This window comes from Nocardioides sp. DN36 (genome assembly GCF_055380375.1).
The window spans coordinates 561,228-786,355 of sequence record NZ_AP043823.1 but is presented as its reverse complement, the minus strand read 5'-3'; the positions used below and the strand labels follow the sequence as shown (position 1 = coordinate 786,355).

The 225,128-nt window shown below is 71.9% G+C and carries 224 protein-coding genes and 2 tRNA genes (2 of these 226 cut by a window edge); 94 read left to right on the top strand and 132 right to left on the bottom strand.

Annotation, left to right across the window (positions count from 1 at the left end):
- The 3 genes from ACZ43H_RS04690 to ACZ43H_RS04680 form a co-directional block, all read right to left on the bottom strand.
- On the bottom strand, positions 1-641 hold the 5' end (the start) of the coding sequence (locus ACZ43H_RS04690; protein ID WP_464588155.1) for a sensor histidine kinase. It extends 994 nt beyond the left edge of the window; 641 of the gene's 1,635 nt are visible here — the first part of the coding sequence; it begins with the start codon at positions 639-641; its stop codon lies off the left edge, out of view.
- A gap of 97 nt (positions 642-738) precedes the next feature.
- Positions 739-1,512 (bottom strand): isoprenyl transferase, encoded by a 774-nt coding sequence (locus ACZ43H_RS04685; protein WP_464588154.1) that lies wholly within the window; start codon positions 1,510-1,512, stop codon positions 739-741.
- 17 nt (positions 1,513-1,529) lie between these two features.
- On the bottom strand, positions 1,530-2,453 hold the full coding sequence (locus ACZ43H_RS04680; protein WP_464588152.1) for a universal stress protein: 924 nt from the start codon (positions 2,451-2,453) through the stop codon (positions 1,530-1,532).
- Positions 2,454-2,686: 233 nt separating this feature from the next.
- On the opposite strand from ACZ43H_RS04680, the gene ACZ43H_RS04675 reads away from it, so the two are divergent.
- A complete protein-coding gene (locus ACZ43H_RS04675) occupies positions 2,687-3,316 on the top strand; it encodes a TetR/AcrR family transcriptional regulator (RefSeq protein ID WP_464588151.1) in 630 nt (209 codons plus the stop codon).
- 9 nt (positions 3,317-3,325) lie between these two features.
- Here the strand turns inward: ACZ43H_RS04675 and recO are convergent, their stop codons facing one another.
- Entirely contained in the window at positions 3,326-4,051 is a 726-nt protein-coding gene (gene recO / locus ACZ43H_RS04670) for a DNA repair protein RecO (protein ID WP_464588150.1), read from the bottom strand.
- Positions 4,052-4,109: 58 nt separating this feature from the next.
- On the opposite strand from recO, the gene ACZ43H_RS04665 reads away from it, so the two are divergent.
- On the top strand, positions 4,110-5,387 hold the full coding sequence (locus tag ACZ43H_RS04665) for a serine/threonine-protein kinase (protein ID WP_464588148.1): 1,278 nt from the start codon (positions 4,110-4,112) through the stop codon (positions 5,385-5,387).
- On the opposite strand, the gene ACZ43H_RS04660 is transcribed toward ACZ43H_RS04665, so the two are convergent.
- A complete protein-coding gene (locus ACZ43H_RS04660; protein ID WP_464588147.1) occupies positions 5,368-6,234 on the bottom strand; it encodes an alpha/beta fold hydrolase in 867 nt (288 codons plus the stop codon). The genes ACZ43H_RS04665 and ACZ43H_RS04660 overlap by 20 nt on opposite strands.
- A 49-nt stretch (positions 6,235-6,283) precedes the next feature.
- On the opposite strand from ACZ43H_RS04660, the gene ACZ43H_RS04655 reads away from it, so the two are divergent.
- Complete coding sequence (locus ACZ43H_RS04655) at positions 6,284-7,045, top strand: GNAT family N-acetyltransferase (RefSeq protein WP_464588145.1); 762 nt, start codon at positions 6,284-6,286, stop codon at positions 7,043-7,045.
- A gap of 67 nt (positions 7,046-7,112) precedes the next feature.
- Complete coding sequence (locus ACZ43H_RS04650; protein WP_464588144.1) at positions 7,113-9,902, top strand: ATP-binding protein; 2,790 nt, start codon at positions 7,113-7,115, stop codon at positions 9,900-9,902.
- Here ACZ43H_RS04650 and leuA read toward each other — a convergent pair.
- Positions 9,889-11,625 carry a 2-isopropylmalate synthase gene (leuA, locus tag ACZ43H_RS04645; protein WP_464588143.1) on the bottom strand — a complete coding sequence of 579 codons (1,737 nt, stop codon included), beginning with the start codon at positions 11,623-11,625 and terminating at the stop codon, positions 9,889-9,891. The genes ACZ43H_RS04650 and leuA overlap by 14 nt on opposite strands.
- Positions 11,626-11,748: 123 nt before the next feature.
- Positions 11,749-12,210 carry an ion channel gene (locus tag ACZ43H_RS04640; RefSeq protein WP_464588141.1) on the bottom strand — a complete coding sequence of 154 codons (462 nt, stop codon included), beginning with the start codon at positions 12,208-12,210 and terminating at the stop codon, positions 11,749-11,751.
- A 51-nt stretch (positions 12,211-12,261) separates the two neighbouring features.
- Here ACZ43H_RS04640 and ACZ43H_RS04635 point away from each other — a divergent pair, with 51 nt between their 5' ends.
- Together ACZ43H_RS04635 and malQ are read left to right on the top strand one after the other, a co-directional pair.
- The gene (locus ACZ43H_RS04635) at positions 12,262-12,831 is read left to right on the top strand and encodes a sugar O-acetyltransferase (RefSeq protein ID WP_464588140.1); all 570 of its coding nucleotides are present in this window, start codon (positions 12,262-12,264) and stop codon (positions 12,829-12,831) included.
- A 5-nt stretch (positions 12,832-12,836) separates the two neighbouring features.
- Positions 12,837-14,678 carry a 4-alpha-glucanotransferase gene (gene malQ, locus ACZ43H_RS04630; protein ID WP_464588139.1) on the top strand — a complete coding sequence of 614 codons (1,842 nt, stop codon included), beginning with the start codon at positions 12,837-12,839 and terminating at the stop codon, positions 14,676-14,678.
- Here malQ and ACZ43H_RS04625 read toward each other — a convergent pair.
- Positions 14,662-15,060, bottom strand: coding sequence for a CopD family protein (locus ACZ43H_RS04625; RefSeq protein WP_464588137.1), 399 nt, complete (start codon positions 15,058-15,060; stop codon positions 14,662-14,664). The two genes, malQ and ACZ43H_RS04625, sit on opposite strands and share 17 nt — an antisense overlap.
- A gap of 279 nt (positions 15,061-15,339) precedes the next feature.
- On the opposite strand from ACZ43H_RS04625, the gene ACZ43H_RS04620 reads away from it, so the two are divergent.
- Complete coding sequence (locus ACZ43H_RS04620) at positions 15,340-15,783, top strand: Ltp family lipoprotein (RefSeq protein WP_464588136.1); 444 nt, start codon at positions 15,340-15,342, stop codon at positions 15,781-15,783.
- A gap of 69 nt (positions 15,784-15,852) precedes the next feature.
- Here the strand turns inward: ACZ43H_RS04620 and ACZ43H_RS04615 are convergent, their stop codons facing one another.
- The 4 genes from ACZ43H_RS04615 to ACZ43H_RS04600 all read right to left on the bottom strand — a co-directional run bounded on the left by ACZ43H_RS04615 (position 15,853) and on the right by ACZ43H_RS04600 (position 19,851).
- Positions 15,853-17,157 (bottom strand): hypothetical protein, encoded by a 1,305-nt coding sequence (locus ACZ43H_RS04615; RefSeq protein WP_464588134.1) that lies wholly within the window; start codon positions 17,155-17,157, stop codon positions 15,853-15,855.
- A 566-nt stretch (positions 17,158-17,723) separates the two neighbouring features.
- Entirely contained in the window at positions 17,724-18,935 is a 1,212-nt protein-coding gene (locus tag ACZ43H_RS04610; RefSeq protein ID WP_464588132.1) for an RNA polymerase sigma factor, read from the bottom strand.
- Between the two features lie 25 nt (positions 18,936-18,960).
- Entirely contained in the window at positions 18,961-19,323 is a 363-nt protein-coding gene (locus ACZ43H_RS04605; protein WP_464588131.1) for a YciI family protein, read from the bottom strand.
- Positions 19,324-19,437: 114 nt separating this feature from the next.
- Positions 19,438-19,851 (bottom strand): hypothetical protein, encoded by a 414-nt coding sequence (locus ACZ43H_RS04600; RefSeq protein ID WP_464588130.1) that lies wholly within the window; start codon positions 19,849-19,851, stop codon positions 19,438-19,440.
- 205 nt (positions 19,852-20,056) lie between these two features.
- Between ACZ43H_RS04600 and ACZ43H_RS04595 the strand changes: the two genes are divergently transcribed.
- From ACZ43H_RS04595 to ACZ43H_RS04565, 7 genes are all read left to right on the top strand, one after another.
- Positions 20,057-21,769 carry an alkaline phosphatase family protein gene (locus tag ACZ43H_RS04595; RefSeq protein ID WP_464588128.1) on the top strand — a complete coding sequence of 571 codons (1,713 nt, stop codon included), beginning with the start codon at positions 20,057-20,059 and terminating at the stop codon, positions 21,767-21,769.
- Between the two features lie 56 nt (positions 21,770-21,825).
- Complete coding sequence (locus ACZ43H_RS04590; protein WP_464588127.1) at positions 21,826-22,311, top strand: flavodoxin family protein; 486 nt, start codon at positions 21,826-21,828, stop codon at positions 22,309-22,311.
- A 49-nt stretch (positions 22,312-22,360) separates the two neighbouring features.
- Positions 22,361-23,170: a septum formation family protein gene (locus ACZ43H_RS04585; protein WP_464588126.1), complete on the top strand. Its 810-nt coding sequence runs from the start codon at positions 22,361-22,363 to the stop codon at positions 23,168-23,170.
- Positions 23,167-24,006, top strand: a complete 840-nt coding sequence (locus ACZ43H_RS04580; protein ID WP_464588124.1) for a septum formation family protein — start codon at positions 23,167-23,169, stop codon at positions 24,004-24,006. The genes ACZ43H_RS04585 and ACZ43H_RS04580 overlap by 4 nt, the downstream gene beginning before the upstream one ends.
- A gap of 32 nt (positions 24,007-24,038) precedes the next feature.
- Positions 24,039-24,935 (top strand): oxidoreductase, encoded by an 897-nt coding sequence (locus ACZ43H_RS04575; RefSeq protein ID WP_464588123.1) that lies wholly within the window; start codon positions 24,039-24,041, stop codon positions 24,933-24,935.
- A gap of 141 nt (positions 24,936-25,076) precedes the next feature.
- Positions 25,077-26,015 (top strand): TolB family protein, encoded by a 939-nt coding sequence (locus tag ACZ43H_RS04570; RefSeq protein ID WP_464588122.1) that lies wholly within the window; start codon positions 25,077-25,079, stop codon positions 26,013-26,015.
- A 69-nt stretch (positions 26,016-26,084) separates the two neighbouring features.
- A complete protein-coding gene (locus tag ACZ43H_RS04565) occupies positions 26,085-26,849 on the top strand; it encodes an SDR family NAD(P)-dependent oxidoreductase (RefSeq protein WP_464588120.1) in 765 nt (254 codons plus the stop codon).
- Between the two features lie 18 nt (positions 26,850-26,867).
- On the opposite strand, the gene era is transcribed toward ACZ43H_RS04565, so the two are convergent.
- Genes era through ACZ43H_RS04545 form a run of 4 tightly spaced genes read right to left on the bottom strand, consistent with a single transcriptional unit; the run spans position 26,868 to position 31,265 of the window.
- Entirely contained in the window at positions 26,868-27,785 is a 918-nt protein-coding gene (gene era / locus ACZ43H_RS04560) for a GTPase Era (protein WP_464588118.1), read from the bottom strand.
- Positions 27,778-28,572, bottom strand: coding sequence for a siderophore-interacting protein (locus ACZ43H_RS04555; protein ID WP_464588116.1), 795 nt, complete (start codon positions 28,570-28,572; stop codon positions 27,778-27,780). The genes era and ACZ43H_RS04555 overlap by 8 nt, the downstream gene beginning before the upstream one ends.
- Before the next feature lie 21 nt (positions 28,573-28,593).
- Entirely contained in the window at positions 28,594-29,892 is a 1,299-nt protein-coding gene (locus ACZ43H_RS04550; protein ID WP_464588115.1) for a class I SAM-dependent methyltransferase, read from the bottom strand.
- Positions 29,889-31,265 (bottom strand): FAD-binding oxidoreductase, encoded by a 1,377-nt coding sequence (locus tag ACZ43H_RS04545; protein ID WP_464588113.1) that lies wholly within the window; start codon positions 31,263-31,265, stop codon positions 29,889-29,891. Before ACZ43H_RS04545 ends, ACZ43H_RS04550 begins: the two co-directional genes overlap by 4 nt.
- A 112-nt stretch (positions 31,266-31,377) precedes the next feature.
- Here ACZ43H_RS04545 and ACZ43H_RS04540 point away from each other — a divergent pair, with 112 nt between their 5' ends.
- The 5 genes from ACZ43H_RS04540 to ACZ43H_RS04520 all read left to right on the top strand — a co-directional run bounded on the left by ACZ43H_RS04540 (position 31,378) and on the right by ACZ43H_RS04520 (position 34,343).
- Positions 31,378-31,608, top strand: coding sequence for a hypothetical protein (locus ACZ43H_RS04540; protein WP_464588112.1), 231 nt, complete (start codon positions 31,378-31,380; stop codon positions 31,606-31,608).
- Positions 31,609-31,663: 55 nt separating this feature from the next.
- Positions 31,664-32,647: an ATP-binding protein gene (locus ACZ43H_RS04535; protein ID WP_464588110.1), complete on the top strand. Its 984-nt coding sequence runs from the start codon at positions 31,664-31,666 to the stop codon at positions 32,645-32,647.
- Positions 32,648-32,751: 104 nt separating this feature from the next.
- Positions 32,752-33,399 (top strand): TetR/AcrR family transcriptional regulator, encoded by a 648-nt coding sequence (locus tag ACZ43H_RS04530; RefSeq protein ID WP_464588108.1) that lies wholly within the window; start codon positions 32,752-32,754, stop codon positions 33,397-33,399.
- Positions 33,400-33,432: 33 nt separating this feature from the next.
- On the top strand, positions 33,433-33,912 hold the full coding sequence (locus ACZ43H_RS04525; protein ID WP_464588106.1) for an SRPBCC family protein: 480 nt from the start codon (positions 33,433-33,435) through the stop codon (positions 33,910-33,912).
- The gene (locus tag ACZ43H_RS04520; protein WP_464588105.1) at positions 33,909-34,343 is read left to right on the top strand and encodes a nitroreductase/quinone reductase family protein; all 435 of its coding nucleotides are present in this window, start codon (positions 33,909-33,911) and stop codon (positions 34,341-34,343) included. Before ACZ43H_RS04525 ends, ACZ43H_RS04520 begins: the two co-directional genes overlap by 4 nt.
- Here the strand turns inward: ACZ43H_RS04520 and ACZ43H_RS04515 are convergent.
- From ACZ43H_RS04515 to ACZ43H_RS04505, 3 genes are all read right to left on the bottom strand, one after another.
- Positions 34,332-34,988, bottom strand: coding sequence for a DUF4389 domain-containing protein (locus ACZ43H_RS04515; protein ID WP_464588103.1), 657 nt, complete (start codon positions 34,986-34,988; stop codon positions 34,332-34,334). The two genes, ACZ43H_RS04520 and ACZ43H_RS04515, sit on opposite strands and share 12 nt — an antisense overlap.
- A gap of 156 nt (positions 34,989-35,144) precedes the next feature.
- On the bottom strand, positions 35,145-36,008 hold the full coding sequence (locus tag ACZ43H_RS04510; protein WP_464588101.1) for a neutral zinc metallopeptidase: 864 nt from the start codon (positions 36,006-36,008) through the stop codon (positions 35,145-35,147).
- Positions 36,009-36,168: 160 nt separating this feature from the next.
- A complete protein-coding gene (locus ACZ43H_RS04505) occupies positions 36,169-36,828 on the bottom strand; it encodes an FHA domain-containing protein (protein WP_464588099.1) in 660 nt (219 codons plus the stop codon).
- A 96-nt stretch (positions 36,829-36,924) separates the two neighbouring features.
- On the opposite strand from ACZ43H_RS04505, the gene ACZ43H_RS04500 reads away from it, so the two are divergent.
- Positions 36,925-39,240 carry an FHA domain-containing protein gene (locus ACZ43H_RS04500; protein ID WP_464588098.1) on the top strand — a complete coding sequence of 772 codons (2,316 nt, stop codon included), beginning with the start codon at positions 36,925-36,927 and terminating at the stop codon, positions 39,238-39,240.
- Between the two features lie 100 nt (positions 39,241-39,340).
- Positions 39,341-41,152, top strand: coding sequence for a serine/threonine-protein kinase (locus tag ACZ43H_RS04495; protein WP_464588096.1), 1,812 nt, complete (start codon positions 39,341-39,343; stop codon positions 41,150-41,152).
- Positions 41,153-41,156: 4 nt separating this feature from the next.
- Here ACZ43H_RS04495 and ACZ43H_RS04490 read toward each other — a convergent pair whose 3' ends face one another.
- From ACZ43H_RS04490 to ACZ43H_RS04470, 5 genes are all read right to left on the bottom strand, one after another.
- Positions 41,157-41,507 carry a cytidine deaminase gene (locus ACZ43H_RS04490; RefSeq protein ID WP_464588094.1) on the bottom strand — a complete coding sequence of 117 codons (351 nt, stop codon included), beginning with the start codon at positions 41,505-41,507 and terminating at the stop codon, positions 41,157-41,159.
- Positions 41,491-42,810 (bottom strand): hemolysin family protein, encoded by a 1,320-nt coding sequence (locus tag ACZ43H_RS04485; protein ID WP_464588093.1) that lies wholly within the window; start codon positions 42,808-42,810, stop codon positions 41,491-41,493. The genes ACZ43H_RS04490 and ACZ43H_RS04485 overlap by 17 nt, the downstream gene beginning before the upstream one ends.
- Positions 42,807-43,268, bottom strand: a complete 462-nt coding sequence (gene ybeY, locus ACZ43H_RS04480) for an rRNA maturation RNase YbeY (RefSeq protein ID WP_464588091.1) — start codon at positions 43,266-43,268, stop codon at positions 42,807-42,809. Before ybeY ends, ACZ43H_RS04485 begins: the two co-directional genes overlap by 4 nt.
- Positions 43,265-44,284 (bottom strand): PhoH family protein, encoded by a 1,020-nt coding sequence (locus ACZ43H_RS04475; protein WP_464588089.1) that lies wholly within the window; start codon positions 44,282-44,284, stop codon positions 43,265-43,267. Before ACZ43H_RS04475 ends, ybeY begins: the two co-directional genes overlap by 4 nt.
- Positions 44,285-44,441: 157 nt before the next feature.
- Positions 44,442-45,116 (bottom strand): hypothetical protein, encoded by a 675-nt coding sequence (locus tag ACZ43H_RS04470; RefSeq protein ID WP_464588088.1) that lies wholly within the window; start codon positions 45,114-45,116, stop codon positions 44,442-44,444.
- Positions 45,117-45,275: 159 nt separating this feature from the next.
- On the opposite strand from ACZ43H_RS04470, the gene ACZ43H_RS04465 reads away from it, so the two are divergent.
- Entirely contained in the window at positions 45,276-45,527 is a 252-nt protein-coding gene (locus tag ACZ43H_RS04465) for a hypothetical protein (RefSeq protein ID WP_464588086.1), read from the top strand.
- Between the two features lie 11 nt (positions 45,528-45,538).
- Here the strand turns inward: ACZ43H_RS04465 and ACZ43H_RS04460 are convergent, their stop codons facing one another.
- Positions 45,539-46,693 (bottom strand): hypothetical protein, encoded by a 1,155-nt coding sequence (locus ACZ43H_RS04460; protein WP_464588084.1) that lies wholly within the window; start codon positions 46,691-46,693, stop codon positions 45,539-45,541.
- 44 nt (positions 46,694-46,737) lie between these two features.
- Positions 46,738-47,085, bottom strand: a complete 348-nt coding sequence (locus ACZ43H_RS04455) for a histidine triad nucleotide-binding protein (protein WP_464588083.1) — start codon at positions 47,083-47,085, stop codon at positions 46,738-46,740.
- A gap of 164 nt (positions 47,086-47,249) precedes the next feature.
- On the opposite strand from ACZ43H_RS04455, the gene ACZ43H_RS04450 reads away from it, so the two are divergent.
- The 4 genes from ACZ43H_RS04450 (at position 47,250) to ACZ43H_RS04435 (ending at position 50,547) form a co-directional block, all read left to right on the top strand.
- On the top strand, positions 47,250-47,792 hold the full coding sequence (locus tag ACZ43H_RS04450; RefSeq protein ID WP_464588081.1) for a SigE family RNA polymerase sigma factor: 543 nt from the start codon (positions 47,250-47,252) through the stop codon (positions 47,790-47,792).
- The gene (locus ACZ43H_RS04445; RefSeq protein WP_464588079.1) at positions 47,789-48,862 is read left to right on the top strand and encodes a Gmad2 immunoglobulin-like domain-containing protein; all 1,074 of its coding nucleotides are present in this window, start codon (positions 47,789-47,791) and stop codon (positions 48,860-48,862) included. The genes ACZ43H_RS04450 and ACZ43H_RS04445 overlap by 4 nt, the downstream gene beginning before the upstream one ends.
- Positions 48,863-48,944: 82 nt before the next feature.
- Positions 48,945-49,478, top strand: coding sequence for a GNAT family N-acetyltransferase (locus ACZ43H_RS04440; RefSeq protein WP_464588077.1), 534 nt, complete (start codon positions 48,945-48,947; stop codon positions 49,476-49,478).
- A 22-nt stretch (positions 49,479-49,500) separates the two neighbouring features.
- Positions 49,501-50,547: a winged helix DNA-binding domain-containing protein gene (locus ACZ43H_RS04435; protein ID WP_464588076.1), complete on the top strand. Its 1,047-nt coding sequence runs from the start codon at positions 49,501-49,503 to the stop codon at positions 50,545-50,547.
- 23 nt (positions 50,548-50,570) lie between these two features.
- Here ACZ43H_RS04435 and ACZ43H_RS04430 read toward each other — a convergent pair whose 3' ends face one another.
- From ACZ43H_RS04430 to hrcA, 3 genes are read right to left on the bottom strand one after another with little or no spacing between them, the layout of a single operon-like run.
- Positions 50,571-51,311, bottom strand: a complete 741-nt coding sequence (locus tag ACZ43H_RS04430) for a 16S rRNA (uracil(1498)-N(3))-methyltransferase (protein WP_464588075.1) — start codon at positions 51,309-51,311, stop codon at positions 50,571-50,573.
- Positions 51,311-52,480 carry a molecular chaperone DnaJ gene (gene dnaJ, locus ACZ43H_RS04425; protein ID WP_464588073.1) on the bottom strand — a complete coding sequence of 390 codons (1,170 nt, stop codon included), beginning with the start codon at positions 52,478-52,480 and terminating at the stop codon, positions 51,311-51,313. The genes ACZ43H_RS04430 and dnaJ overlap by 1 nt, the downstream gene beginning before the upstream one ends.
- 49 nt (positions 52,481-52,529) lie before the next feature.
- The gene (hrcA, locus tag ACZ43H_RS04420; RefSeq protein ID WP_464588071.1) at positions 52,530-53,543 is read right to left on the bottom strand and encodes a heat-inducible transcriptional repressor HrcA; all 1,014 of its coding nucleotides are present in this window, start codon (positions 53,541-53,543) and stop codon (positions 52,530-52,532) included.
- 73 nt (positions 53,544-53,616) lie between these two features.
- Between hrcA and ACZ43H_RS04415 the strand changes: the two genes are divergently transcribed.
- From ACZ43H_RS04415 to ACZ43H_RS04400, 4 genes are all read left to right on the top strand, one after another.
- Positions 53,617-54,486 (top strand): MBL fold metallo-hydrolase, encoded by an 870-nt coding sequence (locus ACZ43H_RS04415; RefSeq protein ID WP_464588069.1) that lies wholly within the window; start codon positions 53,617-53,619, stop codon positions 54,484-54,486.
- Between the two features lie 34 nt (positions 54,487-54,520).
- Complete coding sequence (locus ACZ43H_RS04410) at positions 54,521-54,706, top strand: hypothetical protein (RefSeq protein WP_464588067.1); 186 nt, start codon at positions 54,521-54,523, stop codon at positions 54,704-54,706.
- A 61-nt stretch (positions 54,707-54,767) separates the two neighbouring features.
- Complete coding sequence (locus ACZ43H_RS04405) at positions 54,768-55,616, top strand: DUF3097 domain-containing protein (RefSeq protein ID WP_464588066.1); 849 nt, start codon at positions 54,768-54,770, stop codon at positions 55,614-55,616.
- Positions 55,617-55,737: 121 nt separating this feature from the next.
- Positions 55,738-56,271: a DUF4870 domain-containing protein gene (locus ACZ43H_RS04400; RefSeq protein ID WP_464588064.1), complete on the top strand. Its 534-nt coding sequence runs from the start codon at positions 55,738-55,740 to the stop codon at positions 56,269-56,271.
- Positions 56,272-56,275: 4 nt separating this feature from the next.
- Here the strand turns inward: ACZ43H_RS04400 and hemW are convergent, their stop codons facing one another.
- The 4 genes from hemW to ACZ43H_RS04380 all read right to left on the bottom strand — a co-directional run bounded on the left by hemW (position 56,276) and on the right by ACZ43H_RS04380 (position 61,130).
- Positions 56,276-57,517, bottom strand: coding sequence for a radical SAM family heme chaperone HemW (gene hemW / locus ACZ43H_RS04395; RefSeq protein ID WP_464588063.1), 1,242 nt, complete (start codon positions 57,515-57,517; stop codon positions 56,276-56,278).
- Positions 57,518-57,538: 21 nt separating this feature from the next.
- Positions 57,539-58,450 (bottom strand): dioxygenase family protein, encoded by a 912-nt coding sequence (locus ACZ43H_RS04390; protein WP_464588062.1) that lies wholly within the window; start codon positions 58,448-58,450, stop codon positions 57,539-57,541.
- A gap of 79 nt (positions 58,451-58,529) precedes the next feature.
- Positions 58,530-60,350, bottom strand: a complete 1,821-nt coding sequence (locus ACZ43H_RS04385; RefSeq protein WP_464588061.1) for an AMP-dependent synthetase/ligase — start codon at positions 60,348-60,350, stop codon at positions 58,530-58,532.
- Positions 60,351-60,482: 132 nt separating this feature from the next.
- Positions 60,483-61,130, bottom strand: a complete 648-nt coding sequence (locus ACZ43H_RS04380) for an MOSC domain-containing protein (protein WP_464588060.1) — start codon at positions 61,128-61,130, stop codon at positions 60,483-60,485.
- Between the two features lie 319 nt (positions 61,131-61,449).
- Here ACZ43H_RS04380 and ACZ43H_RS04375 point away from each other — a divergent pair, with 319 nt between their 5' ends.
- Positions 61,450-62,850: an HNH endonuclease signature motif containing protein gene (locus tag ACZ43H_RS04375; protein WP_464588059.1), complete on the top strand. Its 1,401-nt coding sequence runs from the start codon at positions 61,450-61,452 to the stop codon at positions 62,848-62,850.
- Between the two features lie 147 nt (positions 62,851-62,997).
- Here the strand turns inward: ACZ43H_RS04375 and ACZ43H_RS04370 are convergent, their stop codons facing one another.
- From ACZ43H_RS04370 to ACZ43H_RS04320, 11 genes are all read right to left on the bottom strand, one after another.
- Positions 62,998-63,912 carry an alpha/beta hydrolase gene (locus ACZ43H_RS04370; protein ID WP_464588057.1) on the bottom strand — a complete coding sequence of 305 codons (915 nt, stop codon included), beginning with the start codon at positions 63,910-63,912 and terminating at the stop codon, positions 62,998-63,000.
- A 60-nt stretch (positions 63,913-63,972) separates the two neighbouring features.
- Positions 63,973-65,178, bottom strand: a complete 1,206-nt coding sequence (locus ACZ43H_RS04365) for an MFS transporter (RefSeq protein ID WP_464588055.1) — start codon at positions 65,176-65,178, stop codon at positions 63,973-63,975.
- Positions 65,179-65,242: 64 nt separating this feature from the next.
- A complete protein-coding gene (locus tag ACZ43H_RS04360; RefSeq protein WP_464588053.1) occupies positions 65,243-66,163 on the bottom strand; it encodes an aminoglycoside phosphotransferase family protein in 921 nt (306 codons plus the stop codon).
- Between the two features lie 149 nt (positions 66,164-66,312).
- Positions 66,313-66,624: a hypothetical protein gene (locus tag ACZ43H_RS04355; RefSeq protein WP_464588052.1), complete on the bottom strand. Its 312-nt coding sequence runs from the start codon at positions 66,622-66,624 to the stop codon at positions 66,313-66,315.
- A complete protein-coding gene (locus ACZ43H_RS04350; RefSeq protein WP_464588050.1) occupies positions 66,621-67,043 on the bottom strand; it encodes a hypothetical protein in 423 nt (140 codons plus the stop codon). The genes ACZ43H_RS04355 and ACZ43H_RS04350 overlap by 4 nt, the downstream gene beginning before the upstream one ends.
- 1 nt (position 67,044) lies before the next feature.
- Positions 67,045-67,776 (bottom strand): WXG100 family type VII secretion target, encoded by a 732-nt coding sequence (locus tag ACZ43H_RS04345; protein ID WP_464588048.1) that lies wholly within the window; start codon positions 67,774-67,776, stop codon positions 67,045-67,047.
- Positions 67,773-68,366, bottom strand: a complete 594-nt coding sequence (locus tag ACZ43H_RS04340) for a hypothetical protein (protein WP_464588046.1) — start codon at positions 68,364-68,366, stop codon at positions 67,773-67,775. Before ACZ43H_RS04340 ends, ACZ43H_RS04345 begins: the two co-directional genes overlap by 4 nt.
- Before the next feature lie 91 nt (positions 68,367-68,457).
- On the bottom strand, positions 68,458-68,964 hold the full coding sequence (locus tag ACZ43H_RS04335) for a GNAT family N-acetyltransferase (RefSeq protein ID WP_464590729.1): 507 nt from the start codon (positions 68,962-68,964) through the stop codon (positions 68,458-68,460).
- Positions 68,965-68,978: 14 nt separating this feature from the next.
- On the bottom strand, positions 68,979-70,856 hold the full coding sequence (gene lepA / locus ACZ43H_RS04330; protein ID WP_464588044.1) for a translation elongation factor 4: 1,878 nt from the start codon (positions 70,854-70,856) through the stop codon (positions 68,979-68,981).
- A 46-nt stretch (positions 70,857-70,902) separates the two neighbouring features.
- Positions 70,903-72,627: a thiamine pyrophosphate-dependent enzyme gene (locus tag ACZ43H_RS04325; RefSeq protein WP_464588042.1), complete on the bottom strand. Its 1,725-nt coding sequence runs from the start codon at positions 72,625-72,627 to the stop codon at positions 70,903-70,905.
- 49 nt (positions 72,628-72,676) lie between these two features.
- Positions 72,677-74,257, bottom strand: a complete 1,581-nt coding sequence (locus tag ACZ43H_RS04320) for an FMN-binding glutamate synthase family protein (protein WP_464588041.1) — start codon at positions 74,255-74,257, stop codon at positions 72,677-72,679.
- A 66-nt stretch (positions 74,258-74,323) separates the two neighbouring features.
- On the opposite strand from ACZ43H_RS04320, the gene ACZ43H_RS04315 reads away from it, so the two are divergent.
- Together ACZ43H_RS04315 and rpsT are read left to right on the top strand one after the other, a co-directional pair.
- Entirely contained in the window at positions 74,324-75,265 is a 942-nt protein-coding gene (locus ACZ43H_RS04315) for a phosphotransferase (RefSeq protein ID WP_464588039.1), read from the top strand.
- A gap of 142 nt (positions 75,266-75,407) precedes the next feature.
- Complete coding sequence (gene rpsT / locus ACZ43H_RS04310) at positions 75,408-75,668, top strand: 30S ribosomal protein S20 (protein ID WP_464588037.1); 261 nt, start codon at positions 75,408-75,410, stop codon at positions 75,666-75,668.
- A gap of 116 nt (positions 75,669-75,784) precedes the next feature.
- Here the strand turns inward: rpsT and holA are convergent, their stop codons facing one another.
- The 4 genes from holA to ACZ43H_RS04290 all read right to left on the bottom strand — a co-directional run bounded on the left by holA (position 75,785) and on the right by ACZ43H_RS04290 (position 81,108).
- A complete protein-coding gene (gene holA, locus ACZ43H_RS04305) occupies positions 75,785-76,777 on the bottom strand; it encodes a DNA polymerase III subunit delta (protein WP_464588036.1) in 993 nt (330 codons plus the stop codon).
- Positions 76,778-76,823: 46 nt separating this feature from the next.
- Entirely contained in the window at positions 76,824-79,139 is a 2,316-nt protein-coding gene (locus ACZ43H_RS04300) for a ComEC/Rec2 family competence protein (RefSeq protein ID WP_464588035.1), read from the bottom strand.
- A 1-nt stretch (position 79,140) separates the two neighbouring features.
- Positions 79,141-80,115, bottom strand: a complete 975-nt coding sequence (locus tag ACZ43H_RS04295; RefSeq protein WP_464588034.1) for a ComEA family DNA-binding protein — start codon at positions 80,113-80,115, stop codon at positions 79,141-79,143.
- A gap of 138 nt (positions 80,116-80,253) precedes the next feature.
- Entirely contained in the window at positions 80,254-81,108 is an 855-nt protein-coding gene (locus tag ACZ43H_RS04290; protein ID WP_464588033.1) for a DegV family protein, read from the bottom strand.
- A 69-nt stretch (positions 81,109-81,177) separates the two neighbouring features.
- Here ACZ43H_RS04290 and ACZ43H_RS04285 point away from each other — a divergent pair, with 69 nt between their 5' ends.
- A complete protein-coding gene (locus ACZ43H_RS04285) occupies positions 81,178-82,638 on the top strand; it encodes an AAA family ATPase (protein WP_464588031.1) in 1,461 nt (486 codons plus the stop codon).
- A 6-nt stretch (positions 82,639-82,644) separates the two neighbouring features.
- Here ACZ43H_RS04285 and leuS read toward each other — a convergent pair whose 3' ends face one another.
- Positions 82,645-85,158 carry a leucine--tRNA ligase gene (leuS, locus tag ACZ43H_RS04280; protein ID WP_464588029.1) on the bottom strand — a complete coding sequence of 838 codons (2,514 nt, stop codon included), beginning with the start codon at positions 85,156-85,158 and terminating at the stop codon, positions 82,645-82,647.
- Positions 85,159-85,328: 170 nt separating this feature from the next.
- On the opposite strand from leuS, the gene ACZ43H_RS04275 reads away from it, so the two are divergent.
- From ACZ43H_RS04275 to ACZ43H_RS04260, 4 genes are all read left to right on the top strand, one after another.
- On the top strand, positions 85,329-86,099 hold the full coding sequence (locus ACZ43H_RS04275) for an SDR family NAD(P)-dependent oxidoreductase (protein ID WP_464588028.1): 771 nt from the start codon (positions 85,329-85,331) through the stop codon (positions 86,097-86,099).
- Positions 86,100-86,175: 76 nt separating this feature from the next.
- Complete coding sequence (locus ACZ43H_RS04270) at positions 86,176-87,657, top strand: flavin-containing monooxygenase (protein WP_464588026.1); 1,482 nt, start codon at positions 86,176-86,178, stop codon at positions 87,655-87,657.
- Between the two features lie 118 nt (positions 87,658-87,775).
- On the top strand, positions 87,776-88,315 hold the full coding sequence (locus tag ACZ43H_RS04265; protein ID WP_464588025.1) for a heme NO-binding domain-containing protein: 540 nt from the start codon (positions 87,776-87,778) through the stop codon (positions 88,313-88,315).
- A gap of 7 nt (positions 88,316-88,322) precedes the next feature.
- Entirely contained in the window at positions 88,323-89,240 is a 918-nt protein-coding gene (locus tag ACZ43H_RS04260) for a sensor histidine kinase (protein WP_464588023.1), read from the top strand.
- Here ACZ43H_RS04260 and ACZ43H_RS04255 read toward each other — a convergent pair.
- The 6 genes from ACZ43H_RS04255 to ACZ43H_RS04230 all read right to left on the bottom strand — a co-directional run bounded on the left by ACZ43H_RS04255 (position 89,225) and on the right by ACZ43H_RS04230 (position 92,910).
- Complete coding sequence (locus ACZ43H_RS04255; protein WP_464588021.1) at positions 89,225-89,593, bottom strand: metallopeptidase family protein; 369 nt, start codon at positions 89,591-89,593, stop codon at positions 89,225-89,227. The two genes, ACZ43H_RS04260 and ACZ43H_RS04255, sit on opposite strands and share 16 nt — an antisense overlap.
- A 119-nt stretch (positions 89,594-89,712) precedes the next feature.
- A tRNA-Ala gene (locus ACZ43H_RS04250) sits at positions 89,713-89,788 on the bottom strand.
- Positions 89,789-89,872: 84 nt separating this feature from the next.
- Positions 89,873-90,493: a histidine phosphatase family protein gene (locus ACZ43H_RS04245; RefSeq protein ID WP_464588019.1), complete on the bottom strand. Its 621-nt coding sequence runs from the start codon at positions 90,491-90,493 to the stop codon at positions 89,873-89,875.
- Entirely contained in the window at positions 90,483-90,860 is a 378-nt protein-coding gene (rsfS, locus tag ACZ43H_RS04240; RefSeq protein WP_464588017.1) for a ribosome silencing factor, read from the bottom strand. Before rsfS ends, ACZ43H_RS04245 begins: the two co-directional genes overlap by 11 nt.
- Positions 90,857-91,441 carry a nicotinate-nucleotide adenylyltransferase gene (gene nadD, locus ACZ43H_RS04235; RefSeq protein WP_464588016.1) on the bottom strand — a complete coding sequence of 195 codons (585 nt, stop codon included), beginning with the start codon at positions 91,439-91,441 and terminating at the stop codon, positions 90,857-90,859. Before nadD ends, rsfS begins: the two co-directional genes overlap by 4 nt.
- 197 nt (positions 91,442-91,638) lie before the next feature.
- Complete coding sequence (locus ACZ43H_RS04230) at positions 91,639-92,910, bottom strand: glutamate-5-semialdehyde dehydrogenase (protein ID WP_464588014.1); 1,272 nt, start codon at positions 92,908-92,910, stop codon at positions 91,639-91,641.
- 128 nt (positions 92,911-93,038) lie between these two features.
- Between ACZ43H_RS04230 and ACZ43H_RS04225 the strand changes: the two genes are divergently transcribed.
- Positions 93,039-94,523 (top strand): lysyl oxidase family protein, encoded by a 1,485-nt coding sequence (locus tag ACZ43H_RS04225; protein WP_464588012.1) that lies wholly within the window; start codon positions 93,039-93,041, stop codon positions 94,521-94,523.
- A 560-nt stretch (positions 94,524-95,083) separates the two neighbouring features.
- On the opposite strand, the gene ACZ43H_RS04220 is transcribed toward ACZ43H_RS04225, so the two are convergent.
- From ACZ43H_RS04220 to ACZ43H_RS04205, 4 genes are all read right to left on the bottom strand, one after another.
- Positions 95,084-96,037, bottom strand: coding sequence for an electron transfer flavoprotein subunit alpha/FixB family protein (locus ACZ43H_RS04220; protein ID WP_464588010.1), 954 nt, complete (start codon positions 96,035-96,037; stop codon positions 95,084-95,086).
- Between the two features lie 14 nt (positions 96,038-96,051).
- Complete coding sequence (locus ACZ43H_RS04215) at positions 96,052-96,822, bottom strand: electron transfer flavoprotein subunit beta/FixA family protein (protein ID WP_464588009.1); 771 nt, start codon at positions 96,820-96,822, stop codon at positions 96,052-96,054.
- A 145-nt stretch (positions 96,823-96,967) separates the two neighbouring features.
- On the bottom strand, positions 96,968-97,315 hold the full coding sequence (locus ACZ43H_RS04210; RefSeq protein ID WP_464588008.1) for a hypothetical protein: 348 nt from the start codon (positions 97,313-97,315) through the stop codon (positions 96,968-96,970).
- Complete coding sequence (locus ACZ43H_RS04205) at positions 97,315-98,094, bottom strand: enoyl-CoA hydratase/isomerase family protein (protein WP_464588006.1); 780 nt, start codon at positions 98,092-98,094, stop codon at positions 97,315-97,317. Before ACZ43H_RS04205 ends, ACZ43H_RS04210 begins: the two co-directional genes overlap by 1 nt.
- A 127-nt stretch (positions 98,095-98,221) precedes the next feature.
- Here ACZ43H_RS04205 and glgX point away from each other — a divergent pair, with 127 nt between their 5' ends.
- A complete protein-coding gene (gene glgX, locus ACZ43H_RS04200; RefSeq protein ID WP_464588005.1) occupies positions 98,222-100,375 on the top strand; it encodes a glycogen debranching protein GlgX in 2,154 nt (717 codons plus the stop codon).
- Between the two features lie 6 nt (positions 100,376-100,381).
- Here the strand turns inward: glgX and ACZ43H_RS04195 are convergent, their stop codons facing one another.
- Together ACZ43H_RS04195 and ACZ43H_RS04190 are read right to left on the bottom strand one after the other, a co-directional pair.
- The gene (locus ACZ43H_RS04195; RefSeq protein ID WP_464588004.1) at positions 100,382-101,065 is read right to left on the bottom strand and encodes a response regulator; all 684 of its coding nucleotides are present in this window, start codon (positions 101,063-101,065) and stop codon (positions 100,382-100,384) included.
- A complete protein-coding gene (locus tag ACZ43H_RS04190; protein ID WP_464588002.1) occupies positions 101,062-102,708 on the bottom strand; it encodes an ATP-binding protein in 1,647 nt (548 codons plus the stop codon). Before ACZ43H_RS04190 ends, ACZ43H_RS04195 begins: the two co-directional genes overlap by 4 nt.
- Before the next feature lie 123 nt (positions 102,709-102,831).
- On the opposite strand from ACZ43H_RS04190, the gene ACZ43H_RS04185 reads away from it, so the two are divergent.
- The 3 genes from ACZ43H_RS04185 (at position 102,832) to ACZ43H_RS04175 (ending at position 105,675) form a co-directional block, all read left to right on the top strand.
- Positions 102,832-103,683, top strand: a complete 852-nt coding sequence (locus tag ACZ43H_RS04185) for an ABC transporter ATP-binding protein (RefSeq protein WP_464588000.1) — start codon at positions 102,832-102,834, stop codon at positions 103,681-103,683.
- Complete coding sequence (locus tag ACZ43H_RS04180; protein ID WP_464587999.1) at positions 103,673-104,548, top strand: ABC transporter permease; 876 nt, start codon at positions 103,673-103,675, stop codon at positions 104,546-104,548. Before ACZ43H_RS04185 ends, ACZ43H_RS04180 begins: the two co-directional genes overlap by 11 nt.
- A gap of 71 nt (positions 104,549-104,619) precedes the next feature.
- A complete protein-coding gene (locus ACZ43H_RS04175) occupies positions 104,620-105,675 on the top strand; it encodes an ABC transporter substrate-binding protein (protein WP_464587997.1) in 1,056 nt (351 codons plus the stop codon).
- Positions 105,676-105,830: 155 nt separating this feature from the next.
- Here the strand turns inward: ACZ43H_RS04175 and glgP are convergent, their stop codons facing one another.
- Complete coding sequence (gene glgP, locus ACZ43H_RS04170) at positions 105,831-108,410, bottom strand: alpha-glucan family phosphorylase (protein ID WP_464587995.1); 2,580 nt, start codon at positions 108,408-108,410, stop codon at positions 105,831-105,833.
- Positions 108,411-108,514: 104 nt separating this feature from the next.
- Here glgP and ACZ43H_RS04165 point away from each other — a divergent pair, with 104 nt between their 5' ends.
- The 7 genes from ACZ43H_RS04165 (at position 108,515) to ppdK (ending at position 123,006) form a co-directional block, all read left to right on the top strand.
- A complete protein-coding gene (locus ACZ43H_RS04165) occupies positions 108,515-111,931 on the top strand; it encodes a M36 family metallopeptidase (RefSeq protein ID WP_464587994.1) in 3,417 nt (1,138 codons plus the stop codon).
- Positions 111,932-112,059: 128 nt separating this feature from the next.
- Entirely contained in the window at positions 112,060-114,048 is a 1,989-nt protein-coding gene (locus tag ACZ43H_RS04160) for an alpha-1,4-glucan--maltose-1-phosphate maltosyltransferase (RefSeq protein WP_464587993.1), read from the top strand.
- An 11-nt stretch (positions 114,049-114,059) separates the two neighbouring features.
- Positions 114,060-115,796: a maltose alpha-D-glucosyltransferase gene (gene treS, locus ACZ43H_RS04155; RefSeq protein WP_464590727.1), complete on the top strand. Its 1,737-nt coding sequence runs from the start codon at positions 114,060-114,062 to the stop codon at positions 115,794-115,796.
- Complete coding sequence (locus ACZ43H_RS04150) at positions 115,793-117,205, top strand: maltokinase N-terminal cap-like domain-containing protein (protein ID WP_464587991.1); 1,413 nt, start codon at positions 115,793-115,795, stop codon at positions 117,203-117,205. The genes treS and ACZ43H_RS04150 overlap by 4 nt, the downstream gene beginning before the upstream one ends.
- Entirely contained in the window at positions 117,202-119,397 is a 2,196-nt protein-coding gene (glgB, locus tag ACZ43H_RS04145) for a 1,4-alpha-glucan branching protein GlgB (RefSeq protein WP_464587989.1), read from the top strand. Before ACZ43H_RS04150 ends, glgB begins: the two co-directional genes overlap by 4 nt.
- Before the next feature lie 112 nt (positions 119,398-119,509).
- Positions 119,510-120,289, top strand: coding sequence for an NUDIX hydrolase (locus ACZ43H_RS04140; RefSeq protein WP_464587988.1), 780 nt, complete (start codon positions 119,510-119,512; stop codon positions 120,287-120,289).
- A gap of 47 nt (positions 120,290-120,336) precedes the next feature.
- Complete coding sequence (ppdK, locus tag ACZ43H_RS04135; protein WP_464587986.1) at positions 120,337-123,006, top strand: pyruvate, phosphate dikinase; 2,670 nt, start codon at positions 120,337-120,339, stop codon at positions 123,004-123,006.
- A 25-nt stretch (positions 123,007-123,031) separates the two neighbouring features.
- Here ppdK and ACZ43H_RS04130 read toward each other — a convergent pair whose 3' ends face one another.
- Positions 123,032-123,988 carry an EamA family transporter gene (locus tag ACZ43H_RS04130; RefSeq protein WP_464587984.1) on the bottom strand — a complete coding sequence of 319 codons (957 nt, stop codon included), beginning with the start codon at positions 123,986-123,988 and terminating at the stop codon, positions 123,032-123,034.
- Between the two features lie 73 nt (positions 123,989-124,061).
- Here ACZ43H_RS04130 and ACZ43H_RS04125 point away from each other — a divergent pair, with 73 nt between their 5' ends.
- Entirely contained in the window at positions 124,062-124,949 is an 888-nt protein-coding gene (locus ACZ43H_RS04125; protein ID WP_464587982.1) for a LysR family transcriptional regulator, read from the top strand.
- Here ACZ43H_RS04125 and ACZ43H_RS04120 read toward each other — a convergent pair whose 3' ends face one another.
- The 7 genes from ACZ43H_RS04120 to ACZ43H_RS04090 form a co-directional block, all read right to left on the bottom strand.
- Positions 124,950-125,915, bottom strand: a complete 966-nt coding sequence (locus ACZ43H_RS04120) for a co-chaperone YbbN (RefSeq protein ID WP_464587981.1) — start codon at positions 125,913-125,915, stop codon at positions 124,950-124,952.
- A gap of 10 nt (positions 125,916-125,925) precedes the next feature.
- Positions 125,926-127,143, bottom strand: a complete 1,218-nt coding sequence (locus tag ACZ43H_RS04115) for an acetyl-CoA hydrolase/transferase family protein (RefSeq protein ID WP_464587980.1) — start codon at positions 127,141-127,143, stop codon at positions 125,926-125,928.
- Between the two features lie 12 nt (positions 127,144-127,155).
- Entirely contained in the window at positions 127,156-128,865 is a 1,710-nt protein-coding gene (locus ACZ43H_RS04110) for an acyl-CoA mutase large subunit family protein (RefSeq protein WP_464587978.1), read from the bottom strand.
- A 39-nt stretch (positions 128,866-128,904) separates the two neighbouring features.
- On the bottom strand, positions 128,905-129,453 hold the full coding sequence (locus ACZ43H_RS04105; protein WP_464587976.1) for an MmcQ/YjbR family DNA-binding protein: 549 nt from the start codon (positions 129,451-129,453) through the stop codon (positions 128,905-128,907).
- Between the two features lie 156 nt (positions 129,454-129,609).
- Positions 129,610-130,101 carry a MarR family winged helix-turn-helix transcriptional regulator gene (locus ACZ43H_RS04100; RefSeq protein WP_464587974.1) on the bottom strand — a complete coding sequence of 164 codons (492 nt, stop codon included), beginning with the start codon at positions 130,099-130,101 and terminating at the stop codon, positions 129,610-129,612.
- A 9-nt stretch (positions 130,102-130,110) separates the two neighbouring features.
- Complete coding sequence (locus ACZ43H_RS04095) at positions 130,111-130,632, bottom strand: PH domain-containing protein (protein WP_464587973.1); 522 nt, start codon at positions 130,630-130,632, stop codon at positions 130,111-130,113.
- Between the two features lies 1 nt (position 130,633).
- A complete protein-coding gene (locus ACZ43H_RS04090) occupies positions 130,634-130,804 on the bottom strand; it encodes a hypothetical protein (protein WP_379178208.1) in 171 nt (56 codons plus the stop codon).
- 124 nt (positions 130,805-130,928) lie between these two features.
- Here ACZ43H_RS04090 and ACZ43H_RS04085 point away from each other — a divergent pair, with 124 nt between their 5' ends.
- Entirely contained in the window at positions 130,929-131,792 is an 864-nt protein-coding gene (locus ACZ43H_RS04085) for an alpha/beta fold hydrolase (RefSeq protein WP_464587971.1), read from the top strand.
- Here the strand turns inward: ACZ43H_RS04085 and meaB are convergent.
- Entirely contained in the window at positions 131,782-132,753 is a 972-nt protein-coding gene (gene meaB / locus ACZ43H_RS04080; RefSeq protein ID WP_464587969.1) for a methylmalonyl Co-A mutase-associated GTPase MeaB, read from the bottom strand. The genes ACZ43H_RS04085 and meaB overlap by 11 nt on opposite strands.
- Positions 132,754-132,776: 23 nt before the next feature.
- The gene (locus ACZ43H_RS04075; RefSeq protein ID WP_464587968.1) at positions 132,777-133,970 is read right to left on the bottom strand and encodes an acetyl-CoA C-acetyltransferase; all 1,194 of its coding nucleotides are present in this window, start codon (positions 133,968-133,970) and stop codon (positions 132,777-132,779) included.
- 164 nt (positions 133,971-134,134) lie between these two features.
- Here ACZ43H_RS04075 and mce point away from each other — a divergent pair, with 164 nt between their 5' ends.
- Both mce and ACZ43H_RS04065 read left to right on the top strand, forming a co-directional pair.
- Entirely contained in the window at positions 134,135-134,587 is a 453-nt protein-coding gene (gene mce, locus ACZ43H_RS04070) for a methylmalonyl-CoA epimerase (RefSeq protein WP_464587966.1), read from the top strand.
- A gap of 107 nt (positions 134,588-134,694) precedes the next feature.
- The gene (locus ACZ43H_RS04065; RefSeq protein WP_464587965.1) at positions 134,695-134,943 is read left to right on the top strand and encodes a hypothetical protein; all 249 of its coding nucleotides are present in this window, start codon (positions 134,695-134,697) and stop codon (positions 134,941-134,943) included.
- Here ACZ43H_RS04065 and ACZ43H_RS04060 read toward each other — a convergent pair.
- A complete protein-coding gene (locus ACZ43H_RS04060) occupies positions 134,930-135,316 on the bottom strand; it encodes a hypothetical protein (RefSeq protein WP_464587963.1) in 387 nt (128 codons plus the stop codon). The genes ACZ43H_RS04065 and ACZ43H_RS04060 overlap by 14 nt on opposite strands.
- A gap of 247 nt (positions 135,317-135,563) precedes the next feature.
- Between ACZ43H_RS04060 and ccrA the strand changes: the two genes are divergently transcribed.
- The 3 genes from ccrA (at position 135,564) to ACZ43H_RS04045 (ending at position 139,497) form a co-directional block, all read left to right on the top strand.
- Complete coding sequence (ccrA, locus tag ACZ43H_RS04055) at positions 135,564-136,904, top strand: crotonyl-CoA carboxylase/reductase (protein ID WP_464587962.1); 1,341 nt, start codon at positions 135,564-135,566, stop codon at positions 136,902-136,904.
- 140 nt (positions 136,905-137,044) lie between these two features.
- Positions 137,045-138,310: a hypothetical protein gene (locus ACZ43H_RS04050; RefSeq protein ID WP_464587960.1), complete on the top strand. Its 1,266-nt coding sequence runs from the start codon at positions 137,045-137,047 to the stop codon at positions 138,308-138,310.
- Positions 138,310-139,497 carry an AI-2E family transporter gene (locus tag ACZ43H_RS04045; RefSeq protein ID WP_464587958.1) on the top strand — a complete coding sequence of 396 codons (1,188 nt, stop codon included), beginning with the start codon at positions 138,310-138,312 and terminating at the stop codon, positions 139,495-139,497. The genes ACZ43H_RS04050 and ACZ43H_RS04045 overlap by 1 nt, the downstream gene beginning before the upstream one ends.
- Here ACZ43H_RS04045 and ACZ43H_RS04040 read toward each other — a convergent pair.
- Entirely contained in the window at positions 139,494-140,471 is a 978-nt protein-coding gene (locus ACZ43H_RS04040; protein WP_464587956.1) for an EamA family transporter, read from the bottom strand. The genes ACZ43H_RS04045 and ACZ43H_RS04040 overlap by 4 nt on opposite strands.
- A gap of 39 nt (positions 140,472-140,510) precedes the next feature.
- On the opposite strand from ACZ43H_RS04040, the gene ACZ43H_RS04035 reads away from it, so the two are divergent.
- Both ACZ43H_RS04035 and ACZ43H_RS04030 read left to right on the top strand, forming a co-directional pair.
- Entirely contained in the window at positions 140,511-141,047 is a 537-nt protein-coding gene (locus ACZ43H_RS04035; protein ID WP_464587954.1) for a CGNR zinc finger domain-containing protein, read from the top strand.
- Between the two features lie 79 nt (positions 141,048-141,126).
- Positions 141,127-142,479, top strand: a complete 1,353-nt coding sequence (locus ACZ43H_RS04030; RefSeq protein WP_464587953.1) for a M23 family metallopeptidase — start codon at positions 141,127-141,129, stop codon at positions 142,477-142,479.
- A 7-nt stretch (positions 142,480-142,486) separates the two neighbouring features.
- On the opposite strand, the gene ACZ43H_RS04025 is transcribed toward ACZ43H_RS04030, so the two are convergent.
- The 3 genes from ACZ43H_RS04025 to ACZ43H_RS04015 all read right to left on the bottom strand — a co-directional run bounded on the left by ACZ43H_RS04025 (position 142,487) and on the right by ACZ43H_RS04015 (position 145,126).
- Complete coding sequence (locus ACZ43H_RS04025) at positions 142,487-143,305, bottom strand: alpha/beta hydrolase (protein WP_464587951.1); 819 nt, start codon at positions 143,303-143,305, stop codon at positions 142,487-142,489.
- 83 nt (positions 143,306-143,388) lie between these two features.
- Complete coding sequence (locus ACZ43H_RS04020; protein WP_464587949.1) at positions 143,389-144,165, bottom strand: hypothetical protein; 777 nt, start codon at positions 144,163-144,165, stop codon at positions 143,389-143,391.
- Between the two features lie 4 nt (positions 144,166-144,169).
- Positions 144,170-145,126, bottom strand: a complete 957-nt coding sequence (locus ACZ43H_RS04015; RefSeq protein WP_464587948.1) for a helix-turn-helix transcriptional regulator — start codon at positions 145,124-145,126, stop codon at positions 144,170-144,172.
- A 61-nt stretch (positions 145,127-145,187) separates the two neighbouring features.
- On the opposite strand from ACZ43H_RS04015, the gene ACZ43H_RS04010 reads away from it, so the two are divergent.
- Complete coding sequence (locus tag ACZ43H_RS04010; protein WP_464587946.1) at positions 145,188-145,769, top strand: DinB family protein; 582 nt, start codon at positions 145,188-145,190, stop codon at positions 145,767-145,769.
- Position 145,770: 1 nt separating this feature from the next.
- On the top strand, positions 145,771-146,370 hold the full coding sequence (locus tag ACZ43H_RS04005) for a DinB family protein (protein WP_464587945.1): 600 nt from the start codon (positions 145,771-145,773) through the stop codon (positions 146,368-146,370).
- Here the strand turns inward: ACZ43H_RS04005 and ACZ43H_RS04000 are convergent.
- Entirely contained in the window at positions 146,367-146,618 is a 252-nt protein-coding gene (locus tag ACZ43H_RS04000; RefSeq protein ID WP_464587943.1) for a hypothetical protein, read from the bottom strand. The two genes, ACZ43H_RS04005 and ACZ43H_RS04000, sit on opposite strands and share 4 nt — an antisense overlap.
- A 12-nt stretch (positions 146,619-146,630) precedes the next feature.
- The gene (locus ACZ43H_RS03995; protein WP_464587941.1) at positions 146,631-148,115 is read right to left on the bottom strand and encodes an MFS transporter; all 1,485 of its coding nucleotides are present in this window, start codon (positions 148,113-148,115) and stop codon (positions 146,631-146,633) included.
- Positions 148,116-148,274: 159 nt separating this feature from the next.
- Here ACZ43H_RS03995 and ACZ43H_RS03990 point away from each other — a divergent pair, with 159 nt between their 5' ends.
- The gene (locus tag ACZ43H_RS03990; protein ID WP_464587940.1) at positions 148,275-149,582 is read left to right on the top strand and encodes an alpha/beta hydrolase; all 1,308 of its coding nucleotides are present in this window, start codon (positions 148,275-148,277) and stop codon (positions 149,580-149,582) included.
- Positions 149,583-149,592: 10 nt separating this feature from the next.
- Here the strand turns inward: ACZ43H_RS03990 and ACZ43H_RS03985 are convergent, their stop codons facing one another.
- From ACZ43H_RS03985 to ACZ43H_RS03975, 3 genes are all read right to left on the bottom strand, one after another.
- Complete coding sequence (locus tag ACZ43H_RS03985) at positions 149,593-150,000, bottom strand: rhodanese-like domain-containing protein (RefSeq protein WP_464587938.1); 408 nt, start codon at positions 149,998-150,000, stop codon at positions 149,593-149,595.
- Positions 150,001-150,075: 75 nt separating this feature from the next.
- The gene (locus ACZ43H_RS03980) at positions 150,076-151,890 is read right to left on the bottom strand and encodes a 3-hydroxyacyl-CoA dehydrogenase family protein (protein WP_464587937.1); all 1,815 of its coding nucleotides are present in this window, start codon (positions 151,888-151,890) and stop codon (positions 150,076-150,078) included.
- Positions 151,891-151,938: 48 nt separating this feature from the next.
- Positions 151,939-152,469, bottom strand: coding sequence for a GNAT family N-acetyltransferase (locus ACZ43H_RS03975; protein ID WP_464587935.1), 531 nt, complete (start codon positions 152,467-152,469; stop codon positions 151,939-151,941).
- 25 nt (positions 152,470-152,494) lie between these two features.
- Here ACZ43H_RS03975 and nucS point away from each other — a divergent pair, with 25 nt between their 5' ends.
- Together nucS and ACZ43H_RS03965 are read left to right on the top strand one after the other, a co-directional pair.
- A complete protein-coding gene (gene nucS / locus ACZ43H_RS03970; protein WP_464587933.1) occupies positions 152,495-153,169 on the top strand; it encodes an endonuclease NucS in 675 nt (224 codons plus the stop codon).
- Positions 153,170-153,218: 49 nt separating this feature from the next.
- Positions 153,219-153,953: a class I SAM-dependent DNA methyltransferase gene (locus tag ACZ43H_RS03965; RefSeq protein ID WP_464587932.1), complete on the top strand. Its 735-nt coding sequence runs from the start codon at positions 153,219-153,221 to the stop codon at positions 153,951-153,953.
- On the opposite strand, the gene ACZ43H_RS03960 is transcribed toward ACZ43H_RS03965, so the two are convergent.
- Entirely contained in the window at positions 153,904-154,623 is a 720-nt protein-coding gene (locus ACZ43H_RS03960; protein WP_464587930.1) for an ArsR/SmtB family transcription factor, read from the bottom strand. The genes ACZ43H_RS03965 and ACZ43H_RS03960 overlap by 50 nt on opposite strands.
- Before the next feature lie 64 nt (positions 154,624-154,687).
- On the opposite strand from ACZ43H_RS03960, the gene ACZ43H_RS03955 reads away from it, so the two are divergent.
- The 3 genes from ACZ43H_RS03955 to ACZ43H_RS03945 are packed head-to-tail and all read left to right on the top strand — an operon-like array spanning position 154,688 to position 156,000.
- The gene (locus tag ACZ43H_RS03955) at positions 154,688-155,134 is read left to right on the top strand and encodes a hypothetical protein (RefSeq protein WP_464587929.1); all 447 of its coding nucleotides are present in this window, start codon (positions 154,688-154,690) and stop codon (positions 155,132-155,134) included.
- 29 nt (positions 155,135-155,163) lie between these two features.
- A complete protein-coding gene (locus tag ACZ43H_RS03950) occupies positions 155,164-155,649 on the top strand; it encodes a GNAT family N-acetyltransferase (protein ID WP_464587927.1) in 486 nt (161 codons plus the stop codon).
- A gap of 30 nt (positions 155,650-155,679) precedes the next feature.
- Complete coding sequence (locus ACZ43H_RS03945; RefSeq protein ID WP_464587925.1) at positions 155,680-156,000, top strand: DUF952 domain-containing protein; 321 nt, start codon at positions 155,680-155,682, stop codon at positions 155,998-156,000.
- Here the strand turns inward: ACZ43H_RS03945 and ACZ43H_RS03940 are convergent.
- Both ACZ43H_RS03940 and ACZ43H_RS03935 read right to left on the bottom strand, forming a co-directional pair.
- Positions 155,997-156,482 (bottom strand): SixA phosphatase family protein, encoded by a 486-nt coding sequence (locus ACZ43H_RS03940; RefSeq protein ID WP_464587923.1) that lies wholly within the window; start codon positions 156,480-156,482, stop codon positions 155,997-155,999. The genes ACZ43H_RS03945 and ACZ43H_RS03940 overlap by 4 nt on opposite strands.
- Positions 156,475-157,413, bottom strand: a complete 939-nt coding sequence (locus ACZ43H_RS03935) for an FAD-dependent oxidoreductase (protein ID WP_464587921.1) — start codon at positions 157,411-157,413, stop codon at positions 156,475-156,477. Before ACZ43H_RS03935 ends, ACZ43H_RS03940 begins: the two co-directional genes overlap by 8 nt.
- A gap of 75 nt (positions 157,414-157,488) precedes the next feature.
- On the opposite strand from ACZ43H_RS03935, the gene ACZ43H_RS03930 reads away from it, so the two are divergent.
- The 3 genes from ACZ43H_RS03930 (at position 157,489) to ACZ43H_RS03920 (ending at position 161,024) form a co-directional block, all read left to right on the top strand.
- On the top strand, positions 157,489-159,306 hold the full coding sequence (locus ACZ43H_RS03930; protein ID WP_464587919.1) for a right-handed parallel beta-helix repeat-containing protein: 1,818 nt from the start codon (positions 157,489-157,491) through the stop codon (positions 159,304-159,306).
- The gene (locus tag ACZ43H_RS03925) at positions 159,296-159,850 is read left to right on the top strand and encodes a hypothetical protein (RefSeq protein ID WP_464587917.1); all 555 of its coding nucleotides are present in this window, start codon (positions 159,296-159,298) and stop codon (positions 159,848-159,850) included. The genes ACZ43H_RS03930 and ACZ43H_RS03925 overlap by 11 nt, the downstream gene beginning before the upstream one ends.
- 100 nt (positions 159,851-159,950) lie before the next feature.
- The gene (locus ACZ43H_RS03920) at positions 159,951-161,024 is read left to right on the top strand and encodes an alpha/beta fold hydrolase (protein WP_464587916.1); all 1,074 of its coding nucleotides are present in this window, start codon (positions 159,951-159,953) and stop codon (positions 161,022-161,024) included.
- A gap of 6 nt (positions 161,025-161,030) precedes the next feature.
- Here the strand turns inward: ACZ43H_RS03920 and ACZ43H_RS03915 are convergent, their stop codons facing one another.
- The 3 genes from ACZ43H_RS03915 to ACZ43H_RS03905 all read right to left on the bottom strand — a co-directional run bounded on the left by ACZ43H_RS03915 (position 161,031) and on the right by ACZ43H_RS03905 (position 164,065).
- Positions 161,031-161,633, bottom strand: coding sequence for a histidine phosphatase family protein (locus ACZ43H_RS03915; RefSeq protein ID WP_464587914.1), 603 nt, complete (start codon positions 161,631-161,633; stop codon positions 161,031-161,033).
- 31 nt (positions 161,634-161,664) lie between these two features.
- Complete coding sequence (locus ACZ43H_RS03910; RefSeq protein ID WP_464587912.1) at positions 161,665-163,689, bottom strand: protein meaA; 2,025 nt, start codon at positions 163,687-163,689, stop codon at positions 161,665-161,667.
- A gap of 76 nt (positions 163,690-163,765) precedes the next feature.
- Positions 163,766-164,065 (bottom strand): STAS domain-containing protein, encoded by a 300-nt coding sequence (locus ACZ43H_RS03905; protein WP_379178284.1) that lies wholly within the window; start codon positions 164,063-164,065, stop codon positions 163,766-163,768.
- Between the two features lie 147 nt (positions 164,066-164,212).
- Between ACZ43H_RS03905 and ACZ43H_RS03900 the strand changes: the two genes are divergently transcribed.
- The 4 genes from ACZ43H_RS03900 to ACZ43H_RS03885 all read left to right on the top strand — a co-directional run bounded on the left by ACZ43H_RS03900 (position 164,213) and on the right by ACZ43H_RS03885 (position 167,247).
- Entirely contained in the window at positions 164,213-164,785 is a 573-nt protein-coding gene (locus ACZ43H_RS03900; RefSeq protein ID WP_464587910.1) for a cob(I)yrinic acid a,c-diamide adenosyltransferase, read from the top strand.
- Between the two features lie 73 nt (positions 164,786-164,858).
- Positions 164,859-165,650, top strand: a complete 792-nt coding sequence (locus ACZ43H_RS03895; RefSeq protein WP_464587908.1) for an ABC transporter substrate-binding protein — start codon at positions 164,859-164,861, stop codon at positions 165,648-165,650.
- 39 nt (positions 165,651-165,689) lie between these two features.
- A complete protein-coding gene (locus ACZ43H_RS03890; protein WP_464587906.1) occupies positions 165,690-166,490 on the top strand; it encodes an amino acid ABC transporter permease in 801 nt (266 codons plus the stop codon).
- Positions 166,491-166,494: 4 nt separating this feature from the next.
- Entirely contained in the window at positions 166,495-167,247 is a 753-nt protein-coding gene (locus ACZ43H_RS03885) for an amino acid ABC transporter ATP-binding protein (protein WP_464587905.1), read from the top strand.
- A 9-nt stretch (positions 167,248-167,256) separates the two neighbouring features.
- Here the strand turns inward: ACZ43H_RS03885 and ACZ43H_RS03880 are convergent, their stop codons facing one another.
- Together ACZ43H_RS03880 and ACZ43H_RS03875 are read right to left on the bottom strand one after the other, a co-directional pair.
- On the bottom strand, positions 167,257-167,466 hold the full coding sequence (locus tag ACZ43H_RS03880; protein ID WP_464587904.1) for a hypothetical protein: 210 nt from the start codon (positions 167,464-167,466) through the stop codon (positions 167,257-167,259).
- Between the two features lies 1 nt (position 167,467).
- Positions 167,468-168,646 carry an MFS transporter gene (locus ACZ43H_RS03875; RefSeq protein WP_464587902.1) on the bottom strand — a complete coding sequence of 393 codons (1,179 nt, stop codon included), beginning with the start codon at positions 168,644-168,646 and terminating at the stop codon, positions 167,468-167,470.
- A 109-nt stretch (positions 168,647-168,755) separates the two neighbouring features.
- On the opposite strand from ACZ43H_RS03875, the gene ACZ43H_RS03870 reads away from it, so the two are divergent.
- Both ACZ43H_RS03870 and ACZ43H_RS03865 read left to right on the top strand, forming a co-directional pair.
- Positions 168,756-169,478, top strand: a complete 723-nt coding sequence (locus tag ACZ43H_RS03870; protein WP_464587900.1) for a hemerythrin domain-containing protein — start codon at positions 168,756-168,758, stop codon at positions 169,476-169,478.
- Positions 169,479-169,548: 70 nt separating this feature from the next.
- The gene (locus ACZ43H_RS03865) at positions 169,549-170,277 is read left to right on the top strand and encodes a VOC family protein (protein WP_464587899.1); all 729 of its coding nucleotides are present in this window, start codon (positions 169,549-169,551) and stop codon (positions 170,275-170,277) included.
- On the opposite strand, the gene ACZ43H_RS03860 is transcribed toward ACZ43H_RS03865, so the two are convergent.
- A complete protein-coding gene (locus ACZ43H_RS03860; protein ID WP_464587897.1) occupies positions 170,274-173,630 on the bottom strand; it encodes a BTAD domain-containing putative transcriptional regulator in 3,357 nt (1,118 codons plus the stop codon). The two genes, ACZ43H_RS03865 and ACZ43H_RS03860, sit on opposite strands and share 4 nt — an antisense overlap.
- 164 nt (positions 173,631-173,794) lie before the next feature.
- Here ACZ43H_RS03860 and ACZ43H_RS03855 point away from each other — a divergent pair, with 164 nt between their 5' ends.
- A complete protein-coding gene (locus tag ACZ43H_RS03855; protein WP_464587895.1) occupies positions 173,795-175,204 on the top strand; it encodes an FAD-binding oxidoreductase in 1,410 nt (469 codons plus the stop codon).
- Between the two features lie 8 nt (positions 175,205-175,212).
- Here ACZ43H_RS03855 and ACZ43H_RS03850 read toward each other — a convergent pair whose 3' ends face one another.
- The 24 genes from ACZ43H_RS03850 to argS form a co-directional block, all read right to left on the bottom strand.
- Positions 175,213-175,668 (bottom strand): DUF2550 domain-containing protein, encoded by a 456-nt coding sequence (locus ACZ43H_RS03850; protein ID WP_464587894.1) that lies wholly within the window; start codon positions 175,666-175,668, stop codon positions 175,213-175,215.
- A gap of 110 nt (positions 175,669-175,778) precedes the next feature.
- On the bottom strand, positions 175,779-176,174 hold the full coding sequence (locus ACZ43H_RS03845; RefSeq protein ID WP_464587892.1) for a F0F1 ATP synthase subunit epsilon: 396 nt from the start codon (positions 176,172-176,174) through the stop codon (positions 175,779-175,781).
- The gene (atpD, locus tag ACZ43H_RS03840; RefSeq protein WP_464587891.1) at positions 176,174-177,628 is read right to left on the bottom strand and encodes a F0F1 ATP synthase subunit beta; all 1,455 of its coding nucleotides are present in this window, start codon (positions 177,626-177,628) and stop codon (positions 176,174-176,176) included. Before atpD ends, ACZ43H_RS03845 begins: the two co-directional genes overlap by 1 nt.
- 3 nt (positions 177,629-177,631) lie before the next feature.
- A complete protein-coding gene (locus ACZ43H_RS03835; RefSeq protein ID WP_464587889.1) occupies positions 177,632-178,543 on the bottom strand; it encodes a F0F1 ATP synthase subunit gamma in 912 nt (303 codons plus the stop codon).
- 166 nt (positions 178,544-178,709) lie between these two features.
- Positions 178,710-180,347 carry a F0F1 ATP synthase subunit alpha gene (gene atpA, locus ACZ43H_RS03830; RefSeq protein ID WP_464587887.1) on the bottom strand — a complete coding sequence of 546 codons (1,638 nt, stop codon included), beginning with the start codon at positions 180,345-180,347 and terminating at the stop codon, positions 178,710-178,712.
- A 57-nt stretch (positions 180,348-180,404) separates the two neighbouring features.
- Positions 180,405-181,235, bottom strand: a complete 831-nt coding sequence (locus tag ACZ43H_RS03825; RefSeq protein ID WP_464587885.1) for a F0F1 ATP synthase subunit delta — start codon at positions 181,233-181,235, stop codon at positions 180,405-180,407.
- Complete coding sequence (locus tag ACZ43H_RS03820; RefSeq protein ID WP_379178318.1) at positions 181,235-181,768, bottom strand: F0F1 ATP synthase subunit B; 534 nt, start codon at positions 181,766-181,768, stop codon at positions 181,235-181,237. Before ACZ43H_RS03820 ends, ACZ43H_RS03825 begins: the two co-directional genes overlap by 1 nt.
- A gap of 59 nt (positions 181,769-181,827) precedes the next feature.
- On the bottom strand, positions 181,828-182,073 hold the full coding sequence (locus ACZ43H_RS03815) for a F0F1 ATP synthase subunit C (RefSeq protein ID WP_379178320.1): 246 nt from the start codon (positions 182,071-182,073) through the stop codon (positions 181,828-181,830).
- A gap of 78 nt (positions 182,074-182,151) precedes the next feature.
- A complete protein-coding gene (gene atpB, locus ACZ43H_RS03810) occupies positions 182,152-182,940 on the bottom strand; it encodes a F0F1 ATP synthase subunit A (RefSeq protein ID WP_464587883.1) in 789 nt (262 codons plus the stop codon).
- Positions 182,937-183,407, bottom strand: coding sequence for a hypothetical protein (locus ACZ43H_RS03805; protein ID WP_379178324.1), 471 nt, complete (start codon positions 183,405-183,407; stop codon positions 182,937-182,939). Before ACZ43H_RS03805 ends, atpB begins: the two co-directional genes overlap by 4 nt.
- 9 nt (positions 183,408-183,416) lie before the next feature.
- Positions 183,417-183,635, bottom strand: coding sequence for an AtpZ/AtpI family protein (locus tag ACZ43H_RS03800; RefSeq protein WP_464587882.1), 219 nt, complete (start codon positions 183,633-183,635; stop codon positions 183,417-183,419).
- A gap of 273 nt (positions 183,636-183,908) precedes the next feature.
- Complete coding sequence (locus ACZ43H_RS03795) at positions 183,909-185,048, bottom strand: glycosyltransferase family 4 protein (RefSeq protein WP_464587880.1); 1,140 nt, start codon at positions 185,046-185,048, stop codon at positions 183,909-183,911.
- Between the two features lie 15 nt (positions 185,049-185,063).
- Complete coding sequence (locus ACZ43H_RS03790) at positions 185,064-185,741, bottom strand: L-threonylcarbamoyladenylate synthase (RefSeq protein ID WP_464587878.1); 678 nt, start codon at positions 185,739-185,741, stop codon at positions 185,064-185,066.
- Positions 185,738-186,583: a peptide chain release factor N(5)-glutamine methyltransferase gene (gene prmC / locus ACZ43H_RS03785; protein WP_464587876.1), complete on the bottom strand. Its 846-nt coding sequence runs from the start codon at positions 186,581-186,583 to the stop codon at positions 185,738-185,740. Before prmC ends, ACZ43H_RS03790 begins: the two co-directional genes overlap by 4 nt.
- Entirely contained in the window at positions 186,580-187,653 is a 1,074-nt protein-coding gene (gene prfA, locus ACZ43H_RS03780; RefSeq protein ID WP_464587874.1) for a peptide chain release factor 1, read from the bottom strand. Before prfA ends, prmC begins: the two co-directional genes overlap by 4 nt.
- A 189-nt stretch (positions 187,654-187,842) precedes the next feature.
- Positions 187,843-188,064, bottom strand: coding sequence for a 50S ribosomal protein L31 (rpmE, locus tag ACZ43H_RS03775; RefSeq protein ID WP_379178336.1), 222 nt, complete (start codon positions 188,062-188,064; stop codon positions 187,843-187,845).
- A gap of 112 nt (positions 188,065-188,176) precedes the next feature.
- Positions 188,177-189,712 (bottom strand): sensor histidine kinase, encoded by a 1,536-nt coding sequence (locus ACZ43H_RS03770; protein WP_464587872.1) that lies wholly within the window; start codon positions 189,710-189,712, stop codon positions 188,177-188,179.
- Positions 189,713-189,722: 10 nt separating this feature from the next.
- Positions 189,723-190,094: a response regulator transcription factor gene (locus ACZ43H_RS03765; protein ID WP_464587870.1), complete on the bottom strand. Its 372-nt coding sequence runs from the start codon at positions 190,092-190,094 to the stop codon at positions 189,723-189,725.
- Between the two features lie 113 nt (positions 190,095-190,207).
- Entirely contained in the window at positions 190,208-192,139 is a 1,932-nt protein-coding gene (rho, locus tag ACZ43H_RS03760) for a transcription termination factor Rho (protein WP_464587869.1), read from the bottom strand.
- A 292-nt stretch (positions 192,140-192,431) separates the two neighbouring features.
- Entirely contained in the window at positions 192,432-193,346 is a 915-nt protein-coding gene (thrB, locus tag ACZ43H_RS03755; protein WP_464587867.1) for a homoserine kinase, read from the bottom strand.
- Positions 193,347-193,349: 3 nt separating this feature from the next.
- Positions 193,350-194,471, bottom strand: coding sequence for a threonine synthase (gene thrC, locus ACZ43H_RS03750; RefSeq protein ID WP_464587865.1), 1,122 nt, complete (start codon positions 194,469-194,471; stop codon positions 193,350-193,352).
- Positions 194,468-195,775 (bottom strand): homoserine dehydrogenase, encoded by a 1,308-nt coding sequence (locus tag ACZ43H_RS03745; RefSeq protein ID WP_464587863.1) that lies wholly within the window; start codon positions 195,773-195,775, stop codon positions 194,468-194,470. Before ACZ43H_RS03745 ends, thrC begins: the two co-directional genes overlap by 4 nt.
- A gap of 7 nt (positions 195,776-195,782) precedes the next feature.
- Positions 195,783-197,189, bottom strand: coding sequence for a diaminopimelate decarboxylase (lysA, locus tag ACZ43H_RS03740; RefSeq protein ID WP_464587861.1), 1,407 nt, complete (start codon positions 197,187-197,189; stop codon positions 195,783-195,785).
- 15 nt (positions 197,190-197,204) lie between these two features.
- Complete coding sequence (gene argS / locus ACZ43H_RS03735; RefSeq protein ID WP_464587860.1) at positions 197,205-198,884, bottom strand: arginine--tRNA ligase; 1,680 nt, start codon at positions 198,882-198,884, stop codon at positions 197,205-197,207.
- A 125-nt stretch (positions 198,885-199,009) separates the two neighbouring features.
- On the opposite strand from argS, the gene ACZ43H_RS03730 reads away from it, so the two are divergent.
- The 3 genes from ACZ43H_RS03730 (at position 199,010) to ACZ43H_RS03720 (ending at position 200,256) form a co-directional block, all read left to right on the top strand.
- Positions 199,010-199,084, top strand: a tRNA-Arg gene (locus tag ACZ43H_RS03730).
- A gap of 285 nt (positions 199,085-199,369) precedes the next feature.
- Positions 199,370-199,750 (top strand): cupin domain-containing protein, encoded by a 381-nt coding sequence (locus tag ACZ43H_RS03725; protein ID WP_464587858.1) that lies wholly within the window; start codon positions 199,370-199,372, stop codon positions 199,748-199,750.
- Positions 199,751-199,797: 47 nt separating this feature from the next.
- On the top strand, positions 199,798-200,256 hold the full coding sequence (locus tag ACZ43H_RS03720) for a hypothetical protein (protein WP_464587856.1): 459 nt from the start codon (positions 199,798-199,800) through the stop codon (positions 200,254-200,256).
- Positions 200,257-200,288: 32 nt separating this feature from the next.
- On the opposite strand, the gene ACZ43H_RS03715 is transcribed toward ACZ43H_RS03720, so the two are convergent.
- Together ACZ43H_RS03715 and ACZ43H_RS03710 are read right to left on the bottom strand one after the other, a co-directional pair.
- Positions 200,289-201,212, bottom strand: a complete 924-nt coding sequence (locus tag ACZ43H_RS03715) for an LCP family protein (protein ID WP_464587854.1) — start codon at positions 201,210-201,212, stop codon at positions 200,289-200,291.
- Complete coding sequence (locus ACZ43H_RS03710; RefSeq protein WP_464587852.1) at positions 201,209-201,928, bottom strand: hypothetical protein; 720 nt, start codon at positions 201,926-201,928, stop codon at positions 201,209-201,211. The genes ACZ43H_RS03715 and ACZ43H_RS03710 overlap by 4 nt, the downstream gene beginning before the upstream one ends.
- A 146-nt stretch (positions 201,929-202,074) precedes the next feature.
- Here ACZ43H_RS03710 and ACZ43H_RS03705 point away from each other — a divergent pair, with 146 nt between their 5' ends.
- The 3 genes from ACZ43H_RS03705 to ACZ43H_RS03695 all read left to right on the top strand — a co-directional run bounded on the left by ACZ43H_RS03705 (position 202,075) and on the right by ACZ43H_RS03695 (position 206,729).
- Positions 202,075-205,851 (top strand): multifunctional oxoglutarate decarboxylase/oxoglutarate dehydrogenase thiamine pyrophosphate-binding subunit/dihydrolipoyllysine-residue succinyltransferase subunit, encoded by a 3,777-nt coding sequence (locus ACZ43H_RS03705; RefSeq protein ID WP_464587850.1) that lies wholly within the window; start codon positions 202,075-202,077, stop codon positions 205,849-205,851.
- 112 nt (positions 205,852-205,963) lie between these two features.
- Complete coding sequence (locus ACZ43H_RS03700; RefSeq protein WP_180936248.1) at positions 205,964-206,140, top strand: DUF6104 family protein; 177 nt, start codon at positions 205,964-205,966, stop codon at positions 206,138-206,140.
- A gap of 1 nt (position 206,141) precedes the next feature.
- On the top strand, positions 206,142-206,729 hold the full coding sequence (locus ACZ43H_RS03695) for an acetoacetate decarboxylase family protein (protein ID WP_464587849.1): 588 nt from the start codon (positions 206,142-206,144) through the stop codon (positions 206,727-206,729).
- 24 nt (positions 206,730-206,753) lie between these two features.
- Here the strand turns inward: ACZ43H_RS03695 and ACZ43H_RS03690 are convergent, their stop codons facing one another.
- The 4 genes from ACZ43H_RS03690 to ACZ43H_RS03675 all read right to left on the bottom strand — a co-directional run bounded on the left by ACZ43H_RS03690 (position 206,754) and on the right by ACZ43H_RS03675 (position 209,556).
- Entirely contained in the window at positions 206,754-207,017 is a 264-nt protein-coding gene (locus ACZ43H_RS03690; protein WP_379178368.1) for a hypothetical protein, read from the bottom strand.
- A 93-nt stretch (positions 207,018-207,110) separates the two neighbouring features.
- Complete coding sequence (locus ACZ43H_RS03685; RefSeq protein ID WP_464587848.1) at positions 207,111-207,314, bottom strand: hypothetical protein; 204 nt, start codon at positions 207,312-207,314, stop codon at positions 207,111-207,113.
- Between the two features lie 11 nt (positions 207,315-207,325).
- Positions 207,326-208,435: a fatty acid desaturase family protein gene (locus ACZ43H_RS03680; RefSeq protein WP_464587846.1), complete on the bottom strand. Its 1,110-nt coding sequence runs from the start codon at positions 208,433-208,435 to the stop codon at positions 207,326-207,328.
- Between the two features lie 17 nt (positions 208,436-208,452).
- A complete protein-coding gene (locus ACZ43H_RS03675; protein WP_464587845.1) occupies positions 208,453-209,556 on the bottom strand; it encodes a ferredoxin reductase in 1,104 nt (367 codons plus the stop codon).
- Positions 209,557-209,699: 143 nt separating this feature from the next.
- Here ACZ43H_RS03675 and ACZ43H_RS03670 point away from each other — a divergent pair, with 143 nt between their 5' ends.
- Together ACZ43H_RS03670 and ACZ43H_RS03665 are read left to right on the top strand one after the other, a co-directional pair.
- Positions 209,700-210,341, top strand: a complete 642-nt coding sequence (locus ACZ43H_RS03670) for a TetR family transcriptional regulator (protein WP_464587843.1) — start codon at positions 209,700-209,702, stop codon at positions 210,339-210,341.
- Positions 210,342-210,395: 54 nt separating this feature from the next.
- Positions 210,396-210,911 (top strand): nitroreductase family deazaflavin-dependent oxidoreductase, encoded by a 516-nt coding sequence (locus tag ACZ43H_RS03665; RefSeq protein ID WP_464587841.1) that lies wholly within the window; start codon positions 210,396-210,398, stop codon positions 210,909-210,911.
- Here ACZ43H_RS03665 and ACZ43H_RS03660 read toward each other — a convergent pair.
- From ACZ43H_RS03660 to ACZ43H_RS03645, 4 genes are all read right to left on the bottom strand, one after another.
- Positions 210,883-211,584, bottom strand: a complete 702-nt coding sequence (locus ACZ43H_RS03660) for an SDR family oxidoreductase (RefSeq protein ID WP_464587840.1) — start codon at positions 211,582-211,584, stop codon at positions 210,883-210,885. The two genes, ACZ43H_RS03665 and ACZ43H_RS03660, sit on opposite strands and share 29 nt — an antisense overlap.
- Complete coding sequence (locus ACZ43H_RS03655) at positions 211,581-212,549, bottom strand: zinc-binding dehydrogenase (RefSeq protein WP_464587838.1); 969 nt, start codon at positions 212,547-212,549, stop codon at positions 211,581-211,583. The genes ACZ43H_RS03660 and ACZ43H_RS03655 overlap by 4 nt, the downstream gene beginning before the upstream one ends.
- A gap of 120 nt (positions 212,550-212,669) precedes the next feature.
- Entirely contained in the window at positions 212,670-213,851 is a 1,182-nt protein-coding gene (locus tag ACZ43H_RS03650) for an NAD(P)-dependent malic enzyme (RefSeq protein ID WP_464587837.1), read from the bottom strand.
- 155 nt (positions 213,852-214,006) lie between these two features.
- A complete protein-coding gene (locus ACZ43H_RS03645; RefSeq protein WP_464587836.1) occupies positions 214,007-214,393 on the bottom strand; it encodes a S24/S26 family peptidase in 387 nt (128 codons plus the stop codon).
- Between the two features lie 49 nt (positions 214,394-214,442).
- Between ACZ43H_RS03645 and sodN the strand changes: the two genes are divergently transcribed.
- From sodN to ACZ43H_RS03630, 3 genes are all read left to right on the top strand, one after another.
- Positions 214,443-214,844: a superoxide dismutase, Ni gene (gene sodN, locus ACZ43H_RS03640; RefSeq protein WP_379178386.1), complete on the top strand. Its 402-nt coding sequence runs from the start codon at positions 214,443-214,445 to the stop codon at positions 214,842-214,844.
- Positions 214,845-215,171: 327 nt separating this feature from the next.
- A complete protein-coding gene (locus ACZ43H_RS03635; protein WP_464587834.1) occupies positions 215,172-215,546 on the top strand; it encodes an ATP-binding protein in 375 nt (124 codons plus the stop codon).
- A 1-nt stretch (position 215,547) separates the two neighbouring features.
- A complete protein-coding gene (locus ACZ43H_RS03630; RefSeq protein ID WP_464587832.1) occupies positions 215,548-216,366 on the top strand; it encodes an RNA polymerase sigma factor SigF in 819 nt (272 codons plus the stop codon).
- On the opposite strand, the gene ACZ43H_RS03625 is transcribed toward ACZ43H_RS03630, so the two are convergent.
- Positions 216,363-216,761: a hypothetical protein gene (locus ACZ43H_RS03625; RefSeq protein ID WP_464587831.1), complete on the bottom strand. Its 399-nt coding sequence runs from the start codon at positions 216,759-216,761 to the stop codon at positions 216,363-216,365. The two genes, ACZ43H_RS03630 and ACZ43H_RS03625, sit on opposite strands and share 4 nt — an antisense overlap.
- Positions 216,762-217,005: 244 nt before the next feature.
- Here ACZ43H_RS03625 and ACZ43H_RS03620 point away from each other — a divergent pair, with 244 nt between their 5' ends.
- On the top strand, positions 217,006-217,257 hold the full coding sequence (locus tag ACZ43H_RS03620; RefSeq protein WP_011755173.1) for a WhiB family transcriptional regulator: 252 nt from the start codon (positions 217,006-217,008) through the stop codon (positions 217,255-217,257).
- Positions 217,258-217,259: 2 nt separating this feature from the next.
- Here ACZ43H_RS03620 and ACZ43H_RS03615 read toward each other — a convergent pair whose 3' ends face one another.
- A complete protein-coding gene (locus ACZ43H_RS03615; protein ID WP_464587829.1) occupies positions 217,260-218,738 on the bottom strand; it encodes a histidine kinase N-terminal domain-containing protein in 1,479 nt (492 codons plus the stop codon).
- A gap of 66 nt (positions 218,739-218,804) precedes the next feature.
- Between ACZ43H_RS03615 and ACZ43H_RS03610 the strand changes: the two genes are divergently transcribed.
- The 5 genes from ACZ43H_RS03610 to ACZ43H_RS03590 all read left to right on the top strand — a co-directional run bounded on the left by ACZ43H_RS03610 (position 218,805) and on the right by ACZ43H_RS03590 (position 222,465).
- Positions 218,805-219,656: a DUF2785 domain-containing protein gene (locus ACZ43H_RS03610; RefSeq protein WP_464587827.1), complete on the top strand. Its 852-nt coding sequence runs from the start codon at positions 218,805-218,807 to the stop codon at positions 219,654-219,656.
- Between the two features lie 9 nt (positions 219,657-219,665).
- Positions 219,666-221,381: an acetolactate synthase gene (locus ACZ43H_RS03605; RefSeq protein WP_464587825.1), complete on the top strand. Its 1,716-nt coding sequence runs from the start codon at positions 219,666-219,668 to the stop codon at positions 221,379-221,381.
- Positions 221,382-221,390: 9 nt separating this feature from the next.
- The gene (locus ACZ43H_RS03600) at positions 221,391-221,879 is read left to right on the top strand and encodes a GNAT family N-acetyltransferase (protein ID WP_464587823.1); all 489 of its coding nucleotides are present in this window, start codon (positions 221,391-221,393) and stop codon (positions 221,877-221,879) included.
- Entirely contained in the window at positions 221,879-222,253 is a 375-nt protein-coding gene (locus ACZ43H_RS03595; RefSeq protein WP_464587822.1) for a thioesterase family protein, read from the top strand. The genes ACZ43H_RS03600 and ACZ43H_RS03595 overlap by 1 nt, the downstream gene beginning before the upstream one ends.
- A gap of 137 nt (positions 222,254-222,390) precedes the next feature.
- Positions 222,391-222,465 (top strand): 50S ribosomal protein bL37, encoded by a 75-nt coding sequence (locus ACZ43H_RS03590; RefSeq protein ID WP_369759046.1) that lies wholly within the window; start codon positions 222,391-222,393, stop codon positions 222,463-222,465.
- 74 nt (positions 222,466-222,539) lie between these two features.
- On the opposite strand, the gene rsrA is transcribed toward ACZ43H_RS03590, so the two are convergent.
- The 5 genes from rsrA to ACZ43H_RS03565 form a co-directional block, all read right to left on the bottom strand.
- Positions 222,540-222,821 carry a mycothiol system anti-sigma-R factor gene (gene rsrA / locus ACZ43H_RS03585; RefSeq protein ID WP_464587820.1) on the bottom strand — a complete coding sequence of 94 codons (282 nt, stop codon included), beginning with the start codon at positions 222,819-222,821 and terminating at the stop codon, positions 222,540-222,542.
- A complete protein-coding gene (locus ACZ43H_RS03580) occupies positions 222,818-223,456 on the bottom strand; it encodes a sigma-70 family RNA polymerase sigma factor (protein WP_464587819.1) in 639 nt (212 codons plus the stop codon). Before ACZ43H_RS03580 ends, rsrA begins: the two co-directional genes overlap by 4 nt.
- An 89-nt stretch (positions 223,457-223,545) precedes the next feature.
- Positions 223,546-224,193: an alpha/beta hydrolase family protein gene (locus ACZ43H_RS03575; protein WP_464587818.1), complete on the bottom strand. Its 648-nt coding sequence runs from the start codon at positions 224,191-224,193 to the stop codon at positions 223,546-223,548.
- Between the two features lie 31 nt (positions 224,194-224,224).
- A complete protein-coding gene (locus ACZ43H_RS03570) occupies positions 224,225-224,989 on the bottom strand; it encodes an SOS response-associated peptidase (protein WP_464587816.1) in 765 nt (254 codons plus the stop codon).
- Between the two features lie 56 nt (positions 224,990-225,045).
- Positions 225,046-225,128: the 3' portion of a hypothetical protein gene (locus ACZ43H_RS03565; protein ID WP_464587814.1), read on the bottom strand. It continues 628 nt past the right edge of the window; the window shows 83 of its 711 coding nt (coding positions 629-711); its start codon lies beyond the right edge, outside the window; the stop codon is at positions 225,046-225,048.

Genomic DNA, 225,128 nt, shown 5'->3' with positions numbered 1-225,128 from the left:
TTCATCGACTCGTAGCGGCCGTCGGCGTCGATGAGGACCAGGCCGACGTCGACGGTGTCGAGGATCGCGTCGGAGACGCGACGCTGGTGCTCGATGGTCCCCTGTCCGGCGCGCACTCGGTCGATGCCGGTGGCCATGGCGAGGGCGGACCAGCCGACCACGACGACGATCAGGACGACGCGCGAGACGTCGAGGCCCGTGGTGCCGAAGTACGCCAGGCCCGGCACCGCAATCAGCCCCAGCGACGCGCCCATGGCGATCCAGGCGCCCGTCCGCCCGAGCTGCCGGCCCAGCCAGAGCGCCGGCACGATGGCGAGGATGCCCGGACCCGAGCTCTGCGGGTCCAGGCGGGACAGTCCCAGCGCGGCCAGGTCCATGACGGGGAGGACCGCGACCGCCCAGCTGGGGAGCCGGCCCCAGGGCACGACCACCGCGGCGACGCAGGCGACCACCGCGACGGCGACGCCCAGCGCCGGCCAGGACCTCAGGTCGATCCCGTCGCCGCCGATCTCACGCAGCAGGCGGTCGAGCAGGAACAGGAGCGCGAAGACGCCCTGCAGCGCCCGGGGGTCGGGCTCGTCCGCGAACAGCAGGCGACGCGCAACCCCCGTGGCGCGGCCCCGTGCACCCGACTGCGACATCCGTCATCCCCCTGCGCTGCTGTCGGCAGTCAGGATCCCAGAAACCGGTGTGATGCGCGACACAAACGAGACTCTCGTCCGCGCGCCGAGCCGCGGATCAGCTCGGCTCGGCCCCGCCGTACCTCCGGTCGCGCCGGGCATAGGTCTCGATCGCGGCCCACAGGTGCCGACGGTCGACGTCGGGCCACAGCACGTCGGAGAAGACCAGCTCGGAGTACGCCGCCTGCCACAGCATGAAGTTCGAGAGCCGCTGCTCCCCCGACGTGCGCCAGACCAGGTCGGCGTCGCTCTGCTCGGGGACGTAGAGGTGCCGCGCGAAGACCTTCTCGTTGACCTTCTCGGGATCCAGCCGGCCCGCCGCCACCTCGCGCGCGATCGAGCGGGCGGTGTCGGCCAGCTCGGCGCGACCGCCGTAGTTGACGCACATCGTCAACGTCAGCACGTCGTTGTCGCGGGTCAGCTCCTCGGCCACCTGCAGCTCGCGGATCACCGACTTCCACAGCCGGGGTGCTCGACCGGCCCACCGGACCCGGACCCCGAGCTCGTGCATCTCGTCCCGGCGCCGCCGGATGACGTCGCGGTTGAAGCCCATCAGGAACTTGACCTCGTCGGGCGAGCGGGACCAGTTCTCGGTGGAGAACGCGTAGGCCGAGACCGCCTTGACCCCGATCTCGATGGCGCCCTCGACCACGTCGAACAGCGAGTGCTCGCCGCGCTCGTGACCGGCGGTGCGGGGCAGCCCGCGCTCCTTGGCCCAGCGGCCGTTGCCGTCCATCACGACGGCGACGTGCCGGGGCACCAGGCCCTTGGGCACCGCGGGCGGTCGCGCTCCGGAGGGGTGCGGGGTGGGTGGGCGGACGCTGCGTCTCACGGGGAAACCCTAGGGGGTCACTTGCGGACCGCCCCCGCCTCCTCGAGCACGAGCCCCTCCATCTCCGCGAGCACCTCCTGCGGCGGGACCACCTCGACCGGGCACTCCGCCTCGCGCAGCAGGGTGCGCCCGGTGCCGCCGAGGTGCGAGGTGAGCGGCAGGCCGTGCGCCCGCCGGACGACCACCAGCAGGTCGGCACCGGAGGCCGCGCGCAGCAGCGCCCGCACCGGCTGCTCGTGGACGACGGAGAGCTCCACCTCCACGTCGGGGTGGCTCTGCCGGAACGTCTCGAGCAGGGGGTCGATCTCGCGCTCCATCTCGAGGGCCCGGTCGTCGGCGTGGGTGCGCGCCTCTACGATGTCGTCGTAGGCGCCGGGCAGCTTCCAGGCGTGCAGCACCACGAGTCTCGCGCCCCGGAGCCGGGCGGCGGCGAAGGCCTGGCCGAGCAGCTCGGTGGAGTGGGCGGGCGAGCGCACGCCGACCACGACGCGGCCCCGCGCGGACGCGTCGGACCAGGTGGGCGGCACGCAGACCACGGGGCAGTCCGCCCGCCCCGCCGCTCCGACGGTGGTCGAGCCGGTGAACACCGCCTCCGCCCGGGAGCGGTGCTGGCGACCGAGGGCCACGAGGTGGGCCCCCTCGGCCGCGTCGAGCAGCGTGGTCACGGTGGGGCCGGTCCGCAGCACCGACGACACGTCGCAGTCCGGGGCGACCTCGGCCACCACGCCCAGGGCCTCGCCCAGGATCCTCCTGCCGACCTGCTCGAAGTCGTCGCGGATCAGCGGCAGCATCGGCGTGGTCGGCGTGTAGTCGGGCGAGACGTGGACCAGCCGCACACCCACCCCGAGCCGGACCGCCTCGACCACGGCGTACCGGATCGCCTGGAGGCTCGACGGCGAGCCGTCGACCCCCACGACCACCGGCGACGGAGTGCTCGTCATGGCCTGCCCCTCTCCGTCGGTCCCGCCTCTCGATCCTGTAGGGACACGCGTGCAGGCGTCAGGGGCGTTCGCCGCCGGGGCGGGGACCAACGGCCCTCGGGGCGGGGTGGCCAGTCGGCCCGGCCGCCCCCTGTACCGGCCGGCCCGACTGACCCCCGATCGCTGTGACACCACGTCACACGCGACGTCGCCGAGCATAGGACGAACTTGCCGCGTTGCGTAGGCTGCAGCTGATGGCGACTCCGACAGGACGCGCGGACCGGCAGCGGCGAGAGCGTCGCGACGCCCGCCAACGGATCCTCGACGCCGCCTCCCGACTCCTCGAGGAGCACCGCTGGCACGACCTGCGGCTCGAGGACGTGATGAGCGCCGCCGGGCTCTCCCGCACGGCCTTCTACCGGCACTTCGACGACCGGCAGACGCTGCTGCTCGCGATGCTCGAGCAGGTCAGCGACGGCATCGGCGAGACCGGCCAGACGTGGAAGGCGGGCGCCGGCGGAGCCGTCGAGGAGCTGCGGGCGGGGCTCACCGAGCTGGCCGAGGCGATGCTCGAGCACGGGCGCCTGATGCAGGCGATCGCCGACTCCGCGGCGTACGACGCCGAGATCAGCGCCGCCCGGGACGAGATGGTGCGGCACTTCGTGACCGTCACCGCCGACCGGATCCGCGCCGACGTGGCGACGGGCGCGAGCAGGGTCCGCTCGCCCGAGAGGATCGCCGAGGCCCTGGTGCGGATGAACGAGAGCGTGCTGCTCGACGCCTTCGGCCGGCCGCCCTACCCGCCGGTCGAGGACGTCGTGGCGACGATGTGCGAGGTCTGGGTCGTGACGATCTACGGTCGCGACGCGTTCGACGCGGGCTGAGCGGTCCGCTCAGCGCTCGACGTAGGCCATCGAGCGCAGGGCGCGCTCGAGGTGCCAGGCGAGGTACGCCGACACCAGGCCGCTGGCCTCCCGCAGGTGCCGCTGGTCGGCGGCGTCCACCACCGGCCAGTCCCCCGCCAGCAGCGCACCGAGGACGGCCACGGTCTCGGGCGCGGGGCTCGCCGAGCCGGGGACCCGGCAGGTCGAGCAGAGCACCCCGCCCATGGACGGGTTGAACCACCGGTGCGGCCCCTCGAGCCCGCACCGGGCGCAGTGCTCGAACGACGGCGCGTAGCCCGCGACCGCCAGCGAGCGCAGCAGGTAGGAGTCGAGCACCTGGCTCGGGCCGTGCGCGCCGCCCACCATCGCGCGCAGGCCGCCCACCAGCAGCAGGAACTGCTGGACCGACGGCTCCTTCTCCTCGGTCACCAGCCGGTCGGCCGTCTCGAGCATCACGGTCCCGGCGGTGTAGCGGTCGTAGTCGAGACCGAGCCCGGACGAGAAGGGGGTCAGGGTCTCGGCCTGGGTGACGACGTCGAGGTTGCGCCCCTCGGCGAGCTGCAGGTCGACGTGGGTGAAGGGCTCCAGCCGCGAGCCGAACCGCGAGGTGGTGCGGCGTACGCCCTTGGCGACCGCCCGCACCCGACCGTGTTGGCGGGTCAGCAGCGTGATGATGCGGTCGGCCTCACCCAGCTTGTGGGTGCGCAGCACGATCGCCTCGTCACGGTAGAGCACCTGTCCATTCTGCCCCCGCCGCCGTTTGGAACCGGCACCGTGGGACAGACTCCGGTGCGTGTCGGCACCTGAGCAGCTCGGACGTCTCCGCCGGATCCGCAGGATCGGCGCCGGAGGCTTCGCGACCGTCTGGCTCTACCGCGACGACGAGCTGGACTCCGACGTCGCGGTGAAGTGCCTGGCCGACAACTGGGCGGGCGACCCCGAGATCCGCGAGCGGTTCCTGGCCGAGTCCCGGCTGCTGCGCCGGGCCCGGTCCCCGCACGTGGTGCACGTGCACGATGTCGGTGTCACCGACGGGGACACGCCCTACTTCGTGATGTCGTACGCCGACGACGGCTCGGTCGCCGATCTGGTCCGCCCCGGCGTGGGCGTCGGGCCGGACGAGCTGGTGGACGTCGTCACCCAGGCGGCCGAGGGGCTCGCGGCCCTGCACGCCGTCGGGATCGTGCACCGCGACATCAAGCCGGCCAACCTGCTGCTCGCCTCCGACTCCTCGGGCGCGCGGCGGCTGATGGTGGCCGACCTCGGGGTGGCCAAGGCGATCACGCCCGACTCGGGCGTGACCCGTTCGGTGGGGACCCCGTCCTACATGGCTCCCGAGCAGATGGACGACTCCGCGGTCATCGACGCCCGTGCCGACGTCTACGCGCTCGGGGCGGTGGCATGGGCGCTGTTGACCGGGCAGCCGCCGCGGGCCCGCCGCTTCCCCGGCGAGCGCCCGGCACCGGTGACGTCGCTGCGGGCGGTCCCGGCCGCGGTCGACCAGGTCGTGGCGCGTGCGATGGAGCCCGATCCCGACCACCGCTGGCCGGACGTGCGCGACTTCGCGCGCGCCCTGGCGGATGCCTGCCGCGGGGTCACCCCGCCGCCCGCGCCCGCGGCCGCCCCGCCCGCGGCACCCGCGTCACCTGTGGCGTCCGGTGGGGAGGCCCGGCGCCGCGTGCCCACCGCGGTGCTCGCGAGCGTCGCAGCGCTCGCCGTCGCCCTGGCCGTCGCGCTCGGCGTGGTGCTGCTCCGCGGTGGCACGGGCGGGAGCGACGACTACAAGGAGGCGTTCAAGAAGGCGGGCCTCGAGTACGTCACCGCGCTGCAGGAGGGGCGCTGCGACGACGCCGCCCGCTACAACCCGGGATTTGCCGGGTCCGGGGACACGTGCCCGAAGAAGAACCTCCACGTCCGGCTGGCCCAGTGCCTCGACGTCGACGGCCCGGTCCGGGTGGACATGATCGGCGAGAACCGGGCCCGCGTGGTCTTCGTCGACCAGGGCTACGTCGAGATGATCCGGGGCGAGAACACGCTCTTCAAGGCCGGCTTCATGGTCGGCTCCTGCTGACCCTGCCCGAGCGTCGCGGGGTCTTCCAGCAGCCGAGCGCGAAGCCGATCGCCGCGCGGTTGAGCCGGTCCGGCGTCATCCGCCACTCCAGGATGCTCCGTGCGCGCACGAACGTCGCCCGCGGCATCTCCTCGGCCAGCATCGCCGCGTCGGCGGCCGGGTGGAGCGGGTCGATCGGGTGGCCGATGACCAGGGCCGGGGCCGTGATCGTGCGCCGCTGGCTCGAGGGCGGGGCGACCCGCCCGAAGAACAGGCCGTGCACGACCGCCGCGACCGAGTCGGCCCGCTGGTCGAGGGTGTCCAGCCCGATCCCCACCCAGAACGGCACCAGCCCACGTGGGATCGGCCGGGTCAGCAGCCGCAGGCCGTTGACGGTGAACGGCAGGAACCGCGAGGCGAACAGCAGCGGCCCGAAGGTCAGGATCCCGACCTCGAGGGCGTTGTTGAGCACCGGCATCTCCACGATCAGCCCGCGCACCCGGTCGGGGGCCAGCACGGCCACCTCGAGCGAGACGTTCGCGCCCAGCGACGTACCGCCGATGACCGCCTGGGGCGCACCGAGGTGGTCGAGCAGCGCGACGACCTGTTCGGCGAACGCGGTCATCGAGTAGAGCAACGGGTCGGCCGGCCGGTCCGACCGGCCGTGCCCCAGCAGGTCGAGCGTGACCACGTGCAGCCCCTCGGCGGCCAGGGCCCGGGCCAGCGGCTGGTGCATCCGGCGCGGCATCAGCTGACCGTGCAGCAGGACCACCCAGGAGTCACCCGAGCCGTACTCGGTGTACTCCAGCCGGTCGCGACCGCTGTCGCCCTCGACGAAGAACTGCCCAATGCGCTCGGAGACCAGCATGACCTGAATGTAGTTGCTGTCCGGAGCAGCGGCTGGGACCTTTCTCCTCGTGGACCTGAGCCAGATCGAGCGCTACTACGACGCAGTCCCCCGGCCGGTCGCGACGGTGGAGGAGGTCGGTCCGTTCACGCTCTTCGTGGCCGACCCGGGCACCGGGTGGCAGTTCTACGCCCGGCCCCGGCTCGGCCTCGACCGCGACGTCCACCCCGACGACGTACGCCGGGTGCTGGCCCGCCAGGCGGAGCTCGGCGTGCCCCGCGCCGTGGAGTGGGTCGACGACACCACCCCCTCCCTGCTGCCGGCCGTGCGGGCCGCGGTGACCGGTCCGCACGAGCTGGAGCTCTGCCCGCTTCTGGTCCTGCCGCGCTCGGCCGGCCTCCCGGCGACGTCCGAGGCGACCCGCGTCCTCGCGGCCGACGACCCGGACCTGCCACTGGCGCTGGGCGTGGCCAACGCGGCGTTCGGCGCTTGCGACGAGGCCACGCCCCAGGAGCCCGGCATCCGTGGGCGCCTGGTCGAGCAGGGGCTGCTGCTGGTCGTGGCGGCGTACGACGGGTCCGGGACGCTGGTGGCGACCGGCACCGCCGCGCCACGCGAGGACACCGCGGAGCTGATGGGCATCGCGACGTTGCCGGCCGCCCGGAGACGCGGTCGGGGGTCGGCCGTGACCGCCGCGCTCGTGGGAGCCTGCCGGGAGGCCGGCGTCAGCGACGTGTTCCTCACCGCGGCGTCCGACGACGCGGCCAGCGTCTACCGCTCGCTCGGCTTCGAGCGCCGGGCCGTGGCCGGCATCCTGGGTGCCGGTTCCTGAGCGCGCGGCGCCACCGACCGGCGAGCCGGTGCCGGTCGCGGCGCAGGCGTGGTCGACACTGTCCCCCATGACCACGTCCGGCCCTCGGTGCCCGGCCTGGCTGGTGTCGCTCGGGATGCTCGTGGCGGTCTACCTCGCCGGCGTCGGCGCCGTCCTGTTCGCGCCTGCCGGTGACCCCGTGGCCACCTGGTGGCCGGCGGCGGGCATCGCGGTCGCCCTCGTGGCCCTCTCCCCCCGCCGGCGGTGGGCGCTGCTCGCGGCCGGCATCGTCGTGTCCAGCGGTCTGGCGAACGTCACCGGTGGCCGCGACGTGCCGATCTCGGTGCTCTTCGGGATCGCCAACGCCGCCGAGGCGGTCGTCGCGGCCGCGGTGCTCCGCACCGAGGGTCGCGACCGTCCCCGTCTCGAGAGCCTCGACGACTTCGTGCGCCTCGTGGCGGCCGCGCTGCTCGGCGGTGCCACGATCGCCACCGGTGCTGCGCTCGCGGTGGTCGCCGTCGACGGCGGCGACTTCCTGGAGAGCTGGCGCTCCGTGCTCGCCTCCCACGCGGCGTCCACGCTGGTGCTGGTCCCCGTCGCTCTCTCGGTGCGCCTCGTCACCGGACCCCCGCCCCGGACGGTGCGCGTGCTGCGCCCCGGCGAGCTCGTCCTGCAGCTGATGGCGCTGGCGGTCGTCACCACCCTGGTCTTCTCACCCTCCCAGGCGCTGCCGGTCACGTTCGTGCCGCTGCCGTTCCTCGTCTGGGCGGCCCTCCGCTTCGACCTGCGCACCGTGGCCTGGCAGCTGGCCGGCCTCAGCGTCGCCACGACGTACCTGACCGCCCACGGCTACGGCCCCTTCGGCACCAGCCTGGCCCAGGGCGACATCGGTGCCTCGACCGCCGGGCTGCTCACCCAGGTCTACCTCCTGTGTGCGGCCCTGATGTCGGTGCCGCTGGCGATCGCCGCCGAGCAGCGCGGCCGGCTGCTCAGCCGGGTCAGCGCCAGCGAGCTGCTGTTCCGCCGCAACTTCACCGAGTCGCTGGTCGGCATGCTGCTGCTGCGTCGTCACGGACCGGAGCTGCAGATCGTCGAGAGCAACGACACCGCTGCCGGGCTGCTCGGGGCGGAGCAGGCCGACCTGGTCGGCCGCCGCCTCGACCACGTCCTCGACACGTCGGTCCGGCTCGACGACATCGCCGGGCAGATGCTGGCCGGCGACCTCGAGGGCTGGAAGGCCCAGGTGGGTCTGTCCGGCCGGCCCCTGGCCCGCGTCAACGTCGCCCTCTCCCTGCTCTCCGGCGACCCGGAGCCGACGTTCTCGGTGCAGATGCAGGACGTGACCGCCGAGTACGACGCCCTGCGCCGGCTCAAGGAGGCCGAGCGGCTCACCAACGCCACGCTCGACACCGCCGCGTGCATCATCCTGGTCACCGACCTCGCCGGCACGATCGTCCGGGTCAACGCCGCCACGACCGAGCTCACCGGCTACCGCGAGGACGAGCTGGTGGGAAGGCCGGTGTGGGACACCACGTTCGCCCCCTTCACCGCGGCCGACGCCACGGCGGTCCTCCATCGGACCGGGAGCGCGCAGCCGCACGAGGTGGAGGCGATCACCAGGAGCGGTGAGAAGCGGCGCATCGTCTGGAACGACGACGTCGTGCGCGACGAGCAGGACCGGCCCCAGTACGCCGTGCTGACCGGTGTCGACGTCACCGCGGAGCGCACCGCCGCGGGCATGGTGGTCCACCTGCTCGAGGCTGCGGTCACCACCGCCATCATCGGGATCGACGACTCCGGCCGGATCACGGTCTTCAACTCGGGAGCCCAGAACCTGCTGGGCCACCACTACCTCGAGATGCTCGGGCAGCCCTTCGTCTCCCTGCTCGCGCCCGAGCAGCTGGAGGAGCGCACCGGCACCCGCGACGCCGCGGCTGCCTTCGCCGTGCTGGCCTCCTCGATCGGCCCGCAGGGCGACGCCCGGATGCGGGACTGGACCTGGGTGGCCAGCGACGGGCGGCGGCACACCGTCTCGATGACCCTCAGCGTCACCGCGGACAGCGCCGGGTCGCCGATCGGCTTCCTGTGCGTCGGGCGCGACGTGACCGAGCAGCGGCAGAACCAGGAGCTGCTGGTCGCCGCGCTGGACAAGGAGCGCACGGCCGTGGAGCGGCTGCGCCAGCTCGACGAGGCCAAGAACGAGTTCGTCTCGACCGTGAGCCACGAGCTGCGGACCCCGGTGACCAGCATCGTGGGCTACACCGAGATGCTCCAGGACGGCTCGTTCGTCGACCCCGCGCCCGAGCAGGTGCCGCTGCTGGACACGATCGCCCGCAACGGGCAGCGCCTGATCGTGATCTGCAACGACCTGCTGCTGCTCAGCGGGCTCGACTCCGGCGCCGTCCCCTGGGAGCGGGAGGCGCTGGACCTGGCGACCCTCCTCAAGCCCGTCGAGGAGGCGCTCCACCCGCTCATGCTCGGTCGCGACCTGTCCCTGCGGATGGACCAGCCCGGCGCGCCGCTCATGGTGCTCGGCGACCGGGCCCAGCTCGAGCGGGTGCTGCTCAACCTGCTCGGCAACGCGGTGAAGTTCACCGAGGACGGCGGCGAGATCGAGTGTCGGCTCGAGGAGCAGGACGGCGAGGCCGTGCTGACCGTCCGGGACACCGGCATCGGCATCCCCGAGGACGAGCAGGGCGGACTCTTCGAGAAGTTCTTCCGGTCCTCCACGGCCCAGGAGCGCGCGATCCAGGGCACCGGCCTGGGGCTGTCGATCGTGGCCGCCATCGTCGCCGCGCACGGGGGCCGGGTCGGTGTGCGGTCCGCCCACCTCGCCGGCACCACGTTCACGGTGCGGCTGCCGCTCAGGCGCGGTTGACCGCGCTGATCACGGCCTTGAGCGAGGCCGTCACGATGTTGGGGTCCAGCCCGACGCCCCAGAAGACCTGGTCACCGACGAGGCACTCGACGTACGCCGCCGCGATCGCGTCCCCGCCCGACGACAGGGCGTGCTCGGCGTAGTCGAGGACCCGGACGTCGAAGCGGCTGCCGCCGTCGGCGCCGGGCAGCTCGTTGATCGCGTTCACGAACGCCGCGATCGGGCCGTTGCCGCTGCCCTCGAGGGTCTGCAGCTCGCCGTCGACGTAGACGTTGACCGTGAGCGCGTCCTTCTCCCCCGCCGCCGACGAGGTGTGCACGGAGTTGAGCTTCAGCGGCGTCTCGCGGTGGAGGTACTCGGTGGAGAAGACCGACCAGATCTCGTCCGACGACATCTCGCCGCCCTCGGCGTCGGTGCGCTCCTGGACCACGCGGCTGAACTCGATCTGCGCGCGCCGCGGCAGGTCCAGCTTGTGCTCGGCCTTGAGGATGTAGGCCACGCCGCCCTTGCCGGACTGGCTGTTGACGCGGATGACCGCCTCGTAGGAGCGGCCGACGTCCTTCGGGTCGATCGGCAGGTACGGCGCCTCCCACGGCATCTGCTCGACCGGCACGCCCCGCTCGGCGGCCTGCCGGTCGAGGTCCTCCAGGCCCTTTTTGATGGCGTCCTGGTGGGAGCCGGAGAAGGCGGTGTAGACGAGGTCGCCCGCGTAGGGGTGGCGCGGGTGGACCGGCAGCTGGGTGCAGTACTCCACCGTGCGACGGATCTCGTCGATGTCGGAGAAGTCGATCATCGGGTCGACGCCCTGGCTGAAGAGGTTCATGCCCAGGGTCACCAGGCACACGTTGCCGGTGCGCTCGCCGTGGCCGAACAGGCAGCCCTCGACGCGGTCGGCGCCGGCCATCATGGCCAGCTCGGTCGCCGCGACCGCCGTGCCCCGGTCGTTGTGGGGGTGCAGGCTGACCACGGTGTTCTCGCGCCGGGTGAGCTGGCGGGAGAACCACTCGATCTGGTCGGCGTAGACGTTCGGCGTCGCGGACTCGACCGTCGCGGGCAGGTTGAGGATGATCTCGCGGCCGTCCTCGGGCTGCCACACGTCGGAGACCGCCTCGCAGACCTCGAGGCTGAAGGGCAGCTCGGTGGAGGTGAAGATCTCGGGGCTGTACTCGTAGCCGATGACCGTCATGTCCAGGTAGGACTCGCCGTACTTCATGACCATCTCGGTGCCGCGGGTGGCGATGGCCTTGACCTCGTCCTTGCCGGCGTGGAAGACCACGCGGCGGAAGAGCGGCGCCAGCGCGTTGTAGAGGTGGATGTTGGCGCGGGGTACGCCGACCAGCGACTGGACGCTGCGCTCGATCAGGTCCTCGCGGGCCTGGGTCAGCACCGAGATCGTGACGTCGTCGGGGATCCGGTCCTGCTCGATCAGCTGACGGACGAACGCGAAGTCGGTCTCGCTGGCCGAGGGGAAGCCGACCTCGATCTCCTTGTAGCCCATCTTCACCAGCAGCTCGAACATCGTGAGCTTGCGGGCCGGGCTCATCGGGTCGATGAGCGCCTGGTTGCCGTCGCGCAGGTCGGTCGAGAGCCAGCGCGGCGCCTCGGTGATGGTCCTCGTGGGCCAGGCTCGGTCGGGCAGGTCGATCGGCGGGTAGGCGCGGTAGCGCTCGACCGGCATGCCGCTGGGCTTCTGGGAGCCGGAGATGTTCGACGAAGTGGTCATGGTGTCCTCGCTGGGTGGGGGCTGGGCGGCCGGTCGCACGCACTCACTCCGCAGCGAGGGGGTCCGGCTCGTGCTCAGACCTCGCTGCGGCAGCGAAGGAGAAGCTGGCGCATCATGACCCGTTCACGATAGCCCACCGGTCCCGGAGGGCGGGACCGGCGTCTCACTGCTCGATCCCACGTCTGCTCCGGGCCCGTCCAGTCGCTGCTCGATCGCGGCGATCCGCTGCTCGATCGCTGCGAGCCGGTCGATCACCTGCCGCTCGAGTGCCTCCTCCCGCTCCTCGGCCGGCTCCTCGTCCTCGCGGACGAACAGTGACGCGAGCGCGGCGCTGATCAGCGAGAGCAGCAGGAAGCCGGCCACCATCAGCACCGCGGAGGTCACCGCGCCACCCGCGGTCGAGGGCGGTCCCTCGACGAAGCCGACGGTCGTCATCAGGGCCAGCGCCCACCACAGGCCCTCCCAGTAGCTGCCGACGGTGTCGGACTCGAACGCGGCCCCGGCGCCGGCACCCACGACGAGCGCGGTGAGCGCGATGATGACGCCCGGCAGCACGAAGCTTCGTCGGACCCGCGGCAGCCGCATGACCCCACGATAGGGCCGCCCCGCCGGGGCGGCGCATGACACGATCTGGGCATGACGGACCAGCGCAGCATGCGCGAGCGGATGCTCGCGGGTGAGCCCTACATCGCCGACGACCCCGACCTGGCGCGCGAGAGCCTCCGCGCCCGGACACTCTGCCAGCGGCTGGACCAGCTGGCCCCCGACGCGGCCCTGGAACGCCGGGAGGTCCTGGTCGACCTGCTCGGGGCGGTCGGGGAGGACACCGAGATCCGGCCGCCGTTCCGCTGCGACTACGGCTACCAGACCTTCATCGGCGCGCGGACGTTCGCGAACTTCGGCCTGGTGTGCCTCGACGTGGCCCGGGTGACCATCGGCGACGACGTGCAGATCGGGCCGAACGTGCAGCTGCTGACGCCCACCCACCCGATCGAGCCCGGCCCGCGCCGCGACAAGTGGGAGGACGCCGAGCCGATCACCATCGGGGACAACGTGTGGCTCGGCGGCGGAGTGATCGTGTGCCCCGGCGTCACCATCGGCGAGAACACGGTGGTCGGCGCGGGCGCGGTCGTCACCCGCGACCTGCCGGCGAACGTCGTGGCCGTCGGCAACCCGGCGCGCGTGGTCAAGAAGCTGGACGGCTGAGGAGCGTGGGCACGGACGACCGGGGCGTCCAGCGGGACTGGGTCGACGCCTACGGGCAGCCCCAGGTCGCCTCCGATGCGACCGTCGAGGCGCTGCGGGTGGCGATCGGCACGCCCCCGCCGGACCTCGAGGACCGGGCTCCTGTCGTCACCCGCCCGGGGCGGCGGCTCGGGCTGGGGCCGCTGGTGGTGGAGTGCGAGGACGCACGCGTCCGGCGCGTCGGCGACGTGCTGCCCGAGGACTTCCCGCTGGGCTACCACCGGTTCCGCCCGGTCGGTGACGACGACGGACGGTGGCGTCGACTGGTCGTCTCGCCGGGCCGCTGCTGGCTGCCGGAGACCCAGCAGTGGGGCTGGACCGTGCAGCTGTACGCCGCCCGCTCGCGGTCGAGCTGGGGCATCGGCGATCTCGGCGACCTCCGCACCCTGCGCGTGTGGTCGGAGTCGCTGGGCGCCGGCTTCCTGCTGGTGAACCCGCTGCACGCCGCGGCGCCCACCCTGCCCCAGGAGGCCAGCCCCTACCTGCCCGCGAGCCGCCGGTTCCGGAACCCGATCTACCTGCGGGTCGACGACGTGCCGGGCTTCTCCCCTGCGACCACCGACTCCCGAACGCGGCTCGACGCCACCGACCTGATCGACCGCGACGGCGTGTGGGAGCTCAAGCGGGCCGCCCTGTGGGAGGCCTTCGTGTCGGGCTCGGCAACCACCGACCCGACGTTCACCTCGTGGCGGCACGAGCAGGGCCGGGGCCTGGAGGAGTTCGCCACCTGGTGCGCGCTCGCCGAGGAGCACGGACCCGACTGGCGCACCTGGCCCGGGACCCTGCAGCGCCTCGACGGGTCCGAGGTGGACGCGTACGCCGCCACGCACCGCAACCGCATCGCCTTCCACGCCTGGCTCCAGTGGCAGCTCGACGTGCAGCTCCGCGCGGCGACGGGCGCCGCGACCGTCCTCCAGGACCTCCCGATCGGGGTGTCCGGCGGCGGGGCCGACGCGTGGGCCTGGCAGGACGAGGTCGCCTCCGGCCTCACCGTCGGCGCACCACCGGACCTGCTGAACACCACCGGCCAGGACTGGGGCTCGCCCCCGCTGGTGCCGTGGCGGCTGCGGGCCGCGGACTACGAGCCGTTCGTCCAGTCGGTGCGCGGCACGATCGCGGGCGCCGGCGGGCTGCGCATCGACCACGTGATGGGGCTCTTCCGGCTCTGGTGCATCCCCGACGGCATGGGCGCCACCGAGGGCGCGTACGTGCGCTACCCCGCCGACGACCTGCTCGACATCGTGGCGCTCGAGTCGCACCGTGCGCGGGCCGTCGTGGTCGGTGAGGACCTCGGCACCGTGGAGCCGGGGGTCCGGGAGGCGCTGGCCGAGCGCGGGATCCTCTCCTACAAGGTGCTGTGGTTCGAGGACGACGAGCCGGCCGACTGGCCCGAGGGCGCCATGGCCACGGTCACCACCCACGACCTCCCGACGGTCGCCGGCCTGTGGACCGGCTCCGACGCGGAGGACCAGCTCGCCAGCACCACGATGAGCGAGCAGGACGTCCGTGGTGGCCGCGCCGACCTGCTCGCCCGGCTGCGGCGGGGCGGCGAGCTCGACGAGGCCGCACCCGTGCGCGACGCCGTGGACGCGGCGTACCACCGGCTCGCGCAGGCGCCCTGCCTGCTGCTGTCGGTGGCCCTGGAGGACGCCGTGCTCGAGGAGCGCCGGCCGAACGTCCCCGGCACCGTGGCGCGCGAGAACTGGCGGATCCCGCTGCGCGTGCCGGTCGAGGACCTGCCCGGGTGCGAGGAGGCCGTCCGGCTCGCGCGCCTGATGGCCGGCGCGGTGGCTACCCGGCGAGCATGATCCCGACGAAGAGCGCGCCCAGCGCGGTGAGGCCGGTCAGCGCTCCGAACACGGCCATGCCGCGCTTCGACGTCGCCCGGGCGTGCAGGTAGGCCGTGACGCCGGAGGCGAGGACCAGTGCGTACTTCAACGACAGGGTGTTCTGGTAGGCGCTGCTGCTGTCGTCCTCGGCCACGACGTTCCAGATCCCGGTCAGGACCAGGACACCGAACGCCGGCCAGGCGATCCGGTTGAAGGCGTTCGCGGCGGCCTTCGGCACGTCCGTGCCGGCGGCCCGCAGGGCGGGCACCAGCGCTGCCAGCGTGACCTGGCCGCCGACCCAGATGGTCGCGGCCAGCACGTGCAGGAAGAGGCGGATGGTCTCGAGGTCGACGTCCTTCACGGGCGTCAGCCTCTCAGGCGGTCGGCTCCGTCGTGACGGAGCCCCGCTGACGGCCGCGGCGCTCCGGGGGCATCGGCACCAGACACCGTGAGCTGGACGGCGCCGTGGTCTCCGACTCCGAAGGCTGGGGTGAGTCCCGTCACAACCGTGTCCGGGACTCAATCTCCGAGTCTGGCGCACCGATGTTCTCGGCGGCACCGAGGTCAGCGACCTGCTCCCGTCTGCTGATCCACACAGCCATTCACTTCGCCGAAACACCAACACATGGGGAAAACCAGCATGAAGAAGACGATCGTCACGGCCCTCGTGGCCGCCGCCACCACCATCGCGCTCAGCGCCTGCAACGTGGACGACACCACCGGGACGGGCTCGAAGGACCACCCGGTCAAGCACAAGGGCGCGGACGCGCCCGACTTCACGGTCGCCCAGGAGAACGCCATCGAGTCGGCGCAGTCCTACCTGGACATGAGCGGCTTCAGCCGTGCCGGGCTGATCGGGCAGCTCAGCTCGAAGGCTGGCGACGGCTTCAAGATGGCCGACGCCGTGTTCGCGGTCAACCACGTCAAGGTCGACTGGAACAAGGAGGCCGTCGAGTCCGCGAAGTCGTACCTGGACATGTCCAGCTTCTCGCGCACCGGGCTCATCCAGCAGCTGTCCTCGAAGGCCGGTGACGAGTTCACGGTCGCGCAGGCGACGTACGCCGCCAACCACGTCGGGCTCTGACCCAGGCCGCACGCTCCGAGAAGGTCCGGCACCCACCGTCGCGCGGTGGGTGCCGGTTCCTTCGAGCACTCACGCAGAGCGCTGCGAGCAGCAGACGCTGTAGTCAGTCCTCCGCGACTGAAAGAACGGCCCGGCCATGCGGCCGAGCGTGATGCTGGTCGAGGTGGCGCTCGCGGTCACGTCGACGGTCGCGCTGACGGGTCGCCGCCAGGTCGCGTCGACCTGCTGACGTAGTCCGCCGTTGCGGCCGACACGGAACGACGTGGCCGCCACGATCGAGTGCGCGACACCGGGCCGGTGCCGGACGTGGGCGACGGCCCCTCGACCGTCGGCGCTGACCGACAGGTCCAGGGCCAGGCCGGACCTCGCAGCGTCGGTGAGGGTCATGCGCCCCTTCAGGTCCCGCACCGACGGGTGCGCGCGGTCGGGCGCCCACGTCGCGAGCCGCGACCCGACGGCGCGTCGAGCATCGACCACCTGCCAGGCGGCGACGCCGACACCTGCCCGCGTCGTCGCCACGGAGGCGGCCAGGACCTGACGGTTCCACCCGGACGAGGACCACGAGGTCGGCCTGCCGGGCCTGCCGGACAGCACGACGACCCTGTCCGCGAGGCCGTTGACCTGGCCGGTCGAACGCGACCGTACGAACGCCGCCGTGATGCGCCCGGCGGCCAGGTCGATGCCCGACGGATCGATGCCACCATCGGGGTAGCGGCGGGTGAACCGGTTCCGCCACTCCCCTGCCGCGGCGTCGTAGGTCTCGATGCGGAGCCGGCCGCCGAACCAGTAGCCCGGCTCGTCCTCGAACCCCGCACCGCGCAGGGCCACGAGGTCCCCCGCGTCGTTGACGGCGGCGACCAGGTCATCTCCTGTCGACCCCAGCTCGCGGCGTCTGAGGTCACGCCAGCCGAGATCGGCGTGGTAGCTGGTCACGTGGTGTGCACGTCCGTACCGACTGTTGCTGGTGAACACGACGTACTGGCCGCGCGGCGAGTAGTCCAGCGACCCCAGCTCACCCTCGGGCTGCACGTGCCACGCCCAGCCGTCGTCGCCGGTCCACACGAGCTCGACGAGCGTGGTCGGCGGGTCCTCGAGCCCGGTCTTGGTCTGGCACTCCACGGCTACCGCGACATTGCCCAGTTCGGTGACGGCCTGGACCGGTCGGCACGACTCGGCGTCCTCGACCCTGGTCACCTCGGTCCGGGGGCCCAGGGTGCCTGCTGTCCGGCGCTGGTCGTAGATCGTGGCGTCGTCCGGACCACCGACGCTGACCAGGGCGCTGGTCCGCCCGTCCAGGGCGACCGCGAGCGCACTTCCGTGCGCCTCCTGCAGCGGACCCCACCCGTCGTCTACCGCATCGGCCGGGCCCGGCACGGCGAGTGTCGAAGCTGTGGCGGCGGCGACGCAGAGCGCGAGAAGACGGCGGTGGACCAGCACGAGAACCCCCGGAGTTGACGGACCCCCAGCGTAGGCGCGAGCGGCCGCGATCCTGGGGAAGTGCGGCGTCTCGGGGACACCCGTGCTGCCGACAAGCGACGAGGCACCGCCCCCGCGGGGACGGTGCCTCGTGACGCGAGTGCTGCTCAGACTCCGCGGCCTCCACGGACGCGGCCGAGGATGAACAGCACGAGCGCGACGATTGCCAGGATGATGAGGATCGTCCACAACATGGCAGAACTCCGTTCAGTTTGGTGTGACTGCCCGGGCTGGCAGCCGACATGGCCCACGTGATCCGACACGGAACAGCGGGACCGCTGACTTCACGTGCCCGATCCGCGTCACTTCAAACTGCCGCAAACGAAGAACCTGAGGTCGCGAACCGGCGCCCGTCGCTCGCATCGCCCCGGACTGTCGGCGCTCGCGTCGAGCGTGCCTCCCGAAGGGTCGAAGGCCGCTCAGGCAGAGACCGAGAGATCGCCCAGCAGCACGCGCTCGTCCGGTCAGACCAGCTCGCCGCGCTTCCTGCCCAGGTAGGCACGCTCGGCCGAGTTCTGGGTGGCGGCGATGGCGGCGTCGTAAGCCTCCTTGGCCTCGCCGCTGCGGCCGAGCCTGCGCAGCAGCTCGGCGCGGGTGGCGTGCCAGGCGTGGTACCCGTCGAGGGGTAGCCGGTCGACGAGGGCGAGGCCGACGTCCGCGCCGTCCAGCTCCGCGACGGCAACGGCCCGGTTCAGCGCGATGATCGGTGACGGGTCGAGCCGGACCAGCTGGTCGTAGAGCGCGACCACCTGCGACCAGTCGGTGTCCGAGGCCCTGGCGGCGTCGGTGTGCACGGCGTTGACGGCGGCGAGGATCTGGTAGCGACCCGGCCGGTTGATCGCCAGGCACTCGCGGACCAGGGCGTGTCCCTCGTCGATCAGCGCGCGGTCCCACCCGGCGCGGTCCTGCTCGTCGAGCGGGACCAGCTGACCGTTCCGCACCCGCGCCTCGCGCCGGGCCTCGATCAGCACCAGCAGCCCGAGCATGCCGGTCACCTCCGGCTCATCGGGCAGCAGCCCGTGCAGGACGCGGGTCAGCCGGATCGCCTCGCCGGTGAGCTCCGCCCGGACCGGGTCGCCGTCACCGGAGGCCAGGTAGCCCTCGTTGAAGACGAGGAACAGCACCGCCAGCACTCCCCCGAGCCGCTCGGGCAGGTCGGCAGCCTCGGGCACCCGGTAGGGCACCTTCGCCGCCGCGATCTTCTTCTTCGCCCGCGTGATCCGCTGCGCCATCGTGGTCTCGGGCACCAGGAACGCCTGCGCTATCTCGGGCACCGTCAGCCCGCCGAGCAGGCGCAGCGTCAGCGCGATCCGCGCCTCCGGCGCGAGCGCGGGGTGGCAGCAGGTGAAGATCAGCCGCAACCGGTCGTCCTCGACCGGTCCGGTCGCCTCGTGGGGCGTGTCGTCGTGGATCATCCGGGCCGCCTGGTGCTTGGCGTCGCGCAGCTTCTCGCGGCGGATCCGGTCGATCGCGCGGTTGCCGGCGGTGGTGGTGAGCCAGCCACCGGGGTTGGGAGGTACGCCGGTCTCCGGCCACCTCTCCAGCGCGGTCATGAGCGCCTCGCCCGCCGCCTCCTCGGCGAGGTCGATGTCGCCGAAGCGGCGCACGAGCGAGGCGATCAGACGGCCGTACTCCTCGCGGAAGACCCGCTCGACGGCCGCCGTCCCGGTCTCCATCGCGATCAGTCAGCGCCCGGCCGGCTCAGGCGGCGCCGCTGAACGGACGGACCTCGACCTTGCCCCCGCACGCCTTCGACCCCTCGGCCGCGAGCCGGAGCGCCACGTCGAGGTCGGGCACGTCGATGACCCAGAAGCCCCCGATGACCTCCTTGCTCTCGAGGTAGGGACCGTCTGTCATCACCGGTGACGCGCCCCGGCCGTCGACGACGGTCGCCGTCGAGGCCGACTCGAGACCGCCCGCGAAGACCCAGTACCCCTCGGCCTGCAGCTTGTCGTTGAAGGCGCCGGTCGCGGCGAACGCCTCCTCCATCTCCTCCTTGGAGCCGTAGCTGCCGAACTCGCCCATCTCGGCCGGACCGTGGACGGACATCAGGTAGTGCGTCATGACTTCTCCTCAGCTCCGGGCGGTCCTCGCGACCGCCTTCACCCACACCACGAACGGCATCACGCCGACACGACACCAACCTGCCACAGGGACGCGCAGAACTTGCCCGGGCCGCTACGAGACCGTGACCTCGAGGCGCGCCCGGGAGTTCCGGAGGCTGTCGCCGGCCGGGTCGCCGACCACGCGCAGGTCCCGTGCGCCCTTCTGGGAGAGGACCACCCGGACCCGGTAGCCGCCCTCGCTGCCGGTGCTGACCCGGGCGCCGCTCAGGTCGGTCCAGGCGCCCGCGCGCAGGGTCTGCACGCGCACCGAGCCGTTGGCGAGCGCCTGCCCGGTGGCCGTGCTGAGCCGGCCCGTGAGGACGAACTCCTGACCCGAGCTGGGGGTCGTGTCCGAGGTGTGCACGGTGATCCGGCTGGCAGGTCGGTCCGCGGCACTCGCGGTGCCGACGGGCGCGGCGAGCACGAGCGCGGTGGAGGCTGCGGCGAGCGCCCCAGCGGCGGCGACGGTGCGACGGTGCTTCTGCATGGCTGTGTCCTGACGACTCGGGGGCGACGAGTCCGCCCCGGTGAAGACGAGACGCACGGACGTGGTGCGGGGTTGCAGCGGTGCTGCGCGTTTCCGCCCGCCGCCTGACCGGACCCCTTCTCTGGGGGATGCCCGCCACGCGGCGCGCGGCATACGTTCGAACGCACGGATCGCGGGAGACGGCCGCGCCGGGAGGGGAAGCACCATGCACCGTGTCCACCCGAGCACCCTTGCCGCGGCGATCGCCGCGCTCGTCCTCACCGCGACGGGCGCCCAGAGCGTCGCCCAGGCGAGCGGCCCGGCCGGGTCCCCCGGCAGCGGGCACGACCGGCAGGCCACCGGCCGTCCGACCAAGGTCGTCATCATCGTCGTCGACGCCCTGAGCAAGCAGATCGTCAGGAAGTACGACATGCACAACGTCGAGGCGTTGATGCGGCGCGGCGTCGACACGCCGCACAGCTACCTCGGCCACACCGGGTCGGTCACGGTGGTGACCCACAACGTGATCACGTCCGGACAGCTGCCCAAGCACATGGGGTGGACCGACGAGGGCTACCGCGACGTCGACGGGGTGCTCCCGGACCTCGAGCCGGACAACCCCGACCAGCTCTTCATCACCAGCGACTTCGGGAGCGACGAGATGTTCGCGCTGCAGAAGGCCGCCGGCTACCCGAAGCTCGCGGACTACCTGGGGGCGGCCGACCCGTCGGCCAAGACCTTCACGATCAGCCCCAAGGGGTACGCCGCGTGGGCGTTCGGCGGCGCCGGCTCGGACTCGATCATCACCTTCGGGAGCGCCCCCGCCTGTCCAGGGGACTCCAGCTCGTGGCGCATGCCCACGGGCATCAACGTGCCGTCGTACATCTCGGGCAGGCCCTGCAGCCGGTTCTGGGTGCACAGCGGCTACCCGGACTACGCCTACGACACCACGAAGCTCCCGGCGGTCCTCTACCCGCTGGACAGCGACCGCTACGTCACCGGTCACGACCCCGCGCACCGCGGCGGGGACGTCTGGGCGGCCGACGCCGCGGTCCAGGTGATGCGTCACGAGGCCGACTGGAACGGGATCTTCGTGACCCTTCCCGGCGTCGACAAGGCCGCGCACATGTGGGGCGGCACCGCCGATCCCGGGCCGACGGGCACCGACGGTGACCCGATGACCCACATGCGGGTCGCCACCGCGACCGCGGACCGCCAGGTCGGCAAGATCATGGCCGAGCTCAAGGCGCAGGGCGTGCTCGACGACACCCTCGTGGTCCTGACCGCCGACCACGGTTCGGTCGCCGGCCGCCACTTCCACGGCGACCTGGTGCCCGAGCAGGACTACGGCTACTACAACTGGTACTACGGCGACCCCGAGAACGACGACGTCTACGACCGGCCGCAGGCCGCCCTGAAGCCGCTGGTCGACACGGGCAACGTCGGGCTGTCCTACAGCGACTCGATGCTGCGCGTGTGGCTCAAGGACCAGTCTCCGGCCAAGGTCGCCGAGGCCGCCGCCGCGATGCGGACCATGGCCGACGTGACCGCCGTCTGGCGACGCGACGGCGACCACTTCGACCGGGTCTCGAAGGTCCGGTGGAGCCGGATGCACTCCGCCGGCGAACGGCGCTGGTTCGTGCGCCGGGCCCACGAGCTCGTCGACACCGAGGCGGCTCCCTACGGGCCCGACCTGATCGCCACGCTCCCCGACAACACGACGTACTCCGTGGCCGGGGACCACGGCGGCATCCAGCGCGCCGCGCAGCGGATCCCGATCGTCTTCACCGGGGCGGGTCTCTCCGGCCGCGACCTCCGCGCGCCGGTCCGGTCCGTCGACATCATGCCGACCATCCTCCGGGCGATGGGGATCCGCCCGACGCACCGCATGGACGGCATCGCCTACCCGCTGCCCGCCCGTCGGCAGACCGGCCACTAGGCGGTCCCCGGAAGGGTCGGGCCCGGAACGGTCGGGCCGGCACTACGCTCAGCCGGATGGCCCGGCTGCTCATCGTCCACCACTCCCCCACCCCGACCGTGCGGTCGCTGACCGACGCGGTGGTGGCGGGCGCGCACGACGACGCGATCGAGGGTGTCGAGGTGGTGGTCCGGCCGGCGCTGGAGGCGACCGCCGCGGACGTGCTGGGCGCCGACGGCTACCTGCTCGGCACGACCGCGAACTTCGGCTACATGAGCGGCGCGCTCAAGCACTTCTTCGACTCGATCTTCCTCGAGGCCGGTGGTGCACTCGCCGAGGACGGCTCCGCCACCGCCGCGGGCGCAGGCAAGAAGCCGTACGGCCTGTGGGTGCACGGCCGCTACGACACCACCGGCGCCGTCCGCTCGGTGCAGGCGATCGTCGGCGCGCTGCCCTGGCGCCAGGCCGCGGAGGTGCTCGAGGTCCTCGGCGAGGTGGGCGAGGAGCAGCAGGCAGCGGCGTACGAGCTCGGCGGGACGCTGGCGGCGCTGCTCGCCGGCTGAGCCACGGGTACGATCACGGTCGTTCTCGAACACCACGCAAGGAGGGGCAGTGCCGCACGTCCGCGCGCTCGTCGTACCCCTCCTGCTCGGTGCGCTCGCCCTCCTCGCCGGCTGCACCTCCGAGCAGGCGCAGGGCAGCAACGCCGACCCGGCGCAGGTCGACTCGGTCGAGACGCCGGAGCTCGGCGCCTGCCGGGTGCTCACGCCCGAGGACGTCGCGCAGCCGAGCAACGCGACCCGCACCGTCGACTGCGCCGAGCCGCACACCGCCCAGACCTTCGCCGTCGGCACCCTGCCCGGCTCCTTCGAGGACGCCGACTGGGACGCCGAGGCGCTGGGCGCCTGGGCCTACCGGACCTGCTCGAAGAAGTTCATGCGGTTCCTCGGCGCCGACGAGAGCCTGGTGATGCGCACGGTCACCAGCTGGGCCTGGTTCCGGCCCTCGCAGAGCGCCTGGGACGACGGCGCCCGGTGGTACCGCTGCGACGTGGTCGGCGGCGGCGACCAGAGCAAGGACTACGTCGACCTGCCGCGGAACGCCGAGGGCCTGATGCTCGGCAAGCTCGACGACGACTGGCTGGTCTGCGCCGACGGTCCCTCGGTGGCCGGCTCGGTCAAGGTGCCCTGCTCCGAGCCGCACGACTGGCGCGCGGTGACGACGATCAAGCTGGGCGAGGACGACGATCCCTACCCCGGAGACCGGCTGGTCGAGGTGAAGACCCGGGACTTCTGCTCGGACTCGGTGGGCGCCTGGCTGGGCTACCCGGTGAACTACGACATCGGCTACACCTACTTCCACGAGGCCGAGTGGAAGGCCGGCAACCGGCGCTCGGTCTGCTGGGCGGGGACCGACAAGTGAAGCGCCTGCCCGCCGCCCTCGCGCCCGTGCTCCTGCTGGCGCTGGTCCTGGCCGGCTGCACCGGAGGCGGCGGTGGCTCCTCCGAGCCGTCACCCTCGACGTCCACCTCGGCCACCCCGTCGGAGACGCCCACGCCTGCGGCGCGGGTGCCGTCGCCGCGCGAGCGGGCCTGCTACCCGCTCGGCTACGACCAGGCGCTCGCGCCGACCAGCGGGACGAAGCCGGTCCCGTGCGCGAAGCCGCACACGTCGATGACGTACGCCGTGGGCGCGCTCGACGCCGTCGTCGACGGGCACCTGCTGGCCGTGGACTCCAAGCGGGTCCAGGCGCAGGTCGCGACCGAGTGCCCGCGCCGGCTGCCGGCGTACCTCGGCGGCAGCCTCGACGACCTGCATCTGAGCATGCTGCGCGCGGTCTGGTTCACCCCGACCGTCAAGCTCTCCGACGCCGGCGCCGACTGGTACCGCTGCGACGTGATCGCCGTCGCCTCCGAGGGCAGGCTCGCGCCGCTCGCCCCCCGGATGGGCGGGGTCCTCGGCACCGCGGAGGGCCGTGACCGGTTCGGCATGTGCAGCACCGCCGAACCCGGGCACGCCGACTTCTCCCGGGTGATCTGCTCGCGCGCGCACAGCTGGCGGGCCGTGCAGGTCGTGCACTTCTCGAGCGCCCGCTACCCCGGTCCGGCGGCCGCTCGCGAGGCCGGCCAGGCGCCCTGCGAGGACGCCGGGCGCGCCGCGGCAGCGGACCCGCTGCAGTTCACCTGGGGCTACGAGTGGCCGACCAAGGAGAAGTGGGACGGCGGGCAGCACTACGGCCTGTGCTGGGTCCCGGACTGACGTTCCCCCACGATCCGATCCCGAGGAGCCCGATGAGCTGGAAGCCCGCCGACCTGCCCGACCTGACCGGACGGACCGCGGTGGTCACCGGCGCCAACTCGGGGATCGGTCTGCACACGGCCCGCCAGCTCGTCGCCCACGGCGCGACCGTCGTCCTGGCCTGTCGCAACATCGAGGCCGGCCGCGAGGCCGCGTCCTCCATGGCCGGCTCCACGCGGGTGGAGGCCCTGGACCTGGCCTCACTCGCCTCGGTCCGCGCCTTCGCCGACCGCTGGACGGGTCCGCTGGACCTGCTGGTCAACAACGCCGGCGTCATGACGCCGCCCCACTACCGCGAGACCGAGGACGGCTTCGAGCTGCAGCTCGGCACCAACCACCTGGGCCACTTCGCACTGACCGGGCTGCTGCTCCCGGCGCTGCTCGAGTCGCAGGCGCCCCGTGTGGTCACCGTGTCGTCGATCGCGCACCACGAGGGGCGGCCGTCGCTGCTGGAGGGCAACCCGGAGTCGACGTACCACCCCCAACGCGCCTACGGGAACAGCAAGCTGGCCAACCTGCTCTTCGCCCGCGAGCTGTGCAAGCGGGCGGTCGCGGCCGCCTCTCCCCTGGTCTCGACCGCCGCCCACCCGGGCGTCTCGGCCACCGAGCTGGTCGCCGACCCGAACGGCATGGGCGCCCGCCGCATCGTGCGCCTCGCGGCGCCGTTCGTCATGCCGCTGCTCTTCCAGTCCGCCGCCGCGGGGGCCAATCCCGTGCTGTACGCCGCCACCGAGGCCGGGCCGGGCTCCTACACCGGCCCGCAGTGGCTGCGCGAGACCCGCGGCCCGGTCGGCCCGGCGAGGTTCGGCCGGCACGCGCTGGACGACGAGCTCGCGCTGCAGCTCTGGGACCTCAGCGAGCAACGCACGGGCGTGCACTTCGAGCTGTGACGCGGTCCCCTCGACCCTGCCGGGACCGAGCAGCACCGCCCGTGTCGCCAACCGAGGACCAGCGACCCTGGCCATGACGTCCGTCCCGCAGCCAGGCTGACCGGGACGGATCACCGTCGAGGTTGCGGGCTGGAGTTGTCGATGAGTGCACAGATCGCACGGTCCATGCTCCGGGTTGTCTGTCTCGGGCTAGCGGCCTTCTCGACGGTGGCTGCAGTTGCTATGTACCCAGCAAACGCAGCTCCGGCAGCGCCAGCCACCTTCCCGGGAGACGAAGGTCGGTTCGTCCTCACCTGGGACCACACCGTCCACGGTGTCCAGACGGGCGAGCTCGGAACAACCGGCAGCACAGCCGCCCACCTGCGTCTGATTGCCGGTTGTCGCTTTGAGTGTCATCACCGGAACGGGGACTGGTCGCCGAGCGGTCAGCGCATCGTCTACGTCAACGAGTGCATCGACTGCATCAACAGACTCGTCACCGTCGCTCCCGACAGGAGCCACCGCAGGGTGCTTCTCAGGGGAGACCTGTTCTCGGCGGCATGGTCACCGGATGGCCGCCGGATCGCCTTCGTCCAAGGTGACGGGTCCCGGGGGCGAACCAAGTGGATCACCAATGTGTACGTCATCCGCCGCGACGGCACACAGTTGGTCAAGGTGACCCACACCAGACGACGCATGGAGCAAGACGTGGACTGGTCGAGTCGCGGCAGGCTCGTCGTCTCGGCGGATACGCGGGCGACGAGTGGCGACCTGTTCTCCATGCGGCCCGATGGGACCGACGTTCGCAGGCTCACGGATGGCAACGCGTTCGATCAGGATCCTGACTGGGCGCCGGGTGGACGGCGTTTGGTGTTCGACCGCGACGGCGCGGTCTGGCGGATGGACGCCTCGGGAGCGCGGAAGAGGAGAGTTGCCAACGGACACAGCCCCGCGTGGTCACCCGACAGCTCTCGGATCGCCTTCGTCAGCGCTGCGGACGGGGCGATACACACAGTGACGCCATCAGGCAGGCACGACACCCTCATCGGCACCCCGGTCGATCACGGCAGCATCTCAGGGTTGGACTGGCAGTCGCGCTAGTAGCTGGCCCACGTCGACCGTGATCGCCCGGTGCCCGCGTTTCACCAGCCGCCACGACAAGATGTCGCCATGGGCACAGACACGCAGGGACGCGGCGTCCTCGTCACCGGAGGCTCGCGCGGCATCGGCGCCGCGATCGCCCGGGCCTTCGCCGAGCAGGGCGACCGGGTCGCGGTCCACTACGGGACATCGGCCGAGGCCGCCGAAGCGGTGCTGGCCTCCCTGTCGGGTGACGGGCACGTCACCGTGCAGGCCGACGTCACCCAGCCGGACGCCGTCCGCGAGGCCGTCGACGCTGCCGCGGAGCGGCTCGGCCGGCTCGACGTGCTGGTGAACAACGCGGGCGTCTTCGTCGCGCACCCGCCGCTGTCGACGTCGTACGAGGACTGGCAGGACGCGTGGTCACGCACCCTGGCCACCAACCTCGGCAGCGCCGCCAACGCCACCTTCTGCGCGATCCCGCACCTGCGGGCCGCGGGCGGCGGCGCCGTCGTCAACGTGTCGAGCCGGGGCGCCTTCCGTGGTGAGCCCGAGTGCCCGGCCTACGGGGCGTCGAAGGCGGGCATGAACGCCTTCGCACAGTCGATGGCGCTGGTCCTCGCGCCGCACGGGATCACCGTCGGGACGGTGGCGCCCGGCTTCGTGGAGACCGACATGGCCCGGGAGGTGCTCGACGGGCCGGGCGGGGACGCGGTGCGCGCCCAGTCGCCGTTCGGTCGGGTGGCGCGCCCCGAGGAGGTGGCCGCGGCGGTGGTGTGGCTCGCCTCGCCCGGGGCGCGGTTCTCGTCGGGGACGATCATCGACGTGAACGGCGCGTCGTACCTCCGCAGCTGAGCGAGTCCTGCCGACCGGTCAGAAACCGAGCTTGCGCAGCTGGCGCGGGTCGCGCTGCCAGTCCTTGGCCACCTTCACGTGCAGGTCGAGGTAGACGGGCGTGCCGAGCAGCGCCTCGATCTGCTGGCGGGCCACGGTGCCCACCTTGCGGAGCCGGGCGCCCTTCGGGCCGATCATGATGCCCTTCTGGGAGTCGCGCTCGACGTAGAGGTTGGCGTGGATGTCCAACAGCGGCTTGTCGTCGGGACGGCCCTCGCGCAGGCCCATCTCCTCGACGACGACGGCCACCGAGTGGGGCAGCTCGTCGCGCAGGCCGTCGAGGGCGGCCTCGCGGACCAGCTCCGCGGCCAGGATCTCCTCGGGGGCGTCGGTGAGGTCGCCCTCGGGGTAGAGCTGCGGGCCCTCGGGGAGCAGGCCGACCAGGAGGTCCTCGAGCAGCTTCACCTGGTCACCGGACTTCGCCGAGACCGGCACGATCTCGGCCCACTCGATGCCGGCCTCGCGCCCTGCCTCCTGGATCGCCAGCAGGTGCAGGCCGATCTGCTCGGGGGTGGCGAGGTCGGTCTTGGTCGCGATCGCGACCTTGGTGGTGCGCTTGATCTTGGCGATCTCGTTGATGATGAACTTGTCGCCCGGCCCGATCTTCTCGTTCGCCGGGAAGCACACAGAGACCACGTCGACCTCGGACAGCGTCGTCTTCACCAGGTCGTTGAGCCGCTCACCGAGCAGGGTGCGCGGCCGGTGCAGTCCCGGCGTGTCCACGAGGATCAGCTGCGCGTCGTCGCGGTGCACGATGCCGCGCACCACCGTGCGCGTCGTCTGCGGCTTGTCCGAGGTGATCGCCACCTTGGTGCCGACCAGCGCGTTGGTCAGCGTCGACTTGCCTGCGTTGGGCCGGCCGACGAACGACGCGAACCCACTCCTGTGCTCACTCATGCCGGGTCCTCGCCTCGTCGTAGTCGGCCCAGATCTGGTCATCGGCCTTGCCTGCCATCTTGCCCGCCCGCCAGATCGGGCCGGGGTCGACCGCCCGCGGCTGGCGCCGGGCCACCCCGCGCCAGTAGCCCATCACGTCGTACGCCGCGCTCGGCAGCTGCCGCTCGCGCATCAGGTGCTTGCGGATCGCCCGCATCTGCGCGGACTCCCCCGCCATCCAGAAGTAGCCGTCGCCCTCCGGCCAGTCGATGCCCTCCACGACCGCGGCCAGGTCGCTCTGCCCCGCGGCCGGCGGCTCCAGCCAGCTCACCTCGGCGCCCTCGGGGAGGTACGCCGCCCCGCTCAGCACCTCGGCGTCGGGCACCTCCGCCCAGATCCGGACGGGCAGGTCGCGCGGGACGGACTCCGCGATCCGGGCCATCGCCGGCATCGCGGTCAGGTCGCCGACCAGCAGCAGCCAGGCGGCCCCCTCGGGCATCGCGAAGGAGCCCTTGGGCTCGGTGATCGTGACGGTCTCACCCACGCACTCGCGAGCAGCCCACTCGGTCACCAGCCCGACCTCGTGCACCACGACGTCGAGGACCAGCTCCGCCCCGTCCCAGGACCGCACGGTGTAGTAGCGGCTCTGGAACTGCTGCGGCACCACCAGGCCCACCCACTCGTCGGGGATGCCCGTGCTCGCGAAGGCCGCCAGCCCCGGTCCGCCCAGGGTCAGCCGGACCAGGTGAGGGGTGAGCTGCTCACGTCGCAGGACCTCTGCTGCGTACTGCCTGGCTCTCGTGCTCACCGGCCAAGGCTATTCGCCGGGTCAGAAGGTGTGCCGCAGCGGGTAGCCGGACTCTCCGTTCTCGTCGGTCTTCGTGGCGAGGACGTGGTGCAGCTGGATCTCGTTGCGCTCGAACGCGAGCCGCGAGCCGGCCATGTAGAGACCCCACACGCGGGCGGTGCCCTCCCCCACCTCGGCGACGCACTCGTCCCAGTTGTCGACCAGGTTCTGGCACCAGCCGGCCAGCGTCTTGGCGTAGTGCACGCGGATGTTCTCCTCGTGCTGCACCTCGAGCCCGGCGTTCTGCACCTCGGTGATGATCTTGCCCGACCCGATCAGCTCGCCGTCCGGGAAGACGTAGCGGTCGATGAACGCCCCGGTGCTGCGCGGGATGTTGTCGTGCCGGGTGATGCAGTGGTTGAGCAGCCGGCCCTGCGGGCGCAGCTTGTCACGGATGAACCCGAAGTACGCCGGGTAGTTGCGCACCCCGATGTGCTCGGTCAGGCCGATCGAGGAGATCGCGTCGAAGTCACCCTCCTCGACGAGCCGGTAGTCGAGGAAGCGCACCTCGGCGAGGTGGTCGAGGCCCTCCTCCTTGATCTTCTCCTGCGCCCACGAGGCCTGCTCGCGCGACAGCGTCACGCCCAGCGCCTTGACGCCGTACTCCCGCGCGGCGTGGCGGACCATCCCGCCCCAGCCGCAGCCGAGGTCGAGCAGCCGCTGGCCGGGCTGGAGGTCGAGCTTGCGGGCGACGAGGTCGTACTTCTCGTGCTGCGCCTCCTCGAGCGTCGCGTCGGCGGTCGGGTAGACGGCGCAGGTGTAGGTCATCGACGGCCCGAGCACCAGCTCGTAGAAGCGGTTGGAGACGTCGTAGTGGTGGTGGATCACCTCGGCGTCGCGGGTCATCGAGTGCCGCACGCCCTCCATCACCCGGCGCCAGCGCGGCAGGTGCTCCTGCGGGGGCGGCGGCGGGGGCTTGAGGTTCGAGATGCCCAGCCCGCGCACGAGCGCGAGCGCCTCGGTCGCCGAGGGCTTGCGGAAGCGCAGGTGGTTCTGCAGCAGCTTCAGCGCGTCGTGGGGGTCGCCCGGGTGCACGCCGTGGACCTGGAGGTCGCCGGAGACGTAGGCCCGCGCCATGCCGAGGTCGCCGGGCGCGGTGAGCAGGAACGCCAGGCCGCGCTGGTTGAGCAGCTCGAGGCGGATGGGGGCGTCCGCCGGTCCTGCCGCGCTGCCGTCGTACGCCGTGAACCGCACCGGCATGCCGTCGCGCAGCAGCGACGCGACCGCGTCCCCGATGCTGAGGTTCCCGGTCGTGGTTCGCCGGGACGTCGTGATGGTCATCGTCTCCTCACCGCCTTGTCGTAGAGGCTGGTCAGCCTGTCGTCGGGGTCGTAGCGCCGCTTGACGGCGGCGAGGTTCGCGCCGTCGTACAGCTGGTCGAAGGTCTCGGCGTCGTAGAAGGCCTCGGAGTAGAGCGACTTGTGGCCGCCGAGCTCGTGGACGCGCGCCTCGATCGCGCGGTTGCGCGGGCCGTTCGGGGCGTCCGGTCCCACGTGCACCGTGCCCCAGAAGCCGACGTTGACGTAGGTCTCGCCGGGCGCCAGCGGGTAGGACGGCCAGTCGCGCTTCGAGACCAGCGGGCACAGCCAGACCGGCCGCATGCCCACGGCCTCGTCGAACCAGGCGAGGAACTCCTCGAGCCGCTCGACCGGCACCTCGACGTCCTGGATCACGCGCTCGCGCAGCGGCCTGCCGGCGCGCCGGTCGAGGCGGTCGGCGATGCCGAGGCGACGGTCGAGGCCGACCAGCTTGTGGTAGACGTCCGAGCGCCGGTAGCGCCGCGGCCACAGCCGGCGGACCACGGGGTGCTGCACGCCGAACGCCCCGGAGCACCAGAACCAGTCGGTGTCCCAGCGCCACAGGTAGTCGTACATCGTGAGCAGGTCGGTGCCGGAGCCGGCCGAGGCCCGCTGCTGGATCGAGCGGTAGTAGACGTCCTGGCCGGTGTAGTCGGACGTGGCACCGTCCACGGAGTCGGTCCAGGTGGCCAGCGTCAGGTAGTACTCCCCCGGCGCGAACGCGACGCCGTCGAGCCCGTCCACCCGGGTCCCCTCGTAGGTCCTGGTGGCGACGACCTCCGACACCGTCTTGGCCAGCACGCCCGCGTCGTCGAAGCGGACGTGGCGCAGGGCGACGTACGACGGCACCGGCTCGAGCTCGATGCGCAGCCGGGTGGCGTAGCCGAGCGAGCCGTAGGAGTTGGGGAAGGTGTCGAACAGGTCCTCGCCGGGACGGGTGGTCACGACCTCGCCGGCGCCGGTGAAGACGTCCATCTCGAGGACCGACTCGTGCGGGAGGCCGCTGCGGAAGCTGGTCGACTCGATCCCGAGGCCGGTCACGGCGCCGCCGAGGGTGATGGTGCGCAGCTGCGGCACCACGAGGGGGATCAGGCCGTGCGGCAGGGTGGCGTCGACGAGGTCCTCGTAGGTGCACATGCCCTGCACCTCGGCGGTCCGTGCCGCCGCGTCCACCTCGATCACGCCGGTCAGGCCGGAGACGTCGAGGCCGGGGGCCTCGGTGTCGGCGCGGGGCCGGAAGAGGTTCGAGGTCTTCTTCGCCAGCCGGACCGACGCACCCGCCGGAATCGCGTCGTACGACGCCCGCAGGCGCTGCACCGCGGCGGCGTGCTGGTCCCAGGATCCCCCAGTCGTCACGGCATGCAACTTACTCCTGTCCGGTATCCGGAGTGTTACCGGTGGGTCAGGAAGTCATCACGTGAGGGGATGCGTGGCCCGCCCGCGCCGGGCTGCGTGCCACAGTGGGGCCATGACCGCCCCCCACGCGACGCTCCTCGAGGTCGACGGCGAGGTGTTCGAGGTGCAGGCCCGAACGGGCGTGCGCAGCCAGTGCGACTTCACCTGGGTGTCGGGTCCGAACCGGGGCTACGGGTTCAGCTCGCGACTGTCCGAGGACCGGTCGTTCACGCGGCCGGAGATGATCTGGGCGATCCGGGACTTCCTGGCGAACATCAACCCGGAGACGGGCTTCCTGGACTAGAGCGGCTGCCGGCACGTTCACCGGGGTTCCTCCGTCGCGGTGCCACACTGGCCGGGTGGACTGGTACCTGCCCGGCGGTGCACCGGAAGTTCTCCCTGTCCTGCGGCGCGAGCTGGTCGCCTACCTGAGGCGTCACGGCGAACCGGAGAGCGACTTCGACGCGGCCGAGCTCCTCGTCGCGGAGTCGGTCGGCAACGCCATCCGGCACACCTCCGGCCCGGTCTGGGTGTCGCTGACCTGGCGGGACACCAACCCCACCATGTCGGTCTACGACCTCGGGCCGGGCTTCGACCGGGCCACCGGCGGGATCGCCGACGAGGTCGGCCCGGACGTCGATCCGGACGAGCTGGCCGAGTCCGGGCGCGGGCTGTTCATCATGCGGGAGCTGGCGCCTTCGCTGGAGAGTCGGGAGCGCTCCGGCGAGGGACTCGTCGTCTCGATGACGTTGCCCGTGTCCCGGCCCGCTGCGGTCGACCACGACCCGCCACGTCGTCGTACCCCGGCGCTGCCGATGCTGGAGGAGGCCCTGCCCGGTGGCGGGTTCGGCAAGGAGTCCTTCCTGCGCGCCCTGGTGGTGCAGCTGGCGCAGACCATCGAGGTCGAGCACGGGCAGGACTCCGCCGACGCGGCGGTGGCGCAGGTCGGCACGGACGTCGGTGGCCGCATGGAGGAGGAGTACCGCCTCGCGGCGGCGGTCACGGGCCGGATGACCCCGGAGCAGATCGGTCACTGCTACGTGCGCCTCAAGCACGCCATCGACGGCGGCTTCCGCGTCCTCGAGGCGGGCCCCGAGCGGATCGTGCTGGTCAACGACCGCTGCCCCTTCGGCGACGTGGTCCAGCAGGCACCCTCACTGTGCCGGATGACCTCCAGCGTGTTCGGCGGGATCGCCGCTCGCAACAGCGACCACGGCGCGACCGTGCTGCTCGAGGAGAGGATCGCGGTGGGCGACCCCGGCTGCCGGGTCGTCGTCGAGCTGGGCGTGCCCAGGGCCCGGGCAACGCCCGAGGCGCACCACTACGCCTCTCCCCTCCCGTGACCGCGCTGCCCGCGACGGCGCTGCGCAGCCCGTCCAGAATTTGACCGGAACGCCCTTGTATCGAAAACGGTCCCGTTCTAACCTCCTGGTGGGAGGTGGGGCACATGAGCACCCCCGACGAGACGCTCCCCGACCGGGGGAGGCGACCGTACCGATCGGCTCGCCGCCGGCAGCAGGCCGCGCAGACCCGTGAGCTGGTGCTGGCCGCAGCCACGTCGCTGTTCGCCGAGCGCGGCTGGTCGGCGACCGGGATGCGCGAGATCGCCAGGGCGGCCGGCGTCGCGGTCGAGACGGTCTACGCGAGCTTCGGGTCCAAGACCGCGCTGCTGCTGACGGCCATCGACGCGGCCGTCGTCGGCGATGCCGAGCCGCTCCCGTTGACGCAGCGCCCGGAGTTCGCCGCCCTCGGGGTAGGCGGCACCGCGGACCGGATCAGCGCCGCCGCGCGGCTGGTCACGGGGATCAACCGACGCACCTGGGGGTTGCGTCGGGCCCTCATGGAGGCCGCCCGCAGCGAGCCGGCCCTCGCGGCGAAGCTGCACGAGCTCGAGACCAGCCGGCGGGACAACATCCGCGAGGGCATGGAGTCGGTGGTCGGCCGTCCTGTCGGTGAGGACGTGCTCGACGCCCTGTGGGTGGTCATGGGTGCGGACGCCTTCCACCTGCTCACGCAGGTCGGAGGCAGGCCGGTCGAGGACTACGAGCGGTGGCTGGCGACGACGATCCGCCGGCTGCTGGACGTCGGGGCGTGACACCAGCACGTCGGATGCACCGAGGAGGAACCCATGAGCCAGGTTCAGAAGAGCTCTCGTGTCGAGGTGGTCGTCGACGCCACCGTGACAGAGGTCTGGGCGGTGATCAGCGACGTCACCCGGGTCGGCGAGTGGAGCCACGAGTGCCGTGCCGCACGGTGGCTGGACGACGTCGACGAACCGAGCCCGGGAGCGCGCTTCCGTGGTCGGAACCGGGCCGGCTGGGCCCGCTGGGGTCGCACGTGCGAGATCGTCGCCGCGACCCCACCCCACGAGCTCGTCTGGCGGACGGTGCCGACCCCGCTCTTCCCCGACAGCACGCTGTGGAGCATCCGGCTGGAGCCCCGCGAGGGGCGGACCCTGATCACGCAGTCGTTCCGGGTCCTGCGTGCGCCCTGGCTGCTCGACCGGCTCTACGCGCGGTTGATACCCGCCCACCAGGACCGCGACGCACGCCTGGCCCAGGACCTCGCCCGGATCGGCGCAGTGGCGCACCGAGGAGCCCCGACATGAGCCGTCGCCTCACCCGGGTCGGCAACCGCATCGCCGTCCGGCTCTATCGCGGGCTCGACGGCCGGCTGAGCAGCGGCCGCAGGGGCGTGACCGTCCTGTTGATCACCGTCCCCGGCCGACGCACCGGGCTCCCCCGCTCCACCTGCGTGCGCTTCCTGGAGACCCCCGAGGGGCCGGTCGTCTGGGGCACGGGTTCCGGGTCCCCCCGGGACCCCGACTGGTTCCTGAACCTCCGCGCGGCCGACGTGGCGGACGTGCAGATCGGCCGCGACCACCTCCGGGTCCGCCCCCGGGAGCTCGTCGGCAGTGCTCGGGACACCATGTGGAACGGCACCGTCCTCGCTCGTGCGCCGGAGGTCGCCAGGTACGCCCGCAAGGCAGGCAGGACGATCCCGGTCGCCGTGCTCCAGGAGGTCCCCTCAGCGGAGTGAGAAGGGGGGATACCGGTCGGTGACGAGGAGGAACGCGTAGGCCTCCACGCGCAGCCACCACCGGCCCACACCGACCACGTAGTCGAACAGTCCCCGGGGGTAGCGGCCGGTGAACAGGATCGCGAACCAGGCGAAGACCACGGCGAAGAAGGCACCGACCGAGAGGAAGAACAGCACGATGAAGTGCGGGATCGCGAGCAGCCACTTCACCAGCGGCAGCCAGCGGTTCAGGTCGCGCTCGACGTCGGGGTAGTCGATCTCGAGGTGGACCCGTTGCGCCTCGACCGTCGAGGGGTACTCGTCGGTGAGCAGCGCGAAGTAGGCGCCGATGCGGGTGCCGAACCGGGTCAGCTCCAGCGCGAAGTCGAACCACCAGCGCGGGTAGCGCTGCCGGAACAGAATCATCAGCAGCGTGGCCATGAACAGGCCCGCGACGATCCCGCCGCTCGTGGAGCTCACCGTGTCGCCGCTCTGGTCGTACGCCGTGTCGGTGGCGCCGGCGGTCAGCACGCCGTAGACGATGGCGATCGGGATGACCATGAAGATCCGGAACAGGGTCGTCACCCGGTTGTACTGCTCCGCGTGCTCGACGTCGAGACGTGCTGGGTAGGCGGTCGGTACGGGTGGCGTGCTCGATCCAGACATGTTGGTCCTCCGTCGTCTCGTCCTCCAGCTCAAGCGTCCGTCAGGCCGTCCGGAGTGCGGAGAGGCTTACGTCCTGCCGCGGGGGGACCTGCCGGGACGCACGACAGCGCCCCGGACCGTCCGTCCGGGGCGCTGCAGGCGGGCGAGGGGCACGCCTCACAGGGTGTCGGCGAGGGTCAGCGTGCAGCTGCTGGCGTCGCCGGAGTCGTACCCGACCATGAAGGCCCCCGAGCGCTCCTCCGGCGTGCCGTGGAAGCCCGGATCGGTGTACTCGTAGTCACCGACGGCCGTGGCCTCGGCCACCGCCTCCTCGACGTCGCCCGGCTCGAGCGCGTTCTCGTAGTACTTCTCGTTGCTCCACACGCCGGCCAGGCAGTCCGCCTGCAGCTCGGTCGGCGCGACCGTGGGCGAGTCCTCGGGGGTGGTGATGCCGAGGTCGTGCTGGACGGCGTGCCCCATCTCGTGCGCGACGGCGTAGGCCACCCCGAAGTCGCTCGCCGCGCCACCGTCACCCGAGGCGCTCCAGATGTTGTCGTAGAGCCACTGGCTGGAGAGGTAGATGGTCATGTCCGCGCCGCAGAAGAAGGCGGGGTTCGCTCCCGCGAGCTCGTCGGGATCCCCGGCGACCGTGGCGTTGCCCGCACCATCGGTGCACGCGCTGGTGACGGACTGGCCGCTGTCGATGATCTGGTACGTCACGGTCTGCCACGGACCGGTCCCGTACTGCGGTTCCCAGGCCGCCAGCCGGCCGCTCCAGTAGTTCGCGGTGTCCTCCACGAGGCTCGCGAGGAAGGAGTCGAAGTCGGTCGTGGCGGTGGTGGTCACCAGGCCGTCGGTCTCGCCCGTGCCACCGGCGGCGAGGGCCTGCGCCGACCCGGGGGTGCGGTCGGTCGAGCGCAGGCGGGCTGCGGTCGGGTCTCCGAGGCCGCCCCCGAGGGCGGCCGTGAGCAGGACGCCGACACCGGCGACGGCCAGGCCGGTGTGGAGCTTGAACGAGCGGCGGGTGGTGGGAGTGGACATCGGATTCTCCTTGGTTCTTCGAGATCCGGCACCCGGGTGGTGCCTGTCCAAGAACCATCACTCCCGCCCCGGGGTGCCGGTAAGACAGCCAAAGTGGGGTCGCGCAGCGCTCGAGGGGTGGCCTTTCGCCACCCAGGTGTGGTGCCCGGCGTGCGGCCGCTCAGAGCTCCTGGTCCGTGACGATGCCCAGACGCAGGGCGATCTCGACCAGGCGGGCTCGCTTCTGGTTCTGGCCCAGCGCCTCGAGGTCGAACTTGGCGAACAGGGTGCGCAGGTGCGTCTTGACGGCGTCCACGCTGAGGAAGAGCTCGTCCGCGACCTGCTGGTTCGTGGGGGGCGTGGCGTACCGCGCGCCGCCCTTGTAGGGCCGGCACAGCGCCACCAGGACCCGTCGCTGGCTCTCGGAGATGCGTACGGCGTGGGCGACGTCCACCGCGGTGACGGTGCGCGGCGCGGTCCCGCCGGTGAGCGTCGAGCAGCTGAAGGTCACCGGGGTGTTCCCGAAGCGGATCGTGTCCCCGTCCTCCAGCCGCTGGCGACCGTTGACCCGGTGCCCGTTGACCCAGGTGCCGTTGCGTGACAGGCCGTCGTCGACGACGACCCAGCGGGAGCCCAGCCGCTCGATGTGCGCGTGCAGGCGCGACACCTCGCCGTCCCAGGTCAGGGAGACGTCGAGACCCTGGTCGCGCCCGACCGTGACGTCGCGGTCGTCCAGCGCGACGATCCGCTGGCGCCCGTCACCGTCGCGGTAGAGCAGGAACGACGAGCCCTGCTGCACCGCGTCTGATCGAGCCGAACCGTCGGCGATCGGGTCGGACATGGACACAGCCTAGGACCGCGCTGTACCGGCCCACAGCGATCCTTGCCCCGGCGTGTGCGCGGTGAGACCATTCCGGACAACCGGGGAGGTCAGGCCGTGGGTGTGCCGAGCTTTTCCGCCGCGTGGGACGGTACGCGCAGGTCCTTCGGCGGCGACCAGGTCCTGGTGGTCGGCCGCGACCAGCAGCTCGACATCACGATCCGGGACCGACGCGTGAGCCGGAGGCACTGCGAGCTGCGTCCCGGCGCCGACGGCTGGACGCTCGTCGACCTCGACAGCAGCAACGGCACCTGGGTGGACGGGCGGCGGCTCGGCAGCTACGACCTGCGCCCCGGGCAGACCGTCGCCATCGCGCTGGGCGCGCCGGACGGTCCCGTGGTGACGCTCGCCCTGGACCCGGTTCCCAGCGGGGTGCCGGGCCACGCCGCCGCTCCCGGCCGTCCACCGCGGATCGCCGCCACCGTGGCCAGCGCGGCGCCCCCCGCCCGTCGCGAACGCATCAGCATCGGTCGGGAGCCGGACAACGACGTGGTGGTCGCCGACCCGCTGGTGTCCCGCCACCACGCGGTGGTGGAGCGTGGATCCGGCGAGGGCGTCCTCCACGACTTGGGCAGCTACAACGGCACGTTCCTCAACGGCGATCGGGTCGAGGGACCGGCCCGGCTGCGGCCACGCGACGTCGTCGGCGTCGGCGCGGCCCAGCTCCGCTGGGACGGCGAACGACTGCTGCCCGTGGCCGCGGGAGCCGGATCACCGCTGGTGGCCGAGGACCTCTCCGTGGTCACCAGGGGTGGCAAGGTCCTGCTGGACCACGTGTCGCTCACGCTGCCCGCCGGAACGCTCACCGCGGTGATCGGCCCCTCGGGCGCCGGGAAGTCGACGCTGCTCGGCGCGTTGAACGGTCTGCGCCCGGCCACGTCGGGGTCCGTGCGCTGGCTCGGTCGTGACCTCTACGAGGACTACGACCAGCTGCGCCTGCACCTCGGCTACGTCCCGCAGGAGGACATCCAGCACCCGCAGCTCAAGGTCTGCGACTCCCTGCGGTACGCCGCGCGGCTCCGCCTCACCCCGGACACCTCGACCGCCGAGCTCGACCACCGCGTCGACGAGGTGGTCGACGAGATGCAGCTCGCTGCCCGGCTGGACCAACGGATCGGCTCCGGGCTCTCCGGTGGGCAGCGCAAGCGGGTGTCGATCGCGATGGAGCTCCTGACCGCGCCCCCGATCCTGTTCCTGGACGAGCCGACCTCGGGGCTGGACCCGGGCCTGGACATCAAGGTGATGAGCGACGTGCTCCGCGGTCTTGCCGACGCCGGCCGGATCGTGGTCGTGGTGACCCACAGCGTGCTCGCGCTGGAGGTGTGCGACTTCATCGTGGTCATGGCCGAGGGCGGCCGGGTCGCCTACTTCGGTCCTCCGGCAGAGCTGCTCGAGTTCTTCCACGTGCCCTCGTTCGCCGCGGTGTTCAACGCGCTCGAGAGCGCGGAGTGGCCCACCCTCTACGAACAGTCGACGGCGCGCGGCCGGTTCGTGCGGCGCGACGAGTCGAGCACCCCGGCACCGGTCCAGAACAGGACGCTGCCGGCGGCGACCCGGCAGCTCCGAACGCTGGTGGCTCGTTCTCTCTCGGTGATCGCAGCGGACCGCAACTTCATCGTGCTGCTCGTGGCGATGCCCGTGGTCCTCGCGGTCCTGGCACGCATCGTCCCCGGCCACGCAGGTCTGTCGATGCTGCGTCAGACCGAGCCGAACGAGGTGGACCAGCGACTGATCATCCTGGTCCTCGGCGCGGTCCTCATGGGGGGCGCGATCTCGGTGCGGGAGCTGGTGAAGGAGCGCGCCATCTTCGCCCGCGAGCGGGCCGTGGGCCTGTCGGTGTCGGCGTACGTCGCCAGCAAGGTGGCGGTGCTGGGCAGCCTCGCCGCGCTCCAGTCGGTCCTGTTCGTCCTCCTGACGGTGGCCGGCACGCCCGGCCCCGACGGCGACGGGGTCATCGGCCTCGGCATCCTGGAGATCGTGGTGCCGCTGGCGCTCGTCTCCGTGGCCATGGTCATGGCCGGGCTCCTCATCTCCGCGCTGGTCAGCTCCAGCGAGCAGACCATGCCGGCGCTCGTCGCCCTGGTGATGCTGCAGCTGGTGCTCTGCGGCGGGCTGCTCCCGATCGCCGGCCGCGCCGGCCTGGAACAGCTGTCCTGGACGGTGCCCGGACGGTTCGCCTTCGCGGCCTCGGCCTCGTCGGTGGGGCTGGAGGACGCCGCGCACCATCGCGGCACCGCCCGCGACACGCTGGCCACGAGCTCGGCCGGGTACTGGACGCTCGACGTGGCCGCGCTGCTCGTGCTCGCCGTCGTGCTCATCGTCCTGACCCGGTGGGCCACGGCCCGCTCCATCAGGCGTTCGTCGACGCGCTGAGGACCCGTCGCCGCGGCCAGTTCTCACGACGCGTACCCCACTTGGCGGACGTCGTGACCGGCCAGCACCCGGCGCAGGCGGGCCGCCCTATGGTGACGGCATGATGCCGATGGTGGGCGAGGAGTTCGCGGGCTACCGCCTGCTCTCGGTGCTGGGCCGGGGCGGCATGAGCGTCGTCTTCCAGGCCGAGAACCCCCGCATCGGCAGCTCGGTGGCGCTCAAGGTGCTGGCGCCGGAGCTGTCCACCGACGACGTCTTCCGCGCCCGGTTCCTCCAGGAGTCGAGGATCGCGGCGTCGCTCAACCACCCCAACGTCATCCCGATCTACGACATGGGCGCGCACGGCGACCTGCTGTACATCGCGATGAGGTACGTGCCGGGCAGCGACCTGAAGCAGATCCTGCGCCGCGGTCGTGCGCTCACCCCGGTCCAGGTGCTGCACATCATCGACCAGGCCGCCCGCGCGCTGGACCACGCGCACCGGGCCGGCCTCGTCCACCGCGACGTCAAGCCGGCGAACATCCTCGTGCAGCGCGGCGCCGACGAGGATCCCGACCACGTCTACCTCGCCGACTTCGGCATCTCGAAGCACGCCCTGTCCCGGACCGGCCTCACCCCGACCGGCCAGTTCATGGGCACCATCGACTACATAGCCCCCGAGCAGATCACCGGGCGGGACGTCGACGGGCAGGCCGACATCTACTCGCTCGGGTGCGTGCTCTACGAGTCGCTCACCGGGCGGGTGCCGTTCGTGAAGGAGGCGGACGCCGCCGTCATCTGGGCGCACGTCGAGGAGTCGCCGACCCCGCCCAGCCAGCTCCGCCCGGAGCTCGGTCACGCCATCGACGACGTGATGAGCCGCGCCCTGGCCAAGAACCCCGCCGACCGCTACACGAGCGGCCGTGAGCTCGTGGAGGCCGCCCGGACGGCGCTGGGGGCCAAGGACGTCCGACCCGAGACCGCGCTCAGTGCGACCGCCCCGGCGGCGTACGCCGGCCCACCGACCGAGGCGGCCGCGCCGCCCCGCGAGTGGTCGGCACCGGGAGGGAGCAGCGGCAGCATGCCTCCCCCGCCGCCGTCAGGTGCTGCCGACGTACCGCCGTCGGGTGGCACCGGCGCCGGGCCGGTGACCGACGTACGCCGTCGCCGCACCGGCTGGCTGGTGCCCGTGACGATGGTCGTGCTGGCGGCCCTGGCGCTCGGCGGTCTCTGGTTCGGCTACGAGCACCGGTCCTCGCCTGCGGGTGCGAGCAGCGACACCAGCGGGCAGCCCGGCCCGTCCGGCTCCTCCAGCCCGTCGGGCGCCGGCTCTGCGGGTGCCGGCACCAACCCGATCATGGGGATCCTCGCGGAGACCAGCTCGGAGGGCGCGGCGCAGGGCTACGTCCCGCCGGAGTCGTGCCAGCCCGCGACCGACACGAAGGTCGTCTGCGCGCCCCAGGTCCACGGCGCAGACCTGGCCACCTTCGAGACCTACGGCTCGATGAGCGAGCTCTACTCGGCCTACTTGGACCGGGTGGAGAAGCTGACCGGCGAGCGGCCGTCGATGGAGCAGACCGCCAGGGGGAACTGCTCGCGCAGGCGATCTACCGGCGAGGTGTCCTGGAACCACCAGTACGAGCACCCGCGCAACTTCACGATCTCCCAGCTCGAGGCCGGCGACCTCAGCTCCGAGGTGGCCGGCGGGCGGCTGTTCTGCACGCTCGTCGGCGGACGCCAGGTCATCGTCTGGACGCACAACGACCTCAAGCTGCTCGGGCAGGTCACGGGCTACGGCGGCCACGCCGAGACCTTCCTGTGGTGGCGGACCGTCCACCACAACATGGGCCCGGGCATGTCGATGCCGGGCGAGGGTGAGAGCGGGTCCGGCTCCCCGGACCAGTCCGAGTCGCCGGACATGTCCGGCATGTGACCGGCTAGGTCGTCAGGGTCGACCCCAGCGCGCCCTTCGGGTCGCCGACGTGCACGACGACGCCCGCGCCCGCGAAGTCCGAGAGTGCCTGCAGGTCCGCGTCCGCGACGGCCCCGGACTCCGTGAGCACCACCGCGGCCTCGAGCCCGCGCGACCCGGAGGCCACCGCCATGGCCACGCACACACCGAGCGCCGAGACCTGCAGCGAGGGCAGGGCGACGGTGGCGCCGGCGTAGGTGCGCCCGTCGCTGTCGCGGACCGCCGCGCCCTCCGCGGCGCGGGTCCGGGCCCGGGTCGCCCGGGCCAGGGTGACCAGCTTCCTGTCCTCCGCGGACAGGTCAGTCGGCGTGCTCACGCGTTCCTCCTTCGTCGGCCGCCGGCGCGGGCTCGGGCCCGACCCGGCTGATCAGCACCGTCTCGATCTTGTTGCGCCGGCCGACCGTGCCCTCGGCCTCGAAGCGCAGCCCGTGTGCCTCGACGTGCGACCCCGGGATCGGGACGCGGCCCAGGTGCTTGGCCATCAGTCCGCCGACGCTGTCGACGTCCTCCTCCTCGACGTCGAAGCCGAACAGCTCGTCGAGGTCATCGATCGGGTAGCGCGAGGAGACCCGGGTCTCCCCCGTCGGCAGCACCTCGACCTCGACCTCCTCCTCGTCGAACTCGTCGGTGATCTCGCCGACGATCTCCTCGAGGATGTCCTCGATGGTGACCAGGCCGGCGGTGCCGCCGTACTCGTCGACGACGACGGCGATGTGCTGCCGGTCGGCCTGCATCTCCGAGAGCAGCGCGTCGACGGGCTTGGACTCCGGCACGTAGTGGGCCGGGCGCATCACCTCGTCGATGCGCTGGGTGAACTCCACGTCCGGTGCCTCGAAGTCGCGGCGGACGATGTCCTTGAGGTAGGCGAAGCCGATGATGTCGTCGAGGTTCTCGCCGATCACCGGCACCCGGGAGAAGCCGCTGCGCAGGAAGAGCGACATCGTCTGGCGCAGGTTCTTGTGCCGCTCGACGTAGACCACGTCGTTCCGGGGCACCATCACCTCGCGGGCGGTGGTGTCGCCGAGCTCGAAGACGCCGTGGATCATCTTGCGCTCGCCGGACTCGATCACGGCCGAGGCCTCGGCGAGGTCGACCAGCTCGCGCAGCTCGGTCTCCGTCGAGAACGGGCCCTCGCGGAACCCCTTGCCGGGCGTGATCGCGTTGCCGACCAGGATCAGCAGCGCCGGAAGCGGGCCGAGCACCCGGGTCACGAACGTCAGCGGGGCCGCGGAGATCAGCGCCACCCGCTCGGAGTGCTGGCGGCCGATGGTGCGCGGCGCGACCCCGATCGCCACGAACGACACCACGAGCATGACGCCGATCGAGGTCAGCACGGTCGGCCACCAGGACCCGGAGAAGCCGTCGCTGACCTCCAGCGTGACCAGCACGATCGCGGAGATCTCGCACAGCAGCCGCAGCAGCAGCGCGGTGTTGAGGTAGCGCGGCGGATCGTCGAGCAGGGCCACCAGCCGCCGGGCGCCGGGGCGGCCGTCCGCGAGGAGCTCCTCCGCGCGGGCGCGCGAGAACGAGCCGAGCGCGGCGTCGGCCGCGGAGAACACGCCGGCGAGGACGACGAGGGCGGCTGCTACGACGAGCAGCCCGGCATCACCGCTGCTCACGGAGCGGCGACGCCGGCACGCCAGGCGGCGAGCAGCTCGTCCTGGAGGCCGAACATCTCCTTGTGCTCCTCGGGCTCCGCGTGGTCGTAGCCCAGCAGGTGGAGGATGCCGTGCACGGTGAGCAGCTCGATCTCGGCGTCCTTGCCGTGCCCGGCCGCGACGCCCTGCTTCTCCGCGATGTCGGGGCACAGGACCAGGTCACCGAGGACGCCCTCCTCGGGCTCCTCGTCGACCAGGCCGGGCCGCAGCTCGTCCATCGGGAAGGCGAGCACGTCGGTCGGCCCCTCCTTCTCCATCCACTGCTCGTTGAGCTCGGCGATGGTGGGCTCGTCGACGGCCTTGATGCACAGCTCGGCCAACGGGTGCACGCGCATCCGGTCCATGACGAACCGGCTCAGCGCCGCCAGCTGCTTGACGTCGAGGTCGTGGCCCGACTCGTTCAGCACCTCGATGCTCACGACCGGTCCCCCTTCGCGAGCTCGGCGCGCGCGTCGAACTCGTCGTACGCCGCGACGATCTTGCCGACCAGCCGGTGGCGCACGACGTCGTGGCTGGTGAGGCGGTTGAAGACGATGTCCTCGACGCCGTCGAGGATGCCCTCGATGACCCGCAGGCCGGACTTCGTGCCGCCCGGGAGGTCGACCTGCGTGACGTCACCGGTGACCACGATCTTGGAGTTGAAGCCGAGGCGGGTCAGGAACATCTTCATCTGCTCGGGCGAGGTGTTCTGCGCCTCGTCGAGGATGATGAACGCGTCGTTGAGGGTGCGGCCGCGCATGTAGGCCAGCGGCGCCACCTCGATGGTCCCGGCCGCCAGCAGCTTGGGGATCGTCTCGGGGTCGATCATGTCGTGCAGCGCGTCGTACAACGGCCGCAGGTAGGGGTCGATCTTCTCGCTCAGGGTGCCCGGCAGGAAGCCCAGCCGCTCCCCCGCCTCGACCGCCGGCCGGGTCAGGATGATGCGGTTGACGTTCTTCGACTGGAGCGCCTGCACGGCCTTGGCCATGGCCAGGTAGGTCTTGCCGGTGCCGGCGGGGCCGATGCCGAAGGTGATCGTGTGCTTGTCGATCGAGTCGACGTAGCGCTTCTGGTTCAGCGTCTTGGGCCGGATCGATCGACCGCGGTTGCTCAGGATGTTGAGCGAGAGGACGTCGGCGGGCCGCTCGGTGGTCTCGGTCCGGAGCATCCCGAGCACGCGCTCGACGGTCTCCGGGGTGACCCCCTGGCCGGTGCGGATGATCGTCACCAGCTCGTCGAGGAGCCGCTCGGCGAGCGCCACCTCGCCCGGCTCGCCGTACAGCGTGATCCGGTTGCCGCGGACGTGGACGTCGGCCTCGAAGGAGCGCTCGATCAGCGCGAGGTGCTCGTCGCCGGGCCCGAGCAGGCTGACCATGTTGATGCTGTTGGGGACCACCACGGTGTGCCGCGTGGGGTACGTCGTCGGTGTCCCGTCGTGTCGGTGCGTGTCAGTCATGGATGCCCGAGGCGGGCGGTCCTTCCGGTCGGTGGTGCGAGCCCCTCCATGCTACGGGAGCACGGCCCCGAGCCCCAGCGAGTTGCCGACGCGGTGCCGGACGCACGTCGACCCCCGGGTGACCGGGGGCCGACGTGGGCTTCTCAGGTGCGAGCGGTCACCGCAGGGACAGCGCGCCGTCGGACTCGTGCAGCACGCCACAGGCGGCCGGGTCGGTCGCCTCGGCGGGCAGGCTCGGGTCGAGGTCGCTCTTGCCGGCGCTGAAGTCGTACTTGCCGTTGCCGTTGTAGTCGATGCCGTGGATCACCACGACGCCCTTGCCGTTCGCGACGGCACGGGCCAGCTTCTTGCCGATGCCGATGGTGCGGTCGTAGTGGATCTGGTGCTTCGGCGCGGTCGGGAACCGGTTGACCGCGAGGGTGCTCTTCGGCGAGGTGTCACCACGCTTGGTGAGCGAGACGCGCACCGGACCGTAGGCGGGCAGGCCCTCGACGGTGTTGATGCGGTGGTCCGCGTTGTCGTCGTCCCTCACTGTCGGGCACTCGTGACGCGCCTGCTTCCCGAAGTGGATGTGCATGGCGTGCGGCATCCCCTTCAGCAGCCGCTTGGCGTCGACCGAGACGTCGATCTTGCGGCCGTCGACGGTCACCGTGGCGATGCCGTTCGCGCCCGAGTTGTTGATCGGGTGCAGCTTCCCCTCGGTCTGGGTTCCGCCGAGCAGGGCGTCGTTTGCCGCGGCGTTCGCGGGCACCTGCGCGGTGCCGGCGACCATCCCTGCCGACGAGAGCAGGAACATCCCTGCGGCGATCTGCTTCTTCCTCCGTGTGCGCATGAGCATTGTTCTCCAGGTTCCGCCCTCTACGGGCGTCGGGAAATCTTGCCTTGCACGAGGTCTTCGTCACGGGCGTGGGTGCGGATTGGTCCCGAGGACGGGACGCCGCGATCTGGCGAGTCCCGACGCACGTCAGGTGAGCGGGCCTACCGTGGTCGCATGAGGGACGTGTACGACGATCCCGACGACCACGACGACGACACGCCGCCGTACTGGGACGCCGGGCAGCGCATGCCCGCGGACGCGCGCCGGATGGGGCTGACGCACCACGTGCCGGACGGGGCGCTGCTGGACTTCGCGGGTGCGCTCGACTCCACCAAGCGGGTGCACCGGGTGACGGCCTGGGTGATGCTCGTCGTCTTCGGGCTCCCGGTGGTCTTCGCCGTGCTGCGGGTGTTCGCGGCGTTCTGAGCCGAGTACGACTAGTCGAAGGCGACCTGCAGCATCCCGAGGCACATCTCGTCGGTGGTGCCCTCGCCCCACACGACGTACTTCTCCTGCTGGCCCTCGAACGCCGGCAGCTTGTCGCGCAGCCACTGCACGTGGCGGCAGGTGACCTTGACCGTGTCGAACGGCTCGAGGTGCACGGGCGCGATCGGCTTGGTGCCCTGGTTGTCGAAGTCCCAGACCGGGATGTCGAGGATCGTCCTGGCCCGTGGCGTGCCCGGGTTCGTCTCGATGCGGATCGACCGGCCCAGCAGGTGCATGTGGCCGGCGACACCGAGCACCGTCATCGGGCGCCCGATCGTGCGGGTGCACGAGCTGGTCGGCGACGGCCGCGCCTCGGACCCGCAGAGGAGGTGCAGCAGGCTGTTGGTGTTGCCGGCGGTCCCGAACCGGTGCAGCACGTCGGCCACCGCGGCGTCGCGGTCGCACAGAGGGCCGTCGTCGTGGCCGGGACGGCAGGGGAGCTCGACCGGCGCGGGCATGAGGTAGGTGTGCAGCGGGGTCAGCCCCGATCCGTCGCGCATCACCCGGATCTGGGTCGAGGAACGGTCGGGCTGCTGCCCGGCGAGCAGGTTGTAGTGCACCTGCATGATCACCCGCGAGCCGGGGGCGAGGTCGACGCCGTACCCCTTCCGGTCCACCGACTCCTTGCCGCCGGGCGCCCAGGCACCCAGCCAGGACGCGTCGTCGATGTTGTTGAACTCCCCCGCCAGACCGCTGCCGCCGAAGCAGGTCCAGCCCTGGCCGGGAGTGCGGTCGTCGAGGTGCTCGGCCTCGCGCACCTGCTGCGGCGGGACCCGGAACAGGATGACGTGGTGGACCACGTCGGGGTTGCCGGGCAGCACGTTGGTGCCGGTGAGCCAGGTGTCCTTGGTCAGGTGCGGGTCGAGCAGGAAGCAGCGGTAGTCGTCGGTGCCGACGCCGTTGGGCGCGCTGGGGGTGTAGTCCTCCGGCATGGTGAGGGTGACCCGCTTCTCGCCCGGGCGCAGCGGCAGCAGCCGGGACGGGGCGGTGGGGTGCGCGTCCTGGTGACCGGCACCGGCGGCCGCGGTGCTGGAGGGCGCCGGGTCCGCGGGCGTCGCCTGCTCGGTCCCGCCGCTGTTGCAGGACGTCGTCACGAGGGCGAGCACCAGGGCCGTCCCGAGGCCCGCGACGCCCCTCCGCCACCGACGGATCATCCCGGCGGCCAGGTCATCGAGCGCCCCGCGAGCACGTGCAGGTGGGTGTGGAACACCGTCTGGCCGACGCCCTCGCCGGTGTTGAACACGAGGCGGTAGTCCTCGTGCCCCTCGGCGGTGGCGACCGCGGCGGCGACCCGCAGCAGCTCCGCGGTCGCCTCGGGGTCGCCGTGCGCGAGCGCGGCCGCGTCGCGGTAGTGCTCCCGCGGCACCACCAGGACGTGTGTGGGCGCCTGCGCGTTGATGTCGCGGAACGCGACGGCGTGCTCGGTCATGTGGACGACCTCGGCGGGGATCTCCCCCGCCACGATCTTGCAGAACAGGCAGTCGGGTGCCGCAGCCATCTGTCTCCCTCTCGTCGTGTCCATGCTGGCACGGATGTCGTGGTCGCGGTCCATGAAACCTGCTCTGTGACGCGTGTAAACCCACGGGGCGGGCCGGGCGTGCCACTAGCGTGATGACCCATGCGACGGCGCCCCTGGTCCGCCGGTCCCCAGGGACCGGTGCGGTGAGCCCGTCCACAGGCCGTGCGCCGTCGACCTGGAGCGCCGACGACGCCCTCGAACAGCTGTACGCCGCCCACTGGCGGCAGCTGGTCCGGCTCTCGGTCCTGCTCGTGCGCGACGTCGGGACGGCCGAGGAGGTCGTGCAGGACGCGTTCGTCGCGGTGCACGGCCGCTGGTCGCGGCTGCGCGACCCGGCGCTCGCCCTGGCGTACCTGCGCCAGACCGTGGTCAACCGGTCCCGGTCCGCGCTGCGGCACCGCGCGGTCGTCGCCCGCCATGCGGAGCGCCAGACCGTCCCGCCGGTCGGCGCCGGGGCCGACGAGGCCCTGCTCGCGGGCGGTCGCCGCAACGCCGTGCTCGACGCCCTGCGCCAGCTCCCCCGGCGGCAGCGCGAGGTGCTGGCGCTGCGCTACTACCTCGACCTGACCGAGGTCGAGATCGCCGAGACCCTCGGTATCAGCCGCGGGGCGGTGAAGAGCCACGCGTCGCGCGGCTCGGCGGCCCTGCGGGCCCTGCTCCACGACCAGTGGGAGGACCGGCCGTGACCGAGCCCCGGGACCCGGGCCGGCAGCCCGACGAGAGCAGGCTCTCCGAGCTGCTGTCCGACGCCGTCTCCGACGTCGAGCCCCGCGAGGCGCTCGACTCCATCCGCAACCGAACGAAGGTGACTCCCATGTCCGCACGCCGCCCCTGGACCTACGCCGTCGGTGGTGCCGTCGTCGCCACCGCTGTCGTGGTCGGCGCGATCGCCGTCGCCGGCGACCAGCTGGGGCTCACCGGCTCCGGGGACGACGACAGCCCGGTCGCCTCGTCGCGCCCCCGGCACACGCCCAGCACGGCACAGGTGAGTGAGTCGTCGAGGCCGGACACGTCCAGCAGCGAGCCCTCGGCGTCGGCGTCACCCTCGACGAGCGCGCAGTCCACGATGGCGGCGTACTACCTCGGCGACACGCCCCAGGGCCCGCGGCTCTTCCGCGAGTTCGACCACGTCGAGGCCGCCGACCCGGTGCAGGGCGCGCTCGACCTGCTGACCGCGCAGCCCCACGACCCGGACTACCGGAGCCCGTGGCACGCCGGCGACTTCAGTGGCGGCTCCGAGGGCGACGAGTTCGTCGACGTCGAGGTGAGCGATGCGCTGGCCGAGCGCCCCTCCGGCATGAGCGCGCAGGCCGCGGGCGTCGCCGTCCAACAGGTCGTCTACACCGTGCAGGCCGCCGTCCAGTCCCGCAAGCCGGTGCGGTTCTCGGTCGACACCCTCCTCGGCGTGGACACCACCGAGCCGGTCACCAACGCCGACCCGCTCGAGACGCTCTCCCTGGTCAGCGTGAGCGACCCGGAGGAGGGCAGCACCGTGAGCGGCTCCTTCACCGCCAGCGGGGTGGCCAGCTCGTTCGAGGCGACCGTCCCGTGGGAGGTGCGGCGGGGCGACACCGTGGTGAAGCAGGGGTCCGCCATGGCCGACGGCTGGATGGACAAGCTCTACCCGTGGCAGTCGAAGGTCGACGTCTCCGGCCTCGCACCCGGGGAGTACACCTTCGTCGCGATGACCGACGACCCCTCGGACGGCGAGGGCCCGGGACCGTTCGTGGACACCCGCACGATCGTCGTCCAGTGACGCCGAGGCGGCGCTCCTTGACGGGCCCGGCACGCCGAGGCGGCGCTCGTTGACGGGCCCGGCCCCCCGAAGGTCGGCTGCAGTGGAGCTCGTCGTCCTCGGGAGTGACCGGATCGACGCTGCGACCCGCGTGGACCTGCGCAGGCTCTGGGACCGGGCCTTCGGCGACCGGTTCAGCGACGAGGACGCCGACCACGCCTACGGCGGCGTGCACGTGCTGGCGCGCGAGGGCGACCGCCTCGTCGGGCACGCCAGCGCCGTACCCCGGCTGATCCGGTTCGGGGACGGACCGTGGCACACCGTCGGGTACGTCGAGGCCGTGGCCGTCGATCCCGACCACCAGGGCAGGCATGTCGGCCGACGCACGATGGAGAGGCTCCAGGAGGAGATCCGGACCCGCTGGCCGGTGGCGCTGCTCTCGACCGGGCGGGCCACCGGCTTCTACGAGCGGCTCGGCTGGGAGCGGTGGCGCGGGGTCTCCTTCACCCGGACCACCGGCGGTGACGTCCCCGACGGCGAGCACGGCGGGCTCATGGTCCTGCGCCCGGACCCGACGCTCGTCCCGGACCTGACGGTGGACGTGACCTGTGAGGATCGACCGGGCGACGCCTGGTGAGCGGGCCGGTTAGGGTCTCGCCGTGCTGCTCTCACCCCGTCGGCTGAACCGGACGCTGCTGCAGCGCCAGCACCTGCTCGCGCGCGTGGAGGCGCCGGTCGCGACGATGGTGCGCCACCTGGTCGGGCTGCAGGCGCAGGACACGCTGCCGCCGTACCTCTCCCTGCACGCCCGGCTCGTGTCCTTCGACGCGTACGACGTCAGCCGCGGGCTCGACGAGCGCGGCCTGGTGCGCCTGCTGACGATGCGCGGCACCATCCACCTGCTGACGCCCGAGGACGCGCTCGCGCTGCGTCCGTGGGTGCAGCCGCTGATGGACAAGACCGTCCGGAGCAACCAGGCCGTACGTCCCGTGAGGGACCTCGACCGGGAGGCGTTCGATCGCGCCGTCGACGCGGTTCTCGCCCGGGGACCGCTCCCCCAGAGGGAGCTGGGGCCTGCGCTCGAGCGGCACTTCCCGGGTCTGCCGGCCACCGCGCTCGCCCAGCTCGCACGGGTCGCCGCGCCACTGGTCCAGCTGCCGCCGCGCGGGAAGTGGAAGGAGCCGGGCGGCGTCGTCTACGACCACGTCGAGCGGTGGACCGGGGCGTCCTCCTGCGTGGTGGACCCCGCTGACGTCGTGCGCCGCTACCTGCGCGCCTTCGGACCGGCCACCGCTGCCGACGTGACCGCCTGGTCCGGCGTCACCGGTCTCACCGGCGTGCTGCGCGCGATGGCCGACCTCGTGCGCCACGAGGACGAGTCGGGCCGCACCCTCTACGACGTACCGGACGGTGAGGTGGCCGACGAGGACACGCACGCCCCCGTGCGCCTGCTCGGCACCTACGACAACCTGTGGCTCTCGCACGCAGGCCGCGACCGGGTCACCACGCCCGGGAACCGTCGACGGTGGATGGGCACCAACGGCGGCACCGGCCACACGATCTTCGTGGACGGGATGCTCGAGGGCCTGTGGCGTGTCGAGGACGGCCGAGTGGAGGTGATCGACCTCTTCCGCGACCTCACCCGTGCCGAACGCGCCGAGCTCGGAACGGAGATCGCCGGTGTCGAGGCGCTCCTCGCGCGCTGACCCGGGCCCGTCGGGCAGCCGCGTCAGGACCAGCGGGTCGTCCGGGAGAGCAGCGCTGCGGCCGCGGCGACGCCGGCGGTGGAGGTGCGCAGGACCTCGCTGCCGAGGCGGACCGAGGTGGCGCCGGCGGCGACGAACGCCGCGACCTCGTCCTCGCTGAGCCCACCCTCGGGGCCGACCACGACCACGATCGGTCCCTCGGCAGGCACCGGCAGCGACGCCATCGGCACGGACGCCTCCTCGTGCAGGACCACACCCAGGGCGGCATCGGCCAGCAGCGCCTCGACCTCGGCGGTGGCGGCCAGCTCGTCGACCTCGGGGAACCACGAACGGCGGGCCTGCTTGGCCGCCTCGCGCGCGGTGGAGCGCCAGCGGGCCAGCGACTTCGTGGCCCGCTCGCCCTTCCAGACCGCGACGCTGCGCGACGCCGCCCACGGCACGATCCGCGTGGCGCCGACCTCGGTCAGCATCTCGACGGCGAGCTCGCCCCGGTCGCCCTTGGGCAGCGCCTGGACGACCACGAGCTCCGGCTCGGGGCGCGGGACGTCCGCGACCTCCGCGACGTCCAGCGTGAACACGCGCTTGCCGGTGGACGCCACGGCACCGGTGGCCGAGCGGCCGGTCCCGTCGGTGAGCACCACCGACTCCCCCACCCGCAGCCGGCGTACGGCGACCGCGTGGTGGGCCTCGTCACCGGACACCTCGACCGAGGAGCCCACCCCGACGCCGGCCAGGGACGGCACCAGGTGCACCGGCAGCGACATCAGTGCTGGTTGAACGCGTCGCGGATGCGGCCGAAGACCGACTTCGAGCCCGGACGCACCTGACCGGTCGGCTGCTCCTCACCGCGGATGGCTGCCAGCTCGCGCAGCAGCTCCTCCTGGCGCGGGTCGAGACGGGTCGGCGTGTCCACGACGACCGTGACGACCAGGTCGCCGCGTCCGCCGCGCAGGCCGGGCACGCCGCGTCCCCGCAGCACCTGCTCGGTGCCGGACTGGGTGCCGGGCTTGATCTCGAGGTCGAAGGTCGTCTCCACGCCGGAGTCGGCGCCCTGCTCCACGTCGGCCTCGAGGGTCGGCAGGGTGAGCGTGGTGCCGAGCGCGGCCGCGGTCATCGGCACGGTCACGGTGCAGTGCAGGTCGTTGCCGTGCCGGGTGAAGGTCTGATGGCGCGCGATCTGGATCTCGACGTACAGGTCGCCGGGCGAGCCGCCGCCGGGGCCGACCTCGCCCTGCTCGGTGAGCTGCACGCGGGTGCCGTTGTCGACGCCCGCGGGGATCTTCACGGTGATGGTGCGGCGCGAGCGGACGCGACCGTCGCCGGAGCACTCGCGGCAGGGCTCCGGGATGATCGAGCCGAAGCCGCGGCAGGCCGCGCAGGGCCGCAGGGTGCGGATCTCGCCGAGGAACGAGCGCTGCACGTGGGCGACCTCGCCCGCTCCGTGGCAGGTCTCGCACGGCACCGGGTGGGTGCCGGGCGCGGTGCCCTCGCCCTGGCAGGTGCCGCACAGCACGGCGGTGTCCACGGTCAGCTCGCGGGTGACGCCGAACGCCGCCTCGGCCAGCTCGACGTCGAGCCGGATCAGGGCATCCTGGCCGCGTCGGGTGCGGGGACGCGGGCCGCGACCGGCCGCCGCCCCTCCCGCGCCTCCGAAGAACGCGTCCATGATGTCGGTGAACGAGAAGCCGGCGCCCTGCCCGAAGCCTGCCGCGCCGCCGCCGAACGGGTCACCGCCGCGGTCGTACGCCGCCCGCTTCTGCGGGTCGGAGAGGACCTCGTAGGCGCGGGAGACCTCCTTGAAGCGCTCCTGCGTCTCGGGGTCGGGGTTGACGTCGGGGTGCAGCTGCCGGGCCAGACGCCGGTAGGCCTTCTTGATGGTGTCGGCGTCCGCGTCGCGGGCGACACCGAGGAGGTCGTACAGGTCCTGACTCAAGTCGGTTCCTTCTGGATCGGGGGTGGATCTGACGTGCGGTGAGAGCTGGTCAGCCCTCGTCGAGGAAGCGGGAGACGTAGCGGGCGACGGCGCGCACGGCAGCCATCGTGCCGGGGTAGTCCATGCGGGTCGGGCCGACGATGCCGAGCGTGGCCAGCGCCTCGTCCCGCGGGCCGTAGCCGGTCGCGACCACGCTCGTGGAGGCCAGCTCCTGGTAGGGGCCCTCGTGACCGATGCGCACGGTGACCGTACCGCCGGTGCTGGCCTCGCCGAGCAGCTTGAGGAGGACGACGTGCTCCTCCAGCGCCTCCAGCAGCGGGCGGACCGCCGAGTCGAAGCTGTCGCCGTACCTCGCGAGGTTGGCCGCGCCCCCGACCGCGACCCGCTCGTCGGAGCGGTGGTCGGACATCGCCTCGGCCAGTGTCTCGACGACGGCCGCGGTGGCGGCGCCGTCGACGGGTGGCACTGCCTTGCGCAGCGCGGACACGGCGTCGGCGATGACCTCGCCCGTGGCCGCCCGGTTGACCAGCTGCCTCAGGTCGGCGAGCTCGTCGTCGGCGAGGGCGGCCGGCAGCTCGACCACGCGCTGCTCGACGCGGCCGGTGCTCAGGATCAGCACGGCCAGGATGCGGGTCGGCGTGAGCGCGACCAGCTCCACGTGACGCACGGTGGAGCGGGAGAGCGTGGGGTACTGCACGACCGCGACCTGACGCGTCAACTGCGAGAGCAGCCGCACGGAGCGGCCGACCACGTCGTCGAGGTCGACGGCGCCGTCGAGGAAGGTCGCGATCGCGCGCCGCTCGGCGGTGCTCATCGGCTTGACGGTGGTGAGCCGGTCCACGAACAGTCGGTAGCCCTTGTCGGTCGGCACCCGTCCGGCGCTGGTGTGGGGCTGGGTGATGAACCCCTCCTCCTCCAGCGCCGCCATGTCGTTGCGGACCGTGGCCGGGGAGACGCCCAGGCCGTGGCGCTCGACGAGCGCCTTGGAGCCGACCGGTTCCTCGGTGGACACGTAGTCCTCCACGATCGCGCGGAGCACGGCGAGCCTGCGCTCCTCCTGCATCCCGCCTCCTCTCGACTCACGCCCGTCTTGGCACTCGGAAGTCCTGAGTGCCAAGACTACTAGTCTTCCGGGCATGACGGGATTCACGGGAGCCGGGTTCAGGGAGGTCGCCGACCGGGTCTGGGTCGCGCGCTACGCGTGGTTCGACGTGAACGTCACCCTGGTGGGCGGCGAGCGCGGGCTCCTCGTGGTCGACACGCACGGCTCGGCGGCCGCGGCCACCGAGGTGGTCGACGACGTACGACGCCTCGGCGCCGGCGAGGTCTGCGGCATCGTCAACACCCACTGGCACTTCGACCACTCCTTCGGCAACGCCACCTTCCGCACGGCGTACGGGCCGGTGCCGGTGCACGCGCACGAGAACGCGCGGGACGAGCTGGAGAAGTGGGGGCCGGAGCTGCAGCAGCGGGTTGCCGAGTCCCCCGGTGAGGACCCGCACCGCGAGGACGTCGTCGGCACCGAGATCGTGCTCCCCGACCAGACCTTCTCCAGCGCGAAGGTGATCGACCTGGGCGACCGCGCGGTCGAGCTCGTCCACCCGGGCCGCGGGCACACCAGCGGCGACCTGGTGCTGCGCGTGCCCGACGCGGACGTGGTGCTCGCCGGCGACCTGGTCGAGGAGTCGGCCCACCCCTCGATCAACACCGACGCCTGGCCGATGGACTGGCCGCTCACCCTCGACATCGTTCTGGGCCTGCTCACCCCGAACACGGTCGTCGTCCCCGGCCACGGCGCTCCCGTGGGGCGCTCCTTCGTCGAGGACCAGCGCAACGAGCTCGGCATCATCGCCGAGACGATCCGCGACCTGGCCAGCCGCGGCGTCCCGGTCGACCAGGCCCTCGATGCCGGCGAGTGGCCGTGGCCTCGGGAGCTCCTCGGCACCGCCGTGCAGCGCGGGTACGAGCACCTCCCCCGCAGCCAGAAGCGGCTCCCGCTGATCTGAGCGTGACGCCGGTCCCGGTGGGTACGGTGCCGGCATGACCAACAGCAGCGACGAGACCTTCGAGCAGGGCATCAGCGACGACGAGCTGCCCGAGGACCTGCAGCCGACCGAGGACAACCCGCTCGCCCAGCCCCTGGACGACGAGGTGGACCCCGGTGACCTCGACATGGAGGGCGGCAAGGGCGCCGAGGAGTGGGACGACGAGCAGCTCGAGGACTGAGCCGCGGCCGACCCGGCGCGCCCTCCGGGCCACGACCGGGACCGCCACCTAGCGTTGTCCGGTGACCTCCCGCGACCGCTACGGATCAGACGTCCTCTCCACCGACTGGCGCGCCCCCAAGCGCGGCCGGGCCGTCGAGGCCCCTGCCGAGATCGGGGCCGTGGTGGAGGAGGTGACCACGGACTGGGTGGGCGAGATCGTCGCGGTCGACCGCGACCTGCACACGGTGACGCTCGAGGACCGGCGCAACAAGCGGCGCACCTTCCCGCTCGGCGCCGGCTTCCTGCTCGAGGGGAAGCCGGTCATCCTGACCGCTCCGGTGCGCGCCGCGGCGCCCGCGAAGGCGACGCGCACGGCGTCGGGGTCGGTCGCCGTCCACGGCGCGAAGGCGCGCGTCGCCCGGGCCAGCCGGATCTTCGTCGAGGGCCGGCACGACGCCGAGCTCGTCGAGAAGGTGTGGGGTGACGACCTGCGCATCGAGGGCGTGGTCGTGGAGTTCCTCGGCGGCGTCGACGACCTCGCCGACCACCTGCGCGACTTCAAGCCCGGACCCCAGCGCCGCGTCGGCGTCCTCGTGGACCACCTGGTCCGGGGGTCCAAGGAGAGCCGGATCGCGCAGAACATCGCGAAGTCGCCCATCGGCAAGGACGTGCTGATCGTCGGGCACCCGTTCATCGACATCTGGCAGGCCGTCAAGCCGCAGCGCCTCGGCTTCGAGCGCTGGCCCGACGTCCCCCGCAACATCGACTGGAAGACCGGCACCTGCCAGCAGCTGGGCTGGCCGCACCGCAACCAGACCGACATCGCCCGGGCCTGGAAGCACATCCTCGGCGGGGTGCGCGACTACAACGACCTCGACCCGGCGCTGCTGGGCCGGGTCGAGGAGCTGATCGACTTCGTGACCGCCTGACTTCCCTGTGTCGTCTGCTCCGGTGTCGCTGGCCCGGGCGGGAGCGCGGCGGGGCTACGGTGGACGAGGAGCGATCGACTCCGTCACCGCCGACCCATCCGCGACCGCCAGGGAGCCCGTGATGAGTGATCCGACCAGCCCGCCGCCGAACCCCGAGCAGGATCCGGCTCCGGGCACGCAGCCCTACGGTCAACCGCCCACCTACGGCCAGCAGCAGCCGGCGTACGGCCAGCCACCCACCTACGGCCAGCAGCAGCCGGCGTACGGCGGTCCGCCGCAGCAACCGCCGTACGGCGGCCCGCCCCAGCAGCCGGGTGCTCACTCGCCCGACGAGATCACGTGGGGGTGCGCCGCGCACTGGAGCGCCCTGGTCGCCTCGGTGATCGCGCTGGCGTTCCTCGGACCGCTCATCGTCATGCTCACCAAGGGCAACGAGTCGGCCTACGTGCGACGCCAGGCCGTCGAGTCGCTCAACTTCCAGCTCTCGATGCTGATCTACGGGATCGTGTCGTTCGTCCTGGTGTTCGTGCTGGTCGGCCTGATCCTGCTGCCGATCGTCGGCATCCTGTGGCTGGTCTTCACGATCATCGGCTCGGTCCGGGCGTCCCGCGGCGAGGAGTACCGCTACCCGCTCACTATCCGGATGGTGAGCTGACCGGTCAGGGCAACAGGTCGCGCACGACCCCGTCGGCGAGCAGCCGGCCGGTGCGCGTGAGCACCAGCCGCTCCCCCTGCGTCACCAGCAGTCCCCGGGCCTCGAGGTCGGGGACTGCGGCGCGTCCGGGCCCGTCCAGGACGTCGATGTCCAGTCCCTCGCGCAGGCGCAGCTCGAGGAGGACCCGCTCGACGCGGCGGCTCTCCTCGTCGAGGACCTCGCGCGCGTGCGCGGGGCTGCGGCCGGCGGCCAGCCGCTCGGCGTACACCGCCGGGTGCTTGACGTTCCACCAGCGCACGCCGCCCACGTGTGAGTGCGCTCCCGGGCCGACGCCCCACCAGTCGGCGCCGGTCCAGTAGAGCCGGTTGTGCCGACACGCGCTGCTGTCGTCGTCGGGCATGCCGCGCGCCCAGTTGGACACCTCGTACCACCCCAGGCCGGCGGCCTCGAGCCGCTGGTCGGCGACGAGGTACTTGTCGGCGAGGTCGTCCTCGTCGGGCATCGGGAGCTCGCCGCGGCGGACCCGGCGGGCCAGCGCCGTGCCGTCCTCGACGATCAGGGAGTACGCCGACACGTGGTCGGGCTCGCACGCCAGCGCGGTGTCGAGCGAGGTCTCCCAGTCCGCGAGGGACTCGCCCGGTGTGCCGTAGATCAGGTCCAGGCTCACCTGCTCGAAGCCGGCCTGTCGCGCCCAGGCGACCACGGCCGGGACCCGTCGCGGGTCGTGGGTCCGGTCCAGGGTGCGCAGCACGTGGTCGACCGCTGACTGCATGCCGAAGGACAGCCGGTTGATGCCACCCGCCCGGAGCTGCTCGAGGGCCTCCGGGGTCACGCTGTCCGGGTTGGACTCGGTGGTGACCTCCGCGCCGGCGACCAGCCCGAACTCGTCGCGGACCGCGGCGACCACCGAGGTCAGGTCGGCGGGCGCCAGCAGGGTCGGGGTGCCACCGCCGAAGAAGACCGTGGACACGGGCAGGTCGCGGTCTCCGAGCACGTGGCGCGCCCGGCGCACCTCGGCGACCGCGGCCTCGGCGTACGTCGTCCTCGATGCGCCACGCGCGGCGCCGGCACGACCCAGCTCCTCGGCGGTGTAGGTGTTGAAGTCGCAGTAGCCGCACCGCACCGTGCAGAACGGCACGTGCACGTAGAGGGCGAACGGGCGCTCGCCCAGGCCGGCCAGCGCCGAGTCCGGCAGCGACCCGTCGTCGGGGACCGGGTCACCGGCAGGGAGGGCGGAGGGAGGCACGGGCTCCATCCTCCCATCCGGTCACACGGGCACGTTGAGCGAGATGGTGTAGCCCGCGTCGGCCGAGCCGGTCACCTTCGCGAGCTGCAACGAGTAGCCGTCGGCGAAGACCATGTCCGAGGACAGGCTGACGTTCGCCAGGTTCGCCACGGAGGCGTCGTACCCCTCCGCGGTGCCGTAGACGTCCTCGCAGACGTCCTGCGGCAGCGCGAGCTGGGAGGTGCGCAGCTTGTTGGTGTACGACGTGGCGTCGTCGAGGGACCGGTAGACCTCGAAGTGCATGTGCGGCCAGCGGCCGTCGTAGCAGGCCGGGAAGATGCTGGTGAACTCCACCCGGCCGTCCTCGTCGGCCTCCTGCACGCCCCGCAGGTAGTTCTCGTCGGCGACGGCTGCGGAGTACATCGAGTAGTTGCCGTCACGGTCGCAGTGCCAGAGGTAGACCGCGGCGCCGGCGAAGGCGGTCGCCTCGTCGCCGCTGAGGTCCTGCACCCGCAGCCGCACCGTCACCGGCACGCCCTCCGCGACCCCGCTCGCCTCGCCGAAGCTCGAAGTGATGTCGCTGCGCACGATGCCGCTCTCGGCCAGCACGTTCGGACCGTTGGAGCCGTCGCCGGGGTACGGCCCGGAGGTCTCCTCGGGGATCTCGCCGTCGGCGGCCGCGACCGTGGATCCGGCCGCGCCGCCGGGCCCGCCGTCCCCCGGCGCTCCCCGGCCGCCTCCGTCGGTCGACGACGAGAGCGAGGTGTCCGTGTCGTCGCCGAGGGAGCAGCCGGTGAGGACCGCCGTGGCGCCCAGGCCCCCGAAGAGGCCGAGCATCCCGCGGCGGCCCAGCCGCTGCCGCCGCTGCCTCTCGACGATCTGGGGCAGGTCGTGGGAGAGCCCGAGGTCGTGGTCCTCGAGCTCGTCCCCGTGGTGGGTGTGGTGAGAAGTCATGGCGACACCTCACGCGGCCGACCTGTGTGCCTGCTGTGCCGGGCCGATCCCCCCGATGTCAGTCCGATGTCAGTCGGTGTCAGGCGTAGAGCGCGTCGATCCGGTCCTGGTGGTTGCTCTCCACGACGTTGCGCTTGACCTTCATCGACGGGGTCAGCTCGCCGGACTCGACCGTGAGGTCGTGGTCGAGCAGGTCCCACTTCTTGATGGTCTCCCAGCGGTTCAGGCGCGTGTTCAGCTCGTCGACGTACCCCGCCACCATCTGCTTGACCTTGTCCGAGCGGACCAGGTCGGTGTACGACGAGCCCGCCATGCCGTTCTCCTCGGCCCAGCCGGCCAGGGCGTCGGGGTCGAGGGTGACCAGCGCGACGCAGTAGTTGCGCTCGTTGCCGAAGACCATGAACTGGCTGGCGTAGGGACAGATGGCCTTGAACTTCGACTCGATCGCCGAGGGCGCGATGTACTTGCCGCCGGAGGTCTTGAAGAGGTCCTTGATGCGGCCGGTGATCGTGAGGAAGCCCTCGGCGTCGAGGCTGCCCTTGTCGCCGGTGCGCAGCCACCCGTCGTCGGTCAGCGTCTTGGCGGTCTCCTCGGGCAGGTTGTGGTAGCCGTCCATCACGCCCGGGCCCTTGATGAGGATCTCGTCGCCGTCGCCGAGCTTGACCTCGCTGCCGGGGAGGACCGGGCCCACGGTGCCGATCTTGTAGCCGTGCGGGTGGTTGACGAAGGACCCGGCCGAGCTCTCGGTGAGGCCGTAGCCCTCGAGGATGAGGATGCCCGCGGCGTTGAACCACTGAGCGATGTCTTGGTTGAGCGCCGCCGCCCCGGAGATGAAGAAGCGGACGCGGCCACCGAAGCGGTCGCGGATCTTGCTGAACACCAGCTTGTCGAACAGGCCGTGCTGGAGCCTGAGGGGCAGCGGGACGCTCTTGCCCTCGCGCCGCAGCTCCTCGACCTTGAGCCCGACCTTGAAGGCCTGGTTGAAGATCTTCTCCTTGGGACCACCCTCGGCCTGCTGCATGGTGATGATCCGGCCATGGGCCTTCTCGAAGATCCGGGGCGCCGCGCCCATGAAGGTCGGCTTCACGATGCCGAGGTTCTCCACGATCTTGTCGACCCGGCCGTCGATCGCCGTGGCGAACCCGCAGGCGAGCTGGGTGGAGAGCAGCACCTTGCCGAACGAGTGCGCCATCGGCAGCCACAAGAACTGCAGGTCGTCCTCGTGCAGGATGTCCTGCACCTCGATCGCCGCCCCCTCGTAGACCCAGGAGCGGTGGCGCAGCCGCACGCCCTTCGGGCGGCCGGTGGTGCCGGACGTGTAGATCAGGGTGGCCAGCTGGTCGGGCGAGATCGCCTTCGCGGTCTGCTCGATGACGTCGGGGTGCTCGGCCAGGTAGGCGTCGCCCAGCTCGCCGAGCTGCTCGAGGTCGATGATCCAGCTGTCGTCGGTGGACCCATCGAAGGTGACCACGCGCAGCAGGTGCGGGAGCTCCGCCTTGTGCTCCTTGAGCTTGGCGATCTGCTCGTCGTCCTCGGCGAAGACGACCCGGCACTCCGAGTCGCTGAGGATGTACGCCGTGTCGGCGGCGTTCGTGGACGGGTAGACCGTGGTGGTCGCGGCCCCGGCGCACATGACCGCCAGATCGGCGAGGATCCACTCGTAGCGGGTGTTGGAGGCGATGCCCACGCGCTGCTCGCTCTCGATGCCCAGCGAGAGCAGGCCGGCCGCCAGACGCTTGACCTGGTCCCCGGTCTGCTGCCAGGTGACCGACTCCCAGTCGCCGTCCTTGGGGTAGCGGTACGCCTCGCGACCCGGCGACTTGGCGACCCGGTCGAGGAACTGGGCGGCGACGTTCGGGGCCAGACGGTCGAGGAAGCTGGTGTCGTAGTTGACGGGCATGACACTCCTGCGTGGCGGCGGTCGGGGCGGGGAAGACGTCGAGAAGGCTTCCTGGCCAGTAACCTAGATCACCTGGTTACGCTCCGGTAGCCAATCCCACGTGAGGATCGCCATTCAGTTGAGCGCAGGGCCTCATCCGAGCGACGCGACGTACCTCTCGGCCTTGTCGCGCGCCTCGGCCACCAGTCCGTCGACCTTCAGCAGCTCGGGCAGCAGCGCGTGCTCGCTCATCAGGGCGCGGAACATCGTGCTGACCGTGACCCCGTGGCCCGGCTCGTGGATCACCTCGATCTCGTCCCCGGCCGTGATGGCGCCCTCGCCGAGGACGCGCAGGTAGGGGCCGGGGCGGCCCTGCTCGGCGAACCGACGCACCCAGGCGCGGTTCTCGTAGCCGCAGAGGCCCATCCAGGCCTTGAAGTCGTTGCACGGGATCCGCACCGAGGCGACCTCGAGGACCACCTCCCCGATCCGCCACCGCTCCCCCACCTCGGCCTCGTTGACGTCGATGCCCGAGGTGGTGAGGTTCTCGCCGAACTGACCGTCCTGGATGTCGTGGCCGAGCTCGGCGGCCCAGAAGTCGAGGTCCTCGCGGGCGAACGCGTAGACGGCCTGGTCGATCCCGCCGTGGTGCTTGGTGTCGGAGACCCGGTCACCCTCGACACCGAGCCTCCCGACGTGCACGGACCCCCGCACCGGACGCTTGTCGATCGACGTGCGCCCGATGCCCGCCCACGCGGCTTCGCGGGGCAGGCCGACGTTGACGGAGACGAGAGTGGGCACGGGGTGATTCTCCCGGCGACGGGGGCCCGCACCAAGCCGTTTGCCAGAGCTCGGCGCGGCGGCCCGGATGTGCTTTCCGGGGCGGGGCGTTCTCGGACACGGCGCCCAGCCTGCGGGTCGCTTCGAGTTGCGGTTCTTGGCGGCTACGGGGAGAGGTACGCCGGAGCCCGGGGCCGCTTCCGGCCAGCGGCCCGCCGGGGCTGCGGCGGAAAACCCCGCGCGGAGACCGCCCGAAAGTTTACCTTCGGGTTTCCCCAGCATCCTCGGATCGGGCACTTTTCGGTGGGTGGGTGTCGGTGGTCGGTGGGACGATGGACTCATGTTCGAAACCGACGCATCCGGGGAGCCGGTCGAGATCGAGGACCTCGATCTCGACGGCCTGCTGGGCGTGCTCGAGCACAAGCGCACCGAGTCCCGAGCGGCCGAGCGGGGCAAGCTCCGGGTCGCCGCCGAGTGGTGCGTCCGGCATCCCGCCACCGCCGACACCGGGGTCGCGACCTGGGGCGGACCGAGTGTCCTGCTCACCGACGAGTCGCTGGGTGGGGACGGGACGCCGGCGGTGGCGGCGTTCGCCCCGGAGCCGGTCGCTGCGACGCTCGGGATCTCCACGACCGCGGGGATGGCGCTGATCGCCGACGCCCTCGACCTGCAGTTCCGGCTGCCCCGCATCTGGCGACTCGTTCAGACCCTCGCGGTGGAGCCATATCGGGCGCGGCAGGTCGCCCAGGCCACCCACCAGCTCTCCCAGCAGGCCGCGGCCTACGTGGATGAGCAGCTCGCACCGCGGCTCGCCTCGTGCGGGTGGAAGGCGGTCGAGACGACCGTCGCGCACGCGATCGCCAAGTTCGACCCCGACCTCATCGCGGCCAAGGAGAAGAAGGGCAGGCAGGGCTGGCACGTCACCCTGCGCCACGACCACCCCGGCCGGTTCGACGGCACCAGCTACCTCGACGTCGCCGGCGACACCCTCGACCTGGTCGCCTTCCACGACCTGGTCTGCGACCAGGCCGCCCAGCTCAAGGCCCTGGGTGATGAGGACGAGCTCGAGGTCCGCAAGGCCAAGGCACTCGGGGTGATCGCGGCCCAGCAGGCCACCCTCGACCTGCTCTCGGTCACCGGCCAGGACACCGACCGGCCCGCGGCCGCGCCCGTGCCTGCGGCCCCGATCGCAGGCGTGAAGCCGCGGCTGCCAACGACCCGGCTCTACCTGCACCTCTCCTTGGCCGACCTCGCCACCTACTGCACGACGACGACCGGCCCTGGTGCTGCCGCTGGCGGGACGTTGGCCGGCACCGTCGAACGACTCGGCCCCGCGACCATCGACCTGATCAAGGACTGGGTCTGCCGCTCCCGCGTCACCGTCCAGCCCGTCATCGACCTCGCCGCAACGACCGCGGTGGACCAGCACGACCCACCACCCTGGATGGCCGAGCTGGTCGTCCTGCGCGACGGGCACTGCGTCTTCCCCTGGTGCCAGGTCGACGCGAGACGGTCTGACCTCGACCACATCACGCCCTACGTCCCGATGGACGACGGCGGACCACCCGGCCAGACCGCACCGGACAAGCTGGCCCCGCTCTGTCGGCGACATCACCGGTGCAAGACCTCCGGACGTTGGCGCTACCGACGCAGGCGCGACGGCACCTACGAGTGGCACGGTCCCCACGGCCGCAGCTACCTCGTCACCCCCCACGGCACCATCCGCCTCGACACCAACTGAGCGACGCGCGCGACGCGCGCAGCACGAGCAGGCCCGATCACCGGGCACCCACCGGGCGATCGGGCCTGGCGTGCTGCCCCGCGTAGGTCCCGCAGCTCCGGGCCTCTCGGCATGAACCCACCGGCCATCCCGACACCCTGCGGGCGGCTACGGATGCCCGAGGTGTGCCTCGAGCCATCGCTCGATGTCGTCCAGCGCGGCCCGCGCCATCGCGGTGGGATGGCCCGTGAACCCGTGCGGGGACGCAGGGTAGACCCGGACGTCGACGTCACCGCGGACCGCAGCGAGGCGCGCGGCCATGGCCAAGTTGTCCTGCAGCAGGATGTCGTCCTCTCCGACGACGACGAGGACCGGCGGGAGGCCCGTGAGGTCGGCGTAGATCGGGGAGAGATCGGGATGCGTCCGGTCGGCGGCCGTGCCGGCGTAGGCGGTGAGGAAGTACTCGTCTGCGATCAGGCGGCCGGCAGGCGTCTGCGCGCTGAGGTCGTAGGTCCCGAACTGCAGCACGGCGGCGTCGATCGCGGAGATCCCCCGGTCGCGCAGCCGCAGGACCGTGGTGACGGCCAACGTCGCGCCGGCCGAGAATCCGGTGATCGCGAGCCTGGTCGTCCCGAAGCGTGCCTGCGCGTTCTCGACGAGCCACAGCGCCGCGGTCTCGCAGTCCTCGGGGGCCGCTGGCCACGGGTGCTCGGGGGCCAGCCGGTATTCCACGCTGGCGACGACCACGCCGAGGGCGTCCGAGAGCTGGCGGTTGCGGAGGTCGCTGCCAGCGGCCGACCCCAGGTAGAAACCACCACCGTGGATCTCCAGGAGGATGCCCACCGGACGTCGGTCCGCAGGGGTGTGGATCCGCAACGGCACGCTGCGCGGACCGACGGTGACGAGCTCAGCGATCGTCGGAGGCTGGGCGGCAGCCGGGGCGGCGAGGCCGGCCCGGACGGCGCGGAGCTCCTCCCGGCTTGCAGGCCCACGCCGAGCCGGCCGGTTCGCGTAGAAGGCGCGCGACTCCCCGACGAGCGCCAGGAGGCGCGGGTCGATCAGGCGCCCGAGTCCGAGTTCCATCGAGCGGCACCCTAACCGTCGTCCGGTCCCGGACAGGTCGAGTCGTCGGGCAGTCCGCGATCAGGTGATGCGCACCGCCCGGAGACGGGACCGGCCGACGATCACCGCTGACGCCACGGACAAGGCGGCCACGCACAGCAGGGCCAACCCCTCGTTGAGCACGGTCAGGGCCGTCCCGCCGAGGACGGCGCCGAGTGCGCCCGCCGAGCGGTTCACCGAGCGTCTGGTGGCATTGGCCCTCCCGAGCAACCCATCGGGGGTGACGGTCTGCCAGTACCCGGTGTCGTTAGCGTTCTCGACGCCCATGGCAAGACCCTGCAGGACCAACGCCCCGCCGAGCAGCACCACGCCAGCGGGGACGGCCGGCGCCACAGCGACCAGGACCCAACCGACGGGGTACACCGATCGCGTCGCGACGATCGCACGTCCGGTGCCGAGCCGGAGTCCGACGACCGGCGCGATCGTGGCGCCGACGAGAGTGGCGAGGCCACCAGCGGCGACCAGCAGTCCGAACACCAGCGCCGACAGACCCATCACGCGCAGCGCGACGACCGTCAGTGCCGTGAAGCCTGCTGCGTGGGCGACGAACCAGACATGCGTCGACACCGCCAGTGGCGCCAGAGTCGGGTGACGGTAGGTCCAGCTCAGCCCCTCCCGGATCTCCCGTCCCAGGTGCCGCTGCACTGGGTGACGGGCAGACGACTCGTCGACCCGGAGTCCGGCATTGAGCGCGGCGTCGACGAGGTAGCTGACCGCATCGACCGCGATGGCGACGGGCGCACCGAGCACACCGACCAGACCCCCACCGAGTGCTGGTCCGAGTGTCTGCGCTGCAGCGTCGCTCTGGTCGAGCCGGGCGTTCGCCGGGACCAGCCGGTCGCGAGGAACCAAGCGCGGTAGCAGCGACTGGGTAGCAGCGAAGGCGAACACCGAGAAGGCGCCGAACGCCAACAGCAGCACGACCAGCGTCCACACCTCCAAGGCGTCGAAGGCCCACAGCACCGGCAACGCCCCGAGCGCCGCCGCTCGTCCCAAGCTGCTCCACACCAGGATGCGCTGCCGCGGCCAGCGATCGGCGTACACCCCGGCAACGAGTCCCAGCACCGCGTAGGGGACGTACTGCGCGCCGTTGACGACACCCACCGAGAACGACGATGCGTGCAGCTCCTGGATCACCAGCACCGGCATCGCCACCGTTGTGACCGCAGTGCCGAACGAGCTGATCGTCGCCGCCGCCCAGTAGCGGCCGAACGGGGCGTCCGCCACCACATCTCCTGTCGCCGGTGCTCGACCGTCATCCCATCACAGTCAGTGGCGACGGAGCGGCAGGTCAGTCCTGCACTGCCTTGGCGATCGCGATGCACATGGTCAGGTAGTCGGCGTCCGACATCTGTCGCTCGGTCCCGGGAGCGTCGGCCAGGCGCCACGACGCGTTGTGCAGCATGCGGACGACCACCCACGCCCGGGCCCGGTCCTCGTCGAGCATGGCAGCGTCGACGAGCGCGTGGAACCGGGACCGCACGGCCGCACGCACGCTCGCGGCGGCGGTCACCTCGTCCCAGCGGTTCCACAGCATCGGAGCCGGTTCGTAGTGCGGGTCGCCACTGACCGGCTTCGGGTCGATCGCCAGCCAGCCGTCGCGGTCCGAGGCCAGGACGTTCGCGTAGTGCAGGTCGGTGTGGATCATCGTGCCGGTGCTGGCGGGGTCCGCGGCGAGGTCGCGCCCGAGGGCGATGGCCTGCTCCACGAGACGGCGCGGCACGGGCGCGTTGCGCGGGAGCGCCGCGAGCCCGGCGTTCCACCGCTCGACGTACGACGTCAGCGTGCGCAGCTGGGGCGGCGCCGGGACGTGCAGTCGGCCGTACAGCCCGGCCACGACCTCGCACGCGTCGAGGTCCCACGCATCCCCGAGGTCCTGGGTGTGCAGACGCTCGAGCAGCAGGGCGCGCCGCCGGGGGTCCGCCCGGAGCAGGCGTACGGCGCCGCTCCCGCCCCAGCGCTGCAGGGCGAGGTGCTCGTGCTCGGACTCGTCGTCGGGGAAACCGACCTTGAGCACGGCGGGCTCGCCGCCGGCCAGGACCGGCAGGACGAGGGCGCAGTACCCGTGGGTCGGGGCGCCGTCCGGCGTGAGCTCCCACTCGGCGAGGAGGTCCCGGACGAGGCCGGGGAGGTGGTCCACGAATGCGGCCCAGCCGGGCCCGCGCCCCGCGAAGGCCAGGACTCCGGCCGGCAGCTGGAGGGGGATGGTCACTCCCCCATCACATCAGGCGGGTTCACAGCACCTGGAACGGCACGAGGTCCGCGGCGACGACCAGCGCATCGCGCGGGGACGGTCGCTGTCCTGCCGAGGGTCTGCTCGGCCTCTCGCTCACCGGGAGGTTCCCTGACTCGCAGACGCGGTCACATCAGGTAGAAGGGCACCATGGCCCCGAGCACGAACAGCAGCAGCCCGAGCACGCGCCACGAGACCCGGCCGTACACCCAGCCGGCCAGGATGAAGTACGCCGCGGCGGGCAGCGTGGGGACGGCGAGCAGCGACCAGGCGCTGTCCGCGACGATGAACAGGGCGAGGTGCACGCCCAGCATGAACAACGCAGCGAAGGCGTACCCGGCGTACCGGACGGTCCCCGTCGAGGACCCTCGCCAGGCGCCCGCGAACGCCTCCTTGAACGGGGGGTGGGGGTCGGCCTCGGTCACCTGCGACCCGGTCATTCCTCTGTCCTCCCGTCGATGCCGGCCTGCTCCAGCGCGGTGTCGTGCGCCCGCCTGAACTCCGGGTCCTGCTCGCGCAGCTCCGCCACGATCGCGCGGGTGCGTTCCCCGACCGACTCGCGGAACTGCGACGACGAGCGATCCTCGTCCTGGCCGCTCAGCACCGATTGCCAGCTGGTCTCCCCACGCTCCAGGCGCTCGGCGAGCTGCCGGCTCCCCGGGTCGAGGCCGCCTGCGCGCAGGTCGTCGCGCAGCGCCTTCTCGCTGTCCTCGCGCTCCTGCCTCAGACGGTCCCGCTCGGCCTGGAGGGCAGCGCGCGCCCGCTGTGCCGCGAGCGTCACCTGCATGGCCTGCTCGCGGGCTCGGAGGACGACGGTGCGCAGCTCGGCCAGCTCGGCCTCGGGTCCGTGCCCGGCCACCTCAGAACCCCGCCTGTGCGATGTCGTCGGCCTTGCTGCCACTGTTGGCGTTGGCCGCGACGTTGCCGACCAGGAACACCGTGTCGAGCGCCTTCATCATCGCCGACATCAGGGCGCAGGCCTGGAGCAGCGGCGGGACGACGTCCTTCAGCGTCCGCACGGCATCGATGGCGCGGTTCACGAGGCCGACGATCTTGCGGATCGTCTCGCCACCGGTCGCGAGCTCCTTCGCGGCACGCAGCCAGCTGCTGAGCAGCCAGACCACCAGGTCGTCGACCATCGAGAGCGTGTCGGCGATCAGCTCGACCACCGCCTTGGTGGCGACGAGCATGTCCTGCATCGCGGTCGAGACGAGTCGTGCCCCCTCGGCCTGGGTGGCGAACCCGCCGGCGAAGTCGCCCAGCTTCCCGGTGGCGGCGGTGGCGGCCTGACCGGTCCACACCTGGGACACGGCTCCCGTCAACGCGGTGTAGTTGTCACCGATCTGCCCGAGCCCGGCACCCAGGACGCCCCAGTTGGACGCCATCGCATCGACCGCGTCGTAGTCCCCGGCGATGGGGTCGAAGATGGCGGCGATCAGGTCGATGCCGACCTGGCGCAGCACCCAGTCGATGCCCTGGATCACGAAGCCGCAGTTGTCGCGCAGCTCGTCGATCAGGGGGCCTTCCCCGCCCGCCGTGCTCGGCGTGAAGGTCGTCGTCGGGTCGACGAGGTGCACGGTGAGCGCGGTCATCGACGGCCTCCGTGCTGGTGGATGTACTCGTCGGCGTCGTCCGCGTGATCGAGGCCGTCACCCATCCCGTTGGCGTCGTCCATCAGGCTCAGCGTGTTGTCGACGAGGTCCAGGGGAGCCGCCGGCGTCGACGCGGCGTGGTCGTGCACGAAGTCGGGGACGGCCGGGCCACTCATGGGCGTGTCGATGTCCAGCTGGTTGTTGAGGCTGACCAGGTTGTCAGGCAGCTGCGGGACGTCGCCCCCACCGTCACCCGGTGAGTACCCCTGGCACTCGACCAGCGCCTCGAGCCGAGCGTGGACGACCTCGACACCGCGGTCGGTGTGGCGCAGGTCGTCACGGACGTCGCCGATGCGTTCCGACAGCGCCTTGGCCGCCGTCATCGCGTCGTCGAGGCTGGCCGTCACCGTGTCGAGGGCCTCCTGGTAGCTGCCCCGGAAGAGGCTCAGGAAGCCGCTGAATGCACCTGTGTTCGCCAGCTGCCCCGAACACATGAACCCGGATGCCTCCGACAGGTTGAGGTACTGCTCGTTGGTGAGCGAGACCAGCTGCTCCATGCCCTGCCAGGACACCTTCACGTCGTCCGCCATCACATCCCCCGTTCCCTGCCGCTCCTGGACTGGACCGGCGTCCGTGGGTTACCCGGGCGGCAGGCCGGCGAAACCTCGGGCCTGCCCCCGGTCACGACCCGGAAGTCGTCCCCGTGATCCAGTGGTCCGGCGGTACCTCGGGCTTGTCCGGCACGGGCCGCGCCTCCTCCGTCCAGCCGTCGAAGGCATCGTCGGCCACCCGGCGCCAGAACTTCCCGGCTGCGAGGTTGTCCTCCTGGAACGCGATCGCCCACGTCCCCTGGTGCCGAGCCAGGACCTCACCGGCCAGCCGCCTGCCCAGGCCGTCCCTGCGGGCCGCCGGCACGACGAAGAACGCCGCCAGCTCGTGGCAGTCGGTGTCCAGGCCCTTGACCAGCGCGAACGCGACCGGCGCCGGCTCGCCGGTGTTGGGGTGCGGCTGCCAGGCCAGGTAGCCGACCCGTCCCTGACCCGGGTACTCGTCGAGCCACTCGTGCCGGTAGCGGCCGTCGGCGTACGGGAAGCCGTGCACGACCGGAGCCAGGTCGTGGCGGAAGTCCTGCCACAGCCAGGCCACGACGCCCCACTCCTCGTCCCCCTCGACGGGCCGGATCTGCATCACGTCGCGCGAGGTTACTTCTTGCCGGGCTTGTCGGCGGTGGGGGCGTTGGAGAGCGCGGCGACGAATGCCTCGGGCGGGACCTCGACCGAACCGATGTTCTTCATCCGCTTCTTGCCGGCCTTCTGCTTCTCCAGCAGCTTGCGCTTGCGGCTGATGTCACCGCCGTAGCACTTGGCCAGCACGTCCTTGCGGATGGCGCGGATGTTCTCGCGGGCGATCACCCGGGCGCCGATGGCGGCCTGGATCGGCACCTCGAACTGCTGGCGCGGGATCAGCTCCTTGAGCTTGCCGGCCATCATCACGCCGTAGGAGTACGCCGCGTCGCGGTGCAGGATCGCGCTGAAGGCGTCGACCGGCTCGCCCTGGAGCAGGATGTCGACCTTCACCAGGTCGGCGGCCTGCTCACCCGAGCGCTCGTAGTCGAGCGAGGCGTAACCCTTGGTGCGTGACTTCAGCTGGTCGAAGAAGTCGAAGACGATCTCGCCCATCGGGAGGGTGTAGCGCATCTCCACGCGGTCCTCGGAGAGGTAGTCCATGCCCTGCAGCTGGCCGCGCTTGAGCTGGCAGAGCTCCATGATCGTGCCGATGAAGTCGGCGGGCGCGAGGATCGTCGCCTTCACGACCGGCTCGCGGACCTCGGCGATCTTGCCCTCGGGGTACTCGCTGGGGTTGGTCACCGTGTGCACGGTGCCGTCCTCCATCGACACCTCGTAGACCACGTTCGGCGCGGTCGAGATCAGGTCGAGGTTGAACTCCCGCTCGAGTCGGTCGCGGGTGATCTCCATGTGCAGCAGGCCCAGGAAGCCGCAGCGGAAGCCGAAGCCCAGCGCCCCGGAGGTCTCCGGCTCGAAGGTCAGGGCCGCGTCGTTGAGCTGGAGGCGCTCGAGCGCGTCGCGCAGCGTCGGGTAGTCGTCGCCGTCGATCGGGTAGAGACCCGAGTAGACCATCGGGTTGGGGTGCTTGTAGCCGCCCAGCGGCTTGGTCGCCCCGCCGTGCTGGGCGGTGACGGTGTCACCCACACGGGACTGGCGGACGTCCTTCACGCCGGTGATCAGGTAGCCCACCTCGCCCACGCCGATCTCGCCGGCCTTGACCGGCTCGGGGCTGATCACGCCCACCTCGAGCATCTCGTGCACCGCGCCGGTCGACATCATCTTGATCCGGTCGCGGTGGGTGAGCTTGCCGTCGACCACCCGGACGTAGGTGACCACGCCGCGGTAGGTGTCGTAGACGGAGTCGAAGATCAGTGCGCGGGCCGGGGCGTCGGCGTCTCCGACCGGAGGCGGGGTCTGCTTGACGATCTCGTTGAGCAGCGCCTCGACGCCCAGGCCGGTCTTGGCGCTGGTCTGCAGCACCTCGGAGGGGTCACAGCCGATCAGGCCGGCGAGCTCCGCGGCGTACTTCTCGGGGTTGGCGCTGGGCAGGTCGATCTTGTTGAGCACCGGGATGATGTGCAGGTCGGCGTTCATCGCCAGGTAGAGGTTGGCCAGGGTCTGGGCCTCGATGCCCTGCGCGGCGTCGACGAGCAGGATCGCGGCCTCGCAGGCCTCCAGCGACCGGGACACCTCGTAGGTGAAGTCGACGTGGCCGGGCGTGTCGATCATGTTGAGGACGTAGGTGCCGGGCTCGGCGCCCTGGTCGTTGTCCGCGGGCACCGTCCACGGCATCCGCACGGCCTGGCTCTTGATCGTGATGCCGCGCTCGCGCTCGATGTCCATGCGGTCGAGGTACTGCGCACGGGCAGCCCGCTCGTCGACCACTCCGGTCAGCTGCAGCATCCGGTCGGCGAGCGTGGACTTGCCGTGGTCGATGTGCGCGATGATGCAGAAGTTGCGGATGATCGCGGGATCGGTGTGGCCCGGTCGGGGCGCGGTCGCTGAGGTGGCCACGAACTGCTCTCGTCGAGGAAGGGATGGACGGCGCCCATTCTTCCATTCACTCGGGCGAGTCCACGAACTCCCGGGTCTTGGCGATGGCGAAGCCCCAGCCCTGCTGCAGCGTCGGCTTGGGAGGCACGGCGATCTCGTCGGGGTTGGTGAGCACGTCCAGCAGCACCGGGCCGTCGTGCGCGAAGGCCTCCCGGACGGCCGCCTCGACGTCGTGCGGGTCCTCGACCCGGATCCCGCGCAGCCCCACCGCCTCGGCGACGCGCGCGAAGTCGGGGTTGTGCAGGACCGTCCCGAACTCCGGCAGGCCCACCTGCTCCATCTCGAGCTTGACCATCCCGAGCCGGCCGTTGTCGAAGACCACCAGCTTGACCGGCAGGTCGTGGGAGACCGCGGTGATCAGGTCGCCCATCAACATCGACAGGCCGCCGTCGCCGCAGAACGCCACGGCCTGGCGCGACCGGTCCAGGCCCGCCGCCCCGAGAGCCATCGGCATCGCGTTGGCCATCGACCCGAGGTTGTAGGAGCCGATGAGACGACGGGTCCCGGTCATCCGGACGTACCTCGCCAGCCAGGTCGTGGCCATCCCGGTGTCGGAGGTGAACACCGCGTCGTCCGCGGCGTACCGGTTCACCATCTCGGCCAGCAGCTCGGGACGGATCCGCGACTCGGGGTTGTCGACCTTGCGGCGCAGCAGGCCCTTGGGCTTGCGGTCGTAGTCCGGGTCGACGAAGTGCTGCTGCCGCTCGCGCCAGGAGTCGTACGACGACCGCGCCTTGTCAAGGTGGCCGCGGTCTCGCTTCGGTTCCAGCAGGGGGACCAGGGCCTGCAGCGCGAGGCGGGCGTCCCCGACGACCGCGTGGTCCACCGGGGTACGCCGGCCGATGTGGGCGCCGTCGACGTCGAGCTGGACGACGACCTTGCCCTTCGGGAAGAACTCCTTGTAGGGGAAGTCGGTCCCGACCATGACCAGCACGTCGCAGCCCTCGAAGGCGACCGCGCTGGCGTGGTTGCCGAGCAGCCCGGACTGGCCGACCTCGTAGGGGTTGTCCGCCTCGAGCCCCTCCTTGCCCTTGAGCGTCAGCACCATCGGCGCCGACAGCCGCTCGGCCAGCTCGAGGACCTCGCTCCGCGCATGACGGGCACCCTGGCCCACCAGCAGGGTGACCGACCCCGCAGCGTTGACGGCGGCCGCGGCCGCAGCGAGGGACTCGTGCGTGGGTGGCACCGCGGGCAGGTCGGTGACGAACCGCGGGACCGCCGTGCCCTTGGGCAGGTCGAGCCCGCCGACGTCGCCCGGCAGCGTGAGCACGGCGACACCACGCTGCTGCAGCGCGGCGTTGCCGGCCTGTTCGATCAGCAGCGGCAGCTGGTCGACGCTGGTGACGGTCCGGTTGAAGACGGCCACGTCGGCGAACAGGACGTCGTTGTCGACCTCCTGGAAGAACTCGCTGCCCATCTCCTCGCGCGGCACCTGTCCGCAGATCGCGAGCACCGGCGCGTGCGACTTCTTGGCGTCGTACAGGCCGTTGAGCAGGTGGATCGCACCTGGCCCCACGGTCCCCATGCACACCGCGAGCCGGTCGGTCAGCTGCGCCTGGGCGCTCGCGGCGAACGCGCCCACCTCCTCGTGCCGCACCCCCACCCACTCGATGCGGTCCTCACGGCGGATCGCGTCGGTGACGGGGTTGAGGGCGTCGCCGACCACGCCCCACACCTGGGTCACCCCGTGCTCGGCGAGCGCGTCGATCAGCAGTTCGGCAACGGTGGTCATGGCGCTCCTGTCAGGGGTCGATCGGGGCGGGTCGATCAGGACAGTTCGATCAGGGCTGGAACCGGTCCGGGTCGGCTCGTACCCAGTCCCGTTCCCACGATGCCGGCGGGTCGCGCAGCAGCTGCCCGGGAGCGAGGTGCTCGAACATCTCGGCGTAGGAGCGGATCGTGCCGTGGTCGATGCGGCGCCGCAGCATGTGCGGGCGCAGCTCGTCGAAGGAGTGCAGTCCCATCGAGGCCACCACCTGCATCGCCTGGGCGACGGTGGCCTGCTGGTAGCGCACGACCCGCTCGGTCTTGTCCGGGACGTCCAGCGCCCGCTGCCGCCGCGGGTCCTGGGTGGCGACGCCGACCGGGCAGGTGTTGGTGTGGCAGGTCTGGGCCTGGATGCAGCCGACCGCCATCATCATCGCCCGCGCGGCGTTGGTGTAGTCCGCGCCCTGGATCACCCGCTTCACGATGTCGATGCCGGTCGCCACCTTGCCCGACGCGCCGACCTTCACCCGGTCGCGGACGCCGGCGCCGACCAGCGCGTTGTGCACGGTCATCAGCCCCTCGGTCAGCGGCATCCCGACGTGGTCCTCGTACTCCAGCGGGGCGGCGCCGGTCCCGCCCTCGGCGCCGTCGACGATCACGAAGTCCGGCGTGACGTCCTCCTCCACCATCGCCTTGCAGATCGCGAGGAAGTCCACCCGCGACCCGAGGCACAGCTTGAAGCCGGCCGGCTTGCCGCCCGCGAGCTCCCGGAAGTGGCCGATGAACTGCACCAGCTCGCGCGGGGTGGAGAAGACGCGGTGGTACGCCGGCGAGATCACCGTCTGCCCCTGCGGGACGTCGCGGGTCCGGGCGATCTCCTCGGTCACCTTGGCCCCGGGGAGCACGCCCCCGATGCCGGGCTTCGCGCCCTGGCTGAGCTTGAGGCTGACCATCTTCACCTGGTCGTCGGCGGCCTTGTCCGCGAACTCACGCTCGTCGAAGCCCCCGTCCTGCGTGCGGCAACCGAAGTAGCCCGAGCCGATCTCCCAGACCAGGTCGCCGCCGTTGCGGTGGTAGGGGCTGATCGCCCCCTCCCCCGTGTCGTGCGCGAACCCACCCCTGGCCGCGCCGCGGTTCAACGCCTCGACGGCGCGCGCCGACAGCGAGCCGAAGCTCATCGCCGACACGTTGAGCAGGGCCATGTCGTAGGGCTTCGTGCAGGCCGGGCCGCCGATCCGGACCCGGGGTGGCTCCTCCATCGGGTCCACGGGGGCGGTCGAGTGGACGAGGTACTCGTAGCCGACGGCGTACAGGTCGCGCTCGGTGCCGAAGGGCTGCTCCTCCTTGATCCCCTTGGCCCGCTGGTAGATCGAGGAGCGCGTGTCCCGGTCGTAGGGGCGGCCGTCGAAGTTGCGCTCGATGAAGTACTGCTGCAGCTCGGGGCGGATCCCCTCGAGCAGGAACCGCAGGTGCCCCAGCACCGGGTAGTTGCGCAGGATCGAGTGCTTCTTCTGCACCACGTCGTGGATCCCGACGAGCAGCACCAGGACGAGGACCCCGAGCAGGCCCCACCACCCCGGGTCGCCGAGCGTGGCCGCGAGGGTGGCCAGCGCACCCAGCACGACGAGGACCCCGAGGACGAAGAAGCGCAGCACGTCCTCAGTCCTACCACCGGGACGCCCGGTTCGCGGGGAGTCGCGCCGCTGGGAAAGGATGGACCGGTGATCCCGACGACCATCCCCCACGGCAGGACCGCGCGGCGCCTCGAGTGGGCGCACCTGCCGCCGCACGTCCGCGCGCTGATCGAGCGCCGGACCGGGTCACCGGTGGTCGCGGCCGACTCGCAGACCGCGGGCTTCACGCCGGGGTTCGCCTCCGTCCTGACCTGTGCCGACGGAGGCCGGCACTTCGTCAAGGCGGCCTCGCTCAAGGCCCAGCGCCCGTTCGCGGAGTCCTACCGCGAGGAGGCCCGCAAGCTCGCGGCGCTGCCCGGCGCCGCGCCGGCGCCGAGGCTGCTGTGGACCCACGACGGCGACGACTGGGTGGTGCTCGGGACGGAGTACGTCGACGCCCGCCGCCCCCGGCGCCCGTGGCGCGAGGGTGACCTCGAGGCTGCGCTGACGATGCTGGCGGAGGTGGCCTCCTCGCTGACGCCGGCGCCGTCCCAGCTGGGGCTGGACGAGTTCGCGACCGAGTTCGCCGACTGGCCGGCGTACTGGGAGGTGCTCCGCACGCGCCGCCCGGACCTGGCGCACCTCGACGAGGCCGCGGCCCTGGCGGCCCGGTTCGCCGAGGTGACCGGCGGGACGACCGTGGTGCACACCGATGTCCGGGACGACAACATCCTGCTCGCCGTCGACGGCCGGGTCCTGATGTGCGACTGGAACTGGCCGGTCCGCGGCGCGGCGTGGCTCGACACGCTGCTGCTGCTCATCGGTCCCCGCGGGGACGGTCTCGACGTGGAGGCCGTGCTGGCTGCGAACCCGCTCACCCGCGACGTCCCGGCCGAGCACGTCGACATCGTGCTGGCGCTGGTCACCGGCTACTTCCTCAAGTCCGCCGGGGACCCGGTGCCGCCGACCTCGCCGTACGTCCGGGACGCCCAGCGCTGGCAGGGCGAGGTCGTCTGGGAGTGGCTCTGCGAGCGGCGCGGCTGGGCATGAGCGCCGCCGACCACACGATTTGGGCGGCCGAGCGCGCCGCTGCTAGTCTTTCTCGTCGCGTGTCTGGCGCCAGCACCCTGGCTGGAGCGCCGACAGCACCAAGAGCTCAGCAACATCCCACACCTACGACGAAGGCGCAGTAGTGGCGAACATCAAGTCCCAGATCAAGCGGAACAAGCAGAACGAGAAGCGTCACGAGCGCAACAAGGCCGTGAAGACCGGTCTGAAGTCCGCCGTGCGCAAGTTCCGCGAGGCCGCCGAGGCCGGTGACAAGGAGGTCGCGATCACGGCCGGCCGCGACGCCGCCCGCAAGCTCGACAAGGCCGTCTCCAAGGGCGTCATCCACAAGAACCAGGCCGCCAACCGCAAGTCGGCGATCGCCAAGAAGGCCGCCTCTCTCTGAGGCCCCTCGCACTCAGGCGCCGTCCCCTCGGGGGCGGCGCCTTTCTGCGTTCCCCAGAGATAGTCCGGCACGTTTCGTACGTGAACGCGTACGAAACGTGCCGGACTATCTCTGGGTCAGCGGTGGTCGCGGAGACCGGTGATCGTCAGCACCAGCCGCTCGAGGGTGTACGACGCGTCGCTGGCCGCGCCCTTGATGTCGGCGTCGGCGCGGGCGACCGCCCGGATCGCATGGGCGATCCCGCCGTCGGACCAGCCGCGGGCCTGGTCACGGATGGTGCGCAGCTTCCACGGCGGCACCCCGACCTCGCGGGCCAGGTCGACGTCGCGCATGCCTCGCGGCGCCGACTTGTAGCGGGCGACCCCGCGCGCCCCGCCCGCGAACGCCGAGGTCACCAGAACCGGGGCGGTCCCGGCGTCCAGGGCCCAGCGCAGCTCCTCGAGGGCGGCCTCCCGGCGCCCCCAGAACGCGGCGTCCGCGACCGCGAACGACTTCGCCTCGGCCCGGCCGCCGAAGTACTGCTTGACGCGCCCGACGTCCAGCGGCTGGCCCGGGAAGTCGTTGGTCAGCTGGTGCGCCGCTGCCGCCAGCGAGCGCAGGTCCTGGCCGACGGCCTGGATCAGGAAGGCCGCCGCCTCGTTGTCGATCCGCGACCCGTGGGCGCGCACCTCGGCGGCCACGAAGGAGGGGTACTCCGACGCCCTCAGGTCTCCCGACTTCGACTCGGTCACCGGCCCCAGCTTGCGGAGCTTGGTGAGCACGCCGCTGCCCTTCGGGCCGCCACCGTGCACGAGCACCAGCGCCACGTCGTCGGCGGGTGCGGCGGCGTAGGCAAGCAGCCCGTCGACCGACTCGTCGGGGAGGTTCTCCAGGCCCCGGACCACGATGCAGCGGACGCTGGAGAACAGCGACGGCGCGGCCAGCTCCCCCAGCGTGGCCAGGGTCAGGTCGGCGGCCCCGGTCTCCGACAGCTCCGCGTCCGGGTCGTGCTCACGCACCGCCCGGCGGACCGCGGCGACGGTGCGCTCGTTGAGGAACTCCTCCTTGCCGGTCACGAGGGTGACCCGGGCGAGGACGTCTGCTGCGCGCATCTGAGAGGGGCCTGCCATGGTGCGGACAGCCTCCCACAGGCCGCCGACGCAGCGTTCGGGGTGCTCAGCCACCCGTGACCGAGAGGAGGCGTCCGTCGCGCTCGACGACCGCCAGGTCGCCGTCGAGGTCGGTGCGCAGCACCTGCGCGCCCGAGGCGGCCAGCGGCGCCAGCGTGGTGGCCGCCGGGTGCCCGTAGTCGTTGTCGGCGCCGACCGAGACGAGCGCCAGCCGCGCGCCGAGGGAGAGCAGGAAGTCCAGGTCCTGGTAGCGGCTGCCGTGGTGGGGCACCTTCAGCACGTCGACGTGCAGGCCCGGCAGCAGCGCCGCCAGCCGCGCCTGCCCCTCGGGCTCGACGTCACCGGGCAGCAGCAGCCGGACGCCGCGCACCTCGACCAGCAGCACCACACTCGACTCGTTGGCCGTGCTGCCGTCGCCCGGCCCGGTCGTGGGCGAGTCGGCCGGCGGCCACAGCACCTGCAGGGTCACGTCCCCGACCGTCCGGGTGGCGGCGTACGGCGCCGGAGCCGCCACGACACCCAGCTCACCCGCGGCCCGGTCCACCAGGCGTACGCCGCCCGGCGGGTCGAGCAGCCGCGTGGTCTCGACGGCGCCGACGCGACGACCGTCGAGCACCCCCTCGACACCGTCGACGTGGTCGGCGTGGAAGTGGGTGAGCACCAGCAGCGGCACGCTGGTCACCTCCAGCCGGCGCAGGCACGTGTCCACGGCACCCCGGTCCGGGCCGGCGTCGACGACCACGCCCGCGTGCGGGCCGGCGTTGAGGACCAGCGCGTCGCCCTGACCCACGTCGCAGGCGACCATCACCCAGCCGTCGGGGGGCCAGCCGGGGGTGGGCGGAGGGACGACCACCCCGACCACCATCACCGCGCAGCAGCCCAGCCCGGTGCTGCGGCGCCCCAGGAGGTGCGGGGCCACCAGGGCCAGGCACACCGTGAGGACGGTCAGCAGCACGAGCGGGAGCACACCGGCACCCCAGTCGAGAGCCGCGCCGGGCAGCCCCGCGCCGTGCCGGGCGACGAGGACCACCCAGCCCACGCACCACCCGGCCAAAGTGCCGGCCAGCCGCCCCAGCGGCACCCAGGCGAGCCCGAGCAGCCCACCGGCCAGGCCGAGGACCGTGGCCGGTCCCACCACCGGCGCCACGACGAGGTTGGCCGCCACCGCGACCAGGCTCACCTGGCCCGAGATCGCCGCGACCAGGGGCGTGCAGGCCAGCTGGGCCGCCGCAGGGACGGCCACGGCCTCCGCGAGCCACCGCGGCATCCAGCGGGCCAGGGCGTCACGCCACCCGGGTGCGAGCAGCAGGATGCCACCCGTCGCCAGCACCGACAGCGCGAAGCCGACCGAGGTGGCCAGGCCGGGGTCGGCGAGCAGCAGCACCACCAGCGCGACTCCCAGGGCACGGGTGCCGCGCTCGCGACCGTTCGAGCCCATCGCCAGCAGTCCCACGCTGCCCATCGCCGCCGCCCGGACGACGCTGGGCTCGGTCCGCGCCAGCAGCACGAAGCCGACGATCCCGAGGGCGCCCACGACGTGGAGCCACCGACCGCGCACCCCGACCCACCGGGACAGCACCAGCAGGAACCCGACGACCAGCGTCAGGTTCGTGCCGGAGACGGCCAGCAGGTGCGTGAGCCCGGTGGTCCGGAAGTCCTCGGCGAGCGCGTCGTCGACACCGGTGTCGTCCCCGTCGACCAGGGCCGGGACGAGGGCCCGCTGCTCCGGTGGTCGCTCGGCCACCGAGGCACGCAGCGAGGCCCGCACCGCCCCGGACGCGCGCCACCACACGTCCGGTCGCGCCAGGGTCTGCGGCCGCCCTCGGGCCAGCAGCACCCCGGCCAGGTCGGACCCGCTCGAGGGGGACAGCCGCCCCGACGTGCGGACCGTGGCGCCGAGTGGCACGTGCTGCCAGGCCTGGTCGGCGATGACCAGCACCGGCGTGGCCAGGGTGTACGTCGCTCCCCGCCCCGTCACCCGGTGCACCTCGAGGCGCACCAGCACCTGCGGGCCGAACCGCCCGGACGTCACCCGAGGGTCCGTGGTGACCGTGCCCTCGACGGTCGAGACGGCGCCCTCGCGGGCCAGGCCGGCCACCGGGCTGCGGGCGACCTGCTCGTGGCGCACCGACCCGACCCACGCCACCGCCACCAGGACCAGGGCGATCCCGGCCGAGGTCGTCCAGCGCCGCTGGTCGACCCGAGGTCGCAGGGCCGCGAGTCCGCCCAGCACCACGACACCGACCGCGACCACACCGAGGCCGGGGATCCACTGCGCCAGGAGGGCACCCAGCCAGGCCGTGGCGCCCAGCGCCGGCATCCGCAGGTCCGGCACCCGGCGGGTCGCCGGCTCTCCCGCCACGTCAGACGGTGACGTACGGCGCGAGCTGGCTGAGGGTCGCGTCACCGATGCCGTCGACCTCGAGCAGCTCGTCCACCGCGGTGAAGCCCCCGTGCTCGTCACGCCACGCCACGATCGCCTGCGCGGTCACCGGCCCGACCTCGGGCAGGGCCTCCAGCTCGCTCTGGGTGGCGGTGTTGAGGTTGACCAGCGCCGCCCCCGGGGATCCCGGGACCGCCGGCGACGACACAGGGGAACCGAGGGCCACCGACGGCGCGGCGACCCCCACCACGATCTGCTCGCCGTCGACGAGCAGCCGCGCCAGGTTGAGGCCCGTGAGGTCGACCCCCGGCCGCGCTCCCCCGGCCGCCTCGAGCGCGTCGACCACGCGGGCACCTGCGTCGAGGACCGCGATCCCCGGCCGGCGCACCTTGCCCGCCACGTCGACGGTCACCGAGCCCGCCGTGCCGGCGGCGTCCGCCGACGCCGAGGCGGCGCCGGAGGCGGCGCCGGAGGCGGAGCCGGCCGCGACCTGCGGGGACCCGGCCGGGGAGACGGACACCAGCCCGGCCGCCGGGCTGGGCAGGGCCGGCGCGACGACCTCCGCGGCTCGGCCACGGACCAGCCACCAGCAGGTGACGGCCAGCCCGAGCGCGACCAGGATCGCCAGCACCGCGAGCTGCGGGGGCCCGAGAGCCACCCGGCCGCGGAGGGTCTCCGGCACGACGACGGGGACCAGCCGCCGCGACCGCCGCGACGCGTGGCGGCCGGGGACCGGGACGAGCGGAGCCGACGCCTCCTCGACAGGACCAGGAGCGGGATCGGACCCGTCAGGCGGCGTTCGCGCCGTCGGCAGCCGGGTGTGGGGCGCCATCCAGTCGTCGGGCTCCTGCGGGTCCTCGGCGACCCGGGGGCGGACCGAGGCGAGCTCGGCGCTCAGCAGGGCCAGCCGGCGGGTGACGGCTTCCTGGTGCTCGGACGTCGGGCGGTTGCGCATGGCAGCGACGCTAGGCAGCGAGACCGACACCCGTGCTGCCACGGGTCGCGGGCTGTGGACAGTCGGCACCGGCGCGCCCCTTGTGGACCCCGGGCGGCCCCCGCCCGGCCCCGGGCGTGACGACCAGGGCGGGACGGCTCAGGCGCGCGGCGCCACGCACACGGCGAGCATGCCCGGCCCCACGTGCGCCCCGAGGACGGCGCCGAGCTCTCCGCACCAGACGTCCCGGCCCTCGAGGTTCGCGGCCAGGCGCGCCGACAGGTGCTCGGTCAGCTGGGCGGCCCGGTCGGGGCTGGCGAGGTGGGCGACGCAGACGTCGACCGGCCCGTCTCCGGCGGCCTGGGCGGCCAGCTCCTCCAGCCGGCCCAGCGCCCGGGCGGCGGTGCGCACCTTCTCCAGCGTCGCCACCACGCCGTCCTGGATCTGCAGCAGCGGCTTGACCGAGAGCGCGCCGCCGAACAGCGCGGCGGCGGCGCCGATCCGGCCTCCGCGGCGCAGGTACTCCAGGGTGTCGACGTAGAACAGAGACGACGACGCCTCGGCCCGGGCGCGGGCGGCCTCGACCGCCTCGTCCGCGCTCCCGCCGGCGTCGAGCACGTCGGCCGCGGCGAGGACGGCGTACCCGGTGGCCACCCCGACCTGCCGGCTGTCGAGAGCCACGACGCGCACCGACGCCTCGCGGGCGGCGAGCTGGGCCGACTCGAACGTGCCGCTCATCTCCCCCGAGAGGTGAATCGAGAGCACCTCGGTCGCACCGGCCCGCGCGGCCGCTTCGTAGGCCTCGAGCAGCACCGCCGGCGACGGCCGTGACGTGCTGACCGGCTTGAAGGCGCGCAACGCCTCGGCCACCACCTCGGGGGTCGCGCCGTCGGCGCCCTCGTCGAGCACCTGGGCGCCGATGACCACCTGGAGGGGCACCACCGTGATGCCGCGCTCCGCCGCGAGCTCCGCAGGAAGCATGGCGGTCGAGTCGGTGACGATCGCGGCCGGCATGGCGCGAAGGCTACCCGCCGGGCGGCACCGGCGCCGTACGCTGCGCGGACCACGATGCGAGGAGTGCCTGTGCCAGCCCACGGATCCTTCACCCACGTCAGCGGCCACACCGCAGCGCCCGACGAAGCCGGCCCCGAGCTCGCCGACCTCGCTCGCTACGGCCGCATGCTCGTGCGGCGTTTCGTGAGCGACGCCCGAGCAGCGGACCGGCCGACCTGTCGGACCCTCATCGGTGACCACCTGGGGATGCCCGTGGACGGCTTGCCCGTCGTCGAGGAGCACTGGCCGGCCTACGAGCACGTGAACGTGCAGGCCGGCCTCGACGCGTGGCTGGCCGAGCCCGGCCGCAGCCATCGGCTGGTGGGGCTGACGAGCTACCGGCACCGGGGTCCGTTCGGCCTGGCCGACCTGCTGGGGTCGGGCCCGGAGCAGGTCCACGGGCCGCGCCCCGGCAACGTCACGCGAGCGAGCCTGCCCAGCGGACCGTCGGGCGAGACCCGCGAATGCCTGCGGGCGGCGCTCGTCCTCGTCGAGGAGGGCCCGGACCGGATCGTCCTCCTGGTCCGGGGCGCGGACCCCGAGAGCGACATGCGGGGGGTCTCCGTGGAGGCGGTCGCCAACCGGGACGGCCTCGCGACGGCGGCGACGGCGGCGCTGCGCGAGCTCGCCCTCGAGCTGAACGTCTACCGCGGACAGGTCGTCTCCTTCGGCCACAGCACCTTCGGGGAGCGCTCCTCGCTGCTGCGCTTCCACGAACGGCCCACCATGACGGCCGACGACCTGATCCTGCCCGTGGACACCTTCGTCGACGTACGCCGCCAGGTCGTCGGCGTCGCGCGCAACAGCGACCGGCTCCGTGCCGCCGGCCAGCACCTCAAGCGAGGCCTGCTCCTGTACGGCCCACCAGGAGTGGGCAAGACTCACACGGTCCGCTACCTCGTGAGCGAGCTCGTGGGAACGACGATCGTGGAGCTCACCGGGGAGACCCTCGGCGCGATCCGGGACGCGTGCTCGATCGCTCGCAGCCTGCAGCCGTCGATGATCGTGGTCGAGGACGTCGACCTCATCGCCCAGGAGCGCGACCACTACGGCGGCCAGACACCGCTGCTGTTCACGCTGCTCAACGAGATGGACGGTCTCGACGAGGATGCCGATGTGGTCTTCCTGCTCACCACCAACCGGGCCGACCTGCTCGAGCCGGCGCTGGCCTCACGTCCCGGCCGCGTCGACCAGGCGGTGCACGTCGACCTGCCGGACCGCGAGTCGCGCCGGCGCCTCGTCGAGCTCTACCGCGGCGCCCTCGACGTCGACCTCGGCCGTCTCGACGACGTGCTCGACCGCACCGACGGTGTCACGGCGTCGTTCCTCAAGGAGCTCCTGAGGCGAGCGGCCGTGCTCGCGGCGGATCGCGAGTCGTCGGCCGACGTGGCTCTCACCGTGTCGGCCGACGACCTCACCACTGCTCTCGACGAGCTGCTCGACACCCGCAACCGGATGACCCGCGCGGTGCTGGGTTTCCGCGAGGAGTGACAGGCCTCAGACGACGACGTTGACCAGCTTCGGCGCGCGCACGATCACCTTGCGCACGGGGCGACCGTCGATGGCGCGGACCACCGACTCGTCGGCCATCGCCAGTGCCTCCAGGTCGGCCTCGCTGATGTCGGGCGAGACCTCCAGGCGGGCCTTGACCTTGCCCTGGATCTGGACGACCGCCGTGACGGCGTCCTCGACCAGCAGCGCCGGGTCGACGGTCGGCCAGCCGACGCGGGCGACGGTGGGCTGGTGTCCCAGCCGCTCCCACATCTCCTCGGCGGTGTACGGCGCCACCAGCGACAGCAGGATCGCCACCGCCTCGACGGCCTCGCGCACCGCCGGGTCGGCCCCACCCGGGCCGGAGTCGATCGCCTTGCGGGTGGCGTTCACCAGCTCCATGGTGCGCGCGACCATGACGTTGAACCGGTGGCTCTCCACCAGCACCTCGGCATCGCGCAGCGTCCTGTGCGTGACCTTGCGCAGCGCCGTGTCGCCGCCGGCCGGGTCGGCCCCGGGGGCGCTGGTGACGTCGCCGCTCAGTCGCCAAGCACGCTGCAGGAAGCGCGCCGACCCACCGGGCGAGACGTCCGCCCAGTCGATGTTGTCCTCCGGCGGGCTCGCGAACACCAGCGTCAGGCGGACGGCGTCGACCCCGAACTCCGCGAGTTGGTCCCCCAGGTTGACGCCGTTGCCCAGCGACTTGCTCATCTTGCGGCCGTTGTTGATGACCTTGCCCTGGGACAGGTACGCCGAGAACGGCTCGTCCCAGCTCACCAGGCCCATGTCGCGCAGCGCCTTGGTGAAGAAGCGCGCGTACAGCAGGTGCAGCACGGCGTGCTCGTCGCCGCCGACGTACAGGTCGACCGGTCCCCACGCGTCGGCCAGCGCGGTGTCGAACGCCTGGGTGTCGTCGTGCGGCGAGACGTAGCGGAAGAAGTACCAGGACGAGTCCACGAAGGTGTCCATGGTGTCGGTGTCGCGGGTGGCCGGGCCGCCGCACCTGGGGCAGCTGACGTCGACCCAGTCGGTGGCCGCACCCAGTGGCGAGGTGCCCTTGGGCTTCAGGTCGGCACCGCGCAGCTCGGGCAGCTCGACGGGCAGCTGGTCCTCGGGGACGGGCACCTCGCCGTCGACCGGGCAGTGGATGATCGGGATCGGTGCGCCCCAGTAGCGCTGACGCGACAGCAGCCAGTCGCGCAGCCGGAAGTTGACCGTGCCCCGCCCCAGGCCCTTGCCCTCCAGGTAGGCGATCGTCGTGGACTTTGCCTCGGCCACGCCCATGCCGGACAGGTCGATCTCGTCGTTGGCCGAGTTGATCGCGGGCCCGTCCCCGGTGAAGGCCTCGCCCTCCCAGTCCTCCGGCGGCGCGACGGTGCGCACGATCGGCAGGTCGAACGCCTTGGCGAAGTCCCAGTCGCGCTGGTCCTGCCCGGGCACCGCCATGATCGCGCCGGTGCCGTAGTCGGCCAGCACGTAGTCCGCGGCGTACACCGGGATCCGGGTGCCGGTCAGCGGGTTGGTGGCGTGGACGCCCAGGAAGACTCCGGTCTTGGGCCGGTCGGTCGACAGCCGGTTGATCTCGGTCTCCTTGCGGACCTCGACCAGGTAGTCGTCCAGCGCCGGCCGCTGCTCGTCGGTGACCAGCTCGGCAGCCAGCGCCGCGTCGGCCGCGACGACCATGAACGTCGCACCGAACAGCGTGTCGGGACGCGTCGTGTAGACCGTCAGCGGCTCCTCGCGGCCCTCGACGACGAAGTCGACGTGGGCGCCCTCGGAGCGTCCGATCCAGTTGCGCTGCGCGTTGACGACCTTGTCCGACCAGGTGGGCTGCAGGTCGTCCAGGCAGTCCAGCAGCTCCTGGGCGTACGCCGTCGTCCGGAAGTACCACTGGGTCAGCTCACGCTTGGTGACCTCGGCGCCGCAGCGCTCACAGGCGCCGTCCACGACCTGCTCGTTGGCCAGCACGGTCTGGTCGTTGGGGCACCAGTTGACCGGGCTGTTCTTGCGGTAGGCCAGGCCCTTCTCGTGGAACTTCAGGAACAGCCACTGCGTCCACCTGTAGTACGACGGGTCCGAGGTGTTGAAGCGTCGCGACCAGTCGAAGCTCACGCCGTACCGCTGGAAGGACTCCAGCTGGGTGGCGATGTTGCCGTAGGTGTAGTCGGCGGGGTGCGCGTCGTTGCGGATCGCGGCGTTCTCCGCGGGCAGCCCGAAGGAGTCCCAGCCCATCGGGTTCAGGACCTCGTAGCCCTTCTGCCACCAGTAGCGGGCGATGACGTCGTGCAGGGCCGTCACCTCGGCATGACCCATGTGCAGGTCGCCGCTGGGGTACGGGAACATCGTGAGCGCGTACTTCTTCTCGCGCGGGCTGTCGTCGTCGGCCCGGAAGGGCTGCAGGTCGTCCCACACCGCGCGCCACTTCGTCTCGGCCGCCGCGGCGTCGTACGTCGCGCGCTCGTCGGTGTCGCGCGCGTCCTCGACACGCTCGTCTCCAGCGCTGGCTGCCTGCTCGCTCATCTCGTCTCTCCCACGTCTGGTCGGTGATCTGGCTCCGGGCACAAAAAAGCCCCTCGGGCACGAGGGGCAGCCGCGTCGATGTGTGCGTGTCGACGCGGCTAGATAAGGAGCAGGATCCTCCGCATGGCACCCATCGTACCGAACCTCCTCCGGGTGGCTACAGTCGCGGCATGACCGACAGAGGTGTCCCCGACCTGTTCCGACTCGACGGCAAGGTGGCCGTGGTCACCGGTGCCTCCAGCGGTCTGGGCGTCGCCTTCGCCCGGGGCCTCGCGGAGGCGGGTGCCGACCTCGCGCTGGGCGCCCGTCGCGCCGACCGGCTCGAGGACACCGCGCAGCTGGTGAACGCCGCCGGTCGCCGCGCACTCACGGTGGCCACCGACGTGGCCGACCCCGACTCGTGCACCAACCTCGTGGCCCTGGCCATGGAGGAGTTCGGCCGGGTCGACATCCTGGTGAACAACGCCGGCATCGGCACCGCCGTGCCCGCCACGAAGGAGACGCCGGAGCAGTTCCGGCAGGTCATCGACGTCAACCTCAACGGCTGCTACTGGATGGCCCAGGCCTGCGGCCGGGTGATGGGACCGGGCTCGAGCATCATCAACATCTCCTCCGTCCTCGGCCTCACCACCGCCGGCCTGCCGCAGGCGGCGTACGCCGCGTCGAAGGCCGGACTGATCGGGCTGACCCGCGACCTCGCCCAGCAGTGGACCGGTCGCAAGGGCATCCGGGTCAACGCGATCGCCCCGGGCTTCTTCGAGTCCGAGATGACCGAGCAGTACCCGCCCGGCTACCTGGAGTCCCAGGGCCCGCGGATCCCCGTCGGCCGCAAGGGCGACCCGGCCGAGCTGGCCGCCACGGTCGTCTTCCTCGCCTCCGACGCCGCGGGCTACGTCACCGGCCAGACGCTCGCGGTGGACGGCGGGATGACCATCACCTGACCCGCACCGGCGCCCGCCGCCCGATGCCCCTGTGGGACGCCTCCCGCATTTCCGGAACGTGTTCTACCGTCGCTCCATGAGCACACCACGGGTGGTCGTCATCGGGGCCGGCTTCGGCGGGCTCGGGGTCGCGCAGGCCCTGCGCCGGGCCGGGATCGGCGACATCACGATCCTGGAGCGGGCCGACGACGTGGGTGGCGTCTGGCGCGACAACACCTACCCGGGTGCCGCGTGCGACGTGCCCACCCCGCTCTACTCCTGGTCGTGGGCGCCCAACCCGGAGTGGGGACGCCGCTACGGTCCTCAGCCCGAGATCCTCGACTACCTGCGCCGCGCGGCCGGCGAGGCGGGGCTGCTCGACCTGGTCCGCACCGGCGTGGAGGTCAAGGCCGCGGAGCACGACGACTCCCGCGGCTGCTGGCGGGTGACCACCGGCGACGGGGACACCCTCGAGGCCGACGTCGTCATCTCGGCCGTGGGCCAGCTGTCGAACCCGGTCGTGCCGCGGATCCCCGGTGCCGACACGTTCGACGGCCCCGCGTTCCACTCCGCGCAGTGGCGCCACGAGGTCGACCTGACCGGCAAGCGGGTCGCGGTCGTGGGCACCGGTGCGAGCGCCATCCAGTTCGTCCCCGGCATCGTCGACCGGGTGGGGGCGATGACGGTCTTCCAGCGGTCCGCGCCGTATGTCGTCCCGAAGCCGGACCAGGCCTACGGGCCCCGCCACCACGCGCTCTTCCGCCGGCTGCCCTGGACCCAGGCGGCGGAGCGCCGGACGGTGTTCTGGGTGACCGAGAAGCTCAACGCCGCGCTCGGCGGCGACTCCTGGCTCTCCACTCCCCTGCCCGCACTCCTGCGCACGGCCTTCCGCCTCCAGCTGCGCCGCCAGGTGCGCGACCCCGAGCTGCGGCGCAGGCTCGTCCCGGACTACCCGATCGGGTGCAAGCGGCTGCTGTTCTCCAACGACTGGTACCCCGCCCTCGACCGCGACCACGTCGACGTCGTGACCGACCGGGTCACCGGGATCGAGCCGTCCGGGCTGCGCACCGCGGACGGTCGTCTCCACGAGGCCGACGTGCTGATCTGGGGCACCGGCTTCGCCGCGACCGACTTCCTCGCCGGGATCGAGGTCCGCGGCGTCGACGGCGCCGACCTGCACGAGGTCTGGGCGGACGGGGCACGTGCCCACCTCGGCCTGACCGTGCCCGGATTCCCCAACCTGTTCTGCGTCTACGGTCCCAACACCAACCTCGGCGGCAGCTCGATCATCGCGATGATGGAGGCGCAGGCCGGCTGGATCGCCCAGGTGGTCGGCCGCATCGCAGACGGCGGGGCGCAGCGGGTGGCTGCGCGGCCCGAGGTCGCCGAGGCCTACGACCGCGAGATGCAGCAGCGCCTCTCCCGCAGCGCCTGGGCGGGCTGCGACAGCTGGTACCGCGACGGGGAGCGGATCACCACCAACTGGCCCGGGCGGGTGCAGGAGTACCTCGACCGCACCGCGACCGTCGACTGGTCGGAGCTGGAGGAGGTCGGCGGCTCCCGGCCGGGCGCGGACTAGTCCCCCGCCTCCGGTGGCCATTGCCCTCGGGATCCGTCCGGGGCTCTCTCGCGTGGCAGGGCCGGCGCCCGTGCGTGCCGGCCCTAGGATCTCGTCGCATGGGGACGGACTCGGCTCGGTGAAGGGCGTCATCTTCAACGTCGTCGAGGACGCGGTCGTCGCCGAGCACGGCGACGTCGTGTGGGACCAGCTGCTCGAGGACGCCGGCCTGGACGGCGCCTGGACCGCCCTGGGCGACTACCCGGACTCCGACCTCTCGGCGCTCGTGCAGGCGGGCTCCACCCGGCTCGGCGTACGTCCGACCGACCTGACCCGGCACCTCGGACGCGCCGCGCTGCTCGGCCTGGCCGCGCGCTACCCGCGCTTCTTCGAGCCCCACACGTCGGTGCGCCCGTTCCTGCTCACGCTCAACGACGTCATCCACCCCGAGGTCCGCAAGCTGCACCCCGAGGCCACGCCGCCGGACTTCTGGTTCGACGAGCAGGACCCCGGCACCCTCGTCGTCCACTACCGCTCCGCGCGGCGGCTCTGTGCCCTGGCGATGGGCATGATCGAGGGCGCGGCGACCCACTACGGCCAGCGCGCCGAGGTGACCCAGACGTCCTGCATGCTCGAGGGCGCCGACCACTGCGTCCTGACCGCCTCGTTCACGGCGTGACCCCACCATGTCCACCACGGCCGGACGCTGCTCGGCGAAGACCTCCGGAGACCTCGACGAGCTGGCACGGCTGCGCCGCCAGCTCGAGCGCGAGCGGTCCCGCCGGATCGCCGCGGAGGACATCGGCGAGCAGGCGACCGCCGACCTCTACTTGACGGTGCAGCAGCTGGAGGCCGCCCAGGCGGAGCTGGTCGAGCGCGCTCGCCGTCTCGAGGAGCTCGACCGGGCCAAGGACGCGTTCATCTCGAACGTGTCCCACGAGCTGCGCACCCCGCTGACCAGCATCAGCGGCTACCTCGAGCTGATGGCCGAGGGCGCCCTCGGCGAGGTCTCGGGATCGATGGCGCGCGGCCTCGACGTGATCTCCCGGAACGCCGCCCGGCTCACCCGTCTCGTCGAGGACCTGCTCACGCTCTCGACGTACGACGACGGGGGCGTCCGGCTCGAGCTGTCCGACGTCGACCTCGCGGCACTCGTCGCCGACTGTCACCGCAGCCTGCTACCGACCCTGGCGCACCGCACGCTCGACGTCGCGCTGCGTCGGGAGGCCGGCCTGCCCACCATCCGCGCCGACCTGGCGCAGGTCGAGCGCGTGGTGCTCAACCTGCTGACGAACGCCACCAAGTTCACGGCCGACGGGGGCCGGGTCGTCATCGACGTCAGGGCGGGAGCCGGTGGCACCCTCTTGCTGACCGTCAGCGACACCGGCATCGGCATCCCCGCGGCGGAGCTGGGGCAGGTGTTCTCGCGCTTCTTCCGCTCCTCGCTCTCGGTCGCGGCCGAGATCCAGGGCACCGGCCTGGGCCTGGCGCTGTCCCGGACCATCGTCGAGCTGCACCGGGGCAGCGTCGAGCTGGAGTCCACCGAGGGGATCGGCACCACGGTCACCGTGGTGCTGCCGGTGGACGCTCAGAACCAGCCGTAGGAGCGCAGCTGGGCCTCGCTGAGGCCGAACGCGTGGCCGACCTCGTGCCCCAGGACCTTCAGGACCCTCGGCGCCACCTCGTCGCGCGTACGACAGACCGCGAGGATCGGACGGCGGTAGAGCGTGATGACGTCGGGCAGGCTGCCGGGGACCCGGCCGCCGACCCGCGTGTGCTCGATGCCGCGGAACATCCCGAGCAGGAGCACGCCGGGCCCGGCCTCGCCGGGCTCGGGCTCCTCGCGGACCACCACCGCGATCTCGGCGACCAGGCGCAGCGCGTCGTCCGGCAGCTGGTCGAGGGCCTCCCGGACCAGCTGGTCGAACGCCTCGGGACCGATCTCGTCAGGATCCACACGGCCATCCTGTCCGGCCACGCCAACCGGCCGCCGGGCTCAGCCGTCGTCGCGGCACGGGCTGGACGGGGGAGGCGGAAATGCAGAAGGCCGGATCCGTCCGGATCCGGCCTTCTGTCTGGTGGAGCTGAGGGGACTCGAACCCCTGACCCCCTGCATGCCATGCAGGTGCGCTACCAGCTGCGCCACAGCCCCATCGCTTCCCTCGGCTTCCGCCGCGGTGAGCAACGCGTGGAATATTAGCCACTGGGTGCGTCGGTTGCGAAATCGGGGGGTGGGTCAGCCGCGCACGACACGGTTGTACGCCGTCATCCGCACCGGTTCCCCGTCGCGGAGTCCGAGCTCGACCCAGCCGCAGTTGGCCAGTCCGTGCAGGGAGTGCAGCGCCTGGTCGGGCCAGCCGAGGAGGGCGGCGACGGCGACCCGGATGGCCGCGCCGTGGGAGACCGCGACTGCGACCTCGCCCGGGCTGATCGCGTCGAGCAGGTCACCGGCCGCGGCGACCATCCGCTCGCGGACCTCGGCAGTGCGCTCGCCGCCGAGCACGACGTCGAAGTCACCCCGGCGGAACTGCGCGAACTCCTCCGGCGCCACCTCGGCGTACTCCGCGTGGGTGAGACCCTGCCGCTGCCCCAGCGCGAACTCGCGCAGGCGATCGTCGTAGGTGGGCTCCAGCCCGGTCTCCTTGGCGACGTACGCCGCGGTCTGGCGGGCCCGCGCGAGGTCGGAGGACCACAGCACCGACGACCGGAGGCCGGCCATCGCCACGGCCGCGGCTGCCGCCTCGGCGTGCCCGGTCTCGTCGAGCTCGGCGTCGGCCTGGCCCTGGACGCGCTTCTCGTGGTTCCAGGCGGTGCGGCCGTGACGGAGCAGGACGAGGCGACGGGCCTCAGCGCTCATGCGAGACGACGTCGGCGGGCAGCGTGATGACGGGGCAGTCGCGCCAGAGCCGCTCGAGGGCGTAGAACTGCCGCTCCTCCTCGTGCTGGACGTGCACGACGATCTCGCCGTAGTCGATGAGGACCCAGCGCCCGTCGCGCTCGCCCTCGCGGCGGATCGGCTTGGCGCCGATCTCGCGGAGCTTGTCCTCCACCTCGTCGACGATCGCCTTGACCTGGCGGTCGTTGGCCGCGGAGGCCAGCACGAACGCGTCGGTGATGGCGAGCTGCTCGCTCACGTCGAAGGCCACGATGTTGGTGGCGAGCTTGTCGGAGGCTGCGCGCGCAGCGGTGCGGACGAGCTCGAGGGCGTGGTCGGTGGCGGTCATGCCTGGTCCTTGCCTGGGTAGAGGTGGTGCTTGGCGATGTACTGCACGACGCCGTCGGGGACGAGGTACCACACGGGTTCCCCGCGGCGCTTGCGCTCCCGGCAGTCGGTGGAGGAGATGGCGAGCGCCGGGATCTCGACCATGGTGACCCGGTCGGCCGGGATCGAGTCGAGGGTCGCGGCGTCCATCGTGTAGCCCGGCCGCGTGCAGCCCACGAACTGGGCGAGCTCGAAGAGCTCCCCCGCGTCACGCCAGGTGAAGATCTCGGCGAGGGCGTCGGCGCCGGTGATGAAGTAGAGCTCCGCGTCGGGCATGGCGGAGCGCAGGTCGCGCAGCGTGTCGATCGTGTACGTCGGCCCCTGGCGGTCGATGTCGACCCGGGAGACGTTGAAGCGCGGGTTGGCGGCGGTGGCGATCACCGTCATCAGGTAGCGGTGCTCGGCCGGGGAGACCTCACGGTCGGACTTCTGCCACGGGTCCCCGGTCGGCACGAAGACGACCTCGTCGAGGTCGAACCACGCCTGGACCTCCGACGCGGCCACGAGGTGGCCGTGGTGGATGGGGTCGAAGGTCCCGCCCATGACCCCCACCCGACGGGGTCCGGGCGAGCGTCCCTCCGTCGCCGGGGAGACGGCCGGGGCGGCGTTCGTGCTCAGCTGTGCTCGCGTCCCGCGCCGAACATGAGGAGTCCGACCAGCATGAAGAGCAGGATGCCCAGGGCGATCGCGCCCACAACCCAGTGATTCATGGCGGACAGCCTACCGGTGTGCGCCGGGCCTCAGCGCACGTGGCCGTCCCCGGTGACGACGTACTTGGTCGAGGTCATCTCCGGCAGGCCCATCGGGCCGCGCGCATGGAGCTTCTGCGTGCTGATCCCGATCTCGGCCCCGAACCCGAACTCCCCGCCGTCGGTGAACCGGGTCGAGGCGTTGACCAGCACCGCGGCGGAGTCCACCTCCGCGATGAAACGCCGGGCCGCCCCCTGGTCCTCGGTCACGATCGCGTCCGAGTGCTGGCTGGAGAAGCGCCTGATGTGGCGGATCGCCTCGTCGAGGTCGGGCACCACGCGCGCGGAGATGTCGAGGGAGAGGTACTCCTGCGCGTAGTCCTCGTCCGTGGCCGGCTGGACGGCGTCGTACGCCGCGAACGCGCCGTCACCGTGGATCGTCACGCCCGCGTCCTGCAGGGCCGTGACGACCCGGGGCAGGAACGCATCCGCGACGGACCGGTGGACGAGGAGCGACTCGGCTGCGTTGCAGACGCTGGTGCGGTGGGTCTTGGCGTTCACGACGATCGCCAGCGCCTTGTCGAGGTCGGCACGGGCGTCGACGTAGACGTGGCAGTTGCCGACGCCTGTCTCGATGACGGGGACGGTGGACTCCTCCACGACGCTGCGGATCAGGCCGGCGCCACCGCGCGGGATGAGCACGTCGACCAGCCCACGCGCCCGCATCAGCACCTTGACGCTCTCGTGCGAGTCGCCCGGGACGAGCTGGACGACGTCGGCGTCGAGGCCGGCCTCCACGGCAGCGGCCCGGAGGACGTCGACGATCGCCGCGTTGCTGCTCCTCGCGCTGGAGCTGCCGCGCAGCAGCACCGCGTTGCCGGACTTCAGGCAGATGCCGGCCGCGTCGGCGGTGACGTTGGGGCGGGCCTCGTAGATCATCCCGACGACGCCGAACGGCACCCGCACCTGCCGCAGCTCCAACCCGTTGGCCAGGGTGCTGCCGCGCACCACCTCCCCCACCGGGTCGGGCAGCCCGGCGACGTCGCGCAGGCCCAGCGCCATGCCGGCGAGCCGCTCGTCGGTGAGCCGCAACCGGTCCACGATGTTGGGTGGGGTGCCGCCCTCCTCGGCGCGGGCGACGTCCTCGGCGTTGGCGGCCAGGATCCCGGGGCTTGCCGCGAGCAGGGCGTCCGCCATCACGTGCAGCGCCCGGTCCTTGCGCGCCCGGGTCGCCAGCGCCAGTCCGTGGCTCGCCGCCCGGGCGCGCCGGGCCGCCTCGAGGACGTCGTGCTGGGTGCTGTCCGGTGCACTGTCTCGTCCCATGCCTCCGAGCGTAGGACTCCCGGAGGTCACAGTTCGGCGCGTCTCGAGGCGAAGGCAACCAAATCGTCGTTCGTTGCGTCATACGCTCCGCAGGACTTCTCTCACCCGCCGTCTCGTAAGGACACCTCGTGCTCCGTCATTCCTGGCGCCCCGGCGCCCGCGCCCTCGGGGTCGCAGCCGCGCTCGCACTCGCGGTCCCCGCCGTCACCACCTCCGCCGACGCCACCCCCTCGGCGGCCGCCGAGGGCTCGCCCCTCACCCTGTGGGCGCCCGGCAAGGTCGTCGCCTACTCCTACGAGGGCCAGGTCTGGACCGACTTCGGCCTTCGCCTGATCGCCCCCACCGACCCGTTCGAGATCTACTCGACGCGGGCGTCGTACGACGCACCGATCGTCAGCGAGTGGCACTCCCCGACGGGCACCCAGGTGCTGCCGGAGGAGCTCGCCATGGCGGACTTCACCGGTCTGACCGGCTTCGCCGGCATCACCGTGCGCCGGGTCGACACCGGCAAGCGGGTCGCGAAGATGGACCTCAGCGGCTGCCTGAACGGCTACAACGCGCAGCGGGTCCGCCCGGACGCGCCCGCCCGCTCGGCGTACCCGACCAGCTGCCCGTGGAACCCCTACACCCTGGGCTCGGTGATGGGCATCGAGGCCGGCTACGCCAGCCCGCTGCTGCCCGAGTGGGAGAACTCCTACGAGCTCAAGCCCGGCAAGTACGACGTCACCGCGAAGATCGCGCCGGCCTACGCCGACTTCTTCGGGATCGCCGCCACGGACGCGAAGGCCACGACCCGGCTCGTGGTGAAGAAGGAGACGGAGGGCGACTACCGGCCCGCCGCACCGCGCCCCGGTGCGGTCGCGAAGCCGGCAGCCCGGGCCCCCCAGGGCGAGTCCGGTGGCGACACCACCGGCCCGACGCCCGACCTGCGCTCGCTCCCGGCGTTCGGCATCGGCCTCAACCGCAAGGGCACCGCGCTGCGGTTCGCCGCCACGGTGTGGAACGCGGGCACCAGCCCGATGGTGGTCGACGGCTACCGCAGCGAGGACGGCGACCACATGGACGCCTACCAGTACTTCTTCGACACCGACGGCAACCAGACCGGCTACCAGCAGGTCGGCGAGATGCACTGGCACGCGCAGAACCACCAGCACTGGCACTTCGAGGACTTCGCGCGGTACCGCCTGCTGAACAAGGACAAGACCGAGGCCGTCGTCTCGACCAAGCAGTCGTTCTGCCTGGCGAACACCGACGCCGTCGACTACACCGTCGACGGGGCGGACTGGCAGCCGGAGAACACCGACCTGTCGACCGCGTGCGGCGGCCACGACGCCCTCTCCGTGCGTGAGGTGCTCGCGTCCGGCTCGGGCGACACCTACATGCAGTACCGCTACGGCCAGGCGTTCCCCCTCAAGAAGGTCGAGGACGGCGTCTACTACATCGCCGTGGAGGCGAACCCGGCGTACTCCGGCACGCGCGACCTGATCGAGTCGGACTACGACAACAACGACTCCCTGCGCAAGATCCGGATCAGCACCGACAGGCAGGGCCACCGGAAGGTGAAGGTCTTCCAGGTCGGCAACATCGTGGAGCCCGACTTCTACGGGAAGTGAGCCGTTAGCCGGCCATGGCTGGCGGGCAACCGTCAGCCATGGCCGAGGACGCACTGGCCGCCGGAGGACGAACGAGGACTTCGAGGAGTAGCGGGGCCCCGGGCACGTGCCCGGGCGGTGAGCAGGCCACCGTCCCGCCCCGACAAACGGTGTCCCACTCACCGCCGGGCCCCGGGCACGTGCGCGGGCGGTGAGCAGGCCACCGTCCCGCCCCCCACAACGGTGTCTCACTCACCGCCGGCCCCCGGGCACGCGCGCGAACGGTGAGCAGGCCACCGTCCCGCCCCGACAAACGGTGCCCCACTCACCGCCGGCCCCCGGGCACGCGCGCGGGCGGTGAGCAGGCCACCGTCCCGCCCCGACAAACGGTGCCCGACTCACCGCCGGCCCCCGGACACGCGCGCGGGCGGTGAGCAGGCCACCGTCCCGCCCCGACAAACGGTGCCCCACTCACCGCCGGCCCCCGGGCACGCGCGGGGACGTCGCTCACGACGGACCCGTACCCCGAAATGACACCGACCCGCCCAGGAGTCCTGGACGGGTCGGCGTACGACGAAGGGTCAGCCCTTGCGCTTGTTGATCTCCTCGGTGGCGGCCGGGAGGACCTTGTGCAGGTCGCCCACGACACCGAAGTCGACGAGCTCGAAGATCGGGGCCTCCTCGTCCTTGTTGACGGCCACGATGGTCTTCGAGGTCTGCATGCCGGCGCGGTGCTGGATCGCACCGGAGATGCCGTTGGCGACGTAGAGCTGCGGCGAGACGGTCTTGCCGGTCTGGCCGACCTGGAAGCTGTGCGGCATCCAGCCGGAGTCGACGGCGGCACGCGAGGCACCGACCGCCGCGCCGAGCGCGTCCGCGAGGCCCTCGATCGGCTCGAAGTCACCACCGGTGCCGCGGCCACCCGAGACCACGATCGCGGCCTCGGTCAGCTCCGGACGACCGGTCGCCTTGCGCGGCTGCGAGGCCACGATCTGCGCCTTCTTCGCGGCGTCCGAGACAGTCACCGAGAACTCCTCGACCGTGCCGGCACCGTCGGCCTCCTCGGGCGCGGCCGAGTTGGGCTTGACCGTGATGATCGGGGTGCCCTGGGTGACCTTGCCGGTGAGCGTGTAGTTGCCGGCGAAGACGCTCTGCGTCGCCACGCCGCCCTCCTGCACGTCGACGGCGTCGGTGATCAGGCCCGAGGACAGCTTGATCGCGAGGCGGGCGCCGATCTCCTTGCCCTCCGCGGAGGAGGGGATCAGGATCGCCGCGGGCGAGGCCTTCTCCGCGACCTGCTGGAGCGCCTCGGCCTTGGGGGCCACCAGATAGCCCTTGATCTGCGCGTCGTCGACGACGTAGACCTTCTCGGCGCCGTACTTCTTCACCTTCTCGGCGACCTCGGCAGCCTGGTCGCCCGCGCCGATGAAGACCGCGGACGGCTCGCCGAGCCGCTTGGCGATGGTCAGGAGCTCGTACGTCGGCTTGCGGACCGCGCCGTCGACGTGGTCGATGAGAACGAGAACTTCAGACATCAGCGATCAGCTCCTCAGATGAACTTCTTGGAGGCGAGGAACTCGGCCAGCGCGGTGGCGCCGGAGCCGTCCTCGTCGGTCACGATCTCGCCGGCGGTCCGCGGCGGACGGGCGGTCGTCTCCTCGACCGCGGTCCACGCGGCGTCGAGGCCGACCTCGCTCGCGTCCACCCCGATGTCGCTCAGCGACCAGGTCTCCAGCGGCTTCTTCTTCGCGGCCATGATGCCCTTGAACGACGGGTAGCGGGCCTCGCCCGACTGGTCGGTCACCGAGAGCACGATCGGCAGCGTGCCGCCGATCACCTCGGTCGCGGTGTCGCCGTCACGCTTGATCCGGACCTGGTCGCCCTGGGCCTCGACCACCGAGGCCAGCGTGACCTGCGGGAGGTCGAGCCGCTCGGCGAGCATGGCGGGCACGACTCCACCGGAGGCGTCGGTCGAGGCCATGCCGCACATCACCACGTCGGGCGAGCCGATCTTCTCGATCGCCTTCGCGAGGACCAGCGAGGTCGCGGCGTAGTCCGAGCCCGCGATCGCGTCGTCGCTGACGTGGACGGCCTTGTCGGCCCCCATCTGCAGCGCCTTGCGGACGGCGTCGACGGCCTTCTCCGGCCCGATGGTCAGCGCCGTGACCTCGGTGTCGTCGCCCAGCTTCTCCTTGAGCTGCAGGGCCTGCTCCACGGCGTACTCGTCGAGCTCCGACAGCAGCCCGTCGACGCCCACGCGGTCGACGGTGTTGTCCGACTCGAACTGCCGATCGGCAGTGGCGTCGGGCACGTACTTCACACAGACAACAATGTTCATGGTGGTGTGGCCGTTACGGCCCCTCCTGTGCACTCGGTGTGTGTGGCGAGGTTACTAGCGGGTCACCCACCGGGGAACGGGTCCCCCGGTGGGGTCAGTCACAGCGTCGGATGGGTCACACGCCCCCTCAGGGGCGGATGAGCCGCTCCAGGACCCGACCGACGACGAGCCAGGCGATGGCGCCCAGGCCCCAGTTGACGAGGGCGTTCTTGGTCGCGGCGTCCTTGCCGGTGAACTCCTTGATCCCGTCGGAGCGGGAGAAGACACCGAGGTCGAGCTTGTCGGCGGTCTCCAGGACGAACTTCACCAGCGCGTTGTCCTGGTTGGCGTCGAGGGCCACCAGTAGCGCGCCCACCGCGAGGAAGAGCGCGGCCAGCGCGCAGACGAGCCACACGAGGCGGGCCAGCTGCACCCGGACCTTCGTGACCGTCACCCTGCTGGTGGACGGCGCGTCCACCTCGGCTCTGCGCTTCATCAACGCCCCTTGAACTCGGCCTTGCCCGGACCGTTCTGGACGAAGGATTGCATACCGATGGTCCGGTCCTCGGTCGCGAACAGCCCGGCGAACTGCATGCGCTCGATCTCCAGCCCGGTCTCGAGGTCCACCTCGAGCCCGCGGTCCACGCACTCCTTGGCCGCCCGCAGCGCGTACGACGCAGCGCCGGCGAACTGGCGCGCCCAGGCGACCGCCTCGTCGTACACGGACCCGGCCGGGAAGAGCCGGTCCACGAGCCCGATCGCGAGCGCCTCGTCGGCCTGCACGAAGCGGCCGGTGAAGATCAGGTCCTTGGCCTTGCTCGGGCCCACCAGCCGGGTCAGCCGCTGGGTGCCGCCGGCGCCGGGGATGATCCCGAGCAGCACCTCCGGCTGGCCGAGCACCGCGTCGTCGGCGGCGAAGCGCAGGTCGGCGGCCAGCGCCAGCTCGCAGCCACCGCCGAGGGCGTAGCCGGTCACCGCAGCCACCACGGGCTTGGGGATCCGCGCGACCGCGGTCACCGCGGACTGCAGCGGGCCGGAGCGCTTGACCATGTCGACGTGCGACATGTCGGCCATCTCCTTGACGTCGTTGCCGGCCGCGAAGACCCGCTCCCCGCCGTACAGCACGACCGCCTTGACGTCGTCACGCTCGGTGGCCTCGGCGGCCGCGGCCCGGAGCTCCTCCTGGACCTGCACCGAGATCGCGTTCATCTTGGGCCGGTCCAGCCGGATCGTGCCCACACCGTCGGCGACCTCGAGCCGCACGAATTCACCCATCGGGTCTTCCACCTCATCGCTCGTCGGATCGGGCGCGACCGGCGCACCCACCCCGGCATTATTCACAGGTGGTCGTCCCGTCGGACCCCGGCCTCGATCGTGGACAATGAGCCGGGTGATACCCGGAATGTGGAGCCACCTGGGGCAGCAGGCGCTGGTGTGGCCCGGCCGCAACTACCCACTGGGGTCGGACTGGTCGGAGGAGTCGACGAACTTCGCCGTCTACGCGCCGGCTGCGACGCAGGCCTGGGTCTGCCTGTTCGACGAGGACGACGTCGAGACCCGTCACCAGCTCACCGAGCGGTCCCTGGGCATCTGGCACGGCGCGCTCCCGGGCATCGCGCCGGGCACCCGCTACGGCTACCGGGTCGCCGGGCCGTGGCGGCCCAGCGAGGGGCTGCGGTTCAACCACCACAAGCTGCTGCTCGACCCCTACGGCCAGGCCGTGTCCGGCTCGTTCACCCCGCACCCCGCCGTCTTTGGCTACGTGCAGGGCAGCCCGAACGAGCCCAACCTCGAGGACTCCGCGCCGTACGTCCCCCGCAGCGTGGTGGTCCACGACACCTTCGACTGGGGCGACGACACCCCGATGCGCCGCCGCTGGCGCGACACCGTGATCTACGAGATGCACGTCAAGGGCATGACCGCACTGCACGACAGGGTGCCCGAGCACCTGCGGGGCACGTACGCCGGGCTGGCGACCCCCGCGGTCACCGACTACCTGCGCGACCTGGGCGTCACCGCCGTCGAGCTGCTGCCCGTGCACCAGTTCGTGTCCGAGACCGCGCTGGTCGCCCGCGGGACCTCGAACTACTGGGGCTACAACTCGATCGGCTACTTCGCGCCGCACAACGCCTACGCCGCGTCCGGCGACCGCGGCCAGCAGGTCACCGAGTTCAAGCAGATGGTCAAGGCCTTCCACGAGGCCGGCCTCGAGGTGATCCTCGACGTCGTCTACAACCACACCGCCGAGGCCGGCGTCGAGGGGCCGACCCTGTCGTTCCGCGGGCTCGACGACCGCGGCTTCTATCGACGTGTCCTCCCCCAGCGTGACAAGAAGACGTCCGTGCTGGCCTTCGACGACACCTACTGGGACGTCACCGGCTGCGGCAACACCGTCGACACCTCCAACCCGCTGGCGCTGCGGATGATCCTCGACTCGCTGCGCTACTGGGTCACCGAGATGCACGTCGACGGCTTCCGCTTCGACCTGATGTCGGCGCTCACCCGCACCGGCTACGACATCGACATGCACTGCGCGTTGCTGGTCGCGATCGGCCAGGACCCGATCCTGCGGCACGTGAAGCTCGTCGCCGAGGCGTGGGACGCCTCGATGGACGGCTACCTCGTCGGCCGGATGCCACCCCCGTGGGTCGAGTGGAACGACCAGTACCGCGACACGATCCGCGACTTCTGGCGCGGCCGCTCCTCCGGCATCCGCACCGTCGCGACCCGGCTCGCGGGCTCCTCGGACCTGTACGCCGACGACGGCCGGTCGGCGTACAACTCCGTGAACTTCGTGACCGCCCACGACGGCTTCACGCTGCGCGACCTGGTGTCCTACGACCACAAGCACAACGAGGCCAACGGCGAGGACAACCGCGACGGCACCGACAACAACCACTCGTGGAACCACGGGGTGGAGGGCGAGACCGACGACGCCGAGATCGTGTCGTTGCGGCGGCGCCAGGCCGCCAACCTGATGGCCACGCTGTGCCTGTCCAACGGGGTGCCGATGATCACCGCCGGCGACGAGCGCGGCCGCACCCAGCGGGGCAACAACAACGCCTACAGCCAGGACAACGAGGTGTCGTGGATCGACTGGCGACCCGAGGACGCCTGGCTCGACGTCTACGAGGTCACCAAGGCCGCGCTGCGGCTGCGCCGCGAGCACCCCGCGCTGCGCCAGCGGCACTGGTTCGAGGGGCGGCCGGCGATTCGTGGCGGCCCCAAGGACCTGGCCTGGCTGCACCCGTCGGGCCGCGAGATGACCGGTGACGACTGGCACGACGAGCAGCTCTCCGCGGTGGCCATGTTCGTGTCCGGGGCGCCGCTGCGCTCACCCGGGCCCCGCGGCGAGCAGCAGGTGGACAAGTCGTTCCTGATCTACCTGAACTCCGGGGCCAGGCCGGTGCGCATCGAGATCCCCGAGCAGACCTGGGTGCAGTCCGGCGAGGTCGTGCTGTCCACCGACTTCAAGCTGCCCCTCGGCACCCCCGTCAAGGTCGGCGACCGCTTCTCCCTCGACTCCCGCTCGGTGCTGGTGCTGCGGGAGACCTGAGCGGGCTCAGTCCCTGCGGCCCAGCCACTCGAAGCAGTGCTCGGGCCGACCGGTCGTGCCGTACCTCAGGGTCAGCCGCACATGGCCGTCGCGGGCGAGGTCGGAGAGGTAGCGCTGGGCGGTCGCCCGCGAGACGCCCGTCGCCTCGGCCACCTCGATCGCGGTGACCGCGTCGGTGGCGGCGCGCAGCACCTCGACGATCGCCTCGGAGGTCACCGGCGAGCGGCCCTTGCGCGCCGAGGCCACCGGGGAGTCGGCCATCCGCAGCGCCTGCAGCGCCCGGTCGACCGCCGGCTGGTCCAGGTGGGCACCGGCGCCCAGCAGGTTCCAGAACCGTGCGAACGCGACCAGCCGCTCGACCAGCACCGAGGGCGGGAACGGCTTGAGCACGTAGTTCACGGCGCCGGCGGCCAGCGCGCGGCGTACCGCCTCGGAGTCCTCGGCCGCGCTCACCATCAGCACGGCCGCGTCGAGGCGGCGCAGGATCTCCGAGCCGTTCGTGTCGGGGAGGTACTCGTCGAGCAGCACGAGGTCGGGCCGCAGCTCCTCGGCGAGGCGCACGGCGTCGGCCGCGGTGTGGGCCGTCCCGACGACCTCGAACCCGTCGGCGGCCGCGACGTACGACGCGTGCAGCCGCGCGACCCGGAAGTCGTCGTCGACGACCAGCACCCGGATGGAACCTGTGCTCATGTGAGCCCCTCCTCTCGTGCCTCCCGGCCGGCGAGCGCCGCGCCCAGCCGGGCCTCGAACGCAGCCCCGTGGCCGTCGCCGCCGCCGTCGACCAGGCGTACGTCGCCGCCGTGTGCCCGCGCCGTGTGCCGGGCCAGGGCCAGTCCCAGGCCGTGGCCCGGCAGGTCGCCGGGCCGGGTCGTGAAGCCGTGGTCGAACAGCTGGCCCGCGTGCGCCTCCGAAACACCGTCGCCGCTGTCCACGACGTGGACCACCAGGTCGGCACCGTCGCCGAGCAGGGTCACCGCGACCCAGCGGGGCTCGCGCACCCCCTCGGCCGCGGCGCGGATCCCGTTGTCCAGCAGGTTGGCGACGACCGTCACCGTGTCCAGCGGGTGCGCCAGCCGGCCCTCCACCCAGCTGGCGTCGGACACCGAGAGCGCCACGCCCGCCTCGGACGCGGCCGCGGACTTCGCCGCGAGCAGGCCCGCCAGGTAGGGGTCGTCGACCCCGGACACCCAGGTGCTGGACTCGCTCAGACCGGAGAGGTACTCCCCCGCCTCGGCGAGGTCGCCGTGGTGGAGCAGCCCGGTCAGGGTGTGCAGCCGGTTGCTGTGCTCGTGGGCCTGCGCGCGCAGCGCGTCGGTGAGTGCGCGGGTCGCCTCGAGCTCGCGGCCCAGCTCGTCGAGGTCGGTGCGGTCGCGCAGCGTCAGGACCGTGCCCAGGTCGCGCCGGTCGCGGCGCACCGCCAGCCGGGTCACCAGGACGACCCGCCCGCCGAGCACCCGCAGCGCTCCCGTCGGGGGCGGCTCCTCGTCGAGGAGGGCGAGCACCTCGGGGCCTGCTCCGGTGTCGGCGAGCGCTGCCCCCCGGGGCAGGTCACAGCCCAGCAGCCGGGCCGCCTCGGCGTTGCCCACGGTGATCCTCCCGTCCGGGTCGACGCCCAGCACGCCGTCCCGGACCCCACCGAGCACCGCCGCGTGCTCGCGGACCAGGTCGGCCATCTCCTCCGGCTCGAGCCCCAGTGTCGTCCGACGCAGCCGGCGCCCCAGCAGCACCGCGCCGGCCAGACCGACCGCCAGCGGCCCCAGCGCCACCAGGCCGAGCAGCACCACGAGCTTGTGCGTCTCCCGGTCCAGCTCCGAGATCGCGATGCCCACGCTGACCTCGCCCACCACGGCGCCCGCCTCGTCACGCAGCGGCACCTTGCCGCGCGCGGAGTAACCCAGCGTCCCCCGCTCGATCTTGACCACCTCGTGCCCCGCCAGCGCCTCGTCCGGGCTGGTGCTGACCGGCTTGCCGATGTTGGCCAGCGTCGGGTGGCTGAAGCGGATGCCGGCGTCGTCGGTGACGACGACATAGAGCGCGCCCGTGGCGTTGCGCACCCGCTCGGCCTCGCGCTGGACCGGCCCCTCCACGGTGGGCCGCCCCCGCGCCACCCTCCGCGCCAGGCCCGGCGAGGACGCCATGCTGCGCGCGATCGCGAGCGCCCGCTGCTCGTACTGCTTCTCCAGGTCGTCGCGCAGCACCGCGGTCGACGCAGCCAGGGACCCGAGCACCACCACGACCAGCAGCAGCGTGAGCGCGACGATCGCCTGGGTGCTGAGAGCGAGCCGGGGGCGCCGGCGGAGCGCCTCGGGGGCCGCTCGGAGGGGGCTGCGCACCCGGTCACTGTAGGACGCCCGGGACCGCGTGAGCACAACGCGCAGAACGTCTTTTGTGCGGGGATCGGCCACAAGCAGCACAAGGATGGTGACGGCCGTCACTCGCTCATACGGTCCTGCGCCATGACCCAGATCACCTCCACGCCCCACCCCCCGGGTGCGGCGAGCGCAGGCCCGCCGGCGATCTCGCTGCGCGCCGCCACCAAGCGCTTCCCGACCAAGAGCGGCGGCGCCTTCACCGCCCTCCGCGACGTGACCCTCGCCGTGGCGCCGGGCGAGTTCGTCTCGATCGTCGGCCCCACCGGCTGCGGGAAGTCCACGACACTGTCCCTCGTGTCCGGCCTCGAGCCGGCCACCGAGGGCACCGTCCAGGTCCACGGGAGCCCGGTCTCCGGCATCCCCGACGGCGTCGGCTACATGTTCCAGGCCGACGCGGTGCTGCCGTGGAAGAACGTCCTCGACAACGTCGCCATCGGGCTGCGCTACCGCGGCGCCTCCAAGGCGGAGGCCAACACGAAGGCCCGCGACTGGATCGCGCGGGTCGGCCTGGCCGGCTTCGAGGACCGGTTCCCCCACCAGCTGTCCGGCGGCATGCGCAAGCGCGTGGCGATGGCCCAGACGCTGATCACCGAGCCCTCGCTGCTGCTGCTCGACGAGCCGTTCGGCGCGCTGGACGTCCAGACCCGGGAGCTGATGCAGGACGAGCTGCTCCGGCTCTGGTCCGGCACCGGCGCCGCCTGCGTGTTCGTCACCCACGACCTCACCGAGGCGATCACGCTCGCCGACCGGGTGGTCGTCATGACAGCCGGGCCGGCCACGGTCAAGGACGTCGTGGACATCGACCTCCCCCGCCCCCGCCGGGTCGAGGAGATCCGCCTGACCCCCGAGTTCATCGACCTCTACAAGCGGGTGTGGGACAGCCTGCGCGAGGAAGTCGAGATCACCCGCACGAGAGGAGCGTCCCGTGTCGCTTGACGTCCAGGCCCCCGCCGGGCCGACCACCGCACCCGCGCCCGCCGAGACGCCCGCACCGCGGCGACGTCGTACGTCGCGCCGCACCCTGCTCACCCACGCCGTCCGGATCGCGCTGATCGTGGTCTGGCTGGGCTCCTGGGAGCTGGCCGCCCGCACGGTGATCGACCCGTTCTACTACTCGATGCCCAGCCAGATCTGGGACAAGCTCGTCATCTGGTTCACCGAGGGCAGCTCGCAGGGCTCCATCTGGGGCACCATCGCGGTCACCCTCGAGGAGGCCGTGCTCGGCTTCGTGATCGGCACCCTCGCCGGCGTCGTGCTGGGCGTCGTTCTGGGGCGCAGCCGGTTCGTCGCCGACGTGCTCGCGCCGTTCATCAAGGGCGCGAACGCAATCCCGCGCATCGTGCTCGCATCCTTGTTCGTCATCTGGTTCGGCCTCGGGATGTCGTCGAAGGTCGCGACGGCGTTCGTGCTGGTCTTCTTCGCAGTGTTCTTCAACGCCTTCCAGGGCGCCCGCGAGGTCGACAAGGTCCTGGTCGACAACGCCCGCATCCTCGGCGCGGGCCGCTGGGCGATGATGCGCTCGGTGATCCTGCCCAGCGCCACGTCGTGGATCCTCGCCAGCATGCACGTGGCCTTCGGCTTCGCGCTGATCGGCGCCATCGTCGGTGAGTACACCGGCGCCGAGAAGGGCCTCGGCCTGCTCATCAACCACTCGCAGGGCAACTTCGACGCCGCCGGCATCTACGCCGGGATGCTGATCACCACCGTGCTGGCGCTGGTCGCCGAGTGGCTGATCACCCGGCTCGAGCTGCGGCTGACCTCGTGGCGCCCGCCCGCGAGCGGCCAGGCCGCCGGCCTCTGACCTTCCCTTCCCACTTCACCCACACCCACACCCGTCCGTCCGGGCTCCCGCCCGGGAAGGAGCGCACCACCATGCACCAGCACGCCCGACGCATCGCCGTCGCCCTCGCCACCGTCACCCTTGCCTCCACCTCGCTCGCCGGCTGCCGCAGCAGCGGCGCCAGCGCCGAGAGCGGCGACGGGGCCAGTGGCCGCCCGAAGGTCACGATCATGGTCGGCGGCATCGACAAGGTGATCTACCTGCCCGCCATGCTCACCCAGCAGCTCGGCTACTTCGACGACGAGGGCGTCGACGTCAAGCTCCTCACCGAGCCGTCCGGCGCCAGCGCCGAGACCGTCCTGGTCGCCGGCAAGGTGCAGGGCGTCGTCGGCTTCTACGACCACACGATCACGCTCCAGGCACAGGGCAAGTGCATCGAGAGCGTCGTCCAGCTGGCGAAGGTGCCGGGCGAGGCCGAGGTGGTCGCCACCGACGCCGCCGAGACCCTCACCGGCGCCGGGGACTTCGGCGGCAAGAAGCTCGGGGTCACCTCCCCCGGCTCGTCGACCGACTACCTGACGCAGTACCTCGCCACGAAGAACGGGCTCGAGACCTCCGACTACACGACGGTCACCGCCGGTGCCGGCTCGACGTTCCTCGCCGCGCTGTCCAACGGCGGCATCGACGCCGGCATGACCACCGACCCGACCATCGCCACGGCGGTCTCCAAGGGCCTGGGCAAGGTGCTGGTCGACATGCGCACCGAGGAGGGCACCCGCAAGGCGCTCGGCGGGCTCTACCCGGCCGCCTCGATGTACATGGACTGCGGCTACGTGGAGGACAACCCCGAGACCGTGCAGAAGCTGGTCAACGCCTTCTCCCACACGATGCAGTGGATCAGCGAGCACGACGCCGCCGACATCGCCGCGAAGATGCCGACCGACTACAACGGCGGCGACCCCGCGCTGTACGAGCAGTCGATCGAGGACTCCTCGCCGATGTTCACCACCGACGGCCGGATGCCTGAGGGCGGCCCCGAGACCGTGCTCGACGTGCTCGGCACGTTCAGCGACACCGTGAAGGCGAAGAAGGACGACATCGACCTGTCGAAGACCTACACCACGGAGTTCGTCGACCAGGTCGGCTGACCCCGACGTACGACGAAGGCCGGCCGGACCATGAGGTCCGGCCGGCCTTCGTGCGTCACTCCAGCAGCTCTTCTCAGCCAGTCCCTGATGTTCTCAGGTGTTGCAACGGCTGAGAACGTCAGGAGTCACCGGTGCACCGGTGATTCAGCCACCCACTACGGCAGGGCGATGACCCCCAGCTCGGCGGGCGAGGTGAGCAGGTCGTTGCGCGGGATCACGCGGACCGTGTAGCCGAAGGCGCCGCTGTGGTCGAGGACGACGTCCCCGTCGAAGCGGTGCCGGCCGCCCTCGTAGCTCTCTGCGACGTGCAGGGAGTCCACGACGACGTCGGTGAGACGGTCCTCGCTGTCGATGCGGCCGTGGACCAGCTGCACCGCGACGTCCTCGGGCGAGAGGTCGCCGAGCGCCACGAACGCGCGGGCGCTCATCACGTCGCCGACCTCGGGAGCGTCGGTGACGCCGCTGCTCTCGACGTGCTCGACCCGGACGCCCTCCCAGCCGGTGCGCACCTTCTTCTTCCAGGCGGCCAGCTCGGCGGCACCGTGGTAGTCGGAGTTCAGCTGGCGGGCGATGCCGGCGGAGGGTGCGTACAGCTGGCGCACGTAGTCGCGCACCATGCGGGTCGCCAGCACCTTGGGGCCGAGCGACTTCAGGGTGTGGCGGACCATCTCCAGCCAGCGGGTGGGGACGCCCTCGCCGTCGATGTCGTAGAAGCGCGGCGCGATCTCGTTCTCGATGAGGTCGTAGAGCGCGTTCGCCTCGAGGTCGTCACGGTGGTCGGGGTCCTCGACACCGTCGGCGGACGGGATCGCCCAGCCGTTGTTGCCGTCGTACCACTCGTCCCACCAGCCGTCGAGGATGGAGAGGTTCAGACCACCGTTGAGGGCGGCCTTCATGCCCGACGTGCCGCACGCCTCGTAGGGGCGCAGCGGGTTGTTGAGCCAGACGTCGCAGCCGGGGTAGAGCGGCTGGGCCATCGCGATGTCGTAGTTGGGCAGGAACACGATGCGGTGCCGGACCTCGGGGTCGTCGGCGAAGCGCACCATCTCCTGGATCAGCTTCTTGCCGCCGTCGTCGGCAGGGTGCGACTTGCCGGCGATGACCAGCTGCACCGGGCGCTCGGGATCGAGCAGCAGCTTCTTGAGCCGGTCGGGGTGGCGCAGCATCAGCGTCAGGCGCTTGTACGACGGCACCCGGCGGGCGAACCCGATGGTGAGCACGTCGGGGTCGAGCGCGTTCTCGATCCAGCCGAGCTCGGCCTTGGCCGCACCGCGCTTCTCCCACGACCGGGTCAGGCGCCGGCGGGCGTCGGCCACCAGGTGCTCGCGCAGCTGGCGCTTGACAGCCCAGATGTCGGCACCGGGGATCTTGTCGACGACTCCTAGGAAGGCGTCCGGGTCGTCGCTCTCGCGGTCGGCGCCGTGCGCCACCGCCAGCTCGAACACCTCGCGGGCGACCCACGTCGGGGCGTGCACGCCGTTGGTGATCGAGCCGATCGGCACCTCGGCCTCGTCGAAGGCCGGCCAGAGGCCGTTGAACATGCCGCGGCTGACGTGGCCGTGCAGCAGCGAGACGCCGTTGGCGCGCTGGGCGAGGCGGAAGCCCATGACGGCCATGTTGAAGACCGACGCGTCGCCGCCGTCGTAGTCCTCGGAGCCGAGGGAGAGGATCCGCTCGATCGGGACGCCCGGGGTGGCGCCCGCGTCGCTGAAGTACTGCTCGACGAGCGTCCGCGGGAACCGGTCGATGCCGGCGGGGACGGGCGTGTGGGTGGTGAAGACCGTGGAGGCACGGCTGACCTCGAGGGCGGTGTCGAAGTCGAGCTTCGGGCCGCCCTCCTCGACGGTCAGCTCGCGGATCCGCTCGAGGCCGAGGAAGCCCGCGTGGCCCTCGTTGGTGTGGAACACCTCCGGAGCCGGGGCGCCGGTGATGCGGGAGTAGACGCGCAGCGCGCGCACGCCGCCGACGCCGAGCAGCAGCTCCTGGCGCAGGCGGTGCTCGCTGTTGCCGCCGTAGAGGCGGTCGGTCACGTCGCGGTAGTGCTCGGGGTTGCCCTCGACGTCGGAGTCGAGCAGCAGCAGCGGCACGCGGCCGACGCTGGCCACCCAGATGCGGGCCAGCAGGTCGGGGCCGTCGGGCAGGGAGATGGAGATCAGGGCACGGGTGCCGTCCTTCTCGCGCAGCAGCGAGATGGGCAGGCCGTCGGGGTCGAGGACCGGGTAGGTCTCCTGCTGCCAGCCCTCACGCGAGAGGGCCTGCTCGAAGTAGCCGTGCCGGTAGAGGAGGCCGACGCCGGTGATCGGCACGCCGAGGTCGCTGGCGGCCTTGAGGTGGTCGCCGGCGAGGATGCCGAGGCCGCCGGAGTACTGCGGCAGCACCGCGGTGATGCCGAACTCCGGGGAGAAGTAGGCCACCGCCCGCGGGCCCTCGTGGGCCTGGCGGCGCTGGAACCAGCGGTCACCGCTCAGGTAGGCGTCGAGGTCCGCCTTCGCGGCGGCCAGCTGCCCGAGGAAGGCCTCGTCGGAGGCCAGCTCCTCGAGCCGGGCCCGGCCGACGGCCCCCAGCAGCTTGACCGGGTCCCGCCCGGTCGACTCCCACAGGACCGGGTCGACGGCCGCGAAGACGTCCTGCGTCTCCGGATGCCAGGACCACCTGAGATTGCCGGCAAGGTCCCCCAGGGCGGCGAGTGCCGCGGGGAGGACGGGCCGGACCGTGAATCGTCGAATTGCACGCACCCGAGGACGGTAGCGCTAATTCTTGGATCGATCCAAGCCTTGACGAAACCGTGACCAGGTGATGTCGGCATAACGAACCCCACCCCAACGGCGTTGTCCGGCACATGACGACCCGCCCCGTGCGCCGCGGCCGACTCGCCGCTCTTGTCGCCGTCGCGCTGACCGCCACCCTGGTCACCGGCCCGGCCCAGCTCCCCGCCCTCGCCGCCGGACCCGCACCTGCGGCCGGCCCGACCACGCCGGTGACGCCCGGGGACCCGCTCCCCGGCCCGGCGGACCAGGACCTGCGGGGCACGGCGCTGCCGTCGCTCGCGCAGCGCGAGGCGGCCGCCGGCCTCGGCGCCGTCGACGTGCGCTGGAACCAGTTCGGCACGCCCTCCTCGCTGCTGCCCGCGGACGGCAGCCTCGGCGCCGCCACCTCCGGCGACCCGGTCGAGGCGGCCCGGGCGTGGCTCACCGCGCACGCCGACGTGTTCGGCCTCACCGCGGACGCGCTCGGTGGTCTGGACCTCGTCAACGACCAGCGCCTCGCGCAGAGCGATGCACACGCCGTCCTCTTCCGGCAGCGGTTCGGCGACCTCACGCCGGCGCTCGACAGCATGGTCACCGTCGGCGTCGCCGACGGCCGGATCGCCTACGTGTCCTCGTCCCTGACGAGGACGACGGGCACCCCCGCCACCGCCACCCTCGGCCCGCTCGAGGCCTGGCGGGCGGCGGCGGAGGCGGTGGACCTGCCCCTCGACCCCGGCGCCCTCGACGGTGTCGACCCCGAGGTCGCCGGGGGCTGGACCCGGTTCTCGGTCCCCGGCCTGGCGCAGGAGCAGCAGGTCCGGCTCCGGGCCCTCGCTCTGGCCGATGGCTCGGTCCGGCCGGTCTTCGAGACCAACGTCCTCGACGTCGCGCGGGGCTCGGCCCTCGCCTGGACGGCGATGGTCGACGCCCGGGACGGCTCGGTGCTGCACCTGCAGGACCGCGTCGACAACGAGAACGACGTCCACCCGTTCCCCGGGGAGACCACCGCCACCGACTGCGGCCCGCGGCACGAGTTCGAGCTCGCCGACGACCAGACCCGCCGCCTCGACGCCGTCGCGGTGATGGCCAACGCCGCCGACGACATCGTCGTCAAGCTGTTCGGCCCGCAGGGTGAGCTGCTGGCGTCCGGCGACCTCGCCACCAGCCCGGAGACCGCGTCGTACACCGCCGACTCGATCCCGGCCGGCAAGTACGCCGTCCAGGTCTGCCCGTTCGACGACCCGACCACTCCCCTGCTGCCGCCGTTCAACTACGCCGTCACGGTCACCTCGAGCGACGTCGCGAGCCCCGGGACCGACACCGCCCTCCCGGCCCCGCTGTGGCGCTACTTCACCGCCAACCCGAGCCTGGACTGGTCGCCCGACAGCGCGCCGCGGAACAGCGTCGTCGGCTGCTGGACGGCCGTCGCGAGCTGCACGACGCCCACCGGCCCCTTCGCCAACGTCGCCGCCCCCGGCCCGTGGGACACGGTCGTGAAGACCGGCCAGCCGACGCTCACCACGGTCGGCAACAACGCCAACACCCACGAGGCGTGGCTGAGCCCGGACAGCCCCGGCGGCACGCTGCAGGCGCCGGTCTCGCCGACCCGTGAGTACACCCAGGAGTTCACCGACGCGTGGAACAACTCCGGCTGCGACCCGACCCAGCTGCGGCCGGGCGGCAACGACATCAACCAGTCCGTGACCAACCTGTTCGTCGCGCACAACCGGATGCACGACTACTCCTACTACCTCGGCTTCACCGAGGCGAACTACAACATGCAGCAGGACAACCTGGGCCGGGGCGGGGTCGCAGGCGACTTCGAGACCGGCAACGCCCAGGCCGGCGCGATCGACGGTGGGGCGCCGTCGCACCTCGGCCGGGACAACGCCAACCAGATCACCCTGCAGGACGGCACCCCGGGCATCACCAACCAGTACCTCTTCCAGCCCATCGCCGGCGCGTTCTACTCGCCCTGCACCGACGGCGCCCTGGACATGAGCGTGGTGGGCCACGAGTACACCCACGCGATCAGCAACCGGATGATCGGCGGCCCCGACGAGGGGATCACCTCCGAGCAGGGTGGGGCCATGGGCGAGTCCTGGGGCGACCTCACCGCCGCGGAGTACATGTTCAGCCACGGCTACTCCACCGGCACCAACCCGTGGGTGGTCGGCCCGTACGCCACCGGCAACCGCAAGGCCGGCATCCGCGACTACCCGATCAACCGCAACCCCCTGAACTACTCCGACTACGGGTTCGACAGCACCGGCGTCGAGGTCCACGCGGACGGTGAGATCTGGAACGGCACCCAGTGGCAGGTGCGCCAGGCGCTGGTGCAGAAGTGGAACGCGAAGTACCCGTACACCGACAAGCGGCTCCAGCTGCGGTGCGCGCAGGCCGGCACCAGCAGCACCCCGCTCCCCCCGAACCAGTGCCCGGGCAACCGGCGGTGGATCCAGCTGGTGTTCGACGCCTTCCTGCTGCAGCAGGGCGCGACCTCCATGCTCGACGCCCGCGACGCCATGCTCGCGGCCGACCGGATGCGGTTCGGCGGCAAGGACCTGACGGTCATGTGGGACGCGTTCGCCCGTCGCGGCATGGGCCGAGGCGCCTCGACGCCGAACGCCGACTCGGGTGACCCGACGCCGAGCTTCGCCTCGCCGAGGGCGCGCAACGCGACGGTCACCGTCAAGGCCCCCGGGCCCGGCAAGGTGTACGTCGGCCGCTACGAGGCGCGGGCCACCCCGGTGGCGGACACGTCCCGGAGGACGAAGCTCGACAACACCCTCCGTCTCGTGCCCGGGCGTCACCGGCTGCTGTTCGCGTCCCCGAAGCGCGGCTTCGAGCGGTTCACCCTGACCGTGCGGCCGGGCCAGCACCGGACCGTGCGGGTGCACGCCCCGAAGAACCTCGCGGCGAGCAAGGCGGGGGCGAAGGTGCTCGGCTCGAGCAGCGGCTCGCTCAACCCCGGGGCCCTGATCGACGGCACCGAGCGGACCGCCTGGGGTGGTGCGAGCGAGAGCAACGTCGACGCCACGCACCCCTTCGTCACCGTCGACCTGGCCGGACGCGTCCACACGGTCCGACGGGTGAACGTCAGCGCGATGCTCAACCCGGCCCCGGCGAGCCCGACCGACGTGCCCCTCGCGGTCGACCCGGACCCCGACTCCGGGTCGCGCTTCACGGCGCTGCGGAGGTTCGCCCTGGAGGCCTGTGTCCGGCACTGCCGGTCCGCCCAGGCCACCTGGAAGCGGTTCTACACCTCCGGCCCCGCCGCCTTCCCGGCGATGCGGCCGCGGCCGGTTGCGCCCGACCTGGCCCTGCGGTCCTTCGCGGTGCCGCGGACCAGGGCGGCCGCGATCCGGCTGGTCGCGCTGGAGAACCAGTGCACGGGCTTCGCCGGGTACGCCGGCGAGCAGGACGCCGACCCGCTCAACGACACCGACTGCAAGTCGGCCTCGGACCGCGGCTCGATCGTGCACGCCGCGGAGCTGCAGGTGTACTGAACGCCTGACCGGGGTACGACCGCCCCGATCTCGACCAGCGGGTGGGCTCTCTCGGAGGAGTCCACCCGTTGGTCGTTCCGAACCCCGGTGGCTTGCGTCGCCCGGGGCGATTCCGAAAGTGTGGTGGCATGGTCGGTCGCATCCCCGTCATGAATGTCATGCCCGTCGTCGATCTCGGTCGGCAGCCGGCGAAGGCCACGGTCGGCGAACCCTTCCCGGTCTCCGCCACGGTCTTCCGCGAGGGTCATGACAGGCTCGGCGCCGAGGTGGTCCTGACCGGTCCCGACGGCCGTCGGCGACCGCCCGTGCGGATGGTCAAGCACGCCGACGTCCCGGACCGGTACGACGCATGGGTCACCCCCGACGCCGAGGGCTCGTGGACCTTCGAGGTGCAGGCCTGGTCGGACCCGTTGGCGACCTGGGAGCACAACGCGGGCGTGAAGATCCCCGCGGGCGTCGACGTGGAGCTGATGTTCCTCGAGGGTCGGCTGCTGCTCGAGCGGGTCAAGGCCGACCTCGACCCCGCCGACGGGCACGGCCACGGCATCCTCGCCGGCGCCATCGAGGCGGCCGACGACCAGGACCGCCCCACCGGCGCCCGCCTCGCCGCCCTCCAGTCGCCGGAGCTCGTCGACCTGCTGTCGGCCAACCCGCTGCGCGAGCTGGTCACGGTGGAGGGCCCCTACCCGGCGTACGCCGACCGCCAGCGCGCACTCCACGGCAGCTGGTACGAGTTCTTCCCGCGCTCCGAGGGCGCGACCCAGGACCCGGCGACCGGCAAGGTCACCAGCGGCAGCTTCCGGACCGCCGCGAAGCGTCTCGACGCCGTCGCCGCCATGGGCTTCGACGTGATCTACCTGCCGCCGATCCACCCGATCGGCGAGGTGAACCGCAAGGGGCCGAACAACACCCTGACGCCCGGCCCGGAGGACACCGGGTCGCCGTGGGCGATCGGCTCGAAGCACGGCGGCCACGACGCGATCCACCCCGACCTCGGCGACTTCGACGACTTCGACGCGTTCGTCGACCGAGCCCGATCCCTCGGGCTGGAGGTCGCCCTCGACCTCGCCCTGCAGGCGGCGCCCGACCACCCGTGGGTGACCTCGCACCCCGAGTGGTTCACGACCCGCGCCGACGGCACCATCGCCTTCGCGGAGAACCCCCCGAAGAAGTACCAGGACATCTACCCGATCAACTTCGACAACGACCCGACCGGCATCTGCCGCGAGGTGCTCCGCGTCGTACGTCTCTGGATGTCGCACGGCGTGCGGATCTTCCGCGTGGACAACCCGCACACCAAGCCGGTGGCCTTCTGGGAGTGGCTGCTCAAGGAGATCCGGCGCACCGACCCGGACGTGCTGTTCCTCGCCGAGGCGTTCACCCGTCCCCCGATGATGCGCGGCCTCGGCGCGATCGGCTTCCACCAGTCCTACACGTACTTCACCTGGCGCAACGCCAAGTGGGAGCTGGAGGAGTACCTCCGGGAGCTGGCCACCGAGACCGACCACATGATGCGGCCGAACTTCTTCGTCAACACCCCCGACATCCTGCACGCCTACCTGCAGTACGGCGGCCCGGCGGCGTTCAAGATCCGGGCCGCGATCGCGGCCACCGGCTCGCCGAGCTGGGGCGTGTACGCCGGCTACGAGCTGTTCGAGCACGTCGCGGTCAAGCCCGGCAGCGAGGAGTACCTCGACTCGGAGAAGTACCAGATCCGGGTCCGGGACTGGGACGCCGCGGACCGGGAGGGCCGTTCGCTCGCGCCGTACCTCACCCGGCTCAACGAGGTCCGCCGCGCCCACCCCGCGCTGCAGCTGCTGCGCAACGTGCACATCCACCACAGCGACGACGAGAACATCCTGGTCTTCAGCAAGACGCACGTGCTGCCCGACGGCCACCGTGACACCGTCGTCGTCGTGGTCAACGTGGACCCGCACGCCACCCGCGAGACGACCGTCCACCTCGACCTGCCGGCGCTGGGCATGTCCTGGGGCGACTCGTTCGTGGTCCACGACGAGATCACCCACGAGGACTGGAGCTGGAGCCAGCACAACTACGTGCGGCTCGACCCGGCCCACGAACCCGCCCACATCCTGACCGTGAGGAGCCCCCGTTGACGGACCGCGAGATCGACCTCCACGACTCGACGGCACCTGACGGGGACCCTTTCCCGGACTCCGTCGGCAGCACCCCGGACTGGTTCAAGACCGCGGTCTTCTACGAGGTGCTGGTGCGGTCCTTCCGGGACTCCAACGGCGACGGCACCGGTGACTTCAAGGGGCTGACCGAGAAGCTCGACTACCTGCAGTGGCTGGGCGTCGACTGCCTGTGGATCCCGCCGTTCTTCTCCTCGCCGCTGCGCGACGGCGGGTACGACGTCGCCGACTACACCAACATCCTCCCCGAGTGCGGCACGGTGGAGGACTTCCACCACCTGCTCGACGAGGCCCACAAGCGCGACATCCGCGTGATCATCGACTTCGTCATGAACCACACCAGCGACCAGCACCCGTGGTTCCAGGCCAGCCGCGAGGACCCGGACGGGCCGTACGGCGACTTCTACGTCTGGTCCGACACCGACGAGCTCTACCAGGACGCGCGGATCATCTTCGTCGACACCGAGCCGTCGAACTGGACCTGGGACCCGGTGCGCCAGCAGTACTACTGGCACCGGTTCTTCTCCCACCAGCCGGACCTGAACTTCGACAACCCGAAGGTCCACGAGGCGATGCTCGACGCGATCTCGTTCTGGTTCGACATGGGGCTCGACGGCTTCCGCCTCGACGCCGTGCCGTACCTCTACGAGCGGCCCGGCACCAACGGCGAGAACCTGCCCGAGACGCACGAGTTCCTCAAGAAGGTCCGCAAGTTCGTCGACGACAAGTACCCCGGCAAGGTGCTGCTGGCCGAGGCCAACCAGTGGCCGGCCGACGTCGTCGACTACTTCGGCGACTTCGAGTCCGGTGGCGACGAGTGCCACATGTGCTTCCACTTCCCGGTCATGCCGCGCATCTTCATGGCGGTGCGCCGCGAGTCGCGCTTCCCGATCTCGGAGATCCTCGAGCAGACCCCGCCGATCCCCTCGGGCTGCCAGTGGGGCATCTTCCTGCGCAACCACGACGAGCTCACGCTCGAGATGGTCAGCGACGAGGACCGCGACTACATGTGGGGCGAGTACGCCAAGGACCCGCGGATGAAGGCCAACATCGGCATCCGCCGGCGGCTGGCGCCGCTGCTCGACAACGACATCAACCAGATCGAGCTGTTCACGGCGCTGCTGCTCTCGCTCCCGGGCTCCCCCGTCCTCTACTACGGCGACGAGATCGGGATGGGCGACAACATCTGGCTGGGCGACCGCGACGGCGTCCGCACACCGATGCAGTGGACGCCCGACCGCAACGCGGGCTTCTCCTCCGCGACCCCCGGCAAGCTGCACCTGCCCGCGATCCAGGACCCCGTCTACGGCTACCAGAGCGTCAACGTCGAGGCGCAGCTCGAGAACTCCTCCTCGCTGCTGCACTGGACGCGCCGGATGATCCAGGCGCGACGCCGCCACGAGGCGTTCGGGCTCGGGTCCTTCGTCGACCTCGGCGGCTCGAACCCGACGGTGCTGTCCTACGCCCGCGAGCACGAGGGCGACGACGGCCGCCACGACGTCATCGTGTGCGTCAACAACCTCTCCCGCTTCCCGCAGCCGGTCGAGCTGGACCTGCGGCGCTGGGAGGGCATGGTCCCGGTCGAGCTGCTGGGCGGCGTGCCCTTCCCGGCCATCGGGGAGCTGCCGTATCTCCTGACGCTGGGTGGGTACGGCTTCTACTGGTTCCGTCTGACCGCACCGGACACCGACGAGGGGATGACGCAGTGACCGAAGCAGCGCCTCAGGCGCACGAGGCCCTCAAGCCGTTCATCGAGAACGCCCGCTGGTTCGGCGGGAAGGGACGCGCGTTCTCCATCACCGGGGGGCGGCGGCTCGGCGAGGTCCCCGGTCACGTCGCGGACGGCCCCCGGGTCGCCATCGACCTGGTGACCCTCTCCTACGAGGACGGCGGTGAGGACGAGTACTACCAGGTCCCGCTGTCGTTCTACCCCGGCGCTCAGTCCCGCCTCGAGCACGCCCTGGTCGGGGTCTGGCACGACGAGGACTTCGGGACCAGCCACGTGTACGACGCGGTGCACGACCGCGAGGCGATGGCCTGCTGGCTGCGCTCGTTCTCCGAGTCGCCGGAAGGTCCGCTGTCGTTCCACCGGCTGCCCGGCCACGAGCTGGACCTCGAGGCCCACTCCACCCTCTTCAGCGGGGAGCAGTCCAACTCCTCGGTCGCCTTCGGCGAGGACTCGCTGCTCAAGGTCTTCCGCAAGATCACGCCCGGGGTGAACCCCGACATCGCCATCCACGAGGTGCTGACCAGGGCCGGCTCCCCGCACGTCGCCTCGCTCTACGGGTGGCTCGAGACGCCCGCGCTGCTCCAGGAGGGCGACGACCGGGACGCCGTGCTCCAGCTCGCGATGCTGCAGCAGTTCCTCCGCACCGCCACCGACGGCTGGGACCTCGCGCTGGCGAGCGTGCGCAACCTGTTCGCCGAGGCCGACCTGCACGCCGACGAGGTCGGTGGCGACTTCGCCGCCGAGGCGGCCCGGCTGGGCCAGGCGCTCGCCGAGACGCACGTCGCCCTGGCCGAGCACTTCCCGGTCGAGGAACGCGACGCCGGTGCCCTCGGAGCGCTCGCCGACGCCATGAACCAGCGGCTGGACGCCGCGCTCGAGGTGGTGGCGCCGCTGCGCCCGTACGCCGACGACCTGCGACGCGCCTTCGACGCACTGCGCGACCTCCCCGGCGTACGCGTGCAGCGCATCCACGGCGACCTCCACCTCGGCCAGACGCTGCGCACCGTGCGCGGCTGGAAGATCGTGGACTTCGAGGGCGAGCCGGCCAAGCCGCTCGCCGAGCGGTCGCTGCCCGACTCCCCCTGGCGCGACGTCGCCGGGATGCTCCGCTCCTTCGACTACGCCCCGCGGGTCGTCGAGCGGACCTGGGGCGATGACCTGGAGGACGCCACCGAGCAGCGCGCCTACCGCGCTGCCGAGTGGTCCGCGCGCAACCGCGACGCCTTCCTCTCCGCCTATGCCGGGCGAGACCTGACCGACGACGAGAGGACGCTGCTCGAGGCGTACGTCGCCGACAAGGCCGTCTACGAGACCGTGTACGAAACCCGCAACCGTCCGACCTGGGTGGCGATCCCACTCGAGGCCGTGGCGAGGATCGGAGTGTCATGACCACACCCACCGCCAAGCCCGTCGAGACCCACGAGCTCGACCAGATCGTCCGGGGCGAGCACGGCCACCCGCACGCCGTCCTGGGCGCCCACCCCCACGACGGCGCCGTCACGGTGCGCGTGCTCAAGCCCCTCGCGTCCGGGGTCGCCGTCCTGCACGGCGGCGGCCGCACCGAGCTGACCCACGAGCACGAGGGGATCTGGTGCGGGGTGCTCCCCGTCGCGGAGGTCCCCGACTACCGCATCTCCGTCGCGTACGACGGCGCACCGACCGAGCTCGACGACCCCTACCGGTTCCTGCCCACGCTCGGTGAGGTCGACCTGCACCTGATCAACGAGGGTCGGCACGAGCAGCTGTGGGACGTGCTCGGCGCGCACGTGCACCACTACACGACGCCGTTCGGCGACACGATCAGCGGCACCGCGTTCGCCGTCTGGGCGCCGTCGGCCCGCGGCGTACGCGTCAAGGCCTCCTTCAACAACTGGGACGGCCGCGAGCACCCGATGCGCCAGCTCGGCACGTCCGGCGTCTGGGAGCTGTTCGTCCCGGGGGTCGGCAGCGGCACCGGCTACAAGTTCCTGATCCTCGGCTCCGACGGCCAGTGGCGCGAGAAGGCCGACCCGATGGCCTTCCACACCGAGATCCCACCGGCCACCTCCTCGGTCGTCTTCGAGTCGTCCTACACCTGGGGTGACGAGGAGTGGATGTCCTCGCGCGCCGGCAAGCAGCCGGTGCAGGAGGCGATGTCGGTCTACGAGGTGCACCTCGGGTCGTGGAAGAAGCACCACGGCGGCGGCCTCTACTCCTACGCCGACCTCGCCGACCACCTCGTCCCCTACCTGACCGACCTCGGGTTCACCCACGTCGAGTTCCTGCCCGTGATGGAGCACCCGTTCGGCGGCTCGTGGGGCTACCAGGTGACGTCGTACTTCGCCCCCACCTCCCGCTTCGGCGACCCCGACGGCTTCCGCCACCTCGTCGACCGGCTGCACCAGGCCGGGATCGGCGTGATCGTCGACTGGGTCCCCGCGCACTTCCCGAAGGACGAGTTCGCGCTGTCCCGCTTCGACGGCACGCCGCTCTACGAGGACCCGAACCCCTCGCGCGGCGAGCACCCGGACTGGGGCACCTACGTCTTCAACTTCGGGCGCCGCGAGGTGCGCAACTTCCTGGTCGCCAACGCGCTCTACTGGCTCGAGGAGTTCCACATCGACGGGCTGCGCGTGGACGCGGTCGCCTCGATGCTCTACCTCGACTACTCGCGCGAGCCCGGCGAGTGGTCGCCCAACGTGCACGGGGGCCGCGAGAACCTCGAGGCCGTCCAGTTCCTGCAGGAGATGAACGGCACGGTCTACAAGCGGGTGCCCGGCGCGATCACCATCGCCGAGGAGTCCACCTCGTGGGAGGGCGTCACCCGTCCCACGTCCGACGGCGGCCTGGGCTTCGGCTTCAAGTGGAACATGGGCTGGATGCACGACTCGCTCGGCTACATGCAGCACGAGCCGGTGCACCGGTCCTACCACCACGGCGAGATGACGTTCTCGCTCGTCTACGCCTGGTCGGAGAACTACGTGCTCCCGATCAGCCACGACGAGGTCGTGCACGGCAAGGGCTCGCTGCTGCGCAAGATGCCGGGCGACCGGTGGCAGCAGCTGGCGAACCTGCGGGCCTACCTGGGCTTCATGTGGGCCCACCCCGGCAAGCAGCTGCTGTTCATGGGCGCGGAGATGGGCCAGGAGTCCGAGTGGGCCGAGGCCCGCGAGCTCGACTGGTGGCTGCTCGACCACCCCGAGCACCGTGGGGTCCAGTCGCTGGTGCGCGACCTGAACCGCGTGTACGCCGAGACGCCCGCCGCGTTCACCCGCGACAACGAGGCCGGCACGTTCCAGTGGATCGACGCCAACGACGCGAGCCGCAACGTCTTCTCGTTCATCCGCCGCGGCTCGACCGGCCCGGACCTGGTCTGCGTGTCGAACTTCGCCGCCGTCCCGCACGAGGGCTACCGGCTGGGCCTGCCCGCGGCCGGGGTCTGGGACGAGGTGCTCAACACCGACGCCGACACCTACACCGGCTCGGGCGTGGGCAACATGGGCGCGATCACCGCCGCCGAGGGCGAGTGGTCGGGCCAGCCGGCGCACGCCGACATCGTGGTGCCGCCGCTGGCCACCGTCTGGTTCCGGCGCCGCGACTGAACGCCGAGTCGGCGCAAGCTCGTCAGCAAAACAGCTCGAGTCGGCGCAAGTGCAACGAGCTTGCGCCGACTCGACATCGGGGACGGCACCATCCGGTCGCTAGGGTGGAGCCGTGCCTGACCAGACCACCATCACGACCGTCGGCGACGGCGTCGCGCGGGTCGAGTGGGTGGCCGACCTGCACGATTCCGGGTTCTCGGCTGCCGTCGACGTCGTACGCCGTGAGGTCGAGGACGCGCTCGAGACGCACGGGCGGGTGGAGGCTCTGGTCTCCCCCGACGACGAGCTCGGCCAGCGGGTCGCCACCTGGTCTGGGCTGCGGCGCGAGGGCGTGATGCGCGGGATCACCGTCGACGGCGAGAGCGTCGACCGGATCGTCTACGCACGGCTGTCCACCGACGCCCCCGCGCACGAGCCCGACGGCTTCCGGGCGCTGCTCAACTCCTTCCTGCCCCGCAAGCGCGCGATCAGCCAGATGCTGATCCGCGACCACGAGGAGCGGGTGCTGCTCTGCCAGCTCACCTACAAGCAGGACTGGGACCTCCCCGGCGGCGTGGTCGAGGTCGGCGAGTCACCCCAGCTGGCCGTCGCCCGCGAGGTCGAGGAGGAGCTCGGGCTGCAGATCGAGGCGGCCGGCCTGCTGCTCACCGACTGGCTGCCCCCGTGGGGTGGCTGGGACGACGCGCTGTGCCTGGTCTTCGACGGCGGCCGGCACGCACCGACGATCCTCGAGTCGGTGGTCAAGCAGACCCGGGAGATCCGGTCCGCCGAGTTCTGCACCCTCGAGCAGGTGGAGAAGCGGTGCGCCGACTTCACCGCACGGCGGGTCCGGGCCGCCCTCGAGCAGGTCGCCGGCGGCGGCCCCTCGGCGTACACCGAGTCGGGTTTCTGACCCGTTGACCCTGCCCATCGGGGCCGAAACGGGGTACAGATTGCCCTGTGACCACCTACGTCTTCGACTTCGCCCAGGGCAACAAGGAGCAGAAGAACCTGCTCGGCGGCAAGGGTGCCAACCTCGCCGAGATGACCAACCTCGGCCTGCCGGTCCCACCCGGGTTCACGATCACGACCGAGGCCTGCCGCGCGTTCCTCGAGCAGGGTGACCTGCCGGACACGCTCGGCGACGAGGTCAGCACGCACCTCGCCGCGCTCGAGAAGGCGATGGGCCGCGCGCTCGGGGACCCGCGGGACCCCCTCCTGGTGTCGGTCCGCTCGGGCGCCGCGCACTCGATGCCGGGGATGATGGAGACGGTCCTCAACATCGGCCTGAACGACGAGTCGGTGCACGGCCTGGCGACCCAGAGCGACGACGAGCGGTTCGCGATGGACTCCTACCGCCGGCTGCTGCAGATGTTCGGCACGACCGTGCTCGGCATCCACGACGAGGTGTTCTCCGAGGAGCTCGACCAGCTCAAGGATCGGCGCGGCACCACCGACGACGTCGCGCTTGAGGTGGGCGACCTGACCGAGCTGGTGGCGACGTTCAAGAAGGCGATCGAGGAGCACGCCGGACGACCGTTCCCCCAGGACCCGCGCGAGCAGATGGACCTCGCGGTGCGGGCGGTCTTCGAGTCGTGGAACACCGAGCGTGCGGTGCTGTACCGGCGCCAGGAGCAGATCCCCGAGGACGGCGGGACCGCGGTCAACATCCAGGCGATGGTCTTCGGCAACCGCGGGATGTCCTCGGGCTCGGGCGTCGCGTTCACCCGCGACCCCGCGTCCGGCAGCCAGGGCGAGTACGGCGACTACCTGCAGAACGCGCAGGGCGAGGACGTCGTCGCCGGCATCCGCAACACCGTCTCCCTGGCCGACCTCGGCGACATCGACAAGGCCTCGCACGACGAGCTGCTCACGATCATGGCGACCCTCGAGCACCACTACCGCGACATGTGCGACATCGAGTTCACCATCGAGCAGGGCAAGCTCTGGATGCTGCAGACGCGGGTCGGCAAGCGCACCCCCGAGGCCGCCTTCCGGATCGCGGTCGACATGGCCGACGAGGGACTGATCGACCTCGACCAGGCGCTGGGCCGGGTGACCGGCGCCCAGCTCGCCCAGCTGATGTTCCCGCGCTTCGACCCGGACGCCGAGCGCACGCTGCTCGCGAAGGGCATGAACGCCTCCCCCGGCGCCGCCGTCGGCAAGGCGGTGTTCGACTGGGACACCGCGGTCGAGTGGGCCGAACGCGGCGAGGACGTCATCCTGGTCCGCAAGGAGACCAGCCCCGACGACCTGCACGGGATGATGGTCGCGCGCGGCATCCTCACCAGTCGCGGCGGCAAGACCTCGCACGCCGCGGTCGTGGCCCGCGGCATGGGCCGCACCTGCGTGTGCGGCGCCGAGGCGCTCGAGGTCGACACCCGGAACGGCGAGTTCACGGTGCGCGGTGGCAAGACGGTCCGCGAGGGCGACGTCATCTCCATCGACGGCACGACCGGGGAGGTCTTCGACGGCGCCGTACCGGTGGCCGACTCCCACGTCGTCCGCTACTTCGAGGGTGACGAGCAGACCGGCGACCCGGTGGTGACGGCCGTCGCGCGGCTGATGGAGCACGCCGACGCCAGCCGTCGGCTCGCGGTCCGCACCAACGCCGACACCGCCGGGGACGCCGCGCGCGCCCGGCGGTTCGGCGCCCAGGGCATCGGGCTGTGCCGCACCGAGCACATGTTCCTCGGCGAGCGTCGGGAGCTGGTCGAGAACCTCATCGTCGCCGAGGACGACAAGGGGCAGCAGAGGGCGCTCGAGGCCCTGCTCCCGATGCAGCGCCAGGACTTCACCGAGATCCTCGAGGCGATGGACGGTCAGCCGGTGACGATCCGGCTGATCGACCCGCCGCTGCACGAGTTCCTGCCCGACTTCACCGAGCTGTCCGTCGCGATGGCGCTCGCGGACACCCGCGGGCACCGCAAGAAGCGGGAGCGCAAGCTGCTCGAGGCCGTACGCCGCCTGCACGAGCAGAACCCCATGCTCGGCCTGCGCGGGGTGCGGCTCGGCATCGTGATCCCCGACCTGTTCACCATGCAGGCGCGGGCGATCCTGGAGGCGGCCGCGGCGCGGGTCGAGCAGGGCGGCGACCCGCGGCCCGAGATCATGATCCCGCTGGTCGCCTCGGTGCGCGAGCTCGACCTGGTCAAGAAGCGGATCATCGAGGTGGCCCGCACGGTCCAGGACGAGACGGGGGTCGACCTCGCCTTCAAGGTCGGCACCATGATCGAGCTGCCGAGGGCCGCCCTCACCGCGGACCAGATCGCCGGGTCGGCGGAGTTCTTCTCCTTCGGCACCAACGACCTGACCCAGATGACGTGGGGCTTCTCGCGTGACGACGTCGAGGCGTCGTTCTTCGGGACCTACCTCGAGCAGGGCGTCTTCCCGGTCTCGCCGTTCGAGTCCCTCGACACCGAGGGCGTCGGCTCACTCGTGCGGACCGCCGTGGGGCTCGGGCGCGAGGCACGCCCCGACCTCCACCTCGGCATCTGCGGCGAGCACGGCGGCGACCCCTCGTCGATCCACTTCTTCCACGAGGTGGGGCTCGACTACGTCTCCTGCTCGCCGTTCCGGGTCCCGGTGGCCCGGCTCGAGGCCGGCCGGGCGGCGCTGGCCGACCGCTGAGGCGCGCCACCAGGCCGCTCGGACGTCATCCGATCTGGTCGTCCCCGCAACCGGTTCGTACGACGTCCCGCCGGACGTCATCCGAACCGGCCGCCCCCACGACCGGTTCGTACGACGCACCCGGTGCACGCCGCGCGGGCCGCAGGGCCACCAGGACGCCGACGACCAGCACCAGGCCGCCGAGCGTCTCGGCTGCGTTCGGCCGCTGGTCGAGCAGCAGCCAGGCCGACGCCATTGCGACGACCGGCGCGAGCAGCACCCACGGGACGACCGCGGCGGACGGGTTGCGGGAGAGCAGGCCGTTGAAGAGGCCGTAGCCGACGAGCGAGGCCAGTCCCGCGGTGTAGAGCGTCGAGACCGCCGCCTGCCACGAGAACGACGCCAGCGCGGAGGACACGGCGGCGGGGCCGTCCAGCGCGAGCGACAGGGCCAGCAGGGGCACGGGGACGACGAGGGCGGACCACACCGTCAGCGACAACCCGCCGGCCACGCCCGAGGCGCGCGAGACCACGTTGCCGATGCCCCAGGACAGCGCGCCGAGCAGGCAGAGCGCGAGGGCCGACGCGGGCACGTGGCCACCGCGTCCCACCGCGACGACCAGCAGCCCGGCCGAGCCGAGCAGCACGCCGATGACCTGGGGCGCGGTCGGCCGCTCCCGGAGCACCCCCGCGGCGATCACCACCGTGAAGATGACCTGCGCCTGCAGCACGAGCGCGGCGAGCCCCGGTGGCATCCCGGCCGCCATCGACACGTAGAGGAAGCCGAACTGACCCAGGGACATGAACGCCCCGACCGCCGCGATCGTGCGCCACGGGGCGTTCGGCCGGGGCACCAGCAGCACGGCGGGCACGACGACCGCGGCGAACCGGATCGCGGCGAACAGCAGCGGCGGCACCCCGTGCATGCCCCAGTCGATCACCACGAAGTTGAAGCCCCAGATCGTGGCGACCAGGGCGGCCAGCAGGGAGTCGCGACGGTTCACGGGGCCAGCCTGCCGGGTCACGACCATGAAGCACCAGCGATCATCTATCCACGTGTCCATGTAGCATCGCTGCATGATCGACCTGCCGGCACTCGCGTCCCTGCGGGCCGTGGCCGCGCACGGCTCGGTGGTCGCCGCCGCCGAGGCGCTCGGGTTCACGCCGAGCGCGGTCTCCCAGCAGGTCAAGCGCCTCGAGCGCCAGACCGGCGTACCCCTCCTCGAGAGGGTCGGCCGCGGCGTCGTGCTCACCGGCCACGGCCGGCACCTCGTCGACACGGGCGCGCGGCTGCTCGCGGACCTCGAGGAGATGGAGGCCGGCCTGCACCGACGGGCCGGCGCCGTCGCGGGCCAGCTGCGCCTCACGGCGTTCTCCACCGCCATGCGTGGCCTGGTCGCACCCGTCGCCCGCGACCTGCGTGCGGCCCACCCCGACCTCGCGCTGGTCCTGACCGAGCGCGAACCGTGGGACACGATCGACCTGGTCGCCTCCGGGCAGAGCGACGTCGGGGTCGTGCACCGCTGGGGCGACGTCCCCCTGGGGGTCCCCGAGCACCTCGAGTCGACGCACCTCGCGCGCGACGTGGCCGAGGTGGTGGTGCGGGTCGACCACCCGCTCGCGCGTCGACGCCGGGTCAGCCCGCGCGACCTCGTGGACGAGGACTGGATCGCCACCCCGGAGGGCACGATCTGCCGGCAGTGGCTGACCCGGATGTACGACGGCGCCGGCCGGCTGCCCCGGATCGCGCACACCTCGATGGAGTTCGACTCCCACTTGGCGCTGGTGCGCGCGGGGCTGGGCATCGCCCTGGTGCCCCGCCTGGGCCGTCAGCCCCTCGGGGAGGACCTGGTGGGCGTGCCCGCCCACGACCCGGAGCCCACCCGCGACATCATCGCGGTGCACCGCAGGTCGATGTCCGACTCCCCCGCGGTCAGCGCGGTCCTCACCGCGCTGGCCCGCTGATCAGAAGAGCGCCGAGGCGAGGTTCTGCCGCCCGCGCAGCACCCGCGGGTCGTCGTTGCCGACGGCGCCGAACAGGCCGAGCAGGTGCTCGCGCGCCTGGTTGCGCTCGTCGCCGCTGCTGCGGCGGACCAGGTCGACGAGCCTGTTGAACGCGTCGTCCACGTGGCCGCCGAGCATGTCGAGGTCGGCGACGAGGGTCTGGGCTTCCACGTCGTCGGGGTTCGCCGCGGCGGCCGCGCGGGCCTGCTGCAGGTCGACACCCCGGGTCCGCTGGAGCACCTTGGCCATCGCGAGACCCGCGGCGGCCTCGGCGTCGGCGGGGTTGGCGTCCACGAGCTTCTGGTACTCCGCGACGGCCCGGTCGATGTCGCCCTCGCCGAGTGCCTCCTGGGCCGGCGCGTAACGCGGGTCGACCTGCTCCTCGTCGCCGGCGTCGGCCGCCTCGGGGGCAGCACCCGTGCGCGGCTGGTGGCGACCCGTGATGCCCTGCGCGGTGAGCTGCTGCATCACCTGGTTCAGCGCGGCACGCAGCTCCTCGAACGGCAGCACGTCCTGGAAGAGGGGGGCGGGGCGACCGTCGAGCACGGCGACCACGAGCGGGATCGACGGGATCTGCATGGCCTGGGCGATACCCGGCGCCGCGTCGATGTCGACGAGGCCGAGCAGGAAGCGGCCCTCGAACTCGGCGGAGAGCGTCTCGAGGTCGTCGGCGAGCTGGCCGCTCTCCGGCATCCGGGTCCGCGAGTAGAACACCAGGATGATCGGCGCGGTCATCGACGCCTCGACGGTCGCCTGGAAGTTCTCCTCGGAGATCTCCACGGCGTACGGCGAGCCGCCGGCCGGGGCGCCGCCGGCGCCGGCCGGAGTGGCACCCGCGGTGCCCGCCGGAGGCGGGGTCGGCTGCGCGGGGCGCTTGAGGGCCGAGAGGTCGATCGCTCCGGGGCGGCTGAACGGCTGCTGCGTCATGCGGCCAATCCTAGAGAGCCGCGGCGAGGCCGAGCGCCACCGCCTCCTCCCTCAGCTCCTCGCGCACGTCGGGGTGGGCCGCGTTGTCGATGATCTGCCGGGCCTGCTCCTGCTGGTCCCGCCCGAAGACCTCCGCCGTCCCCTGCTCCGTGACGATCGCGCTCATCTGGAACGACGTGACCGGCTCGTCCACGAGGGGGACGACGGTCGAGCAGTCGGCCTTGGGGTGCCAGGACCGCAGCGCGATGAGCGCCTGGCCACCGCTGCTGTGCAGCGCCCCGACGATGAAGTCGGTCTGGCCGCCGAAGCCGGAGTGGATGCGGGCGCGGATCCGCGACGCGTTCGCCTGCCCGAAGAGGTCGACCTGGAGCGCGGTGTTGACGCTGACCATGGCCGGGTTCGCGGAGATCCGGGCGGGGTCGTTGGTGACCTCGGTGCGGACCATCTCCACCCGCTCGTTCCCGTCGACCCACTCCATGAGCTCGGCGGATCCGAAGAGGAACGACGAGCGCACCGGCACGTCCACGTCCAGCGCCCCGGCCCGCTCGAGGGCCAGCACGCTGTCGGAGAACATCTCGGTCCAGATCCGCAGCCCGCGCCGCCCGACGAGACCGCGCATGGTCGCGTCGGGCACCGCACCGATGCCGGCCTGCAGGGTCGCGCCGTCCCCGACGCGATGCGCCACCAGGCCGCCGATCTGCGCCGACGCCTCGTCGATGGCCGCGACCGGCGCGTGCGCCAGCGGCTCGTCGGCCCCGACCATCAGGTCGATGGCGTCGGTGGGCACCAGCGCGTCGCCGAAGGTCCACGGCATGTGCCGGTTCACCTGGGCGACCACCCGCCCACCGCGGCGGCGTACCGCCTCCAGCGCGGCGGGCAGCACGTTGACCTCGGTGCCGAGCGAGACCCGGCCACCGCGCGGCGCGGTGGTGTGCACCAGCACCACGTCCGGCACCAGGGAGGTCTCGAACAGCCTGGGCACCAGTGACAGCCTCGACGGCACGTAGCTCAGCCGCGGGCTGCGTCGCATGCCGGGACCGACGAACGAGGTCTCGAGGACGACCCCGTCCCGGTCGGGCAGGCCGGACTGGCCGTTGAGCGCCCAGAGCCGGTACGACGGCAGCGCCTCGTCGACCAGGGACAGGGTGTGCCACGGCGTCGCGTGGTTGCCGGACACCACGACCCGCGGATGGTCCGGCAGCCCGGCGAGCAGGCGGGTGAGGTTCACCCGACGATCACATCAGAACCGCGCGGGTTCGCGGTACTCCCCCCACTCGGCGCGCAGCGCGTCGCAGATCTCGCCCAGCGTGGCCTCGGCACGGACGGCCTCGAGCATCGACTCGATGATGTTCTCGTCCGTGCGCGACACCTCGACCATCCGGTCGACCGCGGCCCGGGCGGCGGCGTCGTCACGGCCCTGACGCCGGGCGGACAGCTCGCGGACCTGCTCGACCTCGACCTCGTGCGAGACCCGCAGGATCTCCAGGTCGTGGGTGACCGAGTCGGTGTGGCAGTTGACGCCGACGATCCGCTTCTCGCCCTTCTCGAGAGCGACCTGGTACTGGAAGGCCGCCTCGGCGATCTCGCCCATGAACCAGCCCTCCTCGATGCCCCGTAGCAGGCCGCGCGTCACCGGCCACTCGGCCGCGTCCGCCTCGCCGGTCGAGACGCGCATCTTCTCCGCGAGCTGCTCGGTGTCGGCGTGGGTGAGCGTGGAGCCGCCCATCGCGAGGATCTTGTCGAAGATCGCGTTGGCCTCGGCCTCGATGCGGTCGGTGAGCGCCTCGACGTACCACGAGCCACCGAGCGGATCGGCGACGTTGACGACGCCGGTCTCCTCCATGATCACCTGCTGGGTGCGCAGCGCGATCTCGGCGGCCTGCTCGGAGGGCAGCGCCAGCGTCTCGTCGAGGGCGTTGGTGTGCAGCGAGTTGGTGCCACCGAGGACCGCGGACAGCGCCTCGATACCGGTGCGCACGACGTTGTTGTAGGGCTGCTGCGCGGTCAGTGAGACGCCGGCGGTCTGGGTGTGGAACCGCAGCCACTGGGCCTTCTCGGTCTTCGCGCCGTAGACGTCGCGCATCCAGCGCGCCCAGATCCGGCGGGCCGCGCGGAACTTCGCGATCTCCTCGAAGAAGTCGACGTGCGCGTCGAAGAAGAAGGACAGCCCGGGTGCGAAGACGTCGACGTCGAGGCCGCGGGAGAGCCCGAGCTCGACGTACCCGAAGCCGTCGGCGAGCGTGAACGCCAGCTCCTGCGCGGCCGTCGAGCCGGCCTCGCGGATGTGGTAGCCGGAGACCGAGAGGGGCTTGTAGGCCGGGATCTTCTCGGCGCAGTACTCCATCAGGTCGCCGATCAGGCGCAGGTGCGGCTCGGGGCCGAACAGCCACTCCTTCTGGGCGATGTACTCCTTGAAGATGTCGGTCTGCAGGGTGCCGTTGAGCTTGCCGGTGTCGACGCCCGCGCGCTCCGCGGCGACGATCATCATGCAGAAGACCGGCACGGCCGGGCCGCTGATCGTCATCGACGTGGTGACGTCGCCGAGGTCGATGCCGTCGAACAGGATCTCCATGTCGGCGGCGCTGTCGATCGCGACGCCGCAGTGGCCGACCTCGCCCAGCGACTTGGGGTCGTCGGAGTCGCGGCCCATCAGCGTGGGCATGTCGAACGCGACCGACAGCCCGCCGCCGCCACGGCCGAGGATCATCTTGTAGCGCTCGTTGGTCTGCTGGGCGTTGCCGAAGCCGGCGAACTGGCGGATCGTCCAGGTCCGGCCGCGGTAGCCGGTGGGGTACAGCCCACGCGTGAAGGGGAACTCGCCCGGCCACTCCGAGGCGTCGGTGCCGTACGCCGGCTCGACCTCGAGCCCGCTGAGCGTCGTGAAGTCGGCCTCACGCACCCGGGACTGCTCGTAGCGGGACTGCCAGCGGGCGCGTGCGTTCTCGGTCATGGACAAATAGTAGGACGCCCTACTAATTCCGTGAAGTCGTCAACGCGCCCAGCGCCGCACCTGCCCCTCGAGCACCTCCACCTCCACGGGCGGCCGGGGCGTCGGCCGGTCGCGCAGGTGCGCCAGGACCCGGTCGCGGCCGCGCAGCCGCAGCGACCCGTCCGACCACTCGACGTCCGGGTGCAGCATCGTGGCGAGCTCGTCCCACTCCCCCGTATCCATCGCCGCCCAGGCCGCGGCGGTCGGCGCCGGCAGCTCGGGGAGGTCGTGCAGCATCGCCGGCGTGCACATCCGCCAGGCGTCGGTCACCAGCTCGCGCATCTCCTCGGGGTCGAGCCGGTCGAGGTGCGCGCAGACCCACTGGTAGCGCAGGTCCGAGGTCGGCGGCAGGAAGAAGGTCTCGGGGTCGGACTCGACCAGGCCGTCCCGCTCGGCCCGGGGGAAGCCGAAGCCCATCGAGGTCTCGTCGGCCGAGAACGCCACGAACACGATCTGGCGGACCCTGAGCTTCCACCGCCCCCGGACCATCCGCTCGTACGCGCGCGGCAGCGCGAGCCCGACGCGGCGTACGTCGTCGGCGGAGGCCATGCGAGACACACTGCACCAGCGCACGTCGCCACTCAACGCCCTGGGCATCTCACCCGGTCTCGACGCGCTCGAGCGACCTCGTTCCTCGGTCGCGTCGCTTGCTCGACCTGGCCGAGCCCACGCGGCGCGCTCGTTCCTCGCGCGCCACTGCTCGGCTCAGAAGTCCCCCGCCGCGTGCCGCACGGGCGACAGCAGCTCCGACAGCGAGCGGAGCTCGTGGTCGGAGAGGGCGCCGAGCGCGAAGTCGGAGTCCACCAGGTCGCGGGTGGCGGTCTCGACCAGGGCCCGCCCGGCGTCCGTGATCTCGGCCAGCACCGCTCGTCCGTCCTCGGGGTGCGGGCGACGCACGACCAGCCCGGAGGCCTCCAGCCGCTGCACGATCGAGGTGACCGACGTGGGGTGCACCTGGAGCCGCTCACCCATCTTGCCCAGGGGCAGCGACCCGCGCGAGGAGAAGACGAGCAGCACCAGCGCCTCGTAGCGGGCGAAGGTCAGCCCGTGCGGCTTGAGGATCGCGTCGAGCCGCCCGATCACCAGCTGCTGCACGCGCATCAGCGACGTGACCGCGTGCATCGCGGGCACCCCCGGCCACCGCAGCGCCCACTGCCGGGCGGCCTCGTCGATCGGGTCGAAGGGCAGGCGCGACATGCGCGCACCCTAGTTCACGCGCTTCGGCCCCCGCAGGCCCGAGCGCTGCACCACCCGCTGGATCGCGAGGTCGCGCTGGTCGGGCCTCCCGACGTAGCGGATGTCGCGCAGCCCCTGCTCCTGCGCGGCGGACTCGAAGACGAAGTGGCCGAAGCCGAGGATCCGTCCGTGCAGCGGCTTGACCACGGTGATGTCGAGGATCCGGCTCAGCGGCATGGTCGCGAGGTTCGAGGAGAGCACGCCGTGCAGCCGGAAGACCCGCATGTTCGTGATCACGAACCGGTCGCGTCGCTCCCGCGCCGCACCCCACGCCGCGTGCGCGAACAGCGCCAGCGCGACGACGAACGGCACCGTCGACACCTGCACGGGCACCACCGACGTCGCCCCCAGCATCAGCACCGCGAGCGCGCTCTCGAGGACCGGGAGCGTGTACGCCGCCCAGTGGTGGTGCACGACGTCGACGATCACCTCCCCCTCGTCGCGCAGGAGGTGCTTGCCGATGTCGACGTCGGTCGGCCGAGCCAGCCGCAACTCAGCTCATCTCGCCGATGAACCGGATCACGCCGCGGAACACCACCGTGAGCGCGTCCCACGAGCCGGCGCCGGCCGACTTGGCCGAGACGGCGAAGCCGTGCGGGTCCTGGAACATCCAGAAACCCAGAAACAGCACCAGCAGGCCGAGGACCACTTTCTTGCCGTTCATCCCGAGAAAACTCCGTCCACTACCCCCGAAAGCACTGGTCCAGATGTGTCTAGCAGGGTCGGCGCGGCGGGAGCGCCAGGCGCGCCTGCAACACCGATGATGTGATCTGGGCCACCATGTGGTGGTGACCCCGGACCCGATCTCCTTCTACTCCCCCGCCGGCACCCTCCACGCGCTGCGCTTCGGCAGCGGCCCCCGGACGGTCCTCGCGGTCCACGGGATCACCGCCTCGGCGATGGCGTGGCCGGCCGTCGCGGCGGCGCTGCCCGACGACTGGACCCTGGTCGCCCTCGACCTGCGGGGACGCGGCGCCTCACGCGACCTGCGAGGCCCCTTCGGCCTCGACAGCCACGCGACGGACGTGACGACCGTCGCCGGCGCGCTCGGCGGGGACGTCGTGCTGCTCGGCCACTCGATGGGCGCGTACGTCGCGGTGCTGGCCGCCGCGGAGCGGCCGGACCTCTTCAGCCGGGTGGTGCTGGTCGACGGTGGCGTCCCGCTGCCCCTGCCCGAGGGCGCCGACCCGGACGAGCTGCTCGCGGCCACCCTCGGGCCGGCCCTCGAGCGGCTCCGCACGACGTACCCCTCGGTGACGTCGTACGTCGACTTCTTCCGTGCCCACCCCGCCCTCGGGCCCTCCTGGGACGACACCATCGAGGCCTACGTCCGCTACGACGTGCTCGAGACGCCCGACGGCGTCCGTTCCCGCGCGGTCGACGAGGCGGTGCGCGCCGACGGGCGCGACCTGCTCCTGTCCGCAGCAGCCATCGACCGCGCCCTGCGGGGCACGACCCTGCCCACCACGCTGCTGGTGGCACCGCGCGGCATGTTCGGCGAGCCGCCCGGGCTGCTGCCCGCCGAGGCCGTGGCGGAGTACGACCACGCCGTGCCGGCACTGACCGTCGAGACGGTCGACAACACCAACCACTACACGATCCTGTTCGACCCCGACGCGGCCCGTCGCGTGGCGGAGACGGTCAGTCGGTGAAGGCGTCCAGCAGCTCGTCGGCGGCCGAGTAGGGGTCGGACTTGCCGGCGGCCACGGCCGCCGCCAGGTCGTCCAGCTCGGACCGCCCGTGGACGTCGCCCCAGCGCTCGCGCAGCGCCGTCACGGCAATCGCCTCGATCTCGTCGCGGGCGCGGCGGGTACGCCGCTTCTCGAGCTCGCCCGAGGACTCGAGCCAGGCGTGGTGGGCGTCCATCTGCTCGACGACCTCGTCCAGCCCCTCGCCACGCTGCGCGACGGTCTTCACGATCGGCGGCTTCCAGGCGCCCTCGGGGCGGTCCGCCAGCGCGAGCATCGACCGCAGGTCGCGCCGGACCTGGTCGGCGCCGTCGCGGTCGGCCTTGTTCACGACGTAGAGGTCGCCGATCTCGAGGATGCCGGCCTTGGCGGCCTGGATCCCGTCTCCCATGCCCGGCGCGAGCAGCACCATCGTGGTGTCCGCGAGCCCGGCGATCTCGACCTCGCTCTGGCCGACCCCCACGGTCTCGATGAGGATCACGTCGCAGCCGGCGGCGTCGAGCACCCGCAGGGCCTGGGGCGTCGTCCACGACAGGCCCCCGAGGTGGCCGCGCGAGGCCATCGAGCGGATGTAGACCTCACGGTCCAGGGCGTGGTCCTGCATGCGCACCCGGTCACCGAGGAGGGCGCCGCCGGAGAACGGCGACGAGGGGTCGACCGCGAGCACCCCGACGCGCTTGCCGTGGCGACGCAGCTCGGTCACCAGGGCGTTGGTCGAGGTGGACTTGCCGACCCCGGGCGAGCCGGTGATGCCGACGATCTGGGCGTGCCCGGTGTGTGGGGCCAGCGCGGCCATCACCTCGCGGAGCAGCGGCGACTCGTCCTCGACCAGCGAGATCAGCCGTGCGACCGCCCGGGGGTCACCCTCGCGTGCTCGGGAGACCAGGTCGGGGACCGACGCCGTCGAGCGGCGCCGGCCTCCCACCGACGTGCCTCCCGCGGTCGCGCTCAGGCCGGGACCCGGATGATCAGGGCGTCGCCCTGCCCGCCGCCGCCGCACAGGGCCGCGGCGCCCGTGCCGCCACCGCGGCGCTTCAGCTCCAGCGCGAGGTGCAGCACGATGCGGGCACCGGACATGCCCACGGGGTGACCGAGGGCGATCGCCCCGCCGTTGACGTTGACCTGGTCCTCGGTGATGCCGAGCTGGCGCGCGGACTCGATGCCCACGGCGGCGAACGCCTCGTTGAGCTCGAACAGGTCGATGTCGGAGACGGCGATGCCCTCCTTGGCCGCCGCCGCCTCGATGGCACGCGCCGGCTGCAGCTGCAGGGTCGAGTCGGGGCCGGCCACTTGGCCGGAGGCACCGATCTCGGCGAGCCAGGTCAGCCCCAGCTCCTCGGCCTTGGCCTTGCTCATGACGACCACGGCGCAGGCGCCGTCGGAGATCTGGGAGGCCGACCCGGCGGTGATCGTGCCGTCCTTGGCGACCGGGCGGAGGCCCGCGAGCGACTCGACCGTCGTGTCGCCACGGACGCCCTCGTCCTGGCTGACGGTGATGTCGCCCTTCCGGGACGGGATGGTCACCGGGACGACCTCGTCGTCGAACAGGCCGTTCTTCCACGCCGCGGCGGCGCGCTGGTGCGACTGGGCGGAGAACGCGTCCTGCTCCTCGCGGGTGAGGTTCTTCCCGGCGGAGTTGCAGCTCTCGGTCAGGTTGATCATCGCCTGGTCGGTGAACTGGTCGTACAGCGCGTCGTAGGCCATCGAGTCGACCAGCGCGGTGTCGCCGTACTTGAAGCCCTCGCGGGACTTCGGCAGCAGGTGCGGCGCCTGGGTCATCGACTCCATGCCGCCGGCCACCACGATCTCGTGCTCACCCGCGCGGATCAGCTGGTCGGCCATGGCGATCGCGTTGATGCCCGAGAGGCACACCTTGTTGATGGTGATCGAGGGGACGGTCATCGGGATGCCGCCCTTGACCGCGGCCTGGCGGGCGGTGATCTGCCCGGCACCGGCCTGGATGACCTGACCCATGATCACGTAGTCGACCTGGTCGCCGGCGACGCCGGCCTTCTCCAGGGCGCCCTTGATGGCGACACCGCCCAAATCGGCCGCGGACTGGCCCTTGAGCCCGCCGAGCAGGCGTCCGATCGGGGTGCGCGCCCCGGCCACGATCACGGATCCGCCGGTCTTTGCTGCCATGGGAGGTGCCTCCATCGATGCGTCAACGGTGGGCCCGGAGGGCGCTCATGGGCGCACACGGGCTGATGACTGCGACGATACCCACACCGGCGAGCGGCGAGGCAGTGGGCGGCCGGTGAGGAAAACCTCACACGTCCTCGCGAGCGCTCCCCCGTCGTACGACGATGTGCGCCATGAGCTCCGCACCCCAGATCCCCGCGCACCTGTTCACCGCCATCGACCACGTCGGCATCGCGGTGCCCGACCTCGACGAGGCGATCGCGTTCTACCGGGACACGTACGGCATGCGGCTGGCCCACCAGGAGACCAACGAGGAGCAGGGCGTCCGGGAGGCGATGATGGCCGTCGGCGACTCCGGGTCCTGCATCCAGCTGCTCGCGCCGCTCTCACCGGAGTCGACGATCGCGAAGTTCCTCGACCGGTCCGGGCCCGGCATCCAGCAGATGGCCTACCGGGTGACCGACGTGGAGGCGGTCAGCGCGATCCTGCGCGAGCGCGGCCTGCGCCTGCTGTACGACGAGCCCCGGCGTGGCACGTCGGACTCGCGGATCAACTTCATCCACCCCAAGGACGCCGGCGGGGTCCTCGTGGAGCTCGTCGAGCCGGCCGCAAGGTAAAACCTTCGGCGTGCGCACGTGCTGACGGCCGGGACGGGTACGGACCTCCTTGGCACACCGTCAACACAGCGGCCGCGGCGATCCCGCGGACCCCGGGGGGACGACGCATGTCGACCGACACCGGCCCGAACGAGGTCGTACCCGACCTCAGGGCCTGGCTCATGGACGTCACCATGGATGTCTCGCGCGCGCACCTGCTGCTGAGCGGCACGCTCGAGTGGGTCCCGCGCGCGGTCCGTCCGCACACCGACGAGGCGATGCGGATCCTGGAGGACTCGCTGCGGGAGCTGCGCGACATCGCGGTGGCGCTCCACGAGGAGCACCACTGCGGCGGCGACGACCTCAGTCCGCCGTAGGACGCTCGCTCTGCACGGGAGTCATCGCGGCCAGCGAGGACCAGTGATGGATGCTCGCCAGGTCGCCCATGACGTCGTGGATGTTCTCGTACGCCGCGCGCAGCTCGGGGTCCTGGGAGTCGCGCAGCGGGGCCAGCAGCAGCATCGCCCGGCACACGCGGCGCGATGCCTCGTGCAGGCTGCTGTCGACGCGACGCGAGGCGAGGTCGGCCAGCGGCGTCCCCGGAGCCATGGGTTTCGGCCGGACGGCTCGTCGGGACGAGGCCGCCAACGTCGTGCGGGTGCGTGGTCTCCACAACCCGGACAGGGCGGTGGCGTAGTCACGAGCGGATTGAAGCAGCCGCTCACGAGGGTGTGCCTGTGTGCTCGCCATGAGTGATCCCCCCTGGACTGTCGATGGCGTTCGCGCCTGACGCTAGGCGGACGTCGGCCCGTCCAGACAGGGACCAAAGACCTCTCCGGCATGACCCGTTCGGGCAGGGTGACGCGAGACAGGTCACACGCGGCTGACACCCGTGGCTACTCATGAGTAGATTGCGACGCCACGACCGGCAGGCCTCCCGCCTCGCGCCGCGGGGCGGTCCGTGGCCGCGCCGACCCCTAATCGAGCAGGAGTCCTCGTGAAGCAGATCCTCGACGCCATCCTCGCCGGCGACACCTCCGCCGAGGAGTACGCCGCCCTTCCGCTGCCCGAGTCCTACCGCGCCGTGACGGTGCACAAGGACGAGGTCGACATGTTCGAGGGCATGACGACCAAGGAGAAGGACCCCCGCAAGTCGCTGCACGTGGAGGACGTCCCGCTGCCCGAGCTGGGCCCGGGCGAGGCACTGGTGGCGGTGATGGCCTCGGCGATCAACTACAACACCGTGTGGACCTCGATCTTCGAGCCGGTCTCCACGTTCGGCTTCCTCGAGCGCTACGGCCGCCTCTCGCCGCTGGCCAAGCGGCACGACCTGCCCTACCACGTGGTCGGCTCCGACCTCGCCGGCGTCGTCCTGCAGACCGGCCCCGGCGTCCACTCGTGGAAGCCGGGCGCCGAGGTGGTGGCGCACTGCCTCTCGGTCGAGCTCGAGGGACCCGACGGCCACAACGACACGATGCTCGACCCCGAGCAGCGGATCTGGGGCTTCGAGACCAACTTCGGCGGCCTCGCGCACGTCGCGCTGGTCAAGGCCAACCAGCTGATGCCCAAGCCCGACCACCTCACCTGGGAGGAGGCCGCGTCCCCGGGTCTGGTGAACTGCACGGCGTACCGCCAGCTGGTCTCCAAGAACGGCGGCGCCATGAAGCAGGGCGACAACGTGCTGATCTGGGGCGCCTCCGGCGGCCTCGGCGGCTTCGCGACGCAGTACGCCCTCAACGGCGGCGCCACCCCCGTCTGCGTGGTCTCCAACGAGGAGAAGGCCGCCATCGCCCGGTCCATGGGCGCCGAGCTGATCATCAACCGCTCCGAGGAGGACTACCGGTTCTGGAACGAGGAGGGCACCGCGCAGAACCCCCGCGAGTGGAAGCGCTTCGGCGCCAAGATCCGTGAGCTCACCGGCGGCGAGGACATCGACATCGTCTTCGAGCACCCCGGCCGCGAGACCTTCGGCGCGAGCGTGTACGTCACCCGCAAGGGCGGCACCATCACCACCTGCGCCTCCACCAGCGGCTACATGCACGAGTACGACAACCGCTACCTGTGGATGAACCTCAAGCGGATCATCTCCTCCCACTTCGCCAACTACCGCGAGTCCTGGGAGGCCAACCGGCTGATCGCCAAGGGCAAGATCCACCCCACCCTGTCCAAGACCTACAGCCTCGACGAGGTCGGCCAAGCGGCGCTGGACGTCCACAAGAACGCCCACCAGGGCAAGGTCGGCGTGCTCTGCCTGGCCCCCGAGGAGGGCCTCGGCGTCCGCAATCCGGAGCTCCGGGAGAAGCACCTGACCCAGATCAACCGGTTCCGCGGGGTCTGAGACCCCGATCTCGCCACTTCCACCCCGGTTCGCGGATTTTGGTCCGCGAGCCGGGGTGGGTTGTTCCCGGGTCATCGGGGAGACTGGGCGCCAACGACGCAACGCCGGCAACACGACACTTTCGGGAGAGGTACCCAGACATGAGCGACGAGGGTCTGTCCATCTTCGACAACGAGCCGGAGGCCACCGACACGTCCGTCGACGACGAGGCGACCCAGGTGATGCCCACGGTCAAGAAGTCCACGACTCCCCCGGCTGCCGCGAGCAAGCCCGCGGGCGCCCAGCCCCGGGCGACTCCCGCGACGGGCTCGAAGCCCGGTCCGGTGCTGCCCCCGGCCGCACCGGCCGCGAGCCGGCCGGCCAGCACCCCGGGCGCCGCGGCCACGCCGGCGGCTGCCACCTCCTCCGCGGTGACCGGTTTCCCGGTCGTGCGACGAGGCGGCTACGACCGGGACGCCGTCGACGCCCGCGTGCGCCAGCTCGCGTCCGAGCGGTCCGGCCTCAGCAGTGACCTCACCGACGCCCAGCGCCGCGTCTCCGAGCTCGAGACCGCCCTCGAGGCGGCCCGTCAGGAGCTCGCCGAGAACCAGAACCCGTCGTACGCCGGCCTCGGTGGCCGCGCCAGCGCGATGCTGCGCCTCGCCGAGGAGGAGGCGGCCGAGGTGCGCGCCACCGCCCAGCGGGACGCCGCCGAGATCCGCCAGCAGGCCGCTCGGGACGCCAAGGCGATCCGCGCCGAGGCCTCCAGCGAGGCCGAGGACATGCGGATGGTGCAGCTCAAGGAGCTCGACGAGAGCCGCAGCCGCCTGATGGCCGACGCCGAGCAGGAGCGGTCGATGGCCCGCGCCGAGTCCGAGGACCTGCTCGCCTCGGCCAAGCGTGAGGCCGACCAGGTCCGCCTCGCCGCCCAGCAGGAGACCAACGAGCTGCGCACCTCCGCCAAGCGGGAGTCCGAGCAGGCCAGGGCCGCCGCGGACCGCGAGGTCCAGGAGGCCCGGCGCACGCTCGCGGTCGAGAAGGAGCGGCTGGCCCGCGAGGCCACCGACCACCACACCAACGCGGTGGCCGAGACCCGTCGCCTCGTCGAGGAGGCCGAGCAGCGCGCGGCCGCGGCGGAGCAGCGGGCCCGCGAGGCGTCGAACCAGGCCAACGAGCTGCGGCACCAGACGCAGAAGGAGGCCGAGGCGCTGCTGGTCCGCGCCCGGCGCGAGGCCGAGCAGATCGTGGCCTCGGCCCGGACGCAGGCCGATTCGATCACCTCCGCGGGCAACGCCGAGCAGGAGCGCGAGCTCGCCGCCGTGCGCGCCGAGGTCGAGCGGATGACCAAGCGCCGCGACGCGATCAGCGCCCAGCTCGCCTCCCTGCGCGACGTGGTCGCCGGATTCGGCGACGACGAGGACAAATAGTGGCCGACGACTCCGCTCCTGCCGCCGACGAGGCGGCAGGAGCCGGGCCGGCCGAGCCCGGCGCGGCCGTAGAGACCGAGGACGAGCCCACCCGGGAGCCCGGTGCGGGCACCTGGGAGTCCGACAGCGACCGCGACCTCGGGGAGCCCGGCAAGCCGTTCTCCAAGCGCTCACCGTTCCTGATCGGGCTCGTCGGCGGGCTCGGACTCTTCCTCGCCTGGTGGCTGGGCGGACTGATCGTCGGGGTCAGCTCGGTGCTGATCCAGATCGTCGTCGCCCTCTTCCTCGCGGCCGGCCTCAACCCCGTGGTCGAGTGGCTGGAGCGGCGCGGGATGCGGCGCTCCTTCGCCGTGGTCACGGTGATCATCGGTGTGATCGCCGCCCTGGCGCTCTTCCTGGTGGCGTTCGTCCCGGTCATCACCGACCAGGTCACGGCGCTCAGCAAGAACGCGCCCGGCTGGTTCGACTCCCTCCAGCGCAACCGCTGGGTCCGCGACGTCGACCAGCAGTACGACGTCGTCGACAAGGCGAAGGCCTACGTGTCCGACGGCAAGTTCGTCAGCGGGCTCTTCGGCGGCGTGCTCGGCATCGGCCTGGCCGTGCTGTCGGTGCTGCTCAACGCGTTCGTGGTGGTCGTCCTCACGCTCTACTTCCTCTCGTCGCTGGAGAAGACGAAGCACGCGCTCTACCGCCTCGCTCCCGCCTCGCGCCGCGACCGGGTCAGCAAGCTCGGCGACGAGATCCTCCGCGGCGTGGGCGGCTACGTCTCCGGGGCGTTCATCGTCGCCCTGTGCGCCGGGCTCTCGTCGCTGGTCTTCCTGTTCGTGGTGGGCCTGAGCGCCTATGCGGTGGCGCTCGCGTTCGTCGTCGCGCTGCTCGACGTGATCCCGATGATCGGGGCCACCATCGGCGCCGTGATCGTCACCGCGATCGCGTTCGCGACCGACCCCAAGATCGGGTTGATCTGCATCGTGTTCTACGTCGTCTACCAACAGCTGGAGAACTACGTCATCTACCCGCGGGTGATGTCGAAGTCCGTGGACATCCCCGGCGCGGTCACCGTGATCGCCGCCCTCGTCGGCGCGTCGCTGCTCGGTGTCGTGGGCGCCCTGCTCGCGATCCCCACCGCGGCCGCCATCCTGCTGATCATCCGCGAGGTGTTCGTGCCACGGCAGGACGCGCGCTAGGACTCCTGGTCGGTGGGCGGGGCCGCAGTGCCCCGCTCGCCGAGCTTCACGACCACCACGCCGGCCAGGATCAGCGCGCCCCCGGCGACCTGCACCGCGCGGGGCAGCTCACCCAGCAGCAGCCAGGCGAAGACGAGGGCGAACAGCACCTCGAGCAGCGCCACGAACGACGCCAGCCGCGAGCCGAGCCGGCGGCCGGCCGCGATCCCGGTGACGTAGGCAAGCGCGGCGGTGACGGTGCCGAGGCCCAGCAGCGGGATCCACCAGGCGACCCGGACGCCGTCGTACGACACCGGATCGGTGGTCGCGTGCATCGGCACGACCCCGACGGCACCCGCCACGAGCAGGGCGATCGCCCCGAGGGCGAGCCCGGCCGCCGCGAGCACGAGGGGCGGCAGGCCGTTGCCCTCGCTGGCCGACAGCACGAAGTACGTCGCGGCACCCACCATCGCGCCGAGCGCCCAGACCACGCCGGGCACGCTGAGGTCGGCGCCCGAGACCAGGTCGAGCACGAGCACCAGGCCGACCGCGGCGACCAGCGCACCGGCCAGGGTCAGCAGACCGGGGCGGTGACCGTGCCGCAGCCACATCCAGCCGATGACCGCGACGGGCGCGGTGTACTCGATGAGCAGGGCGACCGCGACCTGCATGTGGACGACGGCGTTGAAGTAGGCGAGCTGGCAGCCGGCCACCGCGACCAGCCCGTAGCCGACCACCAGTCCGGCGTTGCGACGCAGCAGCCACCAGCGGCCACGCAGGGACACCACCGCCGGCACGGCGAGGACGAGCGCCGCGATGACCACCCGGACCGTCACAGCGGCGCCGGCGCTCCACCCGGAGTCGAGCAGGCCCTTGGCCAGCGAGCCCGACAGGCCGAACGACATCGCCGACAGCACCGCGAAGCCCAGCCCGGGGAGCAGTCGGGAGGCCGGGGCGGCCAGACCGCGGTCGATGTCATCAGCCATTGTCGTCATGACTCATGACGGTAGGCCTGGATGCAGTAACCTGTCAACATGCCTTTCGCTCATGACACCGAGGCCTCGCTGCTCGCGGCGGTGGCGCTGGTCAACTCCGGCGAGGATCCGGACACGCTGACGACCCTCGAGGAGCTGGACGCGTTCTACGTCGAGCACGGCTACACCGGCGGGCGATCGCACGACCGGTCGGAGCTGGAGGAGGTGCGAGCGCTCCGCGCCCCCCTGCGCACCCTGCTCACCAGCAGCCGGGACGAGGCCGTGCCGCTGGTGAACCGGATGCTGGCCGAGCACCGGGCGGTCCCCCAGCTGGTTCGTCACGACAACGAGGACTGGCACCTGCACGCGACCGACCGCGACGCGCCGTTCGCGACCCGGATCGCCGTGGAGACCGCCATGGCGATGGTGGACGTCGTCCGCGCGGACGAGATGTCGCGGCTCGGGGTGTGCGCCGACGACGAGTGCGGCGGCGTGGTCCTGGACCTCTCCCGGAACCGCTCCCGACGGTTCTGCAGCACCGCCTGCGGCAACCGCAACGCCGTGGCCGCCTACCGGGCAAGGCAGGCGGCCACCTGAGCCGTGACGTCTCCCCAAATGTGAGGAGCACTCACCCAAATCGGCGGCGGCCCTGGACGGCCCACCGTTTGGTTGCTGCATGGAAACGGGCTGGGGGGCACGGCGGGATCGACCGCGCACGCACCACCGTCACCGACTGCTGTCGGCGGCGGTGGTGGCGGGCGCCCTGGTCACGGGCGGCGCGACCTCGGCGAGCGCCGCGCCGCCGGACGGCGGTGCTCCGCGAGCTGCGCTCGCCGCCCGCCTCGACGTCCCGCACGCCGGCCTCCCACGGCAGGCCGCGAGCCGGTCCGCGACCCGCGGTCCGGGCCACGGCACCGACCAGCACGTCGATCGGCGCAGCCGCGAGGAGGCGAAGGCCGAGCGGGACGTCGCCCTGGCGTCGACCTGGCACCTCGACCCCGCCCTGCTCGTGCCCCTGCCCACCGACAGCAGCGCGACCGCCGCGGCGCGGCAGCAGCTGGGCGTGATCGACGACCGGATGCAGGCCGCGTTGCACGCGTACGACGACGCCCGGGACGCGGCCGACGCGGCGTCCCTGCGAGCACAGGAGGCGCGCACCGCCCTCGCAGCCGCGCAGGCGGCCCAGCGGGCGGCGGCCGAGCGCTACCGGGCGGACCGGGAGCTGATGATGTCGGTCGTCACCGAGGCCTACAGCACGAGCCAGGTGGGCGCGCTGAACCTGCTGCTGACCGCCGACTCCGACGAGGACCTCGTCCAGGGACTGACGGTCCTGCAGGAGATGGGCCGGACGCAGGCCGACGCGGTCGAGGCCGCGGAGCGGTCGCGCGACCAGCTCCGCGAGGCCACCGCGGCCGTGGCCGCAGCCGAGCAGGAGGCCGAGACCCGGCTGTCCGCGGCCCGCTCCACGCTCGCCGCCGCGGCGGTCGCCCGCAACCGCGTGCTGAGCGACGTGCGCGCTGCGCGGGACCTCCTCGAGAGCTCGGTGGTCGCCGACCTGGCGGTGCGCGACTCGGCGGCCGACGGCTACCGCGGGGCCATCTCCTTCCCGCTGCCGGACGGCACGTCGTTCGTGGACCAGCACAACTTCGGGCACCGCAGCCACCACTGGGCCAGCGTGCACACCGGCGACGACCTCTCCACCGGCTGCGGCACCCCGGTCCTGGCGGTCACCGACGGCACCGTCCTGGTCCGCACCGACCAGGGCTGGTCGGGGCGCTGGCTGGTGATGGTCAGCACCGGCCCGGGCCAGCTCACGACGTGGTACGCCCACATGCAGGCCCTGACGGTCACCCCCGGTCAGCAGGTGCACGCCGGCCAGCAGATCGGCGTCGTCGGGCAGGAGGGCAACGCCACCGGCTGCCACCTGCACCTGGAGGTCCACCCGAGCGGCGGCTCGATCTACCAGGACGACATCGACCCCTCCGCCTGGCTGACCACGGTGGGCGCCTACCGGGGGCAAGCCTCCTAGGCCACGCCTAGCTGCCGGCCGCCCCGTCGCGCTGGGCCGGCCCGGGCACCGGCTTGTCCTTGTACGCCGCGAGGTTGTGGGCGTTGTAGGCGCTGGTGTCCGCGGTCTCCATCGGCCCGTCCCACTCGGTGGGGAGCGGCAGCGAGACGTCCGGCGCGACCCGGCGCACGATCTCGTCGAGGACACGCTCGGCGTCGCCGACCCACAGGTGCTTGCTGCCGTCGAACGGCACCACCTCGGCGTGCGGGATCGCGGCGAACCGCTCGCGCGCCTCAGCCGGTCGCAGGTAGTCGTCGTGCTCCGGCACGAACGCGCTCACCGGCTTGCCGGAGTCGGCCCACTGGGCGAGGTGCTCGGGGTCGCTGAACCGCAGCGGCGGGCTGAGCAGGATCGCGCCCTGCACGAGCGGGTCGTGGCCGTGCATCAGCGCCAGGTCGGTGCCGAACGACCACCCGACCAGCCAGACGTTCGGCAGGTCGTGGAACTCGGCGTACTCGATGGCCGCGGCGACGTCGTACTGCTCCCCCACCGCGTTGTCGAAGGAACCCTCGCTGGTGCCCTGCTCGCTCCACGTCCCCCGGGTGTTGAACCGCAGCACCGCCACCCCGGCCAGCGCGGGCAGCCGGAACGCCGCCTTGCGGTAGACGTGGCTGTCCATCATCCCGCCGTGGGTGGGCAGCGGGTGCAGGCAGATGATCGTCGCCACCGGTTCGCGGTCCTGCGGCACGGCGAGCTCGGCGACCAGCTCCAGGCCGTCCGCGGTCTCGAGCGTGACCGGCTCGCGACGGGCGGGCAGGACGGAGTTGGCGCGGATCTTCTGGCTCACGCGAGCAGGCTACCGAGGCGTCGACGGCGCAGTCGTGCGGGTCATGGTGCGGCGGAGCGCACCCTGGACCGCACGACGCCGCGTCAGAAGTCGAACATGTCCCCGATGTCGCCGAACATGTCGCCGACGCCGTCACCGATGGCGCCGATCCCGTCGCCGATGCCGTCACCGAGGGCCCCGATGCCGTCGCCGAGGGCGTCGAAGCCACCGAGACCGCCGAACAGCATGCCCATGAACATCATGTCCATCACCCCGGTACGGCCGAAGTAGCCGGCGGCGTACGGCTGGTAGGCGCGGCCGCCCTGCCAGTACGGCACCCGCTGGGCGCCGACCATCACCTGGCGCACGTCGGGCTCGGCGCCGGCCCGGACCCGCTCCGCGTCGAGCGCGCACGCGGGGACGTCCCGCTGCGCGCCGCCCGGCGGTGCCCACGAGACGTCGGTGACCGAGAGACCGTGGCGCGGGTCGAAGAAGCACGGCGGACGGCGGGTCGGAAGCGGCTCGCCGTCGACCCGGGCGCGCACGCACGCCATGGCGTAGCGGCCGTCCTCGAGGATCTCGGTGACGTGCCGGATGTCCTCGGGCTGGTCGATGCGCTCACCGGCGGTCTTGGCCGATTCGTAGGCGTCCAGGGCACGCTGGTAGTCCGCGTGGGCGCCCGGGTCGAGCTGGCGGCCGGCCAGGTCGAGGTCGAGCGACTGGAGCTGCTCACCGAGGGCGGTGATGTCCTCGAAGGCCAGCTTCTTGACCGGCTCGAGCTCCGCCTGCCGCTGCGCGAGAGCACGCTCCTTGCTCCTGCGGTTGGACACGACGACGGCGGTCACGAGTGCGACCAGGAGCAGCAGAACGACCCATCCCATGGGTTCAGGATACGGAGGCGCGGGTGAACCGGGCGGCGAGCTCGGCGACGGCGGTGCGGAGCTCGGGCGGATCGAGCACGTCGAAGTCCCAGCCGAGCATGCCCAGGTGCAGCGCCAGCGCCCTCAGGCTGCCGGCTCCGCTGAGCAGGAGACAGCTCTGCTCGTCGATCGGTTCCAGCGTCACCGAGGCGGGTGTCGTGACCGCCCGCACCTCCTCGATCGGTGCGTGGACGCGCACGCGGGCGCGGTGGGGGTACGCCGACACCGTCACCGACCGCTGGACGTACGACGCGGGGTCGGGGTGGTCACGCGGGGCGAACCGCCACGTCGTGGGCCGCACGTCGCTCATCCGGTCCAGACGGAAGGAGCGCCAGTCGTCGCGATCGAGGTCGAACGCCATGAGGTACCACCGGCGACCGGTCGCGACCAGCTGGTAGGGCTCCACCCGACGCTCGCTCTGCCGGCCGTGCAGCGTCACGTAGCCGAACTCGACGCGCACGGTGTCGCGACAGGCCCGGGCCAGCGCGAGCAGCGCGTCCGCGTCGATCTCGATCCGGCTGCCCTCGAGCGTCACGATCGCGTCGTGGAGGGCGCGGACCTCCGCGCGCAGCCGCGCCGGGAGCACCTGGTCGAGCTTGGCCAGCGTGCGCACCGCCGCCTCGCTGGCCCCCGCGACGGTGCCGCCCGCGGCGAGCCGCAGCGAGACCGCGGTGGCGATGGCCTCCTCGTCGTCGAGCAGCAGCGGAGGGAGCGCCTTGCCTGCGCCGAGGCGGTAGCCGCCGCCGGCACCGAGCGCCGCGTTGACCGGGTAGCCCAGCGCGCGGAGCCGCTCGACGTCGCGTCGGATGCTGCGGGTGGTCACCCCGAGCCGCTCCGCGAGCTCGGTGCCGGTCCACGTCGGGCGCTGCTGGAGCAGCGCGAGCAGCTGCAGGACGCGTTCGGTGGTGCCGCTCTCGGACATGCCGCGATTCTCGCACCGGAAGCGGACCGATCCTGTCCTAGTTGCGGGAGAGACTGCCTGCATGACGACGACGACCACCCTGGTGTGGAACCCGCTCCTGCTCGACCAGCTCGAGCTCCACTGGCAGCACGCCCTGCGGCCCCGCCTCGACGGGCTGACCGACGACGAGTACCTCTGGGAGCCGGCCCCCGGCTCCTGGAGCGTGCGCCCGCGGGGCACCTCGTCGGCCCCGGTGCAGGCCGGCCGGGGAGGCTTCACGATCGACTTCGCGTACCCGCAGCCGGACCCGGCGCCGGTCACGACCATCGCCTGGCGGCTCGGCCACGTCACCGTCGGCTGCCTGGCGATGCGCAACGCGTCCCACTTCGCAGGACCCGCGGCCGACTACGAGAGCTGGACCTACCCCGGCACGGCCCGCGAGGCCCTGGCCCAGCTCGACGAGCAGCACGCGGCCTGGTGCGCAGGGGTGCGCTCGCTCGGCGAGGACGGGTTGTCGCGGCCCTGCGGTCCCAGCGAGGGGCCGTACGCCGACCTGCCGATGGCCGCGCTCGTGCTCCACATCCACCGCGAGCTCATCCACCACGGGGCCGAGATCTGCCTGCTCCGCGACCTCCACCTGCACACCCACCGGAAGGACTCCTGAGATGCCCGCCCAGGCACCGCCCGTGACGGACGAGCGCTCGGCGCTCACGGCCTACCTCGTCCAGCAGCAGGACGCGTTCCGCTGCGCCGCGTTCGGTCTCACCGACGAGCAGGCCGGCCGCGCCGCCTCGCCCCCGAGCACGCTCACCATCGGCTCGCTGGTCAAGCACGTCACCCAGACCCAGGCGCACTGGCTCACGGTGGCGTCGGCCGCCCCGGACCGACCACAGGACGACCGGACGATGCAGCAGAAGTACGCCGAGCACCAGGACGGCTGGACCTGGCACCCGCACGACACGCTCGACGCCGCGCTGGCGGCGTACGACGGCGTCTGCGCGGCCGTCCTCGACGCCGTGACCCGCCTCGACCTGGACACCGTGGTCCCGGTCCCGCCGGCGCCGTGGAACCCCACCGACATCGACGGATGGTCGGTGCGCTGGGTGTGGTTCCACCTGATCGAGGAGCTGGCCCGGCACGCGGGTCACGCGGACATCGTCCGCGAAGCGGTGGACGGGGCGACGATGTACGAGCTGGTGGCGGGTCGCGAGGGCTGGCCGGAGACCGACTGGCTCAAGCCCTGGCGACCCGCCCCCGCTGGTTAGGCCCGTACCGTCGCGCTGGTGGCCACGGTGCCGTCGGCACTGCGGTGCACGGCACCGTCGGCCACCGCGAAGGCCAGTGCGGCCCCGAAGCGGCCCGGCTCCCAGTAGTCGGCACCCACGATGGCCCCGAGGGCACCGGGCTGCAGCGGACCGTTGACCGCGAGCGCCCGGGTGATCTGACCGATCTCGTGGGCGACGTGCCGGTCGCGGTGGCCCTCGGTGGAGGGCTTGGGGGGTGGCATCGGCATGGCGGTCTCCTCTCAGGCGGGCTGCGGCGCCGTACGGTCGCCGCCCGCGTCGCTGGTGCTGTCCTCCGCGGTCAGGGGTTGGGCGATGCTCTCGAGCGACTGCCCCTCGGCCCGCACCCCGAGGAACGCCGCGACGATGCCGCCGGCGATCATCAGCGCCGCGCCGAGGAAGTAGCCCGGTGCGATGCCGGTGATGTCACCGCTGGCGGACGCGTTGTCGATCAGCTTGCCGAACAGCAGCGGGCCGGTGATGCCGCCCGCAGCGGTGCCGATGGCGTAGAAGAACGCGATGCACAGCGCCCGCGTCTCCATCGGGAAGACCTCGCTGGCGGTGAGGTACGCCGCGCTGGCGCCCGCCGAGGCGAAGAAGAAGATGATCGCGCCCATCAGGGTCAGGGTCACGGCGGTGACGCTGCCGAGGAAGAAGCCCGTGGCACCGAGCAACACGCCTGAGATCACGTAGGTGGCGGTGATCATCTTGACCCGGCCGATCGTGTCGAAGAGCCGGCTCAGCAGCAGGGCGCCCGCGAAGTTGCTGACCGCGAAGACCGCGATGTACCACCCGGTCTGCTTCACGCCGAGGAACGTGGTGAGGCTGTCGCCGTAGGTGAAGAAGAACGCGTTGTACAGGAACGCCTGGCCCACGAAGAGCGAGAAGCACAGCGCGGTGCGCTTGGGGTACATCGTGAAGACGGTCTTCGCGATCAGAGCCAGGCTGATCGACTTGCGCTGTCGGATCGTGATGGAGTCGGACACCTCGTGCAGCTGGACGTGCGACTCGCGGGAGACGGTGTCCTCGATGTCGCGGACGATCTCCTCGGCCTTCTCCTCGTGTCCGTGGATGAACAGCCAGCGCGGGCTCTCCGGCACGTGGCGGCGAACGATCAGGATGCCGACGGCGAGGATCGCGCCGAGGCCGAAGGCCAGCCGCCAGCCCCACTGCTGGTCGATCACGGTGGGGTCGAGCAGCGGGATCGTCAGGATCGCGCCCCCGGCAGCGCCGACCCAGAACGAGCCGTTGATGGCCACGTCGACCCGGCCGCGGTACTTCGCGGGGATGAGCTCGTCGATGGCGGAGTTGATGGCGGCGTACTCGCCGCCGATGCCGGTGCCGGTCAGGAACCGCGCGGCGAGGTACCACGTCGGGTTCATCGAGAACGCCGTGAGCACGGTGGCGAAGGTGTAGACCGCCAGCGTGATCAGGAACAGCTTCTTGCGCCCCAACCGGTCGGTCAGCTGCCCGAAGAAGAGTGCCCCGAGACAGGCACCTGCGACGTAGACCGCGCCGGCGAGGCCGACCTGGTAGCTGCTCATGCCGAGCCCGGTCTTCGGGTCGGCCAGTGCGGTCGACATCGACCCGACGATGGTGACCTCGAGACCGTCGAGGATCCACACGGTCCCCAGGCCGACCACGATCATCCAGTGCCACCGCGCCCAGGGCAACCGGTCCAACCGGGCTGGTATGTCGGTGGTGATGCGTCCTGTCTCGACTGACATTGCGTCGTCGCCTCCCTCGTCACGTCGCGCGGTGGAGGCCGGCCGGGGGTGGGGCGGCGCGCCTGCGCGAGCTCTGCCGGATCTCGTACCCCGCGTCCGCGCAGGTCAATCCTCGCGAGCCGGCGCCGCGCCCGCGTAGGGTCGGTGCCGGAGGCACAGATGGCCCGTCGGATCCCAGAGTCGGGGCTGTTCCGGGTGGCAGCCGGCCTCGTCGCGCTCCACGTCGTCGACGACAGCTTCCTCCAGCCGCAGCCGGGCGTCTCGGCCGCGGACCACCTGTTGAGCGGCCTCGTCCCGCTGGCCGTGCTCGTCGCCGTCGCCCTCGCCTATCCCCGGTTGCGGCCCGGCGCACGGGCGGTCTGCGCGCTGCTCGTCGGCGGCTTCGCGCTCACGGTGGCCTCGGAGGCGATCTACTACACGTCGGCCGGGAAGCTCGGGGGTGACGACTTCACCGGCTGGCTGTGCGTCCCCGCCGGCGTCGTCCTGGTCTGCCTCGGCGTGGTGGTGTTGTGGCGGTCCCGGCGCCAGACCCCCAACCGGGTACTGCGCTACGGACGGCGGCTTGCGTGGGCGGTCCTCGCCGTCGTCGTCGCGAACCTGGTCGCCTACCCGGTCGCCTCCGGCTACATCGTCACCCACACGCTCACCGCCACGGTGCCGGAGGCCGCGCCGGGCATGAGCTACGAGGACGTCTCGTTCACCACCCGCGACGGGCTGCGGCTGGTGGGCTGGTACGTCCCGTCGGAGAACGGCGCCGCCGTCATCGTGTTCCCCGGTCGTGAGGGGCGGCAGGACCACGCCCGGATGCTCGCGGACCACGGGTACGGCGTGCTCCTCTTCGACCGGCGCGGGGAGGGAGCGAGCGAGGGCGACCCGAACCTGCTCGGGTGGGGTGGCGACCGCGACGTCGAGGCGGCGATCGACTTCCTGGTCGGACGGGACGACGTCGACCCTGACCGGATCGGTGCGATCGGGCTGTCGGTGGGGGGCGAGCTGCTCCTCGAGAAGGCTGCCGAGGACAACCGGCTCCGCGCCGTCGTCTCGGAGGGCGCCGGCGCCCGCTCCTACCGCGAGGAGACCCACCGGACCGGAGGCTCGCCGCTCGAGACGGCGGCCTACCTCGTCCTGACCGGAGCCACCCGGGTCTTCTCCGACGAGCGGGTGCCTCCCGATCTCGACGGCCTGGTGGACGACATCGCGCCCCGGTCGGTCCTCTTCGTGTACGGCGAGCAGGGCCAGCCGCAGGAGATCGACCTGAACCCGACGTACTTCGCCTCCGCGCGCGAGCCCAAGCAGATCTGGGAGGTGCCGGGCGCCGGGCACATCGAGGCGCTCGCGACGGACCCGGAGGAGTACGAGCGACGCGTCATCGGATTCTTCGACGGTGCGCTGGTCCCCGATCGAGCGGGACGCGCACCCGGCCGCCCGGTCCCGAGGTCGACTCCCAGCTCAGCCGGTTCACGCTGATGGCCCGAGGTCACACCCTCGCTTCCCGTGGCCGACCCTCTCGAGCAGGCCCCAGCGCGAGCAGCGCCTGGTAGCCACCGACGAGGTCGGTGGCCCGGTGCAGCCCGAGCTCGCGCAGGGTCGCCGCGGCCAGGCTCGAGGCGTACCCCTCGTTGCAGACGATCACGTACCGGGTGGCGCGGTCCCCGGCCCCGGGCAGGCGGTGCTGACAGGCCGGGTCGAGCCGCCACTCCAGGACGTTGCGGTCGATGACGAGCGCCCCGGGCAGGTCGCCGTCCCTCGCTCGCTGCTCGACCGGCCGGATGTCCACCAGCACGGCACCGGCCGCCACCTCGTCGGCGAGCCGCTCCGGATCCACCCGGTCGAGTCCGGCCCGGGCGCGCGCCAGCAGGGCGTCGACCGCAGCGTCCGCAGCCATGGCGGCTCCTCACGACGGAGGTGCCTCCAGCGTACGCCGCGCCGCGCCGCCCGGATCCGGCCGATCCGACCCTCGTCAGCGGCGCGAGTAGTCCCGGAACCCACGCCCGGCCTTGCGGCCGAGGTAGCCGGCGGTGACCAGGTGCTCGAGCAGCGGCGCGGGGGCGAAGCCGGGCTCGCGGAACTCGAGGTACAGCTCGCGCTGGATCGCCAGCGAGACGTCGTTGCCGACCACGTCGAGCAGCTCGAAGGGGCCCATCGGCAGCGCGCAGCCCTGCTTCATCGCCACGTCGATGTCGTCGGCCGTCGCGTAGTGCGCCTCGAGCATCTTGACCGCGTCGTTGAGGTAGGGGAACAGCAGCGCGTTGACGATGAAGCCGGCCCGGTCACCGCAGGAGACCGCCACCTTGCCGATGGATCCGCACAGCGCGCGCACCGTCTCGGTGACCTCGTCGGAGGTCGTCACCGTGGACACCACCTCGACCAGCTTCATGATCGTGGCCGGGTTGAAGAAGTGCATGCCGATGACGTCCTGCGGGCGCCTGGTCACCCGGGCCATCTCGATGATCGGGAGGCTGGAGGTGGTGGTCGCCAGGATGGCTCCGGGCTTGCAGATCTCGTCGAGGTTCTCGAAGAGCGTGGTCTTGACGTTGAGGTCCTCGGCGATCGCCTCGACCACGATGTCGACGTCCTTCAGGTCGTCGAGGCTGGTGGTCCCGGACACCCGCGCGAGCACCTCCGCCTTGGCCTCCTCGGTGGCCTTGCCGCGCTGGATCTGCTTGTCGAAGTTGCGGGTGATCGTGGCGGTCACGCCGTCGACCTTGTCCTGCGAGCGGCCGACGTAGAGGACGTCGTACCCGGCCTTGGCGAACACCTCGACGATGCCGCCGGCCATGGTGCCGGTGCCGACGACACCGACGGTCCGGATGTCGTGGCGCAGCTGGGGCACGTCGTCGGCGCCCGGCGTCTGCGCGTCGGCGACCACGACCGGGCTGTCCGGGCCCTCGTAGGTGTAGAAGCCACGCCCGGACTTGCGGCCGAGCAGCCCGGCGGTGACGTACTGCTTGAGCAGCGGCGCGGGCGCGTGCAGGCGGTCGCGGCCCTGCTTGTACATCGTGTCCAGGATCTCGTACGCCGTGTCGAGGCCGATCAGGTCGAGCAGCGCGAGCGGGCCCATGGGGTAGCCGCAGCCGAACCGCATCGCGGCGTCGATGTCCTCACGGGAGGCGTACCTGCCCTCGTACATGGAGACGGCGTGGTTGAGGTAGCCGAACAGCAGGGTGTTGGCGATGAAGCCGGCCTTGTCGCCGCAGACGACGGGGTTCTTGCCCAGCCGCTCGACCAGCGCGGTCACGTCCTCGAGGACGGACGGCTCGGTGACCACGGTGCGCACGATCTCGACGAGGTTCTGCACCGGAGCGGGGTTGAAGAAGTGGATGCCGACCACGCGACCGGGGTGCGCGTTGGCCGTCGAGATCTCGGTGACCGACAGCGAGGAGGTGTTGGTCGCGAGGATCGCGTCCGGGGAGACGATCGCCTCGAGCTCGCGGAAGATGCCCTTCTTGACCTCGAGCGACTCGACGACGGCCTCGACGACGAGGTCGGCCTGCGAGAGGTCCTTGATCTCGGTGGTCAGGGTGATCCGGCCGAGGATCTCCGCCTGCTCGGCCTCGGTGATCTTGCCGCGCTTCACGGCCCGGGCGGTCGAGTGCTCGAGGTGCTGCCGACCACGGGTGAGCGCCTCGTCGCTGACCTCGACACCGACCACGGCGACGCCGTTGCGGGCGAAGACCTCGGCGATGCCGGCACCCATGGTGCCGAGGCCGACGACACCGACGGTGCGGAACTCACGGGTGGCGGGAGCGGCGTTCTCGGGGGGCGTGCTCGTCATGCCCGGCATCGTGTCACGCGCCACACGGGGGCCGCACCGTGAGTTAGTTCACCCGTCGGTAACTTGTCGGTCCAGCCGCCGCGACATCACGATCCGCACCCCGTTGGCGTCGAGACCCAGGGCGATCTCGCGCTCGTGCAGCCGCTGCTGGTACCCCTCGAGTCGCTCCACCTCGACGAACCCGAGCCGCTCGTAGAACGGGCCGTTCCACGGCACGTCGCGGTACGTGCACAGGGACATCTCCTCGTAGCCCGACCACCGCGCCTCCTCCATCGCGGCCCGGACCAGCGCGCCGCCGATCCCCCGGCGTCCGCGCTCGGGCAGCACCGACAGCTGCTCGAGGTGGGCGTGGCCGTCCTGGTCGGTGACGTGCGCGAAGCCGACCACCTCGTCGGCGTCGACGGCGACGAGGATGAAGCCGGGCAGGAGGTCCCTGTCGAGGCCGGACGGGGCCGGCGTGAGCAGGACCGGCGCGACGGCGTCCCCGAAGTGCTCCGTGAACAGCGGTACGCCGGCGTCCTCGACCGCCGCCAGCCGGCGGAGCTCGGAGGGGCGTGCGAGGCGGAAGTCGACGACCATGCCGACCAAGGTAGATTCCTCGCCCGTGAGACTCGTCGTGGCGCGCTGTCAGGTGGACTATGCGGGGCGGCTGACCGCCCATCTCCCGATGGCGACCCGGGTGCTGATGATCAAGGCCGACGGCTCGGTCCTCGTGCACTCCGACGGCGGTTCCTACAAGCCGCTGAACTGGATGTCGCCGCCGTGCACGCTCCGCGAGGGCGTCACCGAGGACGGCCAGGTCGAGTGGACCGTCACGAGCAAGACGGACGACACGCTGCGGATCCTGCTCGAGGAGGTCCACCACGACTCCTCGCACGACCTCGGCGTCGACCCGGGGCTGCAGAAGGACGGCGTGGAGAAGCACCTCCAGGCCCTGCTCGCCGAGCACCCCGCCAGCCTGTCCCCCGGCCTGACGCTGGTCCGCCGGGAGTTCCCGACCGCGATCGGCCCCGTGGACCTGATGTGCCGCGACGCCGAGGGGCTCAGCGTGGCCGTGGAGATCAAGCGGCGCGGCGAGATCGACGGCGTGGAGCAGCTGACCCGCTACCTCGAGCTGTTGAACCGCGATCCCCTGCTCGCGCCGGTCCGGGGCATCTTCGCGGCGCAGGAGATCAAGCCCCAGGCGCGGGTCCTGGCCACCGACCGGGGCATCGCGTGCGCCGTCGTCGACTACGACGCCCTGCGCGGCATCGACGACAGCGAGCACCGCCTCTTCTGACGCGATAACCGGTGGCTCCGCGGCGGGCCGGGGCACCACCATGTCCGGCATGCTGCCCAACTACTTCGACGGTGACGTCGCCGAGCGGTACGACGATCCGGACGACGTGATGTTCTCGCCGGAGGTGCTCGGCCCCACCGTTGATCTGCTCGCCGACCTGGCCGGCGACCGCACCGTCCTGGAGCTGGCGATCGGCACCGGCCGGGTCGCGCTGCCGCTGAGCGATCGAGGCGTGCGCGTCCACGGGATCGAGCTCTCTCCGGCGATGGTCGAGCAGCTGCGGGCCAAGCCGGGCGCCGAGAAGATCGACGTGGCCGTCGGCGACATGACGACCACCCGGGTCGAGGGCCGTTTCGGGCTCGCCTACCTGGTCTTCAACACGATCGGGAACGTCACGACCCAGGACGGCCAGGTCGCCGTCTTCGAGAACGCCGCCGCCCACCTCGAGCCCGGCGGCCTCTTCCTCGTCGAGAACCTCGTGCCGATCGTGCAGAAGCTGACGCCCGGCGAGCGGTTCGCCGTCTTCGACCACACCGACACCCACCTCGGCATCGACGAGTACGACGTGGCGACCCAGCGCACCTGGTCGCACCACTACTCGTCGACCGACGGCGAGACCTACCACCGGCGCTCGATCCCGTTCCGCTACGTCTGGCCGGCCGAGCTCGACCTGATGGCGCGCATCGCAGGCCTGCGGCTGCGCGAGCGCTGGGCGGGCTGGGACCGCAGCCCCTTCACGGCCGAGAGCCCGAGCCACGTGTCGGTGTGGGAGAAACCGGGCTGAGGGAGCACCCGAGGTCCGCGAGGCCCGCCGAGCCGAGCGGGGTCAGCCGAAGCGCGCGCGAGTCCGACGACCTGCGGACGAACCAGCCGCGCCCGACCAGTGCATCGGTGATCGAGGCGGCGAGGCTGCCGGCCAGGTGGGACCGTCTCTCGGTCCAGTCCAGGCACGGCCGGGCGAAGGTGCGCCGCCGCGCGCGGGCGACCCCCACGTCCACACCGAGCCCCGCCAGCCCGACCTCGCCCGCAGCCGTCACGTCGTACGCCCCGGACAGCCAGCCCCGCGCGATGAGCGCGTCGTGCAGCTCGACGCCGCAGCGACCGGCGAGGTGGTCGTAGCAGGTGCGTGCGAACCCCAGCGCCTGGGCGTGACCGGACTGCCGCAGCGACGTGACGGGCCTGGGAGGGGCGACGTGGGACAGCGCCTCCAGGGCCGCCCCCACCTCGGGGCCGGCGAGCCGGTAGTAGCGGTGCCGCCCCTGGGCGACGACCTCCACCAGACCGCCGTCCAGCAGCCGGGCGAGGTGCTCGCTCGCGGTCGACCTCCCGACGCCGGCGACGCGGGCCAGCTCGCCGGCGGCGAGCGCACGGCCGCCCATCAGGCTGTCGAGCATCCGCGCCCGGCTCGGGTCCCCGATGAGGGCGCCGACGGTGGCGAGGTCGGTGTCGTGCACCCGCCGAGCGTACGGCTGCCACGGTTCGGTCGGCGCCGACGCGTCCCGCTCCTACGGTGCCGCCATGGAGAACCCCGGAGCGCAGGTCGAGTCCGCCGTCGAGCACTGCCTGGAGGTCGCCGCTACCTGGCTGGCCTGGGAGGGCCGCCCTCGCGTGAGCGAGGACGGCGAGCGGGTCTACACCCCGCACAAGGCGGTACGCCGGATCGCCGACCACCTCATCGACCACCTCGCCGAGATCGAGGCGCTGCTCGCCGGCGTGGCGACGATGCCCGACGGGTGGCACGCCAGCCTGGTCACGCTCGAGTCCGACTGGGCGAGGTTCACCGAGCTCGACCTCGACGAGGCGCGGCAGCGGCTGCGTCGGCTCGGGCGCACGGTCTCCCTGCGCCTGGCCGCGGCCGGCCCCGACGCGTGGGACAGCCCCCGCGGGGAGAACTGGTCGCTGCGGGAGATCGCCGACCACCTCACCGGCATCCGCTGGTACGCCGACCAGGTCGGCCGCCTCTGAGCGCGCGGGCCCCTCGGTAGGTTGTGCCGATGCTCGAGCTGGTCCTCCCCGACGTCGCCCGTCACTCCGCCTGGCTCGCGTCCCACAGGGAATGGGGACCCGGCCTGCACGAGGACGGGTTCGGCATCGGACCGGATGATGACGTCGAGAGTGCCGACGGGTTCGCGGCCTGGGTGGACCGGCTGCGGTCGCTGCCTGCCGCTCGCACGTGGTGGATCGTCGACGGCGAGACGGTGCTGGGAGGCATCGCCCTCCGCACGGGGGCCGGCGACACCGTGCGGCGCCTCGGGCACGTGGGCTACGGCATCCGACCGTCCGCTCGCGGACGGGGCATCGCCACGTGGGCGGTGGGGCAGGTCCTCCCCCGCGCGCGGGCGGCGGGCCTGAGCCGTCTGCTGCTGGTGTGCCTGGCCGACAACGTGGGCTCGATCAGGACCATCGAGCGACACGGTGGGGTCCTGGAGGAGACCGACGGCGCCGGCACCGGCGTGCGCCGCTACTGGATCGATCTCTGACGCCCCCGGCGCGTGAGGCACGATGCACCGGTGCGCATCTTCCACATCGCCACCCTGTCCGACTGGGAGTCGGCGCAGCAGTCCGGCGCCTACACGACCTCGACCCGGGGGGTGACCCTCGAGGAGGAGGGCTACATCCACGCCAGCCGGGCCGACCAGTGGGAGGGGGTCCGGGCGGCGTTCTACGCCGACGTGGCCGAGCCGCTGGTGCTGCTCGAGATCGACACCGACCTGCTGAGCGTGCCCGTCGTCGAGGAGGTCCCGGCCCCCGGGATGAGCGAGACCTTCCCGCACGTCTACGGACCGATCCCACCGGCGGCGGTGGTGGGCGTCCGCTCCTTGGGCGGCTAACCGTCGGGGGGCCGGCCGGCGGCGCGCAGCGCGGCCCGCCCGGGACCGACCTCGGCCCACGTCCCGGTCAGCGTGAGCACGGCCAGTGCCGAGGTCTTCATCGGCACCCACTCGCCGGCCAGCATCGAGGCCAGGTCCTCCAGCCCCGGGTTGTGCGCGACCAGCGCGACCACCTCGAGGTCCGGCTCGAGCCCCCGCACGACGTCCAGCAGCTCCTCGACGTCGGCGGCGTACACCCGCTCCTCCACCCGCACCGGCGGCGGCGGGTCGAGCTCGGCCGCGGCGAGCTCCCACGTCTGGCGGGCCCGCGTCGCCGGGGAGACCACGGCCAGGTCGAGGGCGCCCACGTGCACCGCCAGCCACCCACCCGCCTCGGGCGCCTGCCGGCGGCCGCGGTCCGCGAGCGGTCGGCGGACGTCGGGCTCGCCACCCGACCAGTCCGACTTGGCGTGCCGCAGCAGCACCAGCGTGCGCTCAGCCATGGTCGCCGCCGTTCTCGACCAGCGCCGCGACCTCGTCCGCGCACCCCCAGCTCAGGGTCACGCCGGCCCCACCGTGGCCGTAGCAGTGGACCACGTGGCCGACCCGCTCCAGACGGACCGCCGGGCGCACCGGCCGCAGCCCGACCTTGTGCCGCAGCACCTTCGCGTCGCGCAGCGCCGGCACCAGCCGGGCGGCCCGGTCGAGGATGAGCCGCGCGGTGTCCGGGGACGGCGTCCGGCTCCAGTCCCCCTCCTCGTCGGTGCCGCCGACGACGATGTCGTGCTCGCGCGGCACGACGTACGTCGGCCCGGCCGCGTCCAGCCACCAGTGGTCCAGCCCGAGCTGCTCGACGTAGAGCACCTGGCCCCGCACCGGCACCACGGTCCGGTCCGCGCCGAGGAGACGGGCGCCGAGGCCGGAGCAGTTCACCACGACGTCCGCGCCCTCGGGGAGGGCCCGCAGGTTGAGCCGGGTCACGGTGCCCCCGAGCGCCTCCACCTGCGCGACCAGCCACCGCAGGTAGACCGGCATCTCGACGACCGGCGTGGTGAACGTCCAGCCGTCCACGTAGCCCGCCGGTGGCGAGGCGACCCGCTCGAGTGCCGGCACCGCCGAGCGCCACCACGGGTCGCCCTGGCGGCGGGTGAACATCTCGCTCCCCCGCACCATCCGCACCCCGGCCTCGGGCGACCCGGCGTACTCCACCGGCGCGGCGAGCGCGTCGAAGACGGCGTACGACGTGGCCGACCAGGCGGTGACCTTGTCCTGGGGCAGGGCCCGGTAGGGGTACCAGAGGGCGGCCGCCACTGCCGAGGTCGTCTCCAGGGGCAGGTCCCGCGCGACGACGTCGACCCGGTGCCCGGCCTCGAGGAGCCGCACCGCGCAGGTCAGCCCCACGACGCCCGCGCCGACCACGATCACCCTGCTCATGGACCCGAGTCTGTCCTACTCACGCGTAACCCACATCACAACGGTCTCGTTGGGAGGGCGACGAAAGGACCACCCATGCGTCGACCCACCGGTCTCCTGCTCGCCCTGATCGTGGTGTGGGGGGTGGGCGCGGCCGCGCCGGCCAGCGCCCACGAGGAGCGTCCCGCCGTGTTCCCCGACGGCACCGGCCACCGTCCGTCCTTCCTCGGCTGGGACAACCCGCGGCAGCGCGTGGTGTGCAAGCCGGGGAGCGAACGGCTCATCGCGGCGATGCCGACGGGCGCGGTGAAGCGGCGCAACGAGCGGCTCCTGCGCTCCTGCGGCTTCCACTCGATCCAGACCGCGATCAACTCGATCAGCGAACGGCGCACCTCGGTCTACGTGCTGCCCGGCACCTACCACGAGAGCAGGTGGGCGAAGCTGCGACGCAGCAGCTACTGCTCGCACCTCGAGACCTCCTCCAAGGCGCCCCTGCTCTCGGCGGAGTACATCGGCAGCCTCTCCTCCCCCGAGACCGGCGCGAAGGAGGGCACGAACGGGAGGTCCAACCCGATCGCGCTCTCGTACGCCGACCAGCGTGCCTGCCCGCACAACCTCAACCTGATCGCGATCTTCGGTGACCGGACGCCCGGCGACAAGGACATCTCCTGCGACAGCCGGTTCTGCGGCACCCAGCTCGTCGGCACCGGGCGGCGGATCACCGACGTCACCGTCGACAACCGGTTCCGCAAGCTCAACGGCATCCGCGCCGACCGCGCCGGCGGGCTCTACCTGCGCAACATGACCTTCGAGCAGGCCGAGTTCAACTCGATCTACGTGCTCGAGACCGACGGCTTCGTGCTGGACCGGGTGATCGCCCGCGGCAACGACGAGTACGGCATCCTGGCGTTCGCCAGCGACCACGGCCTGATCCAGCGGTCCGAGGCGTACTTCAACGGGGACTCCGGCATCTACCCCGGCTCCGGGTCCGACCTCAACGCCGACAACACCGACTTCGAGCCCACCCGCTACGCGATCGAGATCCGGCACAACAGCAGCCACGACAACACGCTCGGCTACTCCGGCACCGCCGGGAACTCGATCTGGGCCCACGACAACGACTTCTTCGACAATGCGACCGGCATCGCCACCGACTCGCTGTTCCCCGGCCACCCGGGGCTCCCCCAGGACCACGCCCGCTGGAACCGCAACCGGGTCTTCTCCAACAACTCCAACTACTACACCCGGTACGTCGACGCCGGGGTCTGCGAGAAGCCGATGAGGGAGCGCGGCTACATCCACGGAACCGTGTGCCCCGTCGTGCCGGTCCCCGTCGGCACCGGCGTCCTGATCGCCGGCGGCAACTACGACTCGACCGACCACAACTGGATCTACGACAACTGGCGCAACGGCACCATGCAGTTCTGGGTCCCGGCCGCGCTGCGCGACGACTACGACCCGGGGCACCAGAACGACACGTCCAACCACAACCACACGTTCGCCAACCACATGGGCATCGCCCCGGACGGCACCGAGCGCCCCAACGGACTCGACCACTGGTGGGACGACCAGGGGGTGGGGAACTGCTGGGAGGACAACGTCTACGCCGGCGGCAGCGGGAGCGACAACTTCACGGTCCAGCCGCCGTCGTGCGCGGAGGGTGGCTCGGTGCTCGCGCCAGGAGCTCCCGTCAAGGACGCCGGCTTCCTCACCTGCAGCCAGTACGACCGCAGCGACGCCACGTGGCGCCACCCGGCTGGCTGCAACTGGTTCGACAGCCCCTCGAAGCCCGGCGCGGGCACGGCGACCACCGATCGCGACGCGCTCGTCACCGCGCCGCTGGTCGCGATGCTCGGGGCCCTGGTGACGACGGTGGGCCTGGCCCGGCGCCGGCGAGGCAGCCGTGCTGCGTAGGACAGGACTGGCAGGCGCCCTGCTGACGACGCTGCTGGTCGGCGGCGGCGTCGCGGTCGCCGACCAGGGCCCGGCGCTGACCACGACCGGCCCCACCTCGGTCAGCGGCACGGAGGCCACGGCCGTCTTCCGGATCGGTCACCACACGGTCCGCCAGGTGCGGTACGCCGACGGCGGGACCCTGCGCTACACCTTCCGGGTGACCAACCAGGGCCGGCTCCCGGTCACGATCCACGGCCTCGCCGACGGGCAGCCGGACTCCCGGCTCTTCACCGCCACCGGCCTCACCGGCCCCGAGGGCGGCCCCGACGTGCGCCTGGGCGCCGGCGAGAGCCGCGACCTCACTCTCGCCCTGCGGATGGGCGGGTGCGAGAGCCTCTCCGCCCGCGCGGGCGCATTCGTCGACGAGGTGGTGGTGCGCACCGAACGCGCCGGCGTGCTCGAGGACGACGTGCGGCTCACCCTCCCCGAGGAGATCCACACCGGTTCGCCGCGCGAGGCCTTCTGCCCCCGGTCCACGGCCACGTCGCGACCGCCGGGCTGAGACGCGGCCCACACCCGGCACCGCCCCTCGACGTACCGCCGGTATGGCATCCTTGGCCGGGCAGCCTTATTGACGACGATTCAACAAGGAGCCCGTCCCCGTGCGCCGTCCGTTCCGTCCCGCCGCCCTCGGCGCCGCGCTGGCCTCGCTGGCCGGCTCCGCGCTCGTCGCGACCACCCTCACGACGCTCTCGCCCTCGCCCGCCACGGCGGCGTCCGCCAGCGAGGTGGTCTCCCGCGCGGTCCGGATCGAGGTGGAGAACACCAACGCCACGCCGGTCGCCTGCCTCCCCGACAACAAGTCCTACGTGCTCCACGCGCGGCTCGTCGGTCCGCGTCGCGAGGTCCTCGGCGCCAACATCCCCCGGATCAACGTGCTGGTGCACGACCTGGCCACCGGCTCGTGGTTCTGGCACCTCACCAGCCACCCGGCGTACGACTACGCGGGTCGGCTGGCCGCGGCCGGCGAGACCTCGCTCGTGGTCGACCGGCTGGGGTACGGCGCGAGCCGGCTGGCCGAGGGCGACGCCACCTGCCTGGGAGCGCAGGCCGACATGCTCCACCAGGTCGTCCAGCACCTGCGCTCGGGCAGCTACACGTTCCGGGACAGCGCCCGGGCCACGCCCGCCGTCCACCACGTCGTGCTGCACGGCCACTCGGTGGGCGCCGCGATCGCCCAGGTGGAGGCGGCGATCTTCGACGACGTCGACGGGCTCGTGCTGATGTCGTGGACCGACAGCGGCGCCTCCTCGCGCGCCGTGGACGAGGCCTCGCGCCAGTCGACGGCGTGCCTGCGTGGCCAGGGCTACGTGCGCTTCGGGCAGAGCCGGAAGGACTACCGCTCGCTGCTCTTCCGGACCGCACCCGGCCGTGTGCAGCGCGCAGCGCTCGGGCACCGCGACGAGAACCCCTGCGGCGACGCACTGAGCCTGTCCCAGATGGTCACCACCTCGACGCTGACCGCGGGCCAGGTCGAGGCGCCGGTGCTCCTGCTCTTCGGGGGCAAGGACGCGCTCAACCGGGACGAGGCCGCGCAGCGGCAGCGCCAGGCGTACTCCTCGTCGGTCGGGGTGACCGCCCGCACGGTCAGGGGTGCCGGCAGCGCCCTGCCCCTGGAGCGGTCCGCACCCCGGACGCGGACGACGGTGCTGCGCTGGCTGGACCGCCTCGGCTGAGCCGGGTCAGGCCCCGTCCCAGGCGGTCAGCCGCCAGCCCTCGCCGTCGGCCTCGAGCTCGACGCTGGCGCAGTTGGGCAGGGACAGGCCGCGCACCCGCTCCGGAGCGATGCCGACCAGCGGGGGTAGGGCGGCCAGGATCGCGCCGCCGTGGCTGACGACGAGGACCGTCTCGCCGCGGTGCTGGTCCGCGACCTCCTCGAGAACCGTCGTCACCCGGCCCACGAAGGCGTCGATCCGCTCACCACCCGGGATCGCGGCATCACGGTCCCCCGCGACCCAGGCGTCGAATGCCGCTCCCACGTGGGCACGCTCGTCGGCGTCGGTGCCCGCGATGGCGCCCACGCCGTACTCGCGCAGCCCCTCGCGGACCACCACGTCGACGTCGAGGCGCGCGGCCACGATCTCCGCGGTCTGCACCGCCCGCGAGAGCGAGCTCGTCCAGATCCGGGCGATCCGCTCACCCCGCAGCCGGTCCGCGAGCGCCCGGGCCTGGGCCCGCCCCTGTGCGGTCAGGCAGCCGCCGTCATCGGTGACCAGGTCGGTCTCGTACTCCGCCTCCCCGTGTCGGGCGACGAGGAGACGGGCCGGGCACTGCAGCGAGCTCATGGGCGGACGGTAGCGGGTCAGGCCCCGTTGCTCAGTCCAGGTCGTTGGCGCGCCGGATGACGTCGACGATGCCGCCCATGATCTCGGTGAGCCCGAAGTCCTTGGGCGTGTAGACCGCCGCGACCCCCATCTCGACCAGCCGGCGACCGTCGGAGTCGGGGATGATCCCGCCGACGATGACGGGCACGTCACCGAGCCCGGCCTCGCGGAGCCCGTCGAGCACGGCCGGAACCAGCTCCATGTGGGAGCCGGAGAGGATCGAGAGGCCGACGCAGTGCACGTCCTCCGCAACCGCACCCGAGACGATCTGCTCGGGGGTGAGCCGGATGCCCTGGTAGATGACCTCGAAGCCGGCGTCACGGGCGCGGACCGCGACCTGCTCGGCGCCGTTGGAGTGGCCGTCCAGGCCAGGCTTGCCGACCAGCAGCCGCAGCCGGCCGCCCTTGTTCCCGGCCAGCTCCTCCCCGGTCGCCTTGACCCTCGCCCGCACCGCGGCGAGCTCGGCCCCGGCGTCCGCCACCCCGACCGCGCCGCTGACCCCGGTGGGGGCCCGGAACTCGCCGAAGACCTCGCGCAGGGTGCCGGCCCACTCCCCCGTCGTGGCGCCGGCGCGGGCGGCCGCCAGGGTGGGGGCCATCAGGTTGGCGTCGGTCTTGGCGGCCTCGGCGAGCGCAGCGAGCGCCGCAGCCACCTCGGCCTCGTCGCGCTGCTCCTTCCAGGCCGCGACGCTGCCCAGCGCGGCCTGCTCGGCCTCGGGGTCCGCGGTCTGGATGGCGGTGTCGAGGTCCGCGGTCAGCGGCGAGGGCTCGGTCGTCTCGAAGGCGTTGACGCCGACGATCTTCTCCTCGCCGTTCTCGATCCGCGCCCGGCGGGCGGCGTGCGCGGAGACCAGCTCCTGCTTCATGTAGCCCGAGTCGACCGCGGCGATCGCACCGCCCATCGACTGCACCCGGTCGATCTCCGCGCGGGCGCCCTCGACCAGCTCGGCGACCTTCTTCTCGATCACCGGGGAGCCGTCGAAGATGTCGCCGTACTCCAGCAGGTCGGACTCGAACGCCAGGACCTGCTGCAGCCGCAGCGACCACTGCTGGTCCCACGGCCGCGGCAGGCCGAGCGCCTCGTTCCAGGCGGGCAGCTGCACGGCGCGCGCCCGGGCGTTCTTCGACAGCGTCACGCCGAGCATCTCCAGCACGATCCGCTGGACGTTGTTCTCGGGCTGGGCCTCGGTCAGGCCGAGCGAGTTGACCTGCACGCCGTACCGGAACCGCCGCATCTTGGGGTCCTGGACGCCGTACCGCTCGCGGGTGATCTCGTCCCAGAGCTGGACGAAGGCGCGCATCTTGCACATCTCCTCGACGAACCGCACGCCCGCGTTGACGAAGAAGGAGATGCGGCCGACGACCTTCTCGAAGTCGTCCTCGGAGACCTGCCCGGACGCCTTGACCTGGTCGAGGACCGCGATCGCGGTGCACAGCGAGTAGGCCAGCTCCTGGGTGGGCGTGGCCCCGGCCTCCTGCAGGTGGTAGCTGCAGATGTTGATCGGGTTCCACTTCGGGATCCGGTGCACGGTGTAGGCGATCATGTCGCTGATCAGCCGCATGGAGTGCTCGGGTGGGAACGCGTAGGTCCCGCGGGAGAGGTACTCCTTGATGATGTCGTTCTGGGTGGTGCCGGCCAGCTGCGCGGCGACCTCCTCCGGCGAGAGCTCGGGGTTCTGCTCCTCGGCCACCACCTGGTAGAGCGCGAGCAGCCACATCGCGGTGGCGTTGATCGTCATGGAGGTGTTCATCTCGACCAGCGGGATGTCCTCGAAGAGCCGCCGCATCTCACCGAGGTGCGGGACCGGGACACCGACCTTGCCGACCTCCCCGCGCGCGAGCGGCGAGTCCGGGTCGTAGCCGGTCTGGGTCGGCAGGTCGAAGGCGACCGAGAGCCCGGTCTGTCCCTTGGCGAGGTTGGTCCGGTAGAGGGCGTTGGACGCCGCGGCCGTCGAGTGGCCGGCGTACGTGCGCATCACCCAGGGCCGGTCTTTGGCGGGGCGTTCCGTCTCGGTCATGGTCCGAGGGTAGGACCAGAACTACCGGGAGGTAACCGGACGGACATGTGGGATGTCCGACACGGAGAAGGCCCGCTCAGGCGGGGGTCGCGGCCCGCTCGATCTCGACGACCCGGATCAGCCGGGAGAGGTGCAGCAGCCTCCGCACGGCGGGGCCGCACCCGCGCAGGGTCAGGTGGTGACCGGCGGTCCGGGCCTCGCGCGAGGCGACGGCGAGCACCTTCAGGGCGGTCACGTCGACCGCCCCCACCCCGGTGAGGTCGATGACGACGTCCTCGTCGTGACCCTCGAGGAGGTCGTAGATGGCCTGGCGGACCTCCCACGTGCTGCGCACGTCGAAGTCACCACTGAGCACGAGCGTCGGACCGTCGGTCATGATGTCCATCGTCTGCCGTTCCCCCAGGGCCCAGAGATACCCCGGCTTCTCGCTGTCGATGACTCTCTGTACCCACTATGACGCCCGTCACGCCCGTTCGGTTGCACCCGGTCGCGAGGAAATTCGTGTCGCGTCTACGCTCCGTGCATGGTCAACCTCACCCGGATCTACACGCGCACCGGCGACCACGGCGAGACCCGCCTGGGCGACATGAGCCTCACCTCGAAGAACGACCTGCGCCTGCAGGCGTACGCCGACGTCGACGAGGCCAACGCCCACATCGGCGTGGCCCTGGCCCAGGGCGGGCTGGAGGACGACGTCGTGGCGGTGCTGACCACGATCCAGAACGACCTGTTCGACGTGGGGGCGGACTTCTGCACGCCCGTCGTCGAGAACCCGGAGTTCCCGCCGCTGCGGATCGAGCAGGCCTACGTCGACCGCCTCGAGAAGTGGTGCGACCACTACAACCAGGACCTGCCCAACCTGCGCTCCTTCATCCTCAACGGCGGCACCCCCGGTGCCGCCCTGCTGCACGTCGCGCGCACCGTCGTACGCCGCTCCGAGCGGTCGGCCTGGGCCGCCTTCGCCGAGCACGGCGAGACCATGAACGAGATCGCGATCCACTACCTCAACCGGCTCTCGGACCTGCTGTTCATCCTGGCCCGGCACGCGAACCGCGAGCAGGGCGACGTGCTGTGGGTGCCCGGCGGGGAGCGCTAGGCAGACCCCCGACCTGGGGGAAACGGGCCGATCGACCCTGACCCGGGGCTCCGGCGCGCTCTAGCGTGCCGACATGAGGACTCGTGCATTCCGCGTGCTCGCGGTCGTGCCGACGCTGGCCCTGGTGCTCGCGGCGTGCGGTGGCAATGGTGGTGGTGAGACCACGAAGAGCGGTGCCCAGCTGATCAAGAGCGGGACGCTCACGGACTGCTCGGACGTCCCGTACCCGCCGTTCGAGGACTTCGACAAGGGCTCCCCCACCGGCTTCAAGGGCTTCGACATCGACATCCTGACCGAGATCGCCAAGGGCCTCGACCTCAAGCTGGTCGTCACGGACTCGGCGTTCGACCCGCTGCAGAGCGGGCTGGCCCTGAACTCGGGCCAGTGCGACATCGTCGCCAGCGCGATGACGATCACCCCCGACCGCAAGCAGAACCTCGACTTCAGCGACGGCTACTACGACTCCAAGCAGTCGCTGCTGGTCCCCACCGGCTCCAGCATCAAGAGCATCGACGACCTGTCGGGCAAGAAGGTCGGCGTCCAGCAGGGCACGACCGGCAAGACGTACGCCGAGGAGAACGCCAAGGGCGCCGAGATCGTGAGCTTCCCCAGCGATGCGGAGATGTACCAGGCGATCAAGGCCGGGCAGGTCGACGCGCTGCTCCAGGACCTGCCGGTCAACCTCAACCACCAACAGGACGGTGGCTTCACGATCGTGCAGACCTACTCCACCAACGAGGAGTACGGCCTGGCGATCAAGAAGGGCAACACCGCGCTGGTCGACGACGTCAACGCCCAGCTGAAGAAGATGCACGACGACGGCACGTACGACGAGATCTACAACAAGTACTTCGCGACCAAGTGACGACGCGGTCGGGCACCGCGGAGCTCCGGAGGGGGTCTCGTGAGACGCACCACCCGACGCCGGCTGACCAACGGCGTCCTCTACGCGGTCCTCGTGCTGGCCGTGCTGCTCCTCGGGGCGCTCGTCGACTGGAGCGCAGTCCGGGCGAACTTCTTCGACAAGGCCGGCTGGGAGCGTGGTGGCAACTGGGGCGACCTGATCACCATCGGCGTGAAGAACACGATCATCTACACCGTCATCGCGTTCGTGTTCGGCTTCGCGCTGGCGATCCTCCTCGCCCTGATGAAGCTGTCACCGGTCGCGCCGTACCGCTGGCTGGCGACGGCGTACATCGAGTTCTTCCGGGGGCTGCCGGCGCTGATCGTGATCCTGGTGATGGGGTTCGGCGTCCCGATCGCGTTCAACTGGAGACCGCCCGGCGGTCTGGTCGGCGCGGGCCTGATCGGGCTGATCCTGGTGGCGGGCGCCTACATGGCCGAGACCCTGCGGGCGGGCATCCAGGCGGTGCCGAAGGGGCAGACGGAGGCGGCGCGGTCGCTGGGCATGGGCGCCGGCAGGACCACGGTCTCGGTGGTCCTCCCCCAGGCCTTCCGGATCGTCATCCCGCCGCTCACCAACGAGTTCGTGCTGCTGATCAAGGACACCGCGCTGCTGTTCGTGCTCGGGGTGCAGGTCCAGCAGCGCGAGCTGACCACCGTGGCCAGGGACCTGCTCACCTCCGGCCCCACGGCGGGCACGTCCACCAGCCTGATCCAGGCGGCCCTGCTCTACCTGGTCATCACGCTGCCACTGACGCGTCTGGTGGCGGCGCTCGAGAAGCGGCAGCAGAGGGCACGGTGACGACATGACGGCTCCGGTGGGGCAGGACGGCCGCGCGATCGAGGTCCGCGCGCTGCACAAGTACTTCGGCGCCAACGAGGTGCTCAAGGGCATCGACTTCCACGTCGAGCACGGCCAGGTCGTCTGCGTGATCGGCCCGTCCGGGTCCGGCAAGTCGACGCTGCTGCGCTGCGTCAACCGGCTCGAGGACCCGACGTCGGGCACGATCCTGGTCGAGGGCGTCGACATCACCGACCCCGACACCGACCTCGACCAGGTGCGCAGCCGGATCGGCATCGTCTTCCAGTCCTTCAACCTGTTCCCGCACATGAACGTGATGCGCAACCTGTGCATCGCCCAGCAGCGCGTCCGGGGCCGCAGCAAGGACGAGGCGATCGAGGTCGCCCGGGCGAACCTCGCCAAGGTCGGCCTGGCCGGCAAGGAGGACGCCTACCCCGCGCACCTCTCCGGCGGCCAGCAGCAGCGGGTGGCCATCGCCCGGGCCCTGTCGATGGACCCCGACATGATGCTCTTCGACGAGCCGACCTCGGCGCTCGACCCCGAGCTGGTCGGCGACGTGCTGGCGGTGATGAAGAAGCTGGCCTCGGAGGGCATGACCATGATGGTGGTCACACACGAGATGGGATTCGCCCGCGAGGTCGGCGACAAGCTGGTGTTCATGGACGACGGGGTGATCGTCGAGGAGGGCGACCCGGTCGAGGTGCTGGCGAACCCGCAGCACGAGCGCACCCGCTCGTTCCTGTCCAAGGTGCTGTAGCGCGGATCCTCACCTCAGCGCGTAGGAGAGCATCGCGACGACGGCCGCCGCCGTGCACCCCGAGGTCACCAGCATCGTGCCCAGCACGGTGAGGGACGCGCCCCTGACCGCCTGGGCCCGGTCGCCGCCGCCGGCGATCCGTCGCCCGCGCAGCACCAGCCTGGCACCGGCCCCGACGGAGGCCAGGCCGATCATGACCGGGAGCAACCACCACGGCACGTCAGCCCTCCACGGTCTCCGCGACCCGGCTGCTCCCGGCGGGCCGGACGGCGGCCACGCTGAGCGCGGCGGGGACCATGAGGGCGGCCACCGCGAGCAGGGACTCCAGGGTGCCGACCCGGTTTCCCAGCTGGCCGAGCAGCGGCGGGCCGGCGAGGAACGCGGCGTACCCGATGGTCGACACCACGCTCACCCGGGCGGCGGCCCGGACGGGGTCGTCGGCGGCGGCGCTCATCCCGACAGGGAAGCCCAGCGAGGCCCCGAGCCCCCACACCACGACGCCCAGGCCCACGAGCAGCCAGTGGCCACCGCACACGACCAGCAGGATCCCGGTCGCGGCCGCGGCGCTGGTCGCCCACAGCACCGGGGCGCGGCCCCACCGGTCCAGCGCGACCGGACCGACCATCCGCCCGGTGGTCATCGCGGTGACGAAGACCGAGAAGCCCAGGACACCCACCCAGTGCGGGGTGGCGTACCCGTCGATGACCGCCAGCGACAGCCAGTCGTTGGCCGAGCCCTCGACGGTCGCGAACGCCAGCACCATCACGCCGATGGCGAGGGTCCGCGGCTCCCGCCACGCCGACCGGGCCGCGGGGCGGGTCTCCGGCTCGGGGGTCGGCGGCAGGAACGAGCGACCCAGCACCGCCACCAGCGCGAGGGCGAGCAGCCCGGCGCCGCCGACGTGGACCGCGAGGGGTGCGTGCACCGCAGCCATCGGGATGCCCACGGCGGCGCCGACGATGCTGCCGAGGCTCCAGCCGGCGTGGAACCGGGGCATGACCGTGCGCCCGAGACGTCGCTCCACCTCGGCGCCCTCGACGTTCATCGCGACATCCCAGACACCGGTCCCGAGCCCGTAGGCGAAGAAGCCGGCCGCGGTGGCCGGGACCGAGTCCAGGGCGGCGACCCCGAGACCGGCGGCGCTCAGCCCGACCGCCGTCAGCAGCCCGCCGAGGCGGACGACGGCCGCGGCCGACGTGCGCTCGATCAGCCGCCCGCTGGAGGGCAGCGCCAGGACCGAGCCGGCCGCGATCGCGAGCAGGAGCAGGCCCAGCGACCCGTTGTCGAGCCCGAGGCCCGAGCGCAGGTCCGGGATCCGGGACACGAGGGTGGCGAAGCAGAGCCCGTTGAGGGCGAAGGTCAGCGCGACGGCGTTGCGCGCGGCGGTCACCTCAGGCACCCGCCCAGTCCATCCCACCTCGGCCCTCACCTCCAAGTCCGTCCCAAGCCGGTCTCAAGCGTCGGAGCGGATGGTGGTCCCACCGACAGCGACACGTGAGGAGCCGATCATGACCGCGACGCCCCAGCAGGCCGCCTGGCCGCGACAGCTGCGCCTTCCCGGGCAGGCCGACGCGCCCGAGGGGCCCGTCGACCTGTCCATGATGTACCTGATGCACCACGCGTTCCGGCGCGACCTCGCGGCGTTCGCCCGGGCGGTGCCGCGCACGCCGCTCACGGAGCTGGCCACCTGGCGCGCCCTGCTGCGCCGGTGGGAGGTCTTCTCCGAGGTGCTGCACCACCACCACCGCGGGGAGGACACCTGGCTGTGGCCGGCGCTCCTGGAGAGGGCTGACGCCCACGAGCGGCAGGTGCTGGCCGCGATGGAGGTCGAGCACCTGGAGATCGACCCGCTCCTCACCCATTGCCTGGCGGGCCTGCGGATGCTCGCCGGCGGCCACGCCCGCCAGGACGACCGGGCCGCGCTGGCGGTCCGGCTCTGCGCCGCCCGCGAGGGTCTGGGGCGTCATCTCGCGCACGAGGAGCGCGACGCGATGCGGATCCTGCAACGACACCTCACCGCGGAGGAGTTCGAGGCCGTCGACGAAAGGTTCGCGGAGGGCCTCGACCCGCGGCAGCTGCTGACGCTGGTGCCCTGGGCCCTGCACGACGTCCCCGCGGAGGTACGCCGTGAGCTGCTGCGCAGGGCCCGACCCGCCCACCGCGTGGTGTGGCGGGTGACGCGTCGCCGGTTCGAGCGCCTCGACCGGCGGGCGTTCCGGCACGCCGGCTGACCGCGGGACGGCTCCTCTCCGGCGCAAAGCCGTTGCGACGTCGCTCGCGAGCGACCTACGTTGCTCTCCCATGACCGCCGACCTCCACGCCCTCTGCTTCGACGCGCAGCACCCGCTCCCGCTCGCGCGCTTCTGGGCGGGCGTCCTGGCGCGGGAGCTGGCCGACGACCCCCGCGACGGTCCCACTCTCCTGCCGGGCGGCGAGACCGGGTTCCGGATCCGGTTCACCGCCACCGAGGAGCCGCACGCGGGCCCGAACCAGCTGCACCTCCACCTGACGAGCACCTCCCTGGACGACCAGGCACGGACCGTGGCCCGGGTGCTCGAGCTCGGTGGCCGGCACCTCGACGTCGGCCAGCGCCCGGAGGAGGGACATGTCGTGCTCGCCGACCCGGAGGGCAACGAGCTCTGCGTGATCGGGCCGGGCAACACCTTCCTCGACGGCTGCGGGTTCCTCGGCGAGCTGGCGTGTGACGGTTCCCCGGAGGTGGGGTACTTCTGGAGCGAGGCGCTGGGCTGGCCGCTGGTCTGGGACCAGGACCAGGAGACCGCGATCCAGTCACCCGGCGGAGGGAGCAAGATCGCCTGGGGCGGGCCGCCGGAGGCGCCGTACCCCGGCCGGAACCGGCACCGGTTCGAGCTCGCAGCACCGCCCGGCCGCGACCTGCAGGCGGAGGTCGACCGTCTCCTCTCCCTCGGAGCGACCCGCCTCGAGGGTGTCCCCGAGGAGGGCGGCCGCATGCCGATGGCCGATCCCGAGGGCAACGAGTTCAGCGTCCGGGGCCCGTCGACGGTCTAGAAGCCGTTGGCGTCACGGATCCCGGCGAACCACGTCGCGAACAGCGGGATGTCCCACTCCTCGGCGAGCACGGCCGCGGTGTCGGCGTGCCGGGTCGCGATGTCGGTCTCGCCGGTGGCCGCAGCGGCCATGGCGAGGTAGGCGTCGACCGGCCCGCTGGCCAGGTTGGAGCCCGCACCGCAGCTCTGGCCCGCGCACCGCACCAGCAGGTCGTAGCAGCGGCCGGCGAGGTCGGCGTCGCCGAGGTGGAGCGCCAGCTCCGCGGCGTGACCCCAGCTCAGCGGGGCCGAGTGACCGCCGTCGTCGAGGTCGTCGCGGTGCTCGGCGTGCAGGGCCCGCGCACGCTCCTCCTGCCCGCCGCGCCAGAGGAAGACCGCCAGCGTGGTCCACATCTCGTACCCCTCGTTCAGCTCCTCCAGCGCGGGCACGGCGTCGAGCGGCCGCCCGTCCCAGAGCCGGACGGCGATCACGGCCGCGGCCTGCGCCTCCTCGCCGTGCTGGTGGGAGATGCGGCCGGCGACCTCGCGGATCCGGGCCGCGGTCTGCTCGCAGTCGTCGAAGCGCCCCGCCATCGCCTGCCAGGGGAGGTCGAGCCCGTCGACGATCATCTCGGCGTAGGAGATCCGCAGCCGGCGGGCCTCCGTGCGCGTCAGCTCCATCGCCTCGAGCATCTCCGCCCGCCGGCCCAGCTCGCAGAGCACGACCGTGCGCAGGGTCGCCGAGACGACCAGCGCCCGCTCGTCGCCGAGCGACCGGGCCAGCTCCAGCGCCTCGGTGGCCAGGCCGAGCCGCTCCTCGGTGGTGTCCGCGTGCCAGAGGGCCATGAACGCGACCTGGTCCGCGGAGAGCAGCAGGGCGGGATCCCCGAGCCGGCGGGCCATGGCGAGCGCCTCGTCGCACAGCGCTCGTCGCTCCTCGAACGACGTCTGGGCCCACAGCTCGTTGCCGAGCGCGAGCATCGTGAGGCAGCGCAGCTCGCCGTCCTCCGGCGGGAGCCGCTCCAGGCTCCCGCGCAGCGCCGAGACCACCACGTCGTTGACCAGCCCCGGTGGGGCCGAGCGCCACAGGCCGTCCCGCGAGGTGGCGATCGCGGCCCGCGCGACGGCCTCGGGGTCGCGCATCTCCTTGCCCACCCCGATCGCCTGCTCGACCGCCCCGACGAGCGCGGGCAGGTTCGCCGACCAGCGGTAGGCGTCCATGAGCAGGAGCAGCGCGTCGTACCGGTCCCGCAGGGTGGCCCCGTTGTCGCCGTCCATGGCCTCGAGGCCGAGCTGGAGCAGGTCCGCCGCCTCGTCGTACGCATGCAGCCGGCGGACGACGACGGCGGCGGCGAGCGCCGCGCGCCAGGCACGTGAGGCGTTGGCCGGTCCGGACTCCAGCCAGTGCCGGGCCACCTCGGTCTCGCGTCCGCCCATCTCCTCGAGGACCCCTGCGAGCCGGGCGTGCAGCCGGGCACGACGGCTCGCCGACATGCCGGCCCGCAGCGTGTCCCGGACCAGGGCGTGCGAGAAGAGGAACCGGTCGATGCCGTCCTCGCGGACCAGCCCGGCGGCCTGGGCCGGCTCGACCACGTCGAGCAGGTCGTCCTCGTCGATCCCCGTGGTCGCGGCCAGGGTCGGGGTGTCGAACTGGCGCCCGATCACCGCAGCGGTCCGCAACGCCTTCACGGTGTCCTCGGGGAGCTTGGCCAGCCGGCGGGTGAGCACCTCGGTGACCGCCGTGGGCATCGTCGCCGCGAGCCCGTCGAGGTCGGCCCGCTCCCCCGCCAGCCGCGCGAACTCGACCAGGAAGAAGGGGTTGCCGTCGGTGCGCTCGCGCAGCTGCCGGGCCACGTCCTCGGAGACGGGCGCGTCGCTGACCCGCTGCAACAGCTCCAGCACCGCAGGAGCCGGCAGCCCGTCGAGGGCCACCCGCACGGCGTGCCGACGGGCGAACGACTCCGCGACGTCGGCCAGCACCCCGGTCGGCTCGGGGTGCGGTCGCCAGGTGGCGATCACCAGCAGCCTCTCCGCGGCCCCCGGGTCGGCCGTCTCGACCAGCAGGCGGAGCACCCGCAGCGTCGACGGGTCGGCCCAGTGCAGGTCGTCGAGGACCACGACCGTCGTGCGCTCCCGCGCGGCCTCGCGGACGGCGTGGACGATCCGCTCCCAGGCGCGGAACTGGGCGCCCTCGTCCTCCGGCTCGTCCGCCTCGACCGACGGCCCGCCGGGTCCGTCCGGGATGAGCGCCCCGAGCACGGCCATCCAGGGCCACAGCGGAGGGGCACCGTCGTCCTGGGAGCAGCGGCCGACGAGCACCTGCGCTCCCCGGTCCCGCGCGCGCAGCGCCAGCTCCGCGGCGAGACGGGTCTTGCCGATGCCGGGCTCGCCGGTGAGCACGGCGTAGGACGGGGTGCCGACCTCGGCACCGGCCAGGGCCTGCTCCAGTCCCGCCAGGTCCTCGTCGCGGCCGGCGAGCGGCCAGGGCGCGACCGGCTCGGGCAGCGGCCTCGCGCGGGTCGGTGCCGGCGCGGGCGCGGTCTCGGTCACCGGGGCCGCGCCCGCCACCGGCGCCACCCAGTCCAGCTCGGGGTCCTGGCGCAGCACCGCGGTCTGCAGCTCGCGCAGCTCGGCCGAGGGCTCCAGCCCGAGCTCCTCGTCGAGGACCTCGCGGAGCTGGCGCAGCACGTCCAGCGCGTCGGCCTGCCGGCCGGACCGGGTCAGGGCCAACGCCCGCAGCGCCCAGAGCCGCTCGCGCAGCGGGTAGGCCTTGGTGAGCGCCTCGAGCTCGGCCGCCACCGTGGCGTGCTGGCCCAGCGCCAGCTGGACGGTCGCGCGGTCCTCGAGCGCCACCGTGCGCAGCTGCTCGAGGCGGGCGCGCTCGGCCACTGCGGCGTCGGCGTCGCCCAGCTCGGCGTACGGCGTGCCCCGCCAGCACGCCAGCGCCTCGTCGAGCCGCGTCGAGGCGTCGGTGAGCTCGGCGGCCGACAGCGGGGACGGCCCTCGTCCGGTGAGCCGCTGCAGACGCTTGTTCCCGGTCGTCACGACGTCCTCGAAGCGTGCGGCGTCGACCGCCTCGTCCGGCACCCGCAGGGCGTACCCGGGCGCCACCGTGACCAGCACCGTGGCGGGAGCGCGACGCTCCCGTTCCGGCTCGAGGACGCGTCGCAGCTGCGAGACGTAGGCCTGCAGCGTCGCCGTGACCCCGGGAGGCGGTCGCTCGCCCCAGAGCAGGTCGACGATCGCGTCCACCGACACCGGCCAGCCCCGGGACAGGGCCAGGGCGGCGACGAGGGCACGCTGCTTGGGCGTGCCGAGGTCGACGGACGACCCGTTCAGCATCACCTCGACGGGTCCGAGGACTGCCACCTCCACGTCGGCAGCATAGGGACGTCGCGGGCGCCTTGCGTCCCCTTTGTGGGCCACGCACCCTCGTGAGGACCAGCCGGGCGGACGGCTCCAAGTCGTCTCGAAGTCCCCTCCAAGTGCCCGGCGGCACGGTTGCACCACCGATCACCAACGAAGGAGCAACCCCCGTCATGACCATCGAGCTGACCCAGTCCTCCGCCTCCGCGCTCCGCGGCCTGCTCGGCGACCGCATCCACCTCCCCGGCGACCCCGGGTACGACGCGGCCCGCACCCCCTGGAACTTCGCCGTCGACCAGCGCCCGGCCGCGGTCGCCTTCCCCCGGACGGTCGACGAGGTGTCCACCGTCGTGCGTGCCGCCGCCGACAGCGGCCTGCGCATCGCCCCCCAGAGCACCGGGCACAACGCCGGACCGCTCGCGGCCCGCGGGCTCGACGACGTCGTGGTCGTCCGCACCTCCGAGATGAGCACCGCGATCGCGGACCCGACTCGCGGCATCGTGCGGGTCGAGGGCGGTGCCCTCTGGGAGCCCGCGGTCGAAGCCGCTGCCGCGCACGGCAAGGCCGTCCTGCACGGCTCCTCCCCCGACGTCGGCATCGCCGGCTACTCCCTCGGCGGCGGCATCGGGTGGTACGCCCGCAAGCTCGGCCTTGCGACCAACAGCCTGACCGCGGTCGAGCTGGTCCTCGCCGACGGCAGTCCGGTCCGCGCCGACGAAACCACCAACGCCGAGCTGTTCTGGGCGCTGCGTGGCGGTGGCGGCAGCTTCGGCGTCGTGACCGCGCTCGAGTTCCGCATGTACGACGTCGAGACCGCCTACGCCGGATTCCTGATGTGGGACCTGGAGCAGGTCGAGCCCGTGCTGCGCACCTGGGCCGCCTGGGCGCCGGGTGCCCCCGACGAGGTCACCACCTCGTTCCGGGCCATGCGCCTGCCCCCGATGCCGGACCTGCCCGAGTTCCTGAGGGGTCGCGAGCTGGTCGTCATCGACGGTGCCGTGCTCGGCTCGGACGAGCTGGGCCGCGAGCTGCTGGCGGAGCTGCGCGCGCTGCGGCCCGAGATGGACACCTTCACACGCGTCCCGGCGAAGTCGCTGGTGCGGCTGCACATGGACCCCGAGGGCGGTGCGCCCTTCGTCTCCGGCAGCGCGATGCTCGACTCGTTCCCCGACGCCGCGGTCGACGCGTTCCTGGCCGAGGTCGGCCCGGGGGCGGAGACGTCGCTGCTGATGGCCGAGCTGCGCCAGCTCGGTGGTGCGCTGGGTCGTCCGCACGAGGGCGGCGGCGTCCTCACCCACCTCGACGGCTCGTTCGTCACCTTCGCGGGCGCGATGGCGATGACCCCGGAGATGGGCGCGCAGGGGCACGCGGACGCCACGCGGCTCAGCGAGGCCCTCGCGCCGTTCGCTAACGGGCGTGAGTACCTCAACTTCGCCGAGAACCCGGTCGACCCGCGGGCGGCGTACGCCGACGGGGTGTGGACCCAGCTCAAGGGCATCCGCAGCGCCGTCGACCCGCACGGGGTGTTCGCCGCCAACCACCCGGTCCCGCGGCTGTGGGAGGACGGCGCGCCGACGGCGTGAGGGGGCGGCTACGCCTGGCGCGGGCCGCGGGTCCAGTCGGTGCCGGGCGGGCCGGCCTCGAGCCAGGACTGGAACCCCATCAGCGAGGACGGGTTCATCGCGAGCTCGACCTCGCCTGCCGGGGTGCTGCACCGGATGACGACGTGGTCGGGATAGAGCGACATCTGCTCGACGCCCTCGGGCTCACGGCGGCCGTCGAAGGAGAGGGTCCCGCGCTGCCAGACCCTCTTCGGACGCGGGGAGAGGGAGAAGATCCGGAACCACTCGAGCGTCTCGCCGGAGTAGCGGCCGAGCCCCAGAAGCCAACCGCGCCCGGCCCTCTCGGGACGGACGCGGTAGCTGACCTCGAAGGTGCCGCCGTTGCGGGACAGCACACGGCGCCGCACGATGAGCGCGACGCCGTAGAGCAGGACGAGGAGGAGCAGGGCGCCGGCTGCGTCGAGCAGCCACTGCCACACCGGCATCCGTCGCCTCCTCCTCACACCTCGTCCGCGAAGGTGCTCACCCTAGCGGGCAGGAAGAACAGAGCCGGCCCCGGGTCAACCCGGGGCCGGCTCTGCGTCGAAGCTGACGGTCAGGAGGCCTTCTCGGCCGCCCGGACCCGCGCCTCGGCGCGCTTCACGCGCTCCTCGCCGTCGTCGCTGTCGCTGTCGGCCTCGGCCGCCTCCAGGTCGGCACGGGCCTGCTCCACGTTGATCTCGTGGGACAGGGCGGTGTGCTCGGAGAGGATCGAGACCCGGTTGTTGGCCACCGAGAGGAAGCCCCCGTCGACGGCGGCGACCAGGTCGTCGCCGTCGACCGCACGGATCTCCACCACGCCCGGCACGAGCAGTGACAGCAGCGGCGCGTGGTTGCGCAGCACGCCCACGTCACCCTCGGTCGTGCGGGCGATGACCATCGTCGCCTGCCCGGACCAGACGGTCCGGTCGGCGGCGACGAGCTCCACCTGCAGCTGGTCGTTGTCGGCCATCAGAGGTTCTTCTGGATCTCGGCCCACTTCTGCTCGACGTCGTCCAGACCGCCGCACATGAAGAAGGCCTGCTCGGCCACGTGGTCGAACTCGCCGTCCGCGATCTTGTTGAACGCCTCGATCGTGTCGGCGACCGGGACCGTCGAGCCCTCGATGCCGGTGAACTGCTTGGCGACGTAGGTGTTCTGCGACAGGAACCGCTGGATGCGACGAGCGCGGGACACGATGATCTTGTCCTCTTCGGAGAGCTCGTCGACTCCGAGGATCGCGATGATGTCCTGGAGCTCCTTGTTGCGCTGCAGGATCTGCTTGATCCGGATGGCGCAGTCGTAGTGCTCCTGCCCGATGTACTGGGCGTCGAGGATCCGCGAGGTCGACGTCAGCGGGTCCACCGCGGGGTAGATACCGAGCGACGCGATCTCGCGCGAGAGCTCCGTGGTGGCGTCGAGGTGGGCGAAGGTGGTCGCCGGAGCCGGGTCGGTGTAGTCGTCCGCCGGCACGTAGATCGCCTGCATCGAGGTGATCGAGTGACCGCGGGTCGAGGTGATCCGCTCCTGCAGGGTGCCCATCTCGTCAGCGAGGTTCGGCTGGTAGCCCACCGCGGAGGGCATGCGGCCGAGCAGCGTCGACACCTCGGAACCCGCCTGGGTGAACCGGAAGATGTTGTCGATGAACAGCAGCACGTCCTGGCTCTGCACGTCGCGGAAGTACTCTGCCATCGTCAGCGCGGACAGCGCGACCCGCAGGCGGGTGCCCGGCGGCTCGTCCATCTGGCCGAAGACGAGAGCGGTCTGGCCGATGACGCCGGCCTCCTCCATCTCGACGATCAGGTCGTTGCCCTCACGGGTGCGCTCGCCGACACCGGCGAACACCGACACACCACCGTGGTCCTTGGCGACTCGCGCGATCATCTCCTGGATGAGCACGGTCTTGCCCACGCCCGCGCCACCGAACAGGCCGATCTTGCCACCCTGGACGTACGGCGTGAGCAGGTCGATGACCTTGATGCCGGTCTCGAACATCTGGGTCTTGGACTCGAGCTGGTCGAAGGCCGGCGCCTTGCGGTGGATGCCCCAGCGCTCGCTGACCTCGAGCTTCTCGTCGCCCTCGAGGTTGAGGCACTCGCCCAAGGTGTTGAACACCCGGCCGAGGGTCGCGTTGCCGACGGGCACCGTGATCGGGCCGCCGGTGTCGCGCACCTGGGCACCACGGACGAGGCCGTCGGTCGGCTGCAGCGAGATCGCGCGGACCATGCCGTCACCGATGTGCTGGGCGACCTCGGCCGAGAGGATCTTCTTCTCCCCGCCGAGCTCGAGCTCGACCTCGAGCTTGTTGTAGATCGCGGGCATCGAGTCCACGGGGAACTCGATGTCGACGACCGGACCGATGACCCGGGCGATGCGACCGACGCCAGCGGAGCCGGTCCCCTGGGTCTCTTCGACAATGGCAGTCATTTCTCACTCACTCCCGGCTTGTGCGTCGGCCAGCGCGTTGACGCCACCGACGATCTCGCTGATTTCCTGGGTAATGCCGGCCTGGCGGGCCTGGTTGGCGATTCGGGTGTACTTCTTGATGAGCTCGTCGGCGTTGTCCGTGGCGGACTTCATCGCCTTCTGGCGGGCGGCCAGCTCGGAGGCGGCCGCCTGCAGCAGGGCGAAGAAGATCCGGCTCTGGACGTACTGCGGGAGCAGCCCGTCCAGCACGTGCTCGGCCGAGGGCTCGAACTCGTAGAGCGGCAGCACCTCGTCCGACGACGGCTTCTCCTCGCCCTCGACGACCTCGAGCGGCAGCAGCCGGACCGCGGTCGGCTCCTGGACCAGCATCGAGCGGAAGCGCGTGTAGACCACGTGCACCTCGTCGACGGCGTGCTCGCCCTCCTCCTCGAGGAACGCGCCGATCAGCGACGCGCCGATGTCGCGGGCGACGTCGTACGACGGCTGGTCGGAGAATCCGGTCCACGACTGGACGACGGGGCGACCACGGAACCGGTAGTACGCCTCGGCCTTGCGGCCGCACAGGTAGGTGCTGATCTCCTTGCCCTCCCCGCGGAGCTTCTCCGCGAGGCGCTCGGCCTCCTTGAGCACGCTCGAGGAGTAGGCACCGGCCAGGCCCCGGTCGCTGGTCACGATGAGCACGGCGGCCCGCGTGGGGTTCTCCGGCTCCCGCGTCAGCGGGTGGTCGACGTTGGAGTACGTCGCCACCGCCGACACGGCACGCGTCAGCTCCCGGGCGTACGGCGCGGCCGACTGAGCCCGGTTCTGCGCCTTGATGATGCGGGACGCAGCGATGAGCTCCATGGCGCGCGTGATCTTCTTCATCGACTCCGTCGACTTGATCCGCGCACGGTACTCACGCACCGAAAGAGCCATCAGTGATCACCTCCGGAGCTTCCGCTGGGGCACGCGTGGATCAGGTGCGTGCATCGCAAGGCGGACGAGGGAGACGGGCCGGAGGCCCGGCGACCGAGGACAACGCCGCGAGGCGCGTGCCTGGGCCGCGGGGGCCACGTGGAAGTTCTGGGGGTGGTCACGTGAGTCAGCCCCGCTTCTGCTTGACGATCTGCTCCTGGTCCTCGTCCTCCAGCGCCTCGGCCTCGGGCTCGTGGCCGACCTTGATCGAGCCACCCTCCGAGGTCTCGAACTGGTCGAGGAAGGAGTCGTAGGCACCCTCGAGCGCCTTCTCGGTCTCGTCCTCGAACTTCAGCGTCTCGCGGATCGAGGACAGGATGCCCTCGTGCGAGCGACGCAGGTAGTCGAGGAACTCGTGCTCGAAGCGCAGCACGTCGTCCGCCGGGACCTTGTCGAGGCGGCCGGTGGTGCCGGTCCACAGCGAGACGGTCATCTCCTCGAGCGGGTACGGCGAGTAGGCCGGCTGCTTGAGGAGCGCCATCAGGCGCTGGCCGCGGTCGAGCTGCTGGCGCGAGGCGGCGTCGAGGTCGGACGCGAACATCGCGAAGGCCTCCATGGCGCGGAACTGCGCTAGGTCCACCTTCAGCGAGCCGGTGACGGCCTTCATCGCCTTGGTCATCGCCGAGCTGCCGACGCGGGACACCGAGACACCGACGTCGATCGCGGGGCGCTGGTTGGACGCGAACAGGTCCGACTGCAGGAAGATCTGGCCGTCGGTGATCGAGATGACGTTGGTCGGGATGTAGGCCGACACGTCGTTGGCCTTGGTCTCGATGATCGGGAGACCGGTCATCGAGCCCGCGCCCATCTCGTCGCTCAGCTTCGCGCAGCGCTCGAGCAGGCGGCTGTGCAGGTAGAACACGTCACCCGGATAGGCCTCACGACCCGGCGGGCGGCGCAGCAGCAGCGACACGGCACGGTAGGCCTCGGCCTGCTTGGTCAGGTCGTCGAACACGATCAGGACGTGCTTGCCGTCGTACATCCACTGCTGGCCGATGGCCGAGCCGGTGTAGGGGGCGAGGTACTTGAAGCCCGCGCTGTCCGAGGCCGGGGCGGCCACGATCGTGGTGTACTCCAGCGCACCGGCCTCCTCGAGGGCGCCACGCACGGAGGCGATGGTCGAGCCCTTCTGGCCGATGGCGACGTAGATGCAGCGGACCTGCTTGGTCGGGTCGCCCGACTCCCAGTTCTGCTTCTGGTTGATGATCGTGTCGATCGCGATCGTGGTCTTGCCGGTCGCGCGGTCGCCGATGATCAGCTGGCGCTGGCCGCGGCCGATCGGGGTCATCGAGTCGATCGCCTTGATGCCGGTGGCGAGGGGCTCGTGCACCGACTTGCGCTGCATGACCGTGGGCGCCTGGAGCTCGAGCGCACGACGCCCGACGGACTCGATGTCACCGAGGCCGTCGATCGGGTTGCCGAGCGGGTCGACGACGCGGCCGAGGAAGTTGTCACCGACGGGGACCGAGAGGATCTCGCCGGTACGGCGAACCGTCTGGCCCTCCTCGATCTTGTCGAAGTCACCGAGGATGACCACACCGATCTCGCGAGTGTCGAGGTTCAGGGCGATGCCCAGGGTGCCGTCCTCGAACTCCAGCAGCTCGTTGGCCATGGCCGAGGGCAGACCGGTCACGCGGGCGATGCCGTCTCCGGCCTCGGCGACGGTGCCGACCTCTTCCCGGCTGGCGGCCTCGGGCCGGTAGTCGGCGACGTACTTCTGCAGTGCGTCGCGGATCTCCTCCGGACGGATCGTGAGCTCCGTCATTGTCGTCCCTACTCTCTTGTCTCTTCGAAAAACTCGGTGTGTGGGTGGCGGTTGCCGTCAGCCGACCAGACGCCGGCGGGCGTCGTCGAGGCGACTGGAGATGGTGCCGTCGATGACCTGGTCACCGATCTCGACGCGGATGCCGCCGAGCACGGAGGGGTCGACCACGACGTTGAGGTGCACGGGCCGGTCGTACTGCCCGGCCAGGGCACCCGCGAGCCGCTGCTGCTCGGCGTCGCTGAGCGGCGTGGCCACCCGGACGAGCGCGACCAGGCGGTTGCGGCTCTCCGCCGCCACCTTGGAGTACTCCTCGACCGCTCGCGCCACGGTGAGGTGGACGCCGCTGACGGCACGCTCGGCGAGCCGCAGCGCGCCGCTGCTCACCTTGCCCTCCAGCAGCGAGCGGACCAGGGCCCGCTTGTCGGACACCGAGCGGGCCGGGTCCGAGAGCGCGTCGCGCAGGTTCGGGTTCTCGGCGACGAGCCGGCCGAAGCCGAACAGCTCGTCCTCGAGCCGGTCACCCTCGCCCGACGCGTCGGCCGACTTCACCAGCGCCACGACACCGAGCCGCTCGAAGGCCGTGGCCAGGTCCAGGCTGCTCGCCCAGCGCATGCCCGCGGCCTGACCGACGATCTCGGTGGCGGCCTTGTCGAGGTGCGCACCGAAGACCCCGGTGGCCAGCGCCGACTTGGCCTCGGCCTGGGTCGACGGGTCGGTCACCGCGCGGCGGAGCGCCGGCTGGTCGCGCAGCACGTCCGCCGCGGCGAACAGGCTCTCCCCCACGGCAGCGCCGTCGGCGCCACCGTCCAGGGTCGAGCCCAGCGCCTCGGTGAGCCGCGAGAGCGACTCGCCCGACGAGCCCTGGAGCACCGCGGAGGAACCAGCCATCAGTTGGCCCCGCTCTTGGTGTCCAGGTCGGCGAGGAAGCGGTCGACCACGCGGCTCTGGCGAGCCTCGTCGTCCAGGGCCTCCCCGACGATGCGTCCGGCGAGCGTGGTGGCCAGCGTGCCCACCTCGTTGCGCAGCGACGCGACGGCGGCCTTGCGGTCCGCCTCGATCTGGGTGTGGGCGTGCTCGACGATCCGCTGGGCCTCGGCCTGGGCCTGCTCCCGCATCTCGGCGATGATCGCCGCACCCTGCTCACGTGCTTCCTCGCGGATGCGAGCGGCCTCGTGACGGGCGTCCGCGATCTGCGACCGGAACTCCTCCTCGGCCTCGTGGGCCTCGGTCTTCGCCTGGTCGAGGTCGGCGAACTGCTGGCGGATCGCCTCCTGGCGGGCCGTCATCGCCTTGTTGATCGGCGGGATGACGAACTTGGCCAGGATCCAGACCAGGATCGCGAACGCGAACAGCTCGACGAAGAACGTGCCGTTCGGCACGAGGAAGTTGCTCTCCTTCGCGACGATCGCTTCGGTTGCCATCGATTGGTTCCTTTGCTCTGGGGCTGTGCTTCGAGTGGTGCCCTAAGGCCCGGGTGGGATCAGGCGAGGACGAAGACGAACAGCGCCATGAACGCGAGGTTGATGAAGAACATCGCCTCGACCAGACCGACGGTCAGGAAGAAGATCGTCTGGAGGCGACCCTGCGCCTCGGGCTGACGGGCGACGCCCTGGATGTAGGACGAACCGGCCAGACCGTCGCCGATGCCGGCGCCGATGGCGCCGCCGGCCAGGGCAAGGCCACCACCGACGAACGCGCCGGCGGTCTGGACTGCGGTGTCACTCACTGCCATTGATATGCCTCTCTTGGTGTACGCCGACATCCGGCGCAGCTGGGTTACCTCTGGTGCGCCCGACCGTGACGGTCAGTGCGCGAGCTCGGGGGTTTCGTGGGACTCGGACTCGTGGTCGTCCTCGTGGTCGTGACCAGCGCCGGCCATGCCGAAGTAGAGCACGGTCAGCAGCGCGAAGATGAACGCCTGGATGCCGCCGATGAACATGTCGAAGAGCTTCCAGACCAGGTTCGGCGCCCACATCGCGTAGAACGGGATCAGGCCGATCAGGGCCAGCATGATGCCACCGGCGAAGATGTTGCCGAAGAGTCGCAGCGCGAGGGTGATCGGCTTGGTCAGCTCCTCGAGGATGTTCAGCGGGAGCAGCACCGGGAAGGGCTCGAGGAAGTGCCTGAAGTAGCCCTTCACGCCCTTCTCCTTGATGCCGTAGATCCACACGCCGACCATCGCCATGATCGCCATCGCGTAGGTCAGGTTGGTGTCCGCGGTCGGGGCCGGGAGCAGGTGCACGTCGTGGTTGATCTCGGTCGGCAGCAGCTCGAGCCAGTTCGCGAACAGGATGAAGAAGAACAGCGCGACCGCGAGCGGCACCACGAACGGGTTCAGGCGACCGAGGTTGGCCTCGACCTGGGTGTTGACCTCACCGACCACGGACTCCCACAGGATCTGGGTCTTCGTGGGGACGTGGCTCGGGTTCTTCTTCGTCAGCGCCGAGCGGGCGACGAAGCCCAGGATCAGGACCAGGGCCCCGGCGACCAGCGTCGAGATGATCGTGTCGATGTTGAACGTGATGCCGTTCCACTCGACGGTCTTGTGCTCGCCGATCGTGATGTCGGCAGAGAGGGGCAGCAGGCCGGTCACGGCTTCTTCAACTCCTTCAGCAGCGGGATCGTGGTCATCACCAGGGCGATGAGCCGGAAGATGGCCAGGCCGAGCAACAGCCCGATGCCGTCAGGCCAGAAAGCGACGGCGATCCCGACCGCGACCACGGTCAGGACGAGGAGCCGGACGAAGGTGGCCGCCGCGAGCTTGCCGCGGGTGACCTCCTCGCCCGACCGGATGGTCTTGAGCAGCCACATCTCGGTGGCCAGGTGGTTGACCAGCCCGAGCAGCACTCCGGTGGAGATGCAGCCGGCGAGGGTCCACCGGTCGAGCTGGCCGGCGATCCAGTACGACGCGACGCACAGGACCACGGCGACGCCGATGGTCTTGCGCTGGTCGCGCAGCACCTGCAGCAGCACGGGGCCGCCGGCAGGAGTGGTGGTCTCGGAAGTCGTCATCGCCTTGCTCACGTCGAGGTCGGGGTTCGTGGTCAGCTGGTCGCTCATCGGGTGAGGTCACCCCCGCAGCGCGGCACGGACCCGGAGCCAGAAGCCGACGCAGCCCGTGACGACGCCGAGGCCGATGCCCACGAGCGTGAACGCCGGGGACGTGCCGGCGGCGTTGTCGACGAGGAGACCGATGACCATGCCGGCGACGACGGCGCCAGCGAGGAGTCCCCCGAGGCCTGCGAGGTCGCGGCCCCGCAGGTTGTTGTCGGAGTGCTCATCGACCATCCACCCAAGTCGCTTTCATCGGCAGGCTTGAAGACGTCGACGCGGAGGGCGCTCGATTGGGCCCACCCAGGTACGTCTGACGACGGCGTGAAACTACCACAGCGGGACCGACCGACGAACCCGGGGACCGGGGTGGTCCCGGTCGTCCCCCGGGTGGTCCCGGAGGGGGTGCTGCGAAGCGCGGTCGTCATGGTCGGCGGCCGTTCTGTCAGGGGTCTGCTGGGTGCTTGTGAAAACTAGCACAAAGTCCGGACGGCCCAGTAACCGGGGTGCTCACCCGTCCTCGGAGACGGCCTCGACGGGCCGGTGCACCCGCGGCACCACGAACGTGAGGGTGACCGTCACCAGCGCCATCGCGGCCAGCGAGATCCACATCCAGCGCCCGGTGTAGAGGCTGGCGAGCACCGTCCCGAAGGCCACCAGCCCCGCCCACAGCCACATGATCAGGACCGCGCGCCGCTGCGAGTGGCCGATCTCCAGCAGCCGGTGGTGGAGGTGCTGCTTGTCGGGGGCGAAGGGCGACCGACCGGCCCGGGTGCGGCGTACGACCGCGAGCACGAGGTCGAGCAGCGGGATCACCATGATCGAGATCGGCAGCAGCACCGGCAGCAGCGTGGGCAGCAGGCTGGCCCGGGACCCGGAGGCGCCCTGGGTGATCTGGCTGCCGGAGAACTGGCCGGTCAGCGTGATGGCGCTGGCCGAGAGCACCAGCCCGATCAGCATCGACCCGCTGTCGCCCATGAACAGCCGGGCCGGGTTGAAGTTGTGCACCAGGAAGCCGGCACAGGCACCGGCCAGCGCCGAGCTGAGCAGCGCCCCGGTGGTCGCCAGCGAGACGTTGTTGATGTTCGCGAGCTGGTAGCAGTAGGCCCAGTACGCCAACGCACCGATGCCCACGATCCCCGCGGCGAGCCCGTCGAGCCCGTCGACGAAGTTCACCGCGTTGACGGTCGCCACCACGATGAAGCCGGTCAGCAGCGCGCCCTGCGAGGCGTCCAGCGCGAACTGGGTGCCGTCCGGCATCGGCAGGAAGACGTACTGGATCCCGAACACGATCAGGAACCCGGCCGCCAGGACCTGACCGCCGAGCTTGGTGAGCGCGTCGAGCTCGAACAGGTCGTCCAGCACCCCCACCGCGCAGATCAGCGCCCCCGCGATCAGCACGATCCCGGCGTCGCGAAAGACGAACGGGCCGCTGGTGGAGAGGAACGGCAGCTGCTGCGCGACGACGTACGCCGCCACCAGCCCGCCGAGCATCGCCAGCCCGCCGAGGTACGGGATCGGCTCGTCGTGGACGTCCCGGTCGCGCACCTGGGCCACCGCACCCGTGCGCAGCGCGATCTCGCGGGCCACGACGGTGAGCAGGTAGGTCACCGTGGCGGCGACCAGGAAGACGAGGACGTACTCACGCACGGGACACCACGCCCGTCAGCCCTCGTCCACCAGCGGGGTGCCGAGGGGCTCGAGGACCTCGTTGAGCCGGTCGAGGGAGAGCGCGCCGCGGCGCAGCACGCGGCCGCGCGGTCCGGTCACGTCGATGATCGTGGACGCCTCGCCCGACTGCGCCTGGCCGACGGGGCCGGCGTCGACGATCACCGCGACCTCGGAGCCGAGCATCTCCTCGGCCTGGTCGGCGTCGGTGGCCGCGGGCATGCCGGTCTTGTTGGCCGAGCTGACCGCCAGCGGACCGGTGCGCTCGAGGATCTCGCGGGCGACCTCGTGGTCGGGCATCCGCACCGCGACCGTCCCCCGGGTGTCGCCGAGGTCCCACCGCAGCGAGGACTGCTGGTGGCACACCAGCGTCAACGGGCCGGGCCAGAACGCCTCGACCAGTGCGCGGGCGTACGCCGGGATGCTGACCGCGAGCGCGTCGAGCGTGGTGGCGGCGCTGACCAGGACCGGCGGCGGCATCTCGCGGCCGCGACCCTTGGCGGCCAGCAGGCCGCGCACGGCGACCGGGTCGAACGCGTCGGCGCCGATGCCGTAGACGGTGTCGGTCGGCAGCACCACCAGCTCGCCCCGTTGGACCGCCAGGCTGGCGGCCGCGACGGCGGCCTCGCGTTCGTCCTCGGTGCTGGTCGGGTAGCGCTGGCTCACGGAGGTCATCGTGCCAGTCGCGCGGTCACGAAGCGCGGGCGACCTGCCAGGTCGAGGTGGTCGCGGACCTCGGTCCAGCGGCCGGTCGCGGCGAAGACCGCCGGCGCGGACTCCCCCTGCACGTCGGCGTGCTCGAAGCCCACCACTCCCCCGGCCCGGAGCAGCAGCGCAGCGCGGCTCTCCAGGACCCGGATCGCGTCGAGCCCGTCGGCACCGGAGAAGAGCGCCAGGTGTGGGTCGTGGTCACGCGCCTCGGGCGCGACCGATTCCCACGCGTCCAGGGGGATGTACGGCGGGTTGCAGGTCACCACGTCGACGGTGCCGGCCAGGTCGTCGAAGGCGCTCGCCATGTCGCCCTGTCGCAGGTCCACGCCGGTGCCCTCGAGGTTGCGTGCCGCCCAGGCGTGCGCCGGCTCGTCCAGCTCGACCGCGTGCACCCGGGCACCGGGCACCTCGTCGGCCAGGGCCTTGGCGACCGCTCCCGAGCCGGTGCACAGGTCGACGAGGACCGGCTCGTCGCGCAGACAGGCCTGCTCGACCGCCCAGCCGGCCAGCAGCTCGGTCTCGGGACGCGGGACGAAGACGCCGGGCCCGACCAGCAGCTCGACGTGCCGGAAGTGCGCGACGCCGGTCAGGTGCTGGAGCGGCTCCCGGGCGGCGCGGCGCGCCACCAGCGCGGCGTACGTCTCCAGCGCCTCCGGCGGCACGTCGTCGACGAGCACCAGCCGGGAGCGTTCGGTGCCCAGCACGTGGGCCAGCAGCTCGGCGGCGTCGTGCTCGGGGCTGGCCACCCCGGCCCCGGCCAGCGTGCGCACCGCGTCGGCGAGCGCGGCCCGGCGCGGGCTGCTCACTTCTCGAGGGCCTCGAGCCGGGCGGCCAGGTCGGCCTGGACGCAGGAGTCGAGGACCGGCTGCAGGTCGCCGTCGAGCACCTGGTCGAGGTTGTAGGACTTGTAGCCGGTGCGGTGGTCGGAGATGCGGTTCTCCGGGTAGTTGTAGGTGCGGATCCGCTCCGAGCGGTCCACGGTGCGGACCTGGCTGCGGCGGGCGTCGCTCGCCTCGGCGTCGGCCGCCTCCTGGGCCGCGGCGAGCAGCCGGGCCCGCAGGATGCGCATGGCCTGCTCGCGGTTCTGCAGCTGGCTCTTCTCGTTCTGGCAGCTGACCACGATCCCCGTCGGCACGTGGGTGATGCGCACCGCGGAGTCGGTGGTGTTGACGCTCTGCCCACCCGGGCCGCTGGAGCGGAAGACGTCGATGCGGAGGTCGTTCTCGTCGATCGAGACGTCGACCTGCTCGGCCTCGGGCAGCACGAGCACGCCGGCGGCACTGGTGTGCACCCGCCCCTGCGACTCGGTCACCGGCACCCGCTGCACGCGGTGCACGCCACCCTCGAACTTCAGGAGGGCGTACGGCGCCTCGCCGGGCTCGGACGTCCCCCGGGCCTTGACCGCGACCGTGACGGACTTGTAGCCGCCCAGGTCGGACTCGGTGGCGTCGAGGATCTCGACCTTCCACCCGCGGGTCTCGGCGTACCGGGTGTACATCCGCAGCAGGTCGCCGGCGAAGAGTGCGGACTCCTCGCCGCCCTCCCCCGACTTCACCTCGAGGATCGCGTCCTTGTCGTCGGTCGGGTCGCGCGGGACCAGCAGGTGGCGCAGCCGCTCCTCCGCGGTGGCCAGCTCCCCGGTGAGGGGTCCGATCTCGTCGGCGAAGCCCGGGTCCTCTGCGGCGAGCTCCCGGGCCGCCTCGAGGTCGTCGCCGAGCTGCTGCCAGTGGCGCCAGGCCGCGATGACCGAGGAGAGCTGCGCGTAGCGCTGGTTCAGCCGCTTCGCCAGACGGGCGTCGGCGTGGGTCTCCGGCGCAGCGAGCCGCTGCTCGAGCTCCGCGTGCTCGGCGAGCATGCCCTCGACGGCCTCGAACATCGGACTTCCTTCCCTCGCGCGACCCGGGTTTCGAGACGAGCCGGGCAGTCCGCCGCTCCGCGTCGGGCTGCGCCGCCTCTCCTCAACCTCCCGGCCTGATCCTGACCGCGCACAAGTGCGCGGTCAGGGGCCGTGAAAATCACGAGCGCCGGTCCCCACGACCAGGTGGGGACCGGCGCTCGGAGGCGACTACTTCTTGTTGGCAGCAGCCTTGGCGTAGCGGGCCTCGAAGCGGGCCACGCGGCCGCCGGTGTCGAGGATCTTCTGCTTGCCGGTGTAGAACGGGTGGCACTGCGAGCAGACGTCGGCGTGGATGGTGCCGGAGGTCGCGGTGCTGCGGGTGGTGAACGACGCGCCGCAGGTGCAGGTCACCTGGGTCTCGACGTACTCCGGGTGGATGTCCTTCTTCATGGTGTCCTCTCTCAGGCTGCCGGGTCGCCTCCGCCTTCTGCGGACAGCGTGAACCGGAACCAGCAGGCAATTGTGCCACCTGTGACAACACAGCGGTAATCCGAGGCATTCCTCAGGGCTGGGTCACCGACAGGGACTCCTCGGCTGTCTCCTGCGCGGCGAGGCGGACCCGCAGCACCACCGTGGTCCCCCGCCCCTCCTCGGACTCGATGACGACCTCGCCACCGTGCTTCTCCATGATCGTCTGCACGATCCGGATCCCGAGGCCGGTGCCGGCGATCTCGTTGACGACCGCGTTGGACGCCCGGAAGAAGCGGCTGCCGAGCCGGTCCAGCTCGGCTGCGGGGATGCCGATGCCCCGATCGTGGACCCTCACCTCGACGACGTCGCTGGAGTCCGCGACCTCGATGTCGACGACCCCGCCCTCGCGGCTGAACTTCACGGCGTTGGCGAAGACGTTGAGGAAGGCCCGGTGCAGCATCACCCGGTCGGCGACCGCCACCAGCGGTCGCTCCGGCACGTCGACCCTGACCTTCACCCCGCGGCGTGCGGCGGTGATGCGGACGTCGGTGGCCGCGTCCCTGACCACGGCCACGACCTCCACGCACTCCATCTCCGGTGGCCTGGCCTCGGCCCGCGACAGGGTGAGCAGGTCGTCGATGAGCTGCTTGAGCCGGTTGACGTTGCGCCGCGTGGCGTCGAGCATCCGCTCGTGCCGCGGGTCGAGGCGGTCCTCGAACTCGTCGGCCACCATCTCGAGGTAGCCGCTGATCGTCGTCAACGGCGTCCGCAGCTCGTGGGACACGTTCGAGACGAAGTCGTCCCGCGCGGTGTCGAGGGTCCGCAGCTCGTCCTGGATGCGGTTCTCGACCTCACGGGCCCGCGACTGGGCGTCGGCGAGGTCGTTGAGCGCGAGGGCCACCGCCCGGACCTCCTTGGGCCCGTCCACCGGCGCGCGCACGTCCGGCTCGTTGCGAGCCATCCGCTGGACGGCCGCCTCCAGGGCCAGCAGCGGTGTCGACAGCTCGTGGAGCAACCGGCGCCGGCTGCGCGCGATCACGAACCAGGCGGCCAGCGCGAGCAGGACGATCGCCAGCACGGTGCCCTGGAGGCGGTACGACGCGTCGGTGCCGGCCGCGTTGACGCGCCGGTCGAACGCGGCGGCGGTGGCTTCACGCGCCGAGTCCGCCCGCGCGAACAGCTCCAGGCCACGGCGGAACCGGGCCGGCTGGTAGGTCCCGGGACCCCCGTGAGCGCGCAGCCGCGGCTCGGCGTACTGCGTGATCCAGGCGCGGGCGGCCTGCTCCTGGTCCGCGACCAGGGGCGCGAGCTCCTCGTCTCCGTCGGCGAAGTCACGCACCTCACGCTCGTGTCCCGGCAGCGGCGCGGCCGCGGTCCGGTAGTCGGCCACTGCCGAGCGCTGACCGCTGCGGGCCCAGGCCGATACCGCTGCCTGCATCTGGTTGAGGTCGAGCTGGGCGGCCTGGTTGGCCGCCGCAGCGGGCTGGAGCTCGTCGGTGAGGTGGTCGACCGAACGGGTCGAGAGCACCACACCGGTGACCGCGATGAGGGCCATCAGCCCCACGACCACGCCCACCCGCAGGATGACGGGCGTCACCAGCCGCGCGACCGGCCGCTCCGCGCTCATCGCGGTCGGTTCAGCCGGCCCGGGTGAGCAGCGCCTCCACCCGCGAGGCGAGCTCGCGGGGACTGAAGGGCTTGGTGATGTAGTCGTCGGCGCCGGAGTCGAACCCGGTCTCGACGTCGGACTCCTGGGCCCGGGCCGTCAGCAGGATGACCGGGATGTCGGCGAGCGACGGGTCGGCCCGGATCACCCGGATCGCGTCGAGCCCGGAGACGCCCGGCATCATCACGTCGAGCACGGCGAGGTCGGGTCGCGAGGCCTGGCAGGCGTCGATCGCGGCGGCACCGTCGGCGACGGCCACGACGTCGTGGCCGAGCGTCGAGAGCTTGAACTCGACCAGCTCGCGGATGTCGACGTCGTCGTCGGCAACCAGGATCCGTGCCACGAGCTCCCCTTCCGTCCTGTGTGCGTGCAGCCTAGCGGTGGAACGTCCCCGACGAGCCGGAAGCCGGCACGCTCTGCTTCGAGCGGGCCGGCCTCCGGACCAGGGAGCCGACGTCAGTCGCCCTGCCCACCCGGGGTCGGCGTCGTCTTCTGCACCTGCATCAGGAACTCGATGTTGCTGTGCGACTTCTTGAGGCGCTCGAGGAGCAGCTCGAGGGCCTGCTGCCCGTCGAGGCCGGAGAGCACGCGACGCAGCTTCCAGACCACGGCGAGCTCCTCCTTGCTCATCAGGAGCTCCTCGCGGCGGGTGCCGGACTGGACGGCGTCGATCGCCGGGAAGAGGCGCTTGTCCGCGAAGTCGCGGCGCAGGCGGATCTCCATGTTGCCCGTGCCCTTGAACTCCTCGAAGATCACCTCGTCCATCTTCGAGCCGCTCTCGATCAGGGCGGTCGCGAGGATGGTGAGCGAGCCGCCGTTCTCGATGTTGCGGGCCGCGCCGAAGAACCGCTTGGGCGGGTAGAGGGCCGCGGAGTCCACGCCACCGGAGAGGATCCGGCCGCTGGCCGGCGCGGCCAGGTTGTAGGCGCGGCCGAGGCGCGTGATGCCGTCGAGCAGCACGACCACGTCGTGGCCGAGCTCGACGAGACGCTTGGCCCGCTCGATCGCCAGCTCGGCGACCATGGTGTGGTCGCTGGCCGGTCGGTCGAAGGTCGACGAGATGACCTCGCCCTTGACCGAGCGCTCGAAGTCGGTGACCTCCTCGGGACGCTCGTCGACGAGGACGACCATCAGGTGGCACTCGGGGTTGTTGGTGGTGATCGAGTTCGCGATCGACTGCATGATCATCGTCTTGCCGGCCTTCGCGGGCGAGACGATCAGGCCGCGCTGGCCCTTGCCGATCGGGGCGGCGATGTCGATGACGCGACCGATCAGGTTGCCCTGCTCGGTCTCGAGGCGGAGCCGCTCCGAGGGGTAGAGCGGGGTGAGCTTGGAGAACTCGACGCGGTGCTTGGCCGCCTCGGGGTCCGCACCGTTGACGCTCTGGATGCGCACCATCGGGTTGAACTTCTCCTTGCGCTCGCCCTCACGGGGCTGGCGCACCTCGCCGATGATGGCGTCGCCGCGGCGCAGGCCGTACTTGCGGACCATCGACAGCGAGACGTAGACGTCGTCGGTGCCGGGCAGGTAGCCGCTCGTGCGCACGAACGCGTAGTTGTCCAGCACGTCGAGGATGCCCGCGGCGGGGACCAGCACGTCGTCCTCGAGGATCGTCGTGTCGGGCTCGTTGCGCTGCCCGCCTCCGGTGCCCGTGGTGGGGCGCCCACCACGCTCGCGGTCGCGGTCGCGATCGCGATCGCGTCCCCGTCGACGGCGGTTGCGGCGGCTGCCCTCGCCGGCCTCGTCGCGACCCTGCTCGCCGCGGTTCTGCTCGCGGTTCTGGTCGCCACGCTCCTGGCTACGGTTCTGCTCGCCGCGGTTCTGGTCGCGGTTCTGCTCGCGGTTCTGCTCGCCGCGCTCCTGGCTGCGGTTCTGCTCGCCGCGCTGCTCGCGGTTCTGCTCGCCGCGCTCCTGGTTGCGCTCGCGACCCTGCTCGGCGCGGCTCTTGTCGCGCGCCTGCCGGTCGCGGTTGTCGTCGCGACCCGTGTCCTCGTGCTGCGCGGCGGGCTGCTTGTCCTCGCGCTGCGGCTTGTCCTCGCGCGGCTTCTCGTCGCGCGGCTTCTCCTCGCGCTGCTGCGCGGGCTGCTTGTTGTCCTGGGCCGCCGGGGTGTCGCCCGAGCGGTCCGCGGTCCGCGCGGGCGCCCGCCGGGCCGGGCGGTCGCCGCCGGCGTCGCGCGCCTGGCTGCGCTGGGTCGCCCCGCCCTGGGCGGCCTTGATCGCCTCGATGAGCTGGGCCTTCTTCATGGTGCCCGCGCCGGGGATCCCCATGCCCCCGGCCATCGCCTTCAGATCGGCGATCAGCATCGAGTTGAGCCCACCACCGCGCTTCTTGGGAGCGCCGGCAGATGCCTCGGGCGCAGCGGGAGTGGAGTCGATGGTTTCCGTCACGTGAGGTCCTTCCCACGTATCAGTGCCGAGCCGGCCCGCAGGCCGGTGGCTGCTGGTCATTGCTTCCTCCCCGCCAGTGCGAAGCCGATGAGGGCTACTGGCGGCGTGCCGGACGAGGTCCGCACAGAAAGAGGAAGGAGGTGCGCCCAGTGACGACCGACGCCGTCACTGCAAGGTGCTGCGCCGAGATGTCTGACGCGCCCTCAGGGTACCACCCGCGCCGGGATATGTGGCACCGAGCACGTTCTGCGTGGCGCGGTCCAGCGCGCGTGCCCGCACGCCGGCTCGCCGCTCAGCCGAGGCGCACGCCGTCGCGGTCGACGGCGAGGTGGAGGGCCGCCCACCCGTCCGGGGCCATGGCGAGCAGCCGGCCCGGCTGCACCGTACCGGCGTCGGGGCCGTCGGCGAACGCGAGCACGGTCGGCCCGGCACCCGAGACCACCGCCGGCACCCGGTCCGCGCGGAGCGCGTCGACGAGGGCCAGCGACCCGGGCATGGCCGGGCGGCGGTACTCCTGGTGCAGGTAGTCGCGGGTGGCTCGGAACAGCTGCTCGGGCTGCCCCGCGAGGGCGGCGACCAGCAGCGCCGTACGGCCGGCGTCCGCGGCCGCGTCCGGGTGCGGCACCTCCGCCGGGAGCAGCCCGCGGGCCACCTCGGTCGAGACCGGTGTCGGCGGCACGAACACCACCACGCCCACCCGCGGGTCGACGGCCGAGCCGACGGCGTAGAAGCCGTCGTCGTCACGACCCGAGATCGCGAAACCGCCGTAGAACGCGGGCGCGACGTTGTCGGGGTGGCCCTCGATCCGGGCCGCGAGGTCGAACAGCGCGTCGTCGCCCATGAGCAGCGCACCCCCCGCCACCAGCCCGCGCGCCAGGCTGACACCCGCGACGATCGCCGCGGAGGAGGAGCCCAGGCCGCGGGCGTGCGGGATGACGTTGCGGCAGGTGAGCCTCAGGCCGGCGGGCTCGGCGCCCATCTCGGCGAACGCCGCCCGCATCGCGCGGACGACGAGGTGGGACTCGTCGCGGGGCACGTCGTCGGCTCCGGCACCCTCGACCCGGATCTCGAGGCCGCCGGCGGTCACCTCGGCCTCGAGCTCGTCGCGCAGGTCGAGGGCGATGCCGAGCGAGTCGAAGCCGGGACCGAGGTTCGCGGAGGTCGCGGGGACGCTGACGCGGACCGCGTCGCGGACGAAGGTGGCCATGCCTCAGGCGAGCCCGGCGGCGCGGGCCGCGGCGGTGACGTCGGCATCGACCACCGTGTCGACGATGCTGCGTCCGGCGCTCGCGAACCCCTCGAGGGCGGTGGCGGTGTCCTTCAGGCCGTGCCCGGTCACCGTCACGACGACGGACGCGCCGGCGTAGGACTCCCCCGCTGCCAGCTCCTGGAGCAGCCCGGCGATGCCGGCGGCCGAGGCCGGCTCGACGAACACCCCGTCGTGGGAGGCCAGGTCGCGCTGGGCGGCGAGGATCTGGTCGTCGCTGACCGCCGCGAAGCGGCCGCCCGACTCGTCGCGAGCCGCCTCGGCGAGCTTCCACGAGGCGGGGTTCCCGATCCGGATCGCGGTCGCCAGGGTCTCCGGGTCGGGGAAGGGCTCGCCGGTCACCAGCGGGGCGGCTCCCTCGGCCTGGAAGCCCCGCATGACCGGGCGGCGGGTGGCCAGGCCGAGCTCGGCGTACTGCGTGTAGCCCAGCCAGTACGCCGAGATGTTGCCGGCGTTGCCGACCGGGAGCAGGTGGAAATCGGGGGCGTCACCGAGGAAGTCGACGATCTCGAACGCCGCGGTCTTCTGCCCCTCGAGGCGCACCGGGTTGACCGAGTTGACCAGCGCCACGGGGTAGTCCCAGGACAGCCCCTTGGCCATCGCCAGGCAGTCGTCGAAGTTGCCGCGCACCATGATCACCTGCGCGCCGTGCACGATCGCCTGCGCCATCTTGCCGGCCGCGATCTTGCCCTCGGGCACCAGCACCAGCGGCTTGAGGCCGGCCTTGGCGGCGTACGCAGCCATCGAGGCCGAGGTGTTGCCGGTCGAGGCGCACACCACGGCCTCGGCCCCGTCGTGCTTCGCGACGGAGATCGCGGCGGTCATGCCACGGTCCTTGAACGAGCCGGTGGGATTGTCACCCTCGACCTTGAGCCAGACCTCCGCCCCGGTGAGGCCCGAGAGCCACTCGGAGTGCACCAGCGGGGTGCCGCCCTCGCGCAGCGTCACCGCGGGCGTGCCCTCGGGGATCTCCAGCAGGTGGCGGTACTCCTCGATCACGCCGCGCCACTGGTGGGTGCGGGTGAAGGTCCCACCCGCCGGGTGACCGAGCCCGTCGGGATTCATTCGTGGTCCCCCTCGACGCGCATCACCGAGGTGACCTCGCGGACGATGTCCATGGAGCGCAGATGCTGCACCGTGGCGCTGAGCTGGGCGTCGGTGGCCTCGTGCGAGACCACGACCAGCTCGGCGTCCAGGCCCCGGCCCTCCTGGCGCACCGTGGAGATGGAGACGCCGTTGTCGGCGAAGGCCGTCGCGACCGCGGCCAGCACGCCGGCGCGGTCGTCGACGTCGATGGCGACGTGGTAGCGGGTGCGGGTCTCCCCCATCGGGAGCACGGCCCGGTCGGCGTACGCCGACTCGCCGGCGCCGCGGGTCCCGGCGAGGCGGTTGCGGGCCACGGTCACCAGGTCGCCGAGCACCGCGGACGCGGTGGGCGAGCCGCCGGCGCCGGGACCGTAGAACATCAGCTGGCCGGCGGCCTCGGACTCGACGAAGACCGCGTTGTAGGCCTCGCGGACGGAGGCGAGCGGGTGGCTGCGCGGGATCATCGCGGGGTGCACCCGCACGGCGACGGCGTCGTCCCCACCGGGGTTCGGCATCAGCTCGCAGATGGCGAGCAGCTTGACGACACTGCCCATCTCGCGGGCCGACTGCACGTCGGCCGCGGTCACCTCGGAGATGCCCTCCCGGTGGACGTCATTGGCGGTCACCCGCGAGTGGAAGGCGAGCGACGCCAGGATCGCCGCCTTCGCGGCCGCGTCGAAGCCCTCGACGTCGGCGGTCGGGTCCGCCTCGGCGTACCCGAGGTCCTGGGCCTCCTCGAGAGCCTCGGCGAAGCCGGCCCCGGAGGTGTCCATCTTGTCGAGGATGAAGTTGGTGGTGCCGTTGACGATGCCGAGCACCCGGGTGACCCGGTCGCCGGCGAGCGACTCCCGCAGCGGTCGCAGGATCGGGATCGCACCGGCGACGGCGGCCTCGTAGTAGAGGTCGCGGCCGGCCTTCTCGGCCGCCTCGAACAGCGTCGGACCGTCCTCGGCGAGCAGTGCCTTGTTGGCGGTGACGACGGAGGCACCGTTCTCCAGCGCCGAGAGGATCAGCGACCGGGCCGGCTCGATGCCGCCGATGACCTCGATCACCAGGTCGACGTCGTCGCGGGCGACCAGGCCCGCGGCGTCGGTCGTCAGCAGCCCCTCGGGGACCTCGACGTCACGCGGCGCGTCGAGGCGGCGCACGGCCACGCCCACGAGCTCGACGGGTGCGCCGATGCGCGCGGCCAGGTCGTCGGCCTGCTCGTCGAGCAGCCGCACCACCTGCGAGCCCACCGACCCGCAGCCGAGCACCGCGACCCTCAACGCCCGGGTCCTCATAGCTGGGCTATCCACTGATCGCTCCCACGTCCGTTGCCAACAGGTCGTCCACAGTCTCCCGGCGAACGACGACGCGCGCCGCACCGTCCCGAACCGCGACCACCGGCGGTCGCAGCGCGTGGTTGTAGTTGGAGGCCATCGAGCGACAGTAGGCGCCCGTCCCGGGCACGGCCACCAGGTCGCCGGGGGCGAGGTCGGAGGGCAGGAACTCGTCCTTGACCACGATGTCGCCGGCCTCGCAGTGCATGCCCACGACCCTCGACAGCACCGGCGCCGCGTCGGAGGCGCGCGAGGCGAGCGTGCAGGAGTAGTCGGCGTCGTACAGGGCGGTGCGGATGTTGTCGCTCATCCCGCCGTCCACGCTCACGTAGGTCCGGCGGGCGCCGCCGTCGAGCGCCACCTCCTTGACCGTGCCTACCTCGTAGACCGTGCACATCGAGGGGCCGACGATCGCACGGCCCGGCTCGATCGACAGCCGCGGCTGCGGGATCGCCAGCGCCCGGCACTCGTGCTCGACGATCTTGGTCATCTCGGTGGCCAGCTGCGAGGGGTCCGACGGGTCGTCCTGGGTGGTGTAGGCGATGCCGAAGCCGCCGCCGAGGTCCATCTCGGGGAGCGTCACGCCGAGCTCCTCGGAGACGCGGGCCTGCAGCGCCAGCACCCGACGCGCCGCCACCTCGAACCCCGAGGAGTCGAAGATCTGGGACCCGATGTGCGAGTGGAGGCCGAGCAGCTCGAGCCCCGCGGCGTCCTGCACGCGGCGTACGGCGTCGTAAGCGTCGCCCGAGGTGATCGAGAAGCCGAACTTCTGGTCCTCGTGGGCGGTCGCGATGTACTCGTGCGTGTGCGCCTCGACGCCCGCGGTCACCCGGATCATCACCCGGGCGGTGGCGCCGAGCTCCGCGACCACCGCGGCCAGGCGCTCGATCTCCACGAACGAGTCGACGATGATCCGCCCCACCCCGAGGCCCACGGCCCGGCGCAGCTCCTCGACGGTCTTGTTGTTGCCGTGGAAGCCGACGCGGGACATGTCGAACCCCGCGCGCTCGGCGACGGTCAGCTCACCACCGGAGCACACGTCCAGGCAGAGCCCCTCGTCCGCGATCCAGCGTGCGGTCGTCGTGCACAGGAACGCCTTGCCGGCGTAGAAGACGTCGTAGCCCGCGAACGCGTCACGGAAGGCGCGGGCCCGGGCCCGGAAGTCGGCCTCGTCGAGGACGTACGCCGGGGAGCCGTGCTCCGCGACGAGGGCGGTCAGCGGTACTCCCCCGACCTCGAGGACACCCTCGACCTTGCGCGCCGTCGTCGACCACAGGTGCTGGACGAGCTGGTTGGGGTCGGCCGGCTGGCGCAGCCAGGACGGGCGCAGGGCGCCGTCGGCGTGCGCCCAGCCTGCTTCGTGGGCGTGGGGCATGAACTACTCCACCTTCTACATGCGCTCGGGCGCCGAGACGCCGAGCAGCGTGAGGCCGTTGGCCAGCACCGTCTTCGTGGCCGCGACGAGCAGGAGGCGGGCGCGGTGCAGGTCGCCGACCTCCTCGTCACCCATCGGCAGCACCCGGCAGCTGTCGTAGAAGCGGTGGTAGGCCGCGGCGGTGTCCTCGAGGTAGCGGGCCACCCGGTGCGGCTCGCGCAGCTGGGCCGCGCTCGCCACGACGCGCGGGAACTCGGCGAGGGCGCGCAGCAGCTCGCCCTCCTTCTCGTGCGAGAGCCGGGCGGGGTCGAAGTCGCGCAGCATCTCCTCGGCCGATCCGGTCGGGATCCCGAGGTCGGCGGCGTTGCGCAGGATCGAGGAGACCCGGGCGTGGGCGTACTGCACGTAGTAGACCGGGTTGTCGTTCGACGCCTTGGCCCACAGGTCCAGGTCGATGTCGATGTTGGAGTCCGTCGAGTAGCGCGCCAGGGCGTAGCGGCTGGCGTCGACGCCGATCGCCTCGACGAGGTCGTCGATGGTCACCACGGTCCCGGCCCGCTTGGACATCCGCAGCGGCTGGCCGTCGCGGAGCAGGTTGACCATCTGCCCGATCAGGATCTCGAGGTTCTCGTGCGGGGTGTCCCCGAAGGCCGCGCACATCGCCATCATCCGGCCCACGTAGCCGTGGTGGTCGGCACCGAGCATGATGAAGCAGCGGTCGAACCCACGCTCCCGCTTGTCGAGGTAGTACGCGAGGTCGCCGGACAGGTAGGCGCCCTGCCCGTCGGACTTGATGATGACGCGGTCCTTGTCGTCGCCGTACCTCTCGGTGGCGAGCCACAGGGCGCCGTCCTTCTCGTAGGTGCTGCCGAGCTCGGTGAGCCGGTCGACCGCGCGCTGGACCGCGCCGCTGCGGTGCAGGTTGTCCTCGTGGAAGTAGACGTCGAAGTCCACGCCGAAGTCGTGGAGGCTCTTCTTGATCTCGGCGAACATCAGCTCGACGCCCTCGGCCCGGAAGACCTCCTGGGCGGCGTCGTCCTCGAGCTCGAGCACGTCGGGGCGCAGCCGCACGACGTCGGCGGCGATGTCCTCGATGTACTGGCCGCCGTAGCCGTCCTCGGGGACGGGCTTGCCCTGCGCGTTGGCCAGCAGCGACCGGCTGAACCGGTCGATCTGGCCGCCGTGGTCGTTGAAGTAGTACTCGCGGGTGACCTCGGCGCCCGCCATCGACAGGACCCGGCCCAGCGCATCGCCCACCGCGGCCCAGCGGACGCCGCCGAGGTGCAGCGGGCCGGTCGGGTTCGCCGAGACGAACTCGAGGTTGATCTTCTCGCCGGCGAAGGCGTCGGAGGAGCCGTACGACGCCCCGGCGCCGACGATGTCGGCGGCCACCGCGCCCTGCGCGCCCGCGTCGACGGTGATGTTGAGGAAGCCCGGCCCGGCGATCTCGACCGCCGCGACGCCGTCGGCCTTCTCGAGGCGATCCTGCACGAGCTCGGCGAACGCGCGGGGGTTGGTCCCGGCCTTCTTGGCCAGCTGGAGCGCGACGTTGGTCGCGTAGTCGCCGTGACCCTTCTGCCGGGGTCGCTCCACCGTCACCGTCGCGGGAACCCCGTCGGGCAGGGTGATCGCACCCTCGGCGGAGAGGGTCGTCAGGACGTCGACGATGGTGGCGGAGAGCTGCTCGGGAGTCACCGGGTCAGCCTAGTGGCGCCACGCGCGCCGCCCGGAATCGATCTCCCGCCTCGATACCCGCGCCCGATCGGGGAGGCGGTTTCGTGCTCTCCTCTCCCCCGCTGTATGGTCATCCCGCACCTTGAGCCCCCGTAGCTCAGGGGATAGAGCACCGCCCTCCGGAGGCGGGAGCGAAGGTTCGAATCCTTCCGGGGGCGCCACACCGTTGAACTGGGCCTGATTCACATGTGAGTCGGGCCCTTTTCGTTGCCCGGCGCCGCATGCGGCCCATCTCGACGCCGAACCCGGCCCATCTCAACACTGAACGCGGCCCATCTCAACGAGTCAGTACTCGCCACACGCCACCTCGTATAGACAACCCTGTTGTCCGAATGTAGATCTGCGTACGCTCGAAATAGACAACACTGTTGTCGATAAGAGCAGTGGGTGCGGCGCCTCCCCGCCCATCAACTGCTGACACAGCGCAGAGAAGAAGGAGCAACACCATGTCCCTGCACGTCTCGCTCGACACGGCCCGGAAGGTGAGCACACCGGCCGCGACCATGGTCACCCTGGCCAGCCCCACCACCGCACCGGCCCTCGACGTCGCGGTCTGGCGCACCGAGCTCCCCGCCGGGAGCGTCGGACCGCACCACACCATCGACGTCGACCAGTTCCTGGTCGTGCTCAGCGGTGCGGTCCGCGCCGAGATCGATGCCACGCCGTACGACGTGGTGGCCGGGGAGGGAGTCAAGCTGCCGGCCGGGAAGGTCCGGGTGATCTCGTCAGCCGGCACCGAACCGGCCGTCACCCTGACCGTCGGTCGCCCGGACGCGTTCGCCACCGTCGGCAGTGGCGACCCGGTCCCGGTCCCGTGGACCGCCTGACCGTGTCGCCGCCCCGCTCCCCAGCGCCCGGCGGTACGGTCGACCGGGTGCACGACATCCCCCTGGTCCGGCTGCTGTCCATGGCCGTGACCGTCGCCCTCGACGAGCTCCACCACGAGCTTAACGCGAACGGCCACCCCACGCTGCGCCCGGTCCACGGCTACGCCTTGAACGCGGTGCTCAACGGCCACAACACGGCCAGCGCGATGGCGCCGCTCCTTGCCATGACCAAGCAGGGGGCGGCGCGCGTCATCCAGCACCTGCTCGACGAGGGGTACGTCATCCTCGCCGACGACGGCACAGGCACCGATGCACGCAGCAAGCCGCTCGAGCTCACTCGCCGCGGCAGGGACGCCATCGCGCTCGCTGTCCGGGTCCAGGACCGCATCGAGGCCGAGTGGGCCGACGTCGCGGGCAAGCGAGGCATGTCGGAGGCTCGGCAGGCGCTGGAGCGGGTCGTTCTCGACGGCCGCGACGAGCTCCCCGCCATCCGGCTCGGCTGGTGACGCGGCTGGGCGCGGCTCGCCGCCCCGACGAGTCAGCAGTGCTCGAGCGTCGCGTCCCTGCGCGCCTCGTTGCCCAGCATCCGCGCCTGTGAGGTGTAGGGCAGCACCACGCTGGCCCCGCCGATGTTGCCGATCCCGCCCTGGACCACGCAGGTGGTGATCCGGCCGGGCTCGACCTGCGCCATCGCCTGCGCCAGCCGGAACAGCTCCGCCGGGCCGAGGTCGGTGTGCAGGTGCTGCATCACCGAGACGACGCCGCGCTCCATGAAGCCCGGCACCGAGGCCCGGGCGCGCACCCTGGCCTGGATGCCGCGCAGGACGCGCTGCTGGTTGGCCGAGCGGTCGAAGTCGCCGGCGGGCAGGTCGTGCCGGATCCGCGCGAACGCCATGGCGTCGTACCCGCTGAGGTGGATTCGGCCGGCCCGGAACCCCTTCGGCTTGAGGTAGGTGTCGCTGAAGGCGCGCGGGTTCTGCACGTCGATGCCGCCGATGCCGCGCACCATGTCGATGAAGTAGGGGAACCGCGTCACGAAGACGTAGTCGGGCTGGATGCCGACCAGGTTGCCGACGGTCTGCCCGAGCAGCTGCGGCCCGCCGAAGTAGAGCGAGGCGTTGATCTTCTCGTAGCCGTGCCCGGGGATGTTCACCCACGAGTCGCGCGGTACGCCGATCGAGGCGGCCGCGCCCGTCCGGGTGTTCATGCCGATCAGCTGCAGCGCGTCGCCGCGGGTACGGGTCATGTCCTGACCGGGCCGGGCGTCCGAGCCCACGGCGAGGATCCACACCACGTCGGGGCTGACGTCGACGCCGGAGCCCTGCTTCACCTTCACCAGGGTCACCTCGGTGGACTTCACCGCCGAGTCGGGAACGACCAGCGCGGCCACGGCCAGCACCAGCCCGAGGACGAGCAGGTGCAGGACGCCGGCGGTGCGCGAGCGGGTGCGGGCGGTGTTCATCGACCGCCTCCCTTCTGGTGGTGCTTGCCCCCGTGGCCGTTGCCCGAGCGGCCGTGGTGCTTGCCTGAGTGGTGCTTCGACGGCCTCGTGGTCGGCTCGAGCTCGTCAGGGCTCCCCTTGGCGACGTCGAAGCCGAACACCTTCCAGCCGTGCGGGCCGGGCGCCAGGAGGAGCCTGCCCCGGACGACCACAGAGCGCTCCTTCTCCCCCGTCGTCGTGTAGTCGAGCCGGAACCGCGCGGTCGCGGCGGCCGCCCGGCCGCGGGCGGGCAGCAGGTCGACCCACACCAGTCGTCGGCGGGCGGTCACTCCGTCGATGTCGCGCCCGAGGGGCTGGTTGGTCATCAGCGCACGGTCCCGCCAGGCGTCCGCGCGGGCTCCGGCCGTGAAGCCCGGGTAGGCGTTGCTGAAGTCGTGGCGTGGGTACTTCCCGCCGACGTACGCCGCGTCGAACCAACGGTCGACGACGACCCCGACCGCGTGGACGGCCCGCTTGCGCACCCGCGGCGGCAGGTGTCCCGGCACGCGGCCGAGCGCGACCTTCGTCTTCACCTCGGGAGCCGGCCGGCTCGACCCCGACGCGGTGGGAGACGCCGCCGGCGCCCCACCGTCGGCGTCGTCGCTGCCGCTGCAACCGGTGGCCGCGAGGGCCACGAGCAGCAGCGGGACGAGCAGCAGGGAGAGCGGCCTCGAGGTCCGTCGCCTGGGGGTGTTCATGGTCGGCCAATCTCTCACGTCGTGTGGATCACGTGACACCCTGCCCGAAAGGCCACCCTTGCCTGAGCATTTGCTGGCGTGTGGGTCTAGCCTTGACGACTGAAACCCATCCCCGCGCGCGTACACCGGAAGAGGCGAACCAACCCGTGCCGCAGTCCTCAGGCAGCCAGTCTCCCGAACAGCCCTCCGCCGACTTCGGCGCCAACGAGTGGCTCGTGGAGGAGATGTACGACCAGTACCAGAAGGATCCCGGCAGCGTTGACCCCACGTGGGTGAAGTACTTCCAGGCCAACGGCAACGGCGCGAACGGCGCCGGCCACAACGGTGCTGCGACCCGGACCGAGGCCAAGCCGGTGCCGGCCAAGGCCCCCGAGAAGGCCCCGCAGAAGGCGGCTGAGAAGGCTCCCGAGAAGCCCGCGGCGAAGCAGGCCGAGAAGCCCGCCGCCGCCAAGGCCGAGGAGAAGGCCCCGGCGCCGGTGGCCAAGCCGCGTCCGGACGCCCAGGCGGCCGAGCCCGCCAAGGGCACGACCAGCCCGGTCCCCAAGGACAACAAGCCCGCGGCACCGGCAGCGGCGAGCGACGAGCCGACGTTCACCGTGCTGCGTGGCGCCCCCGCCCGCACCGCCCAGAACATGGACGCCTCGCTGAGCGTGCCGACCGCGACCTCGGTCCGCTCGGTCCCGGTGAAGCTGCTGTGGGACAACCGCACGGTCATCAACAACCACCTCGCCCGCGCGCGCGGCGGCAAGGTGTCCTTCACCCACCTGATCGGCTACGCGCTCGTCAAGGCCGTCAAGTCGATGCCGGAGATGAACGTCGGCTTCGACGTCGTCGACGGCAAGCCGAACCTCATCACCCCGGCCCACATCAACCTCGGGCTCGCGATCGACGTCCCCAAGCCCGACGGCAGCCGCCAGCTGCTCGTGCCGAGCATCAAGGCCGCGGAGACGATGGACTTCGCCGGCTTCTGGACCGCCTACGAGGAGATCGTGCGCAAGGCGCGCGACAACAAGCTCACGGTGGAGGACTTCAAGGGCACCTCGATCTCGCTGACCAACCCCGGCGGCATCGGCACCAGCCACTCGGTCCCGCGCCTGATGAAGGGCCAGGGCGCCATCATCGGCGTCGGCGCGATGGAGTACCCGCCGGAGTGGCAGGGCGCCTCCGACGAGGCCATCGCCCGCAGCGCGATCAGCAAGGTCATGACGCTGACCTCGACCTACGACCACCGCGTCATCCAGGGCGCGCAGTCGGGCGAGTTCCTCAAGCGCGTCCACCAGCTGCTGCTCGGTGGCGACGACTTCTACGACGAGATCTTCCGCTCGCTGCGCATCCCCTACGAGCCGATCCGCTGGTCGAAGGACATCGCGACCACGCACGACGACGACATCAGCAAGCAGGCACGGATCCTCGAGCTGATCCACGCCTACCGGGTCCGTGGTCACATGATGGCCGACACCGACCCGCTGGAGTACCGCCAGCGCAGCCACCCCGACCTCGAGGTCGAGTCGCACGGCCTGACGCTGTGGGACCTCGACCGGGAGTTCGCGACCGGTTCGTTCGGTGGCTCGGGTCGCCCGTTCATGAAGCTGCGCAACATCCTCGGGATCCTGCGCGACTCCTACTGCCGCACCACCGGCATCGAGTACATGCACATCATGGATCCCGAGCAGCGCCGCTGGATCCAGGAGCGAGTGGAGCAGCCGCACACCAAGCCGCCGCGCGAGGAGCAGCTGCGGATCCTGCTCAAGCTCAACCAGGCCGAGGCGTTCGAGACCTTCCTGCAGACGAAGTTCGTGGGCCAGAAGCGCTTCTCCCTCGAGGGTGGCGAGACCACGATCCCGGTCATCGACGAGATCTGCGAGGCGGCCGCCGAGGCCGAGCTCGACGAGGTCACGATCGGCATGGCCCACCGCGGTCGGCTCAACGTGCTGGCCAACATCGTGGGCAAGAAGTACTCCCAGATCTTCCGGGAGTTCGAGGGCAACATCGACCCGCGCACCGTTCAGGGCTCCGGCGACGTGAAGTACCACCTCGGCGCCGAGGGCGAGTTCGAGGCCGGCTCGAAGGACCGCATCAAGGTCTCGGTCGCCGCGAACCCCTCGCACCTCGAGGCGGTCGACCCGGTCCTCGAGGGCATCGCCCGCGCCAAGCAGGACGTGCTGAACAAGGGTGCCGACTACCCCGTCCTCCCGCTGCTGGTGCACGGTGACGCCGCGTTCGCTGGTCAGGGCGTGGTCGCCGAGACGCTGAACCTCAGCCAGCTGCGCGGCTACCGCACCGGCGGCACGATCCACCTGGTCGTCAACAACCAGGTCGGCTTCACCACCTCGCCGGGCTCCTCGCGGTCCTCGCTCTACTGCACCGACGTGGCCCGGATGGTCCAGGCGCCGATCTTCCACGTCAACGGCGACGACCCCGAGGCCTGCATCCGGGTCGCGCGGCTCGCGTTCGAGTACCGCCAGGCGTTCAAGAAGGACGTCGTCATCGACCTCGTCTGCTACCGCCGTCGCGGTCACAACGAGGGCGACGACCCGTCGTACACCCAGCCGCTGATGTACGACCTCATCGAGCAGAAGCGCTCGGTCCGCAAGCTCTACACCGAGTCCCTCATCGGTCGTGGCGACATCACGATCGAGGAGGCCGAGCAGGTCCTGCGCGACTACCAGCAGCAGCTCGAGCGGGTCTTCACCGAGGTCCGCGAGGCGAGCAGCCAGCCCTCGGAGTGGACCACGGTCCCCGACTACCCCGAGAAGCCCGCGGGCGAGGCCGAGACCGCGGTGCCGGTCGACGTCCTCAAGCGCATCTCGGACGCCTACGTCACCCCGCCGGCGGGCTTCACGGTCCACCCCAAGGTGATGCCGCAGCTGCAGCGTCGCGCCGCCGCGATCACCGACGGCCCGATCGACTGGGGCACCGGCGAGATCCTCGCCTTCGGCTCGCTGCTGATGGAGGGCCGCCCGGTGCGGCTCGCCGGCCAGGACTCGCGCCGCGGCACCTTCGTGTCCCGCTTCGCGACCATCATCGACCGGGTCAACGCCGACGAGTGGACGCCGCTGGCCTCGCTGACCGAGGACCAGGCCAAGTTCTACGTCTACGACTCGCTGCTCTCCGAGTACGCCGCGCTCGGCTTCGAGTACGGCTACTCCGTGGCCCGCCCCGAGGCACTCGTGCTGTGGGAGGCGCAGTTCGGCGACTTCGTCAACGGCGCGCAGACGGTCATCGACGAGTTCATCACCTCGGGCGAGACCAAGTGGCGTCAGCAGTCCGGTGTCGTCCTGCTGCTCCCGCACGGCTACGAGGGTCAGGGCCCCGACCACTCCTCGGCCCGCATCGAGCGGTTCATGACGATGTGCGCCGACGACGCGTTCGTCGTCGCCCAGCCGTCGACGCCCGCGTCGTACTTCCACCTGCTGCGCCAGCACTCGCTGGGCGAGGAGCACCGACCGCTGATCGTCTTCACCCCGAAGTCGATGCTCAAGCGCAAGGAGGCGGCCTCGAAGCCCGAGGACTTCACCTCGGGGTCGTTCCGGCCGTTCATCAGCGACGCCGGCGCCGACCAGGACAAGGTCGACACGCTCCTGCTGTGCTCGGGCCGCGTCACCTGGGACCTGATGGTGGAGCGGGCCAAGCGGGAGAACCCCGAGCGGTTCGCGATCGCCCGGATCGAGCAGCTCTACCCGCGCCCGCTGGACGACATCAAGGCCGAGATCGCCCGCTACCCGCACCTGAAGTCGGTGCGCTGGGTGCAGGACGAGCCGGAGAACATGGGCCCGTGGCCGCACTACGCGCTCAACGTGTGGCCGGAGGTCGACGCCCAGGTCGAGCCGGTGACGCGCGAGGCCTCGTCCTCGCCGTCGGTCGGCACGGTGAAGCGGCACCAGGCGGAGCAGAAGGACCTGCTCGAGCGGGCCTTCCGCTGAGCTGGGACGCGTCAGCGGACCAGCTGATGGTGGTCGAGGGAGCGGCACGGCTGAGCCCGCGAAGCCGTGGCCCGCGTGTCGAGACCTGATGAAGGAAGCAGGAAGTCCAGCCATGTACTTCACCGATCGCGGGATCGAGGAGCTCGAGAAGCGCCGGGGTGACGAGGAGGTCACCCTGGCGTGGCTCGCCGAGCGGCTCCAGGAGTTCACCGACACGCACCCCGAGTTCGAGACGGCCGTCGAGCGGTTCGCCACCTGGCTGGCCCGCCTCGACGACCCCGAGGACTGACGTGTCGTACCCCTCGGCGCCCTGGCAGCTGCAGGGCCAGCTCTGGCTCTCCCTGTTCAGGGTGCCCGAGGCGGTCGACGCCGATCGCCCGGCGGGCGTGTACGGCGCGGCCTTCGTCAGCTACGAGCCGGACAGCCCGCTGACCTACTCCGAGCTGCTGGTCGCCCGCCCGGTGGATCGCCAGGTCCGCATCACCGACATCTGGGTGGACTCCCCCGCCTCGAAGGCGGGCGGCCGGGAGCTGTGGGCGATCCCGAAGAAGCTCTGCGACTTCCGCCTCGAGACGAGCCACACCGGTCCGCTGTCGCGCACCGAGTGGTCGGCGACCCTGGAGCGGCGCCCGATCGCTGAGGCCCGGTTCACCGACGTCTCGAGAGCCGCCGTGCGGCTGCCTTTCCGCGCCGGTGTCCGCCAGCCGCCCCTGGAGACCGGGGGCCATGAGGGGCGGGCAGCGATGCGCGGGACGGCCAGGACCCTGCCGTGCCGCGGCCAGTGGGACTTCGCCCCCGACGGCCCGCTCGGCTGGCTCGCCGGACGGCGCCCCGTGGCGTCGTTCCGGACGGTGGGCTTCCGGATGTCGTTCGGCTGACCTCAGGCTGCGGGGGCGTTGCGCTCAGGCTGCCGGCGCGTTGCGCTGGGCCGCCACCTGCACGATGGTGCCCGGGTAGCAGCAGTTGCACAGGTGCACCAGGTGACCGACGAAGTGGGCCGGCACCCCTGACGCACGGGTCAGGTCGACGGTCAGCCGGCACGCCGTACGACGGAACGCGCGCTCGACCTCCTCGTGCACCAGTGACCAGGCGTCGCGGTCGAAGTCGCCGCTGAGCTCGAGGGTGCTGGTGTCCGGGTCGTAGTGGGAGGCGAATCTCGTGTCCATGGATCCTCGGTTCGGTCGACGGCCTGGTCTCTCGTCCCCCGAGGACTGTCACCTACCCGGGCCCCGGTGACCCGAACCACAGGTATAGACATTTCACTCGTCGTGGTCGCCGGCCGCCCTCCGCGCGGAGTCACGGATCTCGAAGATCTCCGTCGCGAAGCCGCCCAGGACCCCAGCCACGTCACGCACCGCGCCGGTGACGATCGAGGTCACCTGGCCCACGGTGCTGGCGGCCGCCTGCACGGCGTCCTGGACCACGTCCTTGCGGATCTCGGCCTTGCTCAGGTGATCCTTCATGGCTCCAATCCTCAGGCAGCGACCGGCTGGTCGACAACCGTGTCCGTGCCGCGGGCGCGCCGATCGGGCAGCGCGAGGCGGCAGATCTTGCGGGCGACCGAGCCGAGCTGCCGGCGCAGGGGTCCGGTGTTGTAGGCCAGGCCGTAGCGCTCGCAGATGTCCCGCACCTCCTCGGCGATCTGCGGGTAGCGGCGGGCCGGCAGGTCCGGGAAGAGGTGGTGCTCGATCTGGTGGGAGAGGTTGCCGGTCATGAGGTGGAACAGCCGGCCGCCAGTGATGTTCGCCGAGCCGAGCAGCTGGCGGTGGTACCACTGCCCGCGCGACTCGTCCTCGCACTCCTCCTGGGAGAACGTCGCGACACCCGCCGGGAAGTGTCCGCAGAAGATGATGTTGAACGCCCAGATGTTGCGGACCAGGTTGGCGGTCGCGTTGCCGGCGAGCGTCAGCGGGAACAGCGGTCCGGTCAGCGCGGGGAACAGCACGTAGTCCTTGAGCGCCTGGCGGCGCACCTTGCGCATGATCCCGGCGTGCAACGCCTTGTTGTCCGACAGCCTGCGACGCCCGGCCACGATGTTCTCCACCTCGAGGTCGTGCATCGCGACGCCCCACTCGAAGAAGACCATCAGCAGGAACGCGTAGAGCGGGTTGCCGAGGTAGTAGGGGTGCCACGGCTGGTCCTCGTCCATGCGCAGGATGCCGTAGCCGATGTCCCGGTCCTTCCCCAGGATGTTGGTGTAGGTGTGGTGGATGTAGTTGTGGGAGTACTTCCACTGCTCGCTGGGACAGACGTTGTCCCACTCGTACATCCGCGAGCTCAGTCCGGGGTCGCCCATCCAGTCGTACTGGCCGTGCATGACGTTGTGGCCGATCTCCATGTTGTCGAGGATCTTGGACACAGAGAGCGCGGCGACGGCGAGCGGCCAGGCCGGGGGCAGGTAGAACAGCGCACGGCCGGCGACCTCGAGGCCGCGTTGGGCCTTGACGACCCTGCGGATGTACGCCGCGTCCTCCTCGCCGAGGTCGGCGAGGACGCGCTGGCGGATGGCGTCCATCTCGGCGCCGAACGCGTCGAGCTGGTCGGGGGTCAGCTTCTTCTGGTGGGTGGAGCCTGTGGGGACCATGGGGTTCCTCTCGTGGGTCAGAGGTCGACGACGCAGTCGCCGACGGGGGCGGAGACGCAGATGCGGATGTCCTCGTCCGGCCGCGAGGACTCCTCGCCGGTCAGGACGTCGCGGACGGTGCCCTCGCTCTTGCGCTGGGTGCAGGAGAGGCAGATGCCCATCCGACAGCCGCGCTCGGGCGTCAGGCCGAGCGCCTCGGCCTGCTCGAGCAGCGTGGCGCCGGTGTTGGGCGCCACCCGCCCGGAGCGGCTGAAGGCGACCTCGCCACCGGAGGTGCCGGTCGGGACGCGCGGCGGCTGGAAGTACTCCACGCTCAGCGCGTCGGAGCCGTCGTACGCCGCCTGCACCGCCTCGATGAGCGGCGCCGGACCGCAGGCCCAGGTGGGCACGTCCCGATAGCCGGGCACCAGCCGCTCGAGCCAGGCCGGCGAGAGCGCCGGGTCTCCGAGCTCGGGGTGCAGCAGATGCACGTCGATGCCGTGACCGGAACGACATACCTCCTCCAGCTCCGCGGCGAAGATCTGGTGGCGGGGGCTCCGGGCGTAGTGCACGAAGGTCACCCGGCCCCGGTGGGTGCGGCGCTGCAGCGAGCGCAGCATGGACATCACCGGCGTGATCCCGGATCCGCCGGAGACGAGCAGCACCCGCTCGGGCACCCGGTCCGGCAGCACGAAGCCGCCCTGCGCCTGCGACAGGTGCACCATCGTGCCGGGACGCACCCGCTCCACGAGGTGACGGGACACGCTCTGCCGACCGGGGGCGTCCGGGTTGCCGCGCAGCGTGATCGTGATCCGGTCCCCCGGCCGCGACTCCGGGCTGGAGACGGTGAAGACCCGGGTCGTGCGGCGTCCTCCGTCGACCTCGATGCCGAGCTGGACGTGCTGGCCGGCCCGATGGCCCTGCCAGGTCGCCGTGGGCTGCAGCGTGACCGTGGCGACCGGCGGGTGGCCGGCGACGTCGACCTCGCGGTCGACGGCGACGACGCGGGCGCGAACCTCGTGCGCCGCCCACATCGGGTTGACCTGCTCGAGGTAGCGGTCCACGCCGTGCGGCGAGGTGAGGGCGGCAAGGGCCCGGGAGCGCAGGAGGCGCCCGGCCGCGCCGGCGGCGGTGATGGTCATGCTGACCCCTCCGATTCGAGTGAACAGTCGTTCACTGAAACTATGCAGACATACCCGGAGTACGGTCAAGCGTCGCGCGCGTGAGCCCGACCACGCGCGCCGCTGCCGTGGACACGCGTTCACCCGCGACTACGATCGAGGGCATGGCGGAGCTGTCGGCATCCCGCCCCGAGACGAGGGGCGAGCGCAAGGAGCGCACCCGTCGCGCCATCCTCGACGCCGCACTCTCCCTCTCCGAGGAGAGCAGCCTGGGGGCCCTGTCACTGCGGCAGGTGGCCAAGGAGGTCGGCATCGTGCCGACCGCGTTCTACCGACACTTCGACTCCCTCGTGGCCCTCGGGCTGGCGCTCGTCGACGAGTCGTTCGCCTCGCTGCGCGCGATGCTGCGCGACGTCCGCCGCGGCGGGCCGGCCTTCGACGACATGGTCGACACCTCCATCGACGTCCTCGTCGACCACGTGCACCGGCAGCGCGCGCACTTCCTCTTCATCGCCCGCGAGCGCGCGGCCGGGCCGCCGGCGGTCCGGGAGGAGATCCGGCACCAGATCGAGCTCTTCGAGCGCGAGCTGGCGACCGACCTCGCCCGACTCCCCGGCACTGACCCGTGGTCGGCCGAGGACCTGCGGGTCCTGTCGAACCTCATCGTCACCGCTCTCGTCGCCACCGCGGAGGCCATCCTGAGCGCTCCGGCCCGACCCGAGGCGGAGAAGGCGCTGGTGGAGACGGCGCGCACCCAGCTGCGGATGGTGCTCGTCGGGGCGCTCAACTGGCGCTCCCACCCCTGATCCGGATTCCCGAGATTCGCTCCCCGGCGCGCGGAGCGGTGGTGCACTGGTCGCATGGGACTCGCCGCCGACCTGGGCTACGCCTTCCGGCGACCCAACGCCTTCCAGCGGCTGGTGCAGGCGTTCGCCTCGACGCGTCCCGGTGCCTGGCTCTTCGCCCGGACCCTGCGGCACCTCGACGACCTCGTCGGCCGGCTCACCGGCGGCCGGCGGAGCGTGCCCGAGCTGCTGGCGGGCCTGCCCGTCGTCGACGTGACCACCACCGGCCGCAGGTCGGGGCTGCGGCGCACCACGCACCTCATCTCCGTGCCGCTCGGGGACACGCTCGCCCTGCTCGGCACGAACTTCGGGCAGCCGGGCACCCCCGCCTGGGTGCTCACCCTCGAGGCGGACCCACGTGCCACGGTCGCCTTCCGCGGCGCCACGCGCGACGTCGTGGCCCGGCCCGCGACCGAGGCGGAGTTCGCCGAGGTGATGGCGAGCTCGGTCGGCGTCTACGGCGGCTACGCGAAGTACCGCCGCAGGATCACCGGCCGGCGGCTCAGGATCTTCGTGCTGGAGCCGGCCTGACGGTGACGTCCGGGATCGTGGAGTCAGCGGGCAGGTCGACGACGTGGAGGATGGTGGCGGCGACGGTCGCGGCGTCGCTCCACCGGGCGGCGTCGTACTCCTTGCCCTCCTGGGCGTGCACCTTCTCCTGCATCGGCGTGGCGGTGCGGCCCGGGTAGACCGTGGTGACCCGGACCCCGTGCTCCTGCTCCTCTCCCCGCAGGGCGTCGGCGAGCGCGCGCAGGCCGAACTTGGACGCGGCGTAGCCCGACCAGGTCGGGTTGGCGGCGAGCCCGGCTCCGGAGTTGACGAGGACGACCGTGCCGCCGGCGGCCCGCAGGGCCGGGAGCAACGCGCGGGTCAGCACGGCCGGAGACGTGAGGTTCACGTCGAGCTGTCGTTGCCAGTGGCCGAGGTCGAGGTCGGCGACGGGCTCGAGGTCGACGACCCCGGCGACGTGCAGCAGGGAGTCCACCCGCTCCGGGAGGGCGGCGCCCATGAGGGCCCTCTCCACCCCCGCGGGGTACGCGAGGTCGGCGACCAGGGTGTGGGCGCCGGGGTGGGCCTGCTCCAGCTCGGCCGCTCGCTCCTCGCTGCGCGCGAGCAGCCAGAGCTCGTCACCGCGCTCGTGCAGGCGCTCGGCGAGCACCGCTCCGATGCCGGAGCCGGCACCGGAGACGACGTGGGTCCTCATCGGGTGAAGACGACCTTGCCGAAGACGTCGCCCTCGGCCATCGCGGCGAAGCCCTCCGCGGCCTGCGTCATGGGCAGGGTGCGGTCGATGAGCGGCCGGGCGCCGGAGGCGTCGAGCAGCGTGACCAGCGACGCGAGCTCGGCGCGGGTGCCCATCGTGGAGCCGATCACCTGCAGCTGCAGGAAGAAGATGCGGGTCAGCTCGGCGTCGTCGAGCTTCGGCCCCGACGTGGTGCCGGAGATGACGATCTTGCCGCCCGGGCGCAGCGCACGGATCGAGTGGGACCAGGTGGCCCGGCCGACGGTCTCCATGACCGCGTCGACCTTGACCGGGAGGCGGGCGCCGGACTCGAAGACCTCGTGCGCACCGATCTCGAGGGCACGCAGCCGCTTCTTCTCGTCCCGGCTGGTGGCGAGCACGCGCAGCCCCCCGGCCCGCGCCAGGGTGATCAGCGCGGTCGCCACTCCCCCGCCGGCGCCCTGGACCAGAACGGTGTCACCCGCCTTGAGGTTCCCCTGGGTGAAGAGCATGCGGTACGCCGTGAGCCAGGCGGTGGGGAGGCACGCGGCCTCCTCGAACGAGAGCGACGCCGGCTTGGGCACCACGTTGCCGCGCGGGACCACGACCTTGTCGGCGAAGGTGCCCTGGTGGCGCTCGGAGAGCAGCGACCGCTTCGGGTCCAGGGTCTCGTCGCCGGTCCAGCCCGGGTCGCTGACCACCGCGTGCACGAGGACCTCGTTGCCGTCCTCGTCGTACCCGGCCGCGTCGCAGCCGAGGATCATCGGCAGCGCCTCCTCGCGCAGCCCGACCCCCCGCAGCGACCACAGGTCGTGGTGGTTGAGGGAGGCGGCCTTCACCGTGACGGTCGTCCACCCGTCCGGGGCGACGGGGTCCGGGCGCTCGCCGACCACGAGGCCGGACAGCGGGTCGTCGGAGGAGAACTTGTCGGCGTAGACGGCGAACATGTCCCGACCCTAGCGGGGAGCGACGAAGGAGCTCACGGCGTGGGTCGGGAGGTTGAGCAAGCCCGCGACCGAGCCTGCGAGGTCGCGACGGCGCGTCGAAACCCGACCTACCGATGCCGCCTAGCGCCGCGCGACGCCGTCCCGGCGGGCGGCCTCGGCCACCGCAGCCGAGACCGCGGGCCCCACCCGGGGGTCGAACGGCGAGGGGATGACCATGTCCTCGGCGAGGTCGTCGCCCACCAGGGCCGCGAGCGCGTCGGCGGCCGCCAGCTTCATCCCCTCGGTGATCGCGGTCGCGTGGACGTCGAAGGCTCCCCGGAAGATGCCGGGGAAGGCCAGCACGTTGTTGATCTGGTTCGGGAAGTCCGAGCGTCCGGTGGCGACCACCCGGGCGTGCCGGTGGGCCACGTCCGGGAGGACCTCGGGGATCGGGTTCGCGAGGCCGAAGATGATCGCGTCCGGCGCCATCGTGGCCACGTGCTCCTCCGGCACCGTGCCGCCCGAGACCCCGATGTAGACGTCGGCGCCCACCAGCACGTCGGCCAGGGAGCCCGTGCGGCCGTAGTTGTCGGCCGTGTCGACCGCGAGGGCCCGCTTCACCGGGGTGAGGTCGCCGCGCACGGAGTTCAGCACGCCCTTGCGGTCGGTGACCGCGAGGTCCTTGATGCCGGCCTCCAGCAGGATCCGGGCGACCGCGACACCGGCCGCGCCGGCCCCCGAGATCACGACCCGCGTCGACTCCGGGCTGCGCCCGGTCAGGCGCAGCGCGTTCTTCAGTGCGGCCAGCGCCACGACAGCGGTGCCGTGCTGGTCGTCGTGGAAGACCGGGATGTCGAGGCGGTCCTTGAGCCGCTGCTCGATCTCGAAGCAGCGCGGCGCCGAGATGTCCTCGAGGTTGATCCCCCCGAAGCTCGGCGCCAACCGGGCGACGGTCTCGATGATCTCCTCGGTGTCGGTGGTGTCGAGGCAGATCGGCACGGCGTCGACGCCCCCGAACTGCTTGAACAGCACGGCCTTGCCCTCCATCACCGGCATCGCGGCGGCGGGCCCGATGTCCCCGAGGCCCAGCACGGCGGTGCCGTCGGTGACGACGGCGACGGTGTTCGGGACCCACGTGTAGTGCTGGGTCATCGCCGGGTCGGCCGCGATCGCCTCGCAGACCAGGGCGACGCCCGGTGTGTAGGCGAGCGAGAGGTCGTCGGGGCCGGACAGGGAGACCGTCGACCGGGTCTCCATCTTGCCGCCGACGTGCAGGTCGAACACCGGGTCACCGGCACGGGGATGGGGCGTGTCTGCTGCCATGACCAATCTGACTCTCCGTCGCGAGGCCTTCGGGGACGAGGGGGTCCAGCTCGACGCGGAACGGGTGGCTCGCGGAACTGGTCACACCAGGGGATCTCCCTGGCCACAGTCTGGCACAGCGGGGGCGAGCGACCCGACGCCGTCCACGAGCCACGTCACGGCCCGCTCACCGGCCCGGCTGGTCCGCGCAGCCGCCCGGGTCGAGGCCACACCCGCCACACGGCCACCGCCCGCACCTCCTCCGCCGCGACCGGCCCGCGGTGCCGGGAGTCGACGCCACGATCGGGGTTGTCGCTCAGCAGCCACCACGCCGGGCCCCCGGTCCGGGAGGTACGCCGCTCCACCGCACGCTTCACGGCCAGGGTGCCGTCGGGGAACCGGGCCACCACCAGGTCGCCGCGCCGCACCGGCACGGCGTACCGCACGAGGAGCAGGTCGCCGGCCGCCAGTGTCGGCAGCATCGACTCGCCGCGCACCCGCGCGAAGCCGAATGGCGGGTGCTTCCGGGGGTACGAAACCTCCCCGAGTGGTCGCCGCGGCACGGGAGTAGTGTCGCAGTCGACACGCCGAATCCCCACGAGAGGACACTGGATGTTCGCGCGACTTTTCGCACCCACCGTCGAGGTCTCCGCCCACTGCGACCTGCCCTGTGGGGTCTACGACCCGGCACAGGCCCGCATCGAGGCCGAGTCGATCAAGGCGATCATCGCCAAGGTCGCGGACAACGACGACCCGGACTTCCGCACCCGGGCGATCCTGATCAAGGAGCAGCGCTCCGAGCTCGTCAAGCACCACCTGTGGGTCCTGTGGACCGACTACTTCAAGCCCCCGCACTTCGAGAAGTACCCCCAGCTGCACACGCTGGTGAACGAGGCCACCAAGCTGGCCGGCGCGACGGGCACGAAGGGCGAGCTCGACGCGGGCAAGGCCGACGAGCTGCTCGCCAAGATCGACGAGATCGCGGAGATCTTCTGGGAGACGAAGAAGGGCTGACGAAGGAGGCCCTGCTTCGTCTTCATCGGCGACTGAGCCTGCGAAGTCGTCGTACAAGAAGGGCTGACGAAGGAGGCCCTGCCTCGTCTTCATCGGCGACTGAGCCTGCGAAGTCGTCGTACAAGAAGGGCTGACGAAGGGCTCAGATACGAGGCTCGAAGAGCTGAGAGGCTCGACACGTGTGACGGGGTCGGTCACCGGGTACATCACCCGGGGGCCGGCCCCCACTAGTCTGCAGCTGCTGCGCACTCACCACGGAGGACGACGATGTCATTGAGCGGGCCACTGACCGGGCCGGCGAGCGGTCATTCCCAGGACCGCGCGGACGTGGAGCTTCGAGTCCCGGCCGACAGCGCCTACGTGTCCGTGCTGCGGACCACGACGGCGGGGCTCGCGGCGCGCCTGGACTTCCCGATCGACGACATCGAGGACCTCCGCATCGCCGTCGGCGAGGCGAGCGCCATGGTGCTGCCGGAGGCCGATGAGGACGGCGACCTGAGCTGCCGGTTCTACATGCAGCCGGGCCGGCTGACGGTGACGGTCGGCGTGCCCTGCTCGCACGGCGCGCTGCGCCCCGACTACGACAGCTTCGCCTGGCAGGTGCTCACCACCCTCGCCACCAGCGCCTCGGCCGACACCGACGGCGGCCGCTTCACCATCACCCTCTCCATGGAGTCCGGCCATCTGGAGGCCGGCCTCTGACATGGACCTGGACATCACGGGGGACGACGCCAGCACGCAGGACGTGCTGCCGTCCGGCGTCGAGGTCACCCGACGTCGGAGCGCGGAGCTGTTCGGACAGCTGCGCGACCTGGACGCGTCCGCAGCCAGTCGGGACCACGCCCGGGAGGGCCTGGTGCACCTGCACCTCCCGCTGGTCGAGCACTGCGCGCGACGCTTCCGCAACCGGGGCGAGCCCTTCGAGGACCTCGTCCAGGTCGGCACGATCGGCCTGATCAAGTCCATCGACCGGTTCGACTCCGACCGCGGGGTCGAGTTCTCGACGTACGCGACCCCGACGATCATCGGGGAGATCAAGCGCTACTTCCGCGACAAGGGCTGGGCGATCCGGGTGCCGCGGCGGCTCCAGGAGCTGCGCATGCAGATCGGCGCCACGACCGCCGAGCTCACCCAGTCGCTGGGCCGCTCCCCCACGCCTCGTGAGCTGGCCGAGAGCATCGGCTGCACGGTCGAGGAGATCGTCGAGGGGATCGAGTCCAGCAACGCCTACTCCACGCTCTCGCTCGACGCGAGCGACGACAGCGACGACGGCGCGGCGACGATGCTCGATGCCATCGGTGTCGACGACCACAACCTCGAGCACGTCGAGATCCGCGAGTCGATCAAGCCGCTGCTCGACCGGCTGCCGGCTCGGGAGAAGAAGATCCTGCTGCTGCGCTTCTTCAAGAACATGACGCAGTCGCAGATCGCCGACGAGATCGGGGTCTCGCAGATGCACGTCTCACGCCTGCTGAACCGGACCCTGGAGCAGCTGCGCGCCTCCCTGGAGGAGCAGAGCTAGCTGCGGTGCCCGTCACGTCCGGGGTCGTCGGAGAGCGCGTCGAGGCTGTCGGGGTGGAAGATCCCCGCCATCACGACGACCCCGACCACCGCCAGCCCGATCGCGATCGCCGGCGACTCGTGGTAGTTCCAGGCCAGGCCCAGCATGATCAGCTGGGTCAGCACGACCGGGCTGCGAGCCCACGACTGGCGACGCACCAGCGCGCGGGCGGCCCACAGCAGCAGGGCGCCGTAGCCGACGAAGAACGCCGTCGTGGTCACGCCCAGCATCACCCGGTCCGAGGACAGGTTGCCGAGCTCGAGGACCCCGAGGAGGGCGAGCAGCAGGCCCTCGACGGCCACCAGGGAGGCGGCCACCACGAGGGGGGCTGGACGGGCGGTTCGTGCGCTGGTCACGGCGCCAGCGTAGAGACCCCGCCGGCGGCTCCCGACGTCAACCAGCCCCACGTGTGACGCTTGTGACGGAAACACAAGGGGCTCAGGGGTTGTTTAACGGTCCAAGAGTTGCCACGCTAGACGACGCGCTCGCGAACGCCTCACACCGACCCCCTGTACACCCCGGTGCCGCTCGCGAACGCTCGCAGGGCTGTGAGAACTCCTGACCTGTACGTACGTAGAAGGAAAGAGGGATCCCCCAGCCATGGATTGGCGCCACCGTTCCGCCTGCCTCGACGAGGACCCGGAGCTGTTCTTCCCGATCGGTAACACCGGTCCGGCCATCCTCCAGATCGAGGAGGCCAAGCAGGTGTGCCGTCGCTGCGAGGTGCGCGAGCAGTGCCTCGCCTGGGCGCTCGAGGCTGGCCAGGACCACGGAGTCTGGGGCGGCCTCAGCGAGGACGAGCGGCGCGCTCTGAAGCGTCGCAACGCCCGCGCCCGGGTCCGCACCGCCTGACCTCACTCCAGCGGTACGTCGATCGCGGCCCGGGTCCCCCGACCACCGGGGGCCGGGCCGACCTCCAGCTGTCCCCCGAGCTCGGACTCCACCAGGGTCCGGACGATGGAGAGCCCCAGGTTCGTCGACCCGTCGAGGTCGAACCCCTCCGGCAGCCCGCGTCCGTCGTCCTCGACGGCGACGTGCAGCCTGCCCACCAGCCGGCGCACGGTGACCACGATCTCGCCGCGGACCGGCTCCGCGGCGTCCTCGGGGTAGCCGTGCTCGACGGCGTTCTGCAGCACCTCGGTGAGGATCATGGCCAGCGCCGTGGCCACCTCCGAGGGCAGCACCCCGAACCGGCCGTCCCGGCGCACCCGCACCCGGTCCCCCAGGGCGCTCACCTCGGTCACCATCCGCCCCAGCCGGTCGGCGACCTCGTCGAAGTCGACCTGCTCCTCGACCGCCTGGCTGAGGGTCTCGTGGACGATCGCGATCGAGCCGACCCGGCGCACGGCCTCCTCCAGGGCAGAGCGGGCGGCCTCGGAGTCCATCCGACGCGCCTGGAGGCGTAGCAGCGCCGCGGCCGTCTGCAGGTTGTTCTTCACCCGGTGGTGGATCTCGCGGATGGTCGCGTCCTTGGTGACCAGCTCGCGGTCGCGCCGCCGGAGGTCGGTGACGTCGCGCACCAGCACCAGCGCACCGATGTGGTCACCCTGGGGGCGCAGCGGGATGGACCGCACGATGAGGGAGACCCCGTCGTTGCCGATCTCGGTGTCGCGGTGGGCCCGCCCGCCCAGCACCGCGCTCAGCGTCTCCTCGTCCGGCCGGCGCCGGGGCGGCACCAGCTCGCGGGTCAGCTCGGCGAGCGAGAGGCCCGCCAGGTCGCCCGACAGCCCGAGCCGGCGGTAGACCGAGAGCGCGTTGGGGCTGGCGTAGACGACGCGGCCGGCTGCGTCCACGCGGAGGAAGCCGTCACCGACCCGCGGCGAGTCCGCGTGGTCGCTGCGCTGCCCGGGCGCCGGGAAGTACCCGTGCGCGATCATCTGGGTGAGGTCGGCGGCGGTCTGCAGGTAGGACAGCTCCAGCCGGCTCGGCGTGCGGACCCCCAGCAGGTTCGTGTTGCGCGCCACCACCGCGATCACCCGGCCACCGCGCCGGACGGGGATCGTCTCGACACGCACCGGCACGTCGTCGCGCCACTCGGGGTCGCCCTCACGCACCAGCCGGCCCTGCGACCAGGCCATGTCGAGCATCGGGCGCCGCCCGACCGGCACGAACGTGCCGACCACGTCGTCGACGTACGCCGTGGGGCCGGTGGTGGGACGCATCTGTGCCCCGGCCCAGAACCCCTGGCCCGCCCGGTCGGGCAGCCACAGCACCAGGTCGGCGAAGGAGAGGTCGGCGATGATCTGCCAGTCGGCCTGCAGCAGCTGCAGCCAGGCCACGTCCTCCTCGTCGAGGTCGGTGTGGCTGCGCACGAGCTCGGTGAGGGACGGCACGGCACAGGTCTACCACCCGGGGACCACCGGGCCGGTCGCCGTTCGGCCTTTGGCAGGATGGCCCCCATGTCGGGGTCGTACTGGAGCCAGGTCCATGCCGAAGGGCTCGCGGTCCCGTCGGACCGACCGCTCGACGAGCTGACCGCCGAGCTGACGCGCATGCTCGGTTCACCCGACCCCGCGCAGCGCGACGGCACGGCGTACCCGACGCTGGCGACCTGGGTCGACCGCGGCGTGTACGACGACCTGCTGGCCGGTCTCGGGGACGGGATGGCCGCGGGGCTGCGCGTCGGGATCGGCGAGTCCGACACCGACACCGTGTTCCGGCGCAGCTTCTCGGCGCTCGTGCTGGCCGAGTGCATCAAGCGCGACAACGGCCGCCCGCTGCTGCCCGGCGGCAAGATCCTGGAGTGGGGCGACCGGATCGCCACCTGGCTCCTGCGCGAGCGCGACCTGCGCGGCTTCGTGCCCGGCAAGGGCTGGGCGCACTCCGTGGCGCACGGCGCCGACGCCCTCGGCGTCCTCGCCGCCTCCCCGCACTGCTTCAAGCCCGAGCTGACCGTCGTGCTCGACGTGATCGCCGACCGGGTGCTGCTGCCGGTGGACAGCCTGTTCACCGCCGGCGAGCCGGACCGGCTGGCCCTGGCCACGATGAAGGTGCTGCGCCGCAACCAGGTCCCCCTGACCGTGCTCGAGCCCTGGATCGCCCGGATCGCGGCGGCGGCCGGCAGCCACGGCTCCTACGACGACCGCGACCCGTTCCTCGTCGGCGGCAACGCCCAGGCCTTCCTGCGCTCGCTCCACCTGCAGCTCGCGCTCGGCCCCCGGCCGCCGGAGGTCCGCTCCGACCTGCTGCTCGTCCTGGTGCAGGCGCTGAAGTCGACCAACCCCCACTACCTCGTGGCTACGCCCGAGTAACCTGCGGGCATGAGCGACGCCCCGACCCGGACCAGCGACGGCACCGACCTCGACGAGCAGACGGGTGGGGAGGCTCCCGAGACCACGGGACACGCGGGCCATCTCGCGGTCGCCGTGGCCCGGGCGCACGGCGTGGAGACGATGTTCACGCTCTCCGGGGCGCACGTCTTCCCCATGTACGACGGCGCCGTGAAGGCCGACCCCCCGATGCGCCTGCTCGACGTCCGGCACGAGCAGACCGCGGCCTTCGCCGCGGAGGCGACCGGCAAGCTGACCAGGGTGCCGGGCCTGGCCGTGCTCACCGCCGGCCCGGGGGTGACCAACGGCGTCAGCGCGATCGCGCAGGCCCAGTTCGCCGGCTCCCCCATGGTCGTCGTGGGCGGCCGGGCACCCGCCAACCGCTGGGGCAGCGGCAGCCTCCAGGAGCTCGACCAGCCGCCGATCCTCGCCTCGGTGTCCAAGCTCGCGCGGACCCTGCACACCGCCGACGACGTGCTCGAGGGCATGCACCGCGCGTTCACGACCGCCCGGTCCTCTCACCGGGGCCCGGTCTTCGTGGACGTGCCGATGGACGAGTTCTTCAACACCGCCTCCGGCCCGGTCCCGGCCCTGGGCACCGACCGGGGCGCAGAGCCGGATCCCGACGCGCTCACCGAGATCGCCGAGCTGCTCGCGGGCGCGACCCGCCCGGTGCTCGTGCTCGGCACCGACGTCTGGGCCGACCGGGCGGAGGAGGCGGCGCTGCGCTTCGTCGAGGCCGTCGGCATCCCCGCCATCACCAACGGCATGGGCCGCGGCGTCGTCCCCGGCAGCCACCCGCTGCTGGTCACCAAGGCGCGCGGCCGGGCACTCGGCGAGGCCGACGTCGTGGTCGTGGTCGGCACGCCGCTGGACTTCCGGCTGGGCTACGGCGTCTTCGGCGGCAAGGACGGACGGGCTCCGGCCCAGGTCGTCCACATCGCTGACTCCCCCGGCCAGGTCTCCGGCCACGCCGACCTCGCCGCCTCCGTCTCGGGCGACCTCTCGACCGTCTTCGACGGGTTGCTCGCCGCCCTCGAGCAGGTCGTCCGGCGCCCGGACTGGTCCCCGTGGGTGAGCGGCCTGCAGGACACCGTGGCCGCCGCCACCGAGCGCGACCGGGCCCTGCTCTCCGCCGAGGCCGACCCGATCCACCCGGCCCGCATCTACGGCGAGCTGGTGCCGCGGCTCGCCGACGACGCGGTCGTGATCGGCGACGGCGGCGACTTCGTGAGCTTCGCCGGCAAGTTCGTCGAGCCGAAGCGCCCCGGGGGCTGGCTCGACCCGGGCCCCTACGGCTGCCTCGGTGCCGGCCTCGGCGCCGCCATCGCGGCCCGGCTGGCCCGCCCCTCGGCCCAGGTCGTGCTCCTCCTCGGCGACGGCGCCGCCGGCTTCTCCCTGATGGACGTGGACACCCTGGTGCGCCACGGCCTCCCGGTGGTCATGGTGATGGGCAACAACTCCGCGTGGGGCCTGGAGAAGGGCCCGATGCAGATGCTCTACGGGTACGACGTGGCCGCCGACCTCGCGCCGCGCACGGCGTACGACGAGGTCGTCCGGGCCCTCGGCGGCGCCGGCGAGACCGTGACCGACCCGCGGCACATCGGTGCGGCACTCGACCGTGCCTTCGCCTCGGGGGTGCCCTACCTCGTCAACGTGATCACCGACGTCGATGCGGCGTACCCCCGCAGCACCTTCGGCATCTAGGGAGCAGGCATGCGGATCCGCCGGGCGACCGAGCGCGACCACGAGGAGGTGGGCGCGGTGACCGTCGCGGCCTACGAGGCGTTCACCCTCGGGCCCCACGACCCGTACCTCGACCACCTGCGCGACGCAGCCGCCCGCGACCTCGAGGCGGAGCTCTGGATCGCCACCCCGGGCGACTCCGACCAGGTCCTCGGCACCGTCACGATCTGCCGTGAGGGCTCACCCTGGCGCGAGATCGCCGCCCCCGACGAGGGCGAGTTCCGGATGCTCGCGGTCGCCCCGGACGCGCGGGGGCGAGGCGTCGGCGAGGCCCTGGTCCGGCTGGTGCTGGACCGGTTCCGTGAGGAGGGTGCGACCGCGATCGTGATGTCGACGCTCCCGGAGATGACCGACGCGCACCGCCTCTACGAGCGCCTCGGCTTCGAGCGCGCGCCGCAGCGCGACTGGCGACCCGTGCCGCACGTGTCCCTGATCGCCTACCGCAAGGACCTGTCCTGATGAACCCTCTCGAGGCCACGCTGCGCTTCACGGTCGGCGATGACGACACCGCGGAGGCGGTCGGCTCCGGATCGCTCCCCGTGCTCGGCACGCCGCGGCTGCTGGCGTGGTGCGAGGCGGCCACCTGCGCGGCCCTGGAGGCCACGCTGCCCCCGGGATCGACCAGCGTGGGCACCCGGGTGTCCCTGGAGCACCTCGGCGCCAGCCCGGTCGGCCAGGAGGTCGAGGTGACCGCCTCGTCGTCGTACGCCGACGGCCGTCTGCACCGCTTCTCCGTGGCCGCCCGCCACGTCGGCGGCAACGGCAAGGTCGTGGGCACCGGCGAGGTCACCCGCGTGGTGGTCGACGCCGAGCGCTTCCTGTCCCGTCTCTAGCACGGCCTCTCCCCGACCGGCCAGATCCAGTCACGACCGGATCCGGTCCGGGCCGGATTTCGTCTGGCGCGACGAGTTTGAGAGGATGGCAGACGGCCCCTCGCGGGGCGATGAACCTAATCGAACCGGAGGACACCATGGGCAAGACCGGCCGCAAGCGCCGCGCTCGCAAGAAGAAGGGCGCGAACCACGGCAAGCGCCCCAACGCCTGAGCGCCGCTACCGACGTAGCGAACGAGCCCCCGACCTGCTGGTCGGGGGCTCGTTGCATGTCGGGTCGGGCGGGATCACCCCTCGGTGATCTGCACCTGCACCTCGCGGATCCGGAACATCACCCGCTCGCGCAGCTCCTGGGGCGCTGCCTCGGAGCAGGACCGGGCGACGACGGCCTTGACCGTGCGCTGCAGGTCGTACTTCTCCAGGCAGGGGTTGCAGGTGTCGAGGTGCGCGCGCACCACCGAGCAGTCGGCCTCGTCGAGCTCGTTGTCCAGGAAGTAGACGATGCGCTCGAGGTAGTCGGCACAGTCGCTGGCCGAGACCTCGTCCGGGTGGGAGTGGTCGTGGCTCATGACTTGTCGCCTCCCTCGCGACCGACGGTGAGCAGGTCGTTGGTGCGCACGTAGTCCGAGAGCATGTCCCGCAGCTGGCGGCGACCCCGGTGCAACCGGGACATGACGGTGCCGATCGGTGTCTCCATGATCTCGGCGATCTCCTTGTAGGCGAATCCTTCGACGTCGGCGAGGTACACCGCCAGCCGGAACTCCTCCGGCAGGCGCTGCAGCGCGTCCTTGACCTGCGAGTCGGGCAGGTGCTCCAGCGCCTCCATCTCGGCCGACCTCAAACCCGTCGAGGAGTGCGACTCGGCACGCGCGAGCTGCCAGTCCTCGACGTCCTCGGACATCGACTGCTGCGGCTCCCGCTGCTTCTTGCGGTAGGAGTTGATGAAGGTGTTGGTGAGGATGCGGTACAGCCAGGCCTTGAGGTTCGTGCCCGGCCGGAACTGGTGGAACGAGGAGTACGCCTTGGCGAAGGTCTCCTGGACGAGGTCCTCCGCGTCGGCGGGGTTGCGGGTCATCCGCATCGCCGCCGAGTAGAGCTGGTCCAGGAAGGGCAGCGCGTCACGCTCGAAGCGCGCCGAGCGCTCCTCGTCGGTCTCGGTGGCCGGGTCCACGACCTCGTCGGGGACGTTCAGGGAATCAGTCATCGCGTCCCAGTCTAGGTCGTCCCCCCGGCGCGGCGTGGGCACGCGACTGCTGGTCGGTTCGAGGATGGCAAGCACAAGGCCAGAACGCCTCAGGCGCCGCGACCATTCCCGACGACGTCGCGGACGATCCACTCCAGCGTGGCCTCCACGATCACGCCCATCGCCTCGGCCTCGCTGATGCCCGACCGCGCCGGCACCTTGAAGCCGTGGTCGCCGCCGGGGACGACGGCGAGGTCGATGTCGTCGGGGAACTCCTCGGGCCGGCCCATCGTGTCCCGCTCGCCCTGGACGACCAGCGTGGGCACCCGCGCCCTGCGCAGCTCGTCGAGACGCGACTTCTCGGGGTGCCCCGGCGGGTGCAGCGGGAACGCCAGCGCCAGGCACCCCGACGCCCCGAGGTGGCGGGCGCAGCGGGCCGCGGACCGGGCGCCGGCAGAACGACCGCCCACGACCATGGGGGTCCGCACCCGCAGCTGGTCGGCGGCCGCCACCAGCGACTCGTCGAGCGTCGCCGGCGAGGTCGCGATCTTGCGGCCCGCGACCTTCCAGGGCTGCTCGAAGCGCACGACGGTGACCCCGTTGCGCGGCAGGTAGAGGGCCAGCGCCTCGAGGTCGCGGGTGTCGATGCCGTTGCCGGCGCCGTGGCTGAGCAGCAGCGTGACCAACGGGCTGCGGGACCGGTGGGTGACCAGCCGGCCCTCGCCGTGCGGGGTGGCGACCCGGCGCTCGCTGCTCATCGTCTCGTCCTCCAGGTCGCTCCCGGTCCGGTCACTGCAGGGCCTCCTCGGCGGGGATCGGCTCGATCAGCTCGGGCCCGTTGTTGCGCACGTTGCTGACCGCGGTCGAGACGGGGTAGGCCTCCAGCCGCCCGGGGGCGGCCGGGACCAGCAGGCCGAGCAGGTCGTCGCGGTCGGCCAGGGTCGGGTCGAGCCAGTGGTCCCAGCGGTCCCGCTCCACGGTCAGGGGCATCCGGTCGTGGATGTGCCCCACCGCGTCCTCGGCCTCGGTCGTCAGCACGGTGCACGTCCACCGGAAGCGCTCGGGGTCGTCGTCGTCGCGGGTCGGGTCGCGCCAGATCTCGTAGAGACCCGCCATCGCGAGCACGCCACCGTCGGCCGGGCGGATGAAGAAGGGCTGCTTGCGCGGCTTCCCGGACTTCGTCTGCTGCTGGGTCGGGTACCACTCGAAGTAGCCGTCGGCGGGCAGGAGGCACCGGCGCTTCGCGAACGCCCGCTTGTACGCCGGCTTCTCGGCGACCGTCTCCATCCGGGCGTTGATCATCCGGTTGCCGATCGAGGGGTCCTTGGCCCAGGACGGCACCAGTCCCCAGCGGACCACGCGCAGCTGGCGCGCCGGCGGCTCCGGCTCCCCCGACTCGGAGGTGCGGGGCGGCCGCTCGACGACGGCGTACACCTCCTTGGTGGGGGCGACGTTGTAGTCGGGCGCCAGCGGCGCGGCGACCCGGTCGTCCTCGATCTCGAACTCCTCGACGAGGTCCTCGGGACGCCGGCTGGAGGCGTAGCGACCGCACATGCGGCCACCCTAGGGCGTCGTACCCCCGCTCTGCTGCCCGACTCGAGAGACGTGCCCTAGCCCCGGGCGAGCTCGTCGAGCAGCCGTGCGGCCGCGGCATCCGTCGCCGGCAGGCCCTCGACCCACACCCGCACGGCCG

Coding starts and splice junctions, on each gene's coding strand:
- ACZ43H_RS04680 (WP_464588152.1), bottom strand. CDS start 2,453: ATGACGAGCACTCCGTCGCCGGTGGTCGTGGGGGTCGACGGCTCGCCG.
- ACZ43H_RS04675 (WP_464588151.1), top strand. CDS start 2,687: ATGGCGACTCCGACAGGACGCGCGGACCGGCAGCGGCGAGAGCGTCGC.
- ACZ43H_RS04660 (WP_464588147.1), bottom strand. CDS start 6,234: ATGCTGGTCTCCGAGCGCATTGGGCAGTTCTTCGTCGAGGGCGACAGC.
- ACZ43H_RS04650 (WP_464588144.1), top strand. CDS start 7,113: ATGACCACGTCCGGCCCTCGGTGCCCGGCCTGGCTGGTGTCGCTCGGG.
- leuA (WP_464588143.1), bottom strand. CDS start 11,625: ATGACCACTTCGTCGAACATCTCCGGCTCCCAGAAGCCCAGCGGCATG.
- ACZ43H_RS04640 (WP_464588141.1), bottom strand. CDS start 12,210: ATGCGGCTGCCGCGGGTCCGACGAAGCTTCGTGCTGCCGGGCGTCATC.
- ACZ43H_RS04635 (WP_464588140.1), top strand. CDS start 12,262: ATGACGGACCAGCGCAGCATGCGCGAGCGGATGCTCGCGGGTGAGCCC.
- ACZ43H_RS04620 (WP_464588136.1), top strand. CDS start 15,340: ATGAAGAAGACGATCGTCACGGCCCTCGTGGCCGCCGCCACCACCATC.
- ACZ43H_RS04610 (WP_464588132.1), bottom strand. CDS start 18,935: ATGGAGACCGGGACGGCGGCCGTCGAGCGGGTCTTCCGCGAGGAGTAC.
- ACZ43H_RS04605 (WP_464588131.1), bottom strand. CDS start 19,323: ATGACGCACTACCTGATGTCCGTCCACGGTCCGGCCGAGATGGGCGAG.
- ACZ43H_RS04600 (WP_464588130.1), bottom strand. CDS start 19,851: ATGCAGAAGCACCGTCGCACCGTCGCCGCCGCTGGGGCGCTCGCCGCA.
- ACZ43H_RS04595 (WP_464588128.1), top strand. CDS start 20,057: ATGCACCGTGTCCACCCGAGCACCCTTGCCGCGGCGATCGCCGCGCTC.
- ACZ43H_RS04590 (WP_464588127.1), top strand. CDS start 21,826: ATGGCCCGGCTGCTCATCGTCCACCACTCCCCCACCCCGACCGTGCGG.
- ACZ43H_RS04575 (WP_464588123.1), top strand. CDS start 24,039: ATGAGCTGGAAGCCCGCCGACCTGCCCGACCTGACCGGACGGACCGCG.
- ACZ43H_RS04570 (WP_464588122.1), top strand. CDS start 25,077: ATGAGTGCACAGATCGCACGGTCCATGCTCCGGGTTGTCTGTCTCGGG.
- ACZ43H_RS04565 (WP_464588120.1), top strand. CDS start 26,085: ATGGGCACAGACACGCAGGGACGCGGCGTCCTCGTCACCGGAGGCTCG.
- era (WP_464588118.1), bottom strand. CDS start 27,785: ATGAGTGAGCACAGGAGTGGGTTCGCGTCGTTCGTCGGCCGGCCCAAC.
- ACZ43H_RS04550 (WP_464588115.1), bottom strand. CDS start 29,892: ATGACCATCACGACGTCCCGGCGAACCACGACCGGGAACCTCAGCATC.
- ACZ43H_RS04540 (WP_464588112.1), top strand. CDS start 31,378: ATGACCGCCCCCCACGCGACGCTCCTCGAGGTCGACGGCGAGGTGTTC.
- ACZ43H_RS04530 (WP_464588108.1), top strand. CDS start 32,752: ATGAGCACCCCCGACGAGACGCTCCCCGACCGGGGGAGGCGACCGTAC.
- ACZ43H_RS04525 (WP_464588106.1), top strand. CDS start 33,433: ATGAGCCAGGTTCAGAAGAGCTCTCGTGTCGAGGTGGTCGTCGACGCC.
- ACZ43H_RS04520 (WP_464588105.1), top strand. CDS start 33,909: ATGAGCCGTCGCCTCACCCGGGTCGGCAACCGCATCGCCGTCCGGCTC.
- ACZ43H_RS04515 (WP_464588103.1), bottom strand. CDS start 34,988: ATGTCTGGATCGAGCACGCCACCCGTACCGACCGCCTACCCAGCACGT.
- ACZ43H_RS04510 (WP_464588101.1), bottom strand. CDS start 36,008: ATGTCCACTCCCACCACCCGCCGCTCGTTCAAGCTCCACACCGGCCTG.
- ACZ43H_RS04505 (WP_464588099.1), bottom strand. CDS start 36,828: ATGTCCGACCCGATCGCCGACGGTTCGGCTCGATCAGACGCGGTGCAG.
- ACZ43H_RS04495 (WP_464588096.1), top strand. CDS start 39,341: ATGATGCCGATGGTGGGCGAGGAGTTCGCGGGCTACCGCCTGCTCTCG.
- ACZ43H_RS04475 (WP_464588089.1), bottom strand. CDS start 44,284: ATGACTGACACGCACCGACACGACGGGACACCGACGACGTACCCCACG.
- ACZ43H_RS04470 (WP_464588088.1), bottom strand. CDS start 45,116: ATGCGCACACGGAGGAAGAAGCAGATCGCCGCAGGGATGTTCCTGCTC.
- ACZ43H_RS04465 (WP_464588086.1), top strand. CDS start 45,276: ATGAGGGACGTGTACGACGATCCCGACGACCACGACGACGACACGCCG.
- ACZ43H_RS04455 (WP_464588083.1), bottom strand. CDS start 47,085: ATGGCTGCGGCACCCGACTGCCTGTTCTGCAAGATCGTGGCGGGGGAG.
- ACZ43H_RS04430 (WP_464588075.1), bottom strand. CDS start 51,311: ATGTCGCTGCCGGTGCACCTGGTGCCGTCCCTGGCCGGCGTCGGGGTG.
- hrcA (WP_464588071.1), bottom strand. CDS start 53,543: ATGCAGGAGGAGCGCAGGCTCGCCGTGCTCCGCGCGATCGTGGAGGAC.
- ACZ43H_RS04415 (WP_464588069.1), top strand. CDS start 53,617: ATGACGGGATTCACGGGAGCCGGGTTCAGGGAGGTCGCCGACCGGGTC.
- ACZ43H_RS04410 (WP_464588067.1), top strand. CDS start 54,521: ATGACCAACAGCAGCGACGAGACCTTCGAGCAGGGCATCAGCGACGAC.
- ACZ43H_RS04400 (WP_464588064.1), top strand. CDS start 55,738: ATGAGTGATCCGACCAGCCCGCCGCCGAACCCCGAGCAGGATCCGGCT.
- ACZ43H_RS04390 (WP_464588062.1), bottom strand. CDS start 58,450: ATGACTTCTCACCACACCCACCACGGGGACGAGCTCGAGGACCACGAC.
- ACZ43H_RS04385 (WP_464588061.1), bottom strand. CDS start 60,350: ATGCCCGTCAACTACGACACCAGCTTCCTCGACCGTCTGGCCCCGAAC.
- ACZ43H_RS04375 (WP_464588059.1), top strand. CDS start 61,450: ATGTTCGAAACCGACGCATCCGGGGAGCCGGTCGAGATCGAGGACCTC.
- ACZ43H_RS04370 (WP_464588057.1), bottom strand. CDS start 63,912: ATGGAACTCGGACTCGGGCGCCTGATCGACCCGCGCCTCCTGGCGCTC.
- ACZ43H_RS04355 (WP_464588052.1), bottom strand. CDS start 66,624: ATGACCGGGTCGCAGGTGACCGAGGCCGACCCCCACCCCCCGTTCAAG.
- ACZ43H_RS04345 (WP_464588048.1), bottom strand. CDS start 67,776: ATGACCGCGCTCACCGTGCACCTCGTCGACCCGACGACGACCTTCACG.
- ACZ43H_RS04340 (WP_464588046.1), bottom strand. CDS start 68,366: ATGGCGGACGACGTGAAGGTGTCCTGGCAGGGCATGGAGCAGCTGGTC.
- ACZ43H_RS04335 (WP_464590729.1), bottom strand. CDS start 68,964: ATGCAGATCCGGCCCGTCGAGGGGGACGAGGAGTGGGGCGTCGTGGCC.
- ACZ43H_RS04325 (WP_464588042.1), bottom strand. CDS start 72,627: ATGACCACCGTTGCCGAACTGCTGATCGACGCGCTCGCCGAGCACGGG.
- holA (WP_464588036.1), bottom strand. CDS start 76,777: ATGGCAGGCCCCTCTCAGATGCGCGCAGCAGACGTCCTCGCCCGGGTC.
- ACZ43H_RS04295 (WP_464588034.1), bottom strand. CDS start 80,115: ATGCGCAACCGCCCGACGTCCGAGCACCAGGAAGCCGTCACCCGCCGG.
- ACZ43H_RS04290 (WP_464588033.1), bottom strand. CDS start 81,108: ATGCCGGCCGCGATCGTCACCGACTCGACCGCCATGCTTCCTGCGGAG.
- leuS (WP_464588029.1), bottom strand. CDS start 85,158: ATGAGCGAGCAGGCAGCCAGCGCTGGAGACGAGCGTGTCGAGGACGCG.
- ACZ43H_RS04275 (WP_464588028.1), top strand. CDS start 85,329: ATGACCGACAGAGGTGTCCCCGACCTGTTCCGACTCGACGGCAAGGTG.
- ACZ43H_RS04270 (WP_464588026.1), top strand. CDS start 86,176: ATGAGCACACCACGGGTGGTCGTCATCGGGGCCGGCTTCGGCGGGCTC.
- ACZ43H_RS04260 (WP_464588023.1), top strand. CDS start 88,323: ATGTCCACCACGGCCGGACGCTGCTCGGCGAAGACCTCCGGAGACCTC.
- ACZ43H_RS04245 (WP_464588019.1), bottom strand. CDS start 90,493: ATGAGCGCTGAGGCCCGTCGCCTCGTCCTGCTCCGTCACGGCCGCACC.
- rsfS (WP_464588017.1), bottom strand. CDS start 90,860: ATGACCGCCACCGACCACGCCCTCGAGCTCGTCCGCACCGCTGCGCGC.
- nadD (WP_464588016.1), bottom strand. CDS start 91,441: ATGGGCGGGACCTTCGACCCCATCCACCACGGCCACCTCGTGGCCGCG.
- ACZ43H_RS04230 (WP_464588014.1), bottom strand. CDS start 92,910: ATGGGACGAGACAGTGCACCGGACAGCACCCAGCACGACGTCCTCGAG.
- ACZ43H_RS04220 (WP_464588010.1), bottom strand. CDS start 96,037: ATGTCTGAAGTTCTCGTTCTCATCGACCACGTCGACGGCGCGGTCCGC.
- ACZ43H_RS04210 (WP_464588008.1), bottom strand. CDS start 97,315: ATGAAGCGCAGAGCCGAGGTGGACGCGCCGTCCACCAGCAGGGTGACG.
- ACZ43H_RS04205 (WP_464588006.1), bottom strand. CDS start 98,094: ATGGGTGAATTCGTGCGGCTCGAGGTCGCCGACGGTGTGGGCACGATC.
- glgX (WP_464588005.1), top strand. CDS start 98,222: ATGTGGAGCCACCTGGGGCAGCAGGCGCTGGTGTGGCCCGGCCGCAAC.
- ACZ43H_RS04195 (WP_464588004.1), bottom strand. CDS start 101,065: ATGAGCACAGGTTCCATCCGGGTGCTGGTCGTCGACGACGACTTCCGG.
- ACZ43H_RS04185 (WP_464588000.1), top strand. CDS start 102,832: ATGACCCAGATCACCTCCACGCCCCACCCCCCGGGTGCGGCGAGCGCA.
- ACZ43H_RS04175 (WP_464587997.1), top strand. CDS start 104,620: ATGCACCAGCACGCCCGACGCATCGCCGTCGCCCTCGCCACCGTCACC.
- ACZ43H_RS04165 (WP_464587994.1), top strand. CDS start 108,515: ATGACGACCCGCCCCGTGCGCCGCGGCCGACTCGCCGCTCTTGTCGCC.
- ACZ43H_RS04160 (WP_464587993.1), top strand. CDS start 112,060: ATGGTCGGTCGCATCCCCGTCATGAATGTCATGCCCGTCGTCGATCTC.
- glgB (WP_464587989.1), top strand. CDS start 117,202: ATGACCACACCCACCGCCAAGCCCGTCGAGACCCACGAGCTCGACCAG.
- ACZ43H_RS04125 (WP_464587982.1), top strand. CDS start 124,062: ATGATCGACCTGCCGGCACTCGCGTCCCTGCGGGCCGTGGCCGCGCAC.
- ACZ43H_RS04120 (WP_464587981.1), bottom strand. CDS start 125,915: ATGACGCAGCAGCCGTTCAGCCGCCCCGGAGCGATCGACCTCTCGGCC.
- ACZ43H_RS04110 (WP_464587978.1), bottom strand. CDS start 128,865: ATGACCGAGAACGCACGCGCCCGCTGGCAGTCCCGCTACGAGCAGTCC.
- ACZ43H_RS04105 (WP_464587976.1), bottom strand. CDS start 129,453: ATGGCCTCCGCCGACGACGTACGCCGCGTCGGGCTCGCGCTGCCGCGC.
- ACZ43H_RS04100 (WP_464587974.1), bottom strand. CDS start 130,101: ATGTCGCGCCTGCCCTTCGACCCGATCGACGAGGCCGCCCGGCAGTGG.
- ACZ43H_RS04090 (WP_379178208.1), bottom strand. CDS start 130,804: ATGAACGGCAAGAAAGTGGTCCTCGGCCTGCTGGTGCTGTTTCTGGGT.
- ACZ43H_RS04075 (WP_464587968.1), bottom strand. CDS start 133,970: ATGGCAGCAAAGACCGGCGGATCCGTGATCGTGGCCGGGGCGCGCACC.
- mce (WP_464587966.1), top strand. CDS start 134,135: ATGTGCGCCATGAGCTCCGCACCCCAGATCCCCGCGCACCTGTTCACC.
- ACZ43H_RS04065 (WP_464587965.1), top strand. CDS start 134,695: ATGTCGACCGACACCGGCCCGAACGAGGTCGTACCCGACCTCAGGGCC.
- ACZ43H_RS04060 (WP_464587963.1), bottom strand. CDS start 135,316: ATGGCGAGCACACAGGCACACCCTCGTGAGCGGCTGCTTCAATCCGCT.
- ACZ43H_RS04050 (WP_464587960.1), top strand. CDS start 137,045: ATGAGCGACGAGGGTCTGTCCATCTTCGACAACGAGCCGGAGGCCACC.
- ACZ43H_RS04040 (WP_464587956.1), bottom strand. CDS start 140,471: ATGACGACAATGGCTGATGACATCGACCGCGGTCTGGCCGCCCCGGCC.
- ACZ43H_RS04035 (WP_464587954.1), top strand. CDS start 140,511: ATGCCTTTCGCTCATGACACCGAGGCCTCGCTGCTCGCGGCGGTGGCG.
- ACZ43H_RS04030 (WP_464587953.1), top strand. CDS start 141,127: ATGGAAACGGGCTGGGGGGCACGGCGGGATCGACCGCGCACGCACCAC.
- ACZ43H_RS04020 (WP_464587949.1), bottom strand. CDS start 144,165: ATGGGATGGGTCGTTCTGCTGCTCCTGGTCGCACTCGTGACCGCCGTC.
- ACZ43H_RS04015 (WP_464587948.1), bottom strand. CDS start 145,126: ATGTCCGAGAGCGGCACCACCGAACGCGTCCTGCAGCTGCTCGCGCTG.
- ACZ43H_RS04010 (WP_464587946.1), top strand. CDS start 145,188: ATGACGACGACGACCACCCTGGTGTGGAACCCGCTCCTGCTCGACCAG.
- ACZ43H_RS04005 (WP_464587945.1), top strand. CDS start 145,771: ATGCCCGCCCAGGCACCGCCCGTGACGGACGAGCGCTCGGCGCTCACG.
- ACZ43H_RS04000 (WP_464587943.1), bottom strand. CDS start 146,618: ATGCCGATGCCACCCCCCAAGCCCTCCACCGAGGGCCACCGCGACCGG.
- ACZ43H_RS03995 (WP_464587941.1), bottom strand. CDS start 148,115: ATGTCAGTCGAGACAGGACGCATCACCACCGACATACCAGCCCGGTTG.
- ACZ43H_RS03990 (WP_464587940.1), top strand. CDS start 148,275: ATGGCCCGTCGGATCCCAGAGTCGGGGCTGTTCCGGGTGGCAGCCGGC.
- ACZ43H_RS03985 (WP_464587938.1), bottom strand. CDS start 150,000: ATGGCTGCGGACGCTGCGGTCGACGCCCTGCTGGCGCGCGCCCGGGCC.
- ACZ43H_RS03980 (WP_464587937.1), bottom strand. CDS start 151,890: ATGACGAGCACGCCCCCCGAGAACGCCGCTCCCGCCACCCGTGAGTTC.
- ACZ43H_RS03975 (WP_464587935.1), bottom strand. CDS start 152,469: ATGGTCGTCGACTTCCGCCTCGCACGCCCCTCCGAGCTCCGCCGGCTG.
- ACZ43H_RS03965 (WP_464587932.1), top strand. CDS start 153,219: ATGCTGCCCAACTACTTCGACGGTGACGTCGCCGAGCGGTACGACGAT.
- ACZ43H_RS03955 (WP_464587929.1), top strand. CDS start 154,688: ATGGAGAACCCCGGAGCGCAGGTCGAGTCCGCCGTCGAGCACTGCCTG.
- ACZ43H_RS03950 (WP_464587927.1), top strand. CDS start 155,164: ATGCTCGAGCTGGTCCTCCCCGACGTCGCCCGTCACTCCGCCTGGCTC.
- ACZ43H_RS03940 (WP_464587923.1), bottom strand. CDS start 156,482: ATGGCTGAGCGCACGCTGGTGCTGCTGCGGCACGCCAAGTCGGACTGG.
- ACZ43H_RS03935 (WP_464587921.1), bottom strand. CDS start 157,413: ATGAGCAGGGTGATCGTGGTCGGCGCGGGCGTCGTGGGGCTGACCTGC.
- ACZ43H_RS03930 (WP_464587919.1), top strand. CDS start 157,489: ATGCGTCGACCCACCGGTCTCCTGCTCGCCCTGATCGTGGTGTGGGGG.
- ACZ43H_RS03915 (WP_464587914.1), bottom strand. CDS start 161,633: ATGAGCTCGCTGCAGTGCCCGGCCCGTCTCCTCGTCGCCCGACACGGG.
- ACZ43H_RS03910 (WP_464587912.1), bottom strand. CDS start 163,689: ATGACCGAGACGGAACGCCCCGCCAAAGACCGGCCCTGGGTGATGCGC.
- ACZ43H_RS03905 (WP_379178284.1), bottom strand. CDS start 164,065: ATGACCGACGGTCCGACGCTCGTGCTCAGTGGTGACTTCGACGTGCGC.
- ACZ43H_RS03900 (WP_464587910.1), top strand. CDS start 164,213: ATGGTCAACCTCACCCGGATCTACACGCGCACCGGCGACCACGGCGAG.
- ACZ43H_RS03895 (WP_464587908.1), top strand. CDS start 164,859: ATGAGGACTCGTGCATTCCGCGTGCTCGCGGTCGTGCCGACGCTGGCC.
- ACZ43H_RS03885 (WP_464587905.1), top strand. CDS start 166,495: ATGACGGCTCCGGTGGGGCAGGACGGCCGCGCGATCGAGGTCCGCGCG.
- ACZ43H_RS03870 (WP_464587900.1), top strand. CDS start 168,756: ATGACCGCGACGCCCCAGCAGGCCGCCTGGCCGCGACAGCTGCGCCTT.
- ACZ43H_RS03865 (WP_464587899.1), top strand. CDS start 169,549: ATGACCGCCGACCTCCACGCCCTCTGCTTCGACGCGCAGCACCCGCTC.
- ACZ43H_RS03855 (WP_464587895.1), top strand. CDS start 173,795: ATGACCATCGAGCTGACCCAGTCCTCCGCCTCCGCGCTCCGCGGCCTG.
- ACZ43H_RS03850 (WP_464587894.1), bottom strand. CDS start 175,668: ATGCCGGTGTGGCAGTGGCTGCTCGACGCAGCCGGCGCCCTGCTCCTC.
- ACZ43H_RS03845 (WP_464587892.1), bottom strand. CDS start 176,174: ATGGCCGACAACGACCAGCTGCAGGTGGAGCTCGTCGCCGCCGACCGG.
- atpD (WP_464587891.1), bottom strand. CDS start 177,628: ATGACTGCCATTGTCGAAGAGACCCAGGGGACCGGCTCCGCTGGCGTC.
- ACZ43H_RS03835 (WP_464587889.1), bottom strand. CDS start 178,543: ATGGCTCTTTCGGTGCGTGAGTACCGTGCGCGGATCAAGTCGACGGAG.
- atpA (WP_464587887.1), bottom strand. CDS start 180,347: ATGACGGAGCTCACGATCCGTCCGGAGGAGATCCGCGACGCACTGCAG.
- ACZ43H_RS03825 (WP_464587885.1), bottom strand. CDS start 181,235: ATGGCTGGTTCCTCCGCGGTGCTCCAGGGCTCGTCGGGCGAGTCGCTC.
- ACZ43H_RS03820 (WP_379178318.1), bottom strand. CDS start 181,768: ATGGCAACCGAAGCGATCGTCGCGAAGGAGAGCAACTTCCTCGTGCCG.
- ACZ43H_RS03805 (WP_379178324.1), bottom strand. CDS start 183,407: ATGAGCGACCAGCTGACCACGAACCCCGACCTCGACGTGAGCAAGGCG.
- ACZ43H_RS03800 (WP_464587882.1), bottom strand. CDS start 183,635: ATGGTCGATGAGCACTCCGACAACAACCTGCGGGGCCGCGACCTCGCA.
- ACZ43H_RS03790 (WP_464587878.1), bottom strand. CDS start 185,741: ATGACCTCCGTGAGCCAGCGCTACCCGACCAGCACCGAGGACGAACGC.
- prfA (WP_464587874.1), bottom strand. CDS start 187,653: ATGTTCGAGGCCGTCGAGGGCATGCTCGCCGAGCACGCGGAGCTCGAG.
- rpmE (WP_379178336.1), bottom strand. CDS start 188,064: ATGAAGAAGGACATCCACCCGGAGTACGTCGAGACCCAGGTGACCTGC.
- ACZ43H_RS03770 (WP_464587872.1), bottom strand. CDS start 189,712: ATGAGCGCGGAGCGGCCGGTCGCGCGGCTGGTGACGCCCGTCATCCTG.
- thrB (WP_464587867.1), bottom strand. CDS start 193,346: ATGGCCACCTTCGTCCGCGACGCGGTCCGCGTCAGCGTCCCCGCGACC.
- thrC (WP_464587865.1), bottom strand. CDS start 194,471: ATGAATCCCGACGGGCTCGGTCACCCGGCGGGTGGGACCTTCACCCGC.
- ACZ43H_RS03745 (WP_464587863.1), bottom strand. CDS start 195,775: ATGAGGACCCGGGCGTTGAGGGTCGCGGTGCTCGGCTGCGGGTCGGTG.
- lysA (WP_464587861.1), bottom strand. CDS start 197,189: ATGCCCCACGCCCACGAAGCAGGCTGGGCGCACGCCGACGGCGCCCTG.
- ACZ43H_RS03725 (WP_464587858.1), top strand. CDS start 199,370: ATGTCCCTGCACGTCTCGCTCGACACGGCCCGGAAGGTGAGCACACCG.
- ACZ43H_RS03715 (WP_464587854.1), bottom strand. CDS start 201,212: ATGAACACCGCCCGCACCCGCTCGCGCACCGCCGGCGTCCTGCACCTG.
- ACZ43H_RS03710 (WP_464587852.1), bottom strand. CDS start 201,928: ATGAACACCCCCAGGCGACGGACCTCGAGGCCGCTCTCCCTGCTGCTC.
- ACZ43H_RS03700 (WP_180936248.1), top strand. CDS start 205,964: ATGTACTTCACCGATCGCGGGATCGAGGAGCTCGAGAAGCGCCGGGGT.
- ACZ43H_RS03690 (WP_379178368.1), bottom strand. CDS start 207,017: ATGGACACGAGATTCGCCTCCCACTACGACCCGGACACCAGCACCCTC.
- ACZ43H_RS03685 (WP_464587848.1), bottom strand. CDS start 207,314: ATGAAGGATCACCTGAGCAAGGCCGAGATCCGCAAGGACGTGGTCCAG.
- ACZ43H_RS03680 (WP_464587846.1), bottom strand. CDS start 208,435: ATGGTCCCCACAGGCTCCACCCACCAGAAGAAGCTGACCCCCGACCAG.
- ACZ43H_RS03675 (WP_464587845.1), bottom strand. CDS start 209,556: ATGACCATCACCGCCGCCGGCGCGGCCGGGCGCCTCCTGCGCTCCCGG.
- ACZ43H_RS03670 (WP_464587843.1), top strand. CDS start 209,700: ATGGCGGAGCTGTCGGCATCCCGCCCCGAGACGAGGGGCGAGCGCAAG.
- ACZ43H_RS03665 (WP_464587841.1), top strand. CDS start 210,396: ATGGGACTCGCCGCCGACCTGGGCTACGCCTTCCGGCGACCCAACGCC.
- ACZ43H_RS03660 (WP_464587840.1), bottom strand. CDS start 211,584: ATGAGGACCCACGTCGTCTCCGGTGCCGGCTCCGGCATCGGAGCGGTG.
- ACZ43H_RS03655 (WP_464587838.1), bottom strand. CDS start 212,549: ATGTTCGCCGTCTACGCCGACAAGTTCTCCTCCGACGACCCGCTGTCC.
- ACZ43H_RS03650 (WP_464587837.1), bottom strand. CDS start 213,851: ATGGCAGCAGACACGCCCCATCCCCGTGCCGGTGACCCGGTGTTCGAC.
- sodN (WP_379178386.1), top strand. CDS start 214,443: ATGTTCGCGCGACTTTTCGCACCCACCGTCGAGGTCTCCGCCCACTGC.
- ACZ43H_RS03630 (WP_464587832.1), top strand. CDS start 215,548: ATGGACCTGGACATCACGGGGGACGACGCCAGCACGCAGGACGTGCTG.
- ACZ43H_RS03620 (WP_011755173.1), top strand. CDS start 217,006: ATGGATTGGCGCCACCGTTCCGCCTGCCTCGACGAGGACCCGGAGCTG.
- ACZ43H_RS03610 (WP_464587827.1), top strand. CDS start 218,805: ATGTCGGGGTCGTACTGGAGCCAGGTCCATGCCGAAGGGCTCGCGGTC.
- ACZ43H_RS03605 (WP_464587825.1), top strand. CDS start 219,666: ATGAGCGACGCCCCGACCCGGACCAGCGACGGCACCGACCTCGACGAG.
- ACZ43H_RS03600 (WP_464587823.1), top strand. CDS start 221,391: ATGCGGATCCGCCGGGCGACCGAGCGCGACCACGAGGAGGTGGGCGCG.
- ACZ43H_RS03595 (WP_464587822.1), top strand. CDS start 221,879: ATGAACCCTCTCGAGGCCACGCTGCGCTTCACGGTCGGCGATGACGAC.
- rsrA (WP_464587820.1), bottom strand. CDS start 222,821: ATGAGCCACGACCACTCCCACCCGGACGAGGTCTCGGCCAGCGACTGT.
- ACZ43H_RS03580 (WP_464587819.1), bottom strand. CDS start 223,456: ATGACTGATTCCCTGAACGTCCCCGACGAGGTCGTGGACCCGGCCACC.
- ACZ43H_RS03575 (WP_464587818.1), bottom strand. CDS start 224,193: ATGAGCAGCGAGCGCCGGGTCGCCACCCCGCACGGCGAGGGCCGGCTG.
- ACZ43H_RS03570 (WP_464587816.1), bottom strand. CDS start 224,989: ATGTGCGGTCGCTACGCCTCCAGCCGGCGTCCCGAGGACCTCGTCGAG.